The 230686-nt window shown below is 61.6% G+C and carries 196 protein-coding genes, 1 other RNA gene and 1 pseudogene (2 of these 198 only partly in view); 90 read left to right on the top strand and 108 right to left on the bottom strand.

Annotated elements, in window-relative coordinates; genetic code table 11:
* The 3 genes from BLL36_RS10635 to BLL36_RS10625 all read right to left on the bottom strand — a co-directional run.
* Positions 1-44, bottom strand: the start of a protein-coding gene (locus tag BLL36_RS10635) for an arginase family protein (RefSeq protein WP_076951382.1). The gene continues 877 nt to the left of window position 1, outside the view; only the first 44 of its 921 coding nucleotides appear in the window; its start codon is at positions 42-44; its stop codon lies off the left edge, out of view.
* A 187-nt stretch (positions 45-231) separates the two neighbouring features.
* A complete protein-coding gene (locus BLL36_RS10630; protein WP_076951381.1) occupies positions 232-885 on the bottom strand; it encodes a DsbA family oxidoreductase in 654 nt (217 codons plus the stop codon).
* Between the two features lie 54 nt (positions 886-939).
* Positions 940-1959, bottom strand: a complete 1020-nt coding sequence (locus BLL36_RS10625; RefSeq protein WP_076951380.1) for an alpha/beta fold hydrolase — start codon at positions 1957-1959, stop codon at positions 940-942.
* A 183-nt stretch (positions 1960-2142) separates the two neighbouring features.
* Here BLL36_RS10625 and metR point away from each other — a divergent pair, with 183 nt between their 5' ends.
* The gene (gene metR / locus BLL36_RS10620; RefSeq protein WP_076951379.1) at positions 2143-3060 is read left to right on the top strand and encodes a transcriptional regulator MetR; all 918 of its coding nucleotides are present in this window, start codon (positions 2143-2145) and stop codon (positions 3058-3060) included.
* 251 nt (positions 3061-3311) lie between these two features.
* On the opposite strand, the gene BLL36_RS10615 is transcribed toward metR, so the two are convergent.
* Genes BLL36_RS10615 through BLL36_RS10605 form a run of 3 tightly spaced genes read right to left on the bottom strand, consistent with a single transcriptional unit; the run spans position 3312 to position 5547 of the window.
* Positions 3312-3818, bottom strand: a complete 507-nt coding sequence (locus BLL36_RS10615; RefSeq protein ID WP_076951378.1) for a GNAT family N-acetyltransferase — start codon at positions 3816-3818, stop codon at positions 3312-3314.
* Positions 3815-4228 carry an NUDIX hydrolase gene (locus BLL36_RS10610; RefSeq protein ID WP_394329479.1) on the bottom strand — a complete coding sequence of 138 codons (414 nt, stop codon included), beginning with the start codon at positions 4226-4228 and terminating at the stop codon, positions 3815-3817. Before BLL36_RS10610 ends, BLL36_RS10615 begins: the two co-directional genes overlap by 4 nt.
* Complete coding sequence (locus BLL36_RS10605) at positions 4225-5547, bottom strand: HD domain-containing phosphohydrolase (RefSeq protein ID WP_076951377.1); 1323 nt, start codon at positions 5545-5547, stop codon at positions 4225-4227. The genes BLL36_RS10610 and BLL36_RS10605 overlap by 4 nt, the downstream gene beginning before the upstream one ends.
* Before the next feature lie 304 nt (positions 5548-5851).
* Here BLL36_RS10605 and BLL36_RS10600 point away from each other — a divergent pair, with 304 nt between their 5' ends.
* Genes BLL36_RS10600 through BLL36_RS10590 form a run of 3 tightly spaced genes read left to right on the top strand, consistent with a single transcriptional unit; the run spans position 5852 to position 9961 of the window.
* Positions 5852-6760: a cytochrome-c peroxidase gene (locus BLL36_RS10600; protein ID WP_394329482.1), complete on the top strand. Its 909-nt coding sequence runs from the start codon at positions 5852-5854 to the stop codon at positions 6758-6760.
* A 10-nt stretch (positions 6761-6770) separates the two neighbouring features.
* Positions 6771-8585, top strand: a complete 1815-nt coding sequence (locus BLL36_RS10595; protein ID WP_076951375.1) for a DAHL domain-containing protein — start codon at positions 6771-6773, stop codon at positions 8583-8585.
* Complete coding sequence (locus BLL36_RS10590; protein WP_076951374.1) at positions 8582-9961, top strand: ATP-binding protein; 1380 nt, start codon at positions 8582-8584, stop codon at positions 9959-9961. The genes BLL36_RS10595 and BLL36_RS10590 overlap by 4 nt, the downstream gene beginning before the upstream one ends.
* 49 nt (positions 9962-10010) lie before the next feature.
* On the opposite strand, the gene BLL36_RS10585 is transcribed toward BLL36_RS10590, so the two are convergent.
* The 5 genes and pseudogenes from BLL36_RS10585 to BLL36_RS10565 all read right to left on the bottom strand — a co-directional run bounded on the left by BLL36_RS10585 (position 10011) and on the right by BLL36_RS10565 (position 13521).
* Positions 10011-10316 carry a HigA family addiction module antitoxin gene (locus tag BLL36_RS10585; protein ID WP_076951373.1) on the bottom strand — a complete coding sequence of 102 codons (306 nt, stop codon included), beginning with the start codon at positions 10314-10316 and terminating at the stop codon, positions 10011-10013.
* 8 nt (positions 10317-10324) lie between these two features.
* Positions 10325-10602: pseudogene (locus tag BLL36_RS10580) on the bottom strand (type II toxin-antitoxin system RelE/ParE family toxin).
* Positions 10603-10760: 158 nt separating this feature from the next.
* On the bottom strand, positions 10761-11033 hold the full coding sequence (locus BLL36_RS10575) for a type B 50S ribosomal protein L31 (RefSeq protein WP_076951372.1): 273 nt from the start codon (positions 11031-11033) through the stop codon (positions 10761-10763).
* Positions 11034-11133: 100 nt separating this feature from the next.
* Positions 11134-12459 carry an APC family permease gene (locus BLL36_RS10570; protein ID WP_076951371.1) on the bottom strand — a complete coding sequence of 442 codons (1326 nt, stop codon included), beginning with the start codon at positions 12457-12459 and terminating at the stop codon, positions 11134-11136.
* Positions 12460-12702: 243 nt separating this feature from the next.
* Entirely contained in the window at positions 12703-13521 is an 819-nt protein-coding gene (locus BLL36_RS10565; protein ID WP_076951370.1) for a carbon-nitrogen hydrolase family protein, read from the bottom strand.
* A gap of 93 nt (positions 13522-13614) precedes the next feature.
* Here BLL36_RS10565 and BLL36_RS10560 point away from each other — a divergent pair, with 93 nt between their 5' ends.
* From BLL36_RS10560 to BLL36_RS10545, 4 genes are all read left to right on the top strand, one after another.
* A complete protein-coding gene (locus tag BLL36_RS10560; RefSeq protein WP_076951369.1) occupies positions 13615-14379 on the top strand; it encodes a helix-turn-helix transcriptional regulator in 765 nt (254 codons plus the stop codon).
* A 28-nt stretch (positions 14380-14407) separates the two neighbouring features.
* On the top strand, positions 14408-16027 hold the full coding sequence (locus BLL36_RS10555) for an FMN-binding glutamate synthase family protein (protein ID WP_076951368.1): 1620 nt from the start codon (positions 14408-14410) through the stop codon (positions 16025-16027).
* 172 nt (positions 16028-16199) lie between these two features.
* Positions 16200-17315 (top strand): OpgC family protein, encoded by a 1116-nt coding sequence (locus tag BLL36_RS10550; protein WP_076951367.1) that lies wholly within the window; start codon positions 16200-16202, stop codon positions 17313-17315.
* Positions 17316-17384: 69 nt separating this feature from the next.
* Positions 17385-23885, top strand: a complete 6501-nt coding sequence (locus tag BLL36_RS10545) for an NEL-type E3 ubiquitin ligase domain-containing protein (protein WP_076951366.1) — start codon at positions 17385-17387, stop codon at positions 23883-23885.
* Here BLL36_RS10545 and BLL36_RS10540 read toward each other — a convergent pair.
* Positions 23873-25291: an amino acid permease gene (locus BLL36_RS10540; RefSeq protein ID WP_076951365.1), complete on the bottom strand. Its 1419-nt coding sequence runs from the start codon at positions 25289-25291 to the stop codon at positions 23873-23875. The genes BLL36_RS10545 and BLL36_RS10540 overlap by 13 nt on opposite strands.
* 377 nt (positions 25292-25668) lie before the next feature.
* On the opposite strand from BLL36_RS10540, the gene BLL36_RS10535 reads away from it, so the two are divergent.
* A complete protein-coding gene (locus BLL36_RS10535) occupies positions 25669-28737 on the top strand; it encodes a transglycosylase domain-containing protein (protein WP_076951364.1) in 3069 nt (1022 codons plus the stop codon).
* Between the two features lie 174 nt (positions 28738-28911).
* Here BLL36_RS10535 and BLL36_RS10530 read toward each other — a convergent pair whose 3' ends face one another.
* Positions 28912-33423: a hypothetical protein gene (locus BLL36_RS10530; protein ID WP_231998950.1), complete on the bottom strand. Its 4512-nt coding sequence runs from the start codon at positions 33421-33423 to the stop codon at positions 28912-28914.
* A gap of 132 nt (positions 33424-33555) precedes the next feature.
* Here BLL36_RS10530 and BLL36_RS10525 point away from each other — a divergent pair, with 132 nt between their 5' ends.
* Positions 33556-38367, top strand: a complete 4812-nt coding sequence (locus BLL36_RS10525; protein WP_076951362.1) for an NEL-type E3 ubiquitin ligase domain-containing protein — start codon at positions 33556-33558, stop codon at positions 38365-38367.
* A 396-nt stretch (positions 38368-38763) separates the two neighbouring features.
* Here the strand turns inward: BLL36_RS10525 and BLL36_RS10520 are convergent, their stop codons facing one another.
* From BLL36_RS10520 to BLL36_RS10500, 5 genes are all read right to left on the bottom strand, one after another.
* Entirely contained in the window at positions 38764-39240 is a 477-nt protein-coding gene (locus tag BLL36_RS10520; RefSeq protein ID WP_076951361.1) for a CS1 type fimbrial major subunit, read from the bottom strand.
* A 29-nt stretch (positions 39241-39269) separates the two neighbouring features.
* Positions 39270-40010: a fimbrial biogenesis chaperone gene (locus BLL36_RS10515; RefSeq protein WP_076951360.1), complete on the bottom strand. Its 741-nt coding sequence runs from the start codon at positions 40008-40010 to the stop codon at positions 39270-39272.
* A 37-nt stretch (positions 40011-40047) separates the two neighbouring features.
* Positions 40048-41274, bottom strand: a complete 1227-nt coding sequence (locus BLL36_RS10510; RefSeq protein WP_090219937.1) for a hypothetical protein — start codon at positions 41272-41274, stop codon at positions 40048-40050.
* Positions 41275-41292: 18 nt separating this feature from the next.
* Complete coding sequence (locus BLL36_RS10505; protein ID WP_076951358.1) at positions 41293-43815, bottom strand: CS1-pili formation C-terminal domain-containing protein; 2523 nt, start codon at positions 43813-43815, stop codon at positions 41293-41295.
* A 107-nt stretch (positions 43816-43922) separates the two neighbouring features.
* On the bottom strand, positions 43923-44411 hold the full coding sequence (locus BLL36_RS10500; RefSeq protein WP_076951357.1) for a CS1 type fimbrial major subunit: 489 nt from the start codon (positions 44409-44411) through the stop codon (positions 43923-43925).
* Positions 44412-44891: 480 nt separating this feature from the next.
* Between BLL36_RS10500 and BLL36_RS10495 the strand changes: the two genes are divergently transcribed.
* Positions 44892-45431, top strand: coding sequence for a PadR family transcriptional regulator (locus BLL36_RS10495; protein ID WP_076951356.1), 540 nt, complete (start codon positions 44892-44894; stop codon positions 45429-45431).
* Complete coding sequence (locus tag BLL36_RS10490; RefSeq protein ID WP_076951355.1) at positions 45428-46195, top strand: siderophore-interacting protein; 768 nt, start codon at positions 45428-45430, stop codon at positions 46193-46195. Before BLL36_RS10495 ends, BLL36_RS10490 begins: the two co-directional genes overlap by 4 nt.
* A gap of 114 nt (positions 46196-46309) precedes the next feature.
* Here the strand turns inward: BLL36_RS10490 and BLL36_RS10485 are convergent, their stop codons facing one another.
* Together BLL36_RS10485 and BLL36_RS10480 are read right to left on the bottom strand one after the other, a co-directional pair.
* Positions 46310-46933 carry a Pr6Pr family membrane protein gene (locus BLL36_RS10485; RefSeq protein WP_076951354.1) on the bottom strand — a complete coding sequence of 208 codons (624 nt, stop codon included), beginning with the start codon at positions 46931-46933 and terminating at the stop codon, positions 46310-46312.
* A gap of 4 nt (positions 46934-46937) precedes the next feature.
* On the bottom strand, positions 46938-47171 hold the full coding sequence (locus tag BLL36_RS10480) for a VF530 family protein (protein ID WP_048720273.1): 234 nt from the start codon (positions 47169-47171) through the stop codon (positions 46938-46940).
* Positions 47172-47310: 139 nt separating this feature from the next.
* Between BLL36_RS10480 and BLL36_RS10475 the strand changes: the two genes are divergently transcribed.
* Complete coding sequence (locus BLL36_RS10475) at positions 47311-49326, top strand: TonB-dependent receptor (RefSeq protein WP_076951353.1); 2016 nt, start codon at positions 47311-47313, stop codon at positions 49324-49326.
* Positions 49327-49777: 451 nt separating this feature from the next.
* Positions 49778-52189 carry a glucose/quinate/shikimate family membrane-bound PQQ-dependent dehydrogenase gene (locus BLL36_RS10470; protein WP_076951352.1) on the top strand — a complete coding sequence of 804 codons (2412 nt, stop codon included), beginning with the start codon at positions 49778-49780 and terminating at the stop codon, positions 52187-52189.
* A gap of 162 nt (positions 52190-52351) precedes the next feature.
* Here the strand turns inward: BLL36_RS10470 and BLL36_RS10465 are convergent, their stop codons facing one another.
* From BLL36_RS10465 to BLL36_RS10400, 13 genes are all read right to left on the bottom strand, one after another.
* A complete protein-coding gene (locus BLL36_RS10465; protein WP_076951351.1) occupies positions 52352-52771 on the bottom strand; it encodes a group I truncated hemoglobin in 420 nt (139 codons plus the stop codon).
* Positions 52771-53634: a DUF3034 family protein gene (locus BLL36_RS10460; RefSeq protein WP_076951350.1), complete on the bottom strand. Its 864-nt coding sequence runs from the start codon at positions 53632-53634 to the stop codon at positions 52771-52773. Before BLL36_RS10460 ends, BLL36_RS10465 begins: the two co-directional genes overlap by 1 nt.
* 5 nt (positions 53635-53639) lie before the next feature.
* The gene (locus tag BLL36_RS10455; RefSeq protein ID WP_076951349.1) at positions 53640-55988 is read right to left on the bottom strand and encodes a bifunctional diguanylate cyclase/phosphodiesterase; all 2349 of its coding nucleotides are present in this window, start codon (positions 55986-55988) and stop codon (positions 53640-53642) included.
* Positions 55972-56649 (bottom strand): methylamine utilization protein, encoded by a 678-nt coding sequence (locus tag BLL36_RS10450; RefSeq protein ID WP_076951348.1) that lies wholly within the window; start codon positions 56647-56649, stop codon positions 55972-55974. The genes BLL36_RS10455 and BLL36_RS10450 overlap by 17 nt, the downstream gene beginning before the upstream one ends.
* A 209-nt stretch (positions 56650-56858) precedes the next feature.
* Complete coding sequence (locus tag BLL36_RS10445; protein WP_076951347.1) at positions 56859-59249, bottom strand: putative bifunctional diguanylate cyclase/phosphodiesterase; 2391 nt, start codon at positions 59247-59249, stop codon at positions 56859-56861.
* Between the two features lie 153 nt (positions 59250-59402).
* A complete protein-coding gene (locus BLL36_RS10440; protein ID WP_076951346.1) occupies positions 59403-60578 on the bottom strand; it encodes an ABC transporter substrate-binding protein in 1176 nt (391 codons plus the stop codon).
* A complete protein-coding gene (locus BLL36_RS10435; protein ID WP_076951345.1) occupies positions 60575-61549 on the bottom strand; it encodes a CobW family GTP-binding protein in 975 nt (324 codons plus the stop codon). The genes BLL36_RS10440 and BLL36_RS10435 overlap by 4 nt, the downstream gene beginning before the upstream one ends.
* Positions 61550-61663: 114 nt before the next feature.
* Positions 61664-61966 (bottom strand): hypothetical protein, encoded by a 303-nt coding sequence (locus tag BLL36_RS10425; protein ID WP_076951343.1) that lies wholly within the window; start codon positions 61964-61966, stop codon positions 61664-61666.
* Between the two features lie 13 nt (positions 61967-61979).
* Positions 61980-62729 (bottom strand): SDR family NAD(P)-dependent oxidoreductase, encoded by a 750-nt coding sequence (locus BLL36_RS10420; protein ID WP_076951342.1) that lies wholly within the window; start codon positions 62727-62729, stop codon positions 61980-61982.
* Positions 62730-62867: 138 nt separating this feature from the next.
* Entirely contained in the window at positions 62868-63629 is a 762-nt protein-coding gene (locus BLL36_RS10415) for an SDR family NAD(P)-dependent oxidoreductase (RefSeq protein WP_076951341.1), read from the bottom strand.
* 10 nt (positions 63630-63639) lie between these two features.
* Positions 63640-64980 (bottom strand): MFS transporter, encoded by a 1341-nt coding sequence (locus tag BLL36_RS10410; RefSeq protein WP_076951340.1) that lies wholly within the window; start codon positions 64978-64980, stop codon positions 63640-63642.
* A 143-nt stretch (positions 64981-65123) separates the two neighbouring features.
* Positions 65124-66002 carry a polysaccharide deacetylase family protein gene (locus BLL36_RS10405; protein WP_003210406.1) on the bottom strand — a complete coding sequence of 293 codons (879 nt, stop codon included), beginning with the start codon at positions 66000-66002 and terminating at the stop codon, positions 65124-65126.
* 11 nt (positions 66003-66013) lie between these two features.
* A complete protein-coding gene (locus BLL36_RS10400; protein WP_076951339.1) occupies positions 66014-67336 on the bottom strand; it encodes an amidase in 1323 nt (440 codons plus the stop codon).
* Positions 67337-67670: 334 nt separating this feature from the next.
* Between BLL36_RS10400 and BLL36_RS10395 the strand changes: the two genes are divergently transcribed.
* The 6 genes from BLL36_RS10395 (at position 67671) to cmoB (ending at position 74699) form a co-directional block, all read left to right on the top strand.
* Entirely contained in the window at positions 67671-68660 is a 990-nt protein-coding gene (locus BLL36_RS10395) for a GntR family transcriptional regulator (RefSeq protein ID WP_076951338.1), read from the top strand.
* A gap of 683 nt (positions 68661-69343) precedes the next feature.
* A complete protein-coding gene (lon, locus tag BLL36_RS10385) occupies positions 69344-71767 on the top strand; it encodes an endopeptidase La (protein ID WP_076951337.1) in 2424 nt (807 codons plus the stop codon).
* Between the two features lie 194 nt (positions 71768-71961).
* Positions 71962-72351 carry a protease inhibitor I42 family protein gene (locus tag BLL36_RS10380; RefSeq protein ID WP_076951336.1) on the top strand — a complete coding sequence of 130 codons (390 nt, stop codon included), beginning with the start codon at positions 71962-71964 and terminating at the stop codon, positions 72349-72351.
* Between the two features lie 129 nt (positions 72352-72480).
* The gene (locus BLL36_RS10375) at positions 72481-72900 is read left to right on the top strand and encodes a hypothetical protein (RefSeq protein WP_076951335.1); all 420 of its coding nucleotides are present in this window, start codon (positions 72481-72483) and stop codon (positions 72898-72900) included.
* A gap of 102 nt (positions 72901-73002) precedes the next feature.
* The gene (gene cmoA, locus BLL36_RS10370; RefSeq protein ID WP_076951334.1) at positions 73003-73746 is read left to right on the top strand and encodes a carboxy-S-adenosyl-L-methionine synthase CmoA; all 744 of its coding nucleotides are present in this window, start codon (positions 73003-73005) and stop codon (positions 73744-73746) included.
* Positions 73743-74699, top strand: a complete 957-nt coding sequence (gene cmoB, locus BLL36_RS10365) for a tRNA 5-methoxyuridine(34)/uridine 5-oxyacetic acid(34) synthase CmoB (RefSeq protein ID WP_076951333.1) — start codon at positions 73743-73745, stop codon at positions 74697-74699. Before cmoA ends, cmoB begins: the two co-directional genes overlap by 4 nt.
* Positions 74700-74837: 138 nt before the next feature.
* Here the strand turns inward: cmoB and tadA are convergent, their stop codons facing one another.
* From tadA to lptF, 10 genes are all read right to left on the bottom strand, one after another.
* Positions 74838-75338 (bottom strand): tRNA adenosine(34) deaminase TadA, encoded by a 501-nt coding sequence (tadA, locus tag BLL36_RS10360; RefSeq protein WP_076951332.1) that lies wholly within the window; start codon positions 75336-75338, stop codon positions 74838-74840.
* The gene (locus BLL36_RS10355; protein WP_130925924.1) at positions 75338-76726 is read right to left on the bottom strand and encodes a multicopper oxidase family protein; all 1389 of its coding nucleotides are present in this window, start codon (positions 76724-76726) and stop codon (positions 75338-75340) included. The genes tadA and BLL36_RS10355 overlap by 1 nt, the downstream gene beginning before the upstream one ends.
* A gap of 232 nt (positions 76727-76958) precedes the next feature.
* A complete protein-coding gene (pdxJ, locus tag BLL36_RS10350) occupies positions 76959-77702 on the bottom strand; it encodes a pyridoxine 5'-phosphate synthase (RefSeq protein ID WP_076951330.1) in 744 nt (247 codons plus the stop codon).
* Between the two features lie 51 nt (positions 77703-77753).
* Positions 77754-78440, bottom strand: a complete 687-nt coding sequence (gene recO / locus BLL36_RS10345) for a DNA repair protein RecO (RefSeq protein ID WP_076951329.1) — start codon at positions 78438-78440, stop codon at positions 77754-77756.
* A 155-nt stretch (positions 78441-78595) separates the two neighbouring features.
* On the bottom strand, positions 78596-79498 hold the full coding sequence (gene era / locus BLL36_RS10340; protein ID WP_003234112.1) for a GTPase Era: 903 nt from the start codon (positions 79496-79498) through the stop codon (positions 78596-78598).
* The gene (rnc, locus tag BLL36_RS10335; protein WP_076951328.1) at positions 79491-80180 is read right to left on the bottom strand and encodes a ribonuclease III; all 690 of its coding nucleotides are present in this window, start codon (positions 80178-80180) and stop codon (positions 79491-79493) included. Before rnc ends, era begins: the two co-directional genes overlap by 8 nt.
* A gap of 150 nt (positions 80181-80330) precedes the next feature.
* A complete protein-coding gene (gene lepB, locus BLL36_RS10330; protein ID WP_076951327.1) occupies positions 80331-81185 on the bottom strand; it encodes a signal peptidase I in 855 nt (284 codons plus the stop codon).
* A 5-nt stretch (positions 81186-81190) separates the two neighbouring features.
* Positions 81191-82990, bottom strand: coding sequence for a translation elongation factor 4 (gene lepA, locus BLL36_RS10325; protein ID WP_049709830.1), 1800 nt, complete (start codon positions 82988-82990; stop codon positions 81191-81193).
* 151 nt (positions 82991-83141) lie between these two features.
* Positions 83142-84221, bottom strand: coding sequence for an LPS export ABC transporter permease LptG (lptG, locus tag BLL36_RS10320; RefSeq protein ID WP_076951326.1), 1080 nt, complete (start codon positions 84219-84221; stop codon positions 83142-83144).
* Entirely contained in the window at positions 84214-85332 is a 1119-nt protein-coding gene (gene lptF / locus BLL36_RS10315) for an LPS export ABC transporter permease LptF (RefSeq protein WP_076951325.1), read from the bottom strand. Before lptF ends, lptG begins: the two co-directional genes overlap by 8 nt.
* 284 nt (positions 85333-85616) lie before the next feature.
* Between lptF and BLL36_RS10310 the strand changes: the two genes are divergently transcribed.
* From BLL36_RS10310 to rlmF, 5 genes are all read left to right on the top strand, one after another.
* The gene (locus BLL36_RS10310) at positions 85617-87107 is read left to right on the top strand and encodes a leucyl aminopeptidase (RefSeq protein WP_076951324.1); all 1491 of its coding nucleotides are present in this window, start codon (positions 85617-85619) and stop codon (positions 87105-87107) included.
* Between the two features lie 147 nt (positions 87108-87254).
* Positions 87255-87683, top strand: coding sequence for a DNA polymerase III subunit chi (locus tag BLL36_RS10305; RefSeq protein WP_076951323.1), 429 nt, complete (start codon positions 87255-87257; stop codon positions 87681-87683).
* A 7-nt stretch (positions 87684-87690) separates the two neighbouring features.
* Positions 87691-88053, top strand: coding sequence for a DNA polymerase III subunit chi (locus tag BLL36_RS10300; RefSeq protein ID WP_076951322.1), 363 nt, complete (start codon positions 87691-87693; stop codon positions 88051-88053).
* Positions 88054-88265: 212 nt separating this feature from the next.
* Complete coding sequence (locus BLL36_RS10290) at positions 88266-91112, top strand: valine--tRNA ligase (protein ID WP_076951320.1); 2847 nt, start codon at positions 88266-88268, stop codon at positions 91110-91112.
* 238 nt (positions 91113-91350) lie between these two features.
* The gene (gene rlmF, locus BLL36_RS10285; RefSeq protein WP_076951319.1) at positions 91351-92370 is read left to right on the top strand and encodes a 23S rRNA (adenine(1618)-N(6))-methyltransferase RlmF; all 1020 of its coding nucleotides are present in this window, start codon (positions 91351-91353) and stop codon (positions 92368-92370) included.
* A 75-nt stretch (positions 92371-92445) separates the two neighbouring features.
* Here the strand turns inward: rlmF and BLL36_RS10280 are convergent, their stop codons facing one another.
* A complete protein-coding gene (locus BLL36_RS10280; RefSeq protein ID WP_003188840.1) occupies positions 92446-92727 on the bottom strand; it encodes an HU family DNA-binding protein in 282 nt (93 codons plus the stop codon).
* A 396-nt stretch (positions 92728-93123) separates the two neighbouring features.
* Between BLL36_RS10280 and yejK the strand changes: the two genes are divergently transcribed.
* Both yejK and BLL36_RS10270 read left to right on the top strand, forming a co-directional pair.
* Positions 93124-94128, top strand: a complete 1005-nt coding sequence (gene yejK, locus BLL36_RS10275; RefSeq protein WP_076951318.1) for a nucleoid-associated protein YejK — start codon at positions 93124-93126, stop codon at positions 94126-94128.
* The gene (locus BLL36_RS10270) at positions 94128-94478 is read left to right on the top strand and encodes a glutaredoxin family protein (RefSeq protein ID WP_076951317.1); all 351 of its coding nucleotides are present in this window, start codon (positions 94128-94130) and stop codon (positions 94476-94478) included. The genes yejK and BLL36_RS10270 overlap by 1 nt, the downstream gene beginning before the upstream one ends.
* On the opposite strand, the gene BLL36_RS10265 is transcribed toward BLL36_RS10270, so the two are convergent.
* Genes BLL36_RS10265 through BLL36_RS10245 form a run of 5 tightly spaced genes read right to left on the bottom strand, consistent with a single transcriptional unit; the run spans position 94479 to position 98236 of the window.
* A complete protein-coding gene (locus BLL36_RS10265) occupies positions 94479-95456 on the bottom strand; it encodes a FecR family protein (RefSeq protein ID WP_076951316.1) in 978 nt (325 codons plus the stop codon). It lies immediately after the preceding gene.
* Positions 95453-96031, bottom strand: a complete 579-nt coding sequence (locus BLL36_RS10260) for an RNA polymerase sigma factor (RefSeq protein ID WP_076951315.1) — start codon at positions 96029-96031, stop codon at positions 95453-95455. Before BLL36_RS10260 ends, BLL36_RS10265 begins: the two co-directional genes overlap by 4 nt.
* A 7-nt stretch (positions 96032-96038) precedes the next feature.
* Positions 96039-96365, bottom strand: coding sequence for a DUF3325 domain-containing protein (locus BLL36_RS10255; protein WP_076951314.1), 327 nt, complete (start codon positions 96363-96365; stop codon positions 96039-96041).
* Complete coding sequence (locus BLL36_RS10250; RefSeq protein WP_076951313.1) at positions 96366-97940, bottom strand: PepSY-associated TM helix domain-containing protein; 1575 nt, start codon at positions 97938-97940, stop codon at positions 96366-96368.
* Entirely contained in the window at positions 97937-98236 is a 300-nt protein-coding gene (locus BLL36_RS10245) for a DUF3649 domain-containing protein (RefSeq protein ID WP_076951312.1), read from the bottom strand. Before BLL36_RS10245 ends, BLL36_RS10250 begins: the two co-directional genes overlap by 4 nt.
* A gap of 182 nt (positions 98237-98418) precedes the next feature.
* Between BLL36_RS10245 and BLL36_RS10240 the strand changes: the two genes are divergently transcribed.
* The 3 genes from BLL36_RS10240 to fecA all read left to right on the top strand — a co-directional run bounded on the left by BLL36_RS10240 (position 98419) and on the right by fecA (position 102272).
* Positions 98419-98907: a sigma-70 family RNA polymerase sigma factor gene (locus tag BLL36_RS10240; RefSeq protein ID WP_076951311.1), complete on the top strand. Its 489-nt coding sequence runs from the start codon at positions 98419-98421 to the stop codon at positions 98905-98907.
* Positions 98904-99845, top strand: a complete 942-nt coding sequence (locus BLL36_RS10235; RefSeq protein WP_076951310.1) for a FecR domain-containing protein — start codon at positions 98904-98906, stop codon at positions 99843-99845. The genes BLL36_RS10240 and BLL36_RS10235 overlap by 4 nt, the downstream gene beginning before the upstream one ends.
* A gap of 90 nt (positions 99846-99935) precedes the next feature.
* Positions 99936-102272, top strand: a complete 2337-nt coding sequence (fecA, locus tag BLL36_RS10230; protein WP_076951309.1) for a TonB-dependent Fe(3+) dicitrate receptor FecA — start codon at positions 99936-99938, stop codon at positions 102270-102272.
* Between the two features lie 66 nt (positions 102273-102338).
* On the opposite strand, the gene BLL36_RS10225 is transcribed toward fecA, so the two are convergent.
* The gene (locus BLL36_RS10225; RefSeq protein ID WP_076951308.1) at positions 102339-102749 is read right to left on the bottom strand and encodes an HPF/RaiA family ribosome-associated protein; all 411 of its coding nucleotides are present in this window, start codon (positions 102747-102749) and stop codon (positions 102339-102341) included.
* 584 nt (positions 102750-103333) lie between these two features.
* Here BLL36_RS10225 and BLL36_RS10220 point away from each other — a divergent pair.
* Complete coding sequence (locus tag BLL36_RS10220; RefSeq protein WP_076951307.1) at positions 103334-103648, top strand: DUF3509 domain-containing protein; 315 nt, start codon at positions 103334-103336, stop codon at positions 103646-103648.
* Here BLL36_RS10220 and BLL36_RS10215 read toward each other — a convergent pair.
* The 3 genes from BLL36_RS10215 to BLL36_RS10205 all read right to left on the bottom strand — a co-directional run bounded on the left by BLL36_RS10215 (position 103645) and on the right by BLL36_RS10205 (position 104880).
* Positions 103645-104133 carry a phosphate-starvation-inducible protein PsiE gene (locus BLL36_RS10215; RefSeq protein WP_076951306.1) on the bottom strand — a complete coding sequence of 163 codons (489 nt, stop codon included), beginning with the start codon at positions 104131-104133 and terminating at the stop codon, positions 103645-103647. The genes BLL36_RS10220 and BLL36_RS10215 overlap by 4 nt on opposite strands.
* Positions 104134-104251: 118 nt before the next feature.
* Entirely contained in the window at positions 104252-104434 is a 183-nt protein-coding gene (gene relB, locus BLL36_RS10210; RefSeq protein ID WP_076951305.1) for a type II toxin-antitoxin system RelB family antitoxin, read from the bottom strand.
* A gap of 185 nt (positions 104435-104619) precedes the next feature.
* Positions 104620-104880: a DUF6124 family protein gene (locus BLL36_RS10205; protein WP_076951304.1), complete on the bottom strand. Its 261-nt coding sequence runs from the start codon at positions 104878-104880 to the stop codon at positions 104620-104622.
* Between the two features lie 272 nt (positions 104881-105152).
* Between BLL36_RS10205 and BLL36_RS10200 the strand changes: the two genes are divergently transcribed.
* Positions 105153-105413 carry a YebG family protein gene (locus BLL36_RS10200; protein WP_012722374.1) on the top strand — a complete coding sequence of 87 codons (261 nt, stop codon included), beginning with the start codon at positions 105153-105155 and terminating at the stop codon, positions 105411-105413.
* A gap of 55 nt (positions 105414-105468) precedes the next feature.
* Here the strand turns inward: BLL36_RS10200 and BLL36_RS10195 are convergent, their stop codons facing one another.
* Positions 105469-106488 carry a Leu/Phe/Val dehydrogenase gene (locus BLL36_RS10195; RefSeq protein ID WP_076951303.1) on the bottom strand — a complete coding sequence of 340 codons (1020 nt, stop codon included), beginning with the start codon at positions 106486-106488 and terminating at the stop codon, positions 105469-105471.
* Between the two features lie 187 nt (positions 106489-106675).
* Here BLL36_RS10195 and BLL36_RS10190 point away from each other — a divergent pair, with 187 nt between their 5' ends.
* A complete protein-coding gene (locus BLL36_RS10190) occupies positions 106676-107479 on the top strand; it encodes a SirB1 family protein (protein ID WP_076951302.1) in 804 nt (267 codons plus the stop codon).
* Between the two features lie 435 nt (positions 107480-107914).
* Here the strand turns inward: BLL36_RS10190 and maiA are convergent, their stop codons facing one another.
* The 3 genes from maiA to hmgA are packed head-to-tail and all read right to left on the bottom strand — an operon-like array spanning position 107915 to position 111135.
* Positions 107915-108550, bottom strand: a complete 636-nt coding sequence (maiA, locus tag BLL36_RS10185; protein ID WP_076951301.1) for a maleylacetoacetate isomerase — start codon at positions 108548-108550, stop codon at positions 107915-107917.
* A gap of 11 nt (positions 108551-108561) precedes the next feature.
* On the bottom strand, positions 108562-109848 hold the full coding sequence (fahA, locus tag BLL36_RS10180; RefSeq protein WP_076951300.1) for a fumarylacetoacetase: 1287 nt from the start codon (positions 109846-109848) through the stop codon (positions 108562-108564).
* 3 nt (positions 109849-109851) lie between these two features.
* On the bottom strand, positions 109852-111135 hold the full coding sequence (hmgA, locus tag BLL36_RS10175) for a homogentisate 1,2-dioxygenase (protein ID WP_076951299.1): 1284 nt from the start codon (positions 111133-111135) through the stop codon (positions 109852-109854).
* A 120-nt stretch (positions 111136-111255) separates the two neighbouring features.
* Between hmgA and BLL36_RS10170 the strand changes: the two genes are divergently transcribed.
* Positions 111256-112035, top strand: a complete 780-nt coding sequence (locus BLL36_RS10170; protein WP_076951298.1) for an IclR family transcriptional regulator — start codon at positions 111256-111258, stop codon at positions 112033-112035.
* 1 nt (position 112036) lies between these two features.
* Here BLL36_RS10170 and dacB read toward each other — a convergent pair whose 3' ends face one another.
* The 8 genes from dacB to BLL36_RS10130 form a co-directional block, all read right to left on the bottom strand.
* The gene (gene dacB, locus BLL36_RS10165; RefSeq protein ID WP_076951297.1) at positions 112037-113482 is read right to left on the bottom strand and encodes a D-alanyl-D-alanine carboxypeptidase/D-alanyl-D-alanine endopeptidase; all 1446 of its coding nucleotides are present in this window, start codon (positions 113480-113482) and stop codon (positions 112037-112039) included.
* Positions 113483-113705: 223 nt separating this feature from the next.
* A complete protein-coding gene (locus BLL36_RS10160) occupies positions 113706-116126 on the bottom strand; it encodes a TonB-dependent siderophore receptor (RefSeq protein ID WP_076951296.1) in 2421 nt (806 codons plus the stop codon).
* A 242-nt stretch (positions 116127-116368) separates the two neighbouring features.
* Positions 116369-117304, bottom strand: coding sequence for a glutathione S-transferase family protein (locus tag BLL36_RS10155; protein WP_076951295.1), 936 nt, complete (start codon positions 117302-117304; stop codon positions 116369-116371).
* A gap of 76 nt (positions 117305-117380) precedes the next feature.
* A complete protein-coding gene (locus tag BLL36_RS10150; RefSeq protein WP_076951294.1) occupies positions 117381-117656 on the bottom strand; it encodes a GIY-YIG nuclease family protein in 276 nt (91 codons plus the stop codon).
* 38 nt (positions 117657-117694) lie between these two features.
* Complete coding sequence (locus tag BLL36_RS10145) at positions 117695-118165, bottom strand: nuclear transport factor 2 family protein (protein ID WP_076951293.1); 471 nt, start codon at positions 118163-118165, stop codon at positions 117695-117697.
* Positions 118166-118279: 114 nt separating this feature from the next.
* A complete protein-coding gene (locus BLL36_RS10140) occupies positions 118280-118921 on the bottom strand; it encodes a DUF1120 domain-containing protein (protein ID WP_076951292.1) in 642 nt (213 codons plus the stop codon).
* Positions 118922-119165: 244 nt separating this feature from the next.
* A complete protein-coding gene (locus BLL36_RS10135) occupies positions 119166-119801 on the bottom strand; it encodes a response regulator transcription factor (RefSeq protein ID WP_076951468.1) in 636 nt (211 codons plus the stop codon).
* Between the two features lie 197 nt (positions 119802-119998).
* Positions 119999-120829, bottom strand: coding sequence for a response regulator (locus BLL36_RS10130; protein WP_083735275.1), 831 nt, complete (start codon positions 120827-120829; stop codon positions 119999-120001).
* 370 nt (positions 120830-121199) lie between these two features.
* On the opposite strand from BLL36_RS10130, the gene BLL36_RS10125 reads away from it, so the two are divergent.
* From BLL36_RS10125 to BLL36_RS10075, 11 genes are all read left to right on the top strand, one after another.
* Positions 121200-121823, top strand: coding sequence for a DUF1120 domain-containing protein (locus BLL36_RS10125; RefSeq protein ID WP_076951291.1), 624 nt, complete (start codon positions 121200-121202; stop codon positions 121821-121823).
* Entirely contained in the window at positions 121823-122464 is a 642-nt protein-coding gene (locus BLL36_RS10120; protein WP_076951290.1) for a DUF1120 domain-containing protein, read from the top strand. The genes BLL36_RS10125 and BLL36_RS10120 overlap by 1 nt, the downstream gene beginning before the upstream one ends.
* A 34-nt stretch (positions 122465-122498) precedes the next feature.
* Positions 122499-123122 (top strand): DUF1120 domain-containing protein, encoded by a 624-nt coding sequence (locus tag BLL36_RS10115; protein ID WP_076951289.1) that lies wholly within the window; start codon positions 122499-122501, stop codon positions 123120-123122.
* 214 nt (positions 123123-123336) lie between these two features.
* Positions 123337-123960, top strand: coding sequence for a DUF1120 domain-containing protein (locus BLL36_RS10110; RefSeq protein ID WP_076951288.1), 624 nt, complete (start codon positions 123337-123339; stop codon positions 123958-123960).
* A gap of 36 nt (positions 123961-123996) precedes the next feature.
* Positions 123997-124620 carry a DUF1120 domain-containing protein gene (locus BLL36_RS10105; protein ID WP_076951287.1) on the top strand — a complete coding sequence of 208 codons (624 nt, stop codon included), beginning with the start codon at positions 123997-123999 and terminating at the stop codon, positions 124618-124620.
* A 79-nt stretch (positions 124621-124699) separates the two neighbouring features.
* Positions 124700-125329, top strand: a complete 630-nt coding sequence (locus BLL36_RS10100; protein WP_076951286.1) for a DUF1120 domain-containing protein — start codon at positions 124700-124702, stop codon at positions 125327-125329.
* A 2-nt stretch (positions 125330-125331) separates the two neighbouring features.
* Positions 125332-126078 carry a fimbria/pilus chaperone family protein gene (locus tag BLL36_RS10095; protein ID WP_083735274.1) on the top strand — a complete coding sequence of 249 codons (747 nt, stop codon included), beginning with the start codon at positions 125332-125334 and terminating at the stop codon, positions 126076-126078.
* Between the two features lie 134 nt (positions 126079-126212).
* Entirely contained in the window at positions 126213-128648 is a 2436-nt protein-coding gene (locus tag BLL36_RS10090; protein ID WP_083735273.1) for a fimbria/pilus outer membrane usher protein, read from the top strand.
* An 11-nt stretch (positions 128649-128659) separates the two neighbouring features.
* Positions 128660-129787 (top strand): DUF1120 domain-containing protein, encoded by a 1128-nt coding sequence (locus tag BLL36_RS10085; protein ID WP_076951284.1) that lies wholly within the window; start codon positions 128660-128662, stop codon positions 129785-129787.
* A gap of 10 nt (positions 129788-129797) precedes the next feature.
* Positions 129798-130448 (top strand): DUF1120 domain-containing protein, encoded by a 651-nt coding sequence (locus tag BLL36_RS10080; protein ID WP_076951283.1) that lies wholly within the window; start codon positions 129798-129800, stop codon positions 130446-130448.
* A gap of 39 nt (positions 130449-130487) precedes the next feature.
* Complete coding sequence (locus BLL36_RS10075) at positions 130488-131108, top strand: DUF1120 domain-containing protein (RefSeq protein ID WP_076951282.1); 621 nt, start codon at positions 130488-130490, stop codon at positions 131106-131108.
* Between the two features lie 211 nt (positions 131109-131319).
* Here the strand turns inward: BLL36_RS10075 and BLL36_RS10070 are convergent, their stop codons facing one another.
* A complete protein-coding gene (locus tag BLL36_RS10070) occupies positions 131320-132573 on the bottom strand; it encodes a CynX/NimT family MFS transporter (RefSeq protein ID WP_076951281.1) in 1254 nt (417 codons plus the stop codon).
* Positions 132574-132748: 175 nt separating this feature from the next.
* Here BLL36_RS10070 and BLL36_RS10065 point away from each other — a divergent pair, with 175 nt between their 5' ends.
* Positions 132749-133060: a type II toxin-antitoxin system MqsR family toxin gene (locus BLL36_RS10065; protein WP_076951280.1), complete on the top strand. Its 312-nt coding sequence runs from the start codon at positions 132749-132751 to the stop codon at positions 133058-133060.
* Positions 133057-133539 carry a type II toxin-antitoxin system MqsA family antitoxin gene (locus tag BLL36_RS10060; RefSeq protein WP_076951279.1) on the top strand — a complete coding sequence of 161 codons (483 nt, stop codon included), beginning with the start codon at positions 133057-133059 and terminating at the stop codon, positions 133537-133539. The genes BLL36_RS10065 and BLL36_RS10060 overlap by 4 nt, the downstream gene beginning before the upstream one ends.
* A 51-nt stretch (positions 133540-133590) precedes the next feature.
* Here BLL36_RS10060 and BLL36_RS10055 read toward each other — a convergent pair whose 3' ends face one another.
* From BLL36_RS10055 to BLL36_RS10040, 4 genes are all read right to left on the bottom strand, one after another.
* Positions 133591-134355 (bottom strand): amino acid ABC transporter ATP-binding protein, encoded by a 765-nt coding sequence (locus BLL36_RS10055; protein WP_076951278.1) that lies wholly within the window; start codon positions 134353-134355, stop codon positions 133591-133593.
* An 11-nt stretch (positions 134356-134366) separates the two neighbouring features.
* Entirely contained in the window at positions 134367-135464 is a 1098-nt protein-coding gene (locus BLL36_RS10050) for an amino acid ABC transporter permease (protein ID WP_076951277.1), read from the bottom strand.
* Positions 135465-135474: 10 nt separating this feature from the next.
* On the bottom strand, positions 135475-136656 hold the full coding sequence (locus tag BLL36_RS10045) for an amino acid ABC transporter permease (RefSeq protein WP_076951276.1): 1182 nt from the start codon (positions 136654-136656) through the stop codon (positions 135475-135477).
* 72 nt (positions 136657-136728) lie between these two features.
* Positions 136729-137760 carry an amino acid ABC transporter substrate-binding protein gene (locus BLL36_RS10040; protein WP_016978213.1) on the bottom strand — a complete coding sequence of 344 codons (1032 nt, stop codon included), beginning with the start codon at positions 137758-137760 and terminating at the stop codon, positions 136729-136731.
* A 345-nt stretch (positions 137761-138105) separates the two neighbouring features.
* Between BLL36_RS10040 and BLL36_RS10030 the strand changes: the two genes are divergently transcribed.
* Both BLL36_RS10030 and rhlB read left to right on the top strand, forming a co-directional pair.
* Complete coding sequence (locus BLL36_RS10030; protein ID WP_076951274.1) at positions 138106-138762, top strand: alpha/beta hydrolase; 657 nt, start codon at positions 138106-138108, stop codon at positions 138760-138762.
* A gap of 95 nt (positions 138763-138857) precedes the next feature.
* Complete coding sequence (gene rhlB / locus BLL36_RS10025; RefSeq protein WP_162279230.1) at positions 138858-140333, top strand: ATP-dependent RNA helicase RhlB; 1476 nt, start codon at positions 138858-138860, stop codon at positions 140331-140333.
* Between the two features lie 130 nt (positions 140334-140463).
* On the opposite strand, the gene moaE is transcribed toward rhlB, so the two are convergent.
* The 5 genes from moaE to BLL36_RS10000 form a co-directional block, all read right to left on the bottom strand.
* Positions 140464-140910 carry a molybdopterin synthase catalytic subunit MoaE gene (moaE, locus tag BLL36_RS10020; RefSeq protein WP_076951273.1) on the bottom strand — a complete coding sequence of 149 codons (447 nt, stop codon included), beginning with the start codon at positions 140908-140910 and terminating at the stop codon, positions 140464-140466.
* A 2-nt stretch (positions 140911-140912) separates the two neighbouring features.
* Entirely contained in the window at positions 140913-141155 is a 243-nt protein-coding gene (gene moaD, locus BLL36_RS10015) for a molybdopterin converting factor subunit 1 (RefSeq protein WP_076951272.1), read from the bottom strand.
* Positions 141152-141625 carry a cyclic pyranopterin monophosphate synthase MoaC gene (moaC, locus tag BLL36_RS10010; protein ID WP_076951271.1) on the bottom strand — a complete coding sequence of 158 codons (474 nt, stop codon included), beginning with the start codon at positions 141623-141625 and terminating at the stop codon, positions 141152-141154. Before moaC ends, moaD begins: the two co-directional genes overlap by 4 nt.
* 180 nt (positions 141626-141805) lie before the next feature.
* Positions 141806-143200, bottom strand: a complete 1395-nt coding sequence (locus tag BLL36_RS10005; protein WP_012722339.1) for a PhoH family protein — start codon at positions 143198-143200, stop codon at positions 141806-141808.
* A 339-nt stretch (positions 143201-143539) separates the two neighbouring features.
* Positions 143540-144664, bottom strand: coding sequence for a polysaccharide deacetylase family protein (locus BLL36_RS10000; RefSeq protein WP_076951270.1), 1125 nt, complete (start codon positions 144662-144664; stop codon positions 143540-143542).
* A 132-nt stretch (positions 144665-144796) separates the two neighbouring features.
* On the opposite strand from BLL36_RS10000, the gene yaaA reads away from it, so the two are divergent.
* From yaaA to BLL36_RS09930, 13 genes are all read left to right on the top strand, one after another.
* Complete coding sequence (gene yaaA / locus BLL36_RS09995) at positions 144797-145576, top strand: peroxide stress protein YaaA (protein ID WP_076951269.1); 780 nt, start codon at positions 144797-144799, stop codon at positions 145574-145576.
* Positions 145577-146401: 825 nt separating this feature from the next.
* Complete coding sequence (locus BLL36_RS09990) at positions 146402-147718, top strand: nucleotide sugar dehydrogenase (protein ID WP_076951464.1); 1317 nt, start codon at positions 146402-146404, stop codon at positions 147716-147718.
* 83 nt (positions 147719-147801) lie between these two features.
* Positions 147802-149283 carry a mannuronan synthase gene (alg8, locus tag BLL36_RS09985; RefSeq protein WP_162279229.1) on the top strand — a complete coding sequence of 494 codons (1482 nt, stop codon included), beginning with the start codon at positions 147802-147804 and terminating at the stop codon, positions 149281-149283.
* Positions 149284-149320: 37 nt separating this feature from the next.
* The gene (locus tag BLL36_RS09975; RefSeq protein WP_076951267.1) at positions 149321-150487 is read left to right on the top strand and encodes an alginate biosynthesis protein Alg44; all 1167 of its coding nucleotides are present in this window, start codon (positions 149321-149323) and stop codon (positions 150485-150487) included.
* Between the two features lie 83 nt (positions 150488-150570).
* A complete protein-coding gene (algK, locus tag BLL36_RS09970; protein WP_231998949.1) occupies positions 150571-152022 on the top strand; it encodes an alginate biosynthesis TPR repeat lipoprotein AlgK in 1452 nt (483 codons plus the stop codon).
* The gene (locus tag BLL36_RS09965) at positions 152019-153503 is read left to right on the top strand and encodes an alginate export family protein (protein WP_076951266.1); all 1485 of its coding nucleotides are present in this window, start codon (positions 152019-152021) and stop codon (positions 153501-153503) included. The genes algK and BLL36_RS09965 overlap by 4 nt, the downstream gene beginning before the upstream one ends.
* Entirely contained in the window at positions 153503-155092 is a 1590-nt protein-coding gene (algG, locus tag BLL36_RS09960; RefSeq protein WP_076951265.1) for a mannuronan 5-epimerase AlgG, read from the top strand. Before BLL36_RS09965 ends, algG begins: the two co-directional genes overlap by 1 nt.
* 11 nt (positions 155093-155103) lie before the next feature.
* Positions 155104-156552, top strand: a complete 1449-nt coding sequence (locus tag BLL36_RS09955; protein ID WP_076951462.1) for an alginate O-acetyltransferase — start codon at positions 155104-155106, stop codon at positions 156550-156552.
* Between the two features lie 8 nt (positions 156553-156560).
* Positions 156561-157670: a mannuronate-specific alginate lyase gene (locus tag BLL36_RS09950; RefSeq protein WP_090219934.1), complete on the top strand. Its 1110-nt coding sequence runs from the start codon at positions 156561-156563 to the stop codon at positions 157668-157670.
* A gap of 189 nt (positions 157671-157859) precedes the next feature.
* A complete protein-coding gene (locus BLL36_RS09945; RefSeq protein ID WP_076951263.1) occupies positions 157860-159392 on the top strand; it encodes an MBOAT family O-acyltransferase in 1533 nt (510 codons plus the stop codon).
* An 11-nt stretch (positions 159393-159403) separates the two neighbouring features.
* Positions 159404-160600 (top strand): alginate O-acetyltransferase, encoded by a 1197-nt coding sequence (locus BLL36_RS09940; protein ID WP_076951262.1) that lies wholly within the window; start codon positions 159404-159406, stop codon positions 160598-160600.
* 16 nt (positions 160601-160616) lie between these two features.
* Entirely contained in the window at positions 160617-161273 is a 657-nt protein-coding gene (locus BLL36_RS09935; RefSeq protein WP_076951261.1) for an alginate O-acetyltransferase AlgF, read from the top strand.
* 195 nt (positions 161274-161468) lie between these two features.
* A complete protein-coding gene (locus BLL36_RS09930) occupies positions 161469-162920 on the top strand; it encodes a mannose-1-phosphate guanylyltransferase/mannose-6-phosphate isomerase (protein WP_076951260.1) in 1452 nt (483 codons plus the stop codon).
* Positions 162921-163016: 96 nt separating this feature from the next.
* Here BLL36_RS09930 and BLL36_RS09925 read toward each other — a convergent pair whose 3' ends face one another.
* Positions 163017-163319 carry a hypothetical protein gene (locus BLL36_RS09925; protein ID WP_090219931.1) on the bottom strand — a complete coding sequence of 101 codons (303 nt, stop codon included), beginning with the start codon at positions 163317-163319 and terminating at the stop codon, positions 163017-163019.
* 304 nt (positions 163320-163623) lie between these two features.
* Positions 163624-164037: a hypothetical protein gene (locus BLL36_RS09920; protein WP_076951258.1), complete on the bottom strand. Its 414-nt coding sequence runs from the start codon at positions 164035-164037 to the stop codon at positions 163624-163626.
* Between the two features lie 180 nt (positions 164038-164217).
* On the opposite strand from BLL36_RS09920, the gene BLL36_RS09915 reads away from it, so the two are divergent.
* The 6 genes from BLL36_RS09915 (at position 164218) to BLL36_RS09890 (ending at position 168947) form a co-directional block, all read left to right on the top strand.
* Positions 164218-164682: a multidrug transporter gene (locus BLL36_RS09915; protein WP_076951257.1), complete on the top strand. Its 465-nt coding sequence runs from the start codon at positions 164218-164220 to the stop codon at positions 164680-164682.
* A gap of 13 nt (positions 164683-164695) precedes the next feature.
* Positions 164696-165508 (top strand): SDR family oxidoreductase, encoded by an 813-nt coding sequence (locus BLL36_RS09910; protein WP_076951256.1) that lies wholly within the window; start codon positions 164696-164698, stop codon positions 165506-165508.
* 91 nt (positions 165509-165599) lie between these two features.
* Positions 165600-166931, top strand: coding sequence for an AAA family ATPase (locus BLL36_RS09905; RefSeq protein ID WP_076951255.1), 1332 nt, complete (start codon positions 165600-165602; stop codon positions 166929-166931).
* Positions 166924-167553: a retron system putative HNH endonuclease gene (locus tag BLL36_RS09900; RefSeq protein ID WP_076951254.1), complete on the top strand. Its 630-nt coding sequence runs from the start codon at positions 166924-166926 to the stop codon at positions 167551-167553. Before BLL36_RS09905 ends, BLL36_RS09900 begins: the two co-directional genes overlap by 8 nt.
* 14 nt (positions 167554-167567) lie before the next feature.
* Positions 167568-167969: a DUF4440 domain-containing protein gene (locus BLL36_RS09895; RefSeq protein WP_076951253.1), complete on the top strand. Its 402-nt coding sequence runs from the start codon at positions 167568-167570 to the stop codon at positions 167967-167969.
* 111 nt (positions 167970-168080) lie between these two features.
* Positions 168081-168947 carry an NAD synthetase gene (locus BLL36_RS09890; protein WP_076951252.1) on the top strand — a complete coding sequence of 289 codons (867 nt, stop codon included), beginning with the start codon at positions 168081-168083 and terminating at the stop codon, positions 168945-168947.
* A gap of 518 nt (positions 168948-169465) precedes the next feature.
* On the opposite strand, the gene BLL36_RS09880 is transcribed toward BLL36_RS09890, so the two are convergent.
* The 4 genes from BLL36_RS09880 to BLL36_RS09865 are packed head-to-tail and all read right to left on the bottom strand — an operon-like array spanning position 169466 to position 174250.
* Complete coding sequence (locus BLL36_RS09880; RefSeq protein ID WP_076951251.1) at positions 169466-170326, bottom strand: efflux RND transporter periplasmic adaptor subunit; 861 nt, start codon at positions 170324-170326, stop codon at positions 169466-169468.
* A 10-nt stretch (positions 170327-170336) separates the two neighbouring features.
* Positions 170337-170537, bottom strand: a complete 201-nt coding sequence (locus tag BLL36_RS09875; protein ID WP_076951250.1) for a DUF1656 domain-containing protein — start codon at positions 170535-170537, stop codon at positions 170337-170339.
* A complete protein-coding gene (locus BLL36_RS09870; RefSeq protein ID WP_076951249.1) occupies positions 170527-172704 on the bottom strand; it encodes an FUSC family protein in 2178 nt (725 codons plus the stop codon). The genes BLL36_RS09875 and BLL36_RS09870 overlap by 11 nt, the downstream gene beginning before the upstream one ends.
* A gap of 10 nt (positions 172705-172714) precedes the next feature.
* A complete protein-coding gene (locus BLL36_RS09865; RefSeq protein ID WP_076951248.1) occupies positions 172715-174250 on the bottom strand; it encodes an efflux transporter outer membrane subunit in 1536 nt (511 codons plus the stop codon).
* A 181-nt stretch (positions 174251-174431) separates the two neighbouring features.
* Between BLL36_RS09865 and BLL36_RS09860 the strand changes: the two genes are divergently transcribed.
* The 5 genes from BLL36_RS09860 (at position 174432) to BLL36_RS09840 (ending at position 178944) form a co-directional block, all read left to right on the top strand.
* Positions 174432-175400: a LysR family transcriptional regulator gene (locus BLL36_RS09860; protein WP_049709911.1), complete on the top strand. Its 969-nt coding sequence runs from the start codon at positions 174432-174434 to the stop codon at positions 175398-175400.
* Positions 175401-175523: 123 nt separating this feature from the next.
* Entirely contained in the window at positions 175524-176498 is a 975-nt protein-coding gene (locus BLL36_RS09855) for a 2-hydroxyacid dehydrogenase (protein WP_076951460.1), read from the top strand.
* A gap of 207 nt (positions 176499-176705) precedes the next feature.
* A complete protein-coding gene (locus tag BLL36_RS09850) occupies positions 176706-177605 on the top strand; it encodes a chemotaxis protein CheV (RefSeq protein ID WP_076951247.1) in 900 nt (299 codons plus the stop codon).
* A 3-nt stretch (positions 177606-177608) separates the two neighbouring features.
* Complete coding sequence (locus tag BLL36_RS09845; protein ID WP_076951246.1) at positions 177609-178091, top strand: GNAT family N-acetyltransferase; 483 nt, start codon at positions 177609-177611, stop codon at positions 178089-178091.
* A gap of 109 nt (positions 178092-178200) precedes the next feature.
* Positions 178201-178944, top strand: coding sequence for a YkgJ family cysteine cluster protein (locus BLL36_RS09840; RefSeq protein ID WP_076951245.1), 744 nt, complete (start codon positions 178201-178203; stop codon positions 178942-178944).
* Positions 178945-179117: 173 nt separating this feature from the next.
* On the opposite strand, the gene BLL36_RS09835 is transcribed toward BLL36_RS09840, so the two are convergent.
* Positions 179118-179888, bottom strand: coding sequence for a transporter substrate-binding domain-containing protein (locus BLL36_RS09835; protein ID WP_076951244.1), 771 nt, complete (start codon positions 179886-179888; stop codon positions 179118-179120).
* Between the two features lie 164 nt (positions 179889-180052).
* Positions 180053-180286: a hypothetical protein gene (locus BLL36_RS09830; RefSeq protein WP_076951243.1), complete on the bottom strand. Its 234-nt coding sequence runs from the start codon at positions 180284-180286 to the stop codon at positions 180053-180055.
* 215 nt (positions 180287-180501) lie between these two features.
* Here BLL36_RS09830 and BLL36_RS09825 point away from each other — a divergent pair, with 215 nt between their 5' ends.
* The 6 genes from BLL36_RS09825 to BLL36_RS09800 all read left to right on the top strand — a co-directional run bounded on the left by BLL36_RS09825 (position 180502) and on the right by BLL36_RS09800 (position 190041).
* On the top strand, positions 180502-181668 hold the full coding sequence (locus BLL36_RS09825) for an efflux RND transporter periplasmic adaptor subunit (RefSeq protein ID WP_076951242.1): 1167 nt from the start codon (positions 180502-180504) through the stop codon (positions 181666-181668).
* On the top strand, positions 181665-184763 hold the full coding sequence (locus BLL36_RS09820) for a multidrug efflux RND transporter permease subunit (protein WP_076951241.1): 3099 nt from the start codon (positions 181665-181667) through the stop codon (positions 184761-184763). Before BLL36_RS09825 ends, BLL36_RS09820 begins: the two co-directional genes overlap by 4 nt.
* Before the next feature lie 30 nt (positions 184764-184793).
* Positions 184794-185486: a heavy metal response regulator transcription factor gene (locus tag BLL36_RS09815; protein WP_076951240.1), complete on the top strand. Its 693-nt coding sequence runs from the start codon at positions 184794-184796 to the stop codon at positions 185484-185486.
* Entirely contained in the window at positions 185476-186840 is a 1365-nt protein-coding gene (locus BLL36_RS09810) for a heavy metal sensor histidine kinase (RefSeq protein ID WP_076951459.1), read from the top strand. The genes BLL36_RS09815 and BLL36_RS09810 overlap by 11 nt, the downstream gene beginning before the upstream one ends.
* A gap of 289 nt (positions 186841-187129) precedes the next feature.
* Positions 187130-188452 carry an OprD family porin gene (locus BLL36_RS09805; protein ID WP_076951239.1) on the top strand — a complete coding sequence of 441 codons (1323 nt, stop codon included), beginning with the start codon at positions 187130-187132 and terminating at the stop codon, positions 188450-188452.
* An 86-nt stretch (positions 188453-188538) separates the two neighbouring features.
* Positions 188539-190041, top strand: coding sequence for a sensor domain-containing diguanylate cyclase (locus BLL36_RS09800; RefSeq protein ID WP_076951238.1), 1503 nt, complete (start codon positions 188539-188541; stop codon positions 190039-190041).
* Positions 190042-191415: 1374 nt separating this feature from the next.
* Here BLL36_RS09800 and lpxC read toward each other — a convergent pair.
* From lpxC to rsmI, 18 genes are all read right to left on the bottom strand, one after another.
* Complete coding sequence (lpxC, locus tag BLL36_RS09795) at positions 191416-192327, bottom strand: UDP-3-O-acyl-N-acetylglucosamine deacetylase (RefSeq protein WP_003171886.1); 912 nt, start codon at positions 192325-192327, stop codon at positions 191416-191418.
* 112 nt (positions 192328-192439) lie between these two features.
* Positions 192440-193645: a cell division protein FtsZ gene (ftsZ, locus tag BLL36_RS09790; RefSeq protein WP_017526184.1), complete on the bottom strand. Its 1206-nt coding sequence runs from the start codon at positions 193643-193645 to the stop codon at positions 192440-192442.
* Positions 193646-193719: 74 nt separating this feature from the next.
* Entirely contained in the window at positions 193720-194982 is a 1263-nt protein-coding gene (ftsA, locus tag BLL36_RS09785; RefSeq protein WP_025855584.1) for a cell division protein FtsA, read from the bottom strand.
* Positions 194983-194997: 15 nt separating this feature from the next.
* Complete coding sequence (locus BLL36_RS09780; RefSeq protein WP_076951237.1) at positions 194998-195867, bottom strand: cell division protein FtsQ/DivIB; 870 nt, start codon at positions 195865-195867, stop codon at positions 194998-195000.
* 3 nt (positions 195868-195870) lie between these two features.
* Positions 195871-196851: a D-alanine--D-alanine ligase gene (locus BLL36_RS09775; protein ID WP_076951236.1), complete on the bottom strand. Its 981-nt coding sequence runs from the start codon at positions 196849-196851 to the stop codon at positions 195871-195873.
* Positions 196848-198293: a UDP-N-acetylmuramate--L-alanine ligase gene (murC, locus tag BLL36_RS09770; protein WP_076951235.1), complete on the bottom strand. Its 1446-nt coding sequence runs from the start codon at positions 198291-198293 to the stop codon at positions 196848-196850. Before murC ends, BLL36_RS09775 begins: the two co-directional genes overlap by 4 nt.
* On the bottom strand, positions 198286-199356 hold the full coding sequence (gene murG / locus BLL36_RS09765) for an undecaprenyldiphospho-muramoylpentapeptide beta-N-acetylglucosaminyltransferase (RefSeq protein ID WP_076951234.1): 1071 nt from the start codon (positions 199354-199356) through the stop codon (positions 198286-198288). Before murG ends, murC begins: the two co-directional genes overlap by 8 nt.
* A complete protein-coding gene (gene ftsW / locus BLL36_RS09760) occupies positions 199346-200569 on the bottom strand; it encodes a putative lipid II flippase FtsW (protein WP_076951233.1) in 1224 nt (407 codons plus the stop codon). The genes murG and ftsW overlap by 11 nt, the downstream gene beginning before the upstream one ends.
* On the bottom strand, positions 200566-201912 hold the full coding sequence (murD, locus tag BLL36_RS09755) for a UDP-N-acetylmuramoyl-L-alanine--D-glutamate ligase (RefSeq protein WP_076951232.1): 1347 nt from the start codon (positions 201910-201912) through the stop codon (positions 200566-200568). The genes ftsW and murD overlap by 4 nt, the downstream gene beginning before the upstream one ends.
* 6 nt (positions 201913-201918) lie before the next feature.
* Complete coding sequence (gene mraY, locus BLL36_RS09750; RefSeq protein ID WP_076951231.1) at positions 201919-203001, bottom strand: phospho-N-acetylmuramoyl-pentapeptide-transferase; 1083 nt, start codon at positions 202999-203001, stop codon at positions 201919-201921.
* The gene (locus BLL36_RS09745; RefSeq protein WP_076951230.1) at positions 203001-204371 is read right to left on the bottom strand and encodes a UDP-N-acetylmuramoyl-tripeptide--D-alanyl-D-alanine ligase; all 1371 of its coding nucleotides are present in this window, start codon (positions 204369-204371) and stop codon (positions 203001-203003) included. The genes mraY and BLL36_RS09745 overlap by 1 nt, the downstream gene beginning before the upstream one ends.
* A complete protein-coding gene (locus tag BLL36_RS09740) occupies positions 204364-205827 on the bottom strand; it encodes a UDP-N-acetylmuramoyl-L-alanyl-D-glutamate--2,6-diaminopimelate ligase (protein WP_076951229.1) in 1464 nt (487 codons plus the stop codon). Before BLL36_RS09740 ends, BLL36_RS09745 begins: the two co-directional genes overlap by 8 nt.
* A complete protein-coding gene (locus BLL36_RS09735) occupies positions 205827-207569 on the bottom strand; it encodes a peptidoglycan D,D-transpeptidase FtsI family protein (RefSeq protein WP_165448092.1) in 1743 nt (580 codons plus the stop codon). The genes BLL36_RS09740 and BLL36_RS09735 overlap by 1 nt, the downstream gene beginning before the upstream one ends.
* Positions 207569-207862 (bottom strand): cell division protein FtsL, encoded by a 294-nt coding sequence (ftsL, locus tag BLL36_RS09730; RefSeq protein ID WP_076951227.1) that lies wholly within the window; start codon positions 207860-207862, stop codon positions 207569-207571. The genes BLL36_RS09735 and ftsL overlap by 1 nt, the downstream gene beginning before the upstream one ends.
* On the bottom strand, positions 207859-208806 hold the full coding sequence (gene rsmH / locus BLL36_RS09725) for a 16S rRNA (cytosine(1402)-N(4))-methyltransferase RsmH (protein ID WP_076951226.1): 948 nt from the start codon (positions 208804-208806) through the stop codon (positions 207859-207861). The genes ftsL and rsmH overlap by 4 nt, the downstream gene beginning before the upstream one ends.
* Positions 208803-209258, bottom strand: coding sequence for a division/cell wall cluster transcriptional repressor MraZ (mraZ, locus tag BLL36_RS09720; RefSeq protein WP_003171868.1), 456 nt, complete (start codon positions 209256-209258; stop codon positions 208803-208805). The genes rsmH and mraZ overlap by 4 nt, the downstream gene beginning before the upstream one ends.
* Before the next feature lie 354 nt (positions 209259-209612).
* Positions 209613-209967, bottom strand: an RNA gene (rnpB, locus tag BLL36_RS09715) — RNase P RNA component class A.
* 96 nt (positions 209968-210063) lie between these two features.
* Positions 210064-210969, bottom strand: a complete 906-nt coding sequence (rsmI, locus tag BLL36_RS09710; RefSeq protein WP_162279228.1) for a 16S rRNA (cytidine(1402)-2'-O)-methyltransferase — start codon at positions 210967-210969, stop codon at positions 210064-210066.
* 176 nt (positions 210970-211145) lie between these two features.
* On the opposite strand from rsmI, the gene BLL36_RS09705 reads away from it, so the two are divergent.
* The 4 genes from BLL36_RS09705 to BLL36_RS09690 all read left to right on the top strand — a co-directional run bounded on the left by BLL36_RS09705 (position 211146) and on the right by BLL36_RS09690 (position 214592).
* Positions 211146-212957 (top strand): penicillin-binding protein activator, encoded by a 1812-nt coding sequence (locus BLL36_RS09705; RefSeq protein ID WP_076951225.1) that lies wholly within the window; start codon positions 211146-211148, stop codon positions 212955-212957.
* Entirely contained in the window at positions 212957-213328 is a 372-nt protein-coding gene (locus tag BLL36_RS09700) for a YraN family protein (RefSeq protein WP_076951224.1), read from the top strand. The genes BLL36_RS09705 and BLL36_RS09700 overlap by 1 nt, the downstream gene beginning before the upstream one ends.
* A gap of 92 nt (positions 213329-213420) precedes the next feature.
* The gene (locus BLL36_RS09695; protein ID WP_003171862.1) at positions 213421-214014 is read left to right on the top strand and encodes a phosphoheptose isomerase; all 594 of its coding nucleotides are present in this window, start codon (positions 213421-213423) and stop codon (positions 214012-214014) included.
* Complete coding sequence (locus BLL36_RS09690) at positions 214011-214592, top strand: BON domain-containing protein (RefSeq protein ID WP_012722284.1); 582 nt, start codon at positions 214011-214013, stop codon at positions 214590-214592. The genes BLL36_RS09695 and BLL36_RS09690 overlap by 4 nt, the downstream gene beginning before the upstream one ends.
* A gap of 68 nt (positions 214593-214660) precedes the next feature.
* On the opposite strand, the gene BLL36_RS09685 is transcribed toward BLL36_RS09690, so the two are convergent.
* Both BLL36_RS09685 and BLL36_RS09680 read right to left on the bottom strand, forming a co-directional pair.
* Positions 214661-215434: an OmpA family protein gene (locus BLL36_RS09685; protein WP_076951223.1), complete on the bottom strand. Its 774-nt coding sequence runs from the start codon at positions 215432-215434 to the stop codon at positions 214661-214663.
* A gap of 193 nt (positions 215435-215627) precedes the next feature.
* Positions 215628-216272 (bottom strand): MBL fold metallo-hydrolase, encoded by a 645-nt coding sequence (locus BLL36_RS09680; RefSeq protein WP_076951222.1) that lies wholly within the window; start codon positions 216270-216272, stop codon positions 215628-215630.
* A gap of 484 nt (positions 216273-216756) precedes the next feature.
* Here BLL36_RS09680 and BLL36_RS30100 point away from each other — a divergent pair, with 484 nt between their 5' ends.
* The 6 genes from BLL36_RS30100 to BLL36_RS09650 all read left to right on the top strand — a co-directional run bounded on the left by BLL36_RS30100 (position 216757) and on the right by BLL36_RS09650 (position 221234).
* A complete protein-coding gene (locus BLL36_RS30100) occupies positions 216757-217455 on the top strand; it encodes a hypothetical protein (protein WP_197678448.1) in 699 nt (232 codons plus the stop codon).
* Positions 217424-217609, top strand: a complete 186-nt coding sequence (locus tag BLL36_RS31180) for a hypothetical protein (RefSeq protein WP_197678447.1) — start codon at positions 217424-217426, stop codon at positions 217607-217609. The genes BLL36_RS30100 and BLL36_RS31180 overlap by 32 nt, the downstream gene beginning before the upstream one ends.
* Positions 217610-217788: 179 nt before the next feature.
* On the top strand, positions 217789-218379 hold the full coding sequence (locus tag BLL36_RS09665) for a paraquat-inducible protein A (protein WP_076951219.1): 591 nt from the start codon (positions 217789-217791) through the stop codon (positions 218377-218379).
* Positions 218376-219020, top strand: a complete 645-nt coding sequence (locus tag BLL36_RS09660) for a paraquat-inducible protein A (RefSeq protein WP_076951218.1) — start codon at positions 218376-218378, stop codon at positions 219018-219020. The genes BLL36_RS09665 and BLL36_RS09660 overlap by 4 nt, the downstream gene beginning before the upstream one ends.
* Positions 219001-220656 carry a PqiB family protein gene (locus BLL36_RS09655; RefSeq protein WP_076951217.1) on the top strand — a complete coding sequence of 552 codons (1656 nt, stop codon included), beginning with the start codon at positions 219001-219003 and terminating at the stop codon, positions 220654-220656. Before BLL36_RS09660 ends, BLL36_RS09655 begins: the two co-directional genes overlap by 20 nt.
* A 17-nt stretch (positions 220657-220673) precedes the next feature.
* Complete coding sequence (locus BLL36_RS09650; RefSeq protein ID WP_076951216.1) at positions 220674-221234, top strand: PqiC family protein; 561 nt, start codon at positions 220674-220676, stop codon at positions 221232-221234.
* Between the two features lie 9 nt (positions 221235-221243).
* Here the strand turns inward: BLL36_RS09650 and BLL36_RS09645 are convergent, their stop codons facing one another.
* The 5 genes from BLL36_RS09645 to BLL36_RS09625 form a co-directional block, all read right to left on the bottom strand.
* Positions 221244-223973, bottom strand: a complete 2730-nt coding sequence (locus BLL36_RS09645; protein WP_076951215.1) for a LuxR C-terminal-related transcriptional regulator — start codon at positions 223971-223973, stop codon at positions 221244-221246.
* Positions 223974-224411: 438 nt separating this feature from the next.
* Entirely contained in the window at positions 224412-225776 is a 1365-nt protein-coding gene (locus tag BLL36_RS09640) for a DUF1329 domain-containing protein (RefSeq protein WP_076951214.1), read from the bottom strand.
* Positions 225777-225819: 43 nt separating this feature from the next.
* A complete protein-coding gene (locus tag BLL36_RS09635) occupies positions 225820-227688 on the bottom strand; it encodes a DUF1302 domain-containing protein (protein ID WP_076951213.1) in 1869 nt (622 codons plus the stop codon).
* A gap of 330 nt (positions 227689-228018) precedes the next feature.
* On the bottom strand, positions 228019-229701 hold the full coding sequence (locus tag BLL36_RS09630; RefSeq protein WP_076951212.1) for a fatty acid--CoA ligase: 1683 nt from the start codon (positions 229699-229701) through the stop codon (positions 228019-228021).
* Positions 229702-229947: 246 nt separating this feature from the next.
* Positions 229948-230580, bottom strand: a complete 633-nt coding sequence (locus BLL36_RS09625; protein ID WP_010213066.1) for a LysE family translocator — start codon at positions 230578-230580, stop codon at positions 229948-229950.
* A gap of 86 nt (positions 230581-230666) precedes the next feature.
* Here BLL36_RS09625 and BLL36_RS09620 point away from each other — a divergent pair, with 86 nt between their 5' ends.
* On the top strand, positions 230667-230686 hold the beginning of the coding sequence (locus tag BLL36_RS09620; protein ID WP_076951211.1) for a 2-hydroxyacid dehydrogenase. Its footprint extends 946 nt past the window's final position; 20 of the gene's 966 nt are visible here — the first part of the coding sequence; its start codon is at positions 230667-230669; the stop codon falls past the right edge of the window.

The following is a 230686-nucleotide window of genomic DNA, read 5'->3' as shown; positions in this document are numbered from 1 at the left end:
GGCGCCTGGCTGGTGAGGCTGTGGTCGAGGTCAAGAATGTTCAAGGCAGTGTTCCCCCTAAGGCTTCAGGGGTCAATGCAAGGGGCGGGCCAGTGCCTGTTTCGGGAACAACACAGATCAAAATGTGGGAGCTGGCTTGCCTGCGATGGCGGTGGGTCAGCCCAAAATGTATTTACTGATACACCGCTATCGCAGGCAAGCCAGCTCCCACAGTTTGAACTGTGTTCGGCTTTAGTTTTTCGCTTCGCTGATGATCTGGCGAATCGCCCCCACAAACGCCTCGGCCGGCTGCCCGCCGCTGACGGCGTACTGGTCATTGAAGACGATGGTCGGCACCGAGGTCACCCCACGGGAAACCCACAGCTGCTCTTGTTCGCGCACCTCGGCGGCGTACTCGTCGGACGCAAGAATCTCGGCCGTCCGTTTGATGTCCAGGCCGACGCTCTCGGCGATGATCGCCAGGGTCGCGTGGTCGGACGGGTCCTGCCCATCGCTGAAATACGCCTTGAACAGCGCTTCCTTGAGGTTGTACTGCAAGCCTTCCAGCCCAGCCCAATGCAACAGGCGGTGCGCATCGAAGGTGTTGTAGATACGACTCTGGCCATCGGTGCGAAAAGCAAAGCCCAACTCGGCGCCCATGTCGCGGATGCGCGCGCGGTTGGCTTGGGATTCTTCAGCGCTGGAGCCGTATTTTTCGGTGATGTGCTCGACGATGTTCTGCCCCTCGGCGGGCATGTTCGGGTTCAGTTCGAACGGCTGGAAACGGATCTCGGCCTGCACCTCGGGGCCAAGCTGGTCGAGGGCTTCGGTCAGGCCGCGCAGGCCGATGACGCACCAGGGGCAGGACACGTCGCTGACGAAATCGATTTTCAGGGGAGTACTCACGGTAGGCAACCTCGCTGCTTGAATGTGCCGCAAAGGTTGCACGATACACCAATGTCACAGCAGCTTCGCAGGCGCCACCGGATCAATCTGCGCCCAGTGCGCCGCATCTTCGCGATGGGCTTGCAGGTACGGCAACACTGCCGTCAGCAGCGGCGCCTTGAACGCCTCCTGGAAACGATGGGCCATGCCGGGAATCAGTTTCAGTTGGCTGCCCTGGATATGCGCGGCCAGGTGCACGCCATGCATCACCGGCAACAACGGGTCGGCGGTGCCGTGCACCACCAGCGTCGGCACGCGCAATTGGTTGAGCAACGGCACGCGGCTCGGTTCGGCGAGGATCGCCATGATCTGGCGCTTCACGCCTTCAGGGTTGAAGGCGCGGTCGTAGGACAGCGCCGCCTGGTGCAACAGCGCCTGGCGATCATCCTTCACGTTCGGGCTGCCCAGCGCCGCGAGCAAATCGGCCTGCTGTTCCAGCGCCACTTCACGATTGGGCGCGCTGCGGCGTGACAACAATTGCACCAGCGCCGCATTCGGCGCCGGCAGGCCTTCGGCGCCGGAGCTGGTCATGATCAAGGTCAGGCTTTCCACCCGTTGCGGCGCCATGGCGGCCAGGTGCTGGGCAATCATGCCGCCCATGCTCACGCCCAGCACGTGGAATTGCTCGATCTGCAAGGCATCCATCAAGCCGAGGGCGTCGTCGCTCATGTCGCTCAAGGTATACGGCGCCGCCACGGGCAGGCCGAGCTTGTAGCGCAACACTTCAAAGGTCAGGTTGGCATTGGCCGGAGCCTGGCTCCAGGTCGACAGGCCGACGTCGCGGTTGTCATAGCGGATCACCCGAAAACCCTGCTGGCACAGGGCGACGACCACTTCGTCGGGCCAGTGGATCAACTGCCCGCCCAGGCCCATTACCAGCAGCAAGGCAGGGTCGGACGCACGACCAACGCTTTGGTAAGCGATGCTCACCTGAGCCAGGTCGACCGTTTGGGTCGGGACATTGACGTCACATCGAGAAGCCGCAAAAGACGGCAGGCCGAACAATAAGGCGGCCAGTAAACACAACACGCGCATGAAAAACACCGAAACGCAGAACCCCAGTAGAGCGCGAGTCTGATGAAGTTTGTTCAAGCGCGCTGCCACACTTGCATGACAGTTTGATGAAGAGTGCCCAGCGGTCGAGGTCGACACAACTTGCAACATGAGACAAACTCACGCAATCCGCTATTATCACAAATTGTTTTCATGGAGAGCCCCGTGCTCGAGATCCGTCACCTCAAGACCCTGCACGCCCTGCGCGAAGCTGACAGCCTGGTGGAAGCCGCCGAGCGTCTGCACCTGACGCAGTCGGCGCTGTCCCATCAGTTCAAGGAGCTGGAAGAGCGCCTGGGGATGCAGCTGTTCGTGCGCAAGACCAAGCCGCTGCGCTTCACCAGCGCCGGCCTGCGCCTGCTGCAACTGGCCGACGCCACCCTGCCGCTGCTGCGCGGCGCCGAGCGCGATATTGCGCGGCTGGCCGGCGGCACGGCCGGGCGCTTGCACATGGCCATCGAATGCCACAGTTGCTTCCAATGGCTGATGCCGACCATCGACCAGTTCCGTGATGCATGGCCGGAAGTCGAGCTGGACCTGGCGTCCGGTTTCGCCTTCGCGCCGCTGCCGGCCCTGGCCCGCGGCGACCTGGACCTGGTGGTGACCTCCGATCCGCTGGAACTGCCGGGCATCACCTATGTGCCGCTGTTCACCTACGAAGCCATGCTGGCCGTGGCCAACCAGCACGCGCTGGCGAACAAGGCGTACATCGTGCCCGAAGACCTGCTGAGCGAAACCCTGATCACCTACCCGGTCGAACGCGACCGCCTGGACATCTTCACCCGCTTCCTGGAACCGGCCGACGTGGAGCCGGCCCAGGTGCGCACCTCGGAATTGACGGTAATGATGATGCAACTGGTGGCCAGCGGCCGCGGCGTGTGCGGCATGCCCCACTGGGCGCTGCATGAATACAGCTCGCGCGGTTACGTGAAGGCCAAGCGCCTGGGCGAGAAAGGCTTGTTTGCCACGCTGTATGCGGGAATTCGCGCGGACATGCTGGATGCGCCGTATATGCGCGACTTTTTGCTGACGGCCAAGGACACGTCGTTTTCGACGTTGGATGGGGTGAGTGCGGTGCGCTAGAGGCGATCTCGAAAACAGCGCAGGTCATCTGTGGGAGCTGGCTTGCCTGCGAATGCGGTGTGTAGTGAGCGGGCTTGCCCCGCGCTGGGCTGCGAAGCGGCCCCAATAAAAACACTGCCGACCTCCAGGTAGAACCGAGTCGCCTGGTTTGGGGCGGCTTCGCCACCCAGCGCGGGGCAAGCCCGCTCACTACACACCGCTTTCGCGAGCAAGCCCGCTCCCACATTGGATAGGATTTCCAAATTTAGATATCAATCGGCCTGCAACTCGCGCCACATATGGATCTTGTCGAAGTAGTCGACCCCCACCCGCACCGCCAAGGGCTCCAGGCCGTACTGGATGAAGCCGCAGCGCTGGTACAGGGCGAAGGCGGCGTCATTGCCGGCGGTGACGGTCAACTGGATCAGCTTGAGGCCGGGCTGCCGGCGTGCTTCTTCCAGCGCCGCCTCGACCAACTGGCGGCCCAGGCCCTGTTGCTGGTGGGCGGCGTTCACGTACATGCCGAACAGGGTGACTTTGTGCCGCGCCTTTTCGCGCGGTTCGAACGCCAGGCCGACAATGCCGGCCAGTTCGTTCTCGACAAAAGCGCCGAGCAGCCGGTCCAGCGCGCCGCCCAGGCGTTTTTCCCACCAGCTCAACGGCATGGCCGCACGTTCGGCCACGCTGGACGTGAATGCCTGGGGATAGGCGTCATACGCTTGCAGCATCAAGGCTCGATACGCCTGGGCATCGCTGGCCACCAAGGCGCGAATGATCACGCTGTCAGCGACTGGCGATAAAACGGCAGGATCAGGTCACGTGTCAGGGGCGCCAGCAGCAAGCCGCCGTCGCCGGTAGGGTCGATCCAGCGCACCTCTTCAATCTCGGCTGCGGGCGTGACCGGTCCGTCGATCCGCACCAGGAACAACTCGGCTTGTACGGTAAACCCCGGCTCGTTGGCCGCCGGCGCCGAAAACCGGCCAAGGTAGCGTGCGTCGCCCGGCGCAATGCGCAGGTTCAGCTCTTCGTGCAGCTCACGGGCCAGCGCCTCGGCGGGCTGCTCGCCCGCGTCGATCTTGCCGCCGGGCTGCATGAAGGCCTGGGTGCCGCGCTTGCGCACCAGCAGGGTCTGGCCGTCGCTGCCGATCAGGACGGCGGCGGCGATGCGGATAAGCGAAATGTTCGTCACAGGTCAGCGGTCTCTTCGGGTAGTTTGATAAATACGCTGTACTTCGCGCCCTCCATCGCCTCGAAGGCAATCAGCTTGTCCACCAGCGGCAGGTTCAGCACCTTGCCTGCGTTGAGCAGCAGCATGCCGTTGTCGGCGTTGAGGTTGCGCGCCAGGACCATGCCGGCTTCCAGCTCGCGGGTGGTCAGCACCTTGACCGCCGGGTCGCCCAGCGTCACGTCACTCAGGAACGCGGCACAGGCCAGGACGAAGTCCTCGATCAGCTCCGGGTCATACAGGCGCCCGGCATATTTGCGGATGTACAGCAGCGCTTCGTCACTGTTCATCTGCCGCTCGAGGATCAGGCCCTTTTGCAGCTCGATGAAGTCCACCGCCAGCTTCAGCAGGCGCGAACCGAACGGGATCGCATCGCCCTTGAGGTGGTCGGGGAAACCGCTGCCGTCCCAGCGTTCCTGGTGGTGACGGATGATGCGTGCCGCGTCCTTCATCGGCTCCAGGGTCATCAGCAGCGACTCGCTCTGGGTCGGGTAACCGCGATATTGCTCGCGGTCGGTGCTGTGCAGCTTGTCGGACGGGGCGACCAGCATGCTGTCGTTCCAGCTCAGCTTGCCGATGTTGTAGAGCGCGGCCGCCATGGTCAGGTCGCGCGTGCTGGCTTCATCCATGCCCTGGGCCTTGCAGTAGAGGCGCACCAGCTCGATCAACGGGCGGTTGGTCTGCTTGTCCCTGGGCAAGCGCAAGTTGGCCAGCAACGAAAACACCTCGGTGCCCGTCGCGTAGCTGCGCTTGAGTTCTTCGTAGGCCAGGTCGAGCATGTCGGCGGTCTGCTGCAATTCCGAGGTGCGCGATACCACGCGTTTTTCCAGGGTCGCGTTCAGCGCCTTGAGCTGTTCGTTCTGCACCTGGGTCAGGCGCTCAAGCCGCTGATGTTCCAGGGCCTGCTGCAGGATCAGCTTCAGCTCATCGTCGTTCCAGGGCTTGGCGATATAACGGTGGATCTGCCCTTCGTTGATCGCCTTGATGATCGTCGGCACGTCGGCGTAGCCGGTGAGCAGGATACGGCTGGTGGCGGGATACAACCGATGGACCTCGGCCAGCAACTGCGCGCCGTCCATGCCCGGCATGCGCGCGTCGCTCATGACCAGGTCAACGGGCCGCGCCGCCATTATTTCCAGGGCCTGGGCGCCACTGCCGGCCAGCACGACCTCAAAGGGCTGGCCGCGCAGCAGGCGACGCAGGCTGTTGAGGATCGACTCTTCATCGTCGACCAGTAAAACGGTGGGATGTGCGTTGGGGAGCGTAGCGAGTTGTTCATCCATGCCTACTGCGCCTTCGAATTAACTGAAAAATTGAGCCGAACCGGACCTGTGCGCCAAGACGTTTTCCTCGCTTGACGCGCGCGGTTGATTTGACGCCAACTGGCCGTCGATATCAAGGCAGTTCGACTATGCTGTCACAGCAGGTCAGCGGTGCAGCCAGGGAAGGCCAAGGCTACCTGTTCAGTCAAGCTGCTGCAGCACTGGCGCCCGATCAATACCCCCCACGCTTGCAAGGAGTGCTCGCTTGAGCGACGTCTCACCCTACCGTCCCGGCCTCATACTGAGCCTGTGGCTATGCTTGGGCATGCCGCTGATGGCCGCGCCGTTGGATGAAGCGCTCAAACCCTTGCCCGCGGTGCCAGCGCTGGACCCGGCCAAGGTCGAGCTGGGCCGCCAGCTGTTCAACGAGCCGCGCCTGTCGGTGAATAACACCCTGTCCTGCGCCAGTTGCCATCGCCTGGAATCCGGAGGCGCCGACAACAAGCCGTTCTCCATCGGCTTCGACGGCAAGCCGGTAGACACCAACACGCCATCCGTCTTCAACGCCAGCCTTAACTTCAAGCAGTTCTGGAATGGCCGCGTCGACACGCTGGAGGCACAGGTGGCACACGTCGTCATCAGCCCCGTGGAAATGGGCAGCGACTGGAACACCGTGGTGCACAACCTCTCCGCCCTGCCCGCCTACCAGGCCGCGTTCAAACAGGCCTACCCCGATGGCCTCACCGCCGCCAATGTGCAAAACGCCCTGGCCACCTATGAACGCACGCTGTTGACCCCCCATTCGCGGTTCGACCAGTACCTGCTGGGCGATACCGAGATCCTCACGATCCAGGAAAAATACGGCTACCAACGCTTCAAGGACTACGGTTGCATCGCTTGCCACCAGGGCGTCAACATCGGCGGCAACATGTTCCAGAAATTCGGCGTCATGGGCGATTACTTCAAGGCGCGCGGCAACCCGGTCGAATCGGACCTGGGCCGTTACCTGCTGACCCAGGATGAGGAGGACCGCCATGTGTTCAAGGTGCCGAGCCTGCGCAACGTCGCGGTCACCGCACCGTATTTCCATGATGCGTCGGCCAAGACCCTGGAGGAAGCAGTGGACGTGATGTTCAGGTACCAGTTGGGGCGCAATCCGTCCCAGGAAGACAAGGACCTGATCGTCCTGTTTCTCAGGACCCTGACCGGCGAATGGGCAGGCAAGCCGCTATGAGCACACCGACATGACCCTGTCTCGCCGCCGCATTACCCAGGTATTGCTGGGCCTGGTCACCCTGTTGCTGGCCTCGACGCTGGTGTACCTGTACATCAAGTCGTCCCGCGACCAGACGGCCACCTATACCCATTCGCGGGATTTGATCCGCCAGCTCCAACAGCTCAATGCGCAGTGGGACAGCGAAGTGCTCAAGGCGCGGATCGCGCTGACCCACAACTACGACCCGCTGGTCGCGCCGCTCGCGCAAATGACCGGGCTATGGGACGACCTGGAAAAACGTGAGACCTATCACAGCCCCAAGGACCTGACCCGCTGGCAGGCCAGCCGGGACGCGTATCAGACGGCCATCCAGGAAAAGGCCCGGTTGGTCGACCAGTTCAAGTCCCACAACGCAGTGCTGCGCAATTCGCTGGCTTTTTTACCGACCGCCGAAGATGACATCCAGGCGCAGTTCAACCGCTTCAATGAGCACGACCGCCTGCAACTGCAGGGCGTGGCCACCGATACCTACGACCTGCTGCTCAGTAGCCTGGAGTTCGCCCAGGTCACCAGCGACGAGCGCGCCGCCGATATCCTGGTGGGCCTGGGCAAACTGGCGATCAACAAGGAGCGTTTGCCCGCCGATTTCCAGGCGCCCGTGGAGATTCTGAGCAACCATATTTCGTTGATCCTGCGCGAACAACCGGTGGTTAACGGCTTGCTGGAGCGCATAGCCGCGGTCCCGGTGGCCGAGCGCCTGGACGAGCTGACCACGCATCTCGACCAGGACCAGCAGGCGGCTGACCTTATCGACCACCAATACCACCGTTACCTGCTGGTCTTCTCGACCCTGCTGGTGGCGCTGTTGCTTTACCTGGCGGTACGCCTGCTGCGCAGTTTCGCCGAAATCAACCGGGTCAACCGCGCCTTGCATGCGGCCAATGAAACCCTGGAGCAGCGCGTGGAGCGACGCACGCAGCAGCTCAAGGATGCGCAAAGCGAACTGCTGGACAGCGCTCGCCAGGCCGGCATGGCGGAGATCGCCACCAACGTGCTGCACAACGTGGGCAACGTGCTCAACAGCGTGAATATCTCCGCCGACCTGGTCACGCGCAAGCTGCGCAGCAGCAAGGCGTTGGGCCTGGGCAAAGCCATGCAGTTGATCAACGAACACCAGGGTGACCTGGGCCGCTTTTTCACCGAGGATGAAAAGGGCAAGCTGCTGCCCGGTTACTTGAACCAGTTGGTCGAGGCGATCGCCGTCGAGCAGCAAGGGATGGCCGAGGAACTGGCGCAATTGAGCAAAAGCATCGACCACATCAAAGACATCGTCTCCACCCAACAATCCTATGCTGGCGCGGCCACGCTAAAGGAAGCGCTGCATATCGGCGCGCTGATGGACGACGCCTTGCGCATGAACGAAGGGTCGCTGAGCCGGCACAATGTCACGGTGGTCAAGCATTACGCCGAGGTGCCAGAGATCCTTGCAGACAAACACCGCTTGCTGCTGATCATGGTCAACCTGATCAGCAACGCCAAACAGGCCATGTCCAGCCTTTCCGACCGGCCACGGCAAATGACCCTCAAGGTCCTGCCACTGGATGACGGCACCTTGCAGATCAGCGTGAAGGACGAGGGTGAAGGCATACCCATAGAAAACATGACCCGCATCTTCACGCACGGCTTCACCACCCGCAAGGAAGGCCATGGCTTCGGCCTGCACAGCTGCGCCCTGGCCGCCGTGGAAATGCATGGCCAGCTCAGCGCCCACAGCGACGGGCCGGGCCAAGGCGCGGTGTTTACCTTGACGATCCCTCTTACTCTTGCCGGAAGCCCGACATGAACCAACCTCCGAACCGGCGCATCCTGTTGATCGACGACACGCCCTCGATCCATGATGATTTTCGCAAGATCCTGATGCCGACCGCTGAAGCGAACCAACTCCTGGATGACATGGAATCGGCGCTGTTCGGCGATACGGCCAAGGCCCAGGCCCAGGTTTTCGAATTGCACTCGGCCTATGGCGGCGAAGAAGGCCTTGGCCTGCTGACCACCGCCATGACGCAGAAATGCCCCTACGCGCTGGCCTTTGTCGACATGCGCATGCCCCAGGGCTGGGACGGCGCCCGCACCATCGAAGAGCTGTGGAAAGTCGACCGCGACCTGCAAGTAGTCGTGTGCACCGCGTACTCGGACTATGCCTGGGAAGACCTGCTGGAACGCCTGCACGGCCATGATCGCCTGCTGATCCTGAAAAAACCCTTCGACAACATTGAAGTCCAGCAGATGGCCAACACCCTGGCCAATAAATGGGACATGGCTCGCCGCGCTTCGCTGCAAACGGCCCACCTGGAGCATTTGGTGGAGCAACGCACACAAGCGCTGCAACTGGAAATCGACGAGCGCAAGCACCTGGAAAGCCAACTGGTGCAGTCGGAAAAACTCGCGTCGCTGGGGCAGCTCGCGGCGGGTGTCGCCCATGAGATCAACAACCCGGTGGGCTTCATTTCTTCCAACCTCAGCACACTGGACGGCTACTTCACGCAGTTGCAACAGATACTGCAAGCCTATCAAGACGCCGAGCCACTGATCGCGGCGCCGGAGCAGCGCGACCAGCTCAAGGCGCTGCGTACCGACCTCGAACTGGATTTCCTCACGGAAGACATTCCGATCCTGATCAGGGAATCCAAGGAAGGCATCGGTCGGGTGGTGCAGATCGTCAAGGACCTGAAGAACTTCTCACGGGTGGACAACGACCAGACCTGGCAATTTGCGAACCTGCAACAGGGCATCGACTCGACGCTGAACATCGTCGCCAGCGAGCTCAAATACAAGGCCGATGTAGTCAAGAACTACCAACCACTGCCGGAAATCGAATGCCTCGCCTCACAACTCAACCAGGTGGTGATGAACCTGGTGATCAACGCGGCGCAAGCCATGGGCCCGGAGCGCGGCATCATTACCATCAGCAACGGCGTGGAAGGCGAGAACATTTGGCTGGAAGTGGCGGACAACGGCTGCGGGATCGCCCCTGAAGCGCTGCAGAAAATCTTCGACCCGTTCTTCACCACCAAACCGGTGGGCGAAGGCACGGGGCTGGGGCTGTCGCTGTCTTACGGTATCGTCAAGAAACACGGCGGCACGATCGCCGTCAGCAGCGAACCGGGCAAGGGCACGACGTTTCGGGTGGTGTTGCCGATTCGGCAGACGGCGGCGTAGGACACAAAAAAAACCGGTGTTCACCGGGTCCAAATCGATTCACATAAACTCACGCGCAATGCGCAATTCGTTCGACTTCCTTGAAAATCTGCGCACCTTTGGCAATTTCGGCAGTACGCAGATCATAAGCGGTCTGCAAGTTGAGCCAGAACTGCGCGGATGTTTCCAATGCAACGGCCAAACGTAGAGCGACGTCCGCGCTGATACTGCGACGCATCAATACGATGTCGTTCACTGTCGGCGCGGAAACATGCAGCGCCCGCGCCAGAGCGGCGGCAGTGATGCCCAATGGCTCCAAGTATTCTTCCTTGAGAATTTCTCCGGGGTGCACAGGTCGCATTCCGTTCTTCAACATGATTCACCTCAGTGGTAATCCACAATTTCAACGTTTTCCGGACCGTTAGGCCCCAAATGAAACAGATCCGGAATTGACCATTGATTCGGATACTGTATTGCCCCTCTCTGTCACCGCACAACTGCTCCAGCCTGTTACCTGGCGGTGACCGCAAGTCAGCAAGTTCAACGGCTGCGTCAAGCATGCTCAGCTTTCGCTCCACCACCGAAACAATGGCAGACCAGCGCCGGGTTCGACCGGTTTCAAAAAGAGTCTTGGTATGGGTGCATTTGAAGCTTCTTATCATCGCTTAATGCTTAACGTTATTCGTTAAACAGACTGTACAGGGGTTTCTAAGATATTCAATAGGCAGTTGAAAGACACAGGTATGTAATGACGAGTGGTTGGTACACATAAAAAGCCGCTCTAGAAACCAGAGAGGCCTTCGACTGAATCCTACAAGCGTCACTCCTCGGCTTTTTTGGGGCTCGACCCAAACGAAGCAAACCGCTTGTTGAACCCCGCGATCCGGCCTTCGGCCTGGGTCTTGCGCTGCTGTCCGGTGTAAACGGGATGCGAGGCGCTGGACACGTCGAGTGGAATGTACGGGTAGGTGTTGCCGTCACTGTGTGTGTGGGTGCGATCGCTGTCGGCGGTGGAGCCGATCAGGAAGAACACGTCGGCGGCGGTGTCGTGGAACAGCACGGTACGGTAGTCGGGATGGATACCAGCTTTCATAAAGCCTCCGGGGCGTCTGGGTGCATTTGATGTGTTATACAGTAACACAAATCATGCACCCAAACGAGAACCGATTGCAATAAGCATAGAGCGCGTGGGCCTAGGCGGCTTCCTGGAAGTCCATCTCCGGTGGCTGCTGCGAGAAGCCACGGGTGAGTACGCCCAGGTAAACCAGGCCGATCGCCAGCCAACCCAGGCCGAGATACATGGCCAGGTGATCAAGGCTGATCATCAGCCACAGGTCCGCCAGCAGGCCGATGGCCGGGAATACCAGGAACAGGATCAACTCACGTACGCCGCGCTGCTTGGCGCCGATCCAGTAGTGAAAGATCACCGACAGGTTCACCAGGCTGAACGCCAGGAACGCACCGAAGTTGATGAACGACGTGGACGTGGTCACATCCAGCTTCAACGCCAGCAGCGCCACGACCGCACACAACAGGATGCTGTTGACCGGCGTGCCGAAGCGCGCATGCAAGGTGCCGAAGAACGACTTGGGCAACACGCCGTCGCGGCCCATGGCAAACAACAGGCGCGAACCACTGGCCTGGGCCGACAGCCCCGATGCGAACTGGCCAACGATCAGGCCGATAAGGAAGACCGACACAAACAAGTCGCCACCGATGTTGCGCGCGATTTCATATGCGGCCGAATCCACGTTAGTGAACTCGAACGACGGATGCGCGACCTGCACAAAGTAGGACACCGCCACGAAGATCAGCCCGCCGATGAGGGTAATCAACATGATCGCCCGGGGGATGGTGCGGCGCGGGTCGCGGGTTTCTTCGGTGAGGGTACTGACCGCGTCAAAGCCCAGGAACGAATAGCAGGCGATGGCCGCGCCGCTCATGATCAATGGCATGTGCATCTGACCGTTGAAGAACGGCGTGATGGTCCACAGTGGCTTGCTCGGATCGCCGCCGATGTAGTGGATGCACAGCGCCACGAAGGCGATCAATACCAGGAACTGCACCAGCATCAGCAAGGCATTGATGCCATTGGCCAGCTTGAGGCCGACGATATTGATGGCGCTGGTGACGCCGATGAACGCCAATACCCAGACCCACTGCGGCACCGTCGGGAATGCCGAATTGAGGTACGCCGCGCCGATCAGCCAGATGGCCATGGGCAGGAACAGGTAGTCGAGCAATACCGCCCAACCGGCAATAAACCCCAGCTTGGGGCTGATGGCCTTGCGCACGTAGGTGTAGGCGGAACCGGCCACTGGAAAGGCCGAGGCCATGCGCCCGTAGCTCATGGCGGTGAAAAACATCGCCACCAGCGCCGCCAGGTAAGCGGCGGGCACCATGCCCGCCGTGGATTGCGCCAGGATGCCGAAAGTGCCGAGCACTATGATCGGCGTCATATAAGCGATGCCGAACAGCACCACCGACCCTAATGACAGGGTGCGTTGCAAACGAGCCATGGGTAATTCTCCGCGCGATTATTAGATTTATGGCAGAACTGAAGTTGATGAAGCGTCTGTCGTTGTTTTTATGGTCTGTAGTGAGCGGGCTTGTCGAATCGTCGCACCGCCCGCGCTGGGTGGCGAAGCCGCCCCAAACCCGGACACCGTAGTTCTCACTGGAAAAGCTCAGTGCCTGAGATGGGGCGGCTTCGCCACCCAGCGCGGGACAAGCCCGCTCACTACAGGGTCAAGATCAGCCATTCATTTGGGGATCAGCAGCTCGCGCGTCCCATCGCTGCGCTCGATCACCTCACCCGGCAATTTCAAGCGCTGGTCGTCCAGGTAGCGATAGTCCTGGCGCGCCGCCGCCAGTTGGTCAAGATCCAGTTCAACCGTGAATTGCCCTTCCTCACGCCCGGCCTCGAACAGCAGCGTGCCGAACGGGTCGACCAAGGCACTGCCACCGGCGAACAACAACCCGCCATCGCCCTCTTCCACGCGGTTGACCATCAGCGCAAACGCCTGGTTTTCCTGGGCGCGAGCCATGATCGCGGTGCGGTGTGTGGGGCCGTACGGGTCCATGTTGCCGTTGGTGACGATCAGCAGCTCGGCGCCCAACTGCGCATTGGCGCGGGCGCTTTCCGGGAACTCGATGTCGTAGCAGATCAACAGGCCGACGCGTACGCCATTCCAGAGGCAGGTGGCATAGCGATCGCCTGGGCTGAAGACCCCGCGATCAGAGGCCCACAGGTGGGTCTTGCGATAACGCAGGGCAATCCCTTCGGGCGTGATCAGCAAGGTGGTGTTGTAGAATTGCCCGTCATCGCGCTCAGCCGTGCCGATCACCACCGCGATATTGCGTGCGCGGGCGGCGTCGATCACGGCCTGCACGGTGGAGCCATCCAGCGGCTCGGCGACGTCGGCGACGGTCTCCGCCGACGGGAAGCCCATCAAGTGGGTTTCCGGGAAGACGATCAGTTGCGTATCGGCCGCCGCGGCAGCGATCGCCGCCAAGGCCCGCTCAAGGTTGTAAGCTGTACCGTTATCACGGCCCGCCAACTGGGCAAATTCGACCTTCATGGGTATTCCTTGTTCTGTGTACGTGCCGCAGTATGCGCAGGCGCAACCGGCCAGGGAATCACGCGGCGGGGGTAACCCGATAGGGGTAGATCAATGACCATGTCGCTGCAGGACATCGCCTGGCACCGTTCGGTGGGGCAAATGATAGACGCCCTGGACCAGCCCAATTTCTGGACCCAGCTTGTGCGCTTGCTGGACCAGTACGTGCCGTTCGACAGTTGGGTGGTGTTGCTGTTCGCAAGCCAACATCGCCCGCTGGTATTCGCAGAATGCCCAGGCGCCGACGGCGCGCCCGACCACCTGTTCCAGGACTATCTGAACGGCCTGTACCTGCTTGACCCCTTCTATATCGCCAGCCGCGAACACACGCGCACCGGGCTGTTTCGCCTGGCCGAGGTGGCGCCGGAGCACTTCGAACTCACCGAGTACTACCAGCGTTATTTCCGCCTGAACGTGGTGGCCGATGAAATCCAGTTCAATTGCCACCTGCCGGATGGGCGTACCCTGTGCCTGTCCCTGGGCTCCAGGCAGCGTTTCGACCCGGCGCAAATCGCCCTGCTGTCGCTGATCCAGCCCTGGGTGCTGGGCCTGTTGCGCCAGCGCCTGCCCTATGAATTGAACCAGGTCAGCGCCCCGCAGCCGCCGATCCAGAATGATGGCTGGGGCGCGCAGCTCACAGCGCGCGAGCTGGATGTGGGGCGCTTGATGCTCAGCGGCTGCTCCAGCAAGGAAATCGCGCGCAAGCTGGAAATCTCCGTTGAAACCGTGAAAGTCCATAAGAAACACATGTACAGCAAGCTGGGGATCAAATCCCAGTCAGAGCTGTTCTCGATCTTTCTACAGGCGCAAAACGCCTAGCCGATGAGTCCGAACCCAGGAACCCCGTATGAGCCTGTCTTTACTGAGCCGTTACGCCTTCTTTGCTGTGTGCGTCATCTTTACCCTCGCCAGCCTTCCCTTCATCGGGCATGAATGGCTGTGGCCCTTCACCCTGATCACCGGCGTACTGAGCCTGATCGGCATTTTCGACCTGCTGCAAAGCCCTCATGCGGTGCGCCGCAACTACCCGATCCTGGGCAATATCCGCTACCTGGTCGAAGCCATCCGCCCGGAAATCCGCCAATACCTGCTCGAATCCGACAGCGACGCCCTGCCCTTCTCCCGGGCCCAGCGCTCGCTGGTCTATTCGCGCGCCAAGAATGAAACCGCCGACAAACCCTTCGGCACCCTGATCGACGTGTACCAGTCCGGCTTCGAGTTCATCGGCCACTCCATGCGCCCCGCGCCGCTCAGCGACCCGAGCGCCTTCCGCGTGATCGTCGGCGGGCCGCAGTGCACGCAGCCGTATTCGGCGTCGGTGTTCAATATCTCGGCGATGAGCTTCGGCTCGCTGAGCGCCAACGCGATTCGCGCGTTGAACCAGGGCGCCAAGCTGGGCAATTTCGCCCATGACACCGGCGAAGGCAGCATCAGCCCCTACCACCGTGAACATGGCGGCGACCTGACCTGGGAACTGGGCAGCGGCTACTTCGGCTGCCGCACCAGCGACGGCCGTTTCGACCCGGAACGCTTCGCCGTGCAAGCGCGGGACCCGCAGGTGCGCATGATCGAAATCAAGATGAGCCAGGGGGCCAAACCCGGGCATGGCGGGATCCTGCCCAAGCACAAGGTCACCCGGGAAATCGCCGACACCCGCGGCATCATGATGGGCGAAGACTGCATCTCGCCCTCGCGCCACAGTGCGTTTTCCACCCCGCTCGAGCTGATGCAGTTCATCGCCAAACTGCGCGAACTGTCCGGCGGCAAACCGGTGGGTTTCAAGTTCTGCCTGGGCCACCCGTGGGAGTTCATGGGCATCGCCAAGGCTATGCTCGAAACCGGCATCCTCCCGGATTTTATCGTGGTCGACGGCAAGGAAGGCGGCACCGGCGCCGCGCCGGTGGAGTTCACCGACCATATCGGCGTGCCGCTGCGCGAAGGGCTGCTGTTCGTGCACAACACCCTGGTGGGCCTGAACCTGCGTGACAAGATCAAGCTCGGCGCCAGCGGCAAGATCGTCAGCGCGTTCGACATCGCCAGCGTCCTGGCCATCGGCGCCGACTGGGCCAACTCGGCGCGCGGCTTCATGTTTGCCATCGGCTGCATCCAGTCGCAAAGCTGCCACACCAACAAATGCCCGACCGGCGTCGCCACCCAGGACCCGTTGCGCCAGCGCGCCTTGGTAGTGCCGGACAAGGCCCAGCGCGTGTTCAATTTCCACCGCAACACCCTCAAGGCATTGGCGGAAATGCTCGCCGCTGCCGGTCTCGATCATCCGTCACAGCTGTCGGCCAAGCATTTGGTGCGGCGCATGTCGGCGAGCGAGATCAAGTTGTTCTCGCAGTTGCATGTGTTCTTAAAGCCTGGGGAGCTGCTGACCGGGGAAGTGAACGGCGCGTTTTATTCGCGCATGTGGCAGATGGCGCGGGCGGATAGTTTTGAGCCGCAGGAAGTCGTGGCGGCCTGATCCAGGCCCTACTCAGCCTGCCCGCTTTGGGCAGGCAATCGAGACATTCAGAAATACCCAGCCTTTTGCAATTGTTTAAAAATACCGCCAACCTGCGCCCGCCCAAGCGTGGCGTTTAAATCAGCCACGCCCCGTTGTCATCAATAAACCTTTTGTTCAAGAGCCCGCTGCCATGCTGAACGGACGCGACCCGCGCATCGATTTTTTTCGGGGCCTGGCGTTGATCTTCATTTTCTGGGATCACGTGCCCCACAACCCCCTCGGCCAGATCACCTTGCGCAACCTCGGTTTCAGCGATGCGGCGGAGGTGTTTGTGTTCCTTGCCGGTTTTGCCTCGGTGATGGCCTACGGCAAAGTGCTGCAACGCGAGGGCTACTGGATGGCCTGCCTGAAAATCCTGCGGCGCACCTGGGTGCTCTACGTGGTGCACATCTTTTTGCTGGCGATGCTGATGGGCATCGTGTTTTTCGCCAACAGCCATGTAGAAACCCGCGACCTGGTGCAAGAGATGGGCATGACCCATTTCATCACGCATCCGCAGCAAGCCCTGCTCGATGAACTGCTGCTGCGCTTCAAGCCCAACCTGATGGACCCGTTGCCGCTGTACATCGTGTTGCTGGCCAGCCTGACGCTGGTGTTGCCGTTGATGCTGCGTAAACCCTGGGCGGTGGTGGCGGTGTCATTGGCGGTGTACCTGCTGGCGCCCTGGATGGGCTGGAACCTTCGGGCGATCGAAGATGGCGTGTGGTATTTCAACCCGGTGACCTGGCAATTGCTGTTTGTGCTGGGCGGCGCGGCGGCCATTCGCAGCGGGCAACCGAGGCCGCTCGACACCCGGCACTTGCCGCGCCAGCCGCTGTTCATGGCTGCGGTGATGTACGTGCTGGTGACCGGCATCATCACCCTGTCGTGGCGCTGGCCGCACCTGCATGACGCAGTGATGCCAAGCCTGATAAGCGACCTGATCTACCCGATCAGCAAGACCGACCTGTCGCCCGTGCGCCTGCTGCACTTCCTCGCCCTGGCCTATGTCACCGCCAAGCTGTTGCCCGGCGACGCCTGGACGCACAACCCGCTGGCCGCGCAGGTGTGCCGCATGGGGCGTTATTCCCTGGAAATCTTCTGCCTGGGCGTGCTGCTTGCGCCGCTGGCCGACATGCTCAATGCCATGGCCGGCGATGCGCTGGCGATGCAACTGCTCACCGCTTGGGTGGGGGTGATGCTGATGGCTGCGCTGGGCGCCTGGCTGGAGTTCAATAAACGCCTGAGCCTGCCCCGCGCTACATAGCTAGCGCCCGACGCACACGGGCAGGTGCTTCCATTTCCTTCCACATTTTCCAGTGAAAGGAAGCGGCACATGCCCGACCCATCTCCCGTCAACGGCCTGACCGGCCACTTGCAGTCCAGCGAATCCTGGGGCCGGCAACAGGCCCTGGAAATGCTGCGCCAGAACCTCACGCAGAACCTCAGTACCCTGACGCTCGCGCAACAGCACGAGTATGTGCGGCTGCAACGCGAGGCCCTCGCCGCACACCACGCGGTGCAAGCCGAAAACACCGCCCTGGTTGAAGGGTTCACGACCCGTGGCCTGGCTCAATTGCGCAACAAGCTCGGCGGCCTCGACCCCCAGGCGGTCTTCCTCAACACCCGCTACCTGGAAAAACTCGAGGCACCGTTGCCCTGGGAGCCCCGCGGCAGCGCCGGTAACGAGTTGGCGCGCGCACCGCGCTTTCGCCGCGCCGTCGACGAATGGCACTATCGCACCCACGTATCCAGGCTCTCGCTGTGGGACGCCGCGTGCCTGAATTTCGATTTCGATACCGGCACTCCCCAGGCCTCGGGACACAGCTTTGTGGATGCGTCCTACCTCACCGGCGTGGATGAAAAACAGCTGAGCGTCAGCCAATTCATCGCCATCAGCCGCGAACTCGACCTCGGCGGCCAACTGCACACGACGTTGACCGAGGCTTTGGGCGTCGGCGGCAAAATGGCCGGCCTGATTGAAACCAGCGCACGCCAGCACCTGTTATTCGAAGCATTGGGGGCGTATCGCAACCGCGCCAACACAGGCGTGGACCAACACCTATACGAATCCCTGGTGGGCGCCATCGACGGCAGCGGCACCGCCTTGGCGTTCGACACCCTGAGCATGGACCTGGACTTGACGATCCTGCCCGCCGTGCCGTTCACGCCCTCGGGCAACCGGGTCGCGGTGCCGCTGTTGCTGATCGAGGTGGGCAGCCTGGGCGTGGTGTCGTATTTCCCATTTCGTCCTACTGGCGCCTTGCGTTATCACCACGACGCCAAAACAGCCGGTGCGCACTTCGTTGCCGACCTCAAGGCCAGTTATCGCGATGGCGACCTGGGCTGGTTTTCGCGGCAATTGCCGGTCACCGAAATCAACCAGTTCAAGCGCCTGCTGCACCAGGAACCTCGCCCGCAAGGCCTGAGCCTGGTGGCGGGTTACCTCTACGACGCCTTCCATGCGCTGTTCCCCGCAAAAACCCTGGATCACCTGCACTTTGTCAAAGACCCGAAGCCCGCCCGCACGCCAACCCTGGTGCAAGCGCTCGGTTATCGCCATATCCAGCAATACCAGGCCAACCTGGGCATGCTCGCCACCCAGCGCTCGGAGCGCGACCTGCAAGGCGTGATCGACGGTACCGCGTCGATCGCCAACGAGATCATGGAACTGCTGATGACGCCAATGCCCGGTGGCGTCAGCGGCTTGAACCGAGTGATGCAGGCGGTGGTGTTCGGCAACCTTGCGTACAGCCTGATCATCGGCGCCAGCGAAGCGGCCAAGGGCCAGGCCAGTGATTTCGCCGCCGCCATGGCCGATGTCGCGGACCTTGCGATCAATGGCCTGCTGATCTCCACCGCCGGGCGCGTGCACCGCCGACGTATCGAGAGCCTGATGCAGCGCCTGGGCGACCCGCGCAAAGTGCTGCATGCCGACGGCACCGAGAAGCTCTGGAAGCCCGATATCCACCCCTATGCCATTGCCGACCAGCGCCTGCTCGATGGCCGCATGCCCAATGCCCAGGGCCTGTACCTGGTCAACGCAGAACACTACGCACGTATCCAGCAAGGCGGGCAACAGATTGTCGCCAGCGTGCGCCCCGACCCCAAGACCATGGGCTTTGTGCTCAAGACCAAAGATGGCAACGGCTTCGCGGCACCGATTGTGTTCGAACCCAAACACCAGGCATGGGTGTTGGACCTGCATGGTACCGGCCAACTGTCCGACGCCCAGTTGCTCTCGCAGCTATTGCCCGAGGGTGACGCCCCTGTGCCCGACACGCATCTGCACAGCCTGTTGCGCAGCACCAGCGTGTCGCGCAATACCCTTGAGCGCATCTGGGCGGGCGAGCCACCGCCAGTCAACCTGATCGAAGCGAGCTGGCGCGTGCAGGTCGACCGAATGATCGAGCAACTGGGCCGTGGTTTCCATCGCGGCGGCGCGCTGCCTGCCCATGCCGACAGCGCCGTATTGAGCCTGTTGACCCAGCTCCCTACATGGCCGGCCAAGGCGGTCATCCACGTGTATGACACCAGCGCCAACCTGCTGCAAAGCCATGCCGCGCACGACAGCGCCCAACAACCGATCAACCTCAAGCGCAAGGCCGACGGCAGCTACATCGCCCTGGACGCACCGGACACAAGCGTAGCCACACAGGAATCGCTGTTCGAATTGATCCTGCGCCAGCAACCGCCCACCTCGACCCTCGGCAGAGAAGGCAGCCCGCAGCTCACCGAATCCCAGCGTATCTCGCGCCTGCGTGTGCAAATCAGCGCGTTGGCCAACCGCGAGCGTATCCGGCTGTTCACGGCCCTGACGCGTTACGCCGGCTATGGGCGGCATCAGGTGCCAGCGGATGAGCCGGCGCGCGTATTCGTGCCGCTCAAGGCGGCGTTCGACAGCGTCGAAGTCACGCCATTGCTGAGCAAACTGCACGCCGAATTCGCGCCTTTGACCCACGCCAACCTTAAACGGTTACTGGAGCAGAAGCCGCTGAGCGAGTCGCAGCAAGCGACTTACCTCAAGCAGGCGCAACTGCCCCGCTCGGTGCGCGAATACTTCGAACAACATCGCACGGCACTGCGCATCGATGCAGTGATCGACGGCCTGTACCATGCCCGTGCGTTCAACCACGACACCGACCTGTGGGCGCGGGAATTTACCCGCAGCCTGCTGCTCGAGCGCCTGGATCGCCACGTCGTGGTCACCGAAATGGCGGACGGGCCGCCAAGCAATCGCTACCAGAGCAGCGGCCCCGACGACACCACCGTCGAACTGCTGCACTACGGCGACGGTCGCTACGAAGCCTACGACATGCGCAACGCCGGGCCGATTCCGGTGGCGCCGCCGGTGGACAGTTTCTACCTGGCCATCGCTTCGGTGCTGCAACCCCATGAACGCACCCTGCTGGGCATGACCAGCGCCACGGACGCGCAAGGTCTGCGCACGACCCTTGGCGACGTGATGAGCGAACGCCGCAGCCCAGCCGGGTTGGTGCGCCTGCTCGATGAATCGCTGGGGCAATACCAGCAGAACCCGCTGCTGCCCGGCGATCTGCACGCCAACCCCGAAGGTCTGTACGAATGGCAAGGCAGCCTGTTGCTACCGTTATACGGCGCCTTTTACCCGGCGGTTCACGACCCGGAGGTGGGCAAGTGGCGCCTCAAACACCCGCAGAAGGTCGGCGTCGACACCCCGCGCCTGACCCACAACCGCCACGGCGCCTGGCGCCTGGAGAGCGAAAACCCGTTGGCCTGGGACGATCACCACCTGTTCTCGCGCCTGGGCAGCGCCGACTTCAACGTCGACCAGACAACAGCCGAGCGCATCCTCAAGCTCACCGACACTCCGGCCCGCGCCTTGCGGGAAGTGCATTGCGCCAACCTGGCGCCGCCCCCGCTGCTCAAAGACAGCAGCAAGCGCTTTGCGATCGAGCGGCAGATCCTGCACTTTATCCAGGCCATGAGCACCTACTCGGCCGGCCGCACGGCACGGCCATCGCTGCAATTGCTGCTGGCGTGCGCCCTGCCGCAATGGCCGCGAAGCCATGTGCTGCAAATCCACGACGACAGCGGCCGCACGGTGTCGCATTACCCGTCGGCCAATGCCGACGCGGTGCACAAGGTGCGGCTGTCGCAAGCGCAAAGCCGCAGCCTCGAACCGCTGCTCTCTCTGGTGCGCGACGATGCACTGACCCAAGCCCTGCTCGGCGAACTGCCCGAAGGCCAGGCCGAGCGCCTGTTCAAGCTGGCGCAAAAAATCGCCGAACACGCCGACCACGAGCGCACCCAATTGTTCGACATGCTCTACACCCAGAGCGAACGCAGCGCTAACGACCTGCACAACCGCTTACGCCAGCACCATCCGCAGTTGCCCGCCAGTGCGATCCAGGCCCTGCTCGACCACGCCAGCCCCGCCGAACTCAAGGAGTTGCAGGACAAGGACCGCGTACCGCTACGCCTCAAGGAACAGGCACGGCTGACCGCCAATGACACGCGCCTGAACCGCGCCTTCGAAGGCCTGTACCTGACGACCCTGTACAACCCCGACAGCGAAAAAATCATGCTGCATGCACTCAAGCATCTTGCCGCCTGGCCAGCCGAGGTGCGCCTGGACATTCACCAGGGCAGCGCCGCCGGGCCACTGCTGGAAAGCGCCGGGGTGCTGGCGGGCAGCGAGCGCAAGCGGCTTGCGCGAGTGGACGGGCGGTACCGCGCCTACGACGCCGAAGGCCTGCTGATCAGTGACCTGGGCGCCCCCGCCACTGACCTGCTCACCGCCCTCTGGCGCGTATTGAGTGACCCTCAACGTAAAGCCCTGGGCCTGGACGACAGCGCAGACGTGACAGCCCTGCGTGAGTCAATTGCCGATTGGGCGCTGAATCAGCGTATCGCGATCAAAAGCCTGCTCGGCTTGCCGCACATCCCTTATTGGCTGCAACCGCCGATGCAGGTTCACAGTTCATTTGTCGCCTACCCCTTCAGCCTGCGCAATCTGTGGCCGTTCGGCGGCGGCCAGGCGATAGACCTGGTGAGCAAGGCGCGCGAACTGTTCCCACAAATGGACCGCTTCACCGCCCAGCAATTCATCGATTCCCTGGGCATGAGCGAACCGGCGGCGCTGCTGGAACTGGAGCGGCGCAAGGCGCAATACCAGGCGCTTGAATTCGGCCTGGAACGCTGGGCAACCGCCGAGCACGCCAACGACCCTGAGGGCCTGTACCTCGGACACCGACGCTTGGCCGCGCAGAACATCCTGCGCGCCTGGCGCCGGGAGACACGTCGGGTCATTGCCAACGGCTTGTTCGATGCCCACAGCCTGGAGTTGCAATTCAACGGCAACCCCTGGCCGGACGCAGACTTCATCCTGAACGCCCGTGGCTTCGAACACATTGAGTATTTGAAAATTTCCGGCAACGGCTTTCCGGCCAACGCAGACGCCTTCCTCGGTAAATTCTCCCATCTCAAGGCACTGACCCTGGACTGCATGCTCACTCACCTGCCTGACAGCATCACCGCCATGACCCAACTGGAACACCTGGAACTGAGCGACAACCTGATCGTCCTCACCGAAGACTCACGGCGGCGCCTCAACGGGCTGACGCACCTGGAAGTGCTGAACCTGGACGGCAATCCCCTGGGATTGACGCCGGACGTCTCGGGCATGCACGCGCTACGCAACCTGGAACTGCAACGAACCGGCATCAGCCAATGGCCCAGCGGTGCCGAGCGCATGACGCACTTGCACAGCCTGTTGCTACAGGACAACGAGATCACCCATGTGCCCGAAGCGCTGTTCACCGATCCCGACATGCATCAGGCCAACCGTGGCACCGTACTGCATGAAAATCCCTTGAACGCCGCCAGCCTGAACCGGTTGACGGAATACAACCTGCGAACCCGCGTGTCGCTCGGTGGCCTGTTACCTGGCACCTTGCATACGCCCGCGTCCCCTGACGACGTCGACAAGTGGTTGCTGGGCGTGCCCACGGTCGACCATGCACAACGTAGAACCGTCTGGGAGCAACTGCGCAACCATGAAGGCGCCAGCCCCAACGATGCGTTCCAGGTATTGCGGGACTTGGTGAAGGCCTACGATTACCAGCACAACACCCAGGCCTTTGTCGCCCGCGTGTGGCGCCTGCTCCAGGGCATGGCCGAATCCCATGAGCTTCGCGAAGATATCTTCCTCAACACCTATGTCTCCGGCACCTGCGGTGATGGTGCAATCCTGGTATTTATCGATATGGAATTGCGCCACAGGCAATACCAGGCCATGGCCCAACCGAGCACCCATCAGGCCGACCGCGAGTTGCTCGCCCTGGCCCACGGACTGTTCTACTTGCGCAAGCTCGACCAATTGGCCGAAGACCATTTGCGCAGGCTGCGCTTCGCCGGCAGCAGGCCCGATGACGCAGAGGTCAAGCTGTACCTGCGCCTGCACTTCGCTGAGGACTTCAACCTGCCGATACTCGAGGAAAATCGCCTGTACAGCCCGGGTAGCGCGCTGACCGAGCAGGACTTGGCGGATATCCGAGGCACTATGGAGCAAGTGAAAGCCTCCAACGAAGTGGAGAGTTCAGTGCGCAAGGAGCCATTCTGGATCAAGTACCTGGCGCGCAATGTCCCGCAACCCTTCGCCACTATCGAGGATACGGCGCGCGCCAAACTTGACGCGTTGAAGCTGGAAATCCCCGATACCCTGTCGCTGGAGTATCAGGAACGTCGCCAGTCCATCAGGGAGGTCACGGCCGCCGAACATGAGCGCCTGGTCGACCAATTGACCCGTGCGGCCCAAAGCGGGACGCAACGGGCCGATAACCCTCAGGCCGATTGACGGGCAGTCGCAACGGTATCGGTCGGTTGCAGCTTGAACACGTAGAACAGCACAGTCAGCAGCACCAGGAACGCCGGCCCCACATACAGCGCCACGCGGGTGTCCGGGAAGTACGCCATCAGCCCGACCACCAGTACCAGGAACGCCAGCGCCAGGTACGAGCTGACCGGGAACAGCCACATGCGGTACTTGAGCCCGGCCCGCTCGGCGGGGCTCAGGCCGTTGCGGAACCTGAGCTGGGCCAGCAGGATCATGGCCCAGGTCCAGATCGCGCCGAAGGTGGCAATCGAGGTCACCCAGACGAAGACTTTTTCCGGCACCAGGTAGTTGAGCAATACACCCAGGAGCAAGGCGAAGATCGACAACAGCAGTGCCTTGCGCGGTACGCCGTTGCTGGAGGTGGTACCGAAAGCGGCCGGCGCCTGGCCGTTCTGCGCCAGGCTGTAGAGCATGCGCCCGGTGCTGAAGATGCCGCCGTTGCACGACGACAGCGCGGCGGTGATCACCACGAAATTGATAATGCCCGCGGCGGTCTTGATGCCCAGGCGCTCGAAGGTCATCACGAACGGGCTACCCTGGGTGCCGATTTCGTTCCACGGGTAGATCGACAGGATCACGAACAGCGCGCCGACGTAGAACAACAGGATGCGCCAGAACACCGAGCCGATGGCGCTGGGGATGGTCTTCTGCGGGTTGCGTGCTTCACCGGCGGTGAGGCCGATCATCTCCACGCCGAGGTAGGCGAACATCACCATCTGCAACGACATCAGCACGCCGGTCACGCCATTGGGCATGAAGCCGCCGTGGGCCCACAGGTTGGAAATGCCCAGGGCCACGCCGTCATTGCCAAAGCCGAACGCGATGATGCCGACGCCGCCGATGACCATCGCAATGATCGTGACGATCTTGATCAGCGCGAACCAGAATTCGAATTCACCAAAGGCCTTTACGGCGATCAGGTTGATCGTGCCCATGCTGATCAAAGCCGCCAGGGCCCAGATCCAGCGCGGCGTGTCCGGGAACCACACGCCCATGTACACCGCCACGGCGGTGATTTCCGCGACGCAGGTCACCAGCCACAGGAACCAGTAGTTCCAGCCGGTGAGAAAGCCCGCCAAGGGGCCGAGGTAGTCCTGGGCGTAACGGCTGAACGAACCGGCGACCGGGTTGTGCACGGCCATTTCGCCGAGGGCGCGCATGATCACCAGGATCGCCAGGCCGCCAATGATGTACGACAGCATGATCGCCGGGCCGGCCATTTCGATGGCCTTGGCCGAGCCGAGAAACAGGCCGACGCCAATACAGGCGCCAAGGGCCATGAGGCGAATATGGCGTTCACCGAGTTCGCGCTTGAGCGGGCCGCCTTGAGCGGTGTCGTCATGGGGCAGGGGTTTGCCAACGGGCATAGGGGTACAACCTCATCTTGTTATTGGAATGTCCCTTGAGTTTCCAATGCCTGGGCGGGTAAGCCTGGCGCACAGTCGAAACCGGGCCGCCTCATGGACGGGGCCGTCTTGCCAGGCAAGATCAACGGGACGTGCAGTATAAAAAGGCTCACAGAGGGTCTTTCACCATATAAACCGGACAATTCAGTGAAAAGATTCAAAATCATGCGATAAAACAGGTGTGTATCACCTGTTTTCGCGGGCGCCGAGTATTACACAGCGCAATGCGTGCGGACAAAAGCCAGCGCGCGCAACGCTGCACAATTTCCTCGCGACCGACGCCCACCGTCTAAGCTTCAGACAAGTCCGATCAATCTGCGTGAATGGATCAATCGACGATGGGCGCACTGTGGCAAACCGCTTCGACCCAGCCTGTGGAACCCGACCACAGCGAGACCCCGGCGCCGTTGCCCGCGAGAAACCCGATAGCCCGTCTGGCCCGGCGTCTGTTCTGGCTGACGCTGCTGATCGGTTTGATCACCCTGGGCTTGGTCGTGGCCGACGAAACACGTACGTCCAACTGGCAGGCGCGCCAATTGAGCAGCCTGGCGCGTGACTTGACGTACCACGTCGAACCCGGCCCCAGCAACGCTATCCTTTATCCCGGCCAGGGGCCGTTTGACCGGCGCCTGGGCTACAGCGACCTGGGCGTCTTCACCGAACGGCTGGTCAAGCGCGGCTATGTGATCCAGACCCAGGCGCGTTTTTCCGGAGCGTTGATGGATTTCGTCGACGACGGTTTTTTTGTGCCCTATGCCGAGAAAATCCAGGCGGGCCTGTCCATCACCGACTGTCGCGCCGTGCCGCTGTATCAGTACCGCTACCCTCAGCAGTTGTACGACACCTTTGCCGCGATCCCGCCGGTGGTGGTCGACAGCCTGCTGTTCATCGAAAACCGCGACTTGCTCGACCCCGCACACCCGCACATAAACCCGGCCGTGGACTGGCCGCGCTTTGCCATGGCCGCGTGGTCGCAAGCCGCCAAGCTGCTGCATCTGCCGGGGCAGAGCGCGGGCGGCAGTACCCTGGCGACCCAACTGGAAAAATACCGGCACTCGCCCGATGGACTCACGTTGTCTGGCGCTGAAAAAATCCGCCAAATGATGTCCGCCAGCGTACGCGCCTACCGCGACGGCCCCCAGACCCTGGCGGCGCGCCAGGCCATCGTGCGTGACTACCTCAACAGCGTGCCGCTGTCCGCCGTGCCCGGCCACGGTGAAGTGCATGGGCTGGCCGAAGGTTTGCGCGTGTGGTTCGGCGCAGACTTCAACCAAGTCAACCACGCCCTCGCGGCCACGCAGAGCAACGTCGCAGAGCGCGGCCTGGCCCTGCGCCAGGTATTGGCGCTGATCATCGCCCAGCGCCGCCCCTCCTACTACCTGCTCAAGGGCCGCGCGGAACTCGGGCAACTGACCGACAGCCACCTACGCTTGCTGGCAAGCAATGGCGTGATCGACGCCGCACTGCTGCAAGCCGCGCTCAAGGCGCCCCTGATCTATCGCGACTGGTTGCAACAACCCACCGTGCAACCGATTGAAACCAACAAGGGCATCAGCGTCGCCCGCAGCCGCCTGGCCAGCCTGCTCAACCGGCCGTTGTACGACCTGGACCGCCTTGATCTGTCGGCCACGTCCACTCTGCAAGCGCAGTTGCAAGGCCAGGCCAGCGCCTACCTCAAGCAATTGGCCGACCCCGACTTCGCCCGCCAGACCGGCCTGCTCGGCGAACGCCTGCTCACCCCGGCCACCACACCGCAAGTGCGTTACAGCTTCACCCTGTTCGAGCTGACCGCGGATGGCGCGCGGGTACGCGTGCAAACCGACAACACCGACCAACCCTTCGACATCAACGAAGGCAGCAAGCTGGAACTGGGCTCCACCGCCAAATTGCGCGTGCTCACCACCTACCTTCAAGTCATCGCCGAGTTGCATGAGCGCCTCGGCGCTCTCAACGCCAGCGCCTTGACCAAAGTCGCGGTCGACGATCAGGACCGGCTCAGCCGCTGGGCCGTTGATTACCTGCGGCAGAACACCGACCGGTCCCTGGAAAAAATGCTCGACGCCGCCCTCGACCGCACGTATTCGGCCAGCCCCGGCGAGGCCTTTTTCACCGGCGGTGGCGTGCATCGCTTCCATAACTTTCGCCGCCAGGACGACGGCCGCAACCCGACCCTGCGCGACGCCTTGCGCGAGTCGATCAACCTGCCGTTCATTCGCCTGATGCGCGACCTGGTGCGCTACAGCACCTATGGTGGGGCCAGTAACAGCGCGCAGTTGCTCAAGGACGACAAAGACCCACGGCGCCAGGAATACCTGGCCAGGTTCGCCGACCGCGAAGGTACGGCGTTTCTGCAGAAGTTCTGGAAGAAGTACCGCAAGAAAGACACGCAGGCGCGCCTCGACACCTTTCTCGACAGCATCCGCCCGACACCGATTCGCCTGGCGGCGGTGCACCGTTACTTGTTGCCTGACGCCAGCCAGGACAGCTTCAACCGTTTTGTGCGCTCGCACCTGGCCACGGAAAAACTCAGCGACGCGCGCCTGCAGAAACTCTATGCCGCTTATGGCCCAGGCGCGTATGACCTGCCCGACCAAGGCTACATCGCCAAGGTGCACCCGCTGGACCTGTGGCTGCTGGGCTACCTGCTCAACCATCCCGAGGCGACCTGGAGCGAGATCGTCAAGGCCAGCGAATTCGAGCGTCAGGAGGTGTACAGCTGGCTGTTCAAGAGTCGCCACCAGAGCGCCCGCGACAGTCGCATCCGCACCATGCTGGAGGTCGAAGCGTTCCTGGATATCCACCAGCGCTGGCAGGCGGTGGGCTACCCCTTCGATCACCTCGTGCCGTCCCTGGCCACCGCGATCGGCAGCTCCGGTGACCGCCCGGCGGCACTGGCGGAACTGATGGGCATCCTCCTCAACGACGGCGTGCGCGGCAAAGTGCTGCGCATCGACAGCCTGCACTTTGCCGCCGATACCCCGTACGAAACCCGCCTGGTCAGCGACCCCGCCGCCGGCAAACGGGTAATGCCGGCCGAAGTTGCCCGGGCCTTGCGCGGTGCCCTGTCGCAAGTGGTGGACGCCGGCACGGCGAAACGCGTGGCCGGCAGTTTCAAACTGGCCGACGGCACGCCGCTGGCCATGGGCGGCAAGACTGGCACGGGTGACAACCGCATCGAGGCCATCGGCGCGGGCGGACGCGTGCTGAGTTCCAAATCGCTGAACCGCACGGCGACCTTTGTGTTTTACCTGGGCGAACAGCATTTCGGCACGCTCACGGCCTACGTGCCGGGGCGCTCGGCGGAGCACTTCACCTTCACCTCGGCCCTGCCGGTGCAAGTGCTCAAGGGCATGGCGCCGATCCTGATGCCCTACCTCCAACCGGGCAGCCACACGTTGTGTTTTTAACCAATGACACAAGCATTGTAGTGAGCGGGCTTGCCCCGCGCTGGGCTGCGAAGCGGCCCCAATCCGGCCAACTCATTCTGCCAGACAGAACCCAGGCGCCTGGTTTTGGGGCGGCTTCGCCACCCAGCGCGGGGCAAGCCCGCTCACTACGGGGATTTTCAGGTTTCTGATGGCTCAGTCGGCACTGAAAAACAACCGCCGCGCCAGGGGTAGCTGGATTTGCGAGCGGTGGATCTCGAGGGACGGCACCCGCCCGGTCTGGCCCTGGCGTATGCGCGCAAAAGCCTGGGCCTCGACGTCGGCCTGGGCCTGGCGTCCCAGGCGTTCCTGCTCGGGCGTTTTCAGGTGCGCGGCGCTGAAGTGGTCGTCCGGGCCGTTACGCCGTGCATAGTGAAAATGTGCAAAACACAGTGGCTGGCCCGTGCTCACTTGCGCCACTACATACACTTGCAGATAGTCATCGCGGCGCCCTCTGAGCGCCACTCGCTCGCCTTGGCGATGGATGCTCACTGCGTGGTTGGCAAACAGAAACTCGACGTCGTCCTGGGTCAGTACCTTGCCGCGCGAGGCGCGTATACGCGCATTCAAGCCCGCCGCGTCCAGACGCAGCGCCGCTGTGCGCAACTCGCTTTCCTTGAGCCGAGCCTTGGCCATTTGCGCCGCCGCCAATCGCGCGTTGTCCAGGCCGCGCAATTTGCCCGCGATAGCCTCGGCAGCCATTGTTCGGCGACGGGCCTCATATTGCAGCGACCCTTGAAGCGACGCCGGATCATTCGCGCGCGCAACCATCGCCTCGACACTGGCGATGGCCTTGTCGACATCGCGCAGCAAGCCATCGGCTTTTTTCAACAGGGCGCCCAGCTCAGGGTCGGGCCGTACCGGCTCAGGCGGGGTCTTGAGGTCCCACACGCCATCGTCGGCCTCGGTGAACGCGCCAATCACCTGGCCGCCTGAATCACGCAATTCGGCGTCGGTGTCGCCCATTTGCGCTACGTAGATGTCGCGGTTGCGGGTACGAATGATTTTTTTACGGCGTCCCGCCGAAGCCGGCATGGGCGCAGGCGCAGGTTCGGACGGCGGTTGCAATAACGCGCTCAAGTCCTGCTCGACCCGGCGATGCAAGGTCGCCAGCAATTCCTGCAAGCGTTGCAAGTAAGGCAGGTTGAACTGATCCGGTGCCATGGCGCGCCAATACTCGATGCGGTCATCGGTTTGCGCGTACACATGGTCAATGCTGTCGAGCAATTCAATGCGTTCGGCGTCGCTGCTCTGCAACTGCTGCATGTCGGCCAGGGAGCAACTGGCCCAGCGCGCCCGGTTAACGGTGGCGCTCATACCCGCAAAAAAGTCATCGTCCAGCACCTCTCCCGGTACGTCGATGGCAATGCTCCACAACGTGGTGACCTGCAACGCCTGCAGATCGAGAATCGAAGGGCGCGCCGGGATGCCTTCGGTCAACGCACGGGCCTTGTCACGGCCGAGCCGGGGCACGGCCTGAAGTTCTTCCACATAGCGTTGCTCCAGCGAGCGCCAGTAAATGCTGCTGTCATGGTTATCCGCCACCTCGCGCATGCCCTTGCCCAACTCGGCGTGCGCCTGCGCGTCGATGTCGTCGCTGTTGGCATTGAGCAGTGGGCGCAACCGCTCATTGAGCTCGCGCAGTTGCGTGCGGTTATGGGCATCCATCAACTGTGCCGAGAGGATAATGGTCTCCAGCCCCTGGCACAGCTCCTCTTCATAGCGCGGGCGCGGCGCCAGCTCGCGCAGGCGCTTGAGCAGACGCACCTCCTCCTGGGCCGCGCGCACTTTGTCCTTGATCGCGTTGAGGTAGCTGAACCAGGCGCGGCTGCGTTGTTGCGCGTCAAGCACACCCTCGGGCTTGTCCACCAATTTGCGCGCTATTTCCATGGCGAGCTGGGCCTTGGTGCGATCCAGTCCGGCTTTTTTATATTCTAGCTCCAGCGTCTGGCGATACGACGGCGGTGGCTCATTGCCGTCGGCGCCACCGCGCAGGCGCAGTTGCAGATCGAAATCCCAAGCGCCCTGCCCCAGCAACTTGAGCCAAGGCCCCGTGCGGCTGCCGTCGGCGCTGATCACGCGTACGCGGCCTTGCTCGATACGAACGCGAAATAGCTGGCCGCGCACCAGTGCCTGCCATTGCGGCGGCGTGTGCGCGGTGTCGCGGCGCAGCCCTTGCCAAGGGCCGCTGCGCTCGGCATCGGGCAGTGCCTTGGGCCAGGGTTTGGCCAGGGTTTTGAGGCTCAGCGCATCCAGCCGCGTTTGCATGGATGCGGTCAGGGTATCGCGGGCGTTCGCCCAACTGGCCGGAGCCTCGAAGTTCACCGGCGCGGTGATGCGTGTCGATTCAGCAGGCACGGGTTCGGGCAGCGCCAGGGGCGCGAACACCGGATGCTCCAGCTCCAGCGATGCATGGGCATCATGGGGCGCGGCCTGGTGCGCCAGGATCGCCATCAGGTTCACCAGCAGATCGAGCACGGCGGCACTGCGAGCCTGCTCATCGGTACTGGCCAGCGCGGGCAGGTCGTTGCGTGCGCTGTCCATCACTTGCAGCAACCAACCGCCCAGCATCAACGGGCCACTGATTAAAGGCATGAGACTGTTGAACAGCAGCCAACCAGCCTGCTTGAGGCTGGCCCAGCGCTGCTCGGCATTGGACACGGTTTGCCGGTCGGCCAGGGTCACCAGTGCCCTGGCCGTGGCGGCAAACACTTGCTGCGCTGGGTCGACGTCGCTGATCTGTCGGCTCAGTTGCACTGGCTGGGGCGTGGTGTAGGTGGTGAATTCGTCGCCCTGCAAGAAGTAGCGAATATGCGGCTGACGGAAACCATCGTTGGCATACACCGACTGGCGCCGTGGGGCGAGCCAGGCGAGTACCGTGTCCTGCAAGTCGCCCTTGGCCTGGATCGCGGCGAACAAGGCCTGCTGCGACGGGTATTCGAGCAAGGCCGGGTTGAACAAGGGTCGATAGAGCAAGTGCGGGCCCTCTTCGCCATGGTGCGGGCCAATCACGAAGTGCCCTTCGACAATGTCCGCCGAGTCGCCGGGCCGAGCCTTGAACGCCAGTGGCCACAGCGCCACGGCCTGCCCCTGCACCACACGCCGCGTTTTGTCCGCCTGCACGGCGGCATTGAGCCGACGAAAGCCCATGCGCGTCAGCCCATGCAGGCCCTGGATTTTCCATTGCAATGCCTGCAACGGCAGTTGCGCGCGCCATTGGCGGCTGAACAGGCCTTGGCGGCGGGCGGCATCGACGGCGTCGTCGATCAGGTGTTTCTTTAACAGCGCCGGGTAAGCCTGGCCGATATCCACGCGGGTTACGCAGGTTTTGAGTAGGTCGTAGGTCAGCCAGTCGGGCGCGGCGGCGCCTTTGAGGTGAATCGACTTGGGCGCATGGGGCAAACCACCGAGGTTTTCCAGCGCCAGTTCCGTCAGGGCGAGGGTGACTGTTTGCACTTCACCGGCGATAAAACCACCGGGCACCGGCACGGGCGCGGCGATCACCCGCGTAAAGCGCAGGCTGATCTCGCCGGGTTCAAGGTTTGCCGCACGCGGTTCCTCTTGTTTCAAACATTCGCGCAAACGGCTCGCGGCGTAGACTTGCAGGGGCTCGATACCCTCGAGAAAGTCCTGGCTGCCGTCTTGCTGCGCGGCCAGCACCAGGCCGTGGAGTAACGTCGCGCCGGCGAAACTGTCGTCGCTGTCGGCGGCGGCCAGCCACAACGGCAGCGCGGGGCGCAGGGCTTTTTGTGCGGCACTCAGGGCCGGCACGAACCAGCGCTTGGTATCGAGAATGTAACCGAGCAACTGGTGGTATTCCTGCACCGGGCGCGGCACACGGATATCAAGGCTGGCGATTTCCTGCAGCTGGCGCGCCAGATACGCCGCCGCCAGGGCATCGAAAGGGTCGCCTTGGACCCGCTGGGTAAACCACTGGCCGACCGGGCTCGCCAGCAGAGGGCTGGCATAGTCCGACAGCAACGGCTGCACGGCATCGAGGTTGTCCAACAGGTGCACGCCGCTGGCGGGGCTGAACAGCAGGGTGTACGGCACATGGCTGATCAGCAGCAGCGGCAGTGTCTGTGTATCGGCCGCATTGCGCAGATGCACGCTGTACACCGGCAACCCAAGGCGCCAAAGCCTGTCCGGCCGTGTCGCGTGCAGGCTCGACTTGGGAAACACTTCGCCAAAGCGCTGTGGGTTCATGCCCGGCGGCGCGGGTGAATCGTAGAGCAGCGCCAGCAATTGGTCGGCCAGGTAGCCCCAGCGCGTCATATTCACCGGCAACGCCTCGCGCCACCAGGCCTGCAGGCGTTCGCAGAACAGCTTGAGCAAGCGTGTGCCACAGTTATTGATCAAGCGTTCCGCGTCCTCCAGGCTCGGGCCACCCTGTGTATAGGTTTCGCGGCTGCGCTGCACAACCACGTGATAGCCCACGACCAGCAGTGTGGGTTTGGCTGAGGCCAGGCGGTCTACCACCAGCTCGGCCAACGATCGATAACGTTCTTCGACGACCAGCAGTGTATGCGCGGCGTTGAAGTGATAGGCCGGCAGGTACTGATCCAGCCAGGCCTGGGCGCTGTCCTGCGCCACCGTCTCCAAGGTCGGCGGCTCGCTGAACACGGTTTGAATCTGTTCGATAGGGATCTGGCGCGGTGAAGCAGGCATAGACAGGCTCTCGCTCATTAAACCGAAAACGCTACGCCCCACGCGCCGGTCACCGGCACTAGACAGTTACCTCTCGTTCATTTGCAACGCTGCCTAGGCTGGTGCCCTTGTCTACCTCGCAAGGTCATTACCATGTCCAAAGGCCCTCATTACCCCTTGATCCAACGCAGCCTGCCCGACTGGCTGCGTGCCGCACACTGGCCCAGGGCGCGGGCGCTGAGCCGCACGCCGCTGACCCGACTGCCCGAGTTCATCGGCGCGGGTCCCCAGGCCCCGCTCAAACTTGCCAATGCACGGGCCTGGGCCACGCAAAACAGCGTCGACCTGCGCCTCAAGGACCTGCAAGACCTGCGCGCCTTTGCGCGGCCTCTGCTGACCCAGACCATCAAGGAGCGCCATGGCCTGGACCTCGACGTCGATGCCGTGCACCTGTTCCTGCACACCGAGCGGGGCCTGATCCTCAAAGGCACCAGCAGCCACACGGTGTCACTGCTGGGTGCCGCGCTGCATAACTTTGGCCGCCATCAGAAGCACACCGACAGCTCCAGCTATATCAGCAAACCCGATGCACGCGGGCATTTCATGATCGAGCCGCTCAAAGGCCGCATGAGCATCGCGCAATTCGCGCAGTTGTGTCGCGAACTGGACCTGGGCGGCCGTTACCAGACACTGCTCAAACAACACCTGCTGCCCACTGACGCACTCGCCCGGCAAGCGCTGCAGGCCGAGGTGATCGCCAGCCAGCAGGCCGCCCTGGATCGCGCCGCACACCTGGCGCTGCTCAAGCGCGACATCGACGCGCCGACCTTCGCCCTGGTGCAACTGATCCTGCAGGGCAAACCCGTGGTCATGCACTGTTACCGACTCAGTCTGCGCGGCGCCTTGCTGACCGGGATCCTGCTGATCGCGGCGAACCTGGAGAGCGCCAGCACGCCGGTGCCGATCCTGGCGTATATCCCCAACGACCCCCAGGGTGCGCTCAAGCACTATGCCGACAGCCACGCCTTCATGAACGCGCTGAATGAAAAACTGCGCGATGCCGACTATCAACGGTTTTTCAGCCAGTTTGTCGACCAATCCCAGCGCGGCCATTTTTTCAGCGCCCGGGCGATGCCCACGCCCTTTGCGGCAGAACGTATCGACGCCGACCTCTGGCCGTACCTGTACCAACGCAGCCTGGATAAAATCCTGAACGACGCCCAGGAACTGGCGGTGCCCACGCAGTTGGCCGACAAGCGCGAATTCTGGGCCTGGTGGGACAATTTCAGCCGCATAGTGACGCAGATCTTTGACGCCGCGCTGTTCGTGGCCACGCCGTTCGTGCCGTTTCTGGGTGAACTGACCCTGGCCTACACCGCTTACCAATTGCTCGACGAGGTGGTCGAGGGTGTGGTGGACCTGGCCCAGGGCCACGCGCTGGAGGCGGCGCGGCACCTGGTCGAGGTGGTCGAAGACGTGGTGCAGTTGGGCGCGTTCGGCCTGGGTGGGCAGCTGGCTCGCTCGGCGTTTGTCGATCAACTCAAGGCGGTGGACATGCAAGGTCGCACGCGCCTGTGGAACCCGGACCCTCGTCCCTACCGCCAGCCGGAGGTGAACCTGGCGCCGGGATCGACCCCGGACGAGCGCGGCCTGCACACTCACCAAGGGCAAACCCTGCTGCCCGTCGACGAACATTACTATGCCGTGGAGCACGACCCGGCAGCCGACAGTTACCGCATCCGCCATCCGCTGCGCGCCGACGCGTACGCACCGCCGCTGCTCTACAACGACAACCCACGCGCCTGGAGCGACCGCCAGCTATTGCGCAGCCTGGGCGACTTCAGCCAAGCCCAGTCCGAGCAAATCCTCGCCATCAGCGGCACCGACTACGGCGTGCTGCGCGCCGCCCGCGCCGACAACACCACGCCGGCGCTGGTGGAGCACAGCGTCAAGCGCTTTAACCTCAACCAACAGGCGCACCACTTGCCCGAGCGCCTGCGCGGCGGTCAGGCAGTCGACGAGGACACCTATTGGAGCCCGCACATGGCCCGCGAGCTACCGGGTTGGCCGACCAACCGCGCGATCGAAGTGTATGACAGCCCCGAGATGAACGGTGACTGCCTGCGTTATGGCGAGGACGCCGCCGAGCATGTGTTGAAGATCAGTCATCAGGACCTGAACCTGGGCCAACTGCCGGAACGCCTGGTGGGTTTTCTTGATGACACGCAGTTGCAGGAAGTGCTCGGCGAAATCGGCGAAGACGACCCGGTCGACGCCCTGCGCAACCGCCTGGCCGACAACCTCGCCGGGCGCCGGGCGGCCGTGTTCGATTATCTATATCGGCATAGCGAAGAAGGTCTGGACACAGCCGCCTTGCGCGTGCGCCAGGCCGTCGGTGAGCTGCCCAAAACGCTGGCGCGGCAGGTGATTGCACAGGCCCGCCCCGCCGAGCTTGCGAACATCGAACGGCATGTGCCGCTGCGCCTGCGTAATCTCGCCCGCGAGCTGCAACTGCAGGCCCGTGGCGTCCATGGGTTCGAGGGTTTTTTCGATCCGGCGCGGCTGAACGCCGACGGCGAACAGATGGCCCTCAATACCCTGCGCCTGCACAGCGATGCCCTGCGTGACACGCGCCTGGAAATTCGCCTGCACAGCCCAACCGGCCCCTTGCGTGCCTCGGCAGGCGCGGCCGACGCGCGCAGGGTGCGTGTGCTGGTCAGGCACGACGCCGCCGAGCATGTCATTCATGATGGGCAACAGCGTGTATTGCTGCGCGATGGCGCATTCTTCGAAGCCATCCTGGCGGCCCTGCCCCTCGACCGCCAGGCCGCGCTGGGCTTTACTTCTGGAGAGAGCGAGGGTTTCAGGGCCTGGATGATCAGCAAGGTCACGGCTCCCGAGCAACGACGCGTGCTGCTCGACAGCCCCGGCATCGGCCCCGAGCCGACGCCGGATGCACAGGTGCTCACGCAAAAGCCCATGCATCGCGTACGACAATGGTGTTCGGCGCTGTTTGCACCGACGCTTGAAGAGCGGGTCAAGGCGCTCTACCCCTATGTGGAACAGGCCGATATCGATGGGTTTTTACCCAGCCTTGACGACCCCGCGAATCTGCTGGATTTTGAAGCCCGGGAAGCGGAAAAGCTTGAATTGCAAACCGAGCTGAGCCACTGGATAAACCTCGCGGCCCCCGGTGAAGATCCGAACCTGGATGCGGTGCGCCGGAACTTATCGCGGTCCTTGATCCACGCCTGGGAGCTCAATTTCAAACCCAACCCGCATGGCATCACCCTGACCCAAAACGGCCCGGCCTTGAGGGGCTTGCTGGGTAACCTTCGGCTCAAGGCCAGCTTCAAGCATGTGCAGCACCTGGAACTCATCGAAGCCGACTTGCTGGATAGCGATATGCCGTTCCTGGAAAATTTCCCGCGACTGGTCAGCCTCGACTTGCAAAGCAATGGGTTGACGCGCCTGCCGCAACCCGTGACCCGAATGATCGGCCTGCGCGAACTGGCGCTGGATAACAACCGGGTGCAATGGGATGCGGCGAGCCTGGCGCAGTTCAGGCACCTGCCCTGGCTGTGGCGTTTGTCGCTGGGCGGTAACCGCCTGCTGACGGTCGCGCCGGACATCAGTGGCATGCCGTTCCTGCGCTCGTTGTCGCTACGCGGCACCGGCATAAGCGACTGGCCAGAGGGCCTCTTCGCACGGCAGCGGCCGGACGACTTCGCACTCGACCTGCAAAACACATTGATCGATCACGTGCCGCAGTTTTTGCCCTGGCAACCGCAAGCCGAGCTGGTGGCGCGTACCCGCCTCGACCGCAACCGCCTGAGCGCGCAGGCGGAGCGCACACTGGTCAGCTATCGCATGGCCGCCGGCCTTGACCCGTACCGCACGTATCCACCCCGCGGTGACGCGGGTTTCTGGCTGGCGCTAGGACGGGCCGAGCATAGCCCCTGGCTCCAGCAGCTGTGGGACGAGGTTGAAGCGGAACACGGCTCACAGGGATTTTTTGAAGTGCTTAAAAGCCTTGAACCACCGGAAGTGTTCGAAGACCCGCGCGACCGACTGCGCTACGAAATCGGCTATCGCGACCTGGCGGGCAAGGTGTGGCAAATGCTGATTGCGATGCAGGGCGACGAAGCGCTGCGCACGCGAATGTTCTTGATAGCCAGCAATCCGGTGACTTGCGCCGATGCCGGCCTGCATGTGTTCAATGCGCTGGGCGTGGAATTGCAGCTCAATGACGCACTCCACCTCAACGGCGCCGAGCAGGAACGCCAGCTGGCGTGGTTGGCCAAGGGCAAGGCGCGGCTGGAACGGCTCAACCAGGTGGCGCAAGCCGACATCCGCCAGCGCATTGCCCCCGTGGACGAAGGCGGGCAAGGTTTGCGCTTCAGCACGCAAGTGGTCGATGGCGAGCCTGGCACGGTGGATGAAGTCGAGGTGTACCTGGCGTATCAAAGCGCGCTCAAGCAGCGGTTGTCGTTGCCCTGGGTGTCGGAACACATGGCTTACCGCGCCACGGCCCAAGTGAGCCCGGCCATGCTCGACGCAGCCCATGGCAGCGTGCTGGCCCTGGAAGCCGGTGATGGCCTGGCGGACGGCATGCTCGCCCAGGGCTTCTGGGACAGTTATTTGCGCACTGCCCATGCCGAGGTATTCCAGGCCAGTACCGAGCGGGCCAACCAGATACTTGACCCGTTGGACGACCTGATGTTTGCGCAAAATGCCTGGGCGGCCGCCACCGAGCGCAGCGAGGAAGCCAAACAGGCGCTGCTGCAACTGGCCGACGCACTGAATGTGCCCCACGAAGACGTGCTGACCGGCGCGCCGATGACACCGCAGACCTACGAACGGATCCTGGCCGGCGCTCACGCCAGCGATCAGGACCTGGCCCGGCGGCTGACGCGTGAGGCTTTAGATCGACTGGAGGAACAAGACACGGCGCACGCGGTTTGAAGCTGTGGCAGTGATCCAGCCGACCTGTTCGGTGGCTGATACTCCGCCTTCGCGAGCAAGCCCGCTCCCACAGGGGGCTTGTGTCGGATGCTAAAAAGGGTGAACACCCCCAATCCCTGTGGGAGCTGGCTTGCCTGCGAAGGCGGTGTGTCTGCCACTGCATCTGTGACTGACCTGCCGCTTTCGCGAGCAAGCCCGCTCCCACAGGGGCTTGTGTCGGATGCTAAAAAGGGTGAACACCCCCAATCCCTGTGGGAGCTGGCTTGCCTGCGAAGGCGGTGTATCTGCCAGTGCATCTGTGGCTGACCTGCCGCTTTCGCGAGCAAGCCCGCTCCCACAGGGGGCTTGTGTCGGATGCTAAAAAGGGTGAACACCCCCAATCCCTGTGGGGATCGGTCACGGCGCGATGGCGTCGAACACCATGTGCACGGTGCCGTAGTAACGCCCCGGCTTGTAATCGTCATCGGGCTTGATCGCGGCAATTTCCAGCATCACGCGCTTGCCGGGGCGGGCATCGGCGCTGGAGACGACCTGGCTCTGCGCCAGGCCCAGTTCCACCTGGTTGAAGGTCACGCGCAGGTCGACGCGGTCAGTGCCGTTGTAAATAAAGGGCTGCTGATCCAGCCGTGCACCAATCGCGCCGCCGACGTTTTTCACCTCGAACGGCGCACGCAACGTTGCCAGTTGCGACGACACCGGGTTGTAGGCCAGCACTTGCTCTGTCTGTACCAGTTGCGGGTCGACCGGCAACACATAGAAATCGGCGGTGGGAATGGTCACCGAGACTTCAAAGGTTTCGCGCTCGACGGCGGCCTGGGCCGCAGGCCAGACCAGACCAAGGCCAAGCACCATGCACCCTGCTTTCTTGAACATGCTTTTCACCTGTTGCAAAAGGCCAGGGCTCAACCCTTGACCTCGATGGGTTTGCTGTCGTCGCCTTCGATCAGGCTGAAGCGGTACTCACGCCCCGGTTCCTTGTCGAATCCGTAGGAGCGTCCGGCGCGGATGTGGTGGCGCAGGGTCGGCCGGCAATCGCGCGGCGAGCCGGCGACGCAGTCCTTGAACTCATCGATCACGACCACGCTGTTGCCGTTGTTACGCAAGGTATAGCGCTTGCCGTCGTCCTGGATCGCGGTGTCGAAACGCGTGGCTTTGGGCCGCACGAAAAACACCGTGCCGTAGCCGGCCAGCACCTTGACCCCGGCGGCGAGGCTGTCCTTGTATTCGGCGCGCTCTTCGTCGGTGACGGCGAATTCATCGTCGCTCTGGGGCACCACCGGCACGAAGCGCACGCGGAAGTAACGCTCCTTGTCGCGGTTGCCCATGAACAACAGGCGCGTGCCCTGGGTGCCGTTGGCCGGCACGATCAGCCGCGCGGGGCTGGCCATCAGGCCGTCGCGGGCGGTGCTGTCGTGCTGATCCTTGAGCGGCACTTCGCGGTAGTTGCCGTCATCGTCATAGATCATCTCCAGGATGTTGACCTTGACGAACGCGGTGGATGTACCGCCGTTGAACACCCGCTTCATGTAGGTGCTCTTGTCGCCACTGAGGTAGTCATAGACCACCCCCACGTTGATCTGCGGGCCGGCATTGGCCATCAGGGAAAACAGACAGACGCTGCACGCCATTAACAAACGTTTCATCACACAACCTCATTAGGAAAATACGGCCAGCCGCGCTTCAAACCTGCGAATCCCACACCACCGTGACGGTGCCCGAGTACGTGCTGCCTGCCTGCTCCAGCATCTGCTCGACAGCATCGGCCTTGATCTCGAAATGCAGGGTGCTCGGCTTGCGGTCGATGTAGAGCGACGGTTTGAACAGCTCGGTACCGCTGCCGTCCAGGCGCAACGGCCTGCGGTTGACAGCGTTGCCGCTGCCGTCGGTGAGGCCGAACGGCAGGCTCACGGCCACATCCAGCGGCACTTGGTGGCCGGCGCCGTTGCGCACGCTGCAGGTGTTGCCCAATGGCTCGCCGCATTCGAGGGTCATCTTGAAGGGCGAGCTGGTCCACAGGTTGACGGTCTGGTCGCGGAACAGCCGGCGCGGTTTGCGCCCGTCGTTCAGCCAGGCTTGCCAGCCGCCCTGGGGTTCGAGCTGGATGCGGTGGCCGCCGGGAGGGACCTGGACTTTCAGGTTGTGGTCGACATCGAGGTTGAAATTGAAGGTCAGTTGGTTGTCCTGAGGCAGCATGACGTCGCCGAAGTCGAAGTCAGCACCTGGTCCCAGTGAGTAGGTAAAGGACCCCGTGTAGATACCGGCAGTCATGCTCAGAGGGTTGGGGGTTCGAAGCTCATAAGCAAAGTCCAAATATTGGTAGTACATGCTCGGAATAGTGAATCGAGCAGTTTTGACGCACGCCGATTGAACCGGGGTGCGCCAGAAAAAACCATAAGAGGTACTGCCATAGAAACCAACGTAAGTCCCCAAACAGGGGGATGGCGCACCCAGCCAACTGCTGCCCCATAACGCGTGATGCCCGGCAACAGCAGTGGCAGCTCCGGTCAAACTCTGGACCGTATCGCTTAGAAAGTAAGTTGAGCCAATACCTGCAATACGTACCTCCACCCGAGCGGTCTCTCCGGATACCGTGTTCGTTACATCCACAGCGCGCCATTGGGACGGCACCTGGAACATCGCATTGTCGCGAGGCTCGGAAGACGGCCGCATCGGCCGGGCAGAGTCAATTCGCAGCGGGAGACGAATGCTGAAAATTCTCAGGGCCGTGCAGTCTGGCTTATAGATCAAGCAGTAACCGCTCTCCGGCGTGGTGTTGACGAACTGGTTTTTCTGCGGTGCGGATCCGTCCGGTCTGAATACGGCGGTGATGTCCACCGATTCGGCGATTGCAGGCCGTGCAACGATAGCGCCGAGCAGGCACAGCAAACCGCTGGCGATGAATTTCATAGGTAGAGTTCTCATAGGTCAGCCTGCCGCCCGTTCATTGATCGCCACATCCGCCAAGGTGTCCGGCGTGCAACGCAAATCACCAATCAACAACACATCGCTCTCCTGACGCGCCTTGCTCGGATCGAGGCGGAACTGGCACAGCAGGTTATTGGCGTAGCGCACTTCAAGCGTCGGCGAGCCGGCGATCATTTCCATCGAGAAGAACCCATCGACTTCGCTGACCGCGCGGCTGGCGTGGTTGATCACGTGGTGACCCTTGAGCGGTTTGCCGCGTGCATCCACCAGGCGCCCGAGCACGGTGACGGTTTTCATCACGCTGATCTTGCGGTAGTCCACTCCGCCCTTGTTCAGGTGGTAGCGGGTGCGGTTCGGGACGATGCTCGCGGCCGGTGGATGGTTGCCCTCGAAGTCGAAGCTCAAGGCGCTGTTCTTGTAGGCGGTGATGGGTACGAAATTGCGGCCCGGACGCAGGGCGACGCTGCCCCCGGTCAGGTCGTCGGCGCGCAGGGTGATGTCATCGAGGTCGGTTTCGATATCGACGATCATGCCCGCGCCGCTGCCCTGGTGCTGGCTGCTGAGCACGGCTTTCTGTGCGCCCACGGCCACGGTGCTGCTGAGGTTGAGGCCGCCGGTGAGGCGTTCGTTGTAGGAGGAACGCTGCACGAAGGTGTCACCGTAGACTGCGTCGTTCTGGAAGCTGGCGCGCCCGGACAGGCCGACGCCGTAGGTATCGGCGATGGCGGTGGCCGAGACGCTCTGCAGCAGGTGGTCGTCGAGGGTCTTCTGGTAGGTCAGCGAGCCATTGTTGTCGCGGGTGCCATCGCGCGCGGTGCGCGTGCCGATACTGGCCGACCATTGCTCGCCGGGCGAACCCAGGGCCAGGCTGACGCTGAGGTCGACGCCACGGTTGCGCCTGTCGCCGGTGCTGGAAGTGGCAGGGCGATCGAACACCGACAGGCGCCAGTTGGCGTCACTGCCGAATAAGGTGCTGCGCTGGTTCCAGCCAAGGTCCAGGCCGACGCCTTCGATATTGCCCTGGCTGTGGGACAGCCGCGAGCTGATCGAACTTTTGTTGCTCAAGCGATGGTTGATCGACAGCGAGGAGTTGCTGGTGCGCCCGACAAACACGTTGCGCGTGCGCAAGCGGGTGCCGTCAGGCAGGATTTCAAAGGTGCGCGTGGTGTCGAGCCAGCTGCGGTTGTGGCTGAGCACGATGCTGCCGTGGCCATAGCTGTACATGCCTTGCAGGTCCAGGCCGGTGCCGTGGTCCTGGGTCTGATAGATATTGGCGTAGAGGCTGGTGCTGCTGGCCAGGGTCCAGTCGATGGACGTGCCGTATTGCATCATTTCCCGCACCTTGCGGGTCGACATACCCAGGATCAAGCGCGGGTGAGCCAGGTAGTTGACGCCCGCACCGTAAGTCATGGCGCCGGTGCGCTGCTCTTCCCAATTGCTGAGCAGCTTGGTCTCGCGCCCGACAAAGGTGCTGTAGCGCCAGCGCTCGTCGGGGTTGCGCCAGTTGTTGGGCTTGTACACCAATTCCTGGCTGGTCGAGGTGGTCACGCCATCTTCGATCAGGCGCACTTCGACCTCGTAAATGCCGCCAGGCAAGGTGCGTGTGTCGAGGGTCTGCAAACCGGCGGCGACCGGTTGGGTGTTGATCAACAGGCCATTGCGGTAGATTTCCACGGCGGCCTGCCGGCTGGCGGTGACGTAGATCGGGTAGACGCTCGGCTTGGGATTGTTGATCAGCAGGCTGTCGGAGCTGCCGTACATCACGCCCACCGCAGTGTCGGGGCTGGCGCCGAAAGAACGGATCTGCCGCGTCAGGCCATCGGAACCGGGGGTGAAATAACCCAGGCGCACGAAGTTGCCTTCCAGTTCGCGCTGGGTATAAAGCTCGTGCACCGCGTGGTAAAGCGTGGTGTCGGTGCCGCCGAAGCGTGACACTTGCAAGTTGAACGCCTGGGTCCAGTTGCCGATGCTGGAACTGGCCTCCAGGCCATAACGGCCGCCCACTTCTTCGTTCTCGCCACCCGTGAGGTTCAATTGGTTATTTATGATCAACCCGTGGCTGCCGCTTTCGGGCTGATCGTAGAAGCGTTTTACATCGGCATTGCGTTCGATGTTCTCGGTCAGGATCGAAACCAATGAATTTTCCAGGCTGTAATGAATGGCCAACAGTTGCGCCGGGCAACTGCTTTCACATCCGCCCAGGGGCATACCCTGTTGCAGCAGGTGCTGCCAGGTGTCGCGTTCGGAAGCAGTGAAGTTGCTGTCACCGATGTCGGTGAATTCCAATAAGGTAATGCGGTCGTCACGCCCCAGTACAATCATGGCTTCGCCGAGAAACTGCTGGTCGAGTTCGACACGTACCGCCAGTGGCACATCAAAAAAGTGCGCTTCGAAATCCTTGGGCAAGCCCTCGGACTGGGACAGCAGGCTGCCCGGCGTGGTACCAGGCGCGGTCGGCGCGGCAAAAGCGTTGCCCCACAGCAACAGCGCAAGCGCGGCCGCAATCGGCGTCTTCGCAAACATCAACGGAATACTCGTCAGTACGGACAGTCAGGAAAGTCGGCGGCCAGAACGGCCACCGACCCTTTGCACACACACTGGGGTTCATCCTGATCCCCACAGGTTTTCTATCAGCGCGGTACGGCGTCGAAGATCACGGTGTAGCTGGCGGTGTAAAGGCCGTTCTGGGTGTCGGCGGGCTTAGCGGCGCTGATCACCAGGTCAGCCTGGGTACCAGGGGTGGACTGGGGGTCATCGACCACTTCCTGCGGAGTGGCGGTGAGTACGACGCCGTTGAAGGTGTTGGTCAGCGGGATGCTGTCGGTGCCGTTGTACAACGAAGCGGCGGTCGGGCCACCTTCAATGTAGGCATGCACCGAACCGTCGGTGTTTTTCACATCGAAGGTGGCGCGCAGGGAACTCAACTCACCGCTGACGGTGTTGTAGTTCATGGTTTCATCTTTACCAAAGTTCGGATCCCGTGGCTGAGCATGGAACTGCTTGGTAGGGATGTCGGCCTTGATATTGATGGCTGAACGCGCGTCGTCAACGGCATAGGCTACCGAGGAACTCAGGGCGGCAGCAACGAACGGCACGGCGAAAGCAAGCTTCTTGAACATGGTTATTACCTGTTATCTAAAAATCAGGGGGTTCTTAGAACAGCTGGAAAAAACTGTTTTTTCTCCAACTAATTGCATTGAAAGTCGTAGGACCCTCAACGCCAGGCAAGTATCAAGACCGATCCAAAAGACGTATGCCGTCCGATTCGCTTAGTTGCGTAGTTAAAGCGCGATGCAACTTATAAGAAAATTATGGCTTTTTGCCAAAACTTTAAAGTTATCCGTAAGAATCGGACTACGTGACTTCAAACAAGAATAATTTAGCATGAATAAGATCTGTACGAAGCGGATTACATATTCAGCAATAGCCCGGCAATTACGCCATTCGAGCAACTTGAGCATTTACTCTAGTTGCTATATCGGCAACTTCCACCTCGACATTAAATAACCTGACACGGCGCACGACCGTTGGTCGGGGAAAATTGCGCGCCGAATAAGATATATCTTACGTTGTATCTAACCAAGACGGAGCGCAGAGAAATGAGAGAGCACCACCCCCACCACGACGGCCGCGACGGCTTCGAAAAACGCCCAGGCCGCGAACGCGGCGGCCGTGGCCCCCGTGTGTTCGCACCGGGCGATCTGAAATTGCTGCTGCCCGCGCTGATCGCCGAACAGCCGTGCCATGGCTACGATCTGATCCGCCGCATCGAAAGCCTGTTCGACGGCGCCTACAGCCCCAGCCCCGGTGTGATCTACCCGACGCTGACGTTTCTTGAAGAGAGCGAACTGATCACCGGCGACACCGACGGCGGAAAAAAACGCTACACAATCACCGATGCCGGTCGTCTCTTCTTGAGCGAACAGGCAGTTGCCGTGGACGGCGTGCGCATGCGCATCGACGTGAGCAAGCGCTCGCTGCGCGGCCAGGACCGCCCGCCCGAAATTCACGAGGCGGTGCACAACCTGCGTCACGCCCTGCACGCGCACCACGGGCGCTGGAGCCCGGAAGAAATCGCGCGTGTCGCCACGCTGCTCAATCGCACCGCTCAAGCCATTGCCGACGGGAGAGACCAATGAATACGCAAACCATCCACCGCGTCACCCACGAAATCAAACGTCGCCGCCTGGAAGTGCTGCGGGTGATGGATATCACGCCGCGCATGCGCCGCGTCACCCTGGGCGGGCCGGAGCTGGCGGGGTTTATCAGCCTGGGCAGCGACGATCACGTCAAGCTGCTGTTCCCGCAGAACGCCGCTGAGCAGGCCGCGCTGGAAAGCCCGACCTTCAGCATCAAAGGCGATGGCCCGCAGCCGGCCATGCGTGACTACACGCCGCGCCGCTACGACCCAAGCAGCGGCGAGTTGGACATCGACTTCGTGCTGCACGGCGATGGCCCCGCGTCCACCTGGGCCGAGCAGGTGCAGGTCGGTCAGCACCTGTACATCGGCGGGCCACGCGGCTCGATGATCGTGCCGGATATATTCGACAGCTACTGGCTGATCGGCGATGAAACCGCGCTGCCGGCCATCGGTCGCCGCCTGGAAGAACTGCCGGCCGGGCGCAAGGTGCTGGCGGTGATTGAAATCGCCAATGCGGCGGAGCAGCAAACGCTGCACAGTGCCGCCGATGTGCAAGTGATCTGGGTGATACGCGGCCAGGATGACCTGCTCGAAACGGTGCGCAACCTGACGCCGCCAGGCGGCATGTTGTACAGCTTCGTGGCGACCGAAACCAAACTGTCGCGCCAGGTACGTCGCGTGCTGCTGGACACGCATAAGGTCGATGAGCAATACCTAAAGGCGGTGGGTTACTGGCGGGCCGAGGGCAGCGAAGAAGAGTGAGCCCTCGAAGACGCTGAAGATCAACTGTGGGAGCTGGCTTGCCTGCGATAGCGGTGTATCAGACAAAAACCTGTACCTGACCCACCGCTATCGCAGGCAAGCCAGCTCCCACAACTACCGTGCCCGCTTTAGAAAACTGTCCAGGCCCACCACCATTAATGCAATCACCACAAACCCCGCCAGAATCCCTCCGGCATTCACGAACACTTGTGGATAACCCAGCGTCAGGACATCGATGAACGGGTACTGATACTGTCCGAGCAAATCCCCACGCAACAGCGCATAACCGAAGTACACCAGCGGGTAAACCACCCAGCCGGCAATGTGCTTGAGCCGCAAGTGGCCCTTGGGTACGCACCGCCACCAATAGATAAAAAACAGCACCGGCATCACGTCGTGCAGCAACTCGTCGGCAATGAATTGGAAGCCTTCGGGTTGCCACAAATGACGCAGCAGCAGGTTGTAGGCCAGGCCGACCACCAGGATGCTGACGGCGATGCCACTGCTGATGACCGGCCCAGCGAAAAACCGTTTCGCCGCACTGTCGCGCGCCACCCACGCATAACTCAATACCACCGCCGCCAGGGTGTTGGTGAGCACGGTGAAGAAACTGAAAAAGTTGACCAACCCGCCCAGCAGGCTGGCGCCGGACTCCCAGCGCGAATAGAAAATCAGGTATTGCTGAATCACCAACCCCGCCCAACCGGCCAGGGCGGCTGCCGCTGTAAACCGCTTCATGGGATCAGTCCAGCGGGCGTTTGGTGCGCATCAGCTTGACGTACAAACCCTCGACTTTCTCCCGCGCCCAAGGGGTTTTGCGCAGGAAGGTCAGGCTTGACTTGATGCTCGGGTCGCTCTTGAAACAGCGCACATCAATGCGCTCGGCCAGGCCCGCCCATTCGTAGTGTTCAACCAGGGTGGTGAGGACGTGCTGCAGGGTCACGCCGTGGAGCGGGTCGTTGCTTGTCGCGGTCATGCCGGGCCTTTTACCAAATGGAAAACACAGCTGCGCACTTTAGCACGATCGATAAAAGTTCCCGTTCCCAGCGAAAAAGAGATGTTATATTGTAACTATAGATCTCAAATCTTTTCGTCGTTTTGCCAAGGAATGTCCGATGTCCCTCTCCTCTCTGTGGCGCTTGACCCCGCTTGCCGCCGCGCTGCTCTGCTCCGAAGCCCATGCCCTTGAGCTGCAACCCCAAATCATCACCGGCAACCCGCTGGGCAACGAACAGCTCGCCTCGCCGACCACCGTACTGGAAGGCGATGACCTGACCCTGCAACAAAAAGGCAGCCTGGGTGAAACCCTGAACAAGCAGCCTGGCGTGTCGTCTTCGTACTTCGGCCCAGGCGCGAGCCGGCCGATCATTCGTGGCCAGGATGGCGACCGCATTCGCATCCTGCGCAACGGCGTGGGCGCGCTGGATGCGTCGTCGCTGTCCTACGACCATGCGGTGCCGCTGGACCCGGTCAACGTCGATCGCATTGAAATCGTGCGTGGCCCGGCTGCCTTGTTGTACGGCGGCAGCGCCATCGGTGGCGTGGTCAACACCTTCGACAACCGCATCCCCACCGAAGCCATCGAAGGCATCCACGGTGCCGGTGAATTGCGCTACGGCGGCGCCGACACCACGCGCAGCAGCGCCGGCAGGCTGGAAGCCGGCAACGGCACCTTTGCCTTGCACCTGGATGCGAATGCACGGGAGTTCAACGACCTGAAAATCCCAGGCCAGGCACGCAGCCGCCACGCCCCGGCCACCGACGACGCCCCCGGCAAGAACGGCCGCCTGGGCAACAGCGACGGACGTCAGGACGGCGGTGCGCTGGGCGGTTCCTACACCTGGGATGACGGTTACGCCGGCGTGTCCTACAGCAGCTATGACGCGAACTATGGTTCTCCGGCCGAGCAGGATGTACGCATCCGCATGAAACAGGATCACTACGCCTTCGCGTCGGAAATCCGCAACCTGCAAGGCCCCTTTACCTCGGTGAAAATCGACGCCGGCTACACCGACTACGAACACCGCGAAATCGAAGGCGGCGAAACCGGCACGGTGTTCAAGAACAAGGGCTATGAAGCGCGTGTGGAGGCGCGTCACCAGCCCATCGGCCCGTTCGACGGCGTCGTCGGCGCCCAGGTGACCCGCAACGAGTTCTCGGCCTTGGGTGAAGAAGCCTTCGTGCCGCAGACCGACACCAATGCCGGCGCGCTGTTTATCCTCGAACAACTGCAAGCCACCGAGCGCCTGAAACTCAGCCTCGGCGGGCGCCTGGAGCACACCAGCGTCGACCCGGACGCCAAGGGCAACGCGCGCTTTGCCGGGGCCGACAACAGCAATGAGTTCACCGCCGGCAGCCTGTCATCGGGGGCGGTCTACACGCTTACGCCCATCTGGTCCCTGGCCGCGACCCTGGGCTACACCGAACGCGCGCCCACGTTTTATGAGCTGTATGCAAACGGCGCCCACGTCGCCACCGGCACCTATGAACTGGGCGACGCAAACCTGAAGAAAGAAAAAGCCGTGTCCAGCGACCTGGCCCTGCGCTTTGACAATGGCACGCACAAAGGCAGCTTCGGCGTGTTCTACAGCCGTTTCTCCAATTACATCGGCTTGCTGGGCAGCGGTCGTACGCTCAACGATGACGGCGAGGAAGACGCAGGCGGCATTCCTGAATACAAATACTCCGGCGTGCGTGCACGTTTCGCCGGTTTTGAAGCCCAGGATCACTGGAAGCTTGGCGAAAGTGCCTACGGAAAGTTCGCACTGGAACTGTCGGGCGACTACACCCGCGCCACCAACCTGGACACCGGCGAAGCCCTGCCACGTATCGCTCCGCTGCGCTTGAACAGCGGCTTGCTGTGGGAACTGGACCGCTGGCAGGCACGCATCGACGTGGAACACGCGGCCGGCCAGGGCCGCGTGCCGGATAACGAAAGCGGCACCGATGGCTACACCACCCTGGGCGCGAGCGCGGGGTATCGCTTCAACATGGGCGGCAGCCAATGGTTGGCGTTCGTCAATGGTGAAAACCTGACCAACCAGACGGTGCGCTACGCCAGCTCGATCTTGCGGGACATCGCACCGGCGCCAGGCAGAAGCGTGGAGTTTGGCGTGCGCACAACCTTCTAAACCTCCCCAATCCATGTGGGAGCCGGGCTTGCCCGCGATACAGACACCTCGGTATTCCAGTTGCACCGAGGCGATGCAATCGCAGGCAAGCCAGCTCCCACACACACCAGTTCCCATCGCCTTTTGCAGCGACATTTAGTCACTGTTACCAATTCTGAAATGATGCATCTTGCGATTTGCGCTTTCTCTGGACGCCCACTCCCTTTATCCTTGCCCGCAACAAACTGAAACGTTTCACTTCCGCGGTCGACCCCATCTTGCCGAATTTCCCCCGTCCTCAAGACAGCGCTGTCTTTTCCAGACCCGCGCCTGGGGATAAATCGCCCGCCTGTGGATAACCCTGCTAGTCCTCAGAAAACCCGAATTTGCACTGAACCATGCCCCTGTCGAATCGTCATCTACAGTGAAGAAACACGGGGACACAATTCCAACGTAACGGAGAAATACAACTATGAGCGCTGACGGTGCTTCGAGCCCAAGCCGCCTGCTGCCCAGGCTGCTAGGTGTCTTGCTGCTGATCATGGGCCTGGCCTTGCTGGCCGGGGGTATCAAGCTGACGATGCTCGGCGGGTCGCTGTACTACCTGCTGGCCGGTATCGGCATCACTCTGACCGGCGTTCTGCTGCTGGCCACCCGCCGCGCCGCGCTGGGCCTGTACGCATTGGTGCTGTTCGCCAGTACCCTGTGGGCCCTGTGGGAAGTGGGCCTGGACTGGTGGCAGTTGGTGCCGCGCCTGGCACTGCTGTTTGCCCTCGGCATCGTCATGCTGCTTCCGTGGTTTCGCCGTCCGTTGCTGCGCGGCCAGCCTGCCCCGCTGGGCACTGGCGCACTGAGCGTGGCCGTGGTGCTGGCGGGCGCCGCTGCCATTGCCAGCCAATTCACCAACCCGGGCGAGATCAAAGGCCAGCTGGACCGCGACGCGGTGCCGGGCATGGCCAATGCAGCGCCAGCCCAGGCGGATGGCGACTGGAACTCCTACGGTCGCTCGGCCTACGGCGATCGCTACTCGCCACTGGCGCAGATCACCCCGGAAAACGCGCACAAGCTGGTGCCGGCGTGGACCTACCGTACCGGTGACATCCCTGGCCCGAACGATCCGGGCGAGACCACTGCGGAAAACACCCCGTTGAAAGTCAACGGCATGCTCTACGTGTGCACGCCGCACAGCCAGGTGATTGCCCTGGACCCGGACACTGGCAAGGAAATCTGGCGCTTCGATCCGAAGATCAGCAGCCAGGGCGCCGAGAACTTCAAGGGTTGGGCGCACATGACCTGCCGTGGCGTGTCGTATCACGATGACGCCGTCTATGCTTCCGAACAAAGCCCGACCGGCAGCGCCAGCCCGGCGGCCGCGCCGACCGCCTGCCCGAAACGCATTTTCGTACCGACCGCCGACACCCGTCTGATCGCCCTCAACGCCGACACCGGCAAGATGTGCGAAGACTTCGGTGACAAAGGCCAGGTCGACCTGCGTGCCAATATCGGCAGCTTCGCCCCAGGCGGTTACTACTCCACCTCGCCACCGGCCGTGACCAAGGACCTGGTGGTGATTGGCGGCCACGTGACCGACAACGTCTCCGTCGACGAACCCAGCGGCGTGATCCGCGCGTTCGACGTGCACACCGGCAAACTGGTATGGAACTGGGACAGCGGCAACCCCGACGACACCACGCCGTTGGCCGAGGGCAAGACCTACACGCGTAACTCGCCGAACATGTGGTCCATGTTCGCCGTGGATGAAAAACTCGGCATGCTGTACCTGCCGATGGGCAACCAGATGCCTGACCAGTACGGCGGCGACCGTACCGACGATTCCGAAAAATACGCCGCCGGCCTGACCGCCCTAGACATCAACAGCGGCCACGTGAAGTGGACCTTCCAGTTCACCCATCACGACCTGTGGGACATGGACGTGGGCGGCCAACCGTCGCTGATCGATATCAAGACTGAAGCCGGCGTGAAGCAAGCCGTCATGGCGTCGACCAAGCAAGGCAGCATCTACGTACTGGACCGCGCGACCGGCCAGCCGGTGGTGCCGATCCACGAAGTGGCGGTGCCGCAGGGCGCAGTGGCGGGCGACCGCACCTCCCCTACCCAACCCAAGTCGGAGCTGAACTTCATGCCGCCGCCGCTCAAAGAGCGCGACATGTGGGGCGTGACGCCGTTCGACCAGATGCTGTGCCGTATCGACTTCAAATCCCTGCGCTACGACGGCCCGTTCACCCCACCTTCGCTGCAGGGTTCGATTGTTTACCCAGGTAACTTCGGCGTGTTCGACTGGGGTGGCATTTCCGTCGACCCGGTGCGCCAGATCGCCTTCGTGAACCCGAGCTACATGGCATTCAAGTCCAAGCTGATCCCGGCCGCCGACATCGCCAAGCAAGGCCCGCGCGTCAGCGAAACCGAAGGCGTACAGCCAAACAAAGGCGCGCCGTATGGCGTGATCCTCGAAGCCATGCTGTCGCCCATGGGCCTGCCGTGCCAGGCACCGGCCTGGGGCTACGTGGCGGCGGTCGACCTGACCACTCACAAGACCATCTGGATGCACAAGAACGGCACCGTGCGTGACAGCTCGCCGGTTCCGATCCCGTTGAGCATGGGCGTACCGAGCCTGGGCGGCACGTTCACCACGGCCGGCGGCGTGTCCTTCCTCAGCGGCACCCTCGACCAGTACCTGCGTGCCTATGACGTGAAAAACGGCAAGCAACTGTGGGAAGGCCGCCTGCCGGCAGGCGCGCAAACCACACCGATGACCTACACCGGCAAGGACGGCAAGCAATACGTGCTGGTCATGGCGGGCGGTCACGGTTCCCTGGGCACCAAGCAGGGTGACTATGTGATGGCGTTCAAACTGCCGGATTGATCTTCATCGGCGGTAAGTAAGGCGGCTACCCTCCAAAGGTAGCCGCCTTTTTCATGAGCAAGAAAAATCTACCTGTGGGAGCTGGCTTGCCTGCGATAGCGGAGTATCAGCCAAAACAGTATGGCCTGACCCACCGCTATCGCAGGCAAGCCAGCTCCCACATCAGTGTTCGATCACTTCACCGCGCATCGCCGCCAACCGGGCGATCAGGCGGTTCTGCACGGGCACGGCGATGCCTTCCTTGTCCATTGAGGCAATCAAGTCTTCCACCAGCGCATTGAAGTCACTGCGGCTCACCCTCTGGCCCTTATGGCTCTCGGCCATGCTGTCGCCGGTATAAGTGCACGGCCCACCCGCCTCGACACAGAACTGTTCAATCAGCTTGTTGCGCAGGCGCTGGATATCGACGCGCCGGAAGCGTTCGACGATGCGCGCGTCCCGGGCAATGTTGAGCAACATGCCTTCGACGATACGGGTGATGCCCGGCAGCGCGCCGAGGTCGCGATAGAGGCTGTCGTCCTTGGGTGGCTGTTGGGCGCAGGCACTGAGCAACAGCAGCAGGCAAACCGGTAACCAGCGCATCAGAAACTCCCTTGCACAGACAAGTACGTGCCATTCTGGTGGTCCAGCGTGGCGATTTCCCCCAGGCGTGCGTAGGCCAAGACGAACGACACATGCTTGTTGGGGAAATAGCCTACGAACACATCAGCCCAATCACTCTCTCCCGCAAACGACAGGTTGTCGGGTTTCTCGCGGTACTCCACGCCCACCGCCCAACGCGGGTTGAGCAGCAGCGCCAGCGCGCCTTCCTTGAGCAGGCTGCGGCTGTCGCGACGGTCACCGCCAAAACCGAGCAGGCCGGTCTCGTTGGCGCGGCTGTAGCGCAGACTGCCGTTGACCAGCACGTTGTAGCCGAACGCCGCGCCCATAAACAGACGGCTGGCGGCGAGGTAGCCTTCGACGTCGCTGTCACGCTTGGCGCCCACCAGGCGGGGAATCTCGAAGCCAGTCTGATGCTTATATTCCAGGCCCAGCGAGACCTGGGGCAGCGTGTCGTAGATCACGTCGCCGAACAGCCGCACTTTGAGGCCCAGTACGTCTTGCCCCAGGGAGTCTTCGGGCAGGTTGAGCTTATGCACCAGGCTGCCGAGGTCGAAGCGCTGGCGGGCGAAAGACAGTTCGATGCGGTTGTCGTACGCCAGCGCCACACCGGCCACGTCCAGCCGGTAATCGGGCAGGTTGACCGTGGTGGCGAACGCCGTGGCGCCCCACTCGTGCCGTTCGCCATAACCGGCCAGCACGGCCCACGGTGTAAGACCGCCCCCCGCCGTGCCTTCGATACTGCTGGCACCACCGGTCGCGATCAGGCGGCCATTATCGGCCAGCGCCGTTGGCAGGGTCAGTGCGCCGAGGCACCCGATCAGGAAAGAAACCCGCACTGTCATTCCACTCAATGAGCCAGGGAAGTTTGCGCACTGAGGGGCAAGGCCACCCAGGCTTCGAAAGCGTCGGCACTCAACGGCCGGCTGATCAGGTAGCCCTGGGCCGTGTCGCACTGCCAACGCTCCAGCAGGCGCAGGCTATGGGCATATTCAACGCCCTCGGCGACCACTTTGAGGCCCAGGTTATGGCTCATCTCGATGGTGGAACGCACGATCACCGCGTCTTCACTGGTTTCATCGAGGTTGCGCACGAAGGATTGGTCGATCTTCAGCTCTTGCACCGGCAGGCGCTTGAGGTGCGCCAATGACGAGTAACCGGTGCCGAAGTCATCCACCGACAGGCCGATGCCGCAATCACGCAGCAGGTGGAGCACCTTGAGGGCTTTTTCCGGTTCGCGCATCACAGCGCTCTCGGTGATCTCGAACAGCAGTTGCTCCGCCGGCAAGCCATAGCGACACAGCAAGGCCGACACGCGATGGGCCAGTTCGTCATCAAGCAGGTCGTCCGCCGAGATGTTCAGCGACAACTGCAAGGCCAGGCCGCGCCGGTTCCATTCGCACAACTGGCGAATGCCCTCTTCGATTACCCATTGGGTCAACAAGCGGATGCTGCCCGAGCGCTCGGCCAGGGGGATGAATTCCGCCGGCGACACCAGGCCGAACTGCGGGTGTTGCCAGCGCAACAGGGCTTCGGCCTGGCGCACGATGCCCTGGCGAATATCCAGCTTGGGCTGGTAGTGCAGCAACAATTGGCCATGGCCGGGGGCGTGGCGCAAGTCGCGGATCAGGCTGATCTGGCGACGGTGCGCAAGGTCGCGGCCGTGCTCGTAGACCTGCAAGCGGTCAGGCATTTGCGCGGCGTCCTTCATGGCGATGGCCGCGCGCTCCAGCAGGGTCTGGGGGCTTTCGCCATCCGCCGGGTACGCCGCGATGCCCAGGCGGCAGTCCAACGCCAGATCATGACCGTTGATGCGCTGGGGCCGCAGTAACAGCTGCTGCAGTTTGTCGGCCAGGCCCACGGCTTCGTCGCTGCCCGCGCCTTCAAGCAACAGCAGGAATTCATCGGCGATCAGGTGCGCCAGGGTATCGCCCGGGCGTAACGCCGCTTGCAGGCGCTGGCTCACGGTCAGGAGCAACTGGTCCACCGCTTCGGGCCCGACCGTTTCGCTGGCAGTGCGCAGATTGTCGATGCCCAGGTAGATCAACGCCATCGGCCGTTGCAGGGCAATCGCACTGCCCAGGCGCTCCATCGCCAACGTGCGGTTGGGCAGGCCGGTAAGACGATCATGCAGGGCGTTGTGCGCCAGCTGTTGTTCGCGCTCGGCAATGCCGCTCTGCATGGCATTGACCGCCAGCGCCAAGCGCCCCAGTTCATCACTGCGCGCCAGCACGACCGGGGTCTGGTAATCGCCGCTGCCGATACGTTCGGCCGCCTGCGCCAGCGCCTGCACCGGGCGTGAGACTGAGCGGGCCAGCAGCAAGGCACCGATCAACGAAGCAATCAGGGCGATCAGGGCGATACCGAGGATCTTTTCATCCAGCGGCGCAAACGCCTGCATCGCCGCGTCCAGCGGGCTTTGCAGCAGGGCCAGGACTTTGCCGTTTTCATCACTGGCCAGCACCAGCGACTGGCTGAGGAAGCGTTGCTCAAGGTGATCGGTGGTGGACACGCCACGGCGCGCCGAGTCGCCTTGCATCAGCGCGCGGATACTGTCGCGCAACCCCTGCGGCTGGGTGCTGACCAGTTCGCCAGGCAGGTCCTGCTCAATCGTCAGGAATGAGACTTCCAGGTTGCTCAGCGAGCGCAACTCATCGGCGAACGCACCGTCCATGCTGAACCCCATCACCACCCGAGCGATCGGCAACGGCGCCAGCACCGAGGCCTCCACCAGCAGGTGCGGCTTGCCTTGCAACGGCACCATCAGCGTCGCCTGGTGATTCTGCCGTGCCTCGCGCAAGGCCAGGTCATAGCGGAAGGTCGAGCCCTCGGCGACTTCCTTGAGGGTGCTGGCCAGGACTTTGCCGTCCATGCCCAGCAGGATCATGTCGCTGGCGTTGATGCGCTTGCCGTGGTTGAGCAGCACCGAGCGCATCGTTGCCGAATCGCCACTGGCCACGGCGTCGCGAAAACCGAAATCGGCCGCCAGCAGCTGCACGCCATCGGCCAGGCGCCGGCCACGAACGTCGAGCAAGCGCTCGAACACCCGCGTGCCCACCTCCAACTGAGCCAGGGCCTGACGGTGTACCGCCGAGCTGGTCGCGGCCTTGACGCTGAAATACAACGCACCGATCACCACCAGCGAGAGCAGGATCAGTACGCCGGCGACCCGCGCCTGGAAACTACTGCGCAGGTTCACGGGCGGCTCGATCGAAGGCATCGCCAAAGGCGCTGGGTGTAGGTGGCAAATCCGCCGGCGCAGGCGCAAGCGTCAACGCCACACGGTGGCTGAGGCCGGCAGCCGGGACACGCACGGTGCCGCCGTCCAACGGCTGCATACCCGCCAGTTGCGGGTGCCACAGGGTCAGGCGGTACTCACCGGCCGGCAGGTCTGGCAGGCGCACCCGGCCCTGGTCGTCGCTGACACCGAAACGCGGGTCATCGGTCACGTAGATATAACCGAGCATCCAGTCATGGATATTGCAACCCAGCACCACCACCCCGGGCTTGTCGAACAGCAAGGGGGCGGCCGACGTGCCCTCGTACAGACGCAACTCGAAGCGCTTGGCCGTGGAGAACGAATACACCTGATGACGAATGTTGTCGCTGTTGGGGAAGCGCACCTGCGTACCGGTATGCACCGCCAGCACATGGGGGGCGAAGCGCTGGTCACGCTGGTCCATATCGGCCTTGAGCGCACCCTGCGGCGTACCGGCCGGGCCCTGCAGCGTCACCACCGCATCGGCGACCGGTCGGCCGTCGGCATGGTAAGCCAACACCTCGAGCGTCGCCGCCGACGCCGAGCCGAGAGCAGCCAACAACAGCGCCGCAAGGGGTAACACGTGGAAAATCCGAGCCATGGTCGATCCGCAGAAATGGGCTAAAAAGCGGCCAGCCTTGGCACGGAAGCGTAGATGTGCATGCATGATGGCGCAAATAAGGCCATTTGCCATCACCGAGTATGCAGCAAAACGTGGCCGCCAGTCGCTAAAAACCTGTGCAACCCGTCAGTCGTTATAGAAGTTATCGACTCTGCGCAAAATATCTGTAGGTGGCTGCAAAGGCTTTTCTAGATCTGCAGCCGCGCGCGGCGCATCCACATTTCGAAGGCCATCGCGTTCAACGGCCGGCTGATCAGGTAGCCCTGGGCGGTATCGCAGTTCCACTGTTTGAGCAGCCTGAGGCTGGGGGCGAATTCCACGCCTTCGGCCACCACCTTGAGCCCCAGGTTGTGGCTCATTTCGATGGTGGAACGCACGATCACCCCGTCGCCGCTGGTGCTGTTGAGGTTGCGCACGAACGACTGGTCGATCTTCAACTCCTGCACCGGCAGGCGCTGCAATTGCGCCAGCGACGAGTAGCCAGTGCCGAAGTCATCCACCGAAAGGCTGATGCCGCAGCCGCGCAGTTGCTCGAGCACACTGAGGGCCTGCTGCGGGTTGTGCATGATCGCGCTTTCGGTGATTTCGAAAATCAATTGCGCGGCCTCGACCCGGTACTGCATCAGCAACGCGGTGACGCGAATCGCCAGGTCATCATCGGCCAGATCGTCCACCGAGATATTCACCGACAGCTGGACCAGCATGCCGCGCCGCGCCCATTCGCCGATCTGGCGGATGGCTTCTTCAATCACCCACAGGGTCAGGCTGTTCATGCTGCCGGTGCGTTCGGCCAGGGGGATGAATTCAGCGGGCGACACTTGCCCCAGGGTCGGGTGCTGCCAGCGCAACAGGGCTTCGGCCTGGCCTACATGGCCATGCTTGAGATCGAGCTTGGGCTGGTAGCACAGGAACAATTCGCCTTCGGGGGCGGCACGGCGCAGGTCACGGATCAGGGTGATCTGGCGTTGATGGGCCAGGTCGCGGTCCTGTTGGTAGACCTGCAAATGCCCCGGCAGGCTCGCGGCGTCATGCCGCGCGATGGCGGCGCGGCTGATCAATTCTTCGACCTGCTGGCCGTCGGCGGGGTAAGCGGCGATGCCGATGCTCACTTCGTGGCGCAGCTCATCATGGCCGATGCGTTGCGGTTCGGTGAGCAGCGCGTACAGGCGGTCGGCACGGGCCACGGCGCGATCGACCTGGGTGTTTTCCAGCAACAGCAAGAACTCACTGCCGGCAATGCGCGCCGCCGTGTCACTGGGCAGCAGGCTCATGGACAGGCAGCGGCTGGCCTCGCGCAGCATTTCTTCAACGCCTTCGGGGCCAAAACCTTCGTTGATGACCCGGTAGTTTTCGATCCCCAGGTACAGCAACACCACTGGCCGCCGCGCACTGATCGCACTGCCCAGGCGCTCCATGGCCAAGGCGCGATTCGGCAGGCCGGTCAGCGGGTCGTGCAGGGCGTTGTGCGCCAGTTGCCGCTCGCGCACCGCGATGCCGCTTTGCATGGCGTTGAAGGCGCGGGCCAACAGGCCGAACTCATCGTTGCTGCGCACCCGCACCGGGGTCTGGTAATGACCGTCGCCAATACGCTCGGCCGCCTGCACCAAGGCATTGAGCGGGCGTGACACACGCCGGGCCAGGAACAACGCTCCGGCCAGCGACACCACCAGCACCGCCAGGGCAATCCCGAGGAACTGCCGGTCCAGTGGCGCAAAGGATTCCAGCGCGTGGTCCAGCGGGCTTTGCAACAACACCCGCACGTCGTCGCCATTACCGGTATTGGCCAGCGGCAGCACCTGGCTCAATACGCGCTGGCCGTGGAACACATGGATCTTCGGCTCGGGGTCGACAGGCCCGTCGCGCAACAGGTCAAGGGTAGCGGCCTGGTAAGCCTGCGGCTGGGTACTGAGCAAGAGGCCCGGCTTGCCGTTGTGCACACTGAGGAACGACACGTCCAGCTTGCTCATGGAGCGCAGTTCATTGGCGAACTGTGCGTCCATGGGAAAGCCCATGACGATGCGCGCGATGGGCAGCGGGTCGAGCACTTCATCCTGCACCAGCAAATAGGGCCGACCGTCCATGGCCACGATCAGCCTCTGCAAGCCTTTGCGCCGCGCATGGCGCAGGGCCTGGTCATAGGGGAACAGCTGACCACGGGTGAGCACCGGCAAGGTGCTGACCATGACCTTGCCGGCCAGGTCCAACACGAAGACTTCGCTGGCACGGATCCCCGTGCCGTGGCGACGCAGGGCGGCAAGTATCGGCGCGGTCTGCCCTGCGGCCACGGCGTGTTTGAAAGGGAGATCGGCGGTCAGCCAGTCGAGGCCGTATTGCAGGCGCTGCCCGCGCAGGTCGAGCAGGCGCTCGAATACCTGTCGGCCGGTGCGCAGTTGGACTTGCGCCTGGTTTTCCACGGCGCGGGTGGTGGCGGTCCTGACGGCAAAATAGGTGGCGGCGACCACGACCAGCAGCAACAGTGCCAGTACCCCGGCGATGCGGGTTTGGAACGTATGGCGCCACCTCGTTGCGGCGCTCCCCGGCCGCCTTCGCCTTTCCGTGCCGCTGCGTCCCGGTGTCATGTGCATTCCCTGCGAGGGGTGACCTGGCGTCAAAAAAATATCCATTTCTTATGGATATTGAGTTTGAGGAGATTAGCTGGGACTTAGGGTAAGTGCACCCAATAAATACAGGGGGTTTAGCGGCGATTTATTGGCGGCGCAAGGTTGACTTCATCAAACGCCCCGGGCCCGCATGAAATCCCCCCAGCGTCGCACCAGGTAGTTGTGTTCATCCATGACCGAATTCCACACCGCAATATGCCCCATGCGCTGTTCATAGGAGCCGCCGTCGCGCACTTCGCCGATGTCGATCAGCGGCAGGCCATCGCTGCCGAGCAGTTCTTCCCGCGCAGGTTTGCCCGCGTACCAGTAATCCCACTCCGCACGGCTCAAGTGATCGCGGCTACGGGCCGGGTTACCGATGTAATACCCCTGCCGCGCCATCACCGCACCGGGCCAGCCCGACAGCCACCAATTCAAATACGCATAAGCCGCATCCAGCACCGGCCCCTTGGCATGGCGCGACAACGACAAGCCCCCAAACCAGGCCCGGTAGCCTTCACGTGGCACCGCCAGGCGGTATTTCACGCCGGCGCGGTGCAGGCGCATCAAGGTCGGCGACCATAGGCTCTGGATATCGATGCTCGGGCTGAGCATCAATTGCGCCGCTTCTTCATCATCGGACCAGAACGCCGCAAAGTGCCCTTCCTTCTGCTTACGCACCAGGATATCGGCCAGCACATCGATCTCTTCGATGCTCATGTTGCCGATGTCGCTGAAGCTGGCCAGCCCCGCCCCCTGCACCGCCAGCGCGGCATCCAGGGCGCCGATGGCGGCGTCGCTTTGCAAGGCCGTGCGTGCACGCCACGCGGGGTCGAGCAGCCAGCCCCAGCTTTCGTTGCCGTGGCAGAAACCGTCGGGCAACCGCTCCGGACGATAGGCAAAGCTGTCGGCGTTGTGGGTCAGGGGCAACATACTGATGCGCTCGGTGACCGTGCTGCCCAGGCTGCCATCGTGTTGCACGAACAAGCGCTCGCTGGGCACGCTGCCACTGCCCAGGCGATCATCGGGCGACAGGCGCCCGCGCTTGGGCAGGTCATTGATCTCATGCCACAACGCGATGCGCCGGGTGTCGATGGGTTGGATCGCCCGGGCCGGCCACACGAAATCGACGTTGTGAAACCACTGGTCGTACAGGTCGTAGCTGTCGGGCTGCATCACGGCGATGCGCTGCGCCTGTTCGACGTCATGCACTTGGTACACGAGGCGAATGCCCAGTTCCTGCTCGGCCCGCACGCGCAGGCATTCAAGCAAGGTGACCGAAGTGCCGAGGACCCTTAAGGTGATCATGCGGCGAACCGTCGCGAGAACACATCAAAGGAGCGGCGCAACAGCGCAGGGTCGAGGCCGCGCAGGATAAACACCAGGCGCGATTGACGGTCGCTGCCCGGCCACGCAGGCAGATGCACCGGCGCGTGCAGGCAATGCTGCACGCCATGAATGACGATGGGGGCGTTACTGGCGTTCACGTTGAGCAGTCCTTTGACACGCAGGATTCGTTCGCCGTGGCATCTTAACAGCATCGACAGCCACACCCCGAAACCGACCCAGTCCAAAGGCTGGTCGAAGGTCAGGCTGCACACTTGCGCGGCGCCGTGAGTGGCCGTGGTGGTTTGATGCAGCTGCCAGCGGCTGACTTCAACGGCGGGCTCGGCACTGCGCAGGCCTTCGCCCAGCAGCAATTGGTCGCCGCTGTGAATGGCATGGGTATCCAGGATCGGCGTGCCGGCATTCAGCGCGCGCAAGTGCGCACGCAGTGGTGCGCAGTCGCCCGCCAGGTCGGTCTTGCTCAACAGCAAGCGATCCGCCGCCGCCACCTGGGCCAGCCATTCCGGGTGCAGGCGCTCCTGCAGGGCGGCGTGGCTGGCGTCCACCAAGGTAATCACCAGGCCGATATGAAAACGCCCGCGCAGTTGCACGTCGTTATTCAACGTGGCCAGGATCGGCGCCGGGTCGGCCAGGCCGGTGGTTTCCAGGATCACCCGCTTGAATGCCGGGATTTCACCGCGCTCGCGACGTTGCAGCAAGGTCAGCAACGCCTCCTTCAGCTCGCCACGGATCGAGCAGCACACGCAGCCGCTGGGCAGCAGCACCGTGTCCGGCGCGACTTCTTCGACCAGCAGATGGTCGATGCCGACATCGCCGAATTCGTTGATCAGCAACGCCGTGTCGCCCAGGCTTTCACCCTGCAGCAGGCGCTTGAGCAAGGTGGTCTTGCCGCTGCCGAGAAAGCCGGTAATGACGTTGAGGGCGATGCTCATTTTTTATACCTCCGCCCCTTGTAGGAGCGAGCTTGCTCGCGAAGAGCTCAGGGACACCGCGCTTATCCAGGATGCACGCGTTATCGTTGACGTTTTTCGCGGGCAAGCCCGCTCCTACAGTGGGTTGTATTCCAAATGGTCGAGCAGTTTGGGGTCGAGGGGGTCCAACGGACGACCGAGCATCTCCTGCGCCGCCTGCCACAGCTGATCCAGGCCGCTGGCCAGGGCCTGTTTGCCGGTCGCGCCCAACAACAGATAGGACGCACCCTGGAAGTCTTCGACCTTGAGCCGGAACACCGCCAGCACCTGGTTGATCGCCGCGATCCGGCGCAGGCGTTCGCGACGCCTGGGCAGCTCGTCGCCCAGGGGGTCGCTCCAGTGCAGGTCTTCGCCGAGCAACCCGCAGAGTCCGCACATGGCTACACCCCGCTCATGGCATGACATCGCCAGAGTTCGGGCCCAGGGTCTGGCCGACGAACAGATTGCCGCCCGGCTCGCTGGCCAGCAGCACCGCCGTCGGCGCCACTTCGTCGGCCAGGCCGAAGCGGCCCAGGGGCAGTTCCCTGGCCTTGGCGCGCTTCCAGTCATCGCTGATGCCACTGACCAATGGCGTCTCGATGGGGCCGGGAGCGATGGCGTTGACCAGCACGTTGTCCTTGGCCACTTCCAGCGCCAGGGACTTGGTAAAGCCGATCACCCCGGCCTTGGCGGCGGCGTAGTGCGTCAGTTCGGCGCCGCCCTTGATGCCCAGTTGCGAGGCGACATTGATGATCCGCCCCCAACGCTGCGCGAGCATGTGCGGCAAGGCGCGCTGGCTGGCGACGAAGACACTGGTGAGGTCGACGCGCAGCATGTCGTTCCACATCTCGATGGACAGGTCGACGCAGCGCGCCTGGGTGAGCATGCCCGCGTTGTTGACCAGGATATCGATACCGCCGAAGTGCTCGACGCAACGGTCGACGCTGGCCTGGGCGCCTTCTACCGTGCCGACGTCGGCCAGGCACTCAAACACCTCGGCGCCGAGGTTGCGGCAGGTGATCGCGGTTTCGGCGAGGCTGGCGGCGTTGCGGTCGGCCAGCACCAGGCGCGCGCCTTCTGCGGCGTAGGCGTGGGCGATGGCGGCACCGATGCCGCTGCCGGCGCCGGTGATGACGGCACGGCGGTGGGTGAGTTGAGGCATGTAGATTCTCCCGAGGCAAACACCGTTCCCCTGTGGGAGCTGGCTTGCCTGCGATAGCGGTGTATCAGTAGATTTATAGGTAGCTGACCCACCGCCATCGCAGGCAAGCCAGCTCCCACATTTTCAGACCGCGTAGATTCAGTCGGGCCAGCGTACGGTTAATCCGCCGTCGATGACGATGCTCTGGCCAGTCAGATAGCTCGACGCTTCACTGGTCAAGAACTGCACCAGCGACGCCACTTCATCGGCCCGCCCTACCCGTCCCAGCGGGATCGCTTTCGCCGCTTTCGCCAAGCCCTCCGGCCCCAGCGAGTTCTTCGCATCCAGCGACTGCGGCGTTTCGATCAGCCCCGGAATCACCGCATTGCAGCGGATGCCCTTGGCCGCCAACTCCACCGCCAGCGACCGGCACAACCCCGGCACGCCGGCCTTGGCGGCGGCATAGTGCGAATGTTCCTGCCAGCCGTACACGCCACCGGCAATCGAGGAAATCGCCACCAGCGCGCCGCCTTCGTGCATATGCCGGGTCGCCGCGCGGAAGGTGCGCATCACCCCCGTGAGATCGACATTGAGCATCTCATCCCACAGCGCATCGGTCATCTCCAGCAACGGCGCGCGGCGCAGCAACCCGGCGTTGGCCACGGCGTAATCCAGCCGACCAAAATGCTGCACGGCTTGCGCGGCCAGGGCATCCACCGAGGCGGTATCGCCCACGTCCAATGGCAACATCAGGCACTCGCCGCCGGCGGCCTGCACCAGGCTGACGGTGGCCTGCGGGTCATGCGGGTCAGCCGGGTAGTACCCGCCGACCACCGCCACGCCATGGCGCGCATAGGCCACGGCGAGGGCTTGGCCGATGCCGCTGGCGGCGCCGGTAATCAAGGCAACTTTACGGCTCATCATTGACTCCTTACTGAACGGTTTCCGGACGCACATGGCGCGCGGCAAACATCAACATGCCGGACAAAAAGCACGGCACGGCGCCGAACCACAGCGCGGCGGTCTGCCAGTCACTGCCGGCGGACAACACCTGGGTCGCACCAAAACCTGCGACCACCGCACCGATCGGGCCCATGGCATGGATGATCGCGCCGCCGGTGGCACGGATGCTGGTGGGGAAACTCTCGCTGATAAAAAACAGCGCCGCCGAATATGGGCCGATCAGGAAGAACAGGCCCAGGCTGTACAACCCGACCACCATCGCCATGTTGCTCGGGCCGAACAGCATCCCGGCGAACGACAACCCGCCGAGCATCCAACCCAGGCCGATCACGTTGCGACGGCCGATCTTGTCGCCCATCCAGCCGTGGCTCAGGTAGCCGCAATAGCCCACCAGGTTCGACAGCACGAGGATGATCAGCGAGTTCTCGAACGAGACATGGTGCACGCTGACGATCACCGACGTGCCCAGTACGCTGAAGATCTGGATCGCCGCCCAGTTGAGCAACAGCGCGGCGCCGATCACCAGCGTGGCACGCCGGGCCGGGCCACGGAAGGCGGCCTTGAGACCGGCCTTGCTGTGCTCGTCGTAGTCCACGCCGTAGGTCTGCGCGACGTTTTGCGCCTCGCTTACCGCGCCGCTTTTGCGCAGTTGGCTGATGCGTTCATGGATCTGGAACTGCGGGCTCTCCTTGAGCTTGCGCGCCATGATCGCGATCACAACGGCCGGGATCGCGGCGAAGATGAAGCAGCCCTGCCAACCGATGATCGGCAGCAACAGCGCGGTCAACCCGGCGGCGATCAACGCGCCGACCGGCCAACCGCCCTGCACCAGGCTGTAGATGAAGCCGCGACGCTTGGTCAGCCGTGGGTCTTCGGAGGCGCCGTACAACTCGGTCAAATAGGTGGCGTTGACGGTTTCCTCGGCATAACCCAGGCCACCCAGCGAACGGATCAGGATCAGCGGCGACTTGCCCCACGCTCCACCAATCGCCGTCAGCGCCGAGCACAGCGCGGAACCGGCCACGGTGAAAATAATCCCTTTGCGGCGCCCCAGCTTGTCCACGATCGGTCCGATGGCCAGGGCGACCACGGCGGTTCCCACCGCCACCCAGGTCGCGATTTCAGCTTGCTCCACTTCACCCCAGCCAAAATGCCGGCCGATCTCCGGCAGCAAGGTGCCGAACAGGATGAAGTCATACACCGCAAACACCCAGGCGAAAAACGCGATCCAGGTGGCGAAACGCACCTCCTGGGAGGTCAGTTGCCGGGGTTTCCAGCCAGTCAGGTCAAGCTTGTTGTAGATGGACATAGATCGCGCCTCAGGGGGATTAGTGGACCCTGTAGGAGCGAGCTTGCTCGCGAAAATCGTCAACGATGACGCGGGCATCCTGGATGCGCGCGACGCTCTCTGGTTCTTCGCGAGCAAGCTCGCTCCTACAGGGTGACGCAGGTTCAGGTACGCGGTTGGCGGCGGATGAAGTCATCGGCGATTTCGTCGAAGGTGACGAAGCGCACGCCGGCATGGCTCTGGATGTGTTCGATCAGGCGCTCGAGCATCAGCAGCACTTGCGGGCGGCCGGACACATCGGGGTGGATGGTCATGGTGAACACGGCGTGTTCGTGTTCGCGGTAGACCCAGTCGAACTGGTCGCGCCACATTTCTTCCAGGTGACGCGGGTTGACGAAGCCGTGGCTGTTAGGGGCTTTCTTGATGAACATCATTGGCGGCAGGTCGTCGAGGTACCAGTTGGCCGGGATCTCCACCAGGTCGGTTTCTTCGCCGCGCACCAGGGGCTTCATCCAGGTATCGGGGTGCTGGCTGTAGTCGATCTTGGTCCAGGTATCGCCCTTGCGCACGTAGTAGGGGTGGAAGTCGTTGTGCATCAGGCTGTGGTCGTACTTGATGCCTTTTTTCAGCAGCAGCTCATTGGTGACCTTGCTGAATTCCCACCATGGCGCCACGTAGCCGGTGGGGCGCTTGCCGGTGACCTGGGTGATCAGTTCGATGGATTTGTCGAGGACGATTTCTTCCTGCTCGGCGGTCATCGCGATCGGGTTTTCGTGGCTGTAGCCGTGCACGCCGATCTCATGGCCGGCGTCGGCCACGGCCTTCATCTGCTCAGGGAAGGTTTCCATCGAGTGGCCGGGGATAAACCAGGTGGTGCGCAGACCGTAGCGTTCGAACAGTTTGAGCAGCCGTGGCGCGCCGATTTCACCGGCGAACAGACCGCGGGAGATGTCGTCCGGCGAGTCTTCGCCGCCGTAGGAACCGAGCCAGCCGGCGACGGCGTCAACGTCGACGCCGAATGCACAGAGGATGTCTTTAGCCATGGTGTGTCTCCTTAAATTGTCATTACGGATTCGACGGACAACGCCGCGCGCAGCAGGCGTGCGTCTTCTCCCGTCGGGGCGCTGAGCAGCAACCCGGTGGGCAGGCCCTGGGCATCGCGGCCGCTGGGCAGGGTCACGCCTGGCATGTCGAGCAAACTGCCGGGCATGGTCAGGCGCAGGGTGGCGAGGTTGGTTGTGACGAACAGGTCATCGTCGGCTTCAAGCGCCGCCAACGCCGGGGCGACGTGGGCGACGGTCGGGGTGATCAGGACGGCGCCGTCGAGGTCTTCGATCAGTTGCTGTTGCAAGCGGCGGCGCGCATCAGTCAGGTGGATCAGTTGGCTGGCCGGCAGCGAGCGCGCGGCTTCAAGGCGGCGGCGCACGCGTGGGTCGAGCTGGTCGGCTTCGGGGCTGTCGAGCAACGCTTGGTGCAGGGCGAAGGCTTCGAAGGCGCCGAGCCAGCCGTGGTGTTTGATCAGTTCCAGCGTCGCCTGGAAGGCCGGGCATTCGCGCTCTTCCACCAGCGCGCCGTGGGCCTTGAGCTGCTCCACCGCGCGCAGCAGGTTGTTGCGCACGGCGGGTTCGACATCCTGCTGCGCCAGCACGAAGCGCTGGCCCTTGAGGCTGCGGGCGACGTGGGTGTGGCTGCGGCCATGCAGCAAGTTGTCGACGGCCAGGGCATCACGCACGCTGCGGCTTATCGGGCCGAGGCTGTCGAGGCTGTGCGCCAGTGGAAACACGCCGTCGCGGCTGTAGCGCCGACTGCTGCCGCGGTAACCCACCAGGCCGTTGAACGCCGAGGGGATGCGAATGGAACCGGCCGTGTCGGTGCCCATGGCGATGGGCACGATGCCAGCGGCCACGGCCACGGCCGAGCCCGAAGATGATCCGCCGGGGATGCGCGGTTGATCCGTGCCATGGGGATTGTGCGGCGTGCCGAAATGGGGGTTCAGGCCCAGGCCGGAATAGGCCAGTTCACTGAGGTTGGTCTTGCCCACGCTGACCATCCCGGCACGGCACAACAGGCCGACGGTGGGCGCATCGAGCAACGCGACGGGCGCATGGCGGCGGTAGGCGGCGCCCGCCGTGGTAATGCTGCCGGCCACGTCGAACAGGTCCTTCCAGGCCAGCGGCACGCCATCGAACACGCTCAACGGCTGGCCGGCGCGCCAACGCGCGGCGGCGGCTTCGGCTTCACGGCGGGCGCGCTCGGGCGTCAGGCTGATAAATACCGACGGGACCTGGCTCGCCTTATCGAGTGCCTGTTCGAGGGCTTGCACCGGGTCATTGCGACCGCTGGCGAAGTCCTCGGCCATTGAAGTGGCGTCTGACATCGGTTTACCCTCATAAAACGTACATATTAATAAAATGTACATTTTACAAAGGCAGCTTTCGTGCCAGTCTGTGTTCAACGGGTTTTGCGCAAACCGGGATTAACGTTCAGAGCTACGGGGTAGATGGTTTTGTTTGAGGAAAAAAATCTCGGCAGAGCTTTGTACGGTGGCTTTAATGAAATAATGTATCTTTTATTAATAAGTACATTTTGGTGCAGAAAAGTAACAATTTTTCTGTCGAGGCCCCAAAAACGTGCCGCTGACGTGGCGCAGAGTGACAGGCACATCTATGAGAGAATCCCCGGCCAACCGTCCCTACCCCTCTGAGAACGCAATGAAAGCAGTGTCCGCCTCGGCCTCACGTTACGCGATGATTCACAAAGTGATGCGCGACGCGATCGTCAACGGCACCGCCCGCCATGGGCTGGTGTTGCTGGAAGCGCCGCTGGCGGAACTGTTCGGCACCAGCCGCGTGCCGGTGCGCAAGGCCTTGGACCTGCTGCATGACGAAGGCTTGATCTGCCGCTTCAACGGCCGGGGCTACCTGATCAACCCGCAAGGCCTGGCCATGGAGCCGCTGCGCCTGCCCTTGAGCCATGCGCACCTGGGGCTTAACGGTGAGGACGAGTTGGTGGACACGCGGCCGCTGGGCGAGCGCATTGTCGAGGAAATCGGCGCGGCGTTGTCCACCTGCATTGCCTTCGGCCATTACCGCCTGGACGAGCAAGCCGCCGCCGACCACTACGGCGTCAGCCGCGCGGTGGTGCGTGAAGCGCTGATGCGCCTGCGCGATCGTGGGCTGGTGGAAAAAGAGCCCTACTCCCAATGGCTGGCGGGGCCTTTGACCGCGCGAGAAGTCACTGAAGACTACGAACTGCGCGCGTGCCTGGAGCCCGAAGCCCTGCGCCAGAGCGCGCCCAACCTCGACCGCGAGCTGCTCGAAGCCATGCTGCAACGCGTGCTGGACGCCCAGGAGAGCCCGCAGTGCAGCCTGGAAGCCATCGAGCGGATCGAGGAAGATTTGCACCAACGCTGCCTGGCCGGCCTGCAGAATCGCAAGATCGCAGCGCTGATTCGTCAGGGGCAGAGCCCGATGATCATCAGCCGGATTTTTTATCGATTGCTGGGGATCGGCGCCGATCCGGCGATGTTGGCTGAACATCGGTTGATTTTGGAGCTGTTGCTGCATGGGGCGTTTGATGCGGCGGCGTTGAATTTGCGTGAGCATTTGCAGCGGGCTCGGCAGCGGATGTTGCAGCGGTTGAAGGTGTTGTCGGTGTTGCCCGAGCAGCCTTTGCCAGCCTATCTGCACAAAATCAGTTGACCTCGCGCTTCCTTGGCGGCCTTCGGGCCGACCATGTAGCTGGGGGTTGACCGTGTACATATCCGTTATTTGGGTGGCGGCGACTTATGGTTCCGCCCTTACGGCGGGTCACTTTTGGAAAAGAGCCCCAACAGTAACCAAAAGGGCTCTTGCCCCACCACTCGGTGCCTCGCCTAGGCTCGGCATGCCCTCACTCCGGCTTGAATCCGTGGGCCGCCGTCATGGGCCATCCTTGGCCCAGGACGGCTAACCCGGCGTCCTGCCGGGTTACCCACGGATTCAAGCCTGCGTTCGGCCAGCGTGGTTGACGGGGCGCCTGAGATCAAAATCAAAAGCCAGATCAAGAGCAGATCAAGAGCGGGTTTGGGCACTCTGCAGCTTTGCTCTTCTGTGGGAGCTGGCTTGCCTGCGATGCAGTCACTTCGGTACATCAGGCACACCGGGTTGCTGCCATTGCAGCATCGGTATCTACACAACTTTCAGAGGCTGACTTCATCCCCTGTGGGGCTCGACAGCTCCCACATTTTGAACCGAGTTCGACATCAATACCGGTCGGCCCGAAGGCCGCCACGGGGTCTGTGTGACGACAAATACCATGCAATATGTTGCTATCTCACCCCCCCTATTGAAACCACCACCACCCTGCCCCATCTAAGCACCATACTTACTGATGCAGGTGCCCCATGAGCGACCAGCAAGAATCCCCTGATTACGACATCAACGATTACGCAGACCCCGAAAACGCCGAACACGCCGCCTCGTCCAACACCGGCCTGGCCCTGCCTGGGCAAAACCTGCCGGACAAGGTCTATATCATCCCGATCCACAACCGGCCTTTCTTCCCGGCGCAAGTGCTGCCGGTGATCGTCAATGAAGAGCCATGGGCCGAGACGCTGGAGCTGGTGAGCAAGTCCGACCACCATTCCCTGGCCCTGTTCTTCATGGACACGCCGCCGGAAGACCCGCGCCACTTCGACACCTCCAGCCTGCCGCTGTACGGCACGCTGGTGAAGGTGCACCACGCCAGCCGCGAAAACGGCAAGCTGCAGTTCGTCGCCCAGGGCCTGACCCGCGTGCGGATCAAGACCTGGCTCAAGCACCACCGCCCGCCGTACCTGGTGGAAGTCGAATACCCGCACCAGCCAAGCGAGCCGACCGATGAGGTCAAGGCCTACGGCATGGCGCTGATCAATGCGATCAAGGAACTGCTGCCGCTCAACCCGCTGTACAGCGAAGAGCTGAAGAACTACCTCAACCGCTTCAGCCCCAACGACCCGTCGCCGCTCACCGATTTCGCCGCCGCCCTCACCTCGGCCACCGGTAACGAGTTGCAGGAAGTGCTGGACTGCGTGCCCATGCTCAAGCGCATGGAAAAAGTCCTGCCGATGCTGCGCAAAGAGGTGGAAGTGGCGCGCCTGCAAAAAGAACTGTCCGCCGAGGTGAACCGCAAGATCGGCGAGCACCAGCGTGAATTCTTCCTCAAGGAACAACTCAAGGTCATCCAGCAGGAGCTGGGCCTGACCAAGGACGACCGCAGCGCGGATGTCGAGCAGTTCGAGCAACGCCTGGAAGGCAAGACGCTGCCGGCCCAGGCGAAAAAACGCATTGACGAAGAACTGAACAAACTGTCGATCCTGGAAACCGGTTCGCCGGAATACGCGGTGACGCGCAATTACCTGGACTGGGCCACCTCAGTGCCGTGGGGCGTGTACGGCGCGGACAAGCTCGACCTGAAACATGCGCGCAAGGTCCTGGATAAACACCATGCGGGCCTGGATGACATCAAGAGTCGCATCCTCGAGTTCCTCGCGGTGGGCGCCTATAAAGGCGAAGTCGCCGGCTCCATCGTGCTGCTGGTGGGGCCGCCGGGCGTGGGCAAGACCAGCGTGGGCAAATCCATCGCCGAGTCCCTGGGCCGGCCGTTCTATCGCTTCAGCGTCGGCGGCATGCGCGACGAGGCCGAGATCAAGGGTCATCGCCGCACCTACATTGGCGCCATGCCCGGCAAGTTGGTGCAGGCGCTCAAGGATGTGGAAGTGATGAACCCGGTGATCATGCTCGACGAGATCGACAAGATGGGCCAGAGCTTCCAGGGCGACCCGGCGTCGGCGCTCCTGGAAACCCTGGACCCGGAGCAGAACGTCGAATTCCTCGACCACTACCTGGACCTGCGCCTGGACCTGTCCAAAGTGCTGTTCGTGTGCACCGCCAACACCCTGGATTCCATCCCCGGCCCCCTGCTGGACCGCATGGAAGTGATTCGCCTGTCGGGCTATATCACCGAAGAAAAAGTCGCCATCGCCAAGCGCCACCTGTGGCCCAAGCAGTTGCAAAAAGCCGGCGTGGCAAAAAACACCCTGACCATCAGCGACGGCGCCCTGCGCGCCTTGATCGACGGTTATGCCCGCGAGGCCGGGGTGCGCCAGTTGGAAAAACAACTGGGCAAACTGGTGCGCAAGGCGGTGGTCAAGCTGCTGGATGCGCCGGACTCGGTGATCAAGATCGGCAACAAGGACCTGGAAAGCTCACTGGGCATGCCGGTATTTCGTAATGAGCAGGTGCTGTCCGGCACCGGCGTGATCACCGGCCTGGCCTGGACCAGCATGGGCGGCGCGACCTTGCCGATCGAGGCGACGCGTATCCACACGCTCAACCGCGGCTTCAAGCTCACCGGCCAATTGGGTGAAGTGATGAAGGAATCCGCCGAGATCGCCTACAGCTACATCAGCTCGAACCTGAAGTCGTTTGGCGGTGATCCGAAGTTCTTTGACGAAGCCTTCGTGCACTTGCATGTGCCGGAAGGCGCCACACCGAAAGACGGCCCGAGCGCAGGCGTCACGATGGCCAGTGCGTTGCTGTCGCTGGCCCGCAACCAGCCGCCGAAAAAAGGCGTGGCCATGACCGGCGAACTGACGCTGACCGGGCATGTACTGCCGATTGGCGGGGTGCGTGAAAAGGTAATCGCGGCGCGGCGTCAGAAGATTCATGAGCTGATCCTGCCGGAGCCGAATCGGGGCAGTTTCGAGGAGTTGCCGGAGTATCTGAAGGAAGGCATGACCGTGCACTTTGCCAAGCGGTTTGCGGATGTAGCTAAAGTGCTTTTCTGATAGGCCTTCAGCGTCTGTAAGGGCCTCTTCGCGAGCAAGCCCGACTCCCACATTTTGAATGTGTTCACAGAACAAAATGTGGGAGCGGGCTTGCCCGCGATGAGGCCGGCCCAGCCACCCCAAAATGTCCTCCAGTCACACCTCGCCCCATCTTCGGTTATGCTCGCCCTTCGTCGCCCATCAACGGAGCCTCCATGACCGCTGCCCGCCTGCTTCTCCCCTTGAGCCTTGCCCTGCTGGCCGCCTGCGCCAGTGCCCCGAAGCAAAACGTCACCGTGGACAACCAGGACGCCTGCCCGCTTGCGCTTAAAAACGGACAAAACCTGATCCTCACCCTACCGAGCAACCCCACCACCGGCTACCGCTGGGCCATCCAGGATTCCTCCGGCGGCGTGCTGCGCGCGTTGGGCCCAGAGGTTTACAGCAGCGCTGAATCCGGTGTGATCGGTGGTGGCGGCCAATCGACCTGGCGTTTCCAGGCCTTCGCCGCCGGCCAGGGCCGCTTGCGCCTGACGTCCCAGCAGCCCTGGGAGCCGGAAGCTGAACCCGCCGAGATATTTGAATGTGCGATTACGGTGAATTGATACGCCTGATCTAGAAGAAAAACGTCTAGAGAACTGGGATTTCTGACAGTTACGAAACGGGGGGGCCACCTATATCGTTCAACGACAACGCGCACGATCACGCGGGCGCTGGAGCACGAGGGTTCGATCATGGCCACCCGTACATCCCGCCAGGAAGCAACGGGAACATTTACCGCAATCGTTAACGACACCGAGCATTTCGAAGCAAGCAAGGTTTTTGTGACTCGGGACAGCCGCCTGGTTATCGTGGCTGTAGACGAACGTCTCGGCGACCGAATACGCTTCATCGAATTGCACCTCGCGTCGGGTATAACGAACGGCGACCATGAATTCCCCGATCCGAACCAGCAAATTCACGCACTTATAGCCACTGCGAACGTTGCCCCCTCGCTCTATTTGACTGAACAGGGCAATGTTCGCGCTGATTTTTCCCATGAAAAACGCCGCTACAAAGGCGGGACCACATTCACCGCAAAGGACCTCTTCACGTCAAAAACCATTGTGGTAAACGCTGAATTTAATCTGTACACGAGCACTAAACGACGGTGAATTCAGTACGGGTTGCAACATCGCGGTTTATCACACAACCCGCGCATCCCACGAATAACTTGGCTAAAATGCCGGCCTTTCCCCTTCGTCGCCGGAACAGCCGTGAGCAAAGAACCCGATCGCCTATTCGCCCAGCCCCTGCCGCAGGTGCCGGACTTCGCCTTTAACGAGGACGTGGTGCGGGTGTTCCCCGACATGATCAAGCGCTCGGTGCCCGGTTACCCGACCATCGTCGAGAACCTCGGCGTACTCGCGGCGCAGTTTGCCCAGCCCGGCAGCGTGCTCTACGACCTCGGTTCTTCACTGGGCGCGGTTACTCAAGCCCTGCGCCGTCATGTGCGCACCGATGGCTGCCGGGTAATCGCTGTGGATAATTCGGCGGCGATGGTCGAGCGCTGCCGCGAATACCTCAATGGCCAGGACTCGATGTTCCAGGAGTTGCTGCCGGTTGAAGTGATCGAGGGCGATATCCTCGCGCTGCAGTTCCAGCCGGCTTCGGTGGTGGCGTTGAACTTCACCCTGCAATTCATTGCGCCCGATGAACGCCTGGCGCTGCTCTCGCGCATCCGCCAGTCACTGTTGCCGGGCGGTGCGTTGATTCTTTCGGAGAAGCTGCGTTTCAACGATCCGCAAGAACACGCGCTGCTCACCGATTTGCACATCGCGTTCAAACGCGCCAACGGCTACAGCGAACTGGAAATTGCCCAGAAGCGCAGCGCCATTGAAAACGTCATGAAGCCCGACAGCCTCGACGAACACCGCGAACGCCTGCTGGCGGCGGGGTTCTCCAAAGTCGTGCCGTGGTTCCAGTGTCTTAACTTTGCCTCGTTGATTGCCTTGCCATGATTGATCTGTCCCCCCTCGCCCGCCACTTGGTCGGCACTCCCTTGGCCGTATGGGCCCAGGGCCTGCAAGCGCAACTCGATAGCAAGATGGAAAAAGGCCATGGCGACCTGGAGCGCTGGCAGAGCGCGCTGGATGCGTTGCCCAGGATCATGCCGACCGAAGTCGACTTGCTGAACGGCCTGGTGCTGGATACCGACTGCGACGACGCCACCCGCGCGCAAATGCACAGCGCATTGATGGGGCTGAGCCCATGGCGCAAGGGGCCGTTCCATCTGTTCGGCGTGCACGTGGACACCGAATGGCGCTCGGACTGGAAGTGGTCCCGCGTCGCACCGCACCTGGACCTCAAGGGCAAGCGCATCCTGGATGTCGGCTGCGGCAACGGTTACTACATGTGGCGCATGCTCGGCGCCGGCGCCGACAGTGTGATCGGCGTCGACCCGAACTGGCTGTTCTTCTGCCAGTTCCAGGCGGTGCAGCGCTACCTGTGCGAGCCCAGGGCCTGGCACTTGCCGTTCCCGTTTGAAGACCTGCCGGCGAATCTGGAAGGCTTCGACACGGTATTTTCCATGGGCGTGTTCTATCACCGCCGTTCGCCGATCAAGCACTTGCTGGCGCTCAAAGACACCCTGGTCAAGGGCGGCGAGCTGGTGCTGGAAACCCTGGTGGTCGAAGGCGATCAGCAACAGGTGCTGGTACCGGAAGATCGCTACGCCCAGATGCGTAACGTGTGGTTCCTGCCGTCGGTGCCGGCGCTGATGCTATGGCTGCGTCGCGCGGGCTTCAGCGATGTACGCTGTGTGGACGTCAGCGTGACCACGGTCGAGGAACAGCGTGGAACGGCGTGGATGAAGTTTCAGTCGTTGAGTGACTTTCTCGATCCGCAGGATCACAGCAAGACCATTGAAGGGCTACCGGCGCCGATGCGGGCGGTGATCATCGCCAGGAAATAACCCCTAATCTCCCTGAATAGATGGAGTAACACTGTGGGAGCTGGCTTGCCTGCGATAGCGGTGGATCAGTCACAGATGAGTTGACTGAAAAACAGCTATCGCAGGCAAGCCAGCTCCCACATTGAATGGATTACCAAGTCAGATTGAGGCTGGCCTGGCCCGTCGAGCCTTGAAGAATTCACTCAGCACAGTCCCACATTCCTCTGCCAACACCCCCCCTTCAAACAACACCCGATGATTCAAAAAGCCCTGGGTAAAAAACTGCCCCTGGCTTTGCACAATCCCCGCCTTGGGTTCCAACGCGCCGTATACCACCCGGGCCACCCGCGAATGCACGATCAAACCTGCGCACATGCTGCACGGTTCCAGGGTTACATACAGGGTGCTGCCCACCAGCCGGTAGTTGCTGATGGCTTGCGCCGCTGCGCGGATGGCGACCATTTCGGCATGGGCGCTGGGGTCGTTGCCGCTGATCGGGCAGTTGAAGCCACGGCCGATGATTTCGCCGTCCTGCACCAGCACCGCGCCCACCGGCACTTCGCCCAATGCGGCGCCTTGGGCGGCCAGGGCCAGGGCTTCGCGCATGAAGTCCTGGTCGCGGCTGCGGTCGATGATCGCGGTGGGGCGAAACTGGCGCATCACGCCACCTCGATGGCGGCCATCAGGCCGGTTTCCATGTGGTCGATCACGTGGCAATGGAACATCCATACCCCTGGGTTATCCGCCACCAACGCCACGCGCGCGCGCTCGTTTTTACCCAGCAGATAAGTGTCGGTGAAGTAGGGGATGACCTTGTGGCGGTTCGAGGCGATCACTTTGAAGCTCATGCCATGCAGGTGGATCGGGTGCTGGTATTGGGTCATGTTCTTCAATTCGAAGATGTAGCTCTTGCCCTTTTCCAGCTTGGCGATGGGGCGGTCGGCGCAGGTCTTGTCGGTGATGTCCCAGGCTTTGCCGTTGATCTGCCACAGGCTCGGCGGCTTGCCGTTGTCGACATTCACCGAAACAGAGCCCACCCATTCGAAATTGAAGTTGAGTTTCTCTGCATTGGCCAGGTCCGGCTCGCTGATCGGGTTGGCGGGCAGCGCGGGCGGCCATTGCGCGGGGGCATCCGTGCTGGCCACCGAACGGAACGTGCCAAGGCGCACCGGGCCGTTGCGGATCGACAGTTCTTCGCCGGCCGGCGGTGCCTTGATCGCCAGGCAGATGCGCATGCCGGGGCCCAGCCAGTATTCCTTGCCCATCGGGCGCGGTTCGATGGGGTTGCCGTCCAGGGCGTAGATCTGCGCCTCGACATCCGGAATATTGAGGCGATAGGTCAAGGTGTTATCGAGGTTGAGCAGGCGCACGCGGGTGATCTGCCCGGCCGGCAGATCGATCACCGCCTGGGATACGCCATTGATCGTCGACAGCCGCCCAGCGGTGCCACCACGCGCGGCTTCACGGGGAATACTGAAGGCGACGAACGCGCCCTCTTCGTCCACGTGCCAGCTTTTCAGGCTCAGGGTACGTTCGTGCTTGAAACCGGTGGGCTCGCGTTCTTCGATGATCAGCGGGCCCACCAGGCCACGGCCGAGTTCCTCGCTGCTGTTCACATGGGGGTGATACCAGTAGCTGCCGGCGTCCGGCACACGGAATTTGTAGTCGAAGTATTCGCCAGGCAGCACCGGCAATTGCGAGACGTAAGGCACGCCGTCCATTTCCAGCGGCAGGCGGATGCCATGCCAATGGATGGTGGTAGCGACCGGCAGGTGGTTGATAAAGCGCACCCGCAGCCATTCGCCCTGGCGCACCCGCAACTCGGTGCCGGGCGCCGAGGAGCCGAACGCCCAGGCTTGGGTCTTGTGCCCCGGCACCAGTTCCACGTCCAGCGGTGCGGCGATCAGCTCGTAATCGTGCCCAGCCTCGGCCTCGGCCTCGGCAACTTTCCCCAGCCAATAGCGGTAGGCGCCACCGGCCCCCACACCCACTACGGCCAGGCCTGCAAGACCACCCAGGATTTGTCGACGGGAAAAGGATCGGGACACAACAACCTCGCGTATCGGCGGCAGGCCAGGGGCCCGCGAAGGGCTGATACGATACACCTGCACCGGCTAAACAGTAAGGCTTCGCATTGCCGCATGGCTCAATTGTAATGTTCGATGAAGATCACATGTGGGAGCTGGCTTGCCTGCGATAGCGGTGTATCAGTCGCTGATTGGCTGCCTGACCGATAGCTATCGCAGGCAAGCCAGCTCCCACAGGGATCGGCGGTGTTTGTCAGGACTTGGCGGCAGCCAGGATCAGCGCCTTCATCTCGGCCACGGCACCTTTGAAGCCGACGAACAGCGCATGCGCCACCAGCGCATGGCCGATGTTCAGTTCGTTGATTCCCTTGATCGCGGCCACAGCTTCGACGTTGTGGTAGTGCAGGCCATGGCCGGCATTGACGATCAGGCCCTGCTTGAGACCGCAGCTCACGCCCTCAATAATGCGCTGCAGCTCGTCGGCCACTTCGGTCGGGGTGGTGGCGTCGGCGTAACGCCCGGTGTGCAGTTCGATCGCCGGTGCGCCGACGCGGCGCGAGGCTTCGATCTGGCGCTCGTCGGCGTCGATGAACAGCGAGACTTCACTGCCGATCTTCGACAGGCGCTCCACCGCGGCCTTGATCCGCGCTTCCTGGCCGGCCACGTCGAGGCCGCCTTCGGTGGTCAGCTCCTGGCGGGTTTCCGGCACCAGGCAGATATGCGCCGGGCGGATGCGCTCGGCGAACTGCATCATTGCTTCGGTGACGCCCATCTCGAAGTTCATGCGGGTTTGCAGCACGTCCTTGAGCAGCAGCACGTCGCGCTCCTGGATGTGGCGGCGGTCTTCGCGCAGGTGCACGGTGATGCCGTCGGCGCCCGCTTCTTCGGCGTCCAGCGCGGCCTTGACCGGGTCAGGGTAGCGGGTGCCCCTGGCCTGGCGCAGGGTGGCGACGTGGTCGATGTTGACGCCAAGAAGAATGCGATTGCTGGTGGTCACGGAAGCGCTCCTGAAAAGGGAAAGAATCGGTGCACAGCATACACGGGGATGTCAGGGCTTTCGAAACAACTCGCGACTGACCAACGGCCGCCCGCCCAGGTGCACGGCCAGGGCCTGGCGCATCAGACGCTTGGCGGCGGACAGCGCACCCGGCGCGGTCCAATCCGCTTCGCTCATGGCCAGCAACTCGGCGCCCTGGAACAGGCCGGGTTGCAGCAGGTACACGCGCTCAAGGCCGGCGTCCACTTGCAGGCGGTAGAGGCCGTCGGCGGCGATGGGGTCACCATGCAGGTCGTTGGCCAGTTCGAAGCCGTAGCCCAGGTCGTCGAGCAAACGCCATTCGAACGCGCGCAGCAGTGGTTCCAGCGGGCGGCCTTCGGCCAACGCCAGCAGGGTCGCGGCGTAGTGATCAAAGACGCCGGGGTGGGGGTCTTCAGCAGGGAGCAGGCGGATCAGCAGTTCGTTGAGGTACAGGCCGCTGAACAGGGCCTCGCCATTGAGCCAGGCGGAGGTGCCGACGCTTTCCAGGCGACCGACATTCTTCAACTCACCCTTGCCGCGAAACTCCACGTCCAGGGCCACGAAGGGCCGCGCCAGCGTGCCGGCCTTGCCCCGCGCGCTACGCAAGACCGCGCGCAGGCGACCTTGGGGCGTGAGGAAGTCCACCAGGGCGCTGGTCTCGCGGTAGGCGCGGCTGTGCAGGACGTAGGCGAGTTGGCTGGGGGGGGAAGCGGACATGGGGCTCTCTTCGCAGAACGTGAAACAGCGCCGATCCAATGTGGGAGCGGGCTTGCCCGCGATGGCGGTATCACAGTCAACATCTCTGCTGAATGTTACATCTTCATCGCGGGCAAGCCCGCTCCCACAGTGTATTGCGGTGTGCTCTGAACCGGTTACAGGTCGCCGTAGCCGAGCGAACGGAGTGCACGCTCATCATCGGACCAGCCACCCTTCACCTTCACCCACAGGTTGAGCATGATCTTGGAGTCGAACAGCAATTCCATGTCCTTGCGCGCCTCGGTGCCGATGCGCTTGATGCGCTCGCCCTTGTCGCCAATGATGATCTTCTTCTGGCCATCGCGTTCGACGAGGATCAGCGCATGGATGTGCAAAGTCTTGCCCTGCTGCTTGAACTCTTCGATTTCGACGGTGATCTGGTACGGCAGCTCGGCGCCCATCTGGCGCATGATTTTCTCACGCACCAGTTCGGCGGCGAGGAAACGGCTGCTGCGGTCGGTGATCTGGTCTTCCGGGAAGAAGTGCTCGTTCTCCGGCAGGTAGCCGGCGATCACGCGCTCCAGAGCTTCGAGGTTATGCCCGTGCTGGGCCGAGATCGGCATGATCTGGGCATTGGGCAGTTGTTCCTGCAGCCAGGTCAGGTGCGGCATCAGCTCGGCTTTGTCTTCGATGCGGTCGGTCTTGTTCAGCGCGACGATCAACGGGCCGGTGACGTACTGCACACGCTCGAGGACCATCTGGTCCTCATCGGTCCACTTGGTGCGGTCGACCACGAAGATCACCACGTCGACGTCTTTCAACGCCGCCGACGCGGTTTTGTTCATGTAGCGGTTGAGGGCTTTCTCGCCGCCTTTGTGCATGCCCGGGGTGTCGACGTAGACCGCTTGCACGCTGCCTTCGGTCTTGATGCCCAGCATGTTGTGGCGGGTGGTCTGCGGCTTGCGCGACGTGATCGCCAGCTTCTGGCCGAGGATGTGGTTGAGCAGCGTGGACTTGCCCACGTTGGGACGGCCGACGATGGCAACGTAGCCACAGCGTGTTGCGGTTGAATCAGTCATGGCCATTCTCCACGCCCAGGGCAATCAGTGCTGCAGCGGCCGCTACCTGTTCGGCAATACGACGGCTCACACCCTGACCTCGGCTTTTTTCATTCAGTAAGGTGATTTCACATTCCACGAAGAACACGCGGCAATGCGGCTCGCCCTGGATATCCACCACTTCGTAGCGTGGCAGTTCGCAACCACGGGACTGCAGGTATTCCTGCAGGCGGGTCTTGGGGTCTTTGTTGGTGTCGACCAATGTGAGGCTTTCGATTTCCGAAGCCAGCCAGGCGACCACGCGCTCCTTGGCCATCTCCATCCCCGCATCGAGGTAGATGGCGCCGATCAAGGCTTCCAGGGCATCCGCCAGGATCGACTCGCGACGGAAACCGCCGCTCTTCAATTCACCGGAACCCAACCGCAGGTACTCGCCCAGGCCGAAACCTCGGGCCAGCACGGCCAGGGTCTCGCCTTTCACAAGGCGTGCACGCAGGCGCGAAAGCTGGCCTTCGCGCGCTTGAGGAAAACGCTCGAACAGCGCCTCACCGGCGGCGAAATTGAGGATGGCATCACCGAGGAATTCCAGGCGTTCGTTGTTGCGCCCTGCAAAGCTGCGGTGTGTGAGGGCAAGGACCATCAATTCCTGGTCCTTGAAGGTGTAGCCGAGCTGGCGCTCGAGACGGCTTAAAGAAACGCTCACGGTTTACCCATATCTGTTTGGTGGCACCGGCGGCCATCGACGATTGACGCAGTGTTCAAATTCAAATCCTGGTTGGTGCTGCATGAGGCAGGACCGATTTGTCCCCACCCCAGAAAAGCATTCGGCGCTGTGTTCACAGCGCCGCCTGTATTACTTGATCAGCCCGACCCGCGAGAAATTCGGCAGGTGGCTGAGTTTGGGTTCCGGCCAGCTCATCCAGACCGCAAAGGCCTTGCCGACGATATTCTGGTCGGGAACCATGCCCAGCAGGTCCTTGGGAATGTTGGGGTCATCCCAGTACCGGCTGTCATTGGAGTTGTCACGGTTGTCGCCCATCATGAAATAGTGCCCGGCCGGCACTTTCCACTGGCCGTCCGGCGTGGCGCGGTAGCGGCTCATTTCCTTGCGGATCTGGTGCTCGACCGCACCGAGTTTTTCCTGATACAGCTCGGCGCTGCCCAGGGTGTTCGGCTCGGAACCCAGCAGCTTTTCGGCCACCGACTCACCGTTGATGAACAGGCGCTTGTCGCTGGTATAGCGAATCACGTCGCCCGGCAGGCCGACCACACGCTTGATGTAGTTGACGTTCGGGTCGCTCGGGTAGCGGAACACCATCACATCGCCACGCTGCGGGTCACCGATCTCGATGACCTTCTTGTCGATCACCGGCAAACGGATCCCGTAGGAAAACTTGTTCACCAGGATGAAGTCGCCCACGTCCAGGGTAGGTTTCATCGACCCCGACGGGATCTGGAACGGCTCCACCAGGAACGAGCGCAGCACCAGCACGATGAACAGCACCGGGAAGAACGACTTGCCGTATTCAACCAGCAGAGGCTCTTTGTTCAGCTTCTCGACCACCACCGCATCGGGCTGGCTGACGCTGCCCTGATAGGACGCGATAGCCGCCCGGCGACGCGGGGCGAAGAACACCAGATCGAGCAATGCCAACAGACCGCAGACGGCAACGGCGATGACCAGCAACAGCGGGAAATTTAGCGACATAGGACCTAACTATCCAACCTGAGCACCGCAAGGAAGGCTTCTTGTGGAATTTCCACGTTGCCCACTTGCTTCATGCGTTTTTTACCGGCCTTTTGCTTCTCAAGCAGCTTGCGCTTACGGCTTACGTCACCGCCGTAGCATTTGGCCAATACGTTCTTTCTGAGAGCCTTGACGGAGGTCCGCGCAATGATCTGCCCGCCAATGGCGGCCTGGATCGCGACGTCGAACATCTGGCGCGGAATCAGTTCTTTCATTTTTTCGGTCAACTGGCGACCTTTGTAGTGCGCGTTGTCCTTGTGCACGATCAGTGCCAAGGCATCCACCTTGTCGCCGTTGATCAACACATCCAGCTTCACCAGGTTGGCCGATTGGTAACGGTCGAAATGGTAGTCCAGCGAAGCATAGCCGCGACTGGTGGATTTGAGACGGTCGAAGAAGTCCAGCACCACTTCGTTCATCGGCAAATCGTAGGTCACTTGCACCTGGGTACCGAGGAACAGCATGTCGTGCTGTACGCCACGCTTTTCGATACACAGGGTAATGACGTTGCCCAGGTGTTCCTGCGGCACAAGGATATTGGCGCGCACGATCGGTTCGCGCATGTCTTCGATGGAAGACAGGTCTGGAAGCTTGGACGGGTTGTCGACGTAAATCGTTTCACCGGTTTTCAGCAGCAGCTCGAAAATAACGGTCGGCGCGGTGGTGATCAGGTCCAGGTCGTATTCGCGCTCGAGGCGCTCCTGGATGATCTCCATGTGCAGCATGCCCAGGAACCCGCAACGGAAGCCGAAGCCCAGGGCGTCGGAGCTTTCCGGGGTGTACTGCAACGACGAGTCGTTGAGGGTGAGCTTTTGCAGGGCTTCGCGGAAGTCTTCGAAGTCGTCGGAGCTGACCGGGAACAGGCCGGCGTAGACCTGTGGCTGGATGCGCTTGAAGCCTGGCAGCACGTCGACGTCGGGGGTGGAGCTCAAGGTCAGGGTGTCACCGACCGGTGCACCGTGGATATCCTTGATACCGGCGATGATAAAGCCGACTTCACCGGCCTTCAGGTCAACAGTGGCGGTGTGCTTGGGGTTGAATACACCGACGCTGTCCACCAGGTGGATCTTGCCGGTGGACTTTACCAGGATCTTGTCGCCCTTCTTCACGCGGCCATGGCGCACGCGTACCAGGGAGACAACGCCCAGGTAATTGTCGAACCAGGAGTCGATGATCAACGCTTGCAGCGGATCTTCGTAGTTGCCGGTGGGCGCGGGGATGGTCTTGACCAGGCGCTCGAGCACTTCGTCGACGCCCAGGCCGGTCTTGGCGCTGCACTCGACGGCGTCGGTGGCGTCAATGCCGATGATTTTTTCGATTTCTTCTTTTACGCGGTCCGGATCGGCTTGCGGCAAGTCGATCTTGTTCAGCACCGGCATCACTTCCAGGCCCTGCTCGATGGCCGTGTAGCAGTTGGCCACGGATTGGGCTTCGACGCCCTGCCCCGCATCCACCACCAGCAGCGCGCCTTCGCAGGCGGCCAGGGAACGGCTGACTTCATAGGTGAAGTCGACGTGGCCCGGGGTATCGATGAAGTTGAGCTGGTACTTGATACCGTCTTTGGCGGTGTAGTACAGGGTAACGCTGTGGGCCTTGATGGTGATCCCGCGCTCGCGTTCGAGGTCCATGGAATCCAGTACCTGGGCTTCCATTTCACGCTCGGCAAGGCCGCCGCACATCTGGATGAATCGATCGGCCAGCGTCGACTTACCATGGTCAATGTGGGCGATGATGGAGAAATTGCGGATATGACTCAAATCACTCACGGATCAACACTCAAAAAGGCTGCAGGCAGATTGCCCGCTGAAAAATAGCCGGGAATTGTACCTGATGCTCGGGCCAGGCGTCATCTTTGCTGACCAGAACAAAAATGCCCCGCTTATACAAGCGGGGCATTTTTTGTGCATAAGCGCGGTATCAACCGGCTCGGCGCAACAGCCAGAACCCGGCCAGGCCGCAGATGGCCGTGGGCACCAGCACTGCGAACAGCGGTGAGAAGCCGAACACCAGGCTCGACGGGCCAAGCAGGTCCTGGGCGATGCGGAAGGTAAACCCTACCAGCACACCGGTAAACACGCGCTGGCCGAGGGTTACCGAGCGCAAAGGGCCGAAGATGAACGAGATGGCCATCAGCACCAGCGCGGCGGTGACAACCGGTTGCAACACCTTGACCCAAAATGCCAGCCAGTAACGACCGTTGTTCAGGCCCTGATCCTTGAGGTAGTGGATGTAACCCCACAACCCGGAGATTGGCAGGCTTTCCGGGATCATCACAACGGTATTGAGCAGCTCCGGCTTGAGGGCGATGTCCCACTCTTCGCTCGGTACATTGATCACTTCGGTGCTGGCTTTGGTGCCTTGGCCGATATTACGGAAGTAGGTGGTGGTGACGTCGCTGAGTTGCCATTTTTCATCGCTGTATTGCGCACGTTTGGCGAAGCTCGACGACAGCAGGTGGCGTTCCTTGTCGAAGTTGTAGCGCGTCACGCCAATCAACAGGCCGCCGGGTTGTACAGCGTTGATGTGGATGAATTGGTCACCCTGGCGATGCCACAGGCCGTGCTTGGAGCTTTGCGCATCGCCCGAACCCTGGGCCAGCGCGCGATTGGCCTGGGCCGTGGTTTCGGCGGGCGGCGCGACGTATTCGCCGATCAGCACGCTGCAGGCCATCAGCAGCAGCATGGGCTTCATCACCGCCCAGACGATACGGCCAATGGACACGCCGGCGGCGCGCATGATGGTCAGTTCGCTGTTGCTGGCCAGGCTCCCCAGGCCGATCAGGCAGCCGATCAGCGCGGCCATCGGCATCATGTCGTAGAGGCGACGCGGTGCGGTGAGGGCCACGTAGCTCAGCACGTCCCACACGGTATAGGTATCGCTGACGTTGCCCACTTCATCGATGAAGGCGAACAACGACGCCAGGCCCAGGATGATGCCCAATACCGCCAGGATGGCGATCAGTACGCTGCTACCAATGTAGCGATCGAGCTTAGCCACGAGCCAACTCCTTCTGGCCACGACGGCTCTTCATTTTCAAACGGATCGGTTCCCAGTAGAGCAGCCCCAGGCCGATCACCAGGAAGATCCCATGCACCCACCACAGGCCCAGGGTCGGCGACAGCTTGCCTTTTTCCAGGGAGCCACGGGCGGAGATCAGGATGGTCAGGTACGCCATGTACAACAGGATTGCCGGCAGCAGCTTGAGGAAACGGCCCTGGCGCGGGTTGACACGCGACAGCGGCACGGCCATCAAGGTCACGATAAATACCAGCAGCGGCAGTGAGATTCGCCATTGCAGCTCGGCGATGGAGCGCAACTCATTGCTGCCGAACAGTTCGGTGGTGGGGATGGCGTCGCGGTCGGTGACTTCATCACTGATATCCGGACGCGCCAGCATCACGCCGTAGGTGTCGTACTGGATGGCGCGGTAATCGGCCATGCCCGGGCTGCCGTCGTAGCGATAGCCGTTTTCCAGGATCAGGTAGCGGCTGCCGTCCGGGCGCACTTCCTGGCGACCCGAATCAGCCACCAGTATGGAAATACCGCGGTCCTTCTTGTCCTGGCCCAGGCGTTTCTCGGAGATGAACACCCCGCCCAGGTTGGCGCGGTCGTCGGTCAGGGTTTCGGTGTAGGTGACCCGGGAACCGTCATTGAGCGCCTGAAAACGGCCGGGCTCGAGGGTGTCGAACTCGGTCATCGCGTCCTGTTTGTTCAGCACCAGCTGGAACTGCATGGCGCCCTGGGGCGCCAGGCTCAGGCTCAGCCAGGCCACGATCAGCGCGACGCCGGCCGCCGGGATCATGGTCATGCCCAGCAGGCGCTGCTGGCTCATGCCGGTTGCCGAGAGCACGGTCATTTCGCTTTCCAGGTACAGGCGGCCGTAGGCCAGCAGGATCCCCAGGAACAGGCCCAACGGCAGGATCAACTGCAAAAAGCCTGGCAGGCGAAAGCCCATGATCAGGAACAGCGAGCCTGGGTCCAGCGCGCCCGAGGCAGCCTGGGCCAGGTATTTGACGAAACGACCACTCATGATGATGACCAGCAGGACCGCACTCACGGCACTCAGGGTCAACAGGACTTCGCGGGACAGATAACGGAAGACGATCAAACCAGACACTCCAGGGTTGTCAGGCTAAGGCGGCCAAACAAGCAAGCATACCGAGTCAGCCCCTCTACACAGGGCCGGCTAAAAAGATGGCGCATTATCCTGTGATTGACCGCGCCTGTCACGGAGCTTGCTCACGCACATGCATAAAGCCGGTGCCAAGGGTTGTCAGGCTCCGCCGGCGAGGTTCAAACTGCGGCCTTTGTCGCCGGCGGTTTACACAGCCGCCTGGTATTAAAGCCGGAGTACAGACTCCTGGCTAACCGACCTTTATAAGGGACCCGAAAATGGAATTGGTTGTAAAAAGCGTTAGCCCCGAAACGTTGAAAACCGCCACCCTCGTGGTCGCCATCGGCGAAGGCCGCAAGCTCGGCGTTGCCGCCAAGCTACTCGACGAACTCAGCGGCGGCGCCATCAGCGCGGTGCTCAAGCGCGGCGACCTGGCCGGCAAAGTCGGCCAGAGCCTGCTGCTGCAAAGCCTGCCCAACCTCAAGGCTGACCGCGTATTGCTGGTGGGCGTGGGCCAGGATGCCGAACTCGGCGACCGCCCGTTCCGCAAAATCATCAACGCCATCCTCACCACCCTCAAGGGCCTGGGTGGCAGCGACGCAGCACTGGCGCTCGATGAAATCGTGGTCAAAGGCCGTGACAGCTACGGCAAGACCCGCCTGCTGGCTGAAAGCCTGGTGGACGGCGGTTACCTCTTCGACCAGTTCAAGAGCCAGAAAGCCGAACCACGCGCCCTGAAAAAAATCACCCTGCTGACCATCAAGGCGGCCCAGGCTGAAGTCGAACGCGCCGTGACCCACGCGACAGCGATCGCCAACGGCATGTCCTTCACCCGCGATCTGGGCAACCTGCCGCCGAACATCTGCCACCCGACCTTCCTGGGCGAACAGGCCAAGGCGTTGGGCAAAGAGTTCAAGGGCTTGAAGGTTGAAGTGCTGGACGAGAAGAAAATCAAGGAACTGGGCATGGGCTCGTTCTATGCCGTGGGCCAGGGCAGCGACCAGCCGCCACGCCTGATCGTGATGCAATACAACGGCGCCAAGAAGTCCGAGAAGCCCTATGCCCTGGTCGGCAAAGGCATCACCTTCGATACCGGCGGCATCAGCCTCAAGCCAGGCTTGGGCATGGACGAGATGAAGTACGACATGGGCGGCGCCGCCAGCGTGTTCGGCACCCTGCGCGCCGTACTGGAGCTCAAGCTGCCGATCAACCTGGTGTGCATCCTGGCCTGCGCCGAGAACATGCCGAGCGGCGGCGCGGCCCGTCCGGGCGACATCGTCACCACCCTGAGCGGCCAGACCGTCGAAATCCTCAACACCGACGCTGAAGGCCGCCTGGTGCTGTGCGATGCCCTGACCTACGCCGAGCGCTTCAAACCGCAGGCGGTGATCGACATCGCGACCCTGACCGGCGCCTGCGTGGTGGCCCTGGGCGCCCACACTTCGGGCCTGCTGGGCAACAACGACGAGCTGATCGAGCAACTGCTCAGCGCCGGCAAGGCAGCCGACGACCGCGCCTGGCAACTGCCGCTGTTCGATGAGTACCAGGAGCAACTGGACAGCCCGTTCGCCGACATCGCCAACATCGGCGGCCCGAAAGCCGGCACCATCACGGCTGCCTGCTTCCTGTCGCGCTTTGCCAAGAATTTCAACTGGGCGCACCTGGACATCGCCGGCACGGCCTGGACCAGCGGCGGCAAGGACAAGGGCGCAACCGGCCGTCCGGTGCCACTGCTGACCCAATACCTGCTGGACCGCGCCAAGGCCTAACCCTGTAGGAGCGAGCTTGCTCGCGATGGTCGTTAACGATGACTCGGGAAACCAGGTTGATCGCGGCGACCTTGCGTTTTTCGCGAGCAAGCTCGCTCCTACACATTCCGGGACGGTCATCGCGCCGTCTCGGTCTCAGGAACCGCAATGACCCAAGTCGACTTCTATATATTGCCCAGCGCCGACCCGCTCGCGCGCCTGGACTTCGCCTGCAAACTCACCGAAAAAGCCTGGCGCATGGGCCATCGCATCTACCTGCATTGCAGCGATGCCAGCCAGCGCGACGAACTTGATGCCCGCCTGTGGCGCTTCAAGGGCGAAAGCTTCGTGCCCCACGGCCCCGCCGAGTCTGAACCTGAAGGCCTGGTGGTACTGGGTTTGGGCGACAATTGCGGCGATCACCATGACCTGCTGGTCAACCTGGACCTGAAAGTACCGCCGTTTGCCAAGGGCTTCGCTCGCGTGGCCGAAGTGGTGGTGGAAGATCCGGCGATTCGTCAGGCCGCGCGGGAGAGTTTCCGTTTCTACCGCGAACAGGGCTATCCTCTGCAAGATCACCGGCTACAACGACTTTGAGCACATGATGGACACTCCAAAACCGCTGAAAAAAGACGACCACTTGCTGGACGACCTAGAGTCGATCCGCCAGTTGCTGGGTGATGATGGCTTGCAGCCGCCACTTCTGACCGAGTTGGTCAATGAGGTGGTGCAGATTCCAATGTTGCTGGAAATGTCCGACGGCAAGCCTGCTCCCACGCCGGCCGAACCGCCTGCCGCCGAAAAAACCCAGGACGCCCTGCTGCTGCACCTGGATGCCGAACTGCGCGCCGCCGCGCAATTGATCATGCAAGACGTGATCGCCGACTTTGCCCCGCATATAGAGACCGAGATCAAGCGACGGATGGATGCGCGCATGGAGCGGTTGCTCAGCCAGTATCAGTCTTGAGGCCTGCATGGATTCCTGTGGGAGCTGGCTTGCCTGCGATGGCGGTATAACAGTCACTGAAGATGTTGACTGACACACCGCTATCGCAGGCAAGCCAGCTCCCACAATGGTTTTGCATACAGCTCGAACCCGTCTTCAACTCGCCCTCTCCCCCATCCCCCGTTATACTTGCCGGCTTTCCTGAATAAATGCCAACTAGGGTCCCGCCGCGCATGGATAAGACCTACCAGCCGCACGCTATCGAAACTTCCTGGTACAACACCTGGGAATCCGAGAATTATTTCGCCCCGCAAGGCGCGGGCGATCCCTACACCATCATGATCCCGCCGCCGAACGTCACCGGCAGCCTGCACATGGGCCATGGCTTCAACAATGCGATCATGGATGCGTTGATCCGTTTCCGCCGCATGCAGGGTCGAGACACCCTGTGGCAGCCTGGCACCGACCACGCCGGTATCGCCACGCAGATGCTGGTGGAGCGCCAACTCGAAGCCACCGGCCAGAACCGTCATGACCTGGGTCGCGAGAAATTCCTGGAAAAAATCTGGGAATGGAAAGACCAGTCCGGCGGCAATATCAGCCGTCAGATCCGTCGTCTGGGCTCGTCCGTCGATTGGAGCCGCGAGCGCTTCACCATGGACGACGGCCTGTCGGAAGCCGTGAAAGAAGCCTTCGTGCGCCTGCATGAAGACGGCCTGATCTACCGCGGCAAGCGCCTGGTCAACTGGGACACGAAGTTGCACACGGCGATTTCCGACCTTGAAGTGGAAAACCACGACGAGAAAGGCTTCCTGTGGAACCTGAAGTACCCGCTGGCCGACGGCGTCAAGACTGCTGAAGGCAATGACTACCTGATCGTCGCCACCACCCGCCCGGAAACCATGCTCGGCGACGCCGCCGTCGCGGTTAACCCGAACGACGAGCGCTACCAGGCGCTGATCGGCAAGTTCGTCGAGCTGCCGCTGGTTGGCCGCCGCATCCCGATCATCGCGGACGACTACTGCGACCCGGCGTTCGGCACCGGCTGCGTGAAAATCACCCCGGCCCACGACTTCAACGACTATGAAGTCGGCAAGCGTCATAACCTGCCCTTGCTGAACATCTTCGACAAAAACGCCGCCGTATTGCCGGCCTGCCAGGTGTTCAATCTGGACGGTACGCTGAACGACAGTGTCGACGGCAAGATTCCGGCCGAATACGCAGGCCTTGACCGTTTTGAAGCGCGCAAGCAAATCGTTGCCGCCTTCGACGCCGCCGGGTTGCTGGTCAGCGTTGATGATCATGGCCTGAAAGTGCCGAAGGGCGACCGTTCCGGCACCGTGATCGAGCCGTGGCTGACCGACCAGTGGTATGTGTCCACCAAGCCTTTAGCCGAACCTGCGATTGCCGCCGTTGAGGATGGCCGCATCGCGTTCGTGCCCAAGCAGTACGAAAACATGTACTTCTCGTGGATGCGCGACATCCAGGATTGGTGCATCAGCCGTCAGCTGTGGTGGGGCCACCGCATCCCGGCCTGGTATGACGAGTCGGGCAAGGTGTATGTCGGCCGCGACGAAGCCGAAGTGCGCGCCAAGCACAATCTGGGCGCGGACGTTGCACTGCAACAGGACAACGACGTGCTGGACACCTGGTTCAGCTCGGGCCTGTGGACCTTCTCGACCCTGGGCTGGCCGCAGCAGACCGAATTCCTGAAGAAGTTTCACTCCACCGACGTGCTGGTCACCGGTTTCGACATCATTTTCTTCTGGGTTGCCCGGATGATCATGCTCACCATGCACTTGGTGAAGAACGAAGACGGCACGCCACAGGTACCGTTCAAGACCGTGTACGTGCACGGCCTGGTGCGTGATGGCCAGGGCCAGAAGATGTCCAAGTCCAAGGGCAACGTCCTGGACCCGCTGGACATCATCGACGGCATCGACCTGGAAACCTTGGTACAGAAGCGTACCTCGGGCCTGATGCAGCCGAAACTGGCGAAGAAGATCGAGAAGCAGACCCGCGACGAGTTCGCCGATGGTATCGCCAGCTACGGCACCGACGCCCTGCGCTTCACCTTCTGCTCGCTGGCCTCCACCGGCCGCGACATCAAGTTCGACATGGGCCGCGTCGAAGGCTATCGCAACTTCTGCAACAAGATCTGGAACGCCGCGCGCTACGTGCTGGACAAGGGCGAGGACTGCGGCCAGAACGGCGAAGCCTTCGAACTGAGCCTGGCCGACCGCTGGATCATTTCGCAGTTGCAGCGCACCGAAGCCGAAGTGACCCGCCAGCTCGACCAGTTCCGTTTCGACCTGGCCGCACAGGCTTTGTACGAGTTCATCTGGAACCAGTATTGCGACTGGTACCTGGAACTGTCCAAGCCGGTGCTGTGGGACGAAAACGCGCCGGTCGAACGCCAGCGCGGCACCCGTCGCACCCTGGTGCGCGTGCTCGAAGTGGCGCTGCGCCTGGCGCACCCGTTCATGCCGTTCATCACCGAAGAAATCTGGCAGCGCCTGGCGCCGCTGGCCGGTATCGAAGGCAAGACCATCATGCTGCAACCTTGGCCGGTGGCCAATGAAGCACGCATCGACGAGGCCGCCGAAAGCGATATCGAATGGCTCAAGACCCTGATGCTCGGCACGCGCAACATCCGCGCCGAGATGAACATCGGGCCGGGCAAGCCGTTGGCGGTATTCGTGAAGAACGCCAGTGCTGAAGACCAGCGCCGTCTCACTGAAAACGATGCGCTGCTCAAGAAGCTGGCGAAGCTGGAGTCGATCACCGTATTGGCTGCTGGCGCCGAAGCTCCGTTGTCCGCCACCGCACTGGTCGGCGACATGGAAGTGCTGGTGCCGATGGCCGGCCTGATCAACAAGGGCGCGGAACTGGCCCGTCTCGACAAGGAAATTGCGCGCCTGCAAGGCGAAGTGCAGCGGGTGGGCGGCAAACTGTCCAACGCGGCATTCGTCGACAAGGCACCGGCTGAAGTCATCGACAAGGAACGCGCCAAACTGGCCGAGGCTGAACAGGCCCTGGGCAAGCTGGCGGAGCAACATGCGCGGATTTCCAGCCTGTAAGGTGTAAGCCGTGTAGAAAAAGAGACCTTCGGGTCTCTTTTTTTTCGCTGGATATTCCCGATTTCCTGCTGGCAACACGGTCAGTGTGGGAGCGGGCTTGCTCGCGAAAGCGGTGTATCAGATACAGAGTCAGTGACTGACCCAACGCTTTCGCGAGCAAGCCAGCTCCCACAGTTGAGTGAGTTGGGCTCAGAATGTGTGACAATGCCCACCACTTTGAGCCAAACCCAGAATCAACATGACCGCCCCCACTACGCCAAAACCTCCGCGCAAGAAGCCTAAGACCGCAGCCACGGCCAAACCCGTCGCACCGCGCAAAGAGGCCACCCTGCACCCGCGCAACCGCCACACAGGCCGTTACGACTTCCCGGCGCTGATCAAGACCACGCCGGAACTGGCGCAATTCGTGATCATCAACCCCTACGGCAAGGAAAGTATCGACTTCGCCAGCCCCGATGCGGTGCGGGTGTTCAACCGGGCGTTGCTCAAGTCGTTCTATGGCATCCAGCATTGGGACATCCCGGCCGATTACCTGTGCCCGCCGGTGCCAGGCCGTGCCGACTACGTGCACTTCCTCGCCGACCTGCTGGCCAGCACCAATGAAGGCAAGATCCCGCGCGGGTCGATCGTCAAGGTGCTGGACATCGGCATGGGCGCCAACTGCGTCTACCCGCTGATTGGCTACATGGAGTACCGCTGGAACTTCCTCGGCTCGGAAGTCGACCCTACCGCCGTGGCCGCCGCCAAGGCCATCGTGCAGTCCAACGACCTGAGCAAGGTCATCCAATTGCGCCTGCAAGCCAACCCCAAGCACATCCTGTTGGGCCTGATGGAGCCGGGTGAACGCTTTGACCTGACCATGTGCAACCCGCCGTTCCACGCGTCCATGGAAGAAGCGACCAAGGGCAGCGAGCGCAAATGGCGCGCCCTGGGCAAGGCTGACCCGAAACGCAAATTGCCGGTACTGAACTTCGGTGGCCAGTCGGCCGAGCTCTGGTGCCCAGGCGGTGAAGCGCGCTTTGTGACGCAGTTGATCGCCGAGAGTGCGCACTTTGCCCACAAGGTGCTGTGGTTCAGCACCCTGGTGTCAAAGGCATCGAACTTGCCGGTGATCGAGACCGCCCTGAAAAAAGCCGGCGTGCTGGAAAGCCATGTGGTGGAGATGTCCCAGGGCCAGAAGCAAAGCCGCTTTGTGGCCTGGACCTTCCAGACCAAGAACGAACAGCAGATCTGGCGTCAGCGCTGGGTTCGCGACTAACCCTTTATCACAGAACCGCAGGCAACAAAAAACCGTGCCCGGATCGCTCCGGAGCACGGTTTTTTTTGCTGCGTCTTACTTGTTAACAGCGTCGGTCAGGCCTTTGGCCACAACCAGCTTGATAACTTTCTTGGCAGCGATTTCGATGGCAGCGCCAGTCGAAGGGTTACGGCCAGTACGGGCAGGACGCTCGGTCACTTTCAGTTTGCCAACGCCTGGCAAAGTGATTTCGCCGCCGTTTTCCAGCTGATCAGCAACAACTTGGCTCAGTTGGTCCAGCAGAGCGCGCACGGTGGTTTTCGGTGCGTCTACTGCTTCAGCCAGGTCAGCGATCAGTTGGTCTTTAGTAATAGCCATTGTGGTGTTCCTTCCCTATCAAATTCATATGGATTGCAGAGTGCAGTGTCAGCCATCGAGCCCGACCGTCAAGGCCTGGCACCCCCGGCTATAACCACGGAGATCGGGGTTATAGATGCTTGAAACGGGGATTGGTTCGACCTGACAGATGCTGAATGCACGCTTATCGCCGAGACTTGGCGTAAGACGGGGCAAAACTAGCACAGAGACGGGGAAATATCCGCTTCTACCTACCCATTTGGTCAGCTTTATCGCTCTAAACCGTGAAAAAAAGGCATATCGCCCGTCGGACGGCGGCCAAAACCGCCTTCCAGGCGTGTCTTGGCCAATGGGTGCGGTACACTGGGCGACTTTTTGGGGAGGCCCACCGCTCCCCTTCAACCAGCCGAGAAGCCTATGCCGATCCGTCATTGCATCGTCCACCTGATCGACAAAAAACCCGACGGCACACCTGCGGTTCTCCACGCCCGCGACTCCGAGCTTGCCGAGTCGGCCGCCATCGAGAACATGCTTGCCGACCTCAACGAGAGCTATAACGCCAAACAAGGCAAGGCCTGGGGTTTCTTCCATGCCGAGTCCGGCGCGCACCCGTTCAGCGGCTGGTTGAAGGAATACTTCGACGGCGGGCAGGATTTCACCACCTTCAGCCGCACGGCAGTGGAACACCTGCAGAAACTGATGGAAGAATCCAACCTCTCCGTCGGCGGCCACGTGCTGTTTGCCCACTATCAGCAAGGCATGACCGATTACCTGGCCATTGCCCTGCTGCACCACAGCGAAGGCGTGGCGGTGACCGACGAGCTGGACGTGACCCCGTCGCGCCACCTGGACCTGGGCCAGTTGCACCTGGCGGCGCGCATCAACGTCTCCGAGTGGCAGAACAACAAGCAGTCCAAGCAGTACATCTCATTCATCAAAGGCAAGAATGGCAAGAAAGTCTCGGAATACTTCCGTGACTTCATCGGCTGCCAGGAAGGCGTCGACGGCCCGGGCGAGACCCGCACCCTGCTCAAGGCCTTCAGTGACTTCGTCGAGAGCGAAGACCTGCCGGATGAATCCGCCCGCGAGAAAACCAAGACCCTGGTGGACTACGCCAGCAGCCAGGCCAAGCTCGGCGAGCCCATGGGTCTGGAAGAACTGTCCGGCTTGATCGATGAAGATCGGCCGAAGGCGTTCTACGACCATATCCGCAACAAGGATTACGGCCTGTCGCCGGAAATCCCGGCGGATAAACGCACGCTCAACCAGTTCCGCCGCTTCACCGGCCGCGCCGAGGGCTTGTCCATCAGCTTTGAAGCGCACCTGCTGGGCGACAAGATCGAGTACGACGAAGCTGCCGGCACCTTGATCATCAAGGGCCTGCCAACCCAACTGACCGACCAGCTCAAGCGCCGTAACTGATGCTTGGCGGGGTTTTCAAGAAAGTCCTGCTGGTGTTGCTGGTCGTGGTGGTGATCCAGAACTGGGGCAAGATCGAGCGGGTATTCAACCCGTCGCAGGTGGTTTCGCAGCAGATCCGCGCTTCAGCGCGGGTGACGCTGTATGCCACCGAGTGGTGCGGCTACTGCAAGCAGATCCGCCGCTTCCTGGACCAGAAGGGCATCCCCTACCAAGTGTTCGATATCGAGAAGGATGCCCAGGCGCGCAAGGCGTATGAGGCGTTGGGCGGTGGCGGGATTCCATTCGTGGCGGTCAACGGCACTTTGATCCGCGACTACAGCCCCGAGAAGATCATGGCCGCGCTGGAGTAATCAGCGCAGCACAATCATCCGGCCCAGTAAGCTGTGCTGCTCGAACCCCAGCACAGCCTGCAAGGCATTGAGCACCGCCTGCGGGTCTTTGCTCGGGAAGCTGCCGCTGACGCGCCGGGCGCCCAACTCGCCGTTGAGCAACAGGATGCGACCCGGGTAGTAACGCTCGAGGTCCTTGAGCACGTCGGCCAGGGGCGCCTTGTAATAGTTGAGCCAGCCATCGCGCCAGGCCAGGCGGGCTTCGCTGTCGACCGCGTGCAGCGGGTCGGCGATGCCGTCGGCGTAAGCCACTTGCTGTCCTGCTGTAAGAATTTGCTGCCGGCCCTGCCTGGATGGCGCCACGCCAACCCGCCCGGAAAGCACCGTTACCTGAGCCCCCGCCGGTTGCAGGCGCACTTCGAATTGCGTCCCCAGCACCCGCGCCTCACCGTTGCCGGCCTCCACGACGAAAGGCTCACCGGTGTGGGCCACGCTGAAGAAACCGGCGCCACGGCGCAGCTGGATATGCCGCTCACCCTGGCTGAAGTTGACGGCAATGGCGCTGTCGGCATCGAGGGTGACCCGGGAGTTGTCGGCCAGTGTGACGGTCTTGACCTCCCCCGGCGCCGTCACGTAATCGGCGCCAAAGTCATCGACCCAACGTGACGGCTGCCAGCCGGCGCCCGTGGCGATCATCAGCATCAGGCAGGCCGCCATCGCCAGCGCGCCGGACCAACGCAGCGTCCGTGAGCGCTTCGATGTGTTCATCGCCTTGAGGTAGCCCTGCAGCGCCAGCGCCTCCTCGTCCGCCAGTGTTCGCGCTGGCACTTCGCTCAGCTCCCACAGCACCTGCGCCCGCGAATAAGCCTCGACATGCGCAGGGTCCGCCCGCAGCCAGTGGCTGAAGGTGGCTTGGTCGGCGCTGCTGGGTTGGTCGTGCAGCCGGCTCAGCCAGGCCAGCGCGGCGTGTTCCTGGTCAGGCGTGGGGGTGACGTTCACGGTGCATTCCCTGGCGTGCGTGGGGTCGATGGTTCGCGAAGGCTGGCTTTGCAGGCTTCGAGCGCGCGCATCATATGTTTTTCCACCGCGCTTTGGGACAGGCCCATGGCCTTGGCGATCTCTGCGTACTTGCGGCCATGGATACGGTTGAGCAGGAAGATCTGCCGCGTACGTTCCGGCAAGCTGCGCAACGCGGCCTCGACGTGGCGCAGATCATTGCCGGCTTCCAGCGCCGCCTGGGGTTCGCAGCCCTGATTGCCGTGCTGTTCGGGCAGCCAGCCTTCGCTGCTACGTACACGTGCGCCTTCGCTGCGCAGGTGGTCGATGGCGATATTGCCAGCGCAACGCAACAGGTAGGTGCTGAGTTCTTCGACCTGCACCAACGGTCGGCGCCAGAAGCGCAGGAACAAGTCCTGCACCAGGTCGGCCGCCGTGGCGCGGCAGCCCACGCGGCGATTCACCAAGGCTTCCATCTGTGAACGCTGGGACAGGAACACCTGCAGGAAATGCGCACGCCCACCTGCCGGCTCAGCGTGCTGGCTGTCCTGGGATTCGGGTGGGGTGCTGATCATCATCGGTGGCTCAGAGGGTAGCGAAGGCCGCAACGGGACTGGCCAGCAGGCCGACGCCCGCCAGGATCAACGCGAGCCTTGGCCGATACGGCAGCAGCAGCACCAGCAGCAATGCGCTGAGCATCAATACGGCGCACCACTGCACCAAGCCCTGGCCCCAACCGGCGACAGTGACTGCCGGCCAGATCGCCACGGTCAGCAGCAACCATCCCAGCACACGCAAGCCCAGGCGCCGACGCGGCGACGGTTTGCTGTGCAGCAGTTCGCCATGGTGACGGTCGGTAGACAGGCACAGTGCCACGAAGCCGGCGTAACACATCAGCAATGCGAGGAGCATTCAGTTCACCCCCTGCTTGAGCGCCAACGGCCGCGCGCGCTCAGCCTTGGCGTGCGGCGCGGTGCGATGCTGCATCTTCCAGGCGGCCCAGCCGAGGAACACGCCGCTGGCCAGGCAGGTCAGGTCGAAGCCGGCCATGGCCCAGTCGCCGGTCGCCAGTGAAACACCCAAGTGATGCGAGGTGGTCAGCGCATTGAGCAGCGGGATGGCGATAAACAGCAGCGCGCCGATGCTCAGTTGCTCGACCCACCCCTGGCGGCCGCGACGCAACATGGCGTGCAACAGGCTCAGGCCCCAGGCGATAAAAAAGCTTTGCACTTCCCAGCCAGAACGCTCGGCGAAGCTCACCGGCAACAAACGGTTGGCCCAGAAAAACGCCGCAATGGCGATCATCAGCCCGGACATGCTGGCGATATTCAGTACTTCCACCAGCCGCAACTCAAATGGCATCGACGCGGCTTTGACGTGCTTGAGCTGGCGTTTGCCGAGCCAGATCACCAGCCCGGTGCCGATCATCGCCGTGCCCGCCAGGCCGCAGATAAAGTACAACCAGCGCAACACCGGACCGGCGAAATGGCCCATATGCAACCCGTAGAAACTGCCGCCGATCACCGCAGGCAGCGACGGCTCGCCACTGACCCGCAGCAGCTCGCCCGTGTTGCCGTTGAAGGACACCGTAGTGCCGAAGTCATGCACGACGCTGTCGGAACCGGCGCGGAACACATTGACCGAGGCGTTCACATCACTCGGGTTGTTCACCGCCAGCCGCCCGACGTGTCCGCCCGCCCAGTGCTCGCGCGCCTGTTCGTACATTGGCACCAGCGGCTTCAACTGCCCAGGCTGTCCGAGCGCCGGCGCATTGTCGGTGGCCGGGAACACCTCGCTGAAGAAGGCGCGGGTGTCGTTGCCATACGAGGCCAGGATCGGCGCCGGCATCACCATGCTCATGAAAATCACCAGGCTGCTGTAGGTGATCATCAAGTGAAACGGCAACACCAGCACGCCCACCGCGTTATGCCCGTCGAGCCATGAACGCTGGCCTTTGCGGGGGCGGAAGGTGAAGAAGTCCTTGAAGATTTTCTTATGGGTGATGATCCCGCTGATCAACGCGACAAACATCACCATCGCGGCGATGGTCGACAGCCAGCGGCCCCAGGGATGCGGCATTTGCAGTTGGAAGTGGAAACGGTAGAAAAATTCGCCGCCCATGCTTTCACGGGCCTCCACAGCCTGGCCGGTAACCGGGTCGAGGGTTTTGCGCACGAAATTGCCGCGTTTGCCGGGGTCGACCTTGTCTTGCCACATCACCGACAGGCCGGGATCGCGGCTGTCCGGCAGGGTGATAAACCAGCGCGCGGCCGTGGGCGCCACTTGCTGCAAATAGGTTTGGGCGACGGTCAGGCTGCGCGCATCGTCCAGGGGATGGGCCTGCACTTCCGGCTGCATCCAGTGGCTGATTTCATCCTTGAAATACGCCAGGGTGCCCGTCAGGAAAATCGCGAACAGCAGCCAGCCGAAGATCAACCCGGCCCAGGTATGCAACCAGGCCATGGCCTGGCGAAAGCCCTCTTTCATGTGCGCGCCATCCAAAAACCCAGCCCCGCCAGCGTGGCAAATGCCGCGCTCGGCAGCATCACACCGAACCAGGCGCGCACGGCGCTGCGGCAGGCGAAACACCAGAGCACGGCCAACAGATAGAACACGAATGAACTCATCATCCCGGTGATCACGGCGTCGGCGCGGGAAGTGGGCATCCACAGCGCCAGGCAGATGCTGGCCAGGGAAGCCATCAGATAACCACCGATGACGGCAGCCAGCACGCGCGAGGTAACGGCGAGGCGATAGGAGACAGGCAAGGTTTTGCTTTTCATGCGGGAGGCGCCAGGTTCATCAGCCCACAATATTAATGATAAATATTCTCATAAGCAAAACAGAACGGATGAATCGCCTGCGCCACTTAATGAGATGCAGGATTGCCGAAGCCCCTCGCGCCCCCTACAATGAGAACAATTCTTGTTCTCTAAAGCATGCCGATGCCAGCGGAGCGTTCCAGTTGAGCCCGTCCAACACCGTCGAAGTTCTGTACAACGACCACCACCACTGGCTCACCGGCTGGTTGCGACGCAAGCTCGGCTGCCCGGAAAGTGCCGCCGACCTGGCGCAGGATACCTTCATCCGCGTGCTCACCGCTCGGGAAACGCCGACGTTGATCGAGCCCCGCGCGTTCCTCACCACCGTCGCCAAGCGCGTGCTGTTCAACTTCTATCGCCGCCAGGACCTGGAGCGCGCCTACCTCGATGCATTGGCGCAAATGCCCGAACACGTGGCGCCGTCGGAAGAAGAACGCGCAATCATCCTGCAAACCCTGCTCGAACTGGATCAACTGCTCGACGGCTTGCCGACCCAGGTCAAGCGCGCCTTCCTGCTGGCTCAACTCGATGGCCTGACCTACGCGCAGATTGGCGCTGAATTGGGCATTTCCATCGCCACCGTCAAACGCCACCTGAACAAAGCGGCCATGCGCTGCTATTTCGCCCTATGAATGTTTCTACTCAAGTCGCCGAACAAGCCGTGCACTGGCTGATGGAAATGCAGCAAGGCGCCCTCAACCCGCGCCAGCAGGCGGCCTGGCAGCATTGGTTGAACGCCCACAGCGACCACCAGCGCGCCTGGGACCACATGCAGCGCGTCAACCAGCGCCTGCGCGGCATGCCCTCCGGGCTGGCCCACGCGGCCCTGAACGCGCCGACGTCCACCAGCCGGCGCAAGGCCCTGAAACTGCTGTTGATCCTGGGTGCCGGCTCGGCCGCCGCCTGGAGCCTGCGCCAGCAACATCTACTGCCACCACTGAGCGCCGATTACCGCAGCCCGGTCGGCCAGCGACGCAAGGTGCAACTGGCCGACGGCAGCCAGTTGCAGCTCAACACCGGCAGTGCGGTGGATGTGCATTTCGACGGCCAGCAGCGCCTGGTCCGCCTGCTTCAAGGTGAGATCCTATTGACCGGCGCCGCCGGCAACGCACCGCTGCAGGTGCTGACCGGCCAGGGCCTGCTCACCAGCCAGGCGGCGCGCTTGAACGTGCGGCAGTTCAGCGATCACACGCAACTGGCGGTGTTAGGTGGGCGCGTCGACGTGATGCCCAACATTTACAGCGGCCTACCGCTGACAGTCCTGGCCTCGCACCAGGTCAATGTCACGCGCAAAGGCTGGGACACCCCGCGTCCCACCGACACCAACAGTGGCGCCTGGGCCGACGGCATGCTGGTTGCCGCCCACATGCGCCTGGAAGATTTCCTCGGCGAACTCGGCCGCTACCGCCGCGGCCAGCTCAATTGTGATCCACAGGTGGCCGACCTGCTGATATCCGGCAGCTACCCGCTGGACGACAGCGAGCGCATTCTCGATCTGCTGGAAGTGAGCTTGCCGGTCAAGGTGCGACGCTTTACCCGCTACTGGGTGACGGTCCAGGCAAGCGCCTGAATTTTTTTCGAAATTTGTGAGCCGTTTTCCACACCTCGCGTGACAGAGAAGGCAAGCCACCTTGATCTTTCCTTCTCAGGACCGCTCTTCATGCCCCAGCAACCGACGCTTCTAGCCCGCACCGTGCGCCAACTCCTGCTCGGCGCCAGCCTCAGTCTTACCGTGCTGCCCCCAGTGATGGCGGCCGACGCCAAGCCGTATCACATCGCCCCGAGCTCGCTTGAAGCCGCGCTGAATCAATTCGGGCGTGAAGCCGGCGTGTTGATTTCCTTCGGTTCCGAGATCACGGCGGGCATGCAGAGCCGTGGGTTGTCCGGCAATTACAGCGCGGCGGATGGCCTGCAGAAACTGCTGGAAGGCACCGGCCTGCAGGCGCGCGCCGAGGGTGATAATGCCTACAGCCTGCAGCCGGCCACGGCACCGGCCAGTATCGAGTTGGGCACCTCCAGTGTCGTCGGCGACTGGCTCGGCGACGCGGCGCAGACCAATGTGTTCGAACACCCCGGTGCGCGCGATGTGATCCGCCGCGAAGAATTCGAGCGCCAGGGCGCCACCCAGGCCAAGGATGTGCTCAACCGCATCCCCGGCGTCAACGCCCCGGATAACAACGGCACCGGCAGCCATGACATGGCGCTGAACTTCGGCATTCGCGGCCTCAACCCGCGCCTGGCGTCGCGTTCCACGGTGCTGATGGACGGCATCCCGGTGCCTTTCGCACCGTATGGCCAGCCGCAGCTTTCATTCGCGCCCATCAGCATGGGCAACATGGACGCCGTCGACGTCGTACGCGGCGGCGGCGCCGTGCGCTACGGCCCGCAGAACGTCGGCGGCGTGGTCAACTTCGTGACCCGCGCGATTCCGGATGCGCCCACCGTCAAAGGCGGCTTGCAGACCGAGACCAGCCCTTCCTCCAGCCATGATGGCTTCAAGACCACCGGCAACCTGCTCGCGGGTGGCACCGCCGACAATGGCCTGGGCGGTGCGCTGTTGTACTCCGGCACCCGTGGCGGCGACTGGCGCGAAAACAGCGGCACGCGTATCGACGACCTGATCCTCAAGGGCAAATACCAGCTCGACGACGCCAACAGCTTCAACGCCATGGCGCAGTACTACGAAGGCCAGGCCGATATGCCCGGCGGCTTGAACGTTGCGGACTACAAGGCCGACCCGTATCAGTCCACCCGCGCCTACGACAAGTTCTGGGGCCGCCGCACGATGTTCAACGTCGGCTATCGCTATGAGCAGGACCGTCGCGAATTCACCATCAACAGCTTCTTCACCAAGACGTTGCGCAGCGGTTATCTGGACCAGGGCACTTTCCTGTCACTGTCCCCGCGTGAATATTGGGTGCGCGGCATCGAGACCCGCTTCGCCCAAGGCTTTGACCTGGGCCCGACCAGCCACGAAGTGGGCGTCGGCTACCGCTACATCAACGAGGCGGGCCACGAGCTGCGCTACCGCACGCCGATTGCCGCCAACCAGCAGATCCCCAGCACCGACAGCCGCAACGACCGCGACACCCGTGGCGGCACCGAAGCCAATGCATTCTTCATCGACGACCGGATAGATATCGGCAAGTGGACCATCACGCCGGGCATTCGCTACGAGATGATCGAGTCGCAACAGACCAACAACCTGACTAACGTCAAATACAAGGGCGACTACAACACCGCGTTGCCTGCGCTGAACGTGCTCTACCTTCTCACCGACAGCTGGAACCTCTACGCCAACACCGAAGGCTCGTTCGGCAGCGTGCAGTACAGCCAGATGCCGAACCGCGTGACCAGCGGCGAAGTGAAACCGGAAAAGGCCCGCACCTGGGAACTGGGTACCCGCTACGACGACGGCACCCTGCGCGCGGAAATCGGTGCGTTCCTGATCAACTTCGACAACCAGTACGAAAGCAACCAGACCAACGATTCGGTGATTGCCCGCGGCGAAACGCGCCACCAGGGGATCGAGACCAGCATCAACTACGCACTCGATGGCTTAAGCCCCGCGCTGGCCGGCTTTGATGTGTACGCCACTTACGCCTATGTCGACGCCACCATCCGCGAAGACGGCCCGAACAAAGGCAACCGCGTGCCCTTCTCGTCCAAGCACAAAGGCACCTTGGGCGTGGGGTATACCGAAGGCCGCTGGAAGCTCAACCTGGACAGCAGTTACCAGAGCAGCCAGTTCGCCGACAACGCCAACACCCAAAGGGAAACTGCCGACGGTGCCAACGGACGCATCCCTGGCTACATGCTGTTCAGCAGCCGCGCGGCGTATGACTTCGGCCCGAAGTTGTCGGATTTGAATGTGGCGGTCGGGGTGAAAAACATCTTCAACACCCAGTACTTCACCCGTTCGTTCGACGATAACAACAAGGGCAAATACGTGGGCGAGCCGCGCACGGTCTATGTGCAGACTTCCATCGCGTTCTAAAACCACCTTAAACGAAAACGGGCCTGCAAATGCAGGCCCGTTTTTTAGTCAAGCGTGAGAAAACGGTCAGCCGTTGAACACGGCACGTTCTTTTTCCAGAAACTCCTGCTCAAGCTCATCTTCGTTGACTTTGGTGGTTGGCTGGCTTTTCCCGGCAGCGCGGGGCTTGCCTTGCAGTTTGCCAAATAGATGCTCCAACGCGTGCTCCAGCTTGGTGGCCGCACCGTCGATCGCCTGTTCCAGGGTATCGGCCTTGTGCAGGACCGACAGCGCTTGATGACCTTTTGGGCGCGCTTCCAGGCGGCAACTTAAATCGTGGGGACCTGGCTTGTCGCCGTTCTCATCCCGCAGGTAGACCTCCACTCGGGTCAGGTCTTCTTCGTAACGTTCGAGCGTGCTCTCAATGGTAGTTCGTACCCACTCCTCCAGTCGGATGCTGCTTTCAATATGGTTATCGCTATTGACTTGGATTTGCATAGTTCTTCCCTTATTTCAGCTAGCTCGCGAGAGGTCACAACTGCTACACCGGGGTGGTGAAACCATGACCTCTTGATTACACAATTGAGCACCTGCTGAAACAATTCAACCCCTTTTCAAAGATAAATCCCACATTACAAATTAAGCCTGACGACAAGCGTAAACGCTGTTAGGGTGGGGAGTTAGTTACATCTTCTTATGCCCCAAAATCCTCGCAATTCCCCCCTCTTGTTGATGGCTGCCATCCGCTTTGCGCTGTCTGCGATCGTTTTCTGCGCACCGCCCTGAAATGGAACACCCACCCAGAGACAACACAGAACAATGTGGGAGCGGGCTTGCTCGCGAATACGGTGTGTCAGCCAAGTATTCATTGACCGGCACACAGCATTCGCGAGCAAGCCCGCTCCCACATTGGCATTCCGCTGGCAGATAGCTCGTTGTACGGCACGCCCTTTGCTGTACAGCCATGGGGCAAACGGACTTTGTGAACCCTCAGCGACGAAGTGGCCGGTGGTCAGGCAATGCGAACTAATCCCGACACCGGTCGTCAATGACTGCATGTTCTTATCAGGCGGTAACGCACCATGGACAATCCTTTTCAGATCATCACCGACACATTCACCCCGCAATACCGTGTCAACCTGAGCATCCAGCGGCTGGACGGCAGCATCATGCTGACCCTCTCCAACGATCAAGGCGTGGTGGCCAAACGCATGATCAGCGCCGAACAGCGCAACGATCCCAAACGGCTCAAACGCCTGGTGCAGAGTATCCAGTTCGGCATCGCCATCGAACAGGGCCACAGCGCCATGGAAATCCTGACGGTGATGACGGATGGCGATCACACGGTGCCGCCGCAACCCTCCACCCGCGCCCTGCCGTTCAGCGTCGGGCTTTAAAGCTCGCCCTTTTCGGTTTCCAGGCTCGCCTGCCCTTTGCGGCGCGGGCCTTCGACCTTCACCGACGGGAAGGCCGACGATGCGTAGCGCACCACCAGGATTGCAAATGCCAGCAGCAGAATCCCACCGCACAGGTAGATGATTCCCACGTCTGGCGGGTTGTGGTGGGACACGTTGGAGATCAGCAAACGGGTCAGCGCGGTGATTGCCACGTAGATCAGGAAGCGCACGGGCATGTGGTTGGTCTTGAAATAGATCCCGACCATGGCGCCCAATTCCAGGTAGATGAACAGCAGCAAGATGTCGTCGATCTTGATGTGCCCGTTTTCGAGCATCCCCAAAAACTCCATCACCGCCGCCCAGGCCGTCACCGCACCGATGGCGAACAGCGCCAGGTAGTGGAACGACTCGACAAACAGATTACCCAGGGACTCGGCCAGAGCATGTACTTGCTGGCGTAGCCTGTCGGCCCAGTTGATTTTCACGATGTTGCTTCCTTAGGTCGGTTCGACCGGATAATGCGGGTTGGACGTGACGGTTGTTCTGCATGCAGAAAAAAGGCCAGCCAGGGAAGTGAGATGGTGGCCGCGTGACATGAGGCACTTAATCGGGTTGATAGGTTGAACGCTTGGCTTCGATCAACGCTTGCATTTCGATCATGACTTGCTCATGGGGGATACCTGCGCTCGGGTCATCCAAGGCTTCTTGCACCTTGGTTCGAAACCAAAAGTCGTAGGACGCATCGGGATCCTGGTGATGGGAAATTTCAGAAGATTCAGTTTTCATAAGGTATGTACACCTATTCTGTGGCGAGGGAGCTTGCTCCCGTTGAGGTGCGAAGCGCCTCCGAAACCTGTCACCCAGGTTTATCTGGAAGAACACCTTCGCCTGAATTGGGGCTGCTTCGCAGCCCAACGCGAGCAAGCTCGCTCGCCACAACAAGCTCGCTCGGCAAAAACATCGGTGTGATTTTACGCAGGTGCGACTTGCTCCAGCGCACGGTCAACCAACAAGCCGCTCATCTCTACCAATTGGTGAATGGCTAGTACAAGACTTCGCGGCGGACCTTCCAAGTCGAATGCCAGCGTATTGGCCATTTCACGGGCGCTGCTCAGGGTTTCGCTGGCATTGGCCAGCAAGGTTTCTGTATCAGCTTCAGGCGTGACGCTGAATAACGTGGTAGACGGCTCTGAATCTAATGCGGCGGCGGAACGGGGAGTATTGCTTTCCATGGTGCGGCTCCGGTGGTCATTAAAAAGTTCTCCTTTTCGTGTCGAGCCGCCAAGCTCGGCCTTGCGTTTGCAAGGCCCGGAAAAGGTAAGCCACTGTAGGATTACGCGGCAACCTCAACGTATCGTCAGAAATTTCCCTTGTAGCAAACCCCCATTTCCCGACTACATTAAAAAACTGCTACCCAAACGCTCTGGTTTGGCTTACCCTTTTCGCTGTATATAAATACAGTAGTCGCAATAGACAACTATCGTGAAGGCATGTGAGGTGGTGAATGGCCGTCGAAGTGGTATACCGCAGCAGCCGAGATCTGGAGCGTTTGTTCATGGATAAAGCCGAAGCTGACCGTCATGACAAGATGCTTGAACTCGCTGAGTTGCTGGCAGAGGTGTTGCAAAAAGCCGTGCCGTCCCTGAGCGAACAGCAGGTGGAAGAAGCCGGGATCTACATGGCGAAGAATCGCGATGTGTTTGCCAAGGCGTTCAAGAGCCAGCCGGACGCGCTGTCCGAGTTGCTCAACGCACCAGCGGAATAAAAGCCCGAATTGAACAGGCCCTGAATCCATGATTCAGGGCCTTTTTAATACCTGGTTATCGGTACAGCAGGCGCTCAGCCAGTTCATCGGCCACCCGTGCGGGTGAGCGTTTTTCGGCCTGGGCGTGGGCGAAGATTTCGGTGAGGCGCGTGCCGATGTTGGACAAGTGCGCGGTGATGGTCGGCAGTTCGGCCCCGCTGTGCTTGAGGGCGACATAGATCAGGCCGCCGGAGTTGATCACGTAGTCGGGTGCGTAGAGGATGCCACGCCCTTCCAGTTGGTCGGCGACCGGCAGGTTGGTCAGTTGCGCACTGGCGGACCCGGCCACGGCGGCGCAGCGCAGTTGGCCGACGCTCTGGCGGTTTAGCACGGCGCCGAGGCCGCAGGGTGCGAGGATGTCGCATGGCGTGCTGAGCAAGGCATCGTTGGCGATGGGGTGCGCGCCCAGTTGCTCCATGGCCAGTTGCACTTTGCCGTGGTCGATGTCGCTCACCAGCAGTTCGGCGCCGGCGGCGTGCAGCTGCTCGGCCAAGGCGTAGCCGACATTGCCCAGGCCCTGGATGGCAACGCGCAGGCCCTCGAGGTTGTCGCTGCCCAGGCGGGCCATGGCGGTGGCGCGGATGCCGGTGAACACGCCCATGGCGGTGTGGGACGAGGGGTCGCCGGCGGCGCTGGTGCTGGTGACATAGCGGGTGTGCTGGGCGATGCAGTCCATGTCGGCCACCGAGGTGCCGCTGTCGGTGGCGGTGATGTAGCGGCCGTCGAGTTGCTCGATGCAGCGGCCGAAGGCTTCAAACAGCGCGGCGCGGTTTTCCACGTGCGCGGGGCGGATGATGACCGCCGTGCCGCCGCCGATGGGCAAACCGGCCAGGGCAGCCTTGTAGCTCATGCCCTGGGCCAGGCGCGCGGCATCGGCCACGGCACTTTCGTCGTCGGGGTAGGCAAGATAACGACAGCCACCGAGGGCAGGCCCCAGGCGGCTGTTATGGATGGCGATGACCGCTTTGAGCCCGGTGGCCGGGTCGACACTCAGGTGCAGCGATTCAAGGCGGGTGCTGTGCATGAGAGCAAACATCGTCAAGCTCCCGAATCACTTCTGGTAGTGGGCCAAGTATAGGCTTGCGGCAAAAAACTGTCGGAGCACGCTGGAATAAGAAGCCCGTTTTGGCAGGATTTGCGACATAAGCACGCCAGATATTTTCCAAGCCACTGGACGAAAATTCCCAGCAAGGCTAAAACGGGGGCATCCGCCGGAGAATGCAATGAATCCCCGCAAAGCTTTTTTCGCCTGCCTGGAACGCTCCCCGCCTGCGGTGTTTGAAGCCGCATTGTGGATCGCTGCCGAGCATGACCCGACGGTGCAGCCTTTGTTGGTGCTGCAGGAGCTGATCTCGCTGCAACAGCAGGTCAGCCTGGGCATGCCTTTGCTGCCGGCGCATGAACTGGGCCAACCGCTGTTGCGGCGCCTGAATGACCTGGGATTTGCCCAGGATGAATTCACCCCTCTGCGCCCCGCCGCTGCCCTGCTGGACAAAGTGCTGCAGCGCAAACGCGGACAGCCCTTGGCCATGGGGCTGATTGCCCTGGAACTGGCGCGACGCCTCGATATTCCGATGGTGGGCGTTAACTTCCCCGGCCATTTCCTGCTTCGGGTCCCCGGCGCTGATCACGTGCTGGACCCGTGCGGCGGCCGGCGCCTGTACCCCAATGATTGCCGCGACCTGTTGCAGCGCCAGTACGGCCCCAACCTCAAGCTACAGGCCGACCACCTGCTCACCGCTAACCCGCGTTCGATCCTGCAACGGCTGTCACGCAACCTGCGGCAACTGCACCTTTCCAACGACGCCCCGCTGCAGGCCCTGGTCGATGCCGAACGCGTACTGGAGCTGGGCAACGCCAGCGCCGCCGATTACCTGGCGCGGGCCAGCCTGTACCAGCGCCTGGACTGCCCCAACGCCGAACGCTTCGACCTGGAACACGCGCTGATGCTCAGCGAAGACCCGATCCAACGCCTGCGCCTGACCGAGCGCCTGGGGCACTTGCCTCCCAACTCAGTGGTGCATTGACACCCAGCTGGCTTGTCTGGCCTGCTGGGATTTAAGTGTGTGGGCTTGTATTGGCTGCTAAAAGAGCGAACACCCACGATCGCTGTGGGAGCTGGCTTGCCTGCGAAGGCGGTGTATCTGCCACCGCATCTGTGACTAGTCCACCACCATCGCGGCATAGGTATCTACACAACGTTCAAAGGCTGAAAAATCTCCCTGTAGTGAGCGGGCTTGTCCCGCGCTGGGTGGCGAAGCCGCGCCAATAAAGACACCGCGCAGTTTCAGACAAACCCAATTCGCCTGGTTTGGGGCCGCTTCGCAGCCCAGCGCGGGACAAGCCCGCTCACTACAAAAATGTGTAGATACCTATCGCCATCGCGGGCAAGCCCGCTCCCACATGTCCCCCGCGTTTCGCCAGCTCGATACCTGTCGGCTTTGAAGCCAGCCCACATTGATTCAGGGTGTATCAGGCTGGTTCGCAGGGTGCGCCTGAATGAACGCCGGATGCTGCGCCGCCAATGCCGCCACCCTCCCAATCCGTGGGTACGCGGCCAACGGCACCTTGAAACGCTGCGCCGCATACAGCTGGGGTATAAGAAACGCATCGGCCAGCCCCGGCCGGTCGCCCAGGCAAAAGCCCTCATCGTCAATCAACTGCTCCACCGCAGCCAGCCCCTGGCTGACCCAATGGCCGATCCATTCCAGCACCTGCGCTTCATCGTGCCCCCACTGGCGCAGCAAGTTCTGGGTACTGGAGTTGTGCAGCGGATGAATATCACAGGCGATGAGCGCCGCGATTGCCCGTTCATGGGCGCGGGCCGCCAGGTCCCTGGAGAGCAGCGGCACCTGTGGATAACGCTCCTCCAGGTACTCGATGATCGCCAGCGACTGAATTAACAGCGCCCCTTCATCCGTGCGCAACGCCGGCACACGGCCCTGCGGGTTGATCGCCAGGTACTCGGGTTGGCGATTCGCACCGCCCGCCGGCACCAGCAGGTTGACCGGCACGGCGGTGAAATCCAGCCCCTTGAGCGCCAGGGCAATGCGCACCCGGTACGATGCGGTGGAACGGTAGTAGGTATAGAGTTCCATGCCCTGCCCTCTTAACGCGCCGCGACCACGGTGCCGCGGCATTCGCCGAAGCCAATGGAGGCAAAACCCTCGCGGCTGCAGCGGGCACGCAGGATGATTTCGTCGCCATCCTCAAGGAACTTGCGCACTTCGCCGGACGGCAACTCCACGACTTTTTTACCGCCCTCGGTCATTTCCAGCAGGCTGCCGAACTGCCCCATCTGCGGGCCGGACAAGGTGCCCGAGCCAAACAGATCGCCGGCCTGCAACTGGCAGCCGTTGACGCTGTGGTGCGCCACCAGCTGTGCGACGGTCCAGTACATATGCAGGCTGTTGCTCAAGGCCAGGCGATGGGCCGGCAGGTGCTGTTCGCGCATCGCGGCGGTGGTCAGCAGCACTTCCAGCTCGATATCCAGGGCACCGGCGGCCTGGTCACGTGGGTCCAGCAGGTACGGCAGCGGTTGCGGATCACCGTCTGGCCGTGGCGGTTGCGCCTTGCGAAACGGCGCCAGGGCTTCAGCGGTGACGACCCAGGGCGAAATGGTGGTGATGAAGCTTTTCGACAGGAACGGCCCCAGCGGTTGGTATTCCCACGCCTGGATATCCCGCGCTGACCAGTCATTGAGCAGGCAGAAACCGGCGATATGATCGGCCGCGTCACCAATGGCAATCGAATCGCCCATCTCATTGCCCTGGCCGATCCAGATACCCAGTTCCAGTTCGTAGTCCAGGCGCGCGCATGGGCCAAACGTCGGCTCGGACTGGCCGGCGGGCAGGGTCTGGCCTTTGGGGCGACGCACATCGGTGCCCGAGGGGCGAATGGTCGAGGCGCGGCCGTGGTAGCCAATCGGCACGTACTTGTAGTTGGGCAGCAGAGGGTTATCGGGGCGAAACAGTTTGCCGACGTTCTGCGCGTGTTCGATACCGACGTAGAAGTCGGTGTAGTCATTGATCTTTGCCGGCAGGTGCATCTGGCAATCGGCGGCGCGGTGCAGCACCTGCGCCTCACGCGTCTGCAACGTGCTGCCTTCGGCCAGCAGTTCCAGCAGGCGCTCGCGCAAGGCCACGCGTGGACCACGGCCCAGTTCGAAAAAGCGGTTCAGTTGGCCGCCGGCCGTCGCTTCGACAGCGCGCCGCGCGTCACCTTCGAACGCGTCTATAGCCGCATGAAGGTCGAGGATCGAATCGCCGATCGCCACGCCACTGCGCGGTGCCGCCCCGTTGATGCTGAACACCCCCAGCGGCAGGTTCTGCAAGGGGAAATCCGAGTGGCCATTGGCGGAGGCTACCCAGCTGCGGGTAAGGGTTGGCTGCGTCATGGATCATCTCCGGTTCGGGTTGAAGGTGGCAGGCAGCGAGGCCCAGCACGCGTCATAAGTGGTTTGCAGTTGCGCGCATTCCAGGGCGAACTGCGTGGGACGCAGCACTTGGCTGGTCTCGAACATGAAGGCCATGGTGTTATCGATCTTGTGCGGCGCCAGCTCGACATTGATGGCTTTGGTGCAGGTTTCGCCGTCCGGGCCGTGGGCGCTCATGCAGCTGTGCAGCGACGCGCCGCCGGGCAGGAAGCCTTCGGCCTTGGCGTCGTAGGCGCCCTGGATCAGGCCCATGTATTCGTTCATCAGGTTGCGGTGGAACCACGGCGGGCGGAAGGTGTTCTCGGCCACCATCCAGCGCGGCGGGAAGATCACGAAGTCCAGGTTGGCCAAGCCGTGCACGCTGGTGGGCGAGGTCAACACGGTGAAGATCGACGGGTCCGGGTGATCGAAGCTGACGGTGCCAATCGTGTTGAAACGACGCAGGTCATATTTGTACGGCACATTGTTACCGTGCCAAGCGACGACGTTGAGCGGCGAATGGTCCAGCTCACAGGCCCAGAGTTCGCCAAGGAATTTCTGCACCAGCGTCGTAGGTTGCTTCAGGTCTTCGTAGCGGGCGACCGGCGTGAGAAAGTCGCGCGGGTTGGCCAAGCCGTTGCTACCGATGGGCCCCAGGTCCGGCAGGCGCAATGGCGCACCATGGTTCTCGGCAACGTAACCACGCGCCTGGGCATCGAGCAGCTCGACGCGAAACTTGAGGCCTCGCGGCAACACGACGATCTCCAGCGGCGCCACCTCCAGCACGCCCAACTCCGTGGCAATGCGCAGGCGACCTTGCTCGGGAACGATCAGCAGTTCGCCATCGGCGTTGAAAAACACGCGCTGCATCGAACGGTTGGCGCGGTAATTGTAGATGCTGATGCCTGCGGGGTGTTCCGACGCGGCGTTGGCAACCATGCGTGCAAGGCCGTCGATAAAGTCCGTCGGCTCGCCGGGAATATCCAGTGGATTCCAGCGCAAGCGATTGGGCGTCACGGCCCCCAACGGTCCACCGGCCAACTGGCGCTCAAGCTTGACGAACGCAGGGTGATTGGCCGACGGCTGGATGCGGTACAGCCAGGTCCGGCGGGCTTCGCTGCGCGGCATGGTAAAGGCGGTGCCGGAGAATAGTTCGGTGTACAGCCCGTAAGGCGCTTTTTGCGGTGAGTTCTGGCCGACCGGCAAGGCGCCGGGCAAGGCTTCGCTGGCAAATTCATTGCCGAAGCCCGACAGGTATTCGAGGTTCATGGACCATCCTCTGCAAGGAAGTTGTTTTTATCGTAATCCAGTTACGCACAACGTAATTTGATCGCTATCCACCGTCAAGCTATAAAGACGCCCATTCATCTCTCGGATTCTCGCCCCTCCATGGAAAAGCCCCGCGACACCGGTAAACAGAAAGTCCGCTCGGCCGAAGTGGGCACCGACATCCTCAAGGCCCTGGCCGAACTGTCGCCCGCCACGTCGCTGTCGCGCCTGGCCGACCATGTGCAGATGCCCGCCAGCAAGGTGCACCGGTATTTGCAGGCGCTGATTGCCTCAGGCTTTGCCGAGCAGAACGCCGCCACCAACCATTACGGCCTGGGCCGCGAAGCCTTGCGCGTGGGGCTGGCGGCGCTGGGCAGCATGGACGTATTGAAAGTCGGCGCCCTGCCCCTGGCGGAGCTGCGCGATGAGCTCAATGAAACGTGCTTTCTGGCGGTGTGGGGCAACCAGGGCGCAACGGTCGTGCAGATCGAGCCGGCGGTGCGCGCGGTGACGGTGGTGACGCAGTTGGGTTCGGTGCTGCCGCTGCTCAGTTCGTCCACCGGGCTGGTGTTCAGCGCTTTCCTGCCGACCCGGGAAACCGTCGAATTGCGGGAGCGCGAGATTCAGGCCGGTACCGCCCACGCGCTGGTGGACGACCGGGCCTACGCCACCACGTGCGAACAGATTCGCGCCCGTGGCCTGCATTTTGTGCATGGCCTGTTGATGCCCGGCGTGGATGCGCTGTCGGCGCCGGTATTCAACGCTATCGGGCAAGTGGCCGCCGTGATGACGGTGGTCGGCCCTACCTCGTTGTTCCATGCCGATGAAGACGGCCCGGCGGCGCAGCGTTTGCTGGCAGCCACCCGGGCCGTCAGCTGGCGGATGGGCTATCAGCCCTGAGTCAGTAGCGCCAGGTCGCGAGGGTCAGGGCTACGCGATCTTCCAGGGCTCGGATCGGCGCGGCGTCGCCCAGGTAATTGTTGCTGATCATTGAAAACACCAGACGCCGTCCCTCGGCATCGGTGAGGTAGCCGCTCAACGATGACACGCCGGCCATGGAGCCGGTCTTGCCATGCAGGTTGTTCTCGGCGGCCGTCCCGCGCAGGCGATAACGCAGGCTGCCACCGGTCATGCGGTCCGCGTTGCCGGCAATCGGCAAGGCGTTGTACCAGGTGTTGAACCAGGGCTGCCGGGCGGTCGCCAGCAGCAGGTCGCTCAGGTGCTGCGACGACACCAGGTTGCGCCGCGACAGGCCCGAGCCGTCCACCTGGCTCAGTGCCGCCGGGTCCAGCCCCTGGCGTTCCATGAACGCCGCCACCGCTGCCACGCCTGCCTGAGCGGTGCCCGCATTGGCGGTCTTGCGCCCCATGGCCTTGAGCAGCGCTTCGGACATGTTGTTGTTGGAGAGTTTGAGCAGTGGCGTGATCAGCGCCTGCAACGGCGCCGATTGGTGTTCTGCCAGGAGCGTCGCGTTGGTCGGGCTTGTCCCGCCGATTACGCGCCGGCCCAGCACTTTGATGCCCTGCTGCACCAGCGCCTGTTCGAACAGATTGGCCACCAGTTGCGTCGGTTCCCACACGCTGACCCACTCCCGGCGTTGCTTGCCCGGTGCCAGCGCGCCCGTGAGTTGCAGCAGGTTGGTGCCGTGCTGGCGGGTGACACTGTAGGTGTCACCCGGGCCGCTGACCGCACGATTGTTGATTTGCACGTAATCGGTGGAAGGAAACAGCTGGACGCTGACAGGCTGGCCGAGCCCTCCCGGCGCTGTGGCGGTGACGAGCAAGGTACCGGCATCGAAATCCGTATTGGGCGACACGGTCAGCGCGGAAATCTGCGCGCCGTAGTAGGTGCTTTCGTCGTCCTGGGCCCAATCGATCCCCAGGCGTTCAGCGTCGAACCAGGTGTCATCGAACACCAGGTCGCCTTGCACCTGGCGCACGCCCAGGCTGGCCAGTTGTGCGGCCAGCGCCTGGTAATCGGCAAACTGCGTGGTCGGGTCGCCCAGGCCGCGCAGGTAAAGATTGCCGCTCAGGCGCTCGCCTTGTTGTGTACCGTTGCTTAACAACTGGGTCGAGAACCGGTACTGCGGGCCCAACACATCCATCGCCGCCACCGTGGTCAGCAATTTCAGGTTGGACGCGGGAACCAGGCGCGTGTTCGGGTTGTGCTGATAGAGGGTGTAGCCGGTGCGGGCGTCGCGCACCGTCAGGGAGACGGTGGCGCCTTGCAGCGCCGGATCGGCCAGCAACTGATCGAGGATCGCCGGGGTGGAGGTTTGCGAAACGCTGGCGCAGCCGCCGAGTAAAAAGCTAAAGCACAGCAGGTGTAGCCATCGTCCAAAGTGCATCAATATTTTTTCCGCCAAACAATCAGTGCCTGCAACGCTAGCAGCTCCTACCCCTTGTGGCGAGCGGGCTTGCCCCGCGTTGGGCTGCGAAGCAGCCCCAAACCAGGCGCAGAGGCGTATCTGATACACCGCATTCGTATTTATTGGGGGCGCTTCGCACCCCAACGCGGGGCAAGCCCGCTCGCCACAACAAGCCCGCTTGCCACAGGATGTCTATCGAACGTTAGAATTCCAGGGTGCTTGAAAGCGACACCTGCCGCGCATCGCCCAACGACACAAAAAACCGGCTCGCCGCCGAGGTGTAATAGGTGCGGTCGAACAGGTTCTTCACGTTGAGCTGGAACTTGACCTTCTGCCCATCGATCCGGGTGTCGTAGGTGGCGAACGCATCCGCCACCGTGTAGCCCGGCAGGTTGAAGTCGTTGGCCGCATCGCCTGCGCGTTCGCCGACATACCGCGCACCCGTGCCCACTCGCAATTGATCGCCGCCAAACACGTTGCCGAAATCATAAGCCACCGACAGCGAGCCGGTGTGCTTGGCGACGTTTTGCAGGCGGTTGCCTTCAAGCGTTGGGTCATTGTCCTTGATGTCTTCGGCGTCGGTGTAGGCGTAGCTGCCGATCAGGCTCCACTGGTCGGTCAACTGGCCGCTGGCGTCGAGTTCCAGGCCCCGGGAGCGGACCTGGCCGGCGATGCTGTAGACCGTGTTTGCGCCGGAACCCACCGACACCAGCACGTTACGCTTGTTGATCGTGAACAACGCCGCGCTGGCGGTAATGCGCCCTGGTATATCGAGCTTGGCCCCCAGTTCCCACGATTTGGACTCCTCCGGCGTGAGGTCGCCGGTCAAGGTGCTGCCGTCGTTCAGCGCTGCGATCGTGGAGTTGGGTTTGAACGACTCGGTGTAGCTACCGTAGAACGACAGTTCGTCGGTGTAGCGATACACCAGGCCGGCGCGCGGCACCCAAGCCTGGCCGTTGCCGTCGGTATTGGCCTTGAACGGCACGCCCTTGCCGGCGTACTGGTCGTACATCTGATAGCGCGCACCGGCGACGAAAATCCATTGGTCGGTGAGGTGAATCGCGTCCTGGAAGAACAGCGAGTCGCTGCGCAGCAGATCGGTCTGGGCGCTGTCGGCGGCGCTGACGGTGGTGCCCGCGACTTCGTTGCCGTACACCGGATTGTTGTAGTTGAAGGTGCCGCGCGAGTTCTGGCGGATCAGGTCGGCGCGGTAGGTTTTGCGGTATTCGTCGTCCAGGCCGAACACCAGGTCGTTCTGCAGGCCGAACACATTGACCTTGCCTTCAAGGCTGGCGGTGGTGAAGCGGTCGGTGGTGATCGCGCCCTGGGTGCCATCCATCCTGCGCGTCAGGGTGCCGTTGGTATTCACGGCACTGACGCGCACTTGGCTGGCGTCGTAGGTTTCGCGGTTCCAGCTGTAGCCGAAGTGGGCCTTCCAGTCGTCATTCAGGTCATGGTCGGCTTCGAAGCGGTACAGGTCGGACCGGCCCTCCATGTTGTTGAAGGGTTCATCCAGGCGGCGGGTGGAAGGGATGTCCAGCGGGTGATTGGACTTGTCGATGGCGGTGCCCCGGTCGAACGGCGAGAGAAATTCGCGGTGCTCGTAGGCGAACAGCAGTCGGGTGCTGTCGCCGAACCAGGCCAGGGACGGCGCCACCAGCGTCTCGCGGTGTGTGCCGAAGTTGCGCCAGTAGTCTTCGTCTTCATGATCGACGATCAGCCGGTACGCCAGGCCGCTGTCGCCAATCGGGCCGGTGGTGTCGAGGCTGCCGCCGCTGCCGTTCTTGCCGTCGCCGAAGGTGGAGCCGCGTACGGTCAGGGCGGTGGACTGCACCAGTTCAGGCTTTTTGCTGACGATATTCACCACGCCGCCCGGATCCTGGATGCCGTACAGCAACGACGACGGGCCTTTGAGCACCTCGACGCGCTCGGCGGTGGCGTTCAGCGCACGGCCCTGCACCACCGGCATGCCGTCGCGCATGATCGAGCCGTTACGGTTGTCGCCAAAGCCGCGCAGCATCACCGCGTCCTGGGTACTGGCCAAGGTGTTGGCCTGGGTGATGCCGCTGATATTGCCCAGGGCGTCATCCAGGTTGCGCGGGGTCTGGTCGCGCAGCACTTGGGCCGGCACCACGTTGACGGTTTGCGGGGTTTCCAGCAGCGGCGCGCGCGAACGCATCACCGAACTGGTGGGTGGCGGCTGATAGCTGGTGGTGTCCTGGGTTTGCTGGCCAACGCCACTGATGGTGGTGGCGCCCAGGTTGACCGCGCCGTCGGTGGGCACGGGCTCGAGGGCCAGGGTGCGCGCATCGATCTGGCGGAAGGTAAAGCCGCTGTTGCCGAGCAGGCGTTGCAGGGCCTGGGGTGCACTCATCCGGCCGCTGACCGCAGGCGCGTTCAGCCCGTAGGGTGCTTCATCGGTGTAGATCACGCTGATCCCGGTCACGCGGCTGAAATCACTCAGGGCCTGGGGCAGCGGTTTGGCGGCCAAGGCAAAGTTGAACTGGGCGCTTTGTTGCTCTTGCGCCCATGCCGTGCCCAGGGGCAGTAACGCCAGCCCCGATACCGCCAAAACCGAGGCGCCCAACCACTGTTTAACCCAACCGCCCGCCGTCGACTTCATGCTGTGAGAACCCGTGTAGAAAAGCTGTTAATGCGAATTGATCGCAGTTTCAAGCACTACACGAGTGAGCGGCAGGTTTACCTCACCTGATTTCCAAAATAATTTTCGCAAATCGCACAGATCGTTCCCACGCTCCGCGTGGTAATGCCTATTGGGACGCTCCGCGTCCCGCTTTAGAAGCAGACGCAGAGCGTCCATGGCTGCATTCCCACGCAGAGCGCGGGAACGATCACTGGCTGGGATTACTGCGCCTGGATGCGGAAACCGAAACGCGGGAAATGCACATGTACGGTGCCGGCACGTGGGTCGGTGCGGCGCAGGATCAGCGCCTCGCGCCCGGCAAACAGCAGTTCCCCGGCGACCGGATCGACGCCGTAATCGATGGCGCTGATGGTCACCTGCTGGCCGGCCCGGAAGCCATTGAGGTCTTCAAAGCGTTCATCCGGCAGCGCCGCCGGCGTGGCGTCGCGCGCAATGGCCAGGGCCTGCTCGGCGCTCATCGGGCTCGCCGTGCCATGTCCGAAGCCAAGGACCCGCGCCAGCCACGCCACTACGGCGGGGTACGCATCCACCAACGGCGCGGTGACCGGCGTCGCCTTGAGAAACCACAACGGGTGAGCCATGGCGAAGTCGGCAATCGACGGCTCGCCGAACAAGTAATCCCCCGACTCACGCTGCAACTGCTGCTCCAACCGCGCCATGATCGCGGGCCATTGGTGCTTGGCTACTTCGACCGGGAGTTTGCTCGCGGTGCCGCCGCTGAACAGCGCAGCACGGTCGGCGAGAAACGCCTTGATCGCTTCCGGCGGCAGTTTGCCGAAGCGCACCGCCACCGACTCCGGCTGGAACACCAGGCTCACCGCATGGGCGAATACCACGCTGTCGGCCCAGGTGGCGAAGGTTTGGGTGATCATTTCCTGGCCCAAGGGGAACAGCGCCGGCGCGGCTTTTTCCTGTTCCAGGCGGCGTGCGATCAGGGCCGTGTCGCAATAGATATCGGCGCCGACCTGCAACACCGGGGTTTTACGGTAGCCGCCGGTCAGGGCAGTCAGGTCCGGCTTGGGCATCACCGGCGAGACGTGCACCGAATGCCAGGACAAGCCTTTGAAACCCAGCAGCAGTCGGGCTTTTTCCGCGAAGGGGGATGTAGGGTAGTGATGCAGGATGAGCTCAGACATGCGGGGGGCCACTTGGCAAAATGAACCTGCAGCTTAGCGCGCAACCGTCTCGGGGGGTGTGATGGGAAGCTATCAGTCAGATCAATGAACCACTCGCCGCCAGGCATTCCTTGGCGCTCTTCTTGAGTTTTTTGATCAGCCGCTCCTGGCGCAGCGCCTCGCCCTTGCTCGCGCATTGCTCGGTGTACACCAGCGCCACCGCCGGGCTGGACAAAAAGAACCGCGCGCCCTTGCCGCGCTGGTGCGAGGCAAAGCGGCGCACCGGGTCGTTGCTGATGCCGCAATACAGCGCGCCATTGGCGGCGCGCACCAGGTAGACGTACCAGGGTTTGGGTTCAACGGGGTCAGTCACGGCGAGGATTCAATCAACCAGAAGAAGCGCCGAGTTTATCAACGACTGGCCTGAAATGCCTTCAGGCCCTTATTAGCCTGGGCACGCACGGCGTTTTTTACCAACGGTGTCCAGCCCAGCAGCAGGCCTTTGGTACCCAGGGCCTGACGCGACCAGCGCCACAGGTCGAAATGATCGTGGTGCTCGCAGATCTTGCCATCGCGGAACACGAAGCGCGCCTGGATATCGTTGACCACGGTGTTGCCGGTGGCGCTGAACAGGTAGGTCGCCACCCAATGCGCGCCGCCCGTGCGCTCGTCGCTGCGCACGTTGTCGAAGGTCAGCGAGAAGTCTTTGGCCCGCGTGGTGAGCATGCGCCACATGTCACCGGCGTCGCGGCCGCGCAATGCGCCGAACGCCGGGTCGCTGAACACTATGTCGTCGGTGTAGCAGGCGGCCATGGCTTCGGCGTCAAGTCGCTGGAATGCTTCGTAGAAGCGGGTGATCAGGGCGGTGTGGGCGTCACTCATGCGGGCTGTTTCCGTGTTTTTTATCGGTAGGGCTGCACGATAGTCTGCGCGGGCGCAGAAGGCCATGTTCATTCACCCGCATAATAAACATGGCTTCACCTCTCGGAACAGGATCTACAGGTAGACGATATCGAGGGTGGCGCTGCCGTCCAAGGGCACTTCCTGGCCTGTCGGCAGTTCACGCTTGTCGACGATTGTGGTCTGGATCAGCAAATCCGTGGTCATGGCCTGAACCGGTATCGGCGCGGCGTTGCTGCCGATTACCGCGCTGAATGCGCGCATCCAGTCAGGCTGCCACACCTGCAAGTCTTCAGGCGCATCGAACCAGGTCTTGCCGTCCACGGATTCAATCACGGATTGCGGTACCCCGTCGGCCAATGAATTGCTCATTTTCAACGTATACCAGCCGACTTTTTTGTCGCCGTTGACCAGTCCCAAGCCAAAACTGGACACGTCGAAACCTGCGCTCACGGTTCCAGCACGGTTATCGTGGCTTTTCACCGCAAACAATGTCGCGGCAGAACAATTGACGCTCAGCGCCAGGGTCGCAACAGGCAGCTGGGTTTGATAGGGCCAAGCCTTATTCAGGTCACTGAACGAAATCTTGCCGTGGTCCACCACCCCGCCTCCCGACAGGGCAGGCGTACAGGCCGCCGGCGTGATCGCACCCGTGACGCTCAGGTCTATACTGGACGCTGCAAGTACATTGGAAACACTGGCCAAGAGTAAGGCCGCCGTGAATATCGAGTTCTTCATTGTTTATGCTCACTTTGAATCTGCACGCACCGGGCAGCCGCGCGCGAGCGACAACAATCCAATGCGTTCGATTCGAATAATTAGACTAGGGATATTTAATCATTACCACTGCGAACAGCAGCAACAGCTCAATAATCTATAGCGTGCACACAACTACCGACATACAACTAATACGAACTTCCAAAGTGACGCAAAAATTTGATTAACGCGCCTCCTCCTATCAATTCGTAACTTCATCGACACTTCATGGCACCATCCCCACATCCCGCGCATACGCAAACAAATCCACATCCGTGGAAATACACAAACGCTGCATCGCCGTACTCTTCTGCTTGCTGATGGTGGAAATGCTGCGATTGGCCCGCGCGGCGATCTCGGTTACCGTCAGGCCACTGGCCAGCAGACGCACCACCTCCTGCTCTTTGCCCGATAGCTGCGGCGCCTGGGTTGGCTGCGCCACGCAGGCCTGCTCCAGCTGCACGCGCAGGCACTCACTGATAAAGGTGCGCCCCTGGTACACAGAGTGGATAGCCTGCGGCAACTCCCGCGCCGAGGCGCTTTTGGCCAGTACCGATTTCGCGCCATGGGCCATGGCCGCGCGGAGCGTGGCGACGTTGGCGAACATGGTCACGACAATCATCGGCACCTTGGGGTACTGACGATGCAATAAACCCAGCAAGCCATAACCGTCCACCTGCTGATCGCCCGGCATCGCGAAATCCGTCACGATCACGTCACACGGTGTGCACTTGAGCAAGGCCAGCAATTGATCGGGGCCGTCGGCCTCGCCCACTACTTTGCACTTGCCGCTCGCTTCAATAACTACTTTTTGCCCGACACGCACAATAGGGTGGTCGTCGGCAATAATGATGCGAATCATCGTATTTTCCATGATGGCAATTAGGTAGCACCAAAATACCCCGACACTCCTTCTGTAACAACTAGCAATAAAACACCTGTTTTGCGACGCAGCCCGTGTTTTAAGGGCTCTACACCATTGCCTACAAAATTAAAAGAAATAACATACAGAAAAGTACTACACACAAACGAAAGTTTTCCTTCAGAAGCAATTAACAATTAAAGTCTATATAAATAGTTCAAATAATTTCCAATGTCTTGGTAGAAGCGATCGAGCGCACTGCGGTTGGCCGCCACACCGCTCAGGTGCACACGGTCAATCAAGCGCACGGCACGCTGCTCCAGCGTTGTAGCGCCCAGAAACGCCACGCTGCCCACCAGTCGATGCAAATGTTGAGTGGTGGCTTGTTCGTCACCAGTGGCCTGCGCCCGCCATAGCGCTTCAAGGTCCTCGTGGGCTTCTTGAATCAACTTGCACAACATTGGCTCTACCACCTCCCAAGAGCCAAACGCGGCGATCAAGCTTTCGCGACTGGCAACACCTGGCGAACGCGGCGTTGAAGTATTGACATAACAGGCGGGCTCTGGTGCCGGCATGGGCAGCCAATCGCACAGCACATCGCGCAACTGCTCAACGCCGATGGGCTTGAGCAGCCAGCCGTCCATCCCGCATTCCACGCAGCGGCGGATTTCTTCCGGGCCCATGCGCCCGGTCAACGCAACCACTGGTATTCGCGCTCGCCCGCTTTCGCGCTCCAGGCGCCGAAGTTCGGCGGTCATCGCGTAACCGTCCATCACCGGCATGCGGCAGTCGCTGATGACCAGGTCAAAGTGCTCGTCTGCCAGCGCGCGCAACGCACTGTGCGCATCGCTGAACAGGGCGCGGCGCACACCCAACGCATCGAGCAAGCCCCCCATGAATGCGCGATACAGGCCATGATCATCAATCACCAGCACCCGCGCCTGCCGCCAGCCGATCAGCGCGTCACCGTTGGAGGATGAGGACGCTTCACTGGGTGTTGTGCCTGGCCTTTTGGATTTGCCCGGCATGCTACCCCTCGCACGCAGCAACATGTTTCCAGGCCCGCCTTGGAGCACGGTATCGCTAGAGGGGTTGCGCGCTATAAAAGCGGATCACTCAATTGAGTGAATTAACCGCGTTGAAAGAGCGCGAAAAATATCCGAATGATTGAAACACCGCGATACAACAACTACGACAACGCGGTTTTTCTCAACAACTCGCCGAGCGTGTAGTCATTGCCCAAATTCGTATTTGTTGCATTCCACGCGGTCAGTGCCGGCGATAAATTCCCCCCGCTTTCCCTAGAAGCAGCGCGTGCCCCTAAAAACCCTAAAACAAGGGCAACTCACCCGCGCACCCTATCTGTCCCTTACACCTTGCACAGGAATAAATCCGCCTATGAAAGCCTCATTCGCCGCCCTCGCCGGGACGATGCTGCTCGCCGTTTGCCCTTGGGCAGTGGCCGCCAGCAGTGTCGACCTGGCGGTCCAGGGCGCCATTACCCCCAGCGCCTGCACACCCAGCCTGAGCGAAGGCGGTGTGGTCGACTACGGAAAGATCGCCGCACGCGACCTGAACTACGCCGGCCTTACCTGGTTGCAAAAGTTCAACATGAACTTCGCCGTCAACTGCGACACGCCGACGCTGTTCGCTATCCAGGGCGAAGACAATCGTCCGCAGAATCTTTCCCACGGCGGTTTCGGATTTGCGCGCGCAAGCAACGACGAACCGATCGGCGCCTTCTACCTGTATATCTCCAATTACCTCGCCGACGGCGTGCCCGTCACGGCGATGTCGTCAATCGGCGGGGATTTTTGGCTTCCCCTGGTTTTCTTTGCGTTCGAGCCCAACGTACTCACCGGTTTCGGTCACGTAAACGCGGGCGTCGCTGCGCCCATCCCCACCAAGAACCTGAGCGTGTCCTTGAGTATCGAGGGGGCCATCTACCAAACCAAGTGGTTGCCGGTCCATGAAGAAATCCCCATCGACGGCTCCGCCACGCTCGAAGTGAGGTACCTGTAATGGGTCGGTTCAACCTGCGCGGACACGCCTGCGGTCTCCTGCTTTTGCTGGCGCCACACGCCTTTGCCGCCAGCAGCGTCGACCTCACGGTCACCGGCCTGATTGTACCGAGCGCCTGCACGCCAACCTTGAGCCAGGGCGGTGTAGTCGATTACGGCCGGCTCGCCGCCAAGGACCTGAATGCCGACAGCTCAACCTGGATGCCCACCGTCACCCTGCGACTGAGCGTGAACTGTAGCGGACCCACACTGTTCGCCCTGCGCGGTCGGGATAACCGCGAAGGCACCGCCCACAATGATGACGACGAAAAATACGGCCTTGGCCTGATCAACGGCAACCAACGCCTGGGCAGTTATTTACTGACGGTCCATGCGCCGGTATCGGCCGGGCTGACGCTGTACACATTGATGTCCCTCGATGACGGCCAGAGCTGGTGGCAGTTCCCCGACGGGACCTGGCTGAGCCCGGCGCAAATGACCGCATTCGGCAATGCCGAGTCAGGGCGTCCGGCGCCTGTCGCGCTGCAGACCGTCACCAGCGAACTGCGTGTGGACACCGCAATTGCCCCCGCCAGCGGCCTGACCCTGACTGAAGAAGTGGCATTGGACGGGTCGGCCACCGTGGACCTGTTTTACCTGTAACCCAATCCTGCCCTTCCCCCCCCTAGGAGCCCCCATGAACACTGCTTTGAAAACCCTGATGAGCGCCCTGATGCTGACCAGTGCCGGCACGGCCATGGCCGCCTCCAGTGTCGACCTGAGCGTGCGCGGTTTGATCACGCCGAGCGCCTGCGAGCCGACGCTGTCCAGCGGCGGCGTGTATGACATCGGTAAAATTTCGGCCAAAGACCTCAACGCCGACGACTTCACCAACTTGGGCGAACACATCTTGCAACTGACCGTCACGTGCGACGCCGCGACCCTGATGGCGATCGAGCCGAAGGATAACCGCGCAGGCTCCTCCTCCGATGACGCAAACACGCGATTCGGGCTGGGCTTGATCAACGGCACCGAAAAGCTCGGCTTCCTGGAAATGTGGCTCTCTTCCATGCTGGCCGACGGGATTGAAGGTCGCCCGATTGGCTCGGCAGACGGTGGCCTGACCTGGGCTCGTAAACCCAGCTTGGCGCACGACACCATCACCTCAGTGGCCGACACCACCACCCTGGCGCCGCTCCCCGTGCAATTGCTCACGGCAGACCTGAGCCTTTCCGCCTCGATCGCCCCCGCCAACAGCCTGACCCTGACCAACGAAGTCGCCATCGACGGCTCCGTGACCCTGACCGTCAAGTACTTGTAGCGGCAAAACAGCCGAGCGCGCCCAACGTGGCGCGCATTGGCCGTGCACTTTCGTATTTGTTGCATTCCTCCCGGACGGTACCGGCGATAAATTCCCTCCCGCTTTCCCTGGAAGCAGGGCGTGCCTTCAAACCCTTGAAAACCAGGGCTGATTGGGAAACGGCGCCACGCCTGAACCCACGCCCCCCACCACTGCATTACAAGGAATCGTGCCCATGGAGAAAATCACCCGCGCTGCCTTTGCCCTGTTGCTGGCGGCCTGCTCACCCGGCGTGTCCGCCGCCAGCAGCGCCGACCTCAGCGTGACGGGGAGCATCACGCCCAGTTCATGCACGCCGCGCCTGTCCAACGACGGGGTGATCGACCACGGCAAGTTGACGGCCAAGGACCTCGAAAAGGTCAGGCCCACCTTGCTCGACCCGGCTGAAATGCAGCTTGAAGTGATTTGTGAAGGGGCGACCTTTTTTACCCTGACCACCTTCGATAACCGGGCGGGCACCTCCGCCATCAACGCCGCGCACCACGGCCTTGGCATGATCAATGACGACCAGAAACTGGGCAGCGTCGCGTTCGCTCTGTTCGAGCCGGTAGCCGACGCGGTGGCGGTCAAGACCATCGTTTCGCGCAATGGCGGCGCCAACTGGGTCGTCAACCCGTACCTGGGGCATGAGGCGTTGACCTCGTTCGCCGCCGCCGACGGCCCCAATACACCGATTGCCATAGAGGTCCTGAACGCACGGTTGCGCGCCTTCACCATCATCGTGCCGTCCAAGGACCTGACGGTGGTGGATGAAGTGCCCATCGACGGCCAGGCCACGCTGCAGCTCAAGTATTTGTAATCCATTGCTTAGCCTTTCCTCCCTGGGAGCCACACTATGAACACTTCGTTGAAAAGCCTTTTAGTCATGGCGCTACTGTCTGGCGCAGGCAGTGCCATGGCCGCCTCCAGCGTTGATCTGACCGTGAAAGGTCTGATCACGCCAAGTGCGTGCGAGCCGACCCTGTCCAGTGGCGGTGCGTATGACATCGGCAAGATTTCCGCCAAGGACCTGAATGCCGACAAAAGCACTGCATTGCCCGAGCACACCTTGCAACTGACGGTGACCTGCGATGCCGCGACCCTGATGGCGATAGAGCCGCAGGACAACCGCGCTGGTTCGAGCTTTGAAAGCGACCCGGCCACGTTCGGCCTGGGCCTGATCAACAGCAGCGAAAAACTAGGCTCTTTCGCGATGAACCTGTCATCGATGCTCGCCGACGGCCAGGAAGTGGGACCCATCGTCTCGAAGGACGCCGGCTTGACGTGGTCCCGGTCCATGTATTTAACCAATGCAGGCATCACTTCGGTCGCCAACACCACCACCATCGCGCCGATTCCGGTCCAGTCGCTCACCTCCAATCTGACCCTGTCCCCGATCATCGCACCCACCACCGGCCTGACCTTGACCAACGAAGTCGCCATCGACGGATCCGTGACCCTGACCGTCAAGTATCTGTAACGCAGACGTGCGCAACGCCCGGCGTTGCGCGCCCTGGTTATCACAGATGTTCCCTTTATCACGGTTCCAAGACCCGACCATGAACACGCCCTCAAGCCGACTGGTGACCCTCTGTTTTCTCTGCCTGGCGGCGACGCCCGCCTTCAGCGCTTCGGACGCCGAGGTGACGGTCACCGGCACCATCACCCCGAATGCCTGCACGCCTACGCTGTCGGACAACGGCATCGTCGACCATGGCAGGGTGCCGGTCCGCAGCCTCAATCAATACGAATTCAGCGACTTGCCCAGCCGTACGCTGGACCTGAGCGTGAGCTGCAACGAGCCGGTGCTGTACGTGCTGATTGGAGTGGACAATCGCGCCGACTCGTCAGTGGGGCCGGGTTTTTATTACGGCTTGGGCACCAATATCCATGCGCCTACCGAGCGCCTGGGCTCTGTGTCCCTGGCCCTGCGTGATGTCATCGGTGACGGCAAGCCGGTGTTGGTGCTGGCCTCCAGCAACCAGGGCCTGACCTGGTTTCCCGAGTCCAACGCCTACCCGGACAACTACATGGGCTTTGCTCATCCCGGCACGCTGGTGCCGGATCCCCATCGGTTGATCACTGCAACCTTACACATCGATACGTCGATCAACGCTGCCGCCTACCTGACCCTCAATCAAGAGGTCCCGCTGGACGGTTCAATCGTGCTTGACCTGAGGTACCTGTAGTCATGTTGCTTACTCCCTGTGTTTCCTTTTTTGGCCGGGTGTTTCTCGGCCTGCGCTACCTGTGCGTCTACGTCGGCGGCCTGGCCCTGGTGCTCGGTGGTTCGAGCCTGGTACTGGCCGACGGGATGGTGCCGGACACGTCCGTGGTGATCGTCAACGAGGCAGACGGCGAAGCCTCGGTGTCGGTGACCAACACTGATTCCAAGCTGGCCCTGCTGCATGTGACCCTGGAGGACATTCCCGAAGACTCGGCGCCGCTGCTGTTTGTCACGCCGCCGCTGACCCGCGTGGAGCCGTCCAAGAGTCAACTGATCCGTTTCATCCTGCAATCGCCGGAACCGCTGGTAACCCAGCGCTTTAAACGAGTGATTTTCGAGGGCATGCCCCAAGGCCGTTCCGCTGCCCAGGCCGGGCATGCGCGGGTCGGCGTGACCGTGCGCCAGAACCTGCCGGTGATCCTGCATCCCAAGGGCCTGGCGCCGAACCGCACGCCCTGGACCGGCCTGACATGGAGCCTGAAAAACAGCCAGCTCAGCGTGCATAACCCGTCGCCGTATGTGGTGCGCCTGGCCCAGGAACTGCGCCTGCTGCCCGGCAACGGCTCGGCCTTGCTGCCGCGCACCTACGTGCTGCCCGGCGAAACCCTGAGCGTGGCCGCCAGCCAGGCCACCGCCACCACCGTGCAATTGCAGCCGGCCACCGTCTATGGCTTTGCCGTGGCGCCTTATGAGGCGCCGGTTTCGCTCTGATGCCCGCGCCGGAAGGACTCAGACCGGCGCCCTGATAACGAAGTGCCCCCCCATTGAAGGTCACCAGAAGCCCGCCCGCTCCGAGGGATCGGCGGCGCGCTTCCATCACTTGAGTACGACGTGTGAGCACAGTCATGACTGATCGCGACGGCGAAGCCGTGCCCGGCATTTCGCTATGGCGGGCGCCTCCATTCCTGGCGGGCCTGGCATTGGCACTGCTGCCGGCGGGCCTGTTACTGGCCGACGAAACCGGCGGTTCGTTCGACCCGCAGACCCTGTCCCAACGCGGCATTGACCCGGCACTCGCCAACCTGCTGCTGCAAGCGCCGCGTTTCACCGCGGGGCGCCATGCCCTCAACCTCAATGTCAACGGGCAGCGCCGGGGCCGTGTCGACGTCACCTTCGATCAAACTGGCGCACTGTGTTTCGACCGTGCCCTGTTGGATGCCGGCAACCTGAAACTGCCCGAGGCGTCGGTCGATACGCGGTGCCTGGGCTTTCTCGAGCTGTATCCGCAGACGGTCATCGAGCAGGAGCCGGCCAGCCTGAGCCTGTCCCTGGTGGTGCCAACCGATGCCATACGCCCGGCGGTGCAGGATGTATCCGGCTACCAGACCGGCGGCTTCGCCGCGTTGCTCAACTACGACCTGACCGGGCTGTACAACGAATATGGCGACGACAGCAACCGCTTCGGCTCGGCCAACACCGAAGTCGGCTTCAACGCCGGCGACTGGATCGTGCGCAGCCGCCAGGTGCGCACCTGGCAGGACGGCCAATCGCGCACTACTCACCTGGACGCGTATGCACAACGCACCTTTGCCGCTCAGCAGGCAGTGTTCCAGGCCGGGCAGATCAACCTCTACAACCCGGTGCTGGCCGGCGCACAGATCACCGGCGCCCAGGTGCTGACCGAAACCGCGCTGCAGGACCAGAACCAGGGCGCGACCATCGACGGTATCGCCAACAGCCCGGCCCAGGTGGAAATTCGCCAGAACGGCACGCTGATTCATTCCACGGTAGTGCCCGCCGGGCCGTTCTCGTTGACCGATGTGCGGCGCTTGAACAGCCGCTCCGACGTTGAAGTCACGGTCAAGGAAACCAACGGCGAAGAACGCCGCTTTACCGTGCCCGCGGCGATGCTCGGCCTGGGCCTGCCAGCGCCCGGTTACTCGGTGGCCGCCGGGCAAGTGCGCAAGATCGGCGACAGCGAAGGCGCCCAGCCCTGGGTGGTCAGCGCCGGCTGGAGCGGCGCGCTGCACCCGCAGGTAAGCTTGAGCGCGGGCGTCCTGGGCGCCGAAGATTACCGCGCGGCGGGGGCGAGCCTGGGTTGGTTGCCGTGGCGCGACAGCCAGTTGCAGTTCGGCGTGCAGGGCGCGCAGGCCAGCCGACGAGGTAAGGATCAGGGCCTGCAGACCGACCTGTCCTGGTCGCAACGGTTGTCGGACAGCTGGGCGATCACCACCGCCGCGTCGTGGCGTTCGCTGGGTTACCGCGAGCTGGAAGACTCGACCTACACCACCGACACCCGCGAGCAACGGCGCTCGCGTTATCGCGATCAGCAAAGCGCCACGGCGTCGTGGTCGCACCCCATGTTGGGGGCGTTCAGTGCCGGGGTGTCGCGTTCGTCTTCCTATACCGGCGACGGCAGCACCCGCGCCCTGGCGTCGTGGGGCACCAGTGTTGGCCGCGTATCGGTGTCGGCCAGCGCCGAATGGCAAGTGGGCGGGCGCAAGCAGAGTGACGACAGCGTCTACCTGAATATCAGCCTGCCCCTGGGCGAAAACCGCCGCGCCCGTGCCTGGGCCCGCAATGCCGGCGGTGAACACCGAATCGGCGCAGGCTTGAGCGAGCAACTCAATGACCAACTGAGCTACCGGGTCGGCGTGGAACGCGACAGCCGCGACCGTGAAGTCGAGTCCTCCCTCGGCGTCTCGGCGCTGCCGTACTACAGCCAGCTCGACTTCAACTACACCCGCTCCGACGCCGAGCGCGCCAGCTACCAGGGCGGCGCGCGGGGGGGGGTGGTGCTGCACGGCGACGGGCTGACCTTCTCGCCGTACCCAGTGCGCGACACCTTTGCCGTGATGTCGGTGGGCGAGATGGCGGGGATCAAGGTCAGCACGCCAAGCGGCCCGGTGTGGACCGACTGGCAGGGCCAGGCGGTGGTGCCGCAACTGAGTGCCTATGGCCGCAGCCCGGTGGAGGTGCAAACCCGTTCGCTGCCGCGCAATGCCGACATCAGCAACGGCCTGGCGGTGCTGTCGGCCGGCCGTGGCGCGGTGGACAGGGTTGAGTTCGGCGTGGCCCTCACCCGTCGTGCGCTGCTCAGCGTGACACGCGATGACGGCACGTCGTTGCCACGCGGCGCGGCGGTGAGCACCGGCGACGGCGAGTTCGTCACTTTGGTGCAGGAAGGCAGCCAGGTGTTTCTGCCCAATGTGCTCGATCAACGCCCGCTGTGGATCAAGGCCAGCGGCCGCGAGCCCTGCCGCCTGGACTTCGAGTTGCCGGACAAAGGCGACCCCCAGGTGTATTTCGAAACCACGGCGGCCCGGTGCCGCCAGCCATGAGGACGATTGCCATGGGTTTTAACAGTGCACTGTTGCCGCTGCTTCTGCTGCTGAGCGCCAACGCCTGGGGCGACGACGAATGTCGGCTGAACCTGAGCGAATCACGCCTGGATTTCGGCCTGATGAACCGCGCGGTCGCCGTGGCGCCTGCGCCCGAACGGCTACTGGGCGAGCGACGCATCAGCCTCACGCTGAACTGCCCGCAGGTCCAGGATCTGAGTCTGTTTTACCGGGCGCCGGGCGCAACTGCGCAGCGCTATCGGTTTACCGAGCAGGGCACTTATCGCCTGCAAGTCAGCGAGGCGGTGGTCGATGGCCACGCGGTGGAGCTCGGCCTGCTCGCCGGCAGCGGTCAGCCACCGGTGGCCAGCGGGGCTCAGTTGGTCTGGCGCCCGGAGCATGGGGTTGTGCCCTTGCGTGACGGGGCGACGCTGCGTGGGCGCAGCCTGTCGCTGCAAATCGACGCCAGCGCCTGGGCCGATGAAGCGGCGGCGCGGGTAAACGATGCGGTGACCTGGGACAGCGGCGGGCTGTTCGACGTGGTCACCGGCGGCCGCTCGCGGGAGCTACGCCTGCAAGCGCGTTTCGCCCCGGCTGCCTGCACGCCATTGTTGTCCAACGGCGGGCATGTGGACTTTGGCAAGCTGTCGGTGCTGGATCTGAGCCAGAACAGCGACACCGCCCTGCCCGCCCGGTCCCTGGCGGTGAACGTGGCCTGCGATGCGCCAACCGCCTTCACCTTGCGCATGCAGGACAACCGCCAGGGCTCCGCCACCGGCGGCGCCGATAACACGGCTTACGGCCTGGGGCTTGATTCGCGCCAGCACAAGATCGGTCGCTACCGGCTGATCTTCGATCCTACGCGCGCCACGGCCGACAGCTACGGTGCGCTGTATCGCACCGATGCCGCCGCCGACACCGGCCCCTGGAGCAGTGCCAGCGCCAGCCCGATTGCCATCAGCGGCAATCGCTTCATCGGTTTCAGCGCCGTTCCCGGCAGCACCAGCGGCCCCTCTTCGATTCAACACCTCAGCGCCACGGCGAGCCTGGAAGCGTTCATCGCGCCTCTTGGCTCACTGGACCTGGGCAACGAAGTGCGCCTCGACGGCGCCGCCACCCTCGAAATCAATTATCTCTAGGAGCACGTCCATGAACACCGTTCGTCTATCGCTGGCCAGTCTTGCCCTCCTGGGTATCGCCAGCTCGACCCACGCCGCCTCCACCGCTGAACTGACCGTCACCGGCCTGATCACCCCCATGGCCTGCACGCCGGTATTTTCCGCGGGCGGCCTGGTGGATTTCGGCAAGATCTCCCAGCAAGACCTCAATCAGGCCAGGCCCACGATGTTGCCGCTCAAAACCATGGCCCTCACCGTCAGTTGCAACAGCGCCGGGCGCTACGCCTTGCGCATGCGCGACAACCGCGACGGCACCGCCTACGTCAACAGCGAGATTTACTACGGCTTCGGCCTCGACGGCAGCGGCGGCAAGATCGGTGTGTATTCACTGAAATTCGACCCAAAGCAGACGGTCGCCGACGCCTTGCCGGTGATTTACGGCACCGAATCGACCACCAATGCCGTGGCCTGGCGCACCTCCAACAGCAACCCCATCGACATGGGTTCGCGCAGCCTCCTCGGGTTCACCGAAGTGAACGGCAGCAGCGCCGGGCCCACGGCGATTCAGAACCTGACCAGCACCTTCATCCTGGAAGCCGTGATCAACGCCAAGCAAAACCTGGACCTGAGCCAGGAGGTAGTGATGGACGGCTCCGCCACGCTGGAAGTGGTTTACCTGTAATTCCCAACCGCGACTTTCCCTAGTCAAAGGAGCAACACCATGCGCATTACTTTCACCACGCTGACCGGCGCCCTGCTACTGACCGTCAGCGGCGGCACGTTTGCCGCCTCAAGCGTTGACCTCAGTGTAAAAGGCATGATTACGCCCAGCGCCTGTACGCCTGGACTGTCCAACGGCGGACTCGTTGATATTGGCAAGCTATCGGCCAAGGATCTCAACGTTGACCGAATGACCCGAATCAAAGAACAGAAACTGCAACTGAGCGTGACCTGCGATGCGCCCACGGTCATGGCATTGGAAAGCAAAGACAATCGACCTGGATCGGAATATGACAACAGAGGCAACTTCGGACTGGGCCTGATCAATGGCACGCAGAAGCTCGGTTCCATGGAGCTGTCGCTGGTTTCACCTGTAGCCGACGGTGTTCCGGTCAGGGCCATTGAGTCTCTAGACCAAGGTGCGAGTTGGGCTGGCAACAGTTGGCTGATGCCGAACAACCTGCTGTCGGTAGCCAACACGACGGCTGCCGCACCGATAGCGGTTCAACTGATGACCGCCGACCTGCGAATCAGCGGCCTTATCGCGCCCACCAATACCCTGACCCTTGACAACGAGGTCGCCATCGACGGCTCGGTGACGCTGACCGTTAAATACCTGTAACGCCAATCACCCGATTTATCCACTGACCCACCGCCATCGCGGGCAAGCCCGCTCCCACAGTTTTTTCGGTGCCCGGCACAAAAAGGGTGAACACCCGCAATCCCCTGTGGGAGCTGGCTTGCCTGCGAAAGCGGCGTGCCAGCCACCGGATTTACTCGCTGACCCAACGCCTTCGCGGGCAAGCCCGCTCCCACATTTGTATTGGGGCGGGTCAGGCTTTTTCGCTGGTGACGCCGACGTACAGCGCACGCCCGGCGCCGCAGCCGGTTATGATCGCACCCACGCCGATCACGCCGAATACCCAACCGGTGGCGCCCCAGCCACCGGTCCAGTCATGCAGCACGCCCACGGCCAGCGGGCCGAGGGAGGCCAGGGTATAACCGATACCCTGGGCCATGCCCGACAGGTTGGCGGCGACGTGGGAATCCCGCGAGCGCAGCACGATCAGGGTCAGCGCCAGGCTGAACGTGCCGCCTTGCCCGAGGCCCAGCAGGATCGCCCAGCCCCACAGCCCGTCGAGCGGTGCATACAGGCAACCGAACAGCCCGCCGAGAGTGAGCAACATCACCACCACGATCGCCAGCCGCTGATCCTTGCCACGAGTGGCCAGCCACGGCGCGGTCAGCGCACTGAGCAACTGCACGATAATTGAACCGGACAGCGCCAGGCCGGCCTCGGTGGCACTCAGGCCACGGCTGATCAGCATCGACGGTACCCAGCCAAACACGATGTAGGCCAGGGACGACTGCAAGCCCATGTACAAGGTCACCTGCCAGGCCAGCGGGTCGCGCAGCAACCCTTTCACCCGATAAGCCACCTGGTGCGCCCCATGTTTCTGGCCGACTTGGGGCAGCCAGAACAGGGCTGCCACCAACGCGGGAACCATCCAGAAGCCCAGGCCGATATTCCAACTGTCACCAAAATAATGACTCAACGGCACCGTTGCCCCGGCCGCCAACGCGGCGCCCAGGCACAGCGCCATGGTGTAGACACCGGTCATCGCGCCGGCCTGGCTGGCGAAATCGCGCTTGACGATGCCCGGCAGCAGCACGCCGATGATGCCGATGCTCGCGCCGGCGACCAGGCTGCCGGCGAACAGTCCGGCTTCGCCGAAAGCACTGCGCAGGACGATGCCGGCGGCGAGGGTCAGCAAAATTCCCAGCACCACACGCTCGGCGCCAAACCGTCGCGCCAGGATCGGCGCCAGCGGCGCGAACAAACCCAGGCACAACACCGGCAAGGTGGTCAGCAAGCCCGCCCTGGCGGCCGACAGCCCGAGGCTGCCGGACACCTCGCTCAGCAGCGGCGACAAGCTCGACAGCGCCGGGCGCAAATTCAGCGCCACCAGCACCAGGCCCAGCAGCAACAACCACGGGCGAAGCACCTGCGGATGGCTGTGTTGCACCGCTTCGTCATCGGCCTCGGCGTCAATTAACAGTTCTTCAAGTTTGCTTTCGGGGGTCATTGCTCACTGCCAGCAGAGGGACGGGCGTTTGCCCTAATCAATGGACGAAAAGTCCCACAGCCTATTCGGACGTGCCTACAAGAGCAACGCACTAGGGTTTCTAAGCGGCAAAAGGAGCAGTATTTTCGATTGGTAAAATTACCCTCAGAGGGTAATTATTGGACTCAGGTGTCTTATGGAAAAGTACACACCTCATTACGATTTGGCGGTGATAAAGGCGGATGTCAGGCGGCTTGGCTTCAGAGCCTTTACCGCGACCGCACGGCTGAGCGGTAAAGACCTTGGCCTGGATATAGGAGAGATGCAGGCAGTCATCTACGCGCTGAAAGGAACGATGTTGTACAAGTCGATGACAAGTTATGAGGATCATCGTGCCTGGCAGGACGTTTACCACATTTGCTCGCACGGTTTGGAGATCTACATAAAGGTGACTTACCGTCCAGGCGACGGACCTCCGGTGATCTCCTTCAAGGAGAAAAACACATGAAAAGACAACAATGTTGCAGTTGCGGAAGGCAGGACGGGATGCTTCATTTCTCGGGACGCAGCGAGACAATGGAAGTAAATGGCTTGCTTCGCCGTATCGACAATTTGTGTGGGTGGGAATGCGAGGCGTGTGGAGAAGTGCTCCTCGATCCGCAAGACGCAGAACGCTATTCGAACCTGTGCGATGACATAGTCCACAGCTTCCGGCGAATGATCGGCACAGAGCTGAAACGAATACGCCGCAAACTGCATCTGTCACAAAAGGAAACCGTAGAACTGTTGTCGGGTGGCGGGCACAACGCGGTTTCTCGCTACGAACGCGGCGAAGTATTACCCCCCAAATCGCTGGTCATCTTGATGCGCTTGCTTGAACGTCACCCACATTTGCTTGTCGATGCGAAAATCCTGAGTGAAGGTACAGACCTGCGTAACTCCAAGAATACGGTACATAGAGAACACGAAACCCTGACAACACCTTGAGAACAGACGCAAAAAAACCCGGCGTAAAAGCCGGGTTTCTTTAAGCTGCAATCAATGCAAAATCTGGCTCAAGAACAACTTGGTCCGATCATTCTGCGGGTTGTCGAAGAAGTCATTCGGCGCCGCCTGCTCGACGATCTCGCCCTTGTCCATGAAGATGACCCGGTTGGCCACAGTGCGCGCAAAACCCATCTCGTGGGTCACGCACAACATGGTCATGCCGTCTTCGGCCAGGCCGATCATGGTGTCCAATACCTCTTTCACCATCTCCGGATCGAGCGCCGACGTCGGCTCATCGAACAGCATGATTTTCGGCTTCATGCACAAGGCACGGGCAATCGCTACGCGCTGCTGCTGACCGCCGGACAGTTGCCCGGGGAACTTGTGCGCCTGCTCCGGAATGCGCACGCGCTCAAGATAATGCATGGCAATTTCCTCGGCCTTGCGCTTGGGCATCTTGCGCACCCACATCGGCGCCAGCGTGCAGTTTTGCAGGATGGTCAGGTGCGGGAACAGGTTGAAGTGCTGGAACACCATGCCGACTTCACGGCGGATCGCTTCGATCTGCTTCAAATCGTTGGTCAGTTCCACGCCATCGACCACGATGCGGCCTTGCTGGTGCTCTTCCAAACGGTTGAGGCAGCGGATGGTGGTGGACTTGCCCGAACCCGACGGGCCGCACAGCACGATGCGCTCGCCCTGCTTGACGTTGAGGTTGATGTCTTTCAACACGTGGAACTGGCCGTACCACTTGTTGACGCCCTGCATCTGGATAATGCCTTCAGGGCTCATAGGCTGTTTGATCGCTTCGCTCATAACAACAACTCCTAACGCTTATGGCCTGTGTCGAGCTTGTGTTCCAAATGAATGGAATAGCGCGACATACCAAAACAGAAAATCCAGAACACCAGGGCGGCGAACACGTAGCCTTCGGTGGCCATGCCCAACCATTTGGGGTCGGCGGCGGCTTGCTTGACGCTGTTGAGCAGGTCGAACAGGCCGATGATGATCACCAAACTCGTATCCTTGAACAACGCGATAAACGTGTTGACGATGCCGGGGATCACCATCTTCAGCGCCTGCGGCAGGATCACCAGGCCCATGCTGCGCCAGTAACCCAGGCCCATCGCCGCGGCCGCTTCGTACTGGCCCTTGGGAATCGCCTGCAAGCCACCGCGCACCACTTCGGCCACGTAGGCCGATTGGAACAGGATTACGCCGATCAATGCGCGCAGCAGCTTGTCGAAGTTCATACCTTCGGGCAGGAATAGCGGCAGCATCACCGAGGCCATGAACAGCACGGTGATCAACGGCACGCCGCGCCAGAACTCGATGAAGGTCACACACAGCACGCGAATCGCCGGCATATTCGAACGTCGTCCCAGCGCCAGCACGATGCCCAGCGGCAAGGCGCCGGCGATGCCCACGGTGGCGATCACCAGGGTCAGCATCAGGCCGCCCCATTGGTGGGCTTCCACGGTGGTCAGGCCGAAGATCCCACCGCTCAGCAGAAAAAACGCGATGATCGGATACAGCACCAGAAAGCTGAAACCGTAGACCGCCTTGCGCTGGAACCGCGAGATGAACAACGGCGCCACGCCAACAATAGCCAGCCACACGGTCAGGTCTACGCGCCAGCGCAGGTCTGCGGGGTAATAGCCATACATGAACTGCCCGAAGCGCTGCTGGACAAACACCCAGCAGGCGCCCTCCTTGGTGCAATCGGCGCGCGTAGTGCCGACCCAGTTGGCGTCGATGATCGCCCAACTGAGGATCGGCGGAACCACCAGGTAGATCAGGTAGATCGCCAACAGTGTCAGCAGGGTATTGAGCCAGCTGGAAAACAGGTTGGCGCGCATCCATGCCATCGGCCCGAACACCTTGTTCGGCGGCGGCATATCAGGTTTGAAAGTATGTGAACTCATGGGCGTTTCCTCACCGCTCGATCAGCGCAATGCGCTTGTTGTACCAGTTCATCAGCAGGGAAATGCTGATGCTGATCGCCAGGTACACGCTCATGGTGATGGCTATGACTTCGATGGACTGGCCGGTCTGGTTGAGCACCGTGCCGGCAAACAGCGAAACCATTTCCGGGTAACCGATACCGGCGGCCAGTGACGAGTTTTTCGCCAGGTTCAGGTATTGGCTGGTCAGTGGCGGAATGATCACCCGCAGCGCCTGCGGGATGATGACCTTGCGCAGCGTCGGCCCGGGGCGCAGGCCCAGGGAGCGCGCGGCTTCGGTCTGGCCGTGGCTGACGGAATTGATGCCCGAACGCACGATCTCGGCGATAAACGCGGCCGTATAAACAGTCAGTGCCAGCGTCAATGCCAGCAGTTCAGGGATCAACACCCAGCCGCCGACGAAGTTGAAGCCCGCAAGCTTAGGCATTTCCCAGTGCAGCGGCGCGCCGAAAACCAGGGCGCATAAGGTTGGGATCACGATGAACAGCGCCAGGCCCGCCCAGAACTTATGGAACGGCACACCGGTGGCTTCGAAGCGCGTGTTGGCCCAACGTGCCATCAGCACGATTGCCACGATAGCAACGACCACACTGACCACAAACGGCCAGAAGCCGTCAGACGCCAGCGCGGCCGGCATATTCAGGCCCCGGGCGCTCATAAAGAAAGTATCGTTGAAGTTATGGCTGTTGCGCGTCGCTGGCATGGTCAGGAACACCGCGAAATACCAGAACAGGATTTGCAGCAGCGGCGGGATATTGCGGAACACTTCCACATACACGGTCGCCAGCTTGTTGATCATCCAGTTCGGCGACAACCGCGCCACGCCAATCACGAACCCGAGCAGTGTGGCCAGGATCACGCCGATGAACGTCACTAAAAGGGTGTTGAGCAAACCGATCACAAACACCCGGGCATAGCTGTCCGATTCGGTGTAGTCGATCAGGTGCTGCGCGATGCCGAAACCGGCACTGCGCTCAAGAAAGTCGAAACCCGAGGTGATGCCCCGGTGTTGCATGTTGGTCTGGGTATTGTGAAAGAGGTACCAGCCCAGCGAGACCACCGCCACAATCGTGATGATCTGGAAGAGCCACGCACGCACTTTGGGATCGCTGAAGCTGAGCTTCTGCTTGGGTGCGCCGATTTGATTTTGCATGAAGTGCCCCGAAAAGAATGGAACAGAACATCACCCGGCGGTTGGCCCACCGGGTGACAGAACCATCAGCGATCAGCGCACAGGCGGTGCGTATTGAATGCCGCCGTTGTTCCACAGTGCGTTCAGGCCACGGTCGATTTCCAGCGGGGTGCTCTTGCCCAGGTTGCGCTCGAACACTTCACCGTAGTTACCCACTTGCTTGACGATCTGTACGACCCAGTCCTTCTTCACTTTCAGGTCTTTGCCGTATTCGCCGTCGGCGCCGAGCAGACGAGCCACGTCCGGGTTCTTGGTGGACTTGGCTTCAGCTTCGACGTTTTTGGAGGTGATACCGGCTTCTTCAGCGTTGAGCATGGCGTAGCCCACCCAGCGCACGATAGCCAGCCACTCGTCGTCGCCGTTACGTACGACCGGGCCCAGTGGTTCCTTGGAAATGGTTTCCGGCAGCACCACGTAGTCTTTCGGCGCGGCCAGCTTGCTGCGCTGGGCGAACAGCTGGGATTTGTCGGAGGTCAGTACGTCGCAACGCCCGGATTCCAGCGACTTGGCGCTTTCGTCGGAAGTGTCGAAGGTGATCGGGGTGTATTTGAGGTTGTTGCCGCGGAAGTAGTCGGAAACGTTCAGCTCGGTGGTGGTACCGGCCTGGATGCAGATGGTTGCACCGTCCAGTTCCTTGGCACTTTTAACGCCCAGCTTGTTGTTTACCAGAAAGCCGATGCCGTCGTAGTAAGTGATGAAGCCCGGGAATTTCAGGCCCATGCCGGCATCGCGGGAGCTGGTCATGGTGGTGTTGCGGGACAGAATGTCGACTTCGCCGGATTGAAGCGCGGTGAAACGCTCCTTGGCGTTCAACTGGCTGAATTTGACCTTGGTCGCGTCGCCGAAAACGGCAGCGGCCACGGCGCGGCAAACGTCAGCGTCGATCCCCAGGATCTTGCCGCTGGCATCCGGTACCGAGAAACCCGGCAGACCGTCACTCACGCCACATTGCACAAAGCCCTTCTTCTGCACGGCGTCCAGCGTGGCGCCAGCTTGGGCGAAACCACTGACACCCAGTACAGCCGCCGCAGTCACGATGGCCAGGGTGGATTTCAATACCTTCATTCAAACCTCCAGTTGCTCTTGTTGTGTCGGAGCTCGAACTTCAGCGCACCCTTATGAGGCGATATCGACCCGTGTTGGCTTTTTTTGGGGTCAAGCGGCATGAAGTTGTCGCGGTCATTCCAGTTGCTATCCCACGAGCGGCTGTCACTGATAGTGTTACCGTCCTGAGATAGCGCTGACATCGTTCAACACATAGCAAGGCCCGTACCAGAGTGCCGGCTGAGTCGATTCAGCCCACGGTCAATAGAAAAAGATTCAACCGTGCGACATCTTCTTAACAGATCAACCCGTCGCGCACCGTTCCGACGCACCCAATCGGAGCGCGCGCACATTAATGGAGCAGACATGACCGAACCCTTGATTCTTCAGCCCGCCAAGCCCGCAGACGCCTGCGTAATCTGGTTGCATGGCCTGGGTGCCGATCGCTACGACTTCCTGCCGGTGGCCGAAGCGCTGCAGGAAAACTTGCTGACCACCCGCTTCGTTCTGCCCCAGGCGCCGACCCGTGCCGTGACCATCAATGGCGGCTACGAGATGCCCAGCTGGTACGACATCAAGGCCATGAGCCCGGCCCGTTCGATCAGCCTGGAAGAGCTGGAAGTGTCGGCAAAGATGGTGACTGACCTGATCGATGCGCAGAAGAGAACCGGAATAGACGCTTCGCGAATTTTCCTCGCCGGTTTTTCCCAAGGCGGCGCCGTGGTGTTCCACACCGCCTTCCTGAATTGGGAAGGCCCGTTGGGTGGCGTAATCGCCCTTTCCACTTATGCGCCCACCTTCGGTGATGAGCTGGAGTTATCCGCCAGTCAACAGCGCATTCCGACGCTGTGCCTGCACGGCCACTACGACGAGGTGGTTCAGAACGCCATGGGCCGCAGCGCCTTCGAGCATTTGAAGAGCCGTGGTGTCACCGTGACATGGCAGGAATACCCAATGGGCCACGAAGTGTTACCCGAGGAGATACGGGATATCGGCGCCTGGTTGACCGCGCGCCTGGGCTGAACCGGGCGTTTTTGTAGCCGTATGACAGACGCACTACGCCGCGCCCGATTCTTGCATTACACTGGCCGGCGTATATTCCTTAACCAATTGATGAGATGACCGTGCTCAAAGCACTCAAGAAGATGTTCGGCAAAAGCGAGGCTGAGCCGCTCGCGCCAGTTCCCAGTGCTCCTGTCCCGCCAACCGGCAGCCGCAATGACGGCAAACAGCCCGCCAGGACGGCACCTGTTGCCCAGCCGAAGGTAACCGCGCCTGAGCAGGCAAAACCGGCTGAGATCGCCGCCGCGCCAGTCGCGCCAAAGCCGCGCCGCGAACAGGCCCCAAAGCCGGTCGTCATCCCGTGGAAACTCGAAGACTTCGTCGTCGAGCCCCAGGAAGGCAAGACCCGCTTCCACGACTTCGACCTGGCCCCGGAACTGATGCACGCCATCCAGGACCTGGGGTTCCCGTATTGCACGCCGATCCAGGCGCAGGTGCTGGGCTTCACTCTCGCCGGCAAGGACGCCATCGGCCGCGCCCAGACCGGCACCGGCAAGACCGCCGCGTTCCTGATCTCGATCATCACCCAACTGCTGCAGACGCCGCCGCCGAAAGAACGCTACATGGGTGAGCCGCGCGCACTGATCATCGCCCCGACCCGGGAGCTGGTGGTGCAGATCGCCAAGGACGCCGCCGACCTGACCAAGTACACCGGCCTCAACGTGATGACCTTCGTTGGCGGCATGGACTTCGACAAGCAGCTAAAGCACCTCGAAGCCCGCCACTGCGACATCCTGGTCGCCACCCCGGGCCGCCTGCTGGACTTCAACCAGCGCGGCGACGTGCACCTGGACATGGTCGAAGTGATGGTGCTGGACGAAGCCGACCGCATGCTCGACATGGGTTTCATCCCGCAAGTGCGCCAGATCATCCGCCAGACCCCGCCAAAAGCCGAGCGCCAGACCCTGCTGTTCTCCGCGACCTTCACCGAAGACGTGATGAACCTGGCCAAGCAATGGACCACCGACCCGTCCATCGTCGAGATCGAAGCGCTTCACGTCGCCAGCGAAAACGTCGAGCAACACATCTACGCCGTGGCCGGTGCCGACAAGTACAAGCTGCTCTACAACCTGATCAACGACAACGGCTGGGAACGCGTGATGGTGTTCGCCAACCGCAAGGACGAAGTGCGCCGCATCGAAGAGCGCCTGGTACGCGACGGTGTGAACGCCGCGCAACTGTCCGGCGACGTGCCGCAGCACAAGCGCATCAAGACCCTGGAAGGCTTTCGCGAAGGCAAGATCCGCGTGCTGGTGGCCACCGACGTGGCCGGGCGCGGGATTCACATCGACGGCATCAGCCACGTGATCAACTTCACCCTGCCGGAAGTGCCGGACGACTACGTTCACCGCATTGGCCGTACCGGCCGTGCCGGCGCGGCGGGCGTGTCGATCAGTTTTGCTGGGGAGGATGACTCGTATCAGTTGCCGTCGATCGAGGCGTTGCTGGGGCGCAAGATCAGTTGCGAGACGCCGTCGACGCATTTGTTGCGCCCGGTTGAACGTAAACGCCCCCAGGCCGAAACACAGTAAACATGTAGAAGCTGGCTTGTGTGGGAGCTGGCTTGCCTGCGATACAGGCACCGCGGTGTATCAGTTACACCGAAGTGATGCTATCGCAGGCAAGCCAGCTCCCACACTGCGCTCTGCATCTGGCAGGCTATTACCAGCGCTCCGCTGCCGCATGATCGCTGGCGCGCCCTTCCACCCAGCGTGGGCCTTCAGGGGTATTTTCCTTCTTCCAGAACGGCGCCCTGGTCTTCAGGTAATCCATCACAAACGCGCAGGCATCAAACGCCGCCTGCCGGTGTGCACTGGCGGCCGCAACAAACACAATCGGCTCCCCCGGCTCCAGCGCGCCGATGCGGTGCAACACTTCCAGCTTGAGCAACGGCCAACGCTGCTCGGCTTCCACGGCGATCTTGGCCAAGGCCTTTTCGGTCATGCCGGGATAGTGCTCCAGGAACATCCCCGACACGTCGCGACCTTCGTTGAAGTCGCGCACATACCCGACAAAACTCACCACCGCGCCCACGCCGACATTGGCCGCGTGCATCGCGTTGACTTCGGCACCGGGATCAAACGCTTCGACCTGCACACGGATGGCCATGCTCAGCCTCCGGTCACGGGCGGGAAGAAAGCGACTTCATCGCCGGCCTGCAAGGGCTCATCAAGGCTACAGAGTTCTTGATTGCGGGCGCACATCAAGCTGGATTCCTTGAGCACTTCAAACCCCTCATCACTCGCCAACGCCTGGCGCACCGCGTCGACGGTCGCGAAGTCGCCTTCCATCTCGAGGGAGTCCAGGCCAATCGCTTCGCTGTAACGCGCAAAAAACAATACGTTGATGCTCATGCCTGGTCCGCCTTGAAGTGCCCGCTTTTACCGCCCAGTTTTTCCAGCAGGCGAATGCTTTCGATGGTCATGCCACGGTCCACGGCCTTGCACATGTCATAGATGGTCAGGGCCGCGACGCTGGCGGCGGTCAACGCTTCCATTTCCACGCCGGTCTGGCCGGAGAGTTTGCAGCGCGCCAGGATGTGCACCGAGTCTGCACCGTCGGCGCGGAGTTCGACCTTGACGCCGGTCAACATCAGCGGGTGGCACAGGGGAATCAGGTCGCTGGTTTTTTTCGCCGCCTGGATCCCGGCAATGCGGGCCACGGCAAACACGTCGCCCTTGGGGTGGGCGCCGTCGACAATCATTTGCAGGGTTTCGGGCAACATGCGCACCCGCGCTTCGGCCACCGCCTCACGGAACGTCACGGACTTGTCGGTGACGTCGACCATATGGGCGCGACCTTGGGAATCGAGATGAGTCAGCACAGGGATACTCCTGATCAGGAGCAGCGATTGTAAACCCAACCAGGATTAAATGTGGCAGCAGACCTGTGTGGGAGCTGGCTTGCCTGCGATGCAGGCACCGCGGTGTATCAGTCACACCGCGGTGATGCTATCGCAGGCAAGCCAGCTCCCACATAAAGCCAGTTCCCAGGCCAGCCATGTCTACAGATGCGATTCGGCGTATTCGGCCAGAATCGAGCGAGGTACCCCTTGCAGTGCAATATGCACGCCGTTCGGGAAGTCTTTGAAGCGTTCCGTCAGGTAGGTCAGCCCGGAGCTGGTCGCGGACAGGTAAGGGGTGTCGATCTGTGCCAGGTTGCCCAGGCACACCACTTTGGAACCGGCGCCGGCACGGGTGATGATGGTTTTCATCTGGTGCGGGGTCAGGTTCTGGCATTCATCGATCAGGATCAGGCTCTGCTGGAAGCTGCGACCTCGGATGTAGTTGAGGGATTTGAACTGCAACGGCACTTTGCTGAGGATGTAGTCGACGCTGCCATGGGTGTTTTCGTCATCCATGTGCAACGCTTCGAGGTTGTCGGTGATCGCGCCCAGCCACGGCTCCATTTTTTCCGCTTCGGTACCGGGCAAAAAGCCGATCTCCTGGTCCAGGCCCTGCACGCTGCGGGTGGCGATGATGCGGCGATAGCGTTTGGTGACCATGGTCTGTTCGATGGCGGCGGCCAGGGCGAGGATGGTTTTCCCCGAGCCCGCGGCGCCGGTCAGGTTGACCAGGTGGATGTCCGGATCGAGCAGCGCATACAACGCCAGGCTCTGGTAGATATCACGCGGTTTCAGGCCCCAGGCTTCCTGATGCAACAGGGGTTCCTGATGCAGGTCGAGGATCAGCAGCTTGTCGACCTGGATTTCCTTGATCCAGCCGACGAAGCCTTGTTCGTCGATGATGAATTCATTGATGTGCACCGCCGGCAGGTTGTCGATCAGTTGTACCTGGTGCCAGGTGCGGCCATGATCCTGGCGGGTTTCCACCTTGCTGACCAGGTCCCAGAACGAGCCTGTCACGGTGTGATAACCACGCGACAGCATCGAGACGTCGTCGACCAGTTGGTCGGTGCTGTAGTCCTCGGCGGCGATCCCACACGCGCGGGCCTTGAGGCGCATATTGATGTCTTTGGTCACCAGCACCAGGCGCAGGTCCTTGTCGCGCGCGTGCAGGTCGATCAATTGGTTGATGATTTTGTTGTCGTTGAGGTTTTCCGGCAGCAGGCTGTTGGGCTCGCTGCGCTTGCTCATCAGAATCGACAGCAAGCCTTTGGGCCCGCTCTTGCCACGCTGGATCGGTACGCCGACCTCGACATCCTCCGGCGATGCTTCGCCCAGTGTCTTGTCGATCAGGCGGATGGCCTGGCGGCATTCGGCAGCCACGCTGTGGTGCCCGCTTTTGAGTTTGTCGAGCTCCTCAAGCACGATCATGGGGATGGCGACGTGGTGTTCTTCGAAGTTAAGCAGTGCGTTTGGATCGTGGATCAGTACGTTGGTATCAAGCACATAAAGGATTGGCTGGTCGGAAGAAGGGTTACGTCCATGATCATCCATACTCGGTCACCTTTGTGGGAGCCATTCGACGCAATACCTGGGCGGTGCTGCGCCTCGAATCGACCACCGAACACACCTGAGTGACGTCAAGTGCATTGCCCACAGCAGGAGTCTTGGAAGACGCCACCTGTGTTGCAGGTTTCGGCGATCTGACTTCGTAATACCGCAAAACCCATGACAGGAAAAAGCACTTTGACGTTTTTTTGAAGTTTATTTTTCAGGATGACGAATAGCACTAGCCGAGTGCCAGGCAGCCCGCTAAAGTCGGAAGTCCGCCTGCATCGAAATGTCGCGCAAAATTACCCCGAAATTCCCCCGCACCCAACAGGGCCGGGCATTTCAGCGAAACGCCTCCCGGCAGTCCTGCCAACCCAGACCACTTTGCGCCGTCGCTTGCAGCAACATCGGCAACGCCACCCGTGCCTTGTCCTGGGTATCGTGAAACACAATCACGCCCTTGCGCCACAGCAGCATCAACGTCAGCACCCGTTGCGCCGACTCAGCGGCCTTGAGCTTGCCCGGCTCGTCCTGGGAATCGATGTCCCACAGCGCCACCTGCAAGCCTTGGGCCTGGAAAAAACCTTGGCTGTCGGCGCGGCGCTGGCCGTAGGGCGGACGGAACAGCGGCACATAATTCTCCGGCATCAGGTTTTGCACCAGCGCGGCGCTGCGGGTGACGGAGCCCTGCCAATCCACCCAGTGGCTGTGGGAGCGATATTGCCAGCCCTGGGTGCCCACGCACTGGCCCTGGTACAACGCCTGCACCTGCGCAACCGAGCTACGTTCCACGCGGGTTTGCAGGCTGCTGCCGAGGGCAAAGAACGTGGCGTTCATCTTTTGCTTGCGCAGGTAATCGGTGAGCCAGTCGGTGTTGCCGCTGACCGGCGCGGGACCGCCGTCAAATGTCAGGAGGAACAGGCGGTCGTTGAATTCGTCGCCTTTGCGCTCATGCTCGCCGAAACGCGCGACTTCGCTGCTGATCTGCGGGAACAGCGCGGCCTTGCGCAGCAGCTCGTCCAGATAGCGCTCATGAAACGTGTGGCTCGGGGCAGCCCAGCCTATATAGAAAGAGTCTTCGCTTACTTCGAACTTGCCGGTCTGCTCACGCAGGTCGTCCATGCTTTCGACCAGATAGCAGAACGAAGCGTCGACCTCGCAGCTTTCCTGGGCAAAGCTGTAGTTTTCCAGCAAGCGTTGCCAGAGCTGGCGGCGCAGGTCGTCGATGGCGGCCCGGTTGATGATCTTCAAGCCCAGGCGCTGTTTGAGCGCCGCGTCATCCAAGGACTCGCTGGCCAGCAGGCTGTGGGCGAACATCAGGATTTCGGCGCGCGAAGCCACGTCGAACAGCGCTGGCGTGCCGAGCTGCTCGGGCCAGGTGCCACGATCGAGGCTGGCCACGTCCACTGGCGCAGCTTGGGCATTCAGGCACAGCAGGCATGCCGATAATAAAAGCGCGATTCGCACACAGGGTCTCCTTCTCCAGAGTCGTTGGCCACTATAGCGGATCATGCCTATCGCCATCATAGGTGGAGTCAAAACGCCCCAGCCCCTAGAATCGCGCTCACGTTACACGCCACGATTTAAGGAAACGACTTCATGCTGATGGTGATTTCCCCCGCCAAGACCCTCGATTTCGAGACCGCGCCCACGACCCAGCGCTTCACCCAGCCGCAGTATCTGGACCACTCCCAGGAACTGATCGAACAGTTGCGCGAACTGAGCCCGGCGCAGATCAGCGACTTGATGCACGTCTCCGACAAGATCGGCGGCCTCAACGCCGCGCGCTTCGGCAGCTGGACCCCGGCGTTCACGCCGGCCAATGCCAAGCAGGCGCTGTTGGCGTTCAAAGGTGATGTGTACACCGGCCTGAATGCCGAGACCTTCAGCGATGCCGATTTCACCTACGCCCAGGACCACCTGCGCATGCTCTCCGGCCTTTATGGCCTGCTGCGCCCCCTGGACCTGATGATGCCGTACCGCCTGGAGATGGGCACCAAGCTCGCCAACCCCCGTGGCAAGGATTTGTACGCGTTCTGGGGCACGCGCATCAGCGAGTGGCTGAACGAAGCGCTGACCGAACAGGGTGACGACGTGCTGCTGAATCTGGCGTCCAACGAGTACTTCTCGGCGGTCAAGCGCACGGCGCTTAACGCACGGATCATCAACACCGAGTTCAAGGACCTCAAGAACGGCCAGTACAAGATCATCAGCTTCTACGCCAAAAAGGCGCGGGGCATGATGAGCCGCTTTGTCATCCAGGAGCGCATCAACGACCCGGCCAAGCTCAAGGCCTTTGACGCGCAGGGCTATCGCTTCGATGCGCAGCAGTCCAAGCCGGACAACCTGGTGTTCCTGCGCGATCACGCACCGGAATAAGGCGCGCTCGCACAGATATTCAAATGTGGGAGCTGGCTTGCCAGCTCCCACATTTTTTAGCGCATTCCCGCCTTAAAACGTCATGCTTTTGGCGTCAAAAAACATCATGAAGCACATCTAACAATTCTTTCACTCGACATCCGTCGGTTTTTTTCGTAGTGGCACCACTTTTTTTAAACACTAGTGGCACAAAACTATCTCTTCGCGCCAACTACCTGTAACTACTGGCCCAAATTGCAAGTGCTATCAATATAGTATTAGTGCCATCTCTGCCAATATTTCAAAAAATTTCGGGAAACAGGATGAGCGGCCAGGAACTTCGTCTGAACGCACGGCTCATACCACCGGTAACGAAATTCTCTGTTTCTGTAAGAGATGACTTACATAGCGACCCAAGGAAGCAGCCAAGTTGCCCCATCAACTTTGACTCACGGGTCACATCATCGACTGATATGAGTTGAGGGCGGCGATAAGGATCAATTGCTATCCCGAAAGGCCAAGGTAGCGCTTACCCAAATGTGTCAGTGATGACACCCAAGGTGTTGATATTTAAAGGCTCACAGCCTCTATCTGCACCTTGTGGCACTGGCGTCGGCACCTTCCCCCAAGAAGGCCGGCTGCATTTAGGAGCAAGCCCCAATAACAAGGCCAAGTTGCGCACAACTTGAGTGCAATAGTTAGTCACTCACTACTTAACATGCCTGTACGCGGTAAGTCGGCGTCTATTCGCTCAACTTCCGTGGCATTCAGTGACGCTTGCAAAAATGAACTCGCCATCTATTTGGCATGATTAACACCGTCTTCAATGACAATGAGGTAAATGCGATGCGCATCAGCATATTTGGTTTGGGTTACGTTGGCGCGGTATGTGCCGGTTGCCTGTCTGCCCGCGGCCACGAAGTGGTTGGCGTAGACATCTCCAAGGACAAGATTGACCTTATCAATGCAGGCAAATCGCCAATCGTTGAACCCGGTCTGGGCGAGCTGTTGAGCCAGGGTATTGAAACCGGCCGGCTGCGCGGCACCACCAACTTCGCCGAAGCCATTCGCGATACTGACCTGTCGATGATTTGCGTCGGTACGCCGAGCAAGAAAAACGGCGACCTGGAACTCGACTACATCGAAGCGGTATGCCGCGAGATCGGCCTGGTCCTGCGTGACAAAGCCACCCGCCACACCGTGGTCGTGCGCAGCACCGTCCTGCCAGGCACCGTGGCCAACGTGGTGATCCCGATCCTTGAAGACTGCTCCGGCAAAAAAGCCGGCGTCGACTTCGGTGTTGCGGTCAACCCGGAATTCCTGCGTGAATCCACCGCCATCGCTGACTACGACCTGCCACCGATGACCGTCATCGGCGAATTCGACAAAGCCTCCGGCGATGTCCTGCAGTCGCTGTACGAAGAACTCGACGCCCCGATCATCCGCAAGGACATCGCCGTTGCCGAGATGATCAAGTACACCTGCAACGTGTGGCACGCCACCAAGGTGACCTTCGCCAACGAGATCGGCAACATCGCCAAGGCTGTCGGCGTCGACGGTCGTGAAGTGATGGAAGTGGTTTGCCAGGACAAGACCCTCAACCTGTCCCAGTACTACATGCGCCCAGGCTTCGCCTTCGGTGGTTCGTGCCTGCCAAAAGACGTGCGCGCCCTCACCTACCGCGCCAGCTCCCTGGACGTGGAAGCGCCACTGCTCAACTCGCTGATGCGCAGCAACGAGTCCCAGGTACAGAACGCCTTCGACATCGTGTCCAGCCACGACAAACGCAAAGTCGCGCTGCTGGGCCTGAGCTTCAAGGCCGGTACCGATGACCTGCGCGAAAGCCCGCTGGTCGAGCTGGCCGAAATGCTGATCGGCAAGGGCTACGACCTGAGCATCTACGACAGCAACGTCGAGTACGCCCGTGTGCACGGCGCGAACAAAGACTACATCGAAGGCAAGATCCCGCACGTGTCGTCCCTGCTCAACTCGGACTTCGACGACGTGATCAACAACTCCGACGTGATCATCCTGGGCAACCGTGATGAGAAGTTCCGTGCCCTGGCGCAGAACGCACCGCACGGCAAGCAAGTGATCGACCTGGTGGGCTTCATGTCCAAGGCCACCAGTGCGGGCGGTCGCACCGAAGGCATTTGCTGGTAACAGCAACGGCAAGTTCCGGGCTGCAAGCGTACCAATCCCCAGCGCTTGCAGCCTGGAGCCTTCTTCACCTTCGGATGACGCTTATGTCCAAGTTAAAACACGTACTCCTTCAATCCGCCGGCTGGTTGTTCTTCCTGAGCCTGCTGATGGGACTCGCCCTGCTGCTGCCGGCGAGTACGTTCGACTCCGAGTCGAAGAATTTTATTTTCCTGATTGGTGCCGTCGGTATCTGGCGCTACTCGATGGGTGCTACGCATTTCTTTCGCGGCATGCTGTTCCTGTATGTGGTGTACCCGCACCTGCGCCGCAAAGTGCGCAAACTGGGCAAGACCGCCGACCCGTCCCATGTGTTCCTGATGGTCACCAGTTTCCGTATCGATGCGTTGACCACCGCCCAGGTCTACAGCTCGGTGATCCGCGAAGCCATCGAGTGCGGCTTCCCCACCACCGTCGTGTGTTCGCTGGTGGAAATGTCCGATGAGCTGCTGGTGAAAAGCCTGTGGGAACGCATGAACCCGCCGGAGCATGTGAAGCTCGACTTCGTGCGTATCGCCGGTACCGGCAAGCGCGACGGCCTGGCCTTCGGTTTCCGCGCCATATCGCGCCACCTGCCTGATGACCGTGCAGTGGTTGCCGTGATCGACGGCGACACCGTGCTCGCCGAAGGCGTAGTACGCAAGACCGTGCCGTGGTTCCAACTGTTCGGCAATGTCGGCGGCCTGACCACCAACGAGTTCTGTGAAGTGCGCGGCGGCTACATCATGAGCGAGTGGCACAAACTGCGCTTCGCCCAGCGCCACATCAACATGTGCTCCATGGCGCTGTCCAAGCGCGTACTGACCATGACCGGTCGCATGTCGGTGTTCCGTGCCAGCGTCGTCACCGACCCGGGTTTTATCGCCGACGTGGAAAGCGACTCGCTGCAACACTGGCGCCTGGGCCGCTTCAAGTTCCTCACCGGGGATGACAAGTCCAGCTGGTTCAGCCTGATGCGCCTGGGCTACGACACCTTCTACGTACCGGACGCCGCAATCCACACCGTGGAACACCCGCCGGAAAAGAGCTTTATCAAGGCCAGCCGCAAGCTGATGTTCCGCTGGTACGGCAACAACCTGCGCCAGAACTCCCGTGCCCTGGGCCTGGGTGTACGCCGCCTGGGTCTGTTCACCAGCGTGGTGCTGTTCGACCAGCGCGTGTCGATGTGGACCTCCCTGCTCGGCCTGACCGTGGCGATGATCGCCACTTTCAAGTACGGCGGCGCGTTCATCCTCGTCTACCTGCTGTGGATCGGCATCACCCGCCTGATCCTGACCCTGCTGCTGTCGTGCTCCGGCCACAAGATCGGCCCCGCGTACCCGGCGATTCTCTATTACAACCAGATCATGGGCGCGCTGGTGAAGATCTACGTGTTCTTCCGCCTTGATCAACAGTCCTGGACCCGCCAGGACACCAAACTGACCCGCGATTTGGCCAGCTTTCAACGTTGGTTCAACACCTGGTCGTCTCGGACCATGACCTTCTCCGCCGGCAGCATCTTCGTTGCCGTGTTGCTGATGATGGTCTGACCTGCCAAGCCTGAATTAACTAGGAACTACACACATCATGAATAGCCAAGTAAACGCCAACGTTGTCCACGAATCCGAAGCCCAGCGCCAGCACGCCCGGGTCAAAATCCCGGCCAAGCTGCGCTTCTTCAACACTGACCGCACGCCGACCGAAGCACGCGTGCTCGACCTGTCCGCCGGCGGCCTGGCGTTCACCGCCACGCAGCCGCTGACCGTGGGTGAAGTGCACAAGGGCCGCCTGCAGTTTGTGATCGATAACCTCGGCCTGGCCATGGACGTGGAGTTGCAGATCCGCTCCTACGACCGCCAGACCGGCCGCACCGGTTGCCAGTTCCAGAACCTCGACGCCCAGGATATTTCCACCCTGCGCCACCTGATCACCTCGCATTTGTCCGGTGACATCGTGACCATGGGCGACGTGCTGGCCACTCTGCAACGCGACAACTTCACCAAGGCGCGCAAAAACAAGGACAGCGGCAGCAACATGAGCGCCTTTGGCCGTCTGCGCGCCGTGACGTTCAGCCTGGCGATCTTCCTGGTGGGCCTTGCCGCGTTCGGTTTTGTCTTCAAGTCCCTCTACGGCATGTATTTCGTCAGCCACGCCCAGGCCGGCCTGGTCAGCGTACCGGGCATGAACGTGACCATGCCACGCGACGGCACCGTGCAAAGCCTGCTCAAAGGTGACGCCATCGCGGCCAAAGGCGCGCCACTGGCAACCTTCAGCACCAGCATGCTGGACGTGCTCAAGGGCCACCTGGACGAAGACCAGCTGCAACCGGCCAAGGTTGAAGAGCTGTTCGGCAAGCAAATGACCGGCACCCTGACGTCGCCGTGCGACTGCATCGTTGCCCAGCAAATGGTCGCCGACGGTCAGTACGCCAGCAAAGGCGATGTGATCTTCCAACTGGTTCCACGCGGTGCCCAGGCCAACGTTGAAGCACGCTTCTCCTACCGCCAGTTCGGCGACGTGCGCCCAGGCACGCCGGTGACCTTCCAGGTCGCCGACGAAGAACAGACCCGCACCGGCACCATCGTCAGCAGCACCAGCCTGAACAGCGCCGACCTGTCCTCCGATATCCGTGTGCAGATCAAGCCTGATGCACCGCTGGACAGCACCTACGCCGGCCGCCCGGTGGAAGTGACCAGCGACCGCGGCCCATCGCTGAACTGGCTGATCGATAAAGCCATGGCTCACGGTCTGTAAGCGAGGACATGCCTGTGAATCGTATTTCAATCACAACATCAGCTTCTGTGGGGGCCGGGCTCGCCCGCGATGCAGACGACTCGGTGCATCAGTTGCACCGCGGCGATGCTATCGCAGGCAAGCCAGCTCCCACACAGAGCAGAGCTCATTCGGCCGCTGTGTATTGCGCGCTGGCGCTGGCCGTCAGCCTTGCCGGTTGCGCCGGCCTGCCCGACCAACGCCTGGCCAATGAAGCACTCAAGCGCGGTGACACCGTCACCGCCCAGCAGAATTACCAGCAACTGGCAGACCTGGGCTACAGCGAGGCCCAGGTGGGCCTGGCCGATATCCAGGTGAGCACCCGCGATCCGGCGCAAATCAAACAGGCAGAGGTCACCTATCGTGCGGCGGCGGACACTTCGCCGCGCGCCCAGGCACGTCTCGGCCGCCTGCTGGTGGCCAAGCCAGGCAGCACCGAAGCCGAACACCACGAAGCCGAAGGCCTGCTGAAAAAAGCCTTTGCCAATGGTGAAGGCAACACCTTGATCCCGCTGGCGATGCTGTACCTGCAATACCCGCACAGTTTCCCCAACGTCAACGCCCAGCAACAGATCAGCCAGTGGCAAGCCGCCGGCTACCCGGAAGCCGGCCTGGCCCAGGTGCTGCTGTATCGCACCCAGGACACCTACGACCAGCATCTGGATGACGTCGAGCGCATCTGCAAAGCGGCGCTGAACACCACCGATATCTGCTACGTCGAGCTGGCCACGGTCTACCAGAAAAAAGCCGAGCCGGAAAAACAGGCCGAGCTGCTCAAGCAGATGGAAGCCGGCTACAGCCGTGGCACCGTCACCGCACAACGTGTGGACAGCGTCGCCCGTGTGTTGGGCGATTCGACCCTGGGCAAGACCGACGAAAAAACCGCCCAGGCCCTGCTGGAAAAAATCGCCCCTGGCTACCCGGCATCGTGGGTCAGCCTGGCGCAACTGCTCTACGACTTCCCGGAACTGGGCGACGTCGACCAGATGATGAAATACCTGGACAACGGCCGCGCCGCCGACCAGCCGCGCGCCGAGCTGTTGCTGGGCAAGCTCTACTACGAAGGCAAGTGGGTACCGGCTGACGCCAAGGCCGCCGAAGCCCATTTCCAAAAAGCCGTCGGCAAGGAAGTGGCCGCCGATTACTACCTCGGCCAGATCTACCGTCGTGGCTACCTGGGCAAGGTCTATCCGCAAAAAGCCCTGGACCACTTGCTGACCGCTGCGCGCAACGGCCAGAACAGTGCCGATTTCGCCATCGCCCAATTGTTTTCCCAAGGCAAGGGCACCAAGCCCGACCCATTGAACGCCTATGTCTTCAGCCAGTTGGCTAAAGCCCAGGACACGCCAGAGGCCAATGACTTGGCCACGCAGCTCGAAGCCCCGCTCACGCCGGAACAACGCGCGCAAGGCCAACGCCTGGTGCAGCAGGAACTGGCCGCCCGCGGCACCCTGGCCCAGAGCACGCTGCAACTGCACGCCCTGGATGAAGAAGAAGAAGGCGAGGAATCCCTATGAAGCTCAACCCATTCGTCAAGGCCGGCATCGGCCTGACTTTTGCCCTGCTGTGGTCGTGCCCGACCCTGGCCGCCCTGACCGAAGCCAAGAACTTCGGCCTGGAAGTGAAGGCCACCGCCCAGTCCGAAGATGACCGCGACCTGGGCACGCAGAAAGGCGGCGACGTCAACGGCATCGGCCTCGACCTGCGCCCCTGGGTCTACGGCGAAAGTGGCGCCTGGAGCGCCTACGCCATGGGTCAGGCGGTGGTGTCGAGCGACATCATCGAGACCGACACCCTGCAACAGTCGGCGAATGACGAAAACCAGCAGACCACCAACAATGATCGCAAGACCAAGAAGAACTACTTGGCCATGCGCGAATTCTGGGTCGGCTACAGCGGCTTCACGCCGTACCCCGGCGAGATCCTCAAGCTGGGTCGCCAACGCCTGCGCAATGACGACGGCCAGTGGCGCGACACCAATATCGAAGCGCTGAACTGGACCTTCGACACCACCCTGCTCAAGGCCAATGTCGGCGTCGCCGAGCGTTTCAGCGAATACCGCACCGACCTCAAGGAACTGTCGCCGGTGGACAAGGACCGTCAGCACCTCTACGCCGACGCGTCCTACCAGTGGATGCCGGGCCAGTGGATCGGCCTGCGCGGTCATCACACCCACGACAACGGCAAGCTCGATTACCCGGAACCGGGCCAGCCCACCGACTCGTTGGACAAGCGCTCGAACGGCGACCTGACCTGGCTCGGCATCGAAGCCAACAGCGACGCCTACAACTGGCGCAACACCAACACCGTGAACTACTGGGCCAGCATCACCGGCATGCGCGGCGACCGTGACAGCGTCAACGCGTTGAAATCCGACGGCTCACGCCCGGACCAGGCCAAGCGCAGTCAGGACGTGAACGGCTGGGCGACCGACATCGGTGTTCGCCTGCGTCTGGACCCGCAGTGGCAAGTGGGTGCGGCCTATGCCCGCGCCAGCGAGAACTACGAGCAGAACGGCCTGCAAAGCAACCGTTCGAACTGGACCGGCACCCAGTCGCGGGTACACCGCTTCGGCGAAGCATTCCGTGGCGAGATGAACAACATGCAGTCCATGAGCCTGTTCGGTTCCTGGCAGCTGCGCGAGGACTATGACGCCAGCCTGGTGTACCACAAGTTCTGGCGCGTGGACGGCAACAAGCCGGTCAGCAGCAATGGCATTGCGGCGCTGGACAACACCACCGACGCCGCCGGTGACATTGTCGCCAGCACCTCGCTACCGCTGGCAGACGGTAAAAAGGACCTGGGCCAGGAAATGGACTTGGTGGTCACCAAGTACTTCAAGTCCGGCCTGTTGCCGGCAGCAATCAGCCAGTCGTTCGACGAGCCTTCGGCCCTGGTGCGTTTTCGCGCCGGTGTGTTCAAGCCAGGTGATGCCTATGGCAGCAACGTCGACTCCTACATGCATCGCGCGTTCGTCGACGTGATCTGGAAATTCTGATGGGAGCCTGCGCAATGAACCCTCAAGCCCTCAAAGGCTCGGCCCTGCTGGCGGCAGCGATGCTGCTGGCAAGCGGCGCCGCCATGGCCGATGTCGCGCCGCAGGCTAAAGCGCCGACCATCGCCAAAGAGCTGCAGCAGGCCAAGACCTACACCATTTCCAGCCCGCCGACCGCGCCGCTGGAAATGGCCAAGCCGGCCCTGCCGGACCTGTCGGGCTACACCGCGGCGGCGATCGAGAAGAAGATCGTGCGCACCAAACCAGGCAAGATCAGCATCCGCCGCATGATGCAGGAAGACGCGCTCAAGGACTTCATCGGCGGTGACAACAAGATGGCCGAATGGGTGGTGCGCCAGCACGGCATCCCCCAGGCGATCTTCATCGACGATGGCTACATGAACCTCAAGGACCTGCTGGGCAAAGTGCCCAAGCAGTACCTGAGCGAAACCTCGCCGGGCGTGTTCCTGGCCAAGCTGCCGATCGTGGTCGGGCGCAAGGGCATCCTGGACATCGACAAAAACACCCAAGAGCTGCGCCTGTCCCAGGAAGCCGGTTCGTTCCTGATCAACGACGGCCAGCTGTTTGTGCGTGACACCAAAGTCACCGGCTGGAGCGAAAAGGCCAACGGCCCGGCGCTGTTCAAGTCGCCCAAGGAATTCCGCCCGTTCCTGCTGGCATGGGGCGGGACCGAGACGTACATCTCCAACACCAAGATGGCCAGTTTCGGCTACGCCAACAGTAAGTCGTACGGGGTGAGTATCTCCCAGTACACGCCGAACATGGCCAAGGTGCTCAAGCGTGCGGAGCCGACCGGCTGGATCATCGATTCCGAGTTCTCGGACATGTGGTACGGCTTCTACTGCTACGAGACCACCGGCTTTGTGATCAAGAGCAACACCTACAAAGACAACATCGTCTACGGGATCGACCCGCATGACCGCTCCCACGGCCTGATCATTGCGGACAACACCGTCTACGGCACGAAGAAGAAGCACGGCATCATCATTTCCCGGGAAGTGAACGACAGCTTCATCTTCAACAACCGCAGCTACGACAACAAGCTCTCGGGCCTGGTGCTCGACCGTAACAGCGTCAACAACCTGGTGGCCGACAACGAGTTCTACCGCAACCACACCGACGGCATCACCCTCTATGAGAGCGGTGACAACCTGCTGTGGGGCAACAAGGTGATCGCCAACCGTCGCCACGGTATCCGCGTGCGTAACAGCGTGAACATCAAGCTGTACGAGAACACCTCGATGGCCAACGGCCTGACCGGGCTCTACGGTCACATCAAGGACCTGACCGACACCGACCGCGACATCGCGCTCGACCCGTTCGACGCCAAGGTGTCGCTGATCGTGGTCGGCGGTGAACTGGCGGGTAACGGCAGCGGGCCGCTGTCCATCGACTCGCCGTTGAGCGTGGAACTGTATCGCGTGTCGATGCTGGCGCCGACCAAAACCAGCGGTATCAGCTTCTCCGGCGTGCTGGGCGATCGCCAGGAAGAGATTCTCGACCTGCTGGTGCGCCAGCAGAAAGCCGTGCTGATCGACCCTGTCGAACGCCAGACCGAATTGCAGGACTGAGGATGACCCTTATGCACCCACACATGATCAAACTGCTGAGCCTCTCGGGTCTGACCCTCGGCCTGCTCGCGGCCAGCCAGGGCGTGCGCGCCGACGAAATCAAGGCGCCGACCTTCACCGCCGAACCTTGCTGCAGCCTGTGCCCGGCCGCCCATGACGCGAAGAACTACACCACGCGTTATCAGCAGAACTTCACCACCCTGGTGCAAGCCCAGGGCGATTGGCTGTTCCGTACCCAGGAAGACCTGCGCACCGAATTCGACACCACCCCGTCCGGCTACAAGCGCATGCAACAGCTGCACGATGCGTTCAAGAGCAAGGGCGTGGAACTGGTGGTGGTCTACCAGCCGACCCGTGGCCTGGTGAACCGCAACAAGCTCAACCCCGAAGAGAAAGCCAAGTTCGACTTCGACAAGGCGCTGGGCAACTACAAGACCATGCTCGGCCGTTTCGCCAAGATGGGCTACGTGGTACCGGACCTGTCGCCGTTGACCAACGAGCAACTGCCGGATGAATTGCCGGCCCACGACTTCTACTTCCGTGGCGACCAGCACTGGACCCCTTACGGTGCCCAGCGCACGGCGAAAATCGTCGCGGCCAAGATCAAGCAAATGCCTGAGTACGCCGGGATTCCCAAGCGCGAATTCGAAACCAAGCGCTCCGGGCGCATGGGCAAGACCGGCACCCTGCACAACATGGCCGGGCAACTGTGCGGCACCAGCTACGCGATCCAGTACATGGACCAGTTCACCACCGAGCCCAAGGGCGAAGCGGGCGACGGCGACCTGTTCGGCGATTCGGGCGACCCGCAGATCACGCTGGTGGGCACCAGCCACAGCGGCAAGAACTACAACTTCGCCGGCTTCCTGCAGGAGGAGATCGGTGCCGATATTCTCAACGTCGCCTTCCCCGGCGGTGGCCTGGAAGGTTCGATGATCCAATACCTGGGCAGCGAAGAATTCCAGAAAAACCCGCCGAAAATCCTGATCTGGGAATTCTCGCCGCTGTACCGCCTCGACCAGGAAACCATCTACCGCCAGATGATGGCGCTGCTGGACAACGGTTGCGAAGGCAAGACCGCGCAGATGACCGCCAGCACCACATTGAAACCCGGCAAGAACGAATTGCTGGTTAACAGTTCGAACAAAGACCTGCGTAATGCCAATCACCAGGTTGATATCCGCTTCGCCGACCCGTCGGTGAAAACCCTGCAAGCCACCCTCTGGTACATGAACGGGCGCCACGAGGACATCAAGATCGAGAAACCCGAAACATCCGATACAGACGGGCGTTTCGCCTTTGAACTGCGCACCGATGAAGACTGGGCCTCGCAGAACTTGCTGGCTGTGGAAGTGCAGGGCCCTGAAGCGGGCGCTGCGGCGCAGAAAGTCGAAGCGAAAATTTGCACACGCAACGTATTCCCCGCCGGCGGTCAACAGACCGCTTCAACGGGGCAATGAGGTTACTTATGCAGAAATTACTGATTCCATCGTTACTGGGCCTGGCGATCTTCGCCGGCGCAGCCAACGCCGCCGCCCCGCTGCGTCCGCCCCAGGGCTACTTCGCACCGATCGAAGCATTCAAGACCGGCGAGGCCAAGGAAAGCTGCGACACCATGCCGACGCCCTACACCGGGCCTCTGCAGTTTCGCAGCAAGTACGAGGGTTCCGACAAGGCGCGTTCGACCCTGAATGTGCAATCGGAAAAGGCCTTTCGCGACAGCACCGCCGACATCACCAAGCTGGAAAAAGACACCAGCAAACGCGTGATGCAGTTCATGCGCGACGGTCGCCCGGAACAGCTCGAATGCACGCTGAACTGGCTGGTGTCGTGGGCCAAGGCGGATGCGTTGATGTCCAAGGACTTCAACCACACCGGCAAGTCGATGCGCAAATGGGCACTGGGCAGCATGGCTTCGGCCTATGTGCGCCTGAAGTTCTCCGAGTCGCACCCGCTGGCCAACCATCAGCAGGAAGCACAGCTGATCGAAGCCTGGTTCAACAAACTGGCCGATCAAGTGGTGAGCGACTGGGACAACCTGCCGCTGGAAAAAACCAACAACCATTCCTACTGGGCCGCGTGGTCGGTGATGGCGACATCCATCGCCACCAACCGCCGCGACCTGTTTGATTGGGCCGTCAAGGAATACAAGGTCGGCGTGAACCAGGTCGATGACCAGGGCTTTTTGCCGAATGAATTGAAGCGTCAGCAGCGGGCGTTGTCGTACCACAACTACGCCCTGCCGCCGCTGTCGATGATCGCCAGTTTTGCCTTGGTCAACGGTGTGGATCTGCGTCAGGAAAACAACGCGGCACTCAAGCGCCTGGGCGAAAAAGTGCTGGCCGGCGTGAAAGACCCGGAGATTTTCGAGAAGAAGAACGGCAAAGAGCAGGACATGAAGGACCTCAAGGAAGACATGAAATACGCCTGGCTCGAGCCCTTCTGCACCCTCTACACCTGCGCGCCGGATGTGATCGAGCGCAAGCATGGGATGCAGCCGTTCAAGACGTTCCGTCTGGGGGGTGACCTGACCAAGGTCTACGACCCGACGCATGAAAAAGGCAACAAAGGCAGTTAGTCGCTGATCGTTCCCACGCTCTGCGTGGGAATGCAGCACGGGACGCTCTGCGTCCCAAAGCGTGACGCAGAGCGTCACAAGAGGCATTCCCTCGCAGAGCGTGGGAACGATCACAACCTCTCCCGACATCGTGGGGGGTTTGGGGGGGCTGCGGCCCTTGACTGTTGGTTTAAACATGGAGAGATCGGGATGGTTTTCTCGTCCAATGTGTTCCTGTTTCTGTTCTTGCCGATCTTTCTCGGCTTGTACTATTTGAGCGGGCAACGCTATCGCAACCTGCTGTTGCTGCTGGCCAGCTACGTGTTCTACGCCTGGTGGCGAGTGGACTTCCTGGCGCTGTTCGCCGCCGTGACGCTGTGGAACTACTGGATCGGCCTCAAGGTCGGTGCGGCCGGCGTGCGCACCAAGCCGGCCCAGCGCTGGCTGCTGCTCGGCGTGGCGGTCGACCTGTGCATCCTCGGCTACTTCAAGTACGCCAACTTCGGCGTCGACAGCATCAACGTGATGATGAAGTCGATGGGCCTGGAGCCGTTCATCCTCACCCACGTGCTGTTGCCGATCGGGATCTCGTTCTACATCTTCGAGTCCATCAGCTACATCATCGACGTGTATCGCGGTGATACCCCGGCGACCCGCAACCTCATCGACTTTGCGGCGTTCGTGGCGATTTTCCCGCACTTGATCGCAGGCCCCGTGCTGCGCTTTCGCGACCTGGCCGACCAGTTCAACAACCGCACCCACACCCTGGATAAATTCTCCGAGGGCTGCACGCGGTTCATGCAGGGTTTCATCAAGAAGGTGTTCATCGCCGATACCCTGGCGGTGGTGGCCGACCATTGCTTCGCCTTGCAGAACCCGACGACCGGCGATGCCTGGCTCGGCGCGCTGGCCTACACCGCGCAGCTGTACTTCGACTTCTCCGGCTACAGCGACATGGCGATCGGCCTGGGCTTGATGATGGGTTTCCGCTTCATGGAAAACTTCAAGCAGCCTTACATCAGCCAGTCGATCACCGAGTTCTGGCGGCGCTGGCACATCAGTCTCTCCACTTGGCTGCGTGACTACCTGTACATCACCCTGGGCGGCAACCGTAAAGGCACGCTGACCACCTACCGCAACCTGTTCCTGACCATGCTGCTCGGTGGCCTGTGGCACGGTGCAAACATCACCTACATCGTGTGGGGTGCCTGGCACGGCATGTGGCTGGCGATTGAAAAAGCCATCGGCCTCAATACCGCGCCGCGCAGCTTCAATGTGCTGCGCTGGGCCTTCACCTTCCTGCTGGTGGTGATGGGCTGGGTGATCTTCCGCGCCGAGAACCTGCACGTTGCCGGGCGTATGTACGGTGCGATGTTCAGCTTTGGCGAGTGGTCGCTGTCGGAACTCAACCGCGCCAACCTCACCGGGCTGCAAGTGGCGACCCTGGTGGTGGCCTACGCAACCCTGGCGTTCTTCGGCCTGCGCGACTTCTACACCAATCGCCCCGCCGAGAAGACCAAGCCGGCCGACCCGAGCCTGATCAAGGCCGTACCGGGCGACAACCCAGGCAGCATCCACGAGCCCGGTTTTACCGTGGGCCGTGACGCCGCCGTGCAACCGGCCTACTGGACCGCTGACTGGCCACGCTACGCCATGCGCGCTGCGGTGCTGCTGCTGTTCGTGGCGTCGATTCTCAAACTGTCGGCGCAGAGTTTCTCGCCGTTCCTTTACTTCCAATTCTGAGGGAGCCGACCATGACCCGTTCATTACGCGTCCTCTATATCGGCCTTTTCCTGGTGCTGTTGCTGGCCCTGGGCGCCTGGTCGCTGCGCAGTTTCTTCGGCTTCAGCACCAATGCCGACGCGACCGTGCTCAACGGCCGCTGGGCCAAAGCCGTCGAGACGCACTACGACGAAGAGTTCCCGATCAAGCGCCTGGGCACCAACCTGTGGGCGGCGCTGGACTACAAGCTGTTCAATGAAGGCCGCCCTGGCGTGGTGCTGGGCCGCGATCACTGGTTGTACAGCGACGAGGAGTTCAACCCCGCCGTCAACGAAGACCAGAACCTTCAAGACAACTACGCGCTGGTCGAAGGCGTGCGCCAGAAGCTCAAGGCCCAAGGCATTCAACTGGTGATGGCGATCGTACCGGCCAAGGTTCGCCTGTACCCGGAGCACTTGGACGAGGTCAAACCGGCGAGTATCCACGCCAACCTGTACCAGGACTTCCATGCCCGCGTTGCGGCCGACAAGATCCCGGCACCCGACCTGTTAGGCCCGCTGCAACAGGCCAAGCTCGCCGGCAAGCAAGTGTTCCTGCGCACCGACACTCACTGGACGCCGGACGGCGCGGAAATCGCGGCCAAGCAGTTGGCCAAGGCGATTGCCGACAAGACCCCGCTGAGCGGCGAGCCACAGCAGTTTGTCACCGAGGCCGAAACAACTGTGCCGCATAAAGGCGACCTGCGTTTGTTCCTGCCGCTGGACCCGCTGTTCGAAAACCTGATGCCGCCTAAAGAGCCGCTGGAAAAACGCGTGACGCACCTGGCCGAAACCAAAGGCGACGACGCGTTGTTCAGCGACAGCGAAACCCCGGTGGCCCTGGTGGGCACCAGCTACAGCGCCAACCCCAACTGGAACTTCGTCGGGGCGCTCAAGCAAGCCCTGGGCCGCGATGTGGTCAGCTACGCCGAAGACGGCCACGGCCCGATCCTGCCGATGCTCAGCTACCTCAAGAGCGATGACTTCAAGAACAGCCCGCCACAGGTGCTGGTCTGGGAGTTCCCTGAGCGTTATCTGCCTATCAACAACGAAATCGGCGATGCAGACCCTTCATGGGTTGCGCAGCTTAAACAAGCCGGTTCGCGCCAACAAAACATGGCAAGTAACACCCCAGCCAAAAACCAGCTAAACACTAAAAACTCCGAGACGCCCGACCGGGCGCAAAACTGAAAGAGAGGTAACTCACATGACTTTCACTACTACTCCGCGTCGTCTCGCCAAGACCCTGGCCATCGCTGCCGGCTTGAGCTTCGTATCGATGTCCGCCTTCGCCGGTGGTGACGCCGCCCTCTATGGCCCGACCGCACCAAAAGGCTCGAGCTTCGTGCGTATCTACAACGCTTCGAACCAGGAAGTCAGCGCGACCGTTGGCAGCACCAACCTGAGCGAAGTCGCGCCACTGGCCAGCAGCGATTTCAGCTTCATGCCTGGCGGTGACTACAGCGCCAAGGTCGGCAGCCAGACCGTGCCGGTCAAATTGGCTGCCGATCACTACTACACCCTGGTCAACAGCGGCAGCGGCCAGCCGCAGCTGATCGAAGAACCGCCGTTCAAGAACAAGCAGAAGTCCCTGGTGCGTGTGCAGAACCTCAGCGACAAAGCGCTGACCCTGAAAACCGCCGACGGCAAGACTGACGTGGTCAAGGCGGTTGCCGCCAAAAGCCGCGGCGAACGCGAAATCAACCCGGTGAAGGTGAGCCTGGCGTTGTATGACGGTGACAAGAAGGTCGGCGATGTGAAGCCGGTTGCCCTGGAGCGCGGTGAAGCGGCGGTGCTGTATGTCACCGGTTCCGGTTCGAACCTGTCGCCAGTCTGGGTCAAGCGCCCAGTGTCGACCCGCTGAATGAATTCCTGAACTGACCTATGCCCCCTGTGGGAGCCGGGCTTGCCCGCGATAGCGATAGTGAATCCAACATCGCCATCGCAGGCAAGCCAGCTCCCACAAGGGTCGAGGCGTCAGTTCGGACCGAGACAAAAACAAGAGTGAAACGACAAACCTTCGTAGCTCTGACCCAAATCGATTCAAGGAGAAACCCCCATGATTCCAGTAATCCTTTCCGGTGGTAGCGGCTCACGTCTTTGGCCGCTTTCCCGTAAACAGTTTCCGAAACAATTCCTGGCCCTGACCGGCGAGCACACCCTGTTCCAGCAAACCCTGGAACGCCTGGTCTTCGAAGGCATGGATTCCCCGATCGTGGTCTGCAACAAGGACCACCGTTTTATCGTCAACGAGCAACTGGCCGCGCGCAAGCTGGAATGCCAGCGCATCCTGATGGAACCGTTCGGCCGCAACACCGCGCCGGCCGTGGCCCTCACCGCGATGATGCTGGTCAATGAAGGCCGTGACGAGCTGATGCTGGTGCTGCCGGCCGACCACGTGATCGACGACCAGAAAGCCCTGCAACGTGCGCTGGCCCTGGCCACCGTAGCGGCCGAACGCGGCGAGATGGTGCTGTTCGGCGTGCCGGCGACCCGTCCGGAAACCGGTTATGGCTACATCAAGTCCACCAACGATGCGCTGCTGCCCGAGGGCGTGAGCCGCGTCGAACAGTTCGTGGAGAAGCCCGATGAAAAACGCGCCGTCGAGTTCGTCAAGAGCGGCGGTTACTTCTGGAACAGCGGCATGTTCCTGTTCCGTGCCAGCCGCTTCCTCGAAGAGCTGAAAAAACACGATCCGGACATCTACGACACCTGCCTGCTGACCCTTGAGCGCAGCCAGCAGGATGCCGACACCGTCACCTTTGACGAAGCCACTTTCGCCTGCTGCCCGGACAACTCCATCGACTACGCCGTGATGGAAAAAACCCAGCGCGCCTGCGTGGTGCCGCTGAGCGCCGGTTGGAGCGACGTGGGCTGCTGGGCGTCGCTGTGGGCGGTCAACGATAAAGATGTCCACGGTAACGTGAGCAAAGGCGACGTGGTGATCCAGGACAGCCGCAACTGCATGATCCACGGCAACGGCAAACTGGTGTCGGTGATCGGCCTGGACAACATCGTGGTAGTGGAAACCAAGGACGCGATGATGATTGCCCACAAGGACAAGGTCCAGGGCGTCAAGCAGATGGTCTCGACCCTCAATGACCAGGGCCGCAGCGAAACCCAGAACCACTGCGAAGTCTATCGTCCGTGGGGCTCCTACGACTCGGTGGACATGGGCGGCCGCTTCCAGGTCAAGCACATCTCGGTCAAGCCGGGCGCGTGCCTGTCGCTGCAGATGCACCACCACCGCGCCGAACACTGGATCGTGGTCAGCGGCACGGCCGAAGTGACCTGCGACGAGAACGTGTTCCTGCTCACCGAAAACCAGTCCACCTACATTCCGATCGCTTCGGTGCACCGCCTGCGCAACCCGGGCAAGATCCCGTTGGAGATCATCGAAGTGCAATCGGGCAGCTACCTGGGCGAAGACGATATCGAGCGCTTTGAAGATATCTATGGTCGCTCGACGCCGGTTGAGCGTGGCGTGTCGGTGAAAACTATCGCGCAGTAAAACAGTCGTACAAGAAGCCCCCGTCCAGCCGACTGCGTCCCCTATCCGCAGCCGGTTGGGCGGGGGCTTTTTTAGTGCAATGGCTGTCAGAGCCTGTCAGCGATCGCCCCAGTTATTCGGGTCATAAATGTTGTAATTGCCGGAGTTGTTTGAGGTGTCGCCCGCGCGCTCATATCTGTCCTTGCCATATTCTTCCGCCGCCCTGCCACCCCACACCATAGCCCCTCCCAAGACCTTTGCTCCAAACCCTCCACTGGCAGCAATTCTCCCGCCAACTCCCTGCATTGCCGCTCCGGCCATCGTGATGGCTGCCCCTTTGGCTTTTTCGCTCCCCGAATCATCTTTAACGTTAAGCGCCACGGGAAAGTGCGAACTAACCCGCTCGCTCAAACCTTGCATAGCTCTTTGCCGAAGGTTCGTGAGCCCCATGTTTCGGCTAGCGGGTAAGTGGCGCCTGTCGACCTCGTTCCTAGCCGCTTGATTGAAGGAACCTTGCTCGGTGGGCGCGGATGCAGGTGCAGGTGCAGGTGCAACGGAAGTAGCCTGAACAGGGGTAAGGATGGTTGAAACGGTCATAGGGCATCTCACTCGGTAAGGCTGCGGTTGGGTTCCTTTATGGCTTAACGTGCATTTCCGTGCTCAACCTATGTGGGAAAAAATTCCAACCGGTTCCTCGGGTGAACCTGTGCGCGTCGCAATGCCGTCAGGTTCGTCCAGCGCCCGCGAATTTATCGGCGCCATACTCTTGGGCAACTTTGCCCCCCACGATCATGGCGGCACCCATCACTTTGGACAACGTACCACCGCTGGTGGCCATCTTCTGTCCCGCCTCTTGGGCTGCCATGCCTCCCACAGCAATACCAAGCCCTTTGGCGTGCCTGGCGTTCATACCGCTGTTGCGTAGTTCTGTTGAAGGCGTTTGCAGCAGGGTTTGCCCCAGATTTGTAAGCTTCTGGTCCTGCATACGACCAGGGGGGTGTCTAACCGCCTCTGCATTACCTTGCTTCGACGCGTCAGCAGGGTTCGGCATGGGTGCCCGCTGGGCGGTGATAAAAGAGGTCACCGCCGACGCTAATGCGGTGGTGACGGCCGGTACAAGAAGGGCTGAAGCAATCATGGTTCGTCTCGCTTGATCAGACTGCGATTAATATTTTCCTGGATATCTGGCATTTCCCTATGCTGGCTTTGTGGAAAAAATGAATTGTCAGGTTCCCTCGCAAGCGAAAACTGATACCCGCGATAGGCACCAGGCCCGACCCGCAGGTAGGATGTTTTATCTGCATATGAGGTTGTCATCATGTTTTTCGGCGTTCTCCTGATCTTCACCTGGTTGATCCTGCTGCTGCGCTACCCTGCCAAGGCCTTGCCGGTGTCGTTGGCTGCCGCCGTCGGCCTGGGCTTTGTGGCGATGTGGATGGTATGGCTGGATAACCGTGAGGCGTCGCAATTGGCGCGCCTGGAACTGCGCATCCTCTACGCGCCGCAGGAATGCCCCGCCGACCGACCGCTCAAGCTGACCCTCAACAACGGCAACGATGTACCGCTCACCGAACTGCGCTGGCGCGTCGCCGCCTATGCACCGGGTGACACCGTCAACCTCGCTGACAACGTCTATGCTGCCCCACGCTATCGCGGCCCCGGCGAATTGCAGGCCGGCGCGACCTGGGACGATTGCCTGCCCACACCGCCCCTGCGCCCCGGCTACCGCCCGCAAACCCTGGAATTTCGTGCCGAGCACCTGCAAGGCAGTTTCTCGGACTGACAAGGACTGACCCATGCCCAACGTACTGATCACCGGTTGCTCCAGCGGCATTGGCCGCGCCCTGGCGGACGCCTTCAAAGCCGCCGGCAACAACGTATGGGCCAGCGCCCGCCGCCCGGAAGACGTCGCCGCCCTTGCGACCGCCGGCTTCAATGCGCTCGAACTGGACGTCAACGACAGCGCCGCTTTGCAGCGCCTGGCCGAGCAGTTCGCAGAGCTGGATGTGCTGGTCAACAACGCCGGCTACGGCGCGATGGGCCCGCTGCTCGACGGCGGTACCGAGGCCATGCAGCGCCAATTCGAGACCAATGTGTTCTCCATCGTCGGCGTGACCCAGGCGCTGTTCCCGGCCCTGCGCCGCAGCAAAGGCCTGGTCGTGAACATCGGCAGCGTTTCCGGTGTGCTGGTGACGCCGTTTGCCGGCGCCTACTGCGCCTCCAAGGCCGCAGTGCATGCGTTGAGTGATGCATTGCGCATGGAGCTGGCGCCGTTTGGCGTACGGGTAATGGAAGTTCAGCCAGGCGCCATCGATACAAGCTTTGCAAAAAACGCCGGCGCCCAGGCAGAGCTGTTGATCAACGAAAAATCCCCTTGGTGGCCGTTGCGCGAGGGTATCCGCGCACGCAGCCAAGCCTCCCAGGACAAGCCGACCCCGGCCAACGAATTTGCGGCGGATGTGCTCAAGGCCGTGCAACAGCCAAAGCCGCCCCGCCTGCTGCGTTCGGGCAATGGCAGCCGAGCGTTGCCGTTGATGGCGGCGCTATTGCCTAAAGGGTTATTGGAGAAGGTGTTGAACAAACGCTTTGGGTTGAGCGGTGTGTTGTAAGCAAGCGTGAAGCCCACCTGCCAAAACCTGGGATGAGTGCCATAATCGCCGCCTGCCTCTTGAAACTGACTGGCCCCACAAGGGTAATGCGATGGAAATTAGAAAAATTCGACTGAACAACGTCGGTCGTTTTACCGACTTGGAAGTCGCCTTTGCGCCTACCGAAAAGCATGCATCGAAGGTGACGGTGTTTGTGGGGAATAATGGGGCGGGGAAGACGACGATTTTGAAGTCGTTGGCAACTTCACTCAGCTGGTTAGTTGCAAGAACTCGATCGGACGGCGGCAGCGGAAGCCCGATTGAAGAAAGCGTTTTACACAACGGTTCAAACGCTGCGTCAATCTCAATCGAGACGGAAGAGTTGTATATCGACTTCAACTGGTCCCTGGCAAAGTCCAGGCGGGGACGGAATACAAAGGTCACCAGTGACCTCGTTGATGCGTCCAGTCTCGCCAGTGTGTATCGGGACGTTCTAACGCGCGATGGCAACGCATCTGTTCCGCTCATTGCCTACTATCCAGTCGAACGTTCCGTACTTGAAATTCCTTTGAAAATAAAAACCCGTCACAGCTTCAGTCAGTTGGATGGCTATGACAATTCGTTAAATAGGGGTGTTGATTTTCGCCGCTTTTTCGAATGGTTCCGGGAACGGGAGGATAGCGAAAACGAAACTGGTATTTCAGCCAGTGCGCTAGCAGAAGTGCAAAAATTTATCGGCACGCTCGACAGTCAGATATGGAAGTTCCTAGAACAATCACATGCGTCATCCCGTGATCGACAGTTAACAGCCGTCCGTTCCGCCGTTGGTGCATTCATGCCAGGGTTTACTAACCTGCGTGTGCAACGTCGACCACATCTGCATATGGCGATCGATAAATCCGGCAACACGCTGGACGTCTCTCAACTTTCACAAGGCGAAAAATCCATAATGGCCTTGGTTGGCGATATAGCTCGTCGTCTCGCCATGATGAATCCTTCCCTGAAAAATCCACTACATGGCGAAGGCGTAGTACTCATCGACGAAGTCGACCTCCACCTCCACCCCAAGTGGCAACGCCGCCTGATCCATCAATTCACTGAAACCTTCCCCAACTGCCAGTTCATCCTAACCACCCACTCCCCCCTGGTGATCAGCGATACCAAAGATATCCTGTGCTACGTGCTGGACGACGGCGAGCTGGAAGAACGCAACGGCCTATACGGTCTGGACGCAAACCAGGTATTGCTCAGTGTCATGGACACGGACGTGCGCAATAGTGAAGTTCAGGCACGCCTGGATAAATTATTGGAACTGCTGCAAGACAAAAAATTGAAAGCAGCTAAAACCCTTTTCGAAGAGCTGTCCACAGACCTGCCTTCCGGCCATATCGAACTGACCAAAGCCGCCCTTTTGATCCGCAAGCTGGAGTTGCGCAGTGCGTAAGATCACCAAAGGAAATGAACCGGCAGCCCTGACGAAATGGAAGCGCACGTACCCGAATGGCCGCTACTCAGAATTGACCCCGGAAGAAAGGACGTGCATTCGCCGCGCCTGTATCGAAGAGCAACATGGCTTATGCGCGTATTGCTGCCACGAGATAACACCGGACAGCGCCCACAACGAACACGTTGAGGCCAGAGAAACCGCCCCACATCGTTCGTTGGATTTTGCCAACATCGTCGCGAGTTGCAACCGCAGCAAACAATGCGGCAGAGCGCACGCCCATCAGGTTTTGCCGCTGACATCCTTGATGGATGAATGCGAAACGGAACTGAAATTTTATCTCTCCGGCCGTGTGGAGGGGCTGAGCGCTAGAGCCGTGACCTCCATCCAGGTCCTGAACCTTGGAGACTCTCGCGAAAACAATCGCGCTCTGTTCGGCGCTAGAAAGTCGATTCTGGACACGCTGCTCTACAACAGCGGAATGGAAGGCGATGACCTTGAAGTAGCTGACATCGACTTATTAACGGCATTGAAGGAAGAACTGGAACAGCCCGACGCCAACAACCGCCTGAAACCCTTCGCCCCCGTGCTGGTGAATGTGATTCGCCAGTTAAGCGCCTGATAACGAGTACCCTCATGATCGACTACAACGACTTTTTCGAAGAAGTGATCCAGACCCACGTCGAGATCGAGCAATGGTTTGCCGGGGTTGCGCCGGAAGGCACTTTGCAGACCTTGCTCGCGCGCTTCTCGCCTGAATTCAGCATGGTCGCCCCCGCCACAGGCACGCGGGTGAATGCGGCCGGCGTCAATGCGCTGTTCACGCGCCTGGGCGGGATGCGGCCGGGGTTGAAAATCACCTTGAGCGAGATGGCGGGAATTGATCGCCATGCACGCGGCGCCACCGTGACCTACCGCGAGCATCAGATCGATGACAGCGGCACGCAGACCGATCGCCGCGCCACGGTAGTATTCGAAAAACAAGCCAGTGGTGCGCTGCTATGGCGCCATTTGCATGAGACCTTTATCAAGGCCTGACGCAGTTAATATGTAGGAGCCAGGTCCTACAGCAAAAAGCGAACGGCCTGACATCATTAAAAGGAATCAATCCTCAGGCTCTTTCACCTCTGTTTACTCACAGGTGAAAGGATGCCCAGCGACTTCCCACGAAGCGGTGTGCCAGATGCGCACACCACGACCCTCCAGCGACTGACCAGCCTGCTGGACCTGCCCAAACTCTATCGAACCATTGATGCCGACCCGGCCCTTGTCGGGGCTGGCGTGGTGCATATCGGCAGTGATTATCAGGTGACGGTGCTACGTGAGTTTGTGCCGCTGTGCAGTATCAAACCCAAGCGGGTGATTCTGCGGGAGGTGGCGGGACCGGTAAGGACTGGCGGCGAGTATGCGAATTTGGCAGCAAGTTCGCCTCGTGAGTCACAGTTATGGCGGGAGGCGTCGGGCGTCGTGTCGTCCTGCGGTGGGGCTGTAATTGGCATCATCGTTGCGAAAGCTGGAATCGCCGCTGCGCCTCTTAGTGCAGGCACCAGTCTTGCCCTATCCTATATCGCTTATGCTGGTTCAGCTGCCAGTGGGGTACAGTGCCTGAACGGTTTATGGCGGACCTATAATGAGCTGGTCAACCCCTCCCAGAACGATTACTACGACACGTTAGGCTGGTATCAGACGATGACGGTTGCTTTGGATGGAGTCTCATTAGTTGGCGCGGGAACTACCACGTTTGCCACGGTTAAATCTGTGCTGGCGATAAAGCGCTCAACGGGGCGTGAAGTAACAGACGTTTTGAGGCACATGAGTCGCCAAGAACGCGCAAAGTTAACGACCGAAGTGTTGCGTCTGAAAAATCCTCGCCATCCCAGCGAGATAATTCGCTTGAGACAATTGTCTGGACAATTGCCAAGACGCTTCAGTAATTCCCAGCTACGCCTGAGCATCATGACACAGATCAAAGACCAAATCGGAGCCACGTTGGCTGTTACAGGCAGCACCCTCTAAGGAAACGTCAGCCACCTGATTGTTGCACTGTACGAGGAGTTCGACAGCTATGAAATATAGCGTTGATCCCCTGCGGGAGTATCGAATTTGGCGCCGTTATGCCTACCGGTTCTTACCGGCATGGGGAGGGGCAATGCTACTTTGTTTGAACAGTATTGCCGGCGACATGGCATATAGCCTGTCATACTACGCGAACGTCTATCACCTCCCCACTGAATACGCTTTCGCAACTGGGATGGCACTCTGCTTACTCTATTACGTTGGCCAAACACTATTGTATGAAGGTTCCCATCTTGCACCTCGAGTACTTATACCTGTGGTCGTCGTCAATACCCTGTTGTCGATCGCGTATCTAGCCAATAACTCTCCGACGTTGCTCAACCTATTGCCCCTGTTCTCAGCCCTGTTCTACATATTGGTCCTCAATTCAAAGAATCATCGACGCTACACCAGCATGTTGAGGGTCAAGCGTCGACGCAAAGTCAGAAACAGTGCGCCTGATCCATAGTCAAACATCTTCAATTTTGTGCCTGATCAACTATTACAGTGCAGGTAATGCCTGCCGCCAACAGTACGCCCTCCGGCACCTCATCGATATGAATCCGCACCGGCACCCGCTGGGCCAGGCGCACCCAGTTGAACGTCGGATTCACATCGGCGATCAGCTCACGGCTTTCAGGGTTGTCACGGTCGTAGATGCCGCGCGAGATGCTTTCCACGTGCCCCTTCAACGTCTCGCCGCTCATGAGTTGCATATCGGCTTTGTCACCGATTTTCACATGGGGCAGTTTGGTTTCTTCGAAGAAGCCGTAGACCCAGAACGAGTTCATGTCGACCACGGCCATCTTGGCTTCGCCGATGCGTGCGTAGTCGCCGCGGTGCACGTTGAGGTTGGTGACGTAGCCGTCCACCGCCGCCAAGACCTGGGTGCGTTTCAGGTTGAGCTCGGCCGCTTCCAGCTGGGCCAACGCGTGTTGGTAATCGGCGAGCGCCGAGTCGGCGATGTTGCTGGCGTCGTCGCGGTTTTCCCTGGAAATCACCAGGGCGTCGAGATCGGCGCGGCGGTGGGCGTTGACCTTGCGCATTTCCCAGGTGGCTTTGCGCGAGGCGACCAGCGATTGCGCCTGTTTGACGGCGATGCGGTAGTGCTCGGGGTCGATCTGCATCAGCAGGTCGCCCTTTTTCACCCGCTGATTATCGCGCACCGGCACGTCGACCACTTCGCCGGTGACGTCGGCGGCCACGTTGATGATATCGGCCCGTACACGGCCATCACGCGTCCACGGCGTTTCCATATAGTGCACCCACAACGTGCGGCCAATCCAGATCGCCAAAGCCAATACCAGCAAGGTCGCGAGCAGGCTGAAAAACTTTTTCATCGGGGCAGTCTCAACGGTAGACGGTCAGCGCCAGGGCGCCGAACAGGCAAACGAACAGGCTCAGGCGCAGCAACGCCGGGTGCCAGAAAAAACGGTACAGGTCGAACCCGGCGACGAAGCGGTCCAGCGCCCAGGCCAGCACGGCGGCGATCAAAAACATCAGGGTCATGGTTGGCATGTACAGGCCGTGGAATGCGATTTCACGAGGCATTCGGGATTCCTTTGAGGGCCGCCAGCGGTGATTGCGGGTCCAGCAACGAGGTGCGGATAAAGTGCAGGTAGCTTTTCACCCGCCGCAGGGCCGAGGTGTCGAAGTGCGGGGCGAAGGGTTCGTCGGTGGCCTGCACGCGGCTGATCGCGTGATCGACAGCGATCAGGCCGCGCTCCAGATTGCTCGCGCTGGGTTGCAGGAACAGCCGCACCAGCGAGCGCCCCATCACGCGGATCGCCTGGCGCCATGGCTGGGATTCGGCATACGCCGGGTGCACCGGTAGAATCGCCTGTTCCTTGCGCAGTTCAATGATCGCGTGGCCGACCTCCAGCACCACGAACATCCAGCGCAGCAGGTCGCGCTGTACCTGGGGCTGGCCGACGGCGAGGCCGTACGCCTGGTGCAAGAGATCGCGGGTACGGCTTTCGAAACTTGATGCCAGCCCCTTGAGCTTGCCGCTGATGGCGTACACCACTTGCTCGCGCAGGTCCTGCTCCAACCGCCGCCAGAGCCAGCGGCTGTTGGGCGGCAGGATGATCGCCCCCGCCGCCGCGCACACCAGCATGCCGATGACCATGGCGATGTAGTCGTTGATAAAGGTGTAGGGGTTGTAGACCGTCAGGTTGTCCGGCACTGACCCGGTGCTGAAAAAGATCAGCAAGCCGACGCCGACGCCGGCGTATTGCGGGCGTGACGCGAGGAAGGCGCCAAAGATGATTACCGGCGCCAGCATCACGCACAGCAGCGGGAAGCCATCGATCCAGGGAAACACGAAGAACATCTCGACAAAGCCCACCAACGCACCGATCAACGTGCCGCACGCCATCTGGAACGCCATGCGCTTGGGGTTCGGTGTCGCGGCGGACAGGCCGACGGTGGCCGCGGCGATCAGGGTCATGGTTGCGCCGCTCGGCCAGGCGGTGGCCACCCAATAACTGCCCAGCACGATCAGGATAAATGACGCACGAATGCCAGACGCGGCGCAGGCCAGCCAGTTGGTTTTCGGGATAAACGTTTCGTCCCATTGCTCGCGCGCATGGCGGTGATCAGCGAGCGAAGCGTGGGTTTGCGCATAGTTGTGCAGATCGTCGACGAAGCGATAGAGCAGCTCGTAGGCGGTGTGGAAATCCAACTGCTCGGCTTCGCTTGGACCAGCTTCCTGGAAAGTGGCGCGCAGGCTGCGGACCTTGGCGGGCAGGCCGTCCTTATAGGCACTCAGTTGGTCGACCAGGCGCACCGCATCAGGGCTGGTGAGCGCGCGGCCCGAGAAACCATCGAGCACTTCGGCAAGGACCTGCAGGCCGGGTTTGATTGCCGCAACAACATGGTCCGCTTCATCCTTGCGCAGTCGTTCAAGCAGCTGGTGCAAGGCATTGAAGCGCGTGGTGATGCTCATGAATTCGCTGTTGAGGCGACTGAGCCTGCCGTTGCGCCGGCGCATATGCGGGTCTTCAAACACGGTGATGCTGCGCAGCCCCTCCAGGCCCACAGCTTCGGCGATAAAGCGCACGTTGCTGGCCTCGAACGCTTCAGGCTGGCTGCGCCCGCGCAAGCCATCGGTGACAAACAGCGCGAACACGCCGAAACGCTGGTACAGGGCGTTGCGCATGGCTGCACTGGTGGTTTGCGGCAGGATCGCCGCGCTGACCAGCGTGGCGCACAAAATCCCCAGGGAGATTTCCAGCACCCGCCACACCGCCGCCATAAAGGCGCCCTCCGGATGGGCGAGAGCGGGCAGGCCGACCATCGCCGCCGTATAGCCGGCCAGCACGAAACCATAGGCGCGAAAGTTGCGATTGCGTGTCGCACCCGCTGTGCAGACACCCACCCAGATTGCCAGCGCACCGAGGAACAACTCCGTGTTCTGGGCAAACAAGGCGATCAGCAACACCATCACCGCCGACCCTGCCAGGGTGCCGAGGAAGCGATAGAAACTCTTGGCGAACACCTGGCCGCTCTGCGGCTGCATCACGATAAATACCGTGATCATCGCCGTGCGCGGTTGCGGCAATTCCAGGCGCATCGCCAACCACAGCGTGAGGAACGCCGCGATCAGCACTTTGAAGATATACACCCAGGTCACGCCGTCACTGCGCGCCCAGTCGAAAAAGCCACGGCGCCATTCAAGGGCGTACAACCAGCGCAGCGGTGCAGGCAAGGGGGTCATCGGATCCTACTCAGTGATCAAACACGGCCAGCGCCGCCGGGGCCTTGCTCGGGAGGGTCTTGGCGGGTTGCGGCACGTCGTCGCCGGCACCGAGGCCGCCGCCCAGGGCGGTGACCAGTTCGGCGTGGGCGCTCAGGCGTGCGGCCTGCACCTGTTGCTCGATCTGTTGCTGATGGAACAGCAATGTTTGCGCGTTCAGCACATTGAGGTAATCCGTGAGGCCGCGCTGGTAGGCGATCATTGCGATGTCGTAAGTCTTGCGCGCCGACGCTACCGATTGCGCGGCAAAGGATGATTGCTTATCCATCGATTCGCGACGGATCAATTGGTCGCTGATGCCTTTGAGGGCATTGACCAGGGTCTGGTTGTACTGGGCCACAGCGATGTCATAACCGGCGCTGGCTTCACCCAGTTGCGCACGCAAGCGCCCACCATCGAAAATCGGCAGCGTGATCGCAGGGCCGACGGTGTAGTTGAATTTCTTGCCCGCCAGAAACGCGAGCATGCCGCCACCGGTCGCCATGTAGCCGAGGCTGCCCACCAGGTCGACGTTGGGATAGAACCCTGCATGCGCCACATCGATGCCACGGGCCTGGGCCGCGACTTGCCAGCGGCTGGCGACCACGTCCGGGCGCTGCCCGAGCAATTGCGCAGGCAGGCTCGACGGCAGCTTCAGCGCAGCCGCGAGGGACAAGGTCGGGCGCTGCAACAGCGCGCCCTGCCCCGGGCCTTTACCGGCCAACGCTGCGAGCTGGTTACGGCTCAGGGCGATTGCTTCGTCGAGGGCATCCAGTTGGCGATGGGTTTCCGGCAACGGCGTTTCGGCCTGGCTGACATCGAACTGGGTGCCGATCCCGGCATTCAGGCGTTTGTTGGCCAAGTCGAGCATCTGCTGCTGTTGCGCCAGGGTCGCCGCGACGATATCGCGGTTGGCGTAGTGCAACGACAGTTGGATATAGGCGCGCACCACATTGTTCTGCAATTCGAGCTGGGCCTGGCGCGCTTGCGCAGCGCTCATGTGCGCCAGGTCGACGGCACGTTCGCTGGCGTTGCTTTCGCGGCCCCAGAGATCCAGGGCATAGCTCAGGCCCAGGGACGCATTGTTGTCCCAGGTGTTGGCACCGCTCAGCTCGCCGGGACCATAGAATTGATCCTTCGGCCAATTGTGGCGCTTGAGGGTGGTGTCGCTGTTGACCTGCAACGACTCTGCGGCCTCGGCCATCCCGGCCATCGCCCGCGCTTCCCGCACCCGTGCGGCGGCCACGGCCATGCTTGGGCTGCCTTGAGTGGCAAGGTCGACCCAACGATCGAGTTGAGGGTCGCCGTAGGCTTGCCACCATTGCGCGGTGGGCCAGTGGGCGTCCTTGGCGGCGCTCTGGATAGCTTCGTCGATGGTCAGGTTGTTGGCCTCGATGGACTGGCCTTGGGGTGCGATTCCTCCGGTTCCGATGCAGCCGCTGATTACTGATGATAAGGCCCAGACACTGAGAGCCTGCAGCCCTCTGTTAATGAGAGTCTTCAGCTCTCTGCTGATGGGACGCGGCACGGCAAGCGAATTCCTGAGGTGGTGGTGCGGGAAGGTGGCGCAATTCTAGGCGGCGGCATCAGGGACGATAAGCGGGCATTCCTGTGAATCTTTGTTACCGTTCAAGCGATAATCCGTTGGTAGGGATCACTGGACGGCGCAACTTTCTGTCACAATTTGCTATCTCCCCTGAGAACACTCCATGGACACTTTGCAAAACATGCGCGCCTTCAGTTGCGTGGCCGAAGCCGGCAGCTTCACCGCAGCCGCGGTGCAACTGGATACCACCACCGCCAATGTGTCGCGCGCGGTCTCTAACCTTGAGGCCCATCTGCAAACCCGCTTGCTCAACCGCACCACCCGGCGCATCGCCCTGACCGAGGCCGGCAAACGCTATTTGCTGCGCTGCGAGCAGATCCTGGCCTATGTCGAAGAAGCTGAAGCGGAAGCCAGCGACGCACACGCGCGCCCTTCCGGGCAGCTGAAAGTGCACACCATGACCGGCATCGGCCAGCATTTCGTCATCGACGCCATCGCCCGTTACCGCCGCACCCACCCGGACGTGACCTTCGACCTGACCCTGGCCAACCGTGTGCCGGACTTGCTCGATGAGGGCTATGACGTGTCCATCGTGCTGGCCAGCGAACTGCCGGACTCGGGTTTCGTGTCCCAACGCCTGGGCATCACCTACAGCATCGCCTGTGCCTCGCCGGATTACGTGAAAACCAAGGGCTGCGCCCATCGCCCCCATGACCTGCTCAACCACGCGTGCCTGCGCCTGGTCAGCCCGGTGATCCAGCTGGACAAGTGGACCTTCAACGGCCCCGAAGGCCAGGAAAGCGTGGCCATCAACACGTCACCCTTCCTGGTGAACTCGGCCGATGCGATGAAAACCGCGATCACCAGCGGCATGGGCATTGGGCTCCTACCGGTGTATGCGGCCATCGAGGGGCTGCGCAACGGCACCCTGGTGCGGGTCATGCCCAACTACCGGTCCCAGGAGCTGAACCTGTACGCCATCTACCCGTCGCGTCAGTACCTGGATGCCAAGATCAAGACCTGGGTCGAATACCTGCGCGGTTCGCTGCCGGAGATTCTGGCGGCGCACCAGGCGGAGTTGGTGGCGTATGAATTGAGTGGCAGCCTGAGCGGCGCTCGCCTGGCGAACTGATTTTTGTCAAACACCGCTCCCACATTTGATCAGTGTTCAGTTCGGGTCTGCAGCGTCCTGACAATTGTGCACAGGAATGTTAGCGTGCCTGGCATTCTTCCGTAGTCGATGAGCCCGCCTGCCATGAAAAAGACTGTCCTCGCCTTCAGCCGCGTCAGCCCGGCAATGATCGAACGCCTGCAACAGGATTTCGAGGTGATCGCGCCCAACCCCAAGCTGGGGGATATCAACGCTCAATTCAATGAAGCACTGCCCCACGCCCACGGCCTGATTGGCGTGGGCCGCAAGCTGGGGCGCGAGCAGTTGCAGGGTGCGGGCAAGCTGGAGGTGGTGTCCAGCGTGTCGGTGGGCTACGACAACTATGACGTGCCGTACTTCAATGAGCGCGGGATCATGCTCACCAACACGCCCGACGTCCTCACCGAAAGCACCGCCGACCTGGCCTTCGCCTTACTGATGAGCAGCGCGCGCCGGGTGGCCGAGCTGGACGCCTGGACCAAGGCCGGCCAGTGGAAAGCCAGCGTCGGCGCACCGTTGTTTGGTTGCGATGTGCATGGCAAGACGCTGGGCATCGTCGGCATGGGCAATATCGGCGCGGCCGTGGCCCGGCGTGGGCGGCTGGGTTTCAACATGCCGATCCTGTACAGCGGCAACAGCCGCAAGACGGCGCTTGAACAAGAACTCGGCGCGCAGTTTCGCAGCCTGGACCAGTTACTGGCCGAGGCGGATTTCGTCTGCCTGGTGGTGCCATTGAGCGAAAAGACCCGTCATTTGATCAGCACCCGCGAGCTGGGACTAATGAAGTCCAGCGCAATCCTGATCAACATCTCCCGCGGCCCGGTGGTCGATGAGCCGGCGCTGATCGAAGCCCTGCAAACCCAGCGCATCCGTGGTGCCGGGCTGGATGTGTATGAGCAGGAGCCACTGGCCGAGTCACCGCTGTTCCAACTGAGCAATGCCGTGACCTTGCCGCATATCGGTTCGGCCACGCACGAAACCCGCGAAGCCATGGCCAACCGCGCCCTGGATAACCTGCGCAGCGCCCTGCTGGGTCAGCGTCCCCAGGATCTGGTGAACCCGCAAGTCTGGAAGGGCTGACCCACCACCCTTGGAGAATGGGCTTGTGTGGGAGCTGGCTTGCCTGCGATGCAGGCGCCTCGGTCTTTCAGTTGCACCGGGGTGATGCTATCGCAGGCAAGCCAGCTCCCACACAAGCTCTGCCCGACACAAAATCCGGTTAAAGCCTGGCGCCCCCAAGTCGATAACCCTCTATAGATCACCCTCCTTGATCCACAGAAGGTTTTTATGTCCACCACCAAAGCCCGCGCAGACTCACTTTCACTTCTGCTCTTTACCTTGCGCAGCGGCAAGCTGATGGCCATCAACCTGCTGAAAGTCAGCGAAATCATCCCCTGCCCGCCGCTGACCAAGCTGCCGGAGTCCCACCCTCACGTCAAAGGCATCGCCACCTTGCGCGGCAACTCGCTGGCGGTGATCGACCTGAGCCGCGCCTTGGGGGAAATGCCGCTGGCGGACCCGGACGGCGGCTGCCTGATCGTCACCGATGTGAGCCGTTCCAAGCAGGGCCTGCATGTGCAGGCGGTGAGCAAGATCGTGCATTGCCTGACCACCGACATTCGTCCGCCGCCCTATGGCTCCGGCGGTAACCGCGCATTCATTACCGGGGTCACCCAGGTCGAAGGCGGCCTGGTGCAGGTGCTGGATATCGAAAAAGTCATTCACGGCATTGCCCCGGCACCGATCGAAGTGGCACCGACCGACCTGACCATGGATGAAGCCGAAGTGTTGGGCTATGCGCGCATTCTGGTGGTGGACGACAGCCAGGTCGCCCTGCAGCAATCGGTGCACACCCTGCGCAACCTCGGCCTCACCTGCCACACCGCGCGCAGTGCCAAGGAAGCCATCGATGTGCTGCTGGAGCTGCAGGGCACGGCCGAACAGATCAATGTGGTGGTATCGGATATCGAAATGTCTGAAATGGACGGCTACGCCCTTACCCGCACCCTGCGCGAGACCCCCGACTTCCAGCACCTCTATGTGCTGCTGCACACCTCCCTGGACAGCGCAATGAACAGCGAAAAAGCCCGCCTGGCCGGCGCCAATGCGGTGCTGACCAAGTTCTCCTCGCCCGAGCTGACCAAGTGCCTGGTGGTGGCGGCGCAGAGCGTGGCACAGGGACAGTAATAAGTGACAGCGTATTTCCAACTGCTGCGCCGTGACCTCACTGGCAGCCTGCCCGCCCCGCAATGGCCGGTGGGTACCCAGTTGGACCATTACCGCGACGACCTGGCCCCGGCGATTCACGCGGTGTTGCGCCTGGCCCAGGACCAGGGCGGCGGCCGCGTTCCCAACCTGCAGACCTGGCAGCGTCAGTTCATCACCGATGCCGAGTTCGACCCCACGCTGTGCCTGGTCGCCAGTAACGCCGAGGGCATTCTTGGCGTGGCACAGTGCTGGACCAGCGCGTTCATCAAAAACCTCTGCGTTCACCCTTGCGCCCAAGGCCAGGGATTGGGCCGCGCGCTACTGCTGCACAGCTTCCAGGTCTTCAAACAGCGCGGCGAGCCCTATGTGGACCTCAAGGTCATCGAGAGCAACCTGCGCGCACGGCAACTGTATGAAAGCGCGGGTATGAGATTTGTCCTACGCGACGCAGCGCCCAAGGATTGATCGGCACTGGCGTATAACTTGCTTCCAGAGAGACAAAACGGTGAACAGAGGTAAAAACCCGTCACCGCTCCTGCGTGCCTCTCTGACCTAGCCTGGTGACAGATCTGCCATGAACACTCACTTTTCCTGCGTCGGTTGCGGCAAATGCTGCTCCGACCATCACGTGCCCCTGACCCTCGCGGAAGCCCGGATGTGGGCAGCCGACGGCGGTACTGTCATTGTTCTGGTGGAGGGGTTCCTGGGCAATGGCCTGGGCTTGCCCCAGCAGCAACGCGAACATGCCGAACGCCGTTCGGTGGTGGTACCCAGTGGCAACACCGAGGCGTTCGTGGCGATCACCTTTGCCGCCTACAACGCCGGCCGCTGCCGGAATCTTGACGAAGACAACCTGTGCCGCATCTATGCGCGTCGCCCGTTGGTGTGCCGCATCTACCCGATGGAGATCAACCCGCATATCCCGCTGAACCCCGCCGCCAAGGATTGCCCGCCGGAGTCCTGGGAACAGGGGCCGGCGCTGATCGTTGGAGGCGAGTTGATAGACCAGGAACTGGCGGAGTTGATCCGCCGCTCGCGCCAGGCGGACCGCGATGATGTACAGGCCAAGGAAGCGGTATGCGCCCTGCTGGGCATCAAGACCACGGCGCTCAAAGGTGACGGATTTACCGCCTACCTGCCGGACATGGACGCATTTGCCCTGGCGATTGACAGAGCGGCGGAGCGCCCGTTCGTGGCCAATGAGTGGGTGTTTCATGTATCGGGGATGGACATCGCCGAACAGGTACTGGAGGCCGGGGCGCAGATTGCAACCGAGGTGCCGGCCAACTATGCGTTTATCTCGCTACGGGCTGCGTAAGCCCTCTACAGCTGACGAATCTCTGTAGTGAGCGGGCTTGCCCCGCGCTGGGTGGCGAAGCCGCCCCAAACCAGGCGAACCGGATTTACCTGTAGGTCGGCGGTGTCTTTATTGGGGCGGCTTCGCCACCCAGCGCGGGGCAAGCCCGCTCACTACAAGGTTATGTATGCAGATTAGGGCGTGTTGAGACGGTAAGGCGCAAGAATCCGCTGGTACTCACCATTGTGCATCAGCTGTTCAAGGGCGCGGTTGAGTTCGGTACGCAACGCCGTATCGGTATTGCGCAGCGCGATCGCCACCCCCTCGCCCAGCAGTTCGGCGGAAACGGCGGGACCCAGGAAGGCGAAATCCTCGCCTGCGGCGGTATCGAGCAGCGCGTTGCGAATTTCCACCGTGCCCTGCAGGGTCGCATCGATATCGCCTGCCACCAGGCTGCGGACCAGCTCGTCGTTGAGCCAGAAGCTCTTGATGATCACACCCTCGCGCGCCCATTGCGACCGGGCAAAGGCCTCGCGGTTGCTGCCCAGCAATACGCCGACCCGCTTGCCCTTGAGCGAAGCCGCAAGCGGCATCAGGCCCGAGGTGCGGCGTGCGACCAGGCGCGTGGTGAAGGGATAGAGGATATCGGTGAAACTCACCCGGCGGCGCCGCCTGGAGGTAGGGGCGATGCCCATGATGGCGTCGAATTGGCGGGCTTCAAGGTCATCGAAGTTTTCGACCACAACCTGGTCGACCCAAGTACAGCGCACATTCAGCTGCTGGCACAGCGCATTGCCCAGCTCGATATTCAGACCGACCAACTGCCCTTGCGGGTTACGGCTCTGGAAGGGAGGAAACTGCGCGACAACGGCGAACCGGAGCTCACTTCGCGGTTGATCAACTCCGGCAACGGCATCCACCGCAAGCAACAGGGCAAGCGCGACACAAAGGTGTATCAGGGCCACAGGAAACGTCCTTTTCCGGAAAGAGCGCCTTCTGCCCAGCCCCGTTGAAACGTCGGGGCGGGACACAAGCGGTGCAAGCTTTCAAGAAACGATCGCGGGCCTACAAGCGGAAATTTCAGCGGGAGCTGTAGGTAACATCCTGCAATAGGTGTTGCTGATTATTCCTAGCGTTTACCCATCGAGCGGCGCGTGCCCGGCGGGGCCATGCCCGGGGTCTTGGTGTGGCCGTTCTTGGCGCCGTTCTTATACCAGGGCTGGGCGTCATGCCTGGCCCCGGCCAGTTCACCCGGCTTGAAAGGAAACTTGAACGTCGGGATCTCGGCTTTCTCAACGCCGTCGGCGTTGGCCGAATCGACCGGTTCGGTCGCTTCGACAGGGGAATGTGTCGGGGATTTCATGAACGCTCCGGGGCATGCAGACAAGGATGCGGACCCCAGTGATGGGCCCTATATGTAGGAAGTATACCTGCGCAGCCGCGATCTTTGACCAGCGTCGTACGAATGGTCAGGAGCTAACTGACACGGCTGTCAGATGGCAGTCACTTTACTGACTGGGTCGGCAGGCTATAAATACTCACCCTTCTCCCCCAATCCCTGCCAGGGCGCCTTACAGCATGCACATTAAAAGAAAAACTGTATTGACCGTGGGTGTCCTTGCCCTTCTGGCGACTGCCGCCTGGGCGCTGACCCGCCCCGCCAAGACCAGGCTGGTCGCCTCCGCCGCCGTGCCGGTACGGGTGATGACGGTGGTGGAGCAGGATTTGCCGCGTTACGTGACGGGGATCGGCTCGGTGCTGTCGCTGCACAGCGTAGTGATCCGCCCGCAAATCGACGGCATCCTCACTCGATTGCTGGTCAAGGAGGGGCAACGGGTCAATGCCGGCGACTTGTTGGCGACTATCGACGACCGCTCGATCCGCGCCAGTCTCGACCAGGCCAGGGCACAATTGGGCGAGAGCCAGGCGCAACTGCAAGTGGCCCAGGTCAACCTCAAGCGCTACAAGGCATTGAGCATCGATGACGGCATTTCCAAGCAGACCTACGACCAGCAACAGGCGCTGGTCAACCAGCTCAAAGCGACACTGCAAGGGAATCAGGCCGCCATTGATGCAGCCCAGGTGCAACTGTCCTACACGCAGATTCGCTCTCCCGTCACAGGCCGCGTCGGTATTCGCAACGTGGATGAAGGTAACTTCCTGCGCATGAGCGATGCCCAGGGGCTGTTCTCGGTCACCCAGATCGACCCGATTGCCATCGAGTTCTCCCTGCCCCAGCAAATGCTACCGACGTTGCAGGGCCTGATCGCCGCCTCCGAGCCTGCCCGGGTGGACGCCTACATGGGTGCCGATACCGAAGGCGAGCACTCCGACCTGTTGGGCGAGGGCCGCCTGAGCCTGATCGACAACCAGATCAGCGGCACCACCGGCACCATCCGCGCCAAGGCCGAATTCCCCAATAGCACGCAAAAACTCTGGCCAGGCCAACTGGTGACGATCAAGGTCCAGACCGCTCTCGACCGCAACGCCCTGGCCGTCCCGCCAGGCGTGGTGCAACGCGGCCTCGACTCGCACTTCGTGTACCGCGTCAACGGTGATAAGGTGGAAATTCTGCCGGTGCAGGTGGTGTACCAGGACAGCGATCGCAACATCCTCAAGGGCATCCAGGCAGGCGATGTACTGGTCAGCGATGGCCAGTCGCGGCTCAAGGCTGGCGCTCAGGTCGAGATCCTCAAGGATCCGCCGCAAACGATCCAGACCGCTGACGCCAGGGTGCAGCCATGACGACAGCGCGGGGATCGATTTCCGCCTGGTGCATCGATCGCCCGGTCGCCACGCTGTTGCTGACCTTCGCCCTGGTGCTGCTCGGGTTGATCGCGTTCCCCAAATTACCCATCGCCCCCCTGCCGGAGGCGGAGTTTCCCACTATCCAGGTGACCGCACAGTTGCCCGGAGCCAGCCCCGACACCATGGCCTCCTCGATTGCGACACCGCTGGAGGTGCAGTTCAGCGCAATCCCCGGCATGACGCAGATGACCTCCAGCAGTGCGCTGGGCTCCACCCTGTTGACCCTGCAATTCACCCTCGACAAAAGCATCGATACCGCCGCGCAGGAAGTGCAGGCGGCCATCAACACCGCTTCCGGCAAGCTGCCGGGCGATATGCCGAGCCTGCCGACCTGGCGCAAGGTGAACCCGGCGGACAGCCCGGTGCTGATCGTCAGTGTCAGCTCCCACGACATGCCCGGCACCGAACTGAGCGATCTGGTGGAAACCCTGCTGGCCCGTCAGATCAGCCAGATCGACGGAGTAGGCCAGATCAACATCACCGGCCAGCAACGCCCGGCGATTCGCGTGCAGGCGTCTGCCGACAAACTCGCCGCCATCGGCCTGACCTTGGCCGACATTCGCCTGGCGATCCAGCAATCAAGCCTGAACCTGGCCAAGGGTGCGCTGTATGGCAAGAACAGCGTGTCGACCCTGGCGACCAACGACCAGTTGTTCCAACCGGATGAATACGGCGACCTGATCGTCTCCTACAAGGACGGCGCGCCGGTTCAACTGCGTGATGTGGCCAAGGTCGTCCACGGCTCGGAAAACGCCTACGTCCAGGCCTGGGCCGTGGACACGCCCGGCGTCAACCTGGTGATTACGCGCCAACCCGGCGCCAACATTGTCGAGACCGTGGAGCGTATCCAGGCCGAACTGCCACGCCTGCAAGCCATGTTGCCGGCATCGGTGCAGGTCAGCGTGCTGATGGACCGCACCACCACCATCCGCGCCTCCCTGCATGAAGTGGAAATGACCCTGCTGATCGCCGTATTGCTGGTGGTCGGGGTGATGGCGATTTTCCTGCGCCAATGGTCGGCGACCATCATTGTGTCGAGCGTGCTGGGCGTATCGTTGATCGCAAGTTTCGCCCTGATGTACGTGATGGGCTTCAGCCTGAATAACCTGACCCTGGTTGCGATCGTAGTGGCCGTGGGCTTTGTGGTGGACGATGCGATTGTGGTGGTGGAAAACATCCATCGCCATCTCGAGACCGGCCTGGACAAACGCGAGGCGGCGCTCAAGGGCTCCAGCGAAATTGGCTTCACCGTGGTGTCCATCAGTGTGTCGCTGGTGGCGGCGTTCATTCCGCTGCTGTTCATGGGAGGCGTGGTAGGCAGGCTGTTCAAGGAGTTTGCCCTGACCGCCACTTCGACCATTCTGATTTCCGTGGTGGTGTCCCTGACCCTGGCGCCGACCCTGGCGGCCTTGTTCATGAACGCGCCCAGCCATAGGCACCATGACAAACCCGGCTTCGGCGAAAGACTGCTGGCGGCCTACGAAAAAACCTTGCGCCGCGCCCTGGCCCACCAACGCACCATGGCCGGCATCTTCATGCTGACCTTGGTGCTTGCCGTAGCCGGCTATGTGTTCATCCCCAAGGGCTTTTTTCCAGTCCAGGACACCGGTTTCATCCTCGGTACCAGCGAGGCGGCGGCGGATGTGTCTTACCCGGACATGGTGGCCAAGCACAAGGCGCTGGCGCAAATCATGAAGGATGACCCGGCCGTGCGGGCGTTCTCCCACTCCGTCGGCGTGACCGGCAGCAACCAGACCATCGCCAACGGTCGCTTCTGGATTTCCCTCGTGCCGCGTGGCGACCGGGACGTTTCCGCCAGCCAATTCATCGACCGCATCCGTTCCAAATTGGCCAAGGTGCCGGGCATCGTGCTGTACCTGCGCGCCGGCCAGGACATCAACCTCAGCTCCGGCCCCAGCCGCAGCCAGTATCAATACGTGCTTAAAAGTAATGACGGCGCGACGCTCAATACCTGGACCCAGCGCCTGACCGAAAAACTGCGTTCCATCCCGGCGTTCCGTGATATCTCCAACGACCTGCAACTGGGCGGCAGCATCACCCACATTTCCATCGATCGCCGTGCGGCCGCGCGTTTCGGCTTGACCGCCACCGACGTCGACCAGGCGCTCTACGACGCCTTCGGCCAACGCCAGGTCAACGAGTTCCAGACCGAAATCAATCAGTACCAGGTGGTGCTGGAACTGGACACCCGGCAGCGCGGCAAGGCCGAGAGCCTGAATTACTTCTACCTGCGCTCGCCCCTGACCAACGAAATGGTGCCGCTGTCGGCGCTGGCCCGCGTCGACGCGCCCACGGTCGGGCCGCTGTCCATCAGCCACGATGGTATGTTCCCGGCCGCCAACCTGTCGTTCAACCTGGCGCCCGGTGTTGCGTTGGGTGATGCGGTGATCCTGCTCAACCAGGCAAAAAACGAGATTGGCATGCCGGCCTCGATCATCGGCAATTTCCAGGGCGCGGCGCAGGCGTTCCAGAGTTCGCTCGCCAGCCAGCCGTGGCTGATCCTCGCGGCGCTGGTGGCGGTCTACATCATCCTGGGCGTGCTGTATGAAAGCTTCGTGCACCCGCTGACGATCATCTCGACGCTGCCCTCGGCAGGCCTGGGTGCGTTGGTCATGCTGTGGCTGCTGGGCCAGGATTTTTCGATCATGGCGCTGATCGGCCTGGTGCTGCTGATTGGTATCGTCAAGAAGAACGGTATCCTGCTCATCGACTTCGCCCTGGACGCCCAGCGCACACGCGGGCTGTCGCCCCATGATGCAATCTTCGAAGCCTGCATCACGCGTTTCCGGCCGATCATCATGACCTCCCTGGCCGCCCTGCTCGGTGCCCTGCCGTTGATGCTCGGTTACGGCGCCGGTGCGGAACTGCGCCAGCCACTGGGCATTTCGGTGGTCGGCGGGCTGCTGGTGAGCCAGGCGCTGACGCTGTTCACCACACCGGTCATATACTTGTATCTGGAGAAGTTTTTCCACAGGCCCAAACTCATGCCAGCGTTGGCGACCACACACTGAGGCTGGGGCCCCGCCCTGGAGCAAAGGCTCATGCGCGTCCTGATTATTGAAGATGAAGAGAAAACCGCGGACTACTTGCACCGCGGCCTGACGGAACAAGGCTACACCGTCGACGTGGCGCGTGAAGGCGTCGAGGGTTTGCACCTGGCGCTGGAAAACGAATACGCGGTGATCGTGCTCGACGTGATGTTGCCCCGCCTCGACGGTTTTGGTGTATTGCGTGCGCTGCGTGCGCGCAAACAGACGCCGGTGATCATGCTCACAGCCCGTGAGCGTGTGGAAGACCGCATCCGTGGCCTGCGCGAAGGCGCCGATGATTACCTGGGCAAACCGTTCTCCTTCCTCGAACTGGTGGCCCGCCTGCAAGCCCTTACCCGCCGCAGCGGCGGGCATGAACCGGTGCAGGTGACCGTCGCCGACCTGTGGATCGACCTGATCAGCCGCAAGGCAAGCCGTAATGGCCAACGCCTGGACCTGACCGCCAAGGAGTTCTCACTGCTCAGCGTATTGGCGCGACGCCAGGGCGAGATCCTGTCCAAGACCGCCATTGCGGAAATGGTCTGGGACATCAATTTCGACAGCGACGCCAACGTGGTGGAGGTGGCGATCAAGCGGTTGCGCGCCAAACTCGACGGGCCATTCGATACCAAGCTGCTGCACACCATTCGCGGCATGGGCTACGTGTTGGAGAGTCGCCAGCAGGAGCATGCAAGTGGTGGCTAACTCCATCGCCCTGCGCCTGAGCGGCATGTTCACCCTGGTGGCGGCGCTGATCTTCCTGTTGATCGGCGGCGCGCTGTATCAGCAGGTGGACCGCAGCCTGGGTTTGCTGCCGGGCGCCGAGCTGGATGCGCGCTACAGCGTGTTGGAGTCTTCGGTAAACCGCTTCGGCACGCCCGAGCATTGGGTGAAAATACAGGCCAAGCTCAAGTTGCTGGGTGAGGAAGACAAGCGCATCCGCTTCTGGGTGGTGAGCAGCGACCCGAACTATGAATATGGCAACCCCGATGCGCAGATCCGCGCCTTCGCCGAAGGGCCGACCGGTAAGCGCGACCTGCGTGTGCCAGGCCGTACATACCCGCTCAAGGTGCTGGTGAGCCAGTTCCCGGCCAAGGATCAGCGCCCGCCGCTGCGGTTCATGATCGCCATCGATACCGAAAATTTCCGTGCTACCCAGCATCACCTGTTGGTGGCATTGATCAGCCTGGCGCTGGTGGGTGTGGTGCTGGCGTCGTTGCTGGGTTTCTGGGTAGCGCGCATCGGCCTCAAACCGCTGGGCAAACTCTCGGATGAGGCGCAGAAACTCGCACCGCCGAAGCTCTCCGGTCGCCTGCAACTGTCGCCGCTGCCGCCGGAATTGAGCCAGTTCGTCAACTCGTTCAACGCCACCCTGGACCGCGTCGAGCAGGCCTATTCGCGCCTGGAGTCGTTCAACGCCGATGTGGCCCACGAACTGCGCTCACCGCTGACCAACCTGATCGGCCAGACCCAGGTGGCGCTGACCCGTGGGCGTTCGGCGGAGCATTATTTCGAGGTGCTGCAATCCAACCTTGAAGAGTTGGAGCGCCTGCGCTCGATCATCAACGACATGCTGTTCCTCGCCAGTGCCGATCAGGGCAGCAAGGCCACCAAGCTGATCGAAAGCTCCCTGGCCGATGAAGTGGCGACGACCCTCGATTATCTGGATTTCATTCTCGAAGACGCCCAGGTCGAGGTACAGGTACGCGGCGATGCGACGGTACACATCGAAAAAGCCCACCTGCGCCGCGCGCTGATCAACCTGCTGAGCAACGCGGTGCAACACACCGCGCCCGGGCAGATCATCGCTGTGAACATCGAGGTCCACGACCATCAGGTGGCGATCGGCGTGACCAACCCCGGCGATGAAATTGCCAGCGAACATCTGCCGCGCCTGTTCGAACGCTTTTATCGGGTGGATGCGTCACGCAGCAATAGCGGAGCAAACCACGGGCTGGGCCTGGCCATCGTCAAAGCGATTGCGCTGATGCACGGCGGCGATGTGTTCGTACGCAGCGAGCACGGCGGCAACACCTTCGGCATTACCCTGCCCGTGTAGCCAGCTCCCACATTGGTAAATCATCCCCATCACTGTTGCAATTTGGGCAACAGTCATTATCTTGTTACACTCTGTATCGTACCGCTCGCCTGCGTTAATTTGACGCATCGATGAGCGCGACGGCAAAGGCAGTCTCCGCTTACCCGAATTTCCCTCGACTTATTTCCAGGGCTCTACACTGGGAATCTGTCTTAAAGCCGCTGACTTCAGCGGCTTTTTTTTGCCATAAAAAAGGCCAGGCACACCTCACGACACTGGCCGTTTGCGTTTGACCAAAGGAGCTTTACCGGTGAAGAACTCGCTGACGTTCACCCCGTTATTCCTCGCTATTGCAGCAACGATTGCCCCCCTCGCCCACGCGGCAGGCTCCAACCCCAGCGACGGTTTCGTCGAGGGTTCCCACCTCAACCTCAACGCCCGCAACTACTACATGAACCGCGACCGTCGAGACCTCCACACCGACGACAGCAAGGAGTGGGGCCAAGGTTTCATCGGCACCTTCGAATCCGGCTACACCCAAGGCGCCGTCGGTTTCGGCCTGGACGCTCACGCCATGCTCGGGCTCAAGCTGGACGGCGGTGGCGGTACTGACGGCTCCAGCATCCTTCCGTACGGTAGCGGCAGCGGCAAAGCGCCCGGTTCGTTCTCCACGGCCGGTGGCACTTTGAAGATGCGCGCGTTCGATACCGAGCTGAAGGCGGGCGACCTGTTCCTTAACAATCCGGTGATCGCCGGCGGCATGACCCGCATGCTGCCGCAAACCTTCCGCGGCGTAAGCCTGACCAACCACAGCCTCGACGGCTGGATGTTCGAAGGGGGCCAGGCCAGCTTCACCAAGCTCTACAACCAGAGCGGCCACCGCCGCATCGGCACCAGCTACGGTGCCCTGGCAAACGACGCCGGCAGCCAGCACATGAACTGGGCGGGCGTGTCGTTCAGCGGTATTGACGGGCTGTCGAGCAACCTCTACGCCTCCGAGCTCAAGGACGTGTGGCAGCAGTACTATTACGACCTGGATTACACCTATGCGCTGAACGAGATGATCAGTCTCAACCCCGGCCTGCACTACTACCACACCCAGGACACCGGTCAGTCGCTGCTCGGGGCTATCGACAACAACACCTACAGCCTGCATTTCACCGTAAATGCGGGCCATCACAGCGTTACAGCCGCTTATCAGCGGGTTATCGGCAACACGCCGTTCGACTACATCGCCCAAGGCGACAGCGTGTACCTGGACAACTCCCAGCAATATTCAGACTTCAACGGCCCCAACGAGCGCTCGTGGAAACTCAAGTACGCCTATAACTTCGGCGGCCTGGGCTTGCCCGGCCTGACCTCGGCCGTGTCCTATATCAGCGGCAAGACCGACCTGAGCCAGGTCGACCCGCAAAGCCGTGGCTACAGCGCCTGGTACAGCGCCGACGGCAAGGATGCCAAGCATTGGGAGCGGGACATCGACGTGAAATACGTGGTTCAGGGCGGCAAGGCCAAGGACCTGGCGGTGCGCCTGCAATGGGCGGTCAACCGCGGCAGCAACGGCTACTCGGCGGTGGACAGGGACGTGGATGAGTACCGGGTGATCGTCGACTACCCGATCAACGTGTTCTGACGAACGAAGATTTCTTTTCAACCCTGCAGCTAATTTCCATCGGGTAGAACTAAACTGCCAGCATTCTCACCGCTGAAGTCTGCCCGATGAGCAAACGCCCCGCCCGTCTCTCACCTGCACATCCGGAGCTGCTGCTGATGCTCGGCAGCGGCGTCACTGTCGCCCTGATCGTGATCATCGTCGCGGCATTGTTGATCCGCGAGCACGCCAGTACCTTGCAGGCGGCCAAGCGTTCAACCACCAACATCGCCCAATTGATCAATGCCGATGTGCTGCGTAACGTCGAGTTATACGACCTGGCGCTCAAAGGGCTGATCGCAGCCAAACAGCGTGAAGACCTGGCCCAGGTGACGCCGAGTATCCAGCACCTTGTGCAGTTTGATTTATCCACCGCTGCGCCGTTCAAAGGCGAAGTGTTGCTGCTGGATGCCGACGGCACCGTGATCGCGGACTCGTCGACCCTGCAACCCACGCCACGTAATTTCGCCAACCGCGACTACTTCCAGGTCCATGTGAGGGAGCCGCAGGCAGGCTTGTTTATCAGCCGGCCATTCAGGATCCATTGCGACTGCGAACAGGTATGGCGCATTGCTTTCAGCCGGCGCGTGTCGGGGCCCAATGGCGAGTTCCTCGGCGTAGCGGTGGCGACCATGCGCCTGGCGTATTTCGATCAACTGTTCAGCACCCTGACGATCGGTAACAGCAGCAGCGTCAACCTGCTCAACAACCGTGGCGTCCTGTTGGCCCAGCAGCCCCTGCTCGAACGCGACATGATCGACAAGGACCTCAGCGAGCGGCCGAATTTCAAACGCATATTGCGTGAAGGCAGTGGCAGCTTCCAGGCCATCTCGGCCATTAACGGCAAGGAACGCCTGTACACCTTCACCAACGTCGGCGAGCTGCCACTGATTGTGGTGGTGGCCCTATCCAATGACGACGTATTCGCGCCCTGGAGGCGCGCCGCGCTGTTGACCAGCAGCGCCACCGGTATCCTCTGTGTCGGCCTGCTGTGGCTCACCTGGATGTTACGCCGCGAACTGCGACGCCGCTTCCGCGCGGAACGGGTGCTGTCAGAACTGGCAGCCATCGACGCACTGACCGGCCTGGCCAACCGCCGCATCCTGGACGAACGCCTGCGCCTGGAATGGGACCGTGCGCAACGCTCGACCGAGCCGCTGACGTTGCTGATGATCGATGTGGACCACTTCAAGGCCTTCAACGATCGACACGGCCATCAAGGCGGCGACGAAGCATTGCGCACCGTTGCCCAGGTGATCGGCAGCAACATCCGTCGACCTGCCGACCTGGCCGCGCGGTATGGCGGGGAAGAGTTTGCGGTGGTACTGCCGCATACCGACACCCAGGGTGCCTGGGTCATCGCCGAGCACATCCGCAGCAGCGTCGAACACTTGCCACGGGTGGCGGGCGATGAACGACCGATTACGGTGAGTATTGGGCTGAGCACCTGGGACAAACGCAAACGCCAGTCGCTGGAAGCATTGTTGCTGAGTGCCGACCAGGCGTTGTACGAGGCCAAGCACAGTGGACGCAATCGGATCGTGGATGCTGCCACTCTTCAGGAGCTGTGAGGCAAGCCATCCACCTGACACAGCAAGTTCCCTGTGGGAGCTCCCGAGCTTTAGCGAGGCTGCGATAGCGGAGTGTCAGGCAATGGAAATGCCAGCAGTGCCGCCGCCTTCGCAGCCTCGCTGGGGCTCGACAGCTCCCACAGTTGATCTCAGTCGTTGCCGAGATTGCGCTCGCAGGTGCAACCCAATCCACCTGACCCAGCAAGTTCCCTGTGGGAGCTCCCGAGCTTTAGCGAGGCTGCGATAGCGGAGTGTCAGGCGATGGAAATGCCGGCAGTACCGCCGCCTTCGCAGCCTCGCTGGGGCTCGACAGCTCCCACAGTTGATCTCAGTCGTTGCCGAGATTGTGTTCGCAGGTGCAGCCCAATCCACCTGACACAGCAAGTCCTCTTGTGGGAGCTCCCGAGCTTTAGCGAGGCTGCGATAGCGGAGTGTCAGGCGATGGAAATGCCGGCAGTACCGCCGCCTTCGCAGCCTCGCTGGGGCTCGACAGCTCCCACAGTTGAGCTCGATCGTTGCTGAGATTGCGCTCGCAGGTGCAACCCAATCCACCTGACCCAGCAAGTTCCCTGTGGGAGCTCCCGAGCTTTAGCGAGGCTGCGATAGCGGAGTGTCAGGCGATGGAAATGCCGGCAGTACCGCCGCCTTCGCAGCCTCGCTGGGGCTCGACAGCTCCCACAGTTGAGCTCGGTCGTTGCCGAGATTGTGTTCGCAGGTGCAGCCCAATTCACCTGACACAGCAAGTCCTCTTGTGGGAGCTCCCGAGCTTTAGCGAGGCTGCGATAGCGGAGTGTCAGGCGATGGGAATGCCGGCAGTACCGCCGCCTTCGCAGCCTCGCTGGGGCTCGACAGCTCCCACAGTTGAGCTCGATCGTTGCTGAGATTGCGCTCGCAGGTGCAGCCCAATCCACCTGACACAGCAAGTCCTCTTGTGGGAGCTCCCGAGCTTTAGCGAGGCTGCGATAGCGGACTGTCAGGCGATGAAAATGCCAGCAGTACCGCCGCCTTCGCAGCCTCGCTGGGGCTCGACAGCTCCCACAGTTGAGCTCGATCGTTGCTGACATTGCGCTCCACAGGTGCAACCCAACCCATCTGACACAGCAAGTCCCCTGTGGGAGCTCCCGAGCTTTAGCGAGGCTGCGATAGCGGAGTGTCAGGCGATGGGAATGCCGGCAGTACCGCCGCCTTCGCAGCCTCGCTGGGGCTCGACAGCTCCCACAGTTGAGCTCGGTCGTTGCCGAAATTGCGTTCCAATACACCTGACACAGCGAGCTCCCTGTGGGGGCTCCCGAGCTTCTTCGCGACCAAGACCGCGCACATAAAAAAAGGCCACCCGAAGGCAGCCTTTTAAAACTAAAGAAAGAGAGTTGTTACTTACACCGCCGCAACGGGACGCATGTAAGAGATCGGTGCGGTGCTGGCATCTTCGAAGGTCACGACTTCCCAAGCGTCTGTCTGCTCAATCAACTTGCGCAGCAGCTGGTTGTTAAGGGCGTGGCCCGACTTGAAGCCTTTGAACTCGCCTATCAGGCTATTGCCCAGCAGGTAGAGGTCACCGATTGCATCGAGGATCTTGTGCTTCACGAATTCGTCTTCATAGCGAAGGCCGTCTTCGTTCAGTACACCATCCGCGTCGACCACAATGGCGTTTTCAACGCTGCCGCCGAGTGCGAGGTTGTGCTTGCGCAGGTACTCGATGTCACTCATGAAACCAAAGGTACGGGCGCGGCTGACTTCTTTTACAAACGAAGTGCTGGAAAAATCCACGCTTGCACTTTGGGTGCGGTCGCGGAATACCGGGTGATCGAAATCGATCTCAAAGCTCACTTTAAAGCCTTCGAACGGGACGAAGGTGGCGCGCTTGTCGCCGTCTTCTACTGTCACTTCCCGCAGAATGCGTATGAACTTCTTGGCTGCGTCCTGTTCTTCCAGGCCGGCAGATTGAATCAGGAATACGAAAGGTCCAGCGCTGCCATCCATGATTGGGACTTCGGACGCGGAGAGCTCGACGTAGGCGTTATCGATGCCCAAACCGGCCATGGCCGAGAGCAAGTGCTCCACCGTGTCCACTTTGACGTCACCGTTGACCAGTGTGGTCGACATAGTGGTTTCGCCAACGTTTTCCGCGCGAGCAGGAATCTGCACCACAGGGTCCAGGTCGGCACGAACAAACACGATGCCGGTGTCGACAGGTGCGGGCTTGAGGGTCAGGTATACCTTCTCCCCGGAGTGCAGACCTACACCTGTGGCACGGATAATATTCTTCAGGGTGCGTTGTTTAATCATGGCTTGGACCGCTTGAGCGCAAATTGCGAACTGGTATCAACAAAGGCTGGCGATAATAGCAGACCAGACCTTTGCTGAACACCAATCACCTTCATAGCCCTGATACATTCCATCAATCGGCCTGACGACGCAGGAATGCCGGGATATCCAGGTAGTCCAGATCATCTTGCGGATTCGGGCTACGGGACGCCGCAGCACCGGCTTGCGCCTGGTTGCGCATCACGGTCGGACGGTCCAGGTCACGGTAGTTCACCGACGGCAGTTCCTGGCGCGAAGGCGCTGGAGCGGCAGCCGCTTGGCTGGCGTGGCTGGCCTGGCTGTTATGCAGGGTGTTGTCGATAACCTTCACAGGCTTCTCGATTTTGGCACCCAGGCCGGTCGCAACCACGGTCACGTGCAGCTCGTCGCGCATGTCCGGATCGATCACGGTGCCGACTTTGACCATGGCGTGCTCGGAAGCGAAGGCTTCGATGATGCTACCCACGTCCGAGTACTCACCCAGGGACAGGTCGGGACCTGCGGTGATGTTCACCAGGATGCCGCGTGCGCCTTGCAGGTTCACGTCTTCCAGCAATGGGTTGCGGATGGCCGCTTCGGTGGCTTCACGCGCACGGTTCGGACCGCTGGCGCAGCCAGTGCCCATCATCGCCATGCCCATTTCGCTCATCACGGTACGGACGTCGGCAAAGTCGACGTTGATCATGCCTGGGCGCTTGATGATGTCGGAGATACCGCGAACGGCACCGGCCAGTACATCGTCAGCCTTGGCGAATGCGGACAGCAGGCTCGCGTCCTTGCCCAGGATGGTCAGCAGTTTCTCGTTGGGAATGGTGATCAACGAGTCGACGCTTTCAGACAGCAGACGGATACCTTCGTCGGCGATCTGCATGCGCTTGCGACCTTCGAACGGGAACGGACGGGTCACGACCGCAACCGTCAGGATCCCCATTTCCTTGGCCACTTCGGCAATGATCGGCGCAGCACCGGTACCGGTACCGCCGCCCATGCCAGTGGTGATGAACACCATGTTGGTGCCTTGCAGCACTTCGGCAATTCGCTCGCGGTCTTCCAGGGCGGCTTGACGGCCGACTTCCGGATTGGCGCCGGCGCCGAGGCCCTTGGTCACGGCTGTGCCCAGTTGCAGGATGGTCCGCGCGCCGATGCTTTTGAGCGCCTGGGCATCAGTGTTGGCGCAGATGAATTCAACGCCTTCAATGTTGCTCTTGACCATATGGTTGACAGCGTTGCCGCCGCCACCGCCGACACCGATCACTTTGATGACCGGGCTAGCGGGGATGTTGTCTACGAGTTCAAACATGTTCCCTCTCCTTTCGTTATCTCTAGTTTTTTCGCCTACTACTTTGTTGCGTGTTGCGGTGTCGCGGTAAATCGTTAGAAGTTGCCCTTGACCCATGCCTGCAGGCGCTCGAACAACGGCGCTTTCGCCTCGTCGTCGCTGCGGTAGCTGTCACGGTTGCTAGGGCCCGACAGGGAAATGCCGTCGGTCTGCTTTTGCAGCCCGTACAACAGCAAGCCCACGCCAGTGGAATAAATCGGGTTGCGCACCACGTCGCCCAGGCCCTTGACGCCATGGGGCACGCCCAGGCGGACCGGCATGTGGAAGATTTCCTCGGCCAACTCGACCGCGCCTTCCATCTTCGAGGTACCACCGGTCAGCACGATGCCGGCCGGGATCAGGTCTTCGTAGCCGCTGCGGCGCAGTTCAGCCTGGATCAGGGTGAACAGTTCGTCGTAGCGTGGCTCGACCACTTCGGCCAGGGCCTGGCGCGACAGTTCGCGCGGTGGACGGTCGCCCACGCTCGGCACCTTGATGGTCTCGCCGGCACCGGCCAGCTTGGCCAGGGCGCAGGCGTAGCGGATCTTGATTTCTTCGGCGTACTGGGTCGGTGTACGCAGCGCCATGGCGATGTCGTTGGTGACCTGGTCGCCGGCAATCGGGATCACCGCGGTGTGACGGATCGCACCCTCGGTGAAGATCGCGATGTCGGTGGTGCCGCCGCCGATGTCCACCAGGCACACGCCCAGTTCTTTTTCGTCGTCGGTCAGTACCGAGTAGGCCGAAGCCAACTGCTCGAGAATGATGTCGTCGATTTCCAGGCCGCAGCGGCGCACGCATTTTTCGATGTTCTGGGCGGCGTTGACGGCGCAGGTCACCACGTGAACCTTGGCTTCCAGGCGTACACCCGACATGCCCAGCGGCTCGCGAACGCCTTCCTGGTTGTCGATCACATAGTCCTGGGGCAGCGTGTGCAGCACGCGCTGGTCAGCCGGGATCGCCACGGCCTGGGCGGCGTCGAGGACGCGCTCAAGGTCGGCCGAGCTGACTTCACGGTCGCGGATCGCCACGATGCCGTGGGAGTTCAAGCTGCGGATATGGTTGCCGGCCACGCCGACAAACGCCGAGTGGATCCGGCAACCGGCCATCAGCTGCGCTTCTTCGATGGCGCGCTGGATCGATTGCACGGTGGACTCGATGTTCACCACCACGCCCTTCTTCAGGCCCCGGGACGGATGCGTGCCAATACCGACGATTTCGATCGTGCCGTCTTCCCCGACCTCGCCCACCAGCGCCACCACCTTGGAGGTGCCGATATCGAGACCGACGATCATTTTGCCGCTTTGCACGTTTGCCATGGGTCCTGCCTCTTCTTAATTCTTCGCGACAGCGGGTTGCGCTGCCGTGGGCGCAGCCGGTTCACGCCAGCCGACGGCAAGGCCGTTGGCGTAACGCAGGTCGACGCTCGCAATGTTCGTAATCTGTTCTTTCAAGGTCTTGTCATAGATGGCGATGAAGCGGCGCATCTTTTCCACCAAGCGGTCGCGTCCCAGCAACAACTGGATGCCCGGGCCGGAACTGCCTGCCCCGGTCGTCAAAAACCAGCTGCCCCGTTCACGCAGTTCCAGGCGTGCAATGGAGAAGCCCAGCGGCCGCAGCATCTGGCTCAAGGCCTGGTACTGCTGCATCACTTGCTGCTGCGCCCGCTGCGGCCCGAACAGCTGCGGCAGGTGCTCGTAGTTGGCCAGCTCACGCGGGGTGAACGCCTGGCCCTGGTTGTTCAACAGCGCTTCGTCACCCCAACGGGCCACGGGCAGTTGCTCTTCCAGGCGGATCGTCACCTGGTCCGGCCATACGCGACGCACTTCGGCGTGGGCGATCCAGGGCATTTGTTCCAGCTCGGCGCGCATGCCGGCCAGGTCGATGGTAAAGAAGCTCGCCGCCAGGAAAGGCCCGATGCGCTGCTGTACCGCTTGCTGGCTGATGTAGCTCAAGTCGCCCTGCACGCTGATCTTGGTGATCGGCCGATCGGCATACGGCAGTAGACGCTGCGCGCCCTCGTAAGTGCCAAAGCCCAACACCACCAGCATCACCGGCCAGAACAGCGCCTTGATAAAACCAAAGTTGGCTTTGGGCAGGCGCGCCGACATCGGCTCTTTAGCCACCATTCGGCTGGCACCCCGTGGCACCGGCTTGCGGCTCGGTGCTTGTGGGGGCTGATGACGAAGCGATGCGCCTTTCATGTCTTAGCCTCGGTTCCTTACTTCACCGGCACCTTCACCGGCGACGCTTGCCGCCAGGATCGCCAGCACCAACTGCTGGAAATCCAGGCCGGCTGCGCGAGCGGCCATGGGCACCAGGCTGTGGTCGGTCATGCCCGGCGCAGTGTTGACTTCCAGGAACCAGAAATTCCCCTGGTCGTCCTGCATCACGTCTGCCCGCCCCCAACCGGCGATACCCAGCGCCTCACAGGCTTTCGCCGTGAGGTCCATCAATTCCTGTTCTTTGCTTGCATCGAGGCCGCACGGGATCCGGTACTGGGTATCGGAAGCCACGTACTTGGCGTCGTAGTCGTAAAAGGTGTGGGGCGTGCCCAATGCGATTGGCGGCAATACCTGGCCACGCAGGGTGGCGATGGTGTACTCGGGACCCTGGATCCACTGTTCCACCAACACTTGCGAATCGTAGGTACTTGCCGCTTTCCATGCGTCGATCAATTCGGCGGCCGAGTTCACTTTGGCCATGCCGATACTGGAGCCTTCATGGGCTGGTTTGACGATCAAAGGCAGGCCCAGTTCCTTGGCCGCAGAAATACAATCGTCCTCGCTGCACAGCACGCTATGACGCGGCGTCGGAATGCCCAGGCTGTGCCACACCTGCTTGGTGCGCAGCTTGTCCATGGCCAGCGCCGACGCAAGGATGCCGCTGCCGGTGTAAGGGATGCCGGCGCACTCCAACAGGCCCTGCATGCTGCCGTCTTCACCGCCACGGCCGTGCAGAATAATGAAGGCGCGGTCGATCTTCTCGGCCAGCAGGCGGGCGAGGAAGTCATCGCCCACGTCGATGCCGAATGCGTTTACACCGGCACTTTGCAGCGCTTGGAGCACGGCGTTGCCGGACTTGAGCGACACTTCGCGCTCAGCACTTTTACCGCCGAACAACACTGCGACGCGGCCGAAATCAGCCGGTGCGATGGTCGAGAACAGGGAGCCGTAGTCAGTGATCATTTCGACTTCCCCTTCTGCGCGGCAAACAGCGGACTCGCCAACAATTTAGGCGCAAGGCCGCCAATGTCACCGGCGCCCTGGCACAGCAGGATGTCACCGGCACGCAGCAGCGGCTTGACGATGGGCGCCAGGTCCACGCCTCGCTCGATGTAGATCGGGTCCAGCTGGCCACGCTGGCGGATGCTGTTGCACAACTTGCGGCTGTCGGCGCCCGGGATCGGCTCTTCACCGGCCGGGTACACTTCCATCAGCAGCAGCACGTTGGCATCGGCCAATACATTGACAAAATCGTCGTACAGATCGCGCGTACGGCTGTAACGGTGCGGCTGGTAGACCATCACCAGGCGGCGCTCCGGCCAGCCACCGCGTACGGCCTTGATCACGGCCGCGACTTCGGTGGGGTGGTGACCGTAGTCGTCCACCAGCATCACGTCACCGCCCTCGACCGGCAGTTGACCGTAGACCTGGAAGCGTCGGCCGACCCCGGCAAAACGTGACAGGCCTTCGACGATGGCTTCATCGCTGACGCCTTCATCGGTGGCGATGCAGATGGTCGCCAGGGAGTTGAGCACGTTGTGGTTGCCCGGCATATTCACCGATACATCCAGCGGCTCACGGTCGGGGCGCAGTACGGTGAAATAGGTTTGCATGCCTTCCTGGCGCACATTGATTGCGCGCACGTCGGCGTCTTCGCTGAAGCCATAGGTGACAGTCGGACGCTTGACCAGCGGCAGGATTTCGCGCACCACCGGATCGTCCAGGCACACCACCGCCAGGCCATAGAACGGCAGGTTGTGCAGGAACTCGACGAAGGTTTTCTTCAGTTTGTTGAAGTCGCCGTCGTAGGTAGCCATGTGGTCGGCGTCGATGTTGGTGACCACGGCGACCAACGGCTGCAGGTGCAGGAAGCTCGCGTCACTTTCATCGGCTTCGGCGATCAGGTAGCGGCTGGTGCCGAGCTGGGCATTGGTGCCGGCTGCATTCAGGCGACCGCCGATGACGAACGTCGGGTCCAGGCCGCCGGCCGCGAACACCGAGGCGATCAGGCTGGTGGTGGTGGTTTTGCCGTGGGTACCGGCGACGGCGATGCCGTGGCGATAACGCATCAGCTCGGCCAGCATCTCGGCGCGAGGCACCACGGGAATGCGGCGTTCCAGGGCGGTGGCCACTTCCGGGTTGGAGGTGTTCACGGCACTGGACACTACCAGCACGTCAGCCTCGGCGGCGTTCTCGGCGCGGTGGCCGATAAAGATCTGGGCGCCAAAGGACTTCAGGCGATCGGTGACCGGCGATTCCTTCAAATCAGAGCCGGACACCTGGTAGCCCAGGTTCAGCAATACTTCGGCAATCCCGCACATGCCCACGCCGCCGATGCCGACGAAGTGAATGCGACGGATGCGGCGCATTTCCGGCTGCGGCATGGCTTTCTGATTCTCAACCATGGGCCACCTCCAGGCAGATATCGACCACGGTGCGGGTTGCGTCAGGTTTGGCCAGGCGGCTTGCGGTGCTCGCCATGCTATTGAGTCGTTCCGGTTGCATCAAAACCTCGGTCAGGCGTGCGGCCAAATCGGCGGCGCCAGTCGTTCTTTGCGGCAGTAGGAAGGCAGCGCCCTCCCCGGCCAAATATTCGGCGTTGCGGGTCTGGTGGTCGTCGATGGCATGGGGCAAAGGCACCAGCAAGGACGGCAGACCGGCAGCAGCCAGTTCACTGACGGTCAGCGCGCCAGCGCGACAGACCACCAGGTCGGCCCAGCCATAGGCGTGGGCCATGTCTTTGATGAAGGGCTGGACGTTCGCCTCTACACCGGCCTCGCGATAACGCGAGGCGGTGACTTCATCGTGGTGCTTGCCGGCCTGATGGAAGATTTCCGGGCGCAGCGCTTCAGGCAGTTGCGCAACGGCTTCAGGCAGCAGTTTGTTCAGCGGCTCGGCGCCCAGGCTTCCGCCGAGGATCAGCAGATGTGCCTTGCGTCCGGCCAGCGCCTCACGGGCAATGCCCATGAACAGCTCGGTGCGCACCGGGTTGCCGGTGGTGCGGCGTTTGTCCGAAGCCGAGAAGGTGTTCGGGAAGGCTTCACACACCCGCGCGGCCAGCGGCACCAGCAAGCGGTTGGCGGTACCGGCAACGGCGTTCTGTTCGTGCACGATCACCGGCACACCGGCGAGTTTTGCCGCCACGCCACCGGGGCCGGTTACATAACCGCCAAAGCCGAGTACACACACCGGCTTCAACTCGCGAATGACCCGACGCGCCTGCCACACAGCCTTGAGCAACACGAACGGCGCCTTGAGCAGCGATAGCTTGCCCTTGCCCCGCAAGCCCGTGACGTTGATCAGGTGCAGCGGCAAACCGGCGTTCGGCACCAGCTCGTTCTCGATGCCGCGCGGCGTGCCCAGCCAGTGGACGCTGTAGCCACGGGACTGGAACTCCCGCGCGCACGCCAAGGCCGGGAACACGTGGCCCCCGGTGCCGCCGGCCATGATCAGCACGTTAGCGCCCATGGGTCGGCTCCTCGGCGAAGTCGCTTTCGCTGAACTCCATCTCTTCGCTGCCCAGGTGGGTTCGACTTTCCCACTCGATGCGCAGCAACAGGCCAAGACAGATGCAGCAAATCACCAACGAACTGCCGCCGTAGCTGAGGAACGGCAACGTCAGGCCCTTGGTAGGCAGCCGCCCGACATTTACCCCGACATTGATCAGGAATTGGCCGATCCAAAGGAATGCCAACCCGTAGGCAACGTAAGCGGCGAAGAATTGCTTGGCCTTTTCCGCCCACAGCCCTATGTACATGGCGCGCACACAGACGAATACAAACAGCGCAACGGTGCACAGCGAACCCACCACACCCAGCTCTTCGGCAAGGACCGAGAACACGAAGTCGGTGTGGGCTTCCGGCAGGTAGAACTGCTTCTGCACACTGTTCCCCAGCCCTACGCCAAACCACCCGCCTCGACCAAAGGCAATCAAGGCCTGGGTCAACTGGTAACCCGCGCCGAACTGATCAGACCAGGGGTCGGTAAAGGTAATCAGGCGGGCCATCCGGTAGGGCTGCGCCAGGACCAATAGATAAACGGCAACCACCGCCAGCACGACCATCAAGGCGAACCGTATAAGACCAACGCCGCCCAGGAACAGCATGACCGCCGCCGCGCCCATCATCACTACCGTGGCACCGAAGTCGGGCTCCATCAGCAACAGGCCGGCCATCGGCAGCAGCACGATGAACGGCTTGAAGAAGCCCATCCAGCTTTCGCGCACTTCTTTCTGACGCCGCACCAAATAGCCGGCGAGGTAGATCACCACGAACACCTTGGCGATTTCCGACGGCTGTACGTTGAACGCACCAAAGCCGATCCAGCGCATCGAACCGTTCACCTCGCGGCCGATGCCGGGCAGGATCACCATGACCAGCAAGCCGAACGCGCCGATGAGCATCATCCAACCCAGGCGCTGCCAGGTGGCGATGGGGATCATCATGGTGACGATGCACGCGCCAAGACCGATCACCAGGTAAACCAGGTGGCGGATCATCATGTAAAGCGTGTTGCCCGACTGCACGGCGGCCACTTCGGAAGAGGCCGACGTGATCATCACCAGGCCCAGGCCCAGCAACGCCAGGCAACCGGCGAGCATCGGGAAATCCAGGTCGATGCCGCGCCCGGTAATGATAGGCGAAGGGTACGGCTTGATGATGTTACGCCAGTCGATATTCATGCCAAGGCCTCCACGGCGCGAGCGAACAGCTGACCGCGCTCTTCGTAGTTCTTGAACATGTCGAAACTCGCACACGCAGGCGACAGCAGCACCGCATCGCCCGGCTGGGCCAGGGCTTTGCACTGGGCGATGGCGTCGTCCAGGGAGGTGGCGCGCACTTGCGGCACGGCGTCGCCCAGGGCGGCGGCGATCAAGTCGGCATCGCGGCCGATCAGCACCACGGCGCGGCAATGCGCGGCCACCGGGCCTTTAAGGTCCTTGAAGTCGGCGCCCTTGCCATCGCCACCGGCGATCAGCACCAGCTTGCCGTCGATATCGGCGCCCAGACCTTCGATCGCAGCCAGGGCCGCGCCAACGTTGGTGGCCTTGGAGTCGTTGTAGTAGCTGACGCCGTTAAGGTCGCGCACCCACTGGCAGCGATGCTCAAGACCGCCGAAGCTGCGCAGGCTCGACAGCATGGCGTCGAACGGCAGGCCCACGGCGTGGCCCAGTGCCAACGCCGCCAGGGCGTTGGCCTGGTTATGCGCGCCACGGATTTTCAACTCGCGCACCGGCATCAGGTTCTGGAATTCGAAGGCCAGGTATTTCTCGCCGTTCTCTTCACGAATGCCGAACGCCTTGAAGTCGGGTTTGCCCAGGCCGAAGGTCCAGCACGGCATGCCCTCGCCCATCAGCGGACGGCTCAGGGCATCCTGGCGGTTGACCACAAACTGCTTGGCTCCGCGGAAGATCCGGTGCTTGGCCAAGTGATAGGCCGGCAGGCCGCTGTAGCGGTCCATGTGGTCTTCACTGACATTCAATACGGTTGCCACTTCGGCACCGAGGTCGTGAGTGGTTTCCAGCTGGAAGCTCGACAGCTCCATCACGTACAGCTCGACGTCATCGCTGAGCAGGTCCAGTGCGGGCATCCCGAGATTACCGCCCACCGCCACACGCTTGCCGGCAGCCATCGCCATCTCGCCGACCAGAGTAGTGACGGTGCTTTTCGCGTTGGAACCGCTGATCGCCACGATCGGCGCCTTCGCGTTACGCGCGAACAGGTCGATATCGCCGGACAGCTTCACGCCACGCGCCGCTGCGGCTTGCAGGGCCGGTGTCGCCAGGGCCAGGCCCGGGCTCACGTAGAGCTCGTCGGCGCGGCACAGAAACTCGACATCCAGCTCGCCACAACGCACTTCCACGTGCGGGTAGTCACGGCGCAGCGTGACCAGCTCCGGTGGATTTTCCCGCGTATCGGCCACAGCAAACGACGTGCCCCGGTTCGCCAGGAAGCGAACCAGGGACATGCCGCTCTTGCCGAGGCCGACAACGATGCGGAAGTGGTCTGAAGCGATCAGGGACACTCGTTTCTACCTCAGTTTCAGGGTGGCAAGGCCGACCAGTACCAGAATCACGGTGATGATCCAGAAACGGACAATCACGCGCGGCTCGGGCCAGCCCTTGAGTTCAAAGTGGTGATGAATCGGCGCCATGCGGAACACACGGCGCCCGGTCAATTTGAAGGAGGCCACCTGGATGACCACCGACAGGGTTTCCATCACGAACACACCGCCCATGATGAACAACACGATTTCCTGGCGCACGATCACCGCGATGGTGCCCAGGGCCGCGCCCAGCGCGAGCGCGCCGACGTCGCCCATGAAGACTTGTGCCGGGTAGGTGTTGAACCAAAGGAACCCCAGGCCGGCACCGATCAGCGCGCCGCAGAACACGATCAGTTCACCCGCGCCCGGTACATAGGGAATCAGCAGGTATTCAGCGAATTTCACGTTACCCGACAGGTAGCAGAAGATGCCGAGCGCGCCGCCCACCATCACCGTCGGCATGATCGCCAGGCCGTCGAGGCCGTCGGTCAGGTTCACCGCATTGCTGGAGCCGACGATCACGAAGTAGGTCAGCACCACGAAGCCGATGCCCAGTGGAATGCTGGCGTCCTTGAGCATCGGGATGATCAAGGTGGTTTCCACGGCGCTCGGCGCGGTGCTGTACAGGAAGATCGCGGCGCCGAGGCCGAACACCGACTGCCAGAAATATTTCCAGCGGCTTGGCAGCCCCTTGGAGTTCTTCTCGATCACTTTGCGGTAGTCGTCGACCCAACCGATGGCGCCGAATAACAGGGTGACCAGCAACACGGTCCAGACATAGCGGTTGTGCAGGTCAGCCCACAGCAAGGTGCTGATACCGATGGACGACAGGATCAGCGCGCCGCCCATGGTCGGCGTACCGGATTTGGACAGGTGCGACTGCGGGCCGTCATTGCGAACCGATTGACCAATTTGCAGGTTCTGCAGGGTGCGGATCATCCACGGCCCCAGGAACAGCGACAAACACAGCGCGGTCAGCACACCCAGGATCCCGCGCAGGGTCAGGTACTGAAAGACCGCGAAGCCTTTGTGGAACTGTTGCAGATACTCAGCCAGCAGCAGCAGCATTAATGTTTCTCCGTACTTGAGCCACACAAGGCCGCGACGACGTTTTCCATCACCGCGCTGCGCGATCCCTTGATCAAAATGGTTGTGTGTGTGTCTTGCTCAGCCGCCGTCAGCGCCTGGATCAGCTCAGCCTGGGTCGCGAAATGCCGCGCACCGGGGCCGAAGGCTTTGACGGCGTGGGCCATGTTGGGGCCGACGGCGTAGAGCGCGTCGGCTTTGCCGACGGCGTAGGCGCCGACTTCGCGGTGGCCTTGTTCAGCCCAGTCGCCCAGCTCGCCGATATCGCCCAGCACCAGCACCTTGCGCCCGGCAAAGCCGTTCAGCAGGTCGACTGCCGCGTTAACCGAGGACGGGTTGGCGTTGTAAGTGTCATCGATCACGCGCATGCCGTTGGTTGCCAGTTGCGCCACGGTACGGCCCTTGACCGGCTGCACCGCGCCCAGGCCGGTGGCGATACCGAACAGCGACACGCCCAGGGCGTAGGCAGCGGCAGCGGCGGCCAGGGCATTGGCGACGTTATGGTTACCCAGCAGGTTCAACTGCACGTGCTCACTGCCTTGCGGGGTGTGCAAGGTAAAGGACGGGCAGCCACGGGCATCGACGCTGAGGTGGGAGGCGTGGACATCGGCCGCCGCGTTGAGCACGGCGAACGTCAGGACCTTGCGACCGGCGGCGCGTACACGCCAGGTCTCGAAGGCTTTGTCATCCAGATTCAATACCGCAGTGCCCGTTGCATCGAGGCCTTCGAGGATTTCGCCCTTGGCCTGGACGATTTTCTCCGGGCCGCCGAACTCGCCGACATGGGCGGTACCGGCATTATTGATGACCGCAACCTGGGGTTTGGTCAGCGCCACGGTGTAGGCAATTTCGCCGATGCGCGACGCGCCCAACTCAATCACGGCCGCCGTGTGTTCCGGGGCCAGTTCGAGCAAGGTCAGCGGGGCGCCGAAATCATTATTCAGGTTGCCACGGGTGGCCAGTACCGGGCCGCGCGTGCGCAGCACACCCGCCAACAGTTCCTTGACCGTGGTCTTGCCGCTGGAGCCGGTGATGGCGGCAACCGGCTTGTCAAAGGCGGCGCGGTTCAGCGCGCCGAGTTGGCCGAGGGCCAGACGGGTGTCGGCCACCAGCAATTGCGGCAGCGTGGAGTCCGCCACGGCGCGCTGTACCAAGGCACCCACGGCACCTTTGGCGGCAACGTCGTTCAGGTAGTCATGCCCATCGAACCGCGGCCCGGCCAACGCCACGAACAGTTGACCCGGCTTGATGGCGCGGCTGTCGATACTGACGCCGTCAAAGCTGCAATCGCTCGACAACACACGGGCCGACAGGGCCTGGGCCAGCTCGCTGAATGTCATTGCCTTAAGCATGGGCGACCTCCCAGGCGGCCAAGGCGCGATCAGCCTCGACCAGGTCGGAGAACGCATGGCGCTCGCCGTTGATTTCCTGATAGTCCTCGTGGCCTTTACCGGCCAACACCACCACATCGTCCGCGCTGGCGCTGGCGATCAACTGGGCGATGGCTGCGCCGCGACCGGAAACGAAGGCGGCCTTGGACACGTCGTTGAAGCCCGTCCGGATGTCGTCGAAAATCTGGCCCGGGTCTTCGCTGCGGGGGTTGTCGTCGGTGACGAGCACGCCATCGGCCAGGCGCTCGACGATCTCGGCCATCAACGGGCGCTTGCCGCGATCGCGATCACCGCCGCAACCGAACAGGCACAGCAACTTGCCCTTGGCGTGTGGACGCAGTGCCACCAGAACTTTTTCCAGTGCATCCGGGGTATGTGCGTAATCGACCACGACCAGCGGCTGCGTGCCGCCACCCAGGCGCTGCATGCGACCGGCCGGGCCTTCCAGCTTGGGCAAGACCTTGAGGATTTCATCCAGCGCGTAATCCAGGCCGAGCAACGCGCCGACGGCGGCGAGGACGTTGCTCAGGTTGAAGCGACCGAGCAAGGTGCTGCGCAGGTGGTGTTCACCCTGAGGCGTGACCAAGGTGGCGCGCACGCCCTCGTCATTGAACTGCGCTTCGCGGCAATACAGGTAGGCGCTGGAGTCTTCCAGGCTATAGCTGATCAGGCGCGACTCGCTTTGCTCGGCAGCCAGTTGGCGACCGAACGCGTCATCGAGGTTAACCACCCGGCATTTCAGGTCATTCCAGGCAAACAGCTTGGCCTTGGCGGCGGCGTACGCCTCCATGGTGCCGTGGTAGTCCAGATGATCCCGAGACAGGTTGGTCATCACCGCCACGTCGAACGCCAGCGCGGTCACGCGGCCCTGGTCCAGGCCGTGGGACGATACTTCCATGGCAACCGCCTTGGCACCGGCCTTCTTCAGGTCGGCCAGGGTCGCTTGCACGGCAATAGGGTTCGGCGTGGTGTGCAGGCCGCTTTGCAGCGCGCCATAGAAGCCCGTGCCCAGGGTGCCGACAATGCCGCAGTGCTGGCCCAGCAGGTCGAGGGCCTGGGCAACCAGTTGGGTCACGCTGGTCTTGCCGTTGGTGCCGGTAACGCCGACCAGGTTGAGGTGACGGCTGGGCTCGCCGTAGAAACGCCCGGCGATGTCTGACAATTGCCTGGCCAAGCCTTTGACCGGAATCAGCGGCACGTCGGTGATCGGCAGCACGGTGGCGCCGTCCACTTCATAGGCCACGGCCGCCGCGCCGCGTTGCAACGCATCCGCGATATGCGCGCGGCCATCGAATTTACCGCCAGGCACGGCCAGGAACAGGTCACCGGCGCGCACATTACGGCTGTCCAGGCTCAACTCGCGGATCAACAGATCGCGACCGGCGTGGGCAAAAATCTTGTTCAGGCTAAGAGACATCAGCCGCGCCCTCCATTGGCTTTTACCGCAGCGACCGGTGGGCCGGCGTTCGCTTGCTGGGTCGGCGGCAGGTTGTCCGGCGTGATGTTCATCAGGCGCAGGGTGCCGGACATCACTTTGCTGAACACCGGCGCCGATACCAGGCCACCGAAGTAGCCGGCTTTACTCGGTTCATCGATCACGACCACGACGGCGTAGCGTGGGTCGCTCATCGGCCCGAAGCCGGCGAACAACGAACGGTAGGAGTTTTCGGCGTAGCCCTTGGTGCCCACCGATGTCTTGCGTGCGGTACCCGACTTGCCGGCCACGTGATACGCCGGCACCTGGGCACGGAAGACGCCGCGCGGTGCTTCGATCACCTGCTGCAGCATGCCTTGCATGGTCTTGGCGACGTTTTCCGGGATCACCTGGGTGGCTTGCGGCGCTTCGTCGACGTGGATCAGGCTCAGTGGAACCATCCGGCCATTATTCGCCAATACAGAGAAAGCGTGAGCCAGCTGGATCGCGGTCACCGACAGGCCGTAGCCGTAGGAAAGCGTGGCGGTCTCGGCTTTTTTCCAGTCGCGGTAGTTCGGCAGGTTGCCTACGCGCTCGCCCGGAAAGTTAAGGCCGGTGGGTTGACCCAGGCCGATTTTCTGCGCCAGGCGGTAGATGGCCTCGCCGCCGATATCAAAGGCGACCTTGCTCATGCCCACGTTACTGGAGTTGATCAAGATACCTGTCAGATCCAGCACCGGACCTTCGGTACGGGATACGTCGCGGATGGTATACCTGCCCAACTGCAAGGTACCCGGATACACCTCGACCTTGTCGCTGGGCTTCCAGCGTCCGGTTTCCAGGGCGGCACTCATGGAGATGGCTTTCATGGTCGAACCCGGCTCGAACACGTCGATCATCGCGCGGTTGCGCATCATCGCCGGCTGCAGGTTGCGACGGTTGTTCGGGTTGTAGGTCGGCTGGTTGACCATGGCCAGGATCTCGCCGCTCTTCACGTCCATGATCACCAGGCTGCCGGCCTTGGCGCCGTTCTCGATGATCGCGTTACGCAGCTCGCGGTTCGCCAGGTATTGCAGGCGCAGGTCAATCGACAACGCCAAGGGCTTGCCGGCCTTGGCGTTTTTAGTGACTTGGACATCCTTGATCAGTCTGCCGCGCCGATCCTTGATGACTTGTCGTTTGCCGGGAACCCCGGCGAGCCATTCGTCATAGGCCAGTTCCACCCCTTCACGGCCGTGGTCGTCAATGTCGGTAAAGCCAACCATGTGCGCGGTGGTTTCACCCGCCGGGTAGAAACGACGAAATTCCTCGATGCCATAGACACCGGGGACTTTAAGGTCGAGTACTTGCTGGCCTTGTTCGGGGGTGAGCCCACGGACCAGGTAAATGAATTCCTTGTTGGCCTGGGCTTCGAGGCGTTCGGCCAAGGCCTTGGGCTCCTGGCCGAGGGCAGCCGCCAGCTGCGGCCACTTGTCCTTGGCGACCTGGAGTTCCTTGGCGTTGGCCCACAGCGTAGTCACCGGGGTACTGACAGCCAGAGGCTCGCCGTTACGGTCGGTGATCAGGCCACGGTGCGCGGGAATCGGGATGTGCCGCAGGCTGCGGGCGTCGCCCTGGCCGATCAGGAAGTCGCGGTCGATCACTTGCAGGTCGACAATGCGCCAGACGATCGCGCCCACCATCAATGCGAGCAAACCCAGCATCAGGCGGAAGCGCCATGGGTAGAGTGCGCCTTCGAGCTTCATCATGGCGCCACCATGCGAACGTCGGCCGCGCCCGGAATATGCATTTTCAACTGTTCGGTGGCCAGCACTTCGATACGGCTATGGGCCGTCCAAGTACTTTGCTCCAGGATCAGCCGGCCCCACTCGGCCTGCGCCTTGTCACGCACACTCAATTCCCCATACAGGGTATTGAGCAATTGGCGGTTGTAGTGCGCGCTGTAGGACACCGCAATCGCGGACACCAGCACGCCAACGTACAGCAGCATCATGAAGAAGCTGCCGCCCGGGAGGGGTTTGGCGAAAAGCTTGCTCACCGCAACTTCTCGGCAACGCGCATGACGGCGCTACGGGAACGTGGGTTGGCCTTGAGTTCGGCTTCGGAGGCGAACTGCGCTTTGCCATGGATTTTGATTTTCGGCACAAAGGCTTCGAAACGTACCGGCAGGTTGCGCGGCAGGTTGTCGGACTCGCCCTTGACCAGGCGGCGCATGAACAGTTTGACGATCCGGTCTTCCAGGGAGTGGAAGCTGATCACCACCAGGCGACCACCCACTTCCAGCGCCTCGAGGGCCGCCTCGAGGCCGGCTTCCAGGTCGCCCAATTCGTTGTTGACGTGAATACGCAGGCCCTGGAACGCACGGGTTGCCGGGTTCTTGCCCTTTTCCCACGCTGGGTTGGCGACCTTGAGCACTTCGGCCAGGTCGGCGGTGCGCTCGAACGGCTGGATTTCGCGACGCTCGACCACGGCGCGGGCCATGCGGCCGGCGAAGCGTTCTTCACCGTATTCCTTGAACACACGGGCGATTTCTTCCACCGGCGCGGTGGCGATGAACTGTGCGGCGCTGACGCCACGGGTCGGGTCCATGCGCATGTCGAGCGGGCCGTCATTCATGAAGCTGAAGCCGCGCTCCGGGTCGTCAAGCTGCGGCGAGGAGACGCCCAGGTCGAGCAAAACCCCGGCCACCTTGCCCGCCATGCCACGCGCGGCGACTTCGGCGCCCAGCTCGGCAAAGCTGCGTTGCACAACGACAAAGCGGCCGTCTTCGGCCGCTAGCGCTTGCCCGGTGGCAATCGCCTGGGGGTCCTTGTCGAACCCGAGGAGTTTACCGTCGGGCCCGAGCCGGCTGAGTATCAGGCGGCTATGCCCGCCCCTGCCGAAGGTGCCATCCAGATAGCAGCCATCCGCGCGTACGGCGAGAGCCTCAACGGCTTCGTCAAGCAGTACGGTGATGTGGTTAAAGCCGCTATCAATAGTCACAGGATCAAATCACGCAGTTCATCAGGCATGGCGCCCGGTTGTTGAATAGCCGCCAGGTCAGCTGCGGAAACAGCATCCCAGGCATCTTCGTCCCACAATTGGAACTTGTTCAGTTGGCCGACCAGCATTGCGCGCTTATCCAGCTTGGCGTACTCGCGCAAACGCGGAGGCACCAGGAAACGACCGCTGCCATCGAGTTCGAGGTCGACGGCATTGCCGATCAGCAAACGCTGCAGGCGGCGGTTCTCTTCACGCAATGAAGGCAGGGCGCGCAGTTTGGTTTCGATCAACTCCCACTCATCGAGCGGGTAAACACATAAACAAGGGTCGACGGCATCAATGGTGATGATCAACTGTCCGGAACTTCGCGAAATGAGCTCGTCACGATACCGGCTCGGCATGGCGAGACGGCCTTTTGCATCGAGACTGATAGCGTTAGCTCCGCGAAACACAGATGCGTTTCTCCAAATTTTAGCGTTTTACGTTCAAAAAACCCACTTTGTGCCACTTTCCGCCACTTGCGCACACTATAGGAATGCGCCCACCACACCGTCAAGGCGCGGATTCAAGGAAAAGCCTTACAGAACGGAGATTTAGGAGCGTAAACGGAGGAGAAACCAGAGTTCGACGGTGTTTTTGACCCAGCAAGCGCAGACAGCTCAAAGAGCTATAGCTCAAAGTTAAAGTGATTTATTAAGAGTAAGATTTTTTTGGTATTACGAAGACGCATCTGCCAATGATTTGGCAGGGAGGGATTCTTGCGTTACTACCGGGTTTTTGCCCGAGACTCGGGCAAAAGGAAAAAGGTGGAGAGTCGATCTGTAAGCCGGGTTCTGTCGTGAACAGTCATTCGTCTACGATGGCCATCACTGGACATCTTTAGCAACCTACCCGGTCCCAGCGCGGGCCACGCCTTGGGACCCTATTTGGTCTTGCTCCAAGTGGGGTTTACCTATGCCACGAACTGTTGCCAGTCGCGCGGTGCGCTCTTACCGCACCTTTTCACCCTTACCGGCACCGAAGTGCTTAGGCGGTTATTTTCTGTGGCACTTTCCGTAGGCTCACGCCTCCCAGGCATTACCTGGCACTTCGCCCTATGGAGCCCGGACTTTCCTCCCCCCCCTAATTTTCATAGAGGGCAGCGACTGTCCAATCGACTCTCCGCCGCGCAGGTTAACGGCACGGCGGACTTAGGACAAGTGTTAAAAGTTCAGAACTGCCATCACCTTCAGACGAAATACCGGCTCAATCCCGGAACTAATCGGCTTTCTGTTTATCGAGCGCCGCCTGGTACAGCACATTTTTGCGCACCCCGGTAATTTCCGCGGCCAGGGCCGCCGCGCGCTTGAGCGGCATTTCCTTGAGCAGCAGGTCCAGGACGCGCATGGCCTCGGTGCCCACGGCATCTTCGCTTTCCGGCGCCGTCCAGCCCGCCACCAGCACCACGCACTCGCCGCGCTGCTGGTTGCTGTCGCCTTCGACAAAGGCGCGCAGTTCTTCCAGCGGCAGGCCCTTGAGGGTTTCAAAGGTTTTGGTCAGCTCACGGGCCAGCAGTGCGAGGCGCTCGGCGCCAAACACCAGCTCCATGTCCTGAAGGCATTCAAGAATGCGATGCGGGGCTTCATAGAAAATCAAGGTGCGCGGCTCTTCCTTCAGCGCTTGCAGGCGCGCACGACGCCCAACGGCCTTGGCCGGCAGGAAGCCTTCGAAGATAAACCGGTCGGACGGCAGGCCCGCCGCCGATAACGCTGCGATCAGCGCGCACGCGCCCGGAACAGGCACTACATTGATACCTGCCGCCCGCGCCTGGCGCACCAGGTGGTAGCCAGGGTCGGAAATCAGCGGCGTGCCCGCGTCGGAGATCAGCGCCACATCGTCGCCAGCCAGCAAGCGCACGATAAAACGGCTGCCTTCTTCGCGTTCGTTGTGCTCATGGCAGGCCGCCAGTGGCGTGCTGATACCAAAGTGCTGCATCAACCGCTGGGAATGCCGCGTGTCTTCAGCCGCAATCAATTTGACGTCGCGCAACACCTTAAGCGCACGCGCACTGATGTCGTCCAGGTTGCCAATGGGCGTCGCCACGACAAAAAGCGAGCCTGCAGTGGAATTCAAAGGACCTGGAGCAGTCAAAACGCACACCTCGATGGTTGGCAAAAACCACATTGTAGCGCGTAGGCGCCTTGAAAATATGCCCTCGCTGCCGATGCCCTTTCAGCCGTTTAACGCCAATTGCAACATTTGCACGACCTAAATCGACGGTTTCACACCAGTAACATCGCGCCTGGGCCAGTGCTTGGGTACACTTCCACGCTAATTTGATCGGTATCAGGAACACTTACATGATCGCTTGCCTGCGGCTGCTCTCCGCCCTCTGCCTTGCTGCCTTGTTGGCCGCTTGCGCCAGCTCGCCCTCGTCCAGCCTTGGCGACCTTCCACGGACCCCGGACGCCAGTATCGAGCAACTGCTCGAACAGGCCACGACCGCCAACACGCCGGAAAAGGCCGCGATGCTGCGCCTGAGTGCGGCAGACCTGGCCTACAAGCAGAACAACCCGGGACGCTCGTCGCAGATTCTTGCGCAGGTGCCCCTGGATGCTCTCAAGCCCGCCGCGCAAGTGTTTGCCAGCACGCTGGCCGCCGAACTGGCGATGGCGCGCAACCAGCCCAAGGCGGCGTTGACCGCCCTGAACCACCCGAGCCTGCAAAGCTTGAAGGAGCTGCCGCCTGAACAGCAGATCCGTACCGGCAGCGTGCACGCCCGCGCCTATGAAGCCGACGGCCAGACCCTGGCCGCCGCCCGCGAGCGCGTCGCCATGGCCCCTCTGCTCAGCGGCGATGCGGCCAACAGCAATCACGAAGCCATCTGGACCCTGATTGCCGCCCTGCCGGCCGAACAACTGCAAGCCAGCGGCAACCCGGTGCTGGACGGCTGGATCACCCTGGCCCAATCGGTCAAGGGTGCCGGTACGCTGGAGCAGCAACAGGCGGCCATCGACACCTGGCGCGCGCAGAACCCCGGCCACCCGGCTGCCGTGCAACTGCCGACGCCGCTGACCAAACTCAAGGAGCTGGCCAGCCAGCCCCTGACCAGGATCGCCCTGCTGCTGCCACAGGACGGCCCTCTGGCTTCCGTCGGCAAGGCACTGCGTGAAGGCTTCATGGCGGCGCACTACCAGGCTGAACAAGCCGGACAGAAGCCGCCGGTGATCGAGTTCTATGACAGCTCGCGCCTGACTTCCATCGATGAGTTTTACGCCAAGGCCCAGGCCGCCGGCGTGCAACTGGTGGTCGGTCCGCTGGAAAAGCCTTTGGTCAAACAGCTCAGCGCACGCCCTCAGTTGCCAATCACCACCCTGGCGCTGAACTACAGCGAGGGCGATCAAGGCCCGGCGCAGCTGTTCCAGTTCGGCCTGGCCGCTGAAGACGAAGCCCGCGAAGTATCGCGCCGTGCCCGTGCCGATGGCCTGCATCGCGCCGCAGCGATGGTGCCGCGTGGCGAATGGGGCGAGCGCGTGTACAAGGCCTTCCGTCAGGATTGGGAAGCCAATGGCGGCACCGTGATGGGCGTTGAGTATGTCGATCAGCCCGTCGCCCTCGCCCAGCAGATCGCTGACCTGTTCCAGCTGCGTAAAAGCGAAGGTCGCGCCAAGAGCCTGCAAAGCACGGTCGGCACCGACGTTGCAGCGCAGCCATCGCGTCGCCAGGACATCGAGTTCATTTTCCTGGCCGTGACGCCGCAACTGGCCCAGCAGATCAAGCCGACCCTGAACTTCCAATACGCCGGTGATGTGCCGGTGTACGCCACGTCCCATGTGTTCAGCGCCAGCGGCGACAAGAACCAGTACCTGGACATGACCAACGTGATGTTCTGCGAAACCCCTTGGTTGCTCAACACCACCGATCCGCTGCGCAACCAGGTTGCCGCCCAATGGCCGCAAGCCAATGGCAGCCTCGGCCGCCTGTACGCGATGGGTGTCGATGCCTACCGCCTGGCGCCACGTCTCGGGCAGCTCAAGGCACTGCCGGATACCCGTGTCGACGGTCTTTCGGGCAACCTGGGCATCAGCGCCAACCAGCGCGTTGATCGCCAGATGCCATGGGCCAAGTTTGTCGGCGGCGAAATCCAGCGCTTGCCGGACACCCCGCGCTGATGCCCGAGCGGTCCAGCGCACAAAGCGGCAAGGACGCCGAACTTCAAGCGCTGAAGCACTTGCAACAGCAGGGTCTGCGCCTATTGGCGCAGAACTGGTTGTGTAAACGCGGCGAGCTTGATCTGGTCATGCTTGACGGCGATACAGTAGTATTCGTCGAAGTGCGCTACAGAAAACACGCACAATGGGGTGGCGCGCTCGCCAGTATCGACGGGCGAAAGCGTCAGAAGCTGATACTTGCCGCGCAGTTTTACCTGCAAAAAGAGCATCGCTGGGCTGATTCCCCCTGCCGTTTCGATGTGGTTGCCATTGAAAGCACACCGTCTGGCATCGCTGAACTGAACTGGCTCAAAGATGCCTTCGACAGCTGATTCGCCGGACATCTTCACCCCACACTTTTGCTCTTTGCTTTGCGGGCTGCACATTCCTGTGCCAAACAGCCGCGCTAATTAAGGTCACACAGATGGACATGCAATCCCGAATTCGCCAGCTTTTCCAGGCCAGCATCGACACCAAGCAACAGGCGATGGACGTACTTGCACCGCACATCGAGCAAGCCAGTCAGGTCATGGTCAATGCCTTGCTCAACGAGGGCAAAATGCTTTCGTGCGGCAACGGCGGTTCGGCCGGCGACGCCCAGCATTTCTCATCCGAGCTGCTCAACCGCTTTGAACGGGAGCGCCCGAGCCTGCCGGCCATCGCCCTGACCACCGATTCGTCGACAATCACCTCGATTGCCAACGACTACAGCTACAACGAGATCTTCTCCAAGCAGATCCGCGCCCTGGGCCAACCAGGTGACGTGCTGCTGGCGATTTCTACCAGCGGCAACTCGGCGAATATTATTCAAGCGATCCAGGCCGCACATGATCGCGAAATGATTGTCGTAGCATTGACCGGACGCGATGGCGGCGGCATGGCCTCGCTGCTCTTGCCTGAAGACGTCGAGATTCGCGTCCCGGCCAATGTCACCGCACGTATCCAGGAAGTCCACCTGCTGACGATCCACTGCCTGTGTGATCTGATCGACAGCCAACTGTTTGGGAGTGAAGAATGACCGTTAACCGCCTCAGCCTTTTGGCCATCACCCTGTGCCTCGCTATCAGCGGCTGCAGCACGGCCATCACCGCAACACGTGACACCCCTATTCAGGACGACAAGGGCACCCGCACCTTCGGCAGCAAGATTGATGACTCGCTGATCGAAACCAAGGTCGAAGTCAACGTCGCCAAGGCCGCTCCGGACCTGGGCAACGGTGCCTCGCGCATTGTCGTGACCAGCTTCAACGGCGTCGTACTGCTGGCCGGCCAGACGCCACGCGCCGACCTCAAGGCCCAGGCCGAGCAAGCCGCCGCCGCGGTACAGCGCGTGAAAAAAGTCCACAACGAACTGCAGGTGATGGACCCGATTACCCTGCTGGCCATCAGCAACGATGCCCTGCTGACCACCAAGATCAAGGCCCAGATGCTCACCGATAACGCGATCCCGGGTTCGCGCATCAAGGTGGTCACCGACAACGGCATCGTCTATTTGATGGGCTTGCTCACCCAGGCGGAAGCGACTCGCGCCGCCAACCTGGTGCAGGGCGTATCCGGCGTGCAAAAAATCGTCAAGGTTTTCGAATACATCGATTGACGTAAACGGCAGCCACAAAAAAGGGCGCCGTGCAGTGATTGCACGGCGCCCTTTTTATTGGCGAACCTTTACTGGTATTGCGAGTACGGGTTGCCCTGGAACTGATTGTTCTGCTGGGGTGCCTGTTGTTGCGCACCTGGCTGGCCGTACTGTTGGCCTGGGATCGGGCCGAGGTTCACTTCCACACGACGGTTCTGGGCACGGCCGTTGACGTCGGCGTTGCTGGCGATCGGGTTATCCGGGCCGGCACCGCGGGCGCTCAGGTTGGTCGGGCTCACACCTTGGGAGGTCAGGTAATTGGCGACGCTCTGCGCACGGCGTTGGGACAGGTCCATGTTCAACTGACGGCTACCCGTGCTGTCGGTGTAGCCGACGATCTGGATAGTGTTCTGGTTGAACTGCTTGAGGGAGTTGGCCAGGTTGTTCAGCGGCTGGTAGAAGCTGCTGGAAATGGCATCCGAGTTGGTCGCGAAGGTGATGTTGCCCGGCATGATCAGCTTGATCTGGTCGCCCTGGCGCTGAACCTCAACACCGGTATTGGCCATGCTTTCACGCAGTTTCTTCTCTTGCTGATCGGCGTAATAGCCATAGCCCGCAGCGCCGGCACCCGCAACCACGGCACCGATCAGCGCACCCTTGCCACGGTTGTTGTGGTCAATGGCCGCACCCGCCAAGGCACCGGCAAGGGCACCCAGGCCACCGTACTTGGCGGTCTTGCTCATACCGCCGGATTCATTGCTCGCCTGTCCCTGACTGCTGCCGTCATAGGGGTTAGGGGATGCGCAGCCGGACAACAAGGCTACGGCGGTAGCGACAACCAGCAGACGACGCGAAGTGAACATGAAGGGAGCTCCTACTTTTGCATTCTAAGGTGCAAAGGACATTGGCAATGGACCTGTGCCGAGTTTGGAACGCGACAAACGGTAAAAATTCCGTGACTACAGAAACCGTAGCAGACGCACGCTGAACACCCGCTGAGTTTTTGCTGCAAAGCGTGCCCGTCGCAGAGCAGCCTTTGCCCGGCGACCGATTTTTTCACGCTCGCACAAACGGGTTCTCACGCATTTCATCACCCAGTCGCGTATCCGGGCCGTGTCCGGTCACCACCGTCGCGCCCTCGTCCAGCGTGTATAACCGCTGCTTGATCGAACGCACGATGGTCGTCTGGTCCCCGCCCCACAAATCCGTACGCCCGATACCGCGACGAAACAGCGTGTCGCCAGCAATCAGCAGCCCGGCATCGGCAAACCAGAAGCTCATCGAACCCGGTGTGTGCCCCGGCGTATGCAGCGCCACGCCGCAGCCGCAGGCCAGCTCTTCATCATCTTCCAGCCAGCGATCCGGCGAAGGCACCGGGGTATAGGGCACACGAAACATCTGGCATTGCATTTCCAGATTGTCCCAGAGGAATTGATCTTCTTTGTGCAGGTGAAGCGTCGCGCCGGTTTTTTCCTTCAACTGGCCGGATGCCAGGAAGTGATCCAGATGCGCATGGGTGTGGATGATGCTGACCACCTTCAGGCCCAGCGCATCGAGCCGCGCCAGGATCAGCTCATGGTTGCCGCCGGGGTCGACCACGATGGCCTTTTTAGTGATCGGGTCGCCGATGATGGTGCAGTTGCACTGCAAAGGGCCGACAGGGAAGGTTTCGCGGATGAGCGTCGGCTTAGCGGGTTCCATGGGGGGCCTCGGGAGTGAGTGTGGAGGTGGGTTTCCGGCGAAGGTCGCCAGAATGTCTGCGGTATTAGAACAGACTCTGACGGGCAATTGGAGGCGCGCCTCTTTAGCGTAAAAAGGGATCTACCTGACAACCCAATGTAGGGATTAGCTGTAAGTAACTTCGTAAAATTTCAAGAGCCGACCAAGCAAATCCACCTAAGCTTAATCAATCCAAAGCTCAACGATGCGTCTACCCCAGCACTTTCCTCCAATAAAAATACCCCTGACAACTCGTCCTACAGATTAAAAAAATATTTATTAACAGAAATACATTTGACCAATACAAGGCCTTTCACAACCCTGACACTACAGGCGCACCCCGAAAGTTGCCCACAGGAGCAACACTCGTAAACTTATAAGCATCTAAATAGCCAGAACTCTTTCGATAGAACTGAGAGGCAACGTTACTAACTTGGTTATAGCACCTTAAATAGGAGTGACAGCGATGACAGTTTCCCTGAACGATTCATTTATCACCACTCGTACCTCGCCCGAATATTCGACATCCAGCGCTACCGTGAATGCGAATGCAGAGACGCGGGCGACAACCCCGGCAGGTTCAGAAAACAGCACAAAGGACCGAGCAACAGTCACCACGCTTGCGGGCCAACTGAGTGATGCTGCGCTACGCGCCAAGGCAAGTTATGGGAGCCATACTAAACAACAGCTTAAAACGATGCATCATGAAAACTTCCAACGCCTCACAGGACGAGAATACAACAACAATAAAACACAACACGACACTGAAACACCCAATACAAGTGATCCCACACTATTAGAACGTGCACACATGGCAACCCGCTATGTAAACAATTTGGGCAGCAACCCTTTCGCAGGTATGCCAAGAGACCAATTGGAGCTTATCATCTTCGATGACAGCGGCAGTTTTACCGTCAATGAAAGACGGGCAGTCCTCTACGAAGATTACAATCAAGAACAGGCTTGGCGTAAACAAGTCCTTGCAGAATATGACATAGAAAAAAAGCAGCACCGGAAAAGGCACCCGATTCTATCAAAATGTCCTCGACCATTACCGAGCACTGCCCTTGGTTGCGAAATCCCAGTACCCAGACGACTACGAAGCCAAACTTCAGGAATGGATCGATTCAGACTTGAACCTCACGACCGCCAGCTCGGAAGATAAAAAACCGAGCAAAATCCTGTCACCGGAAATCGCGCAAAAAATCCTGCCCCCGGATACCCACCGCTTCAAAACTGCCCACTCACCCGAACAGATCGGAGATGCCCCGACCCTGGGTAAACCCGGCGTGATACCTGCCGCCCAAGACAATACCTAGCCACACAAGCGCAGCGGCTTCGGCGGCGCGCTTAATATTCAGCGGTGCTCCCGCAGGCTCTATGGCATATTTGCCAGACCGAAGGGGGGCGCCACACCTCCAATCCCAACTGCTAAGCTCTCAAGGCGCCATTGCAGAACAATCCAATACCGCAACCATGCCGCGCTGGAGCCAGCCCCATGGCCAATCAACTGATCATCTGCGAGCACTGCGACTGCGTGTACGAGAAAGTCACGCTCGCCAAACATCAAAAAGCCGAATGCGTGCGTTGTGCCGGCGTGCTTCAGCGCTACAACGGCCTGTCGGTGCAACAACGCCTGGCCTTGACCCTGACCGCCGCCGTGTTGTGGACTTTCGCCAATTTCTATCCGGTGATGAGTATCAGCCTGCAAGGCCTGAAAAACAGCGCCACCCTCTGGGATTCGGTGGTTGCGCTGAGCCTGGGGCCGATTACCTTTATCGCCTTGGTGGCCGCGATTTCCATCATCATCGCCCCGGTTTTCCAACTATTGCTGCTGACGTGGGTGCTGAGCTTCGCCCTCGCGGGCAGACGCTCGCCCGCCTTCAAGCTGTGCATGCGCTGGCTGGAAGCCCTGCGGCCCTGGAGCATGCTGGAGGTGTGCCTGCTCGGCGCGATGGTGGCGGTGTTCAAGCTGGCCGGCATGCTGGACGTAATGCCCGGCATCGGCCTGTTTGCCCTGGCGGTGCTCAGCCTGTTGCTGATCCGTATTGCCGGGCGCGACGTACGCGACCTATGGGACACCGTATGACCCCACCGCCGACTGCCCGCGAGCTTGACCTGTGCCTGTGCCACAGCTGCGGCCTGTCTGCCGACATCAGTAACGGAGCGACGGATTGCGAGCGTTGCGGTGCGCCCCTGCACTCGCGCAAAGTCAATTCCCTGGCCCGCACCTGGGCCTACATGCTGGCGGCGCTGGCCTTCTATGTGCCGGCCAACCTGCTGCCGGTAATGAACACCACCATGCTCGGTTCGGGTGCGGACAGCACCATCATGAGTGGGGTGCTGGAGTTCTGGCAGCATGGCGCGTGGGACATCGCGCTGATCATTTTCATCGCCAGCATCGCAGTGCCGGGGATCAAGTTCGTGTCGTTGACGCTGCTGCTGGTCACCGTGCAGCGCAATAGCGCCTGGGCGCGCAAGGAGCGCTCAAAAATGTTTCGGTTTGTCGAACTGATCGGCTATTGGTCCATGCTCGATGTGATCGTGGTCGCCCTGGTGGCCGCGCTGGTCAAGTTCCAGGCGCTGGGCACCATCGAGCCGCGCCTGGGCATTCTGTTTTTCGGCCTGGTGGTGGTGTTTACCATGCTGGCCGCCATGAGCTTCGACCCGAGGCTGATCTGGGAAACCCCACCCAACAAGGAGACCTCGGATGACGTCGCCCACCCCTGACAAGCCGCAAACACCAGGCACGCCTGCCATCAAAACCCGGCGCTTCAGCGTTTCGCTGGTCTGGATCGTGCCCATCGTCGCGGTGCTGGTGGGGATTTCGCTGGTGGTCCACAGCGTGCTCCAGCAGGGCCCGACCATCACCCTCAATTTCAAGACCGGCAGCGGCCTGACGGCGAATAAAACCGAGGTCAAATACCGCAACGTGGTGATTGGCCAAGTGACCGAAGTGGCCTTGAGCGATGACCAGAAAAGCGTCAACGCGACCGTGAAACTGGCCAAGCAGGCCGAAAGTTTCACCCGCGCCGACTCGCAGTTCTGGGTCGTGCGCCCGCGCATCGGTGCCGGCGGCGTGTCGGGCATCGACACCCTGCTCTCCGGCGACTACATCGGCGCCGATATCGGCCAGTCCGAGACCCGCGCCAAACAGTTTATCGGCCTGGAAAACCCGCCGCCCATCACCTATGGCGAACCGGGCAAGCGCTTCACTTTGCACACCCAGGCCCTGGGCTCGCTGGATATCGGCTCGCCGGTGTATTACCGCAAAATCGAAGTCGGCCAAGTGGTGGCCTACAAGCTGGACGCCGAAGGCAAGGGCGTCGACATCGAGGTATTCGTGCATGCGCCCAACGATGTCTACGTCACCGAGAACACGCGTTTCTGGAACGCCAGTGGGGTCGACCTGAGTGTCGGCGCCAATGGTTTTGCCTTGAAAACCGAGTCGCTGTCCTCCCTGCTGGTCGGCGGTATCGCATTCCTGGCACCGCCTTATAGCCCCAACGACAAGCCGGCCGGTGAAGAACGCACCTTTGAGTTATTCGACGATCAGCTCAGCGCCCTCGCCCCGCCCAATGGCGAGGGGCAATACATGAGCCTGCGCTTCGACCAGGCGTTACGCGGGCTCAAGGTCGGCGCACCGGTGGAATTCCTTGGGGTCGAGTTTGGCCGGGTGGTGTCGATCAACCTGGATTTCGACGCGAAAAAACGCAGCTTTCCGCTCAATGTCGGCATCGTGATCTACCCGCAATTGCTTGGCCAGGCCCATACCAAATTGCTCAAGACAATGAATCATGACCCCAATGACGAAGCCGCCGGAGTGCGGCTGATCGGCACGTTTATCGAAAACGGCCTGAGGGCCCAGGCGCGCAGCGGCAATTTGCTGACCGGCCAGTTGTACATCGCCCTGGATTTCTACCCGAAAGCCGAGAAGGTCGCGTTTGACCCCAAACTGCGCCCGGTCAGCATTCCGACCATTCCTGGCAACCTGGAGCAACTGCAGGAAAAACTCGAAAACATCGTCAACAAGATCAACCAGCTGCCGATCGAGCGCATCGCCGGCAACCTCGACAGTAACCTTGTGGAATTGCGCAAAGGGCTGACCCAGTTCAACGCCAAGACCCTGCCCAGCGTCCAGAACACCCTGGCGGACGTGAGCAAGACGTTGCAATCGGCCAGTTCGACCCTGGCTGAAGACTCACCGCAACGTGAACAGCTGACCCAGACACTGGATGAATTGGGTCGCATGTCGCGCTCCTTGCGCGAGCTGTCGGACTACCTGGGTCGACACCCGGAATCCTTGATTCGCGGCCGCCCCGACAACGCCGCGCCCCTGGACCTGCAAGGGCCGCCGCGCAAATGAACCGTGGAGCAAGCGCCATGACGTTACCGTTGAAGATCACCCTGCTCAGCGCATTGCTCGCATTGGGAGCATGCAGCAGCACCCCCATCAGCTTTCATACCCTGACCCCGGCGCAATGGAGCAACACCACGGGAAGCGACGCGGGTGCGATCCGTATTGAAAGCATCGTCGTGCCGCCGCAAGTCGACCGACCGCAGATCGTGATTCGCCAAGGCAACAGTGGCGTGACGATCCTCGATACCCAGTGGTGGGCTGCCAGCCTGGTGGATGAGTTGCGAAGCGCGCTGGTGGACCAATTCGCCAGCAGCCATGCTCGGCAACCGATGCTGTTACGTCTGGAAGTTCAGCGCTTTGACTCCCTGCCCGGCCAGTACGCATTGTTCGACGTCAAGTGGCGGCTGCGGCCGGCAGCCGCCAGTGATCGCGCGCCGCTGACCTGCCGGACCACCTTGCAGTCCCCGGCGGGCCCGAGCATTGACGACCTGGTGCTCGCCCACCAGAACAATCTCAAGCGCTTCGCGGCGCAGGTTCGCCAGGTAGTCGACAGCGCATCGGGCCAGTGCCCGAGCGCTCCATAGAGCACAGGGTTACGCCAGCAGGCCCATCGCCTTGGCACGGGCGACCGCCTGGGTCCGCCGCTCCACGCCCAACTTGCTGTTGATGTGGCTGGCGTGGGTTTTCACGGTGTGCAGTGAGATGAACAGCTGGTTACTGATTTCCTGGTTGGAGCAGCCTTGGGCAATCAGTTTCAGCACCGCCAACTCTCGCGTGCTCAAGGTTTCGTGAGCCGGCGCGGCCTCAGGTGTCACGACCGTAGGCAGCAGCGCCAACAGACTTTGGCTGAGCGAACCGTGAGAGTCCTTGCGCAGTTGTTCGCGCATCCAGGCAGGGTGACTTTCCAGCAAGCGCTGGAAGGGTTGCAACGCACCGCCGTCAGCGGCGCCAAGGGCCTGGGCCAGCACCGGGCGCGCCTTGGCCTCCTGGCCACTTTCCAGGAGCAATTGCGCCTGCTGGGTCAGCGCCATCAGGGCAATCATCTGGCGACCGCTGTTGTGGGCCTGTTGCGCCAACGCTTCAAGCCGCTGCAATGCCGCGGCAGGTTGATGCCGGATGGCATCCAGCGCCGCTTGCTGCAGCTCGATGTGCTGGGGCAGATGCGGGTGGAATTCGGGCGCAGCGGCGGCCTGTTCGCCGTTGTAGGTTTGCGCCAGGCGGGTCAGCCAGGCGTCTGCCAGGTCGGTGCGGCCCTGGGCCAGCCATAACTCGCATTTGATCAGGGTGATCATCGCCAGGTAGTAGATCGGCGGAACGTCCCAGATGTGCATCAGCCGCTCGGCCTCGGCGAGTTCGGCGAAGGCTTTGGCGAAGTCACCGCGACGCCCCTCGAAACTGGCGATCACGCAGTGCCCGATCAACACGCTGATGTCGCGGCAAGCGCGTGCTTCGGCGAGACCGGCGCGCAAGCGGGCCAGACCGGCCTCGGGCTGGAACCGCAACAGCAGCAAGTAACCTTCATAGAGCGATAACCGTGCACGCACCGCGTACAACCGCTGCGGTGCCAGGCCGTGCAGGCGTTGCAGGCCCTGGCGCACTTCGTCCAGGGAGCGCAGGACTTCGCCGCGCGCCTGCAACACCCGCGCCCGGTCGTAATGGGCCAGGGCCTCGAACAGCGGGTTGCCGACGCGCTGCGCCAGCTCGAGGGATTCGCGATTCAAGCCACGCGCACGCCACAGGTCGGCATCGACAATGGCCAGGTTGGAGAGCGTCGAAAGGCACATCAAGCGCTGGCCGTAACGCCGTTGCGGCAGGCTTTCCAGCGCCTCGCTGCAATAGCGCAGGGTCAGTTCGCGATCGCCCCGCCCCCGGGCGATGATCCCGCTCAGCGCCAGCCACTGGGCCAGCATCGATTTTTGCGCGGTGGCCGACGGTGCCGGCAGAAAGCGGCTGAGGTAGCTGGACAGTTCTTCCGCCGCGTCCAGCTGGCAGGCCAGGCCCAATGCCCAGCTGTACAGCACGATCAAGCGCGGCGTGCTGATCAGCAGGCTGTCGGGCAAGTCCATTTTCCAGCGCAGCAGCATGCCCACATTCTGCTCGGCCAGCAGTTGTTCTTCGGACAGGTTCTGCACCAGGTTGGCCGCCACATCCAGGTGCCCCGCGCGCAACGCCTGCTCCACCGCCTCGTCGATCAGGCCCTGGGCATTGAACCAGCGGCACGCACGCAGGTGCAGGCTGGCCGCCGGCAGCACATTGCTGCTCGCGCGCCGCGTGCGCAGCAGGTCGGAAAACAAGTGGTGATAACGGTACCAGTGGCCTTGCTCGTCCAGGGGCACCAGGAACACCTGATGGGCTTGCAGGTAACGCAGGATTTCGGCGCTGTCATGGGCTTCGCGCACCGCGTCGCAGAGCCCGCTGCAAAAACGGTCCTGAGGCGCTGTGTCGTACAGGAACGCCTGCACTTCCGCCGGCAGGCAATCGATCACTTCTTCAAGCAAATAATCGCGGATCAGCCCTTCGCCGCCGTGCAGGCTCTGGGGCAAGGCGCCGTCGCCGCCGGCTTCGGAGGCGGCCAGCAACCAGAAACGCAGGCCGGCGACCCAGCCTTCGCTGCGGCGAATAAGATTGTCGAGGGCTTCGCCGCGCAACGAACTGCTGTGGCGATCCAGCACTGCCAGGGATTCGCTGTGCGTCAGGCGCAGATCTTGTTCGTGCAATTCCAGCAAGTGACGCGACAAACGCAACCGCGCCAGATGCCAGTCCGGGCGTTGGCGACTGGTGACCAGCACCACCAAGCCATCAGGCAAATGGTTGAGAAAAAACTGCAGACAACGGTCGAGCACGGGCCCTTGGGCCAGATGATAGTCATCCAGCACCAGCAACAGCGGCGCGCGGGTGGACAGGTGCACGGTCAGTTCATCGAGCAGGCCATCCAGCCATTCTTCAAAGGCGAAGGGTTGGTGACGCTGGCGCATTTTCAGCAGGCCCAGGGACTGGGCGCCGAGTTGCGGGAAAAATTGCTGCAAACCCTCGAGCAGGCGCTCGAGGAAACGGCCGGGGTCGTTGTCTCGCGGGCTCAGGCCCAGCCACAGGCTTTGCCAATGGGCCGGCAAACCCTGGCAGAACTCCACCGCCAACGAACTCTTGCCAAACCCAGCCGGAGCGCTCACCAGCAACAATCGCCCTTGCAGCCCCGCGCCCAGGCGTTCGCACAGGCGAGGTCGCAGCACGTAGCCGTCAGGCAAGGGTGGCCTGTAGAAGCGGCCCTCCAGGGTTGGGATTACCACTCCGGCAGGCCCTTGGATTCGGGACAGATCAGTCATCGCCGGGCTCTTGTAGAAGGCTGTTGTCGGCATTGCAGATGTCCGCAGACTAGCGGTAAAAGCGGCAGGTTTGTAGGTTTTTACTGAATCTTGCTGAAAAGACTGCGACAAAAAATGTGGGAGCTGGCTTGCCTGAGATTACTCACCTCAGTATTCAGTAATACCGAGGTGATGCTATCGCAGCATAGGTATCTACAGATCTTTGTAGTGAGCGGGCTTGCCCCGCGCTGGGCGGCGAAGCAGCCCCAAACCAGGCGACCGGATTCTACCTGAAGCTCGGCGATGCCTTTATTGGGGCGGCTTCGCCACCCAGCGCGGGACAAGCCCGCTCACTACAGGAAGATTTTTCAGTCGTTGAGAGTTGTGTAGATATCCATGCTATCGCAGGCAAGCCAGCTCCCACAGGAGCCAGCTGCCACATTGGCGCGTTAACGCAGCTTAGCGAACACCGGCCTGACGCAGGGCCGCCGGGGAGAAGTCGGCGGTAGAGGCCGTGAAGCCGAAGTCATAGGCGCGCTTCTCTTCGTTCTTCATGCCCAGGGCCAGGTAGCGACCGGACTGCAGGTCGTAGAGCGTTTCCAGGGCATACCACGGCACTTGTTTGTCGTAGTAGTTCTCCGAATGCGCTTCTGCCACGCGCCACAGTTGGCCACGGCCGTCGTAGTGATCGATCACGGCCGCTTGCCAGGTGTCTTCGTCAATGTAGAAGTCACGCTTGGCATAGATGTGGCGCTGGCCTTCCTTCAAGGTAGCGGTCACGTGCCAGACGCGGCGCAACTCGTAGCGCGTCAGGTCCTGGTTGATGTGGCCGGCCTTGATGATGTCGGCGTACTTGAGCTTCGGATCGTCGATCTTGTGGCTGTTGGAGGCGATGTATATCTCTTTCTTGCCTTCCAGCTTCCAGTCGTAGCGATCCGGCGCACCGTTGTACATATCGAGGTTGTCGGAGGTGCGCAGCCCGTCAGCGGCAGTGCCCGGCCCGTCATAGGACACTTGCGGCGCACGGCGCACACGGCGCTGACCGGCGTTGTAGACCCACGCCGAGCGCGGTTCCTTCACCTGGTCCAGGGTTTCGTGCACCAGCAATACGCCACCGGCCAGGCGCGCCGGCGCGGTGACTTCCTGCTTGAAGTAGAACAGCACGTTGCCCGGATTCTTCGGATCGAAATCCTTCATCTTGTCGCGGAACACAAACTGATCCTGGAAGTACACCAGGCTGTAGGAGCCGTTGGTCTGCGGCGTGGCCTGGGTCACCAGACGGGTCACGCTGCCGCCGCGATAACGCGTGATGTGGTTCCAGATCACCTCCACGCCGGTTTTCGGGATCGGGAACGGCACGGCCGTCTCGAAGTTTTCCAGGCCGTTGCCGCCGGACACCAGGTTGGTGTTGGTGGCGTTTTTCTTGATGGAGGCAAACACCTCGGCAGGCACCGTGGCGCCACGGTGAGTCGGATAGACCGGCATCTTGAACGAGTCCGGGTAACGCTTGAACATCGCGTACTGCCCCGGTGCCAGCTTGTCCTTGTACTGCTCTACGTTCTGCGCGGTGATGGTGAACTGCGGTTGCTCACTGGCGTATGGGTTCGCCAGGAAGCCTTTGGCGTCCACGGCTCCGGCAGTGGTGGGCATCGGCGACCATTTAGGGATAGTGCCGGCCGCATTGCCCGCCATTTCGGCGCCCATCGGCGTCAAGGTCGTGCCCAGCTTGGCGGCTTCGTCCGCCGACACTGCCGCCATGACGTTGCTCGCCAGGATCGACAGCCCAAGCACACCCACGTGCAACAGACTTTTGGTTATTTTCATACTCTGGTCTTCCTGAAAATACATGCACTTGAAAAGAGTGTGCTTAGAAGTTCGCGCCGAAGCTCAAGGCCACAAAGTCTCGGTCATTCACGGTACTGAAATCGCCACCGAAGAAGTTGGTGTAGTTCAGGCTCGCGGTGTAGGTGTTCTGGTATTCGGCATCCAGACCCAGGCTGACGGCTTTGCGGCCCTCTTCGAAGTTGGCGCCAGGACCAGGGGAGTAACCCTTGACGTCATGGGACCACGCCACGTTGGGCTTGAGGTTTACGCCGGCGAAGACGTCCGGGTATTCCCAGATCGCCCGAGCGCGGTAGCCCCAGGAAGTGGCGGTGGTGAAGCCGTCATTGTTGCAGTTGGTGTTCAGGCCGTTGGCATTGCCCAATCCGCCGCCCACGGCGGTCGAGTTATTGAGCGTATTGCAGAAACCACCGGGCAACGTGCCTGGACCAAATACCGGGTCGCGGCCATAACGTGCCTCTGATTTGCTCTCGAGGCCGCCCACGTGAGTCACCCCAATCTCACCCAACGTGGTCAAGCGGCTGGCGCCCATCACTTGATCGAAGAAGTGCGTGAAGGTTGTCTGGAACTGAGTGACTTCCTTGCGCTTATATCCATGCAGATCTTGCCCAGGGCTGCCCTTGAGCACCGACGCATTGCCAAAACCAGGAATTGGCGTGACGCCCGCAAAAAGAATATCGGTAGTGCTCAATTGGACAGGGGCGTTAGGGCGATAACTCAGCTCGCCACTCCAGGCGGTCCCCGTGGGCAACGTAGTGGAGAAGCTCAAGCCATAAAGACGAATGTCCTCAGGGTATTCGATGAAGTAATTGGAGTTACCCGCAACCACCAGTGGCCGCAGTGCACCTGGCACGCCCGGCGTTGCTCCGGTGTAAGCGGATTGCCGTGCGCCCTGGGCGCTGAAAATTGGCGAACGACTGTGGTAGTTCATGAAGTAAGCCCCGAACTCGGTGTCCAGCGGCTCATAGTTGTAATGGAATGCGGCACCGAATTGGCCGCTGTCGCGCGCATCACGGTCGGGACCGCGGCGAACGAGGACGCCCTCGTTATTGATGTCTACGCCATTGGCTGCCAAGCCCGGTAGAAAGGCCCCGGACCCGGGCAGGAAGCGACGGCTGTTCAACACCCGCAGATTATCGCTGCAACCATCGGAAACTACGTCAGGCTGCGAGAAGAACGTGCCGCAGTTATCGGTAACCGTCTGGTCCCATTCCAACTGATAAAACGCTTCTGCCGACAGATTGTCGGTGAGCGATTGGGACACATAGAACATATTGACTGGAATCAAGCCTTCCTTGACCTCAGCCCCCGGACGACGGAACGCGGACACGTCGATCGGGTTGATGGAGTTGATACCACCACCGATAAAGGTACTTTCACCCCAACTGACGACTTGCTTACCGAACCGCACGTTGCCCGGCTGATCAGCAATCGAGTAGTTGTGGTAGACGAACGCATCCAGAATCTGCCCGCCCGAGGACTTTGCGCCCTCCTTGCGGTTGCTGTCGCTGATGTCCTTGAACAGGCGGCCCTCATCCTTGAGTTCGAAGTCATACCAGTACTTGCCGCGCACAAACACGCCGGTGTCGCCGTATTTCAATTCCAGGTCGTGGATACCCTTGAATATCTTCGAGAAGGTTTCCCCGCGCTTGAAGTTCAGGTGGCCGTCATCGGAAGTCTGGGAAAGACCGTTGCCGCCATTGTTGGCGCCAATCAGATCCTGGTTGGGTTTGGCTGTGGACCAGCTTGCCCCCACCGAAAGCGACGAGTCAAAGCTCCCTTCGATTTCACCGATATTGAAACTGACGCCGAATGCAGGCCCGGCGAGCGTAGAAGCGAGACTGACGGCCAGGGGCAATTTCGCCCGGCGCCAGAACTGGTTTACTTGGGTCATCGACGCTACTCCATGTGCATTATTGTTATGGCAGTGAGTACTTTCGGTGATGCTTGTAACGGCCGGAATACAACGATTCCAATGCCGCTCGGCAACCAGGCCCCCTTGGCCCGAAGCGAAACATCCTTGAAAAACTCTGGGAGGGACTATAGCCAGCAGGGGGTAGTGCTTGATCCCTCTAAAGTGTGATTTGCATTACCGACCCGTCTGCCACGACCCTTTCGCCATGTCGGCGAAGGCCGACGCGGGAAGGATGGCTGAAAATTCGCAAATCACAAGTAAAGCTGCGAGATAGAGCATTGCCGTGCCCGAATGGGCACGGCGAGGGTGTCAGAGGGTGGACAGGAACGTGCTGTTGTTGGCCTGCCATTCGATGATGTCAATGCGGATACGTTTTTTGTCGAGCTTGCCGACACTGGTCTTGGGAATTTCGGTAACAACCGCGATCTGGCTCGGAATCGCCCACTTGCTCAAATGGCCCAGCTCCACGAACGGCTTGAGGTGTTCCTTGAGCTCACGGGCCCCTATCACATGGCCATCACGCACCACCAGCAGGGCAAACGGGCGCTCGCCCCACTGCGGATCGGCGATGCCCACCACCGCTACTTCGCGTACCGCCGGGTGACGGCTGACCAGGTCTTCGAGGGCCAGGGACGAGATCCACTCGCCGCCGGTCTTGATCACGTCCTTGATGCGGTCGCGGATGTCGATCACACCAAAGGCGTCCAGCGTCGCGACGTCGCCGGTGTGCATCCAGCCGCCGGCCCATAACTCGGCGCCCTTCTGCGGCTCCCGGTAATACCCTTCGGTCAGCCACGGCGCGCGCAGCACCAGCTCGCCCTGGGACTCGCCGTCGGCGGGCAGGAAGTTGCCCTCGCCGTCCATGATCGCCGCTTCCACCAGGGGCCCGGGCACACCGGCCTTGATGCGGTAAGTGGTGCGTTCATCCTCGGTGCCGGCAATCAGCTCCTCGTTGAGGTGGGCGCAGGACACCAGCGGCCCGGTTTCGGACATGCCGTAGGCCGCGGTCAACTGAATGCCACGCGCCTTGGACGCTTCATACAGCGTACGGTTGAGCGCACTGCCGCCGATGACGATTTTCCAGCCGCCGAAATCCACGCCTTGGGCGGCCTTGGCGTTGAGCACCATTTGCAGGATGGTCGGCACGCAGTGGGAAAAGGTGACCTTCTCCTTGCGCCACAGCTCCACCAGGTACTCAGGGTCGTAGCGGCCGGGATAAACCTGCTTCAGCCCCAGCATGGTCGCCACGTATGGCAAGCCCCAGGCATGCACGTGGAACATCGGCGTGATCGGCATGTACACGTCGTTGGTGCCCAGCAGGCGCACGCTGTCGACGCTGCCCATGATGGTCGCCACGCCGATGGTGTGCAGCACCAGTTGGCGGTGGGTGAAGTACACGCCCTTGGGGTTGCCGGTGGTACCGGTGGTGTAGAAGGTGGTGGCGACGGAGTGTTCGTCGAAGTCCTGGAAGTCGTACTTCGGGCTGGCGGCGGCGAGCAGGGTTTCGTACTCGCCCACCAGGTCGGGCAACTCGGCGGTCCTGGACTCGCCGTCGGTGAGCAGCAGGGTCTTGTCGACGGTGGTGAGCTGCCCGGCGATGGCTTGGTAAAGCCCCACGAACTCACTGTTGACCAGCACGAAGCGGTCCTCGGCGTGGTTCATGGTGTACAGGATCTGTTCCGGCGACAGGCGCACGTTGATGGTGTGGATTACCGCGCCGATCATCGGGATGGCGAACATGCACTCCAGGTAGCGATGGCTGTCCCAGTCCATCACCGCCACGGTATCACCGGCCTTGACCCCGGCCTCGGTCAGCACATTGGCCAGGCGCGCCACCCGCTCGATCAGGGTCGGGTAGGTGTAGCGCAGTTTGTCGCGGTAGACGATTTCCCGGGTCTTCTCGTAGCGGGTCCCGGACATCAGCAGGCGCTTGATCAAGAGCGGGTATTGATACGCACCTTCGGCGGGCGGAATGACACGGGTCTGCAACATACGAATCCCTTTTATGACTGCACGGTCTTGGCTTGAAGACCTGCACTTTAGAGACCTTATGTTTCAGTCAAATCAGCCAAAGGAATGATTTGTAGGAGGCAGTGAATGCTAGCTTTGCGCCAGCATTGAAGCCTTGCAGAGAGCAATTGTGGGAGCGGGCTTGCTCGCGAAAGCGGCAGTTCTGGCAATGATGTAATGACTGACCCACCGCTTTCGCGAGCAAGCCCGCTCCCACAGTTACGGTGTTTATTTCATGCTGGTGAAGGCCAGCTTTACACCAATGGCAATCAACACCGCCCCCATCGTCCGATCAAACCAATGCCCCATCCGCGCAAACCCGGCGCGCACGCGCTGCTGGCTGAACAGCATCGCCACCAGGCAGAACCACAGCGCCGTCGCCACCGCTAAATACACGCCATAACCCGCCTGGATCGCCAGCGGCGTATGCGGGTTGATCACTACGGTAAACAGCGAGAGGAAGAACAACGTGGCCTTGGGGTTCAAGCCATTGGTCACGAAGCCTGCGGTAAACGCGCCACGCGGGGTGCGTTCGCCTGCTTCGCGATGCAGCTCACCCTCGGCGGCAGGCTTGGCCGGCTGCGCACGCAGGGCTTTGAAGCCGATATAGAGCAGGTAGGCCGCCGCGGCCCATTTCAACGCATTGAACAGCACGATGGACTGGGACACGATCAAGCCGATGCCGAGCAGCGAGTAACCCACATGCAGGAAAATCGCCGAGCCCACCCCCAGCGCGGTCCAAGTCCCGGCACGGCGGCCATGGGTCACGCTTTCACGCACCACCACCGCGAAATCCGGGCCGGGGCTGGCCACCGCCAACAGGTGAATCAGGGCTACGGTCAAAAACTCGGCGGCGTACATGCTCACTCCCATTACGTAACGGATTATTTCATCTGGTAGGCTCGGCAGATTACGCCTTCGAACCCCTGTCGCAAAAGGTACAGTTGATGACGAACAATTGCCGCGC

Source organism: Pseudomonas cedrina subsp. cedrina (genome assembly GCF_001983175.1).
In the GTDB taxonomy this organism is placed as follows: domain Bacteria; phylum Pseudomonadota; class Gammaproteobacteria; order Pseudomonadales; family Pseudomonadaceae; genus Aquipseudomonas; species Aquipseudomonas cedrina.
Note: the sequence above shows the minus strand (reverse complement) of the source record. Positions and strands in the feature narration are given on the sequence as shown.

Excerpts from the sequence above, each read along its gene's own strand:
- BLL36_RS10535 (WP_076951364.1), top strand. The coding sequence starts at position 25,669 with ATGGGCGCACTGTGGCAAACCGCTTCGACCCAGCCTGTGGAACCCGAC.
- BLL36_RS09650 (WP_076951216.1), top strand. The coding sequence starts at position 220,674 with ATGACGTTACCGTTGAAGATCACCCTGCTCAGCGCATTGCTCGCATTG.
- BLL36_RS09830 (WP_076951243.1), bottom strand. The coding sequence starts at position 180,286 with ATGAAATCCCCGACACATTCCCCTGTCGAAGCGACCGAACCGGTCGAT.
- BLL36_RS10410 (WP_076951340.1), bottom strand. The coding sequence starts at position 64,980 with ATGTCCATCTACAACAAGCTTGACCTGACTGGCTGGAAACCCCGGCAA.
- BLL36_RS10220 (WP_076951307.1), top strand. The coding sequence starts at position 103,334 with ATGGACAATCCTTTTCAGATCATCACCGACACATTCACCCCGCAATAC.
- BLL36_RS10485 (WP_076951354.1), bottom strand. The coding sequence starts at position 46,933 with ATGAAGCGGTTTACAGCGGCAGCCGCCCTGGCCGGTTGGGCGGGGTTG.
- alg8 (WP_162279229.1), top strand. The coding sequence starts at position 147,802 with ATGTCCAAGTTAAAACACGTACTCCTTCAATCCGCCGGCTGGTTGTTC.
- BLL36_RS10145 (WP_076951293.1), bottom strand. The coding sequence starts at position 118,165 with ATGAGTGACGCCCACACCGCCCTGATCACCCGCTTCTACGAAGCATTC.
- BLL36_RS10570 (WP_076951371.1), bottom strand. The coding sequence starts at position 12,459 with ATGGCTCGTTTGCAACGCACCCTGTCATTAGGGTCGGTGGTGCTGTTC.
- BLL36_RS09695 (WP_003171862.1), top strand. The coding sequence starts at position 213,421 with ATGGACATGCAATCCCGAATTCGCCAGCTTTTCCAGGCCAGCATCGAC.
- BLL36_RS09690 (WP_012722284.1), top strand. The coding sequence starts at position 214,011 with ATGACCGTTAACCGCCTCAGCCTTTTGGCCATCACCCTGTGCCTCGCT.
- BLL36_RS09660 (WP_076951218.1), top strand. The coding sequence starts at position 218,376 with ATGACCCCACCGCCGACTGCCCGCGAGCTTGACCTGTGCCTGTGCCAC.
- BLL36_RS09740 (WP_076951229.1), bottom strand. The coding sequence starts at position 205,827 with ATGTCTCTTAGCCTGAACAAGATTTTTGCCCACGCCGGTCGCGATCTG.
- BLL36_RS10435 (WP_076951345.1), bottom strand. The coding sequence starts at position 61,549 with ATGAGCATCGCCCTCAACGTCATTACCGGCTTTCTCGGCAGCGGCAAG.
- BLL36_RS09800 (WP_076951238.1), top strand. The coding sequence starts at position 188,539 with ATGAGCAAACGCCCCGCCCGTCTCTCACCTGCACATCCGGAGCTGCTG.
- BLL36_RS10460 (WP_076951350.1), bottom strand. The coding sequence starts at position 53,634 with ATGACAGTGCGGGTTTCTTTCCTGATCGGGTGCCTCGGCGCACTGACC.
- BLL36_RS09680 (WP_076951222.1), bottom strand. The coding sequence starts at position 216,272 with ATGGAACCCGCTAAGCCGACGCTCATCCGCGAAACCTTCCCTGTCGGC.
- BLL36_RS10590 (WP_076951374.1), top strand. The coding sequence starts at position 8,582 with ATGAACCAACCTCCGAACCGGCGCATCCTGTTGATCGACGACACGCCC.
- BLL36_RS09700 (WP_076951224.1), top strand. The coding sequence starts at position 212,957 with ATGCCCGAGCGGTCCAGCGCACAAAGCGGCAAGGACGCCGAACTTCAA.
- BLL36_RS09935 (WP_076951261.1), top strand. The coding sequence starts at position 160,617 with ATGACTTTCACTACTACTCCGCGTCGTCTCGCCAAGACCCTGGCCATC.
- BLL36_RS09950 (WP_090219934.1), top strand. The coding sequence starts at position 156,561 with ATGCAGAAATTACTGATTCCATCGTTACTGGGCCTGGCGATCTTCGCC.
- BLL36_RS09815 (WP_076951240.1), top strand. The coding sequence starts at position 184,794 with ATGCGCGTCCTGATTATTGAAGATGAAGAGAAAACCGCGGACTACTTG.
- BLL36_RS10560 (WP_076951369.1), top strand. The coding sequence starts at position 13,615 with ATGACCATGTCGCTGCAGGACATCGCCTGGCACCGTTCGGTGGGGCAA.
- BLL36_RS09735 (WP_165448092.1), bottom strand. The coding sequence starts at position 207,569 with ATGAAGCTCGAAGGCGCACTCTACCCATGGCGCTTCCGCCTGATGCTG.
- BLL36_RS09775 (WP_076951236.1), bottom strand. The coding sequence starts at position 196,851 with ATGATCACTGACTACGGCTCCCTGTTCTCGACCATCGCACCGGCTGAT.
- BLL36_RS10400 (WP_076951339.1), bottom strand. The coding sequence starts at position 67,336 with ATGTCAGACGCCACTTCAATGGCCGAGGACTTCGCCAGCGGTCGCAAT.
- BLL36_RS10420 (WP_076951342.1), bottom strand. The coding sequence starts at position 62,729 with ATGCCTCAACTCACCCACCGCCGTGCCGTCATCACCGGCGCCGGCAGC.
- BLL36_RS10595 (WP_076951375.1), top strand. The coding sequence starts at position 6,771 with ATGACCCTGTCTCGCCGCCGCATTACCCAGGTATTGCTGGGCCTGGTC.
- yejK (WP_076951318.1), top strand. The coding sequence starts at position 93,124 with ATGCCGATCCGTCATTGCATCGTCCACCTGATCGACAAAAAACCCGAC.
- BLL36_RS09930 (WP_076951260.1), top strand. The coding sequence starts at position 161,469 with ATGATTCCAGTAATCCTTTCCGGTGGTAGCGGCTCACGTCTTTGGCCG.
- BLL36_RS10555 (WP_076951368.1), top strand. The coding sequence starts at position 14,408 with ATGAGCCTGTCTTTACTGAGCCGTTACGCCTTCTTTGCTGTGTGCGTC.
- BLL36_RS10080 (WP_076951283.1), top strand. The coding sequence starts at position 129,798 with ATGAACACCGTTCGTCTATCGCTGGCCAGTCTTGCCCTCCTGGGTATC.
- tadA (WP_076951332.1), bottom strand. The coding sequence starts at position 75,338 with ATGCGCCAGTTTCGCCCCACCGCGATCATCGACCGCAGCCGCGACCAG.
- BLL36_RS10170 (WP_076951298.1), top strand. The coding sequence starts at position 111,256 with ATGGAAAAGCCCCGCGACACCGGTAAACAGAAAGTCCGCTCGGCCGAA.
- BLL36_RS09890 (WP_076951252.1), top strand. The coding sequence starts at position 168,081 with ATGCCCAGCGACTTCCCACGAAGCGGTGTGCCAGATGCGCACACCACG.
- BLL36_RS10135 (WP_076951468.1), bottom strand. The coding sequence starts at position 119,801 with ATGATTCGCATCATTATTGCCGACGACCACCCTATTGTGCGTGTCGGG.
- BLL36_RS10440 (WP_076951346.1), bottom strand. The coding sequence starts at position 60,578 with ATGATCACCTTAAGGGTCCTCGGCACTTCGGTCACCTTGCTTGAATGC.
- murC (WP_076951235.1), bottom strand. The coding sequence starts at position 198,293 with ATGGTTGAGAATCAGAAAGCCATGCCGCAGCCGGAAATGCGCCGCATC.
- BLL36_RS10050 (WP_076951277.1), bottom strand. The coding sequence starts at position 135,464 with ATGAGTTCACATACTTTCAAACCTGATATGCCGCCGCCGAACAAGGTG.
- rhlB (WP_162279230.1), top strand. The coding sequence starts at position 138,858 with ATGACCGTGCTCAAAGCACTCAAGAAGATGTTCGGCAAAAGCGAGGCT.
- BLL36_RS09780 (WP_076951237.1), bottom strand. The coding sequence starts at position 195,867 with ATGAAAGGCGCATCGCTTCGTCATCAGCCCCCACAAGCACCGAGCCGC.
- BLL36_RS10550 (WP_076951367.1), top strand. The coding sequence starts at position 16,200 with ATGCTGAACGGACGCGACCCGCGCATCGATTTTTTTCGGGGCCTGGCG.
- lon (WP_076951337.1), top strand. The coding sequence starts at position 69,344 with ATGAGCGACCAGCAAGAATCCCCTGATTACGACATCAACGATTACGCA.
- BLL36_RS09705 (WP_076951225.1), top strand. The coding sequence starts at position 211,146 with ATGATCGCTTGCCTGCGGCTGCTCTCCGCCCTCTGCCTTGCTGCCTTG.
- BLL36_RS10540 (WP_076951365.1), bottom strand. The coding sequence starts at position 25,291 with ATGCCCGTTGGCAAACCCCTGCCCCATGACGACACCGCTCAAGGCGGC.
- BLL36_RS09645 (WP_076951215.1), bottom strand. The coding sequence starts at position 223,973 with ATGACTGATCTGTCCCGAATCCAAGGGCCTGCCGGAGTGGTAATCCCA.
- BLL36_RS10605 (WP_076951377.1), bottom strand. The coding sequence starts at position 5,547 with ATGGATGAACAACTCGCTACGCTCCCCAACGCACATCCCACCGTTTTA.
- BLL36_RS10140 (WP_076951292.1), bottom strand. The coding sequence starts at position 118,921 with ATGAAGAACTCGATATTCACGGCGGCCTTACTCTTGGCCAGTGTTTCC.
- hmgA (WP_076951299.1), bottom strand. The coding sequence starts at position 111,135 with ATGAACCTCGAATACCTGTCGGGCTTCGGCAATGAATTTGCCAGCGAA.
- BLL36_RS10310 (WP_076951324.1), top strand. The coding sequence starts at position 85,617 with ATGGAATTGGTTGTAAAAAGCGTTAGCCCCGAAACGTTGAAAACCGCC.
- BLL36_RS10500 (WP_076951357.1), bottom strand. The coding sequence starts at position 44,411 with ATGTTCAAGAAGCTTGCTTTCGCCGTGCCGTTCGTTGCTGCCGCCCTG.
- BLL36_RS09910 (WP_076951256.1), top strand. The coding sequence starts at position 164,696 with ATGCCCAACGTACTGATCACCGGTTGCTCCAGCGGCATTGGCCGCGCC.
- lpxC (WP_003171886.1), bottom strand. The coding sequence starts at position 192,327 with ATGATTAAACAACGCACCCTGAAGAATATTATCCGTGCCACAGGTGTA.
- BLL36_RS10225 (WP_076951308.1), bottom strand. The coding sequence starts at position 102,749 with ATGCAAATCCAAGTCAATAGCGATAACCATATTGAAAGCAGCATCCGA.
- moaE (WP_076951273.1), bottom strand. The coding sequence starts at position 140,910 with ATGGCCATCCGTGTGCAGGTCGAAGCGTTTGATCCCGGTGCCGAAGTC.
- BLL36_RS09990 (WP_076951464.1), top strand. The coding sequence starts at position 146,402 with ATGCGCATCAGCATATTTGGTTTGGGTTACGTTGGCGCGGTATGTGCC.
- BLL36_RS10125 (WP_076951291.1), top strand. The coding sequence starts at position 121,200 with ATGAAAGCCTCATTCGCCGCCCTCGCCGGGACGATGCTGCTCGCCGTT.
- BLL36_RS10600 (WP_394329482.1), top strand. The coding sequence starts at position 5,852 with ATGCCGCTGATGGCCGCGCCGTTGGATGAAGCGCTCAAACCCTTGCCC.
- BLL36_RS10515 (WP_076951360.1), bottom strand. The coding sequence starts at position 40,010 with ATGAAACGTTTGTTAATGGCGTGCAGCGTCTGTCTGTTTTCCCTGATG.
- BLL36_RS10290 (WP_076951320.1), top strand. The coding sequence starts at position 88,266 with ATGGATAAGACCTACCAGCCGCACGCTATCGAAACTTCCTGGTACAAC.
- BLL36_RS10070 (WP_076951281.1), bottom strand. The coding sequence starts at position 132,573 with ATGACCCCCGAAAGCAAACTTGAAGAACTGTTAATTGACGCCGAGGCC.
- BLL36_RS09820 (WP_076951241.1), top strand. The coding sequence starts at position 181,665 with ATGACGACAGCGCGGGGATCGATTTCCGCCTGGTGCATCGATCGCCCG.
- BLL36_RS10120 (WP_076951290.1), top strand. The coding sequence starts at position 121,823 with ATGGGTCGGTTCAACCTGCGCGGACACGCCTGCGGTCTCCTGCTTTTG.
- BLL36_RS09940 (WP_076951262.1), top strand. The coding sequence starts at position 159,404 with ATGACCCGTTCATTACGCGTCCTCTATATCGGCCTTTTCCTGGTGCTG.
- era (WP_003234112.1), bottom strand. The coding sequence starts at position 79,498 with ATGACTGATTCAACCGCAACACGCTGTGGCTACGTTGCCATCGTCGGC.
- BLL36_RS10260 (WP_076951315.1), bottom strand. The coding sequence starts at position 96,031 with ATGATGATCAGCACCCCACCCGAATCCCAGGACAGCCAGCACGCTGAG.
- BLL36_RS10160 (WP_076951296.1), bottom strand. The coding sequence starts at position 116,126 with ATGAAGTCGACGGCGGGCGGTTGGGTTAAACAGTGGTTGGGCGCCTCG.
- moaD (WP_076951272.1), bottom strand. The coding sequence starts at position 141,155 with ATGAGCATCAACGTATTGTTTTTTGCGCGTTACAGCGAAGCGATTGGC.
- BLL36_RS10205 (WP_076951304.1), bottom strand. The coding sequence starts at position 104,880 with ATGGAAAGCAATACTCCCCGTTCCGCCGCCGCATTAGATTCAGAGCCG.
- BLL36_RS09655 (WP_076951217.1), top strand. The coding sequence starts at position 219,001 with ATGACGTCGCCCACCCCTGACAAGCCGCAAACACCAGGCACGCCTGCC.
- BLL36_RS10055 (WP_076951278.1), bottom strand. The coding sequence starts at position 134,355 with ATGAGCGAAGCGATCAAACAGCCTATGAGCCCTGAAGGCATTATCCAG.
- BLL36_RS10095 (WP_083735274.1), top strand. The coding sequence starts at position 125,332 with ATGTTGCTTACTCCCTGTGTTTCCTTTTTTGGCCGGGTGTTTCTCGGC.
- BLL36_RS09915 (WP_076951257.1), top strand. The coding sequence starts at position 164,218 with ATGTTTTTCGGCGTTCTCCTGATCTTCACCTGGTTGATCCTGCTGCTG.
- BLL36_RS10190 (WP_076951302.1), top strand. The coding sequence starts at position 106,676 with ATGAATCCCCGCAAAGCTTTTTTCGCCTGCCTGGAACGCTCCCCGCCT.
- recO (WP_076951329.1), bottom strand. The coding sequence starts at position 78,440 with ATGTCCGCTTCCCCCCCCAGCCAACTCGCCTACGTCCTGCACAGCCGC.
- BLL36_RS09875 (WP_076951250.1), bottom strand. The coding sequence starts at position 170,537 with ATGCCTCGTGAAATCGCATTCCACGGCCTGTACATGCCAACCATGACC.
- rlmF (WP_076951319.1), top strand. The coding sequence starts at position 91,351 with ATGACCGCCCCCACTACGCCAAAACCTCCGCGCAAGAAGCCTAAGACC.
- BLL36_RS10200 (WP_012722374.1), top strand. The coding sequence starts at position 105,153 with ATGGCCGTCGAAGTGGTATACCGCAGCAGCCGAGATCTGGAGCGTTTG.
- BLL36_RS10565 (WP_076951370.1), bottom strand. The coding sequence starts at position 13,521 with ATGAAGGTCGAATTTGCCCAGTTGGCGGGCCGTGATAACGGTACAGCT.
- BLL36_RS09920 (WP_076951258.1), bottom strand. The coding sequence starts at position 164,037 with ATGATTGCTTCAGCCCTTCTTGTACCGGCCGTCACCACCGCATTAGCG.
- BLL36_RS10085 (WP_076951284.1), top strand. The coding sequence starts at position 128,660 with ATGGGTTTTAACAGTGCACTGTTGCCGCTGCTTCTGCTGCTGAGCGCC.
- BLL36_RS10090 (WP_083735273.1), top strand. The coding sequence starts at position 126,213 with ATGACTGATCGCGACGGCGAAGCCGTGCCCGGCATTTCGCTATGGCGG.
- BLL36_RS10245 (WP_076951312.1), bottom strand. The coding sequence starts at position 98,236 with ATGAAAAGCAAAACCTTGCCTGTCTCCTATCGCCTCGCCGTTACCTCG.
- BLL36_RS09905 (WP_076951255.1), top strand. The coding sequence starts at position 165,600 with ATGGAAATTAGAAAAATTCGACTGAACAACGTCGGTCGTTTTACCGAC.
- BLL36_RS10405 (WP_003210406.1), bottom strand. The coding sequence starts at position 66,002 with ATGGCTAAAGACATCCTCTGTGCATTCGGCGTCGACGTTGACGCCGTC.
- BLL36_RS10280 (WP_003188840.1), bottom strand. The coding sequence starts at position 92,727 with ATGGCTATTACTAAAGACCAACTGATCGCTGACCTGGCTGAAGCAGTA.
- BLL36_RS09665 (WP_076951219.1), top strand. The coding sequence starts at position 217,789 with ATGGCCAATCAACTGATCATCTGCGAGCACTGCGACTGCGTGTACGAG.
- lepB (WP_076951327.1), bottom strand. The coding sequence starts at position 81,185 with ATGTCGCTAAATTTCCCGCTGTTGCTGGTCATCGCCGTTGCCGTCTGC.
- BLL36_RS09975 (WP_076951267.1), top strand. The coding sequence starts at position 149,321 with ATGAATAGCCAAGTAAACGCCAACGTTGTCCACGAATCCGAAGCCCAG.
- BLL36_RS09945 (WP_076951263.1), top strand. The coding sequence starts at position 157,860 with ATGGTTTTCTCGTCCAATGTGTTCCTGTTTCTGTTCTTGCCGATCTTT.
- BLL36_RS10105 (WP_076951287.1), top strand. The coding sequence starts at position 123,997 with ATGAACACTTCGTTGAAAAGCCTTTTAGTCATGGCGCTACTGTCTGGC.
- BLL36_RS10075 (WP_076951282.1), top strand. The coding sequence starts at position 130,488 with ATGCGCATTACTTTCACCACGCTGACCGGCGCCCTGCTACTGACCGTC.
- BLL36_RS10155 (WP_076951295.1), bottom strand. The coding sequence starts at position 117,304 with ATGTCTGAGCTCATCCTGCATCACTACCCTACATCCCCCTTCGCGGAA.
- BLL36_RS10235 (WP_076951310.1), top strand. The coding sequence starts at position 98,904 with ATGAATGTTTCTACTCAAGTCGCCGAACAAGCCGTGCACTGGCTGATG.
- BLL36_RS10545 (WP_076951366.1), top strand. The coding sequence starts at position 17,385 with ATGCCCGACCCATCTCCCGTCAACGGCCTGACCGGCCACTTGCAGTCC.
- BLL36_RS09965 (WP_076951266.1), top strand. The coding sequence starts at position 152,019 with ATGAAGCTCAACCCATTCGTCAAGGCCGGCATCGGCCTGACTTTTGCC.
- BLL36_RS09625 (WP_010213066.1), bottom strand. The coding sequence starts at position 230,580 with ATGTACGCCGCCGAGTTTTTGACCGTAGCCCTGATTCACCTGTTGGCG.
- BLL36_RS10250 (WP_076951313.1), bottom strand. The coding sequence starts at position 97,940 with ATGAAAGAGGGCTTTCGCCAGGCCATGGCCTGGTTGCATACCTGGGCC.
- BLL36_RS10490 (WP_076951355.1), top strand. The coding sequence starts at position 45,428 with ATGAATACGCAAACCATCCACCGCGTCACCCACGAAATCAAACGTCGC.
- mraY (WP_076951231.1), bottom strand. The coding sequence starts at position 203,001 with ATGCTGCTGCTGCTGGCTGAGTATCTGCAACAGTTCCACAAAGGCTTC.
- BLL36_RS09745 (WP_076951230.1), bottom strand. The coding sequence starts at position 204,371 with ATGCTTAAGGCAATGACATTCAGCGAGCTGGCCCAGGCCCTGTCGGCC.
- BLL36_RS10520 (WP_076951361.1), bottom strand. The coding sequence starts at position 39,240 with ATGTTCAAGAAAGCAGGGTGCATGGTGCTTGGCCTTGGTCTGGTCTGG.
- BLL36_RS10510 (WP_090219937.1), bottom strand. The coding sequence starts at position 41,274 with ATGAAATTCATCGCCAGCGGTTTGCTGTGCCTGCTCGGCGCTATCGTT.
- BLL36_RS09825 (WP_076951242.1), top strand. The coding sequence starts at position 180,502 with ATGCACATTAAAAGAAAAACTGTATTGACCGTGGGTGTCCTTGCCCTT.
- BLL36_RS10415 (WP_076951341.1), bottom strand. The coding sequence starts at position 63,629 with ATGAGCCGTAAAGTTGCCTTGATTACCGGCGCCGCCAGCGGCATCGGC.
- BLL36_RS10270 (WP_076951317.1), top strand. The coding sequence starts at position 94,128 with ATGCTTGGCGGGGTTTTCAAGAAAGTCCTGCTGGTGTTGCTGGTCGTG.
- BLL36_RS10045 (WP_076951276.1), bottom strand. The coding sequence starts at position 136,656 with ATGCAAAATCAAATCGGCGCACCCAAGCAGAAGCTCAGCTTCAGCGAT.
- rsmI (WP_162279228.1), bottom strand. The coding sequence starts at position 210,969 with ATGTGGTTTTTGCCAACCATCGAGGTGTGCGTTTTGACTGCTCCAGGT.
- cmoB (WP_076951333.1), top strand. The coding sequence starts at position 73,743 with ATGATTGATCTGTCCCCCCTCGCCCGCCACTTGGTCGGCACTCCCTTG.
- BLL36_RS10375 (WP_076951335.1), top strand. The coding sequence starts at position 72,481 with ATGGCCACCCGTACATCCCGCCAGGAAGCAACGGGAACATTTACCGCA.
- BLL36_RS10465 (WP_076951351.1), bottom strand. The coding sequence starts at position 52,771 with ATGCGCTGGTTACCGGTTTGCCTGCTGCTGTTGCTCAGTGCCTGCGCC.
- BLL36_RS09635 (WP_076951213.1), bottom strand. The coding sequence starts at position 227,688 with ATGACCCAAGTAAACCAGTTCTGGCGCCGGGCGAAATTGCCCCTGGCC.
- BLL36_RS10380 (WP_076951336.1), top strand. The coding sequence starts at position 71,962 with ATGACCGCTGCCCGCCTGCTTCTCCCCTTGAGCCTTGCCCTGCTGGCC.
- BLL36_RS10005 (WP_012722339.1), bottom strand. The coding sequence starts at position 143,200 with ATGGATGATCATGGACGTAACCCTTCTTCCGACCAGCCAATCCTTTAT.
- BLL36_RS10060 (WP_076951279.1), top strand. The coding sequence starts at position 133,057 with ATGAAAAGACAACAATGTTGCAGTTGCGGAAGGCAGGACGGGATGCTT.
- BLL36_RS09860 (WP_049709911.1), top strand. The coding sequence starts at position 174,432 with ATGGACACTTTGCAAAACATGCGCGCCTTCAGTTGCGTGGCCGAAGCC.
- BLL36_RS10585 (WP_076951373.1), bottom strand. The coding sequence starts at position 10,316 with ATGTTGAAGAACGGAATGCGACCTGTGCACCCCGGAGAAATTCTCAAG.
- BLL36_RS09870 (WP_076951249.1), bottom strand. The coding sequence starts at position 172,704 with ATGACCCCCTTGCCTGCACCGCTGCGCTGGTTGTACGCCCTTGAATGG.
- relB (WP_076951305.1), bottom strand. The coding sequence starts at position 104,434 with ATGAAAACTGAATCTTCTGAAATTTCCCATCACCAGGATCCCGATGCG.
- BLL36_RS10525 (WP_076951362.1), top strand. The coding sequence starts at position 33,556 with ATGTCCAAAGGCCCTCATTACCCCTTGATCCAACGCAGCCTGCCCGAC.
- BLL36_RS10575 (WP_076951372.1), bottom strand. The coding sequence starts at position 11,033 with ATGAAAGCTGGTATCCATCCCGACTACCGTACCGTGCTGTTCCACGAC.
- BLL36_RS10475 (WP_076951353.1), top strand. The coding sequence starts at position 47,311 with ATGTCCCTCTCCTCTCTGTGGCGCTTGACCCCGCTTGCCGCCGCGCTG.
- BLL36_RS10625 (WP_076951380.1), bottom strand. The coding sequence starts at position 1,959 with ATGCGCGTGTTGTGTTTACTGGCCGCCTTATTGTTCGGCCTGCCGTCT.
- BLL36_RS09895 (WP_076951253.1), top strand. The coding sequence starts at position 167,568 with ATGATCGACTACAACGACTTTTTCGAAGAAGTGATCCAGACCCACGTC.
- BLL36_RS09640 (WP_076951214.1), bottom strand. The coding sequence starts at position 225,776 with ATGAAAATAACCAAAAGTCTGTTGCACGTGGGTGTGCTTGGGCTGTCG.
- dacB (WP_076951297.1), bottom strand. The coding sequence starts at position 113,482 with ATGCACTTTGGACGATGGCTACACCTGCTGTGCTTTAGCTTTTTACTC.
- BLL36_RS09685 (WP_076951223.1), bottom strand. The coding sequence starts at position 215,434 with ATGTTCACTTCGCGTCGTCTGCTGGTTGTCGCTACCGCCGTAGCCTTG.
- BLL36_RS09855 (WP_076951460.1), top strand. The coding sequence starts at position 175,524 with ATGAAAAAGACTGTCCTCGCCTTCAGCCGCGTCAGCCCGGCAATGATC.
- BLL36_RS09840 (WP_076951245.1), top strand. The coding sequence starts at position 178,201 with ATGAACACTCACTTTTCCTGCGTCGGTTGCGGCAAATGCTGCTCCGAC.
- BLL36_RS10065 (WP_076951280.1), top strand. The coding sequence starts at position 132,749 with ATGGAAAAGTACACACCTCATTACGATTTGGCGGTGATAAAGGCGGAT.
- BLL36_RS10450 (WP_076951348.1), bottom strand. The coding sequence starts at position 56,649 with ATGGCTCGGATTTTCCACGTGTTACCCCTTGCGGCGCTGTTGTTGGCT.
- BLL36_RS10300 (WP_076951322.1), top strand. The coding sequence starts at position 87,691 with ATGGACACTCCAAAACCGCTGAAAAAAGACGACCACTTGCTGGACGAC.
- BLL36_RS10030 (WP_076951274.1), top strand. The coding sequence starts at position 138,106 with ATGACCGAACCCTTGATTCTTCAGCCCGCCAAGCCCGCAGACGCCTGC.
- BLL36_RS09925 (WP_090219931.1), bottom strand. The coding sequence starts at position 163,319 with ATGCAAGGTTTGAGCGAGCGGGTTAGTTCGCACTTTCCCGTGGCGCTT.
- BLL36_RS10480 (WP_048720273.1), bottom strand. The coding sequence starts at position 47,171 with ATGACCGCGACAAGCAACGACCCGCTCCACGGCGTGACCCTGCAGCAC.
- yaaA (WP_076951269.1), top strand. The coding sequence starts at position 144,797 with ATGCTGATGGTGATTTCCCCCGCCAAGACCCTCGATTTCGAGACCGCG.
- BLL36_RS10530 (WP_231998950.1), bottom strand. The coding sequence starts at position 33,423 with ATGCCTGCTTCACCGCGCCAGATCCCTATCGAACAGATTCAAACCGTG.
- BLL36_RS10425 (WP_076951343.1), bottom strand. The coding sequence starts at position 61,966 with ATGTGCGGACTCTGCGGGTTGCTCGGCGAAGACCTGCACTGGAGCGAC.
- BLL36_RS10505 (WP_076951358.1), bottom strand. The coding sequence starts at position 43,815 with ATGTTTGCGAAGACGCCGATTGCGGCCGCGCTTGCGCTGTTGCTGTGG.
- ftsZ (WP_017526184.1), bottom strand. The coding sequence starts at position 193,645 with ATGTTTGAACTCGTAGACAACATCCCCGCTAGCCCGGTCATCAAAGTG.
- BLL36_RS09630 (WP_076951212.1), bottom strand. The coding sequence starts at position 229,701 with ATGTTGCAGACCCGTGTCATTCCGCCCGCCGAAGGTGCGTATCAATAC.
- BLL36_RS10470 (WP_076951352.1), top strand. The coding sequence starts at position 49,778 with ATGAGCGCTGACGGTGCTTCGAGCCCAAGCCGCCTGCTGCCCAGGCTG.
- BLL36_RS10495 (WP_076951356.1), top strand. The coding sequence starts at position 44,892 with ATGAGAGAGCACCACCCCCACCACGACGGCCGCGACGGCTTCGAAAAA.
- BLL36_RS10195 (WP_076951303.1), bottom strand. The coding sequence starts at position 106,488 with ATGTTTGCTCTCATGCACAGCACCCGCCTTGAATCGCTGCACCTGAGT.
- algG (WP_076951265.1), top strand. The coding sequence starts at position 153,503 with ATGGGAGCCTGCGCAATGAACCCTCAAGCCCTCAAAGGCTCGGCCCTG.
- BLL36_RS09955 (WP_076951462.1), top strand. The coding sequence starts at position 155,104 with ATGCACCCACACATGATCAAACTGCTGAGCCTCTCGGGTCTGACCCTC.
- BLL36_RS09850 (WP_076951247.1), top strand. The coding sequence starts at position 176,706 with ATGTCCACCACCAAAGCCCGCGCAGACTCACTTTCACTTCTGCTCTTT.
- fecA (WP_076951309.1), top strand. The coding sequence starts at position 99,936 with ATGCCCCAGCAACCGACGCTTCTAGCCCGCACCGTGCGCCAACTCCTG.
- murG (WP_076951234.1), bottom strand. The coding sequence starts at position 199,356 with ATGGGCGCTAACGTGCTGATCATGGCCGGCGGCACCGGGGGCCACGTG.
- BLL36_RS10130 (WP_083735275.1), bottom strand. The coding sequence starts at position 120,829 with ATGCCGGGCAAATCCAAAAGGCCAGGCACAACACCCAGTGAAGCGTCC.
- BLL36_RS10100 (WP_076951286.1), top strand. The coding sequence starts at position 124,700 with ATGAACACGCCCTCAAGCCGACTGGTGACCCTCTGTTTTCTCTGCCTG.
- BLL36_RS10305 (WP_076951323.1), top strand. The coding sequence starts at position 87,255 with ATGACCCAAGTCGACTTCTATATATTGCCCAGCGCCGACCCGCTCGCG.
- BLL36_RS10115 (WP_076951289.1), top strand. The coding sequence starts at position 122,499 with ATGAACACTGCTTTGAAAACCCTGATGAGCGCCCTGATGCTGACCAGT.
- maiA (WP_076951301.1), bottom strand. The coding sequence starts at position 108,550 with ATGGAACTCTATACCTACTACCGTTCCACCGCATCGTACCGGGTGCGC.
- BLL36_RS10445 (WP_076951347.1), bottom strand. The coding sequence starts at position 59,249 with ATGACACCGGGACGCAGCGGCACGGAAAGGCGAAGGCGGCCGGGGAGC.
- BLL36_RS10040 (WP_016978213.1), bottom strand. The coding sequence starts at position 137,760 with ATGAAGGTATTGAAATCCACCCTGGCCATCGTGACTGCGGCGGCTGTA.
- BLL36_RS30100 (WP_197678448.1), top strand. The coding sequence starts at position 216,757 with ATGACAGTTTCCCTGAACGATTCATTTATCACCACTCGTACCTCGCCC.
- BLL36_RS10395 (WP_076951338.1), top strand. The coding sequence starts at position 67,671 with ATGAAAGCAGTGTCCGCCTCGGCCTCACGTTACGCGATGATTCACAAA.
- ftsA (WP_025855584.1), bottom strand. The coding sequence starts at position 194,982 with ATGGCAAACGTGCAAAGCGGCAAAATGATCGTCGGTCTCGATATCGGC.
- ftsW (WP_076951233.1), bottom strand. The coding sequence starts at position 200,569 with ATGAATATCGACTGGCGTAACATCATCAAGCCGTACCCTTCGCCTATC.
- BLL36_RS10110 (WP_076951288.1), top strand. The coding sequence starts at position 123,337 with ATGGAGAAAATCACCCGCGCTGCCTTTGCCCTGTTGCTGGCGGCCTGC.
- BLL36_RS09880 (WP_076951251.1), bottom strand. The coding sequence starts at position 170,326 with ATGAAAAAGTTTTTCAGCCTGCTCGCGACCTTGCTGGTATTGGCTTTG.
- BLL36_RS10255 (WP_076951314.1), bottom strand. The coding sequence starts at position 96,365 with ATGCTCCTCGCATTGCTGATGTGTTACGCCGGCTTCGTGGCACTGTGC.
- fahA (WP_076951300.1), bottom strand. The coding sequence starts at position 109,848 with ATGACGCAGCCAACCCTTACCCGCAGCTGGGTAGCCTCCGCCAATGGC.